184 protein-coding genes and 1 other RNA gene are annotated in these 196,952 nt (G+C 48.8%); 94 read left to right on the top strand and 91 right to left on the bottom strand.

The window, feature by feature from the left end:
- The 14 genes from OEY64_01860 to OEY64_01795 all read right to left on the bottom strand — a co-directional run.
- Positions 1-327: hypothetical protein (locus OEY64_01860; GenBank protein MDH5541689.1), on the bottom strand; the 327-nt coding region annotated here is incomplete at its 3' end.
- A gap of 60 nt (positions 328-387) precedes the next feature.
- A complete protein-coding gene (locus OEY64_01855) occupies positions 388-3,324 on the bottom strand; it encodes a fused MFS/spermidine synthase (GenBank protein ID MDH5541688.1) in 2,937 nt (978 codons plus the stop codon).
- Complete coding sequence (locus OEY64_01850) at positions 3,321-4,334, bottom strand: hypothetical protein (protein ID MDH5541687.1); 1,014 nt, start codon at positions 4,332-4,334, stop codon at positions 3,321-3,323. Before OEY64_01850 ends, OEY64_01855 begins: the two co-directional genes overlap by 4 nt.
- A gap of 21 nt (positions 4,335-4,355) precedes the next feature.
- The gene (locus OEY64_01845; protein ID MDH5541686.1) at positions 4,356-5,696 is read right to left on the bottom strand and encodes a hypothetical protein; all 1,341 of its coding nucleotides are present in this window, start codon (positions 5,694-5,696) and stop codon (positions 4,356-4,358) included.
- Positions 5,674-6,396, bottom strand: coding sequence for a hypothetical protein (locus OEY64_01840; protein MDH5541685.1), 723 nt, complete (start codon positions 6,394-6,396; stop codon positions 5,674-5,676). Before OEY64_01840 ends, OEY64_01845 begins: the two co-directional genes overlap by 23 nt.
- Before the next feature lie 40 nt (positions 6,397-6,436).
- Positions 6,437-7,072, bottom strand: a complete 636-nt coding sequence (locus OEY64_01835; protein ID MDH5541684.1) for a cytochrome b N-terminal domain-containing protein — start codon at positions 7,070-7,072, stop codon at positions 6,437-6,439.
- Between the two features lies 1 nt (position 7,073).
- Positions 7,074-7,577, bottom strand: a complete 504-nt coding sequence (locus tag OEY64_01830) for a hypothetical protein (GenBank protein ID MDH5541683.1) — start codon at positions 7,575-7,577, stop codon at positions 7,074-7,076.
- Between the two features lie 86 nt (positions 7,578-7,663).
- Positions 7,664-9,463 (bottom strand): beta-propeller fold lactonase family protein, encoded by a 1,800-nt coding sequence (locus tag OEY64_01825; protein MDH5541682.1) that lies wholly within the window; start codon positions 9,461-9,463, stop codon positions 7,664-7,666.
- Between the two features lie 22 nt (positions 9,464-9,485).
- A complete protein-coding gene (locus tag OEY64_01820; protein MDH5541681.1) occupies positions 9,486-9,917 on the bottom strand; it encodes a hypothetical protein in 432 nt (143 codons plus the stop codon).
- A gap of 356 nt (positions 9,918-10,273) precedes the next feature.
- Positions 10,274-13,078 (bottom strand): fused MFS/spermidine synthase, encoded by a 2,805-nt coding sequence (locus OEY64_01815; GenBank protein MDH5541680.1) that lies wholly within the window; start codon positions 13,076-13,078, stop codon positions 10,274-10,276.
- Positions 13,079-13,084: 6 nt separating this feature from the next.
- The gene (locus tag OEY64_01810) at positions 13,085-14,506 is read right to left on the bottom strand and encodes a sigma-54 dependent transcriptional regulator (protein MDH5541679.1); all 1,422 of its coding nucleotides are present in this window, start codon (positions 14,504-14,506) and stop codon (positions 13,085-13,087) included.
- A gap of 6 nt (positions 14,507-14,512) precedes the next feature.
- Positions 14,513-16,468, bottom strand: coding sequence for an ATP-binding protein (locus OEY64_01805; protein ID MDH5541678.1), 1,956 nt, complete (start codon positions 16,466-16,468; stop codon positions 14,513-14,515).
- Positions 16,469-16,507: 39 nt separating this feature from the next.
- Complete coding sequence (locus tag OEY64_01800; protein ID MDH5541677.1) at positions 16,508-17,275, bottom strand: formylglycine-generating enzyme family protein; 768 nt, start codon at positions 17,273-17,275, stop codon at positions 16,508-16,510.
- 46 nt (positions 17,276-17,321) lie between these two features.
- Positions 17,322-18,641 carry an ABC transporter substrate-binding protein gene (locus OEY64_01795; protein ID MDH5541676.1) on the bottom strand — a complete coding sequence of 440 codons (1,320 nt, stop codon included), beginning with the start codon at positions 18,639-18,641 and terminating at the stop codon, positions 17,322-17,324.
- Between the two features lie 217 nt (positions 18,642-18,858).
- Between OEY64_01795 and OEY64_01790 the strand changes: the two genes are divergently transcribed.
- Both OEY64_01790 and OEY64_01785 read left to right on the top strand, forming a co-directional pair.
- Positions 18,859-19,416, top strand: coding sequence for a formylglycine-generating enzyme family protein (locus OEY64_01790; GenBank protein MDH5541675.1), 558 nt, complete (start codon positions 18,859-18,861; stop codon positions 19,414-19,416).
- A gap of 190 nt (positions 19,417-19,606) precedes the next feature.
- Positions 19,607-19,885, top strand: a complete 279-nt coding sequence (locus OEY64_01785; protein MDH5541674.1) for a hypothetical protein — start codon at positions 19,607-19,609, stop codon at positions 19,883-19,885.
- On the opposite strand, the gene OEY64_01780 is transcribed toward OEY64_01785, so the two are convergent.
- The 19 genes from OEY64_01780 to OEY64_01690 form a co-directional block, all read right to left on the bottom strand.
- Positions 19,878-20,210, bottom strand: coding sequence for a hypothetical protein (locus OEY64_01780; protein ID MDH5541673.1), 333 nt, complete (start codon positions 20,208-20,210; stop codon positions 19,878-19,880). The two genes, OEY64_01785 and OEY64_01780, sit on opposite strands and share 8 nt — an antisense overlap.
- A gap of 40 nt (positions 20,211-20,250) precedes the next feature.
- Entirely contained in the window at positions 20,251-20,589 is a 339-nt protein-coding gene (locus OEY64_01775; protein MDH5541672.1) for a cytochrome c, read from the bottom strand.
- Positions 20,590-20,619: 30 nt separating this feature from the next.
- Positions 20,620-21,267 carry a hypothetical protein gene (locus tag OEY64_01770; protein ID MDH5541671.1) on the bottom strand — a complete coding sequence of 216 codons (648 nt, stop codon included), beginning with the start codon at positions 21,265-21,267 and terminating at the stop codon, positions 20,620-20,622.
- 11 nt (positions 21,268-21,278) lie between these two features.
- Positions 21,279-22,640, bottom strand: a complete 1,362-nt coding sequence (locus tag OEY64_01765) for a DUF4340 domain-containing protein (GenBank protein ID MDH5541670.1) — start codon at positions 22,638-22,640, stop codon at positions 21,279-21,281.
- Positions 22,641-22,669: 29 nt separating this feature from the next.
- Positions 22,670-24,241, bottom strand: a complete 1,572-nt coding sequence (locus OEY64_01760; protein MDH5541669.1) for a GldG family protein — start codon at positions 24,239-24,241, stop codon at positions 22,670-22,672.
- Positions 24,242-24,243: 2 nt separating this feature from the next.
- A complete protein-coding gene (locus OEY64_01755; GenBank protein MDH5541668.1) occupies positions 24,244-25,023 on the bottom strand; it encodes an ABC transporter permease in 780 nt (259 codons plus the stop codon).
- On the bottom strand, positions 25,020-25,967 hold the full coding sequence (locus OEY64_01750) for an ABC transporter ATP-binding protein (GenBank protein MDH5541667.1): 948 nt from the start codon (positions 25,965-25,967) through the stop codon (positions 25,020-25,022). Before OEY64_01750 ends, OEY64_01755 begins: the two co-directional genes overlap by 4 nt.
- A 215-nt stretch (positions 25,968-26,182) precedes the next feature.
- Positions 26,183-27,298 carry a c-type cytochrome gene (locus tag OEY64_01745; GenBank protein MDH5541666.1) on the bottom strand — a complete coding sequence of 372 codons (1,116 nt, stop codon included), beginning with the start codon at positions 27,296-27,298 and terminating at the stop codon, positions 26,183-26,185.
- A 399-nt stretch (positions 27,299-27,697) separates the two neighbouring features.
- The gene (locus tag OEY64_01740; protein MDH5541665.1) at positions 27,698-28,291 is read right to left on the bottom strand and encodes a hypothetical protein; all 594 of its coding nucleotides are present in this window, start codon (positions 28,289-28,291) and stop codon (positions 27,698-27,700) included.
- A 7-nt stretch (positions 28,292-28,298) separates the two neighbouring features.
- Positions 28,299-29,447 (bottom strand): cytochrome b N-terminal domain-containing protein, encoded by a 1,149-nt coding sequence (locus OEY64_01735; protein MDH5541664.1) that lies wholly within the window; start codon positions 29,445-29,447, stop codon positions 28,299-28,301.
- Positions 29,448-29,596: 149 nt separating this feature from the next.
- Positions 29,597-30,175, bottom strand: a complete 579-nt coding sequence (locus OEY64_01730) for a hypothetical protein (GenBank protein MDH5541663.1) — start codon at positions 30,173-30,175, stop codon at positions 29,597-29,599.
- 160 nt (positions 30,176-30,335) lie between these two features.
- Positions 30,336-30,719, bottom strand: a complete 384-nt coding sequence (locus OEY64_01725) for a cytochrome c (GenBank protein ID MDH5541662.1) — start codon at positions 30,717-30,719, stop codon at positions 30,336-30,338.
- Positions 30,720-30,737: 18 nt separating this feature from the next.
- Positions 30,738-31,403 carry a cytochrome c gene (locus tag OEY64_01720; protein MDH5541661.1) on the bottom strand — a complete coding sequence of 222 codons (666 nt, stop codon included), beginning with the start codon at positions 31,401-31,403 and terminating at the stop codon, positions 30,738-30,740.
- A gap of 45 nt (positions 31,404-31,448) precedes the next feature.
- Entirely contained in the window at positions 31,449-32,972 is a 1,524-nt protein-coding gene (locus tag OEY64_01715; GenBank protein ID MDH5541660.1) for a c-type cytochrome, read from the bottom strand.
- Between the two features lie 37 nt (positions 32,973-33,009).
- Positions 33,010-33,789, bottom strand: coding sequence for a c-type cytochrome (locus tag OEY64_01710; protein MDH5541659.1), 780 nt, complete (start codon positions 33,787-33,789; stop codon positions 33,010-33,012).
- Between the two features lie 17 nt (positions 33,790-33,806).
- Positions 33,807-34,652: a cytochrome C gene (locus tag OEY64_01705; GenBank protein MDH5541658.1), complete on the bottom strand. Its 846-nt coding sequence runs from the start codon at positions 34,650-34,652 to the stop codon at positions 33,807-33,809.
- Positions 34,645-36,531: a cytochrome ubiquinol oxidase subunit I gene (locus OEY64_01700; GenBank protein MDH5541657.1), complete on the bottom strand. Its 1,887-nt coding sequence runs from the start codon at positions 36,529-36,531 to the stop codon at positions 34,645-34,647. Before OEY64_01700 ends, OEY64_01705 begins: the two co-directional genes overlap by 8 nt.
- A gap of 39 nt (positions 36,532-36,570) precedes the next feature.
- The gene (locus OEY64_01695; GenBank protein ID MDH5541656.1) at positions 36,571-36,693 is read right to left on the bottom strand and encodes a hypothetical protein; all 123 of its coding nucleotides are present in this window, start codon (positions 36,691-36,693) and stop codon (positions 36,571-36,573) included.
- 528 nt (positions 36,694-37,221) lie between these two features.
- Positions 37,222-40,500, bottom strand: coding sequence for a PAS domain S-box protein (locus tag OEY64_01690; GenBank protein MDH5541655.1), 3,279 nt, complete (start codon positions 40,498-40,500; stop codon positions 37,222-37,224).
- Between the two features lie 178 nt (positions 40,501-40,678).
- Here OEY64_01690 and OEY64_01685 point away from each other — a divergent pair, with 178 nt between their 5' ends.
- The 4 genes from OEY64_01685 to OEY64_01670 all read left to right on the top strand — a co-directional run bounded on the left by OEY64_01685 (position 40,679) and on the right by OEY64_01670 (position 44,474).
- Complete coding sequence (locus tag OEY64_01685) at positions 40,679-41,182, top strand: hypothetical protein (GenBank protein MDH5541654.1); 504 nt, start codon at positions 40,679-40,681, stop codon at positions 41,180-41,182.
- Positions 41,183-41,361: 179 nt separating this feature from the next.
- Positions 41,362-42,402: a transglutaminase domain-containing protein gene (locus OEY64_01680; GenBank protein MDH5541653.1), complete on the top strand. Its 1,041-nt coding sequence runs from the start codon at positions 41,362-41,364 to the stop codon at positions 42,400-42,402.
- 86 nt (positions 42,403-42,488) lie between these two features.
- Entirely contained in the window at positions 42,489-43,640 is a 1,152-nt protein-coding gene (locus OEY64_01675; protein ID MDH5541652.1) for a putative porin, read from the top strand.
- A 24-nt stretch (positions 43,641-43,664) separates the two neighbouring features.
- Positions 43,665-44,474 (top strand): substrate-binding domain-containing protein, encoded by an 810-nt coding sequence (locus OEY64_01670; GenBank protein MDH5541651.1) that lies wholly within the window; start codon positions 43,665-43,667, stop codon positions 44,472-44,474.
- Positions 44,475-44,722: 248 nt separating this feature from the next.
- Here OEY64_01670 and OEY64_01665 read toward each other — a convergent pair whose 3' ends face one another.
- The 4 genes from OEY64_01665 to OEY64_01650 all read right to left on the bottom strand — a co-directional run bounded on the left by OEY64_01665 (position 44,723) and on the right by OEY64_01650 (position 49,316).
- The gene (locus OEY64_01665; GenBank protein MDH5541650.1) at positions 44,723-45,427 is read right to left on the bottom strand and encodes an HmuY family protein; all 705 of its coding nucleotides are present in this window, start codon (positions 45,425-45,427) and stop codon (positions 44,723-44,725) included.
- A 144-nt stretch (positions 45,428-45,571) separates the two neighbouring features.
- Positions 45,572-47,407: a radical SAM protein gene (locus OEY64_01660; protein ID MDH5541649.1), complete on the bottom strand. Its 1,836-nt coding sequence runs from the start codon at positions 47,405-47,407 to the stop codon at positions 45,572-45,574.
- 1 nt (position 47,408) lies between these two features.
- Entirely contained in the window at positions 47,409-48,584 is a 1,176-nt protein-coding gene (locus OEY64_01655) for a universal stress protein (protein MDH5541648.1), read from the bottom strand.
- Between the two features lie 36 nt (positions 48,585-48,620).
- Complete coding sequence (locus tag OEY64_01650) at positions 48,621-49,316, bottom strand: hypothetical protein (GenBank protein MDH5541647.1); 696 nt, start codon at positions 49,314-49,316, stop codon at positions 48,621-48,623.
- Between the two features lie 181 nt (positions 49,317-49,497).
- On the opposite strand from OEY64_01650, the gene OEY64_01645 reads away from it, so the two are divergent.
- From OEY64_01645 to OEY64_01635, 3 genes are all read left to right on the top strand, one after another.
- A complete protein-coding gene (locus OEY64_01645) occupies positions 49,498-49,980 on the top strand; it encodes a cytochrome c-type biogenesis protein CcmH (protein MDH5541646.1) in 483 nt (160 codons plus the stop codon).
- Positions 49,980-50,387 (top strand): zinc ribbon domain-containing protein, encoded by a 408-nt coding sequence (locus OEY64_01640; GenBank protein MDH5541645.1) that lies wholly within the window; start codon positions 49,980-49,982, stop codon positions 50,385-50,387. The genes OEY64_01645 and OEY64_01640 overlap by 1 nt, the downstream gene beginning before the upstream one ends.
- 146 nt (positions 50,388-50,533) lie before the next feature.
- A complete protein-coding gene (locus tag OEY64_01635; protein MDH5541644.1) occupies positions 50,534-52,441 on the top strand; it encodes a polysaccharide biosynthesis protein in 1,908 nt (635 codons plus the stop codon).
- Between the two features lie 27 nt (positions 52,442-52,468).
- Here OEY64_01635 and OEY64_01630 read toward each other — a convergent pair whose 3' ends face one another.
- The 11 genes from OEY64_01630 to OEY64_01580 form a co-directional block, all read right to left on the bottom strand.
- Positions 52,469-53,581, bottom strand: a complete 1,113-nt coding sequence (locus tag OEY64_01630) for a BamA/TamA family outer membrane protein (GenBank protein MDH5541643.1) — start codon at positions 53,579-53,581, stop codon at positions 52,469-52,471.
- A gap of 472 nt (positions 53,582-54,053) precedes the next feature.
- A complete protein-coding gene (locus OEY64_01625; GenBank protein ID MDH5541642.1) occupies positions 54,054-54,473 on the bottom strand; it encodes a F0F1 ATP synthase subunit epsilon in 420 nt (139 codons plus the stop codon).
- Positions 54,474-54,484: 11 nt separating this feature from the next.
- Positions 54,485-55,885: a F0F1 ATP synthase subunit beta gene (atpD, locus tag OEY64_01620; protein ID MDH5541641.1), complete on the bottom strand. Its 1,401-nt coding sequence runs from the start codon at positions 55,883-55,885 to the stop codon at positions 54,485-54,487.
- A gap of 12 nt (positions 55,886-55,897) precedes the next feature.
- Positions 55,898-56,788: an ATP synthase F1 subunit gamma gene (atpG, locus tag OEY64_01615; protein ID MDH5541640.1), complete on the bottom strand. Its 891-nt coding sequence runs from the start codon at positions 56,786-56,788 to the stop codon at positions 55,898-55,900.
- Positions 56,789-56,791: 3 nt separating this feature from the next.
- Positions 56,792-58,294: a F0F1 ATP synthase subunit alpha gene (atpA, locus tag OEY64_01610; protein MDH5541639.1), complete on the bottom strand. Its 1,503-nt coding sequence runs from the start codon at positions 58,292-58,294 to the stop codon at positions 56,792-56,794.
- A gap of 4 nt (positions 58,295-58,298) precedes the next feature.
- On the bottom strand, positions 58,299-58,844 hold the full coding sequence (atpH, locus tag OEY64_01605; protein MDH5541638.1) for an ATP synthase F1 subunit delta: 546 nt from the start codon (positions 58,842-58,844) through the stop codon (positions 58,299-58,301).
- On the bottom strand, positions 58,841-59,401 hold the full coding sequence (gene atpF, locus OEY64_01600) for a F0F1 ATP synthase subunit B (protein ID MDH5541637.1): 561 nt from the start codon (positions 59,399-59,401) through the stop codon (positions 58,841-58,843). Before atpF ends, atpH begins: the two co-directional genes overlap by 4 nt.
- A 1-nt stretch (position 59,402) precedes the next feature.
- On the bottom strand, positions 59,403-59,825 hold the full coding sequence (locus OEY64_01595; protein MDH5541636.1) for an ATP synthase F0 subunit B: 423 nt from the start codon (positions 59,823-59,825) through the stop codon (positions 59,403-59,405).
- Positions 59,826-60,049: 224 nt separating this feature from the next.
- The gene (locus OEY64_01590) at positions 60,050-60,487 is read right to left on the bottom strand and encodes a universal stress protein (GenBank protein ID MDH5541635.1); all 438 of its coding nucleotides are present in this window, start codon (positions 60,485-60,487) and stop codon (positions 60,050-60,052) included.
- A 10-nt stretch (positions 60,488-60,497) separates the two neighbouring features.
- The gene (locus OEY64_01585; protein MDH5541634.1) at positions 60,498-62,273 is read right to left on the bottom strand and encodes an ArsB/NhaD family transporter; all 1,776 of its coding nucleotides are present in this window, start codon (positions 62,271-62,273) and stop codon (positions 60,498-60,500) included.
- A gap of 127 nt (positions 62,274-62,400) precedes the next feature.
- Positions 62,401-62,652 carry a YHS domain-containing protein gene (locus OEY64_01580; GenBank protein MDH5541633.1) on the bottom strand — a complete coding sequence of 84 codons (252 nt, stop codon included), beginning with the start codon at positions 62,650-62,652 and terminating at the stop codon, positions 62,401-62,403.
- A gap of 117 nt (positions 62,653-62,769) precedes the next feature.
- Between OEY64_01580 and OEY64_01575 the strand changes: the two genes are divergently transcribed.
- The 8 genes from OEY64_01575 to OEY64_01540 all read left to right on the top strand — a co-directional run bounded on the left by OEY64_01575 (position 62,770) and on the right by OEY64_01540 (position 73,110).
- Complete coding sequence (locus OEY64_01575; protein MDH5541632.1) at positions 62,770-63,486, top strand: MotA/TolQ/ExbB proton channel family protein; 717 nt, start codon at positions 62,770-62,772, stop codon at positions 63,484-63,486.
- Positions 63,483-63,902 carry a biopolymer transporter ExbD gene (locus OEY64_01570; protein ID MDH5541631.1) on the top strand — a complete coding sequence of 140 codons (420 nt, stop codon included), beginning with the start codon at positions 63,483-63,485 and terminating at the stop codon, positions 63,900-63,902. The genes OEY64_01575 and OEY64_01570 overlap by 4 nt, the downstream gene beginning before the upstream one ends.
- A 3-nt stretch (positions 63,903-63,905) precedes the next feature.
- Positions 63,906-64,643, top strand: a complete 738-nt coding sequence (locus tag OEY64_01565) for a TonB family protein (protein MDH5541630.1) — start codon at positions 63,906-63,908, stop codon at positions 64,641-64,643.
- Positions 64,615-65,970: a Tol-Pal system beta propeller repeat protein TolB gene (gene tolB / locus OEY64_01560; GenBank protein ID MDH5541629.1), complete on the top strand. Its 1,356-nt coding sequence runs from the start codon at positions 64,615-64,617 to the stop codon at positions 65,968-65,970. The genes OEY64_01565 and tolB overlap by 29 nt, the downstream gene beginning before the upstream one ends.
- 177 nt (positions 65,971-66,147) lie before the next feature.
- A complete protein-coding gene (locus OEY64_01555) occupies positions 66,148-68,421 on the top strand; it encodes a tetratricopeptide repeat protein (GenBank protein ID MDH5541628.1) in 2,274 nt (757 codons plus the stop codon).
- The gene (locus OEY64_01550) at positions 68,408-70,051 is read left to right on the top strand and encodes a hypothetical protein (GenBank protein MDH5541627.1); all 1,644 of its coding nucleotides are present in this window, start codon (positions 68,408-68,410) and stop codon (positions 70,049-70,051) included. The genes OEY64_01555 and OEY64_01550 overlap by 14 nt, the downstream gene beginning before the upstream one ends.
- A 1-nt stretch (position 70,052) precedes the next feature.
- The gene (locus tag OEY64_01545; GenBank protein MDH5541626.1) at positions 70,053-71,876 is read left to right on the top strand and encodes a B12-binding domain-containing radical SAM protein; all 1,824 of its coding nucleotides are present in this window, start codon (positions 70,053-70,055) and stop codon (positions 71,874-71,876) included.
- Complete coding sequence (locus tag OEY64_01540; protein MDH5541625.1) at positions 71,869-73,110, top strand: methyltransferase domain-containing protein; 1,242 nt, start codon at positions 71,869-71,871, stop codon at positions 73,108-73,110. Before OEY64_01545 ends, OEY64_01540 begins: the two co-directional genes overlap by 8 nt.
- A gap of 206 nt (positions 73,111-73,316) precedes the next feature.
- Here the strand turns inward: OEY64_01540 and OEY64_01535 are convergent, their stop codons facing one another.
- Positions 73,317-74,567, bottom strand: coding sequence for an SGNH/GDSL hydrolase family protein (locus OEY64_01535; GenBank protein MDH5541624.1), 1,251 nt, complete (start codon positions 74,565-74,567; stop codon positions 73,317-73,319).
- A 597-nt stretch (positions 74,568-75,164) separates the two neighbouring features.
- On the bottom strand, positions 75,165-75,533 hold the full coding sequence (locus OEY64_01530; GenBank protein ID MDH5541623.1) for a hypothetical protein: 369 nt from the start codon (positions 75,531-75,533) through the stop codon (positions 75,165-75,167).
- A 97-nt stretch (positions 75,534-75,630) separates the two neighbouring features.
- On the opposite strand from OEY64_01530, the gene OEY64_01525 reads away from it, so the two are divergent.
- From OEY64_01525 to OEY64_01495, 7 genes are all read left to right on the top strand, one after another.
- Positions 75,631-77,058 carry a glycosyltransferase gene (locus OEY64_01525; protein MDH5541622.1) on the top strand — a complete coding sequence of 476 codons (1,428 nt, stop codon included), beginning with the start codon at positions 75,631-75,633 and terminating at the stop codon, positions 77,056-77,058.
- Positions 77,055-78,596, top strand: coding sequence for a radical SAM protein (locus tag OEY64_01520; GenBank protein MDH5541621.1), 1,542 nt, complete (start codon positions 77,055-77,057; stop codon positions 78,594-78,596). The genes OEY64_01525 and OEY64_01520 overlap by 4 nt, the downstream gene beginning before the upstream one ends.
- A gap of 11 nt (positions 78,597-78,607) precedes the next feature.
- Positions 78,608-80,128, top strand: coding sequence for an SPASM domain-containing protein (locus tag OEY64_01515; protein ID MDH5541620.1), 1,521 nt, complete (start codon positions 78,608-78,610; stop codon positions 80,126-80,128).
- A gap of 263 nt (positions 80,129-80,391) precedes the next feature.
- Complete coding sequence (locus OEY64_01510; GenBank protein MDH5541619.1) at positions 80,392-81,252, top strand: hypothetical protein; 861 nt, start codon at positions 80,392-80,394, stop codon at positions 81,250-81,252.
- Between the two features lie 328 nt (positions 81,253-81,580).
- The gene (locus OEY64_01505; GenBank protein MDH5541618.1) at positions 81,581-82,645 is read left to right on the top strand and encodes a hypothetical protein; all 1,065 of its coding nucleotides are present in this window, start codon (positions 81,581-81,583) and stop codon (positions 82,643-82,645) included.
- Positions 82,646-82,745: 100 nt separating this feature from the next.
- Positions 82,746-83,330 (top strand): hypothetical protein, encoded by a 585-nt coding sequence (locus tag OEY64_01500; protein ID MDH5541617.1) that lies wholly within the window; start codon positions 82,746-82,748, stop codon positions 83,328-83,330.
- A 242-nt stretch (positions 83,331-83,572) separates the two neighbouring features.
- Entirely contained in the window at positions 83,573-84,649 is a 1,077-nt protein-coding gene (locus OEY64_01495) for a hypothetical protein (GenBank protein MDH5541616.1), read from the top strand.
- Between the two features lie 47 nt (positions 84,650-84,696).
- Here OEY64_01495 and OEY64_01490 read toward each other — a convergent pair whose 3' ends face one another.
- Positions 84,697-85,965, bottom strand: coding sequence for a metallophosphoesterase (locus tag OEY64_01490; GenBank protein MDH5541615.1), 1,269 nt, complete (start codon positions 85,963-85,965; stop codon positions 84,697-84,699).
- Positions 85,966-86,229: 264 nt separating this feature from the next.
- On the opposite strand from OEY64_01490, the gene OEY64_01485 reads away from it, so the two are divergent.
- Positions 86,230-87,252 carry a glycosyltransferase family 9 protein gene (locus OEY64_01485; GenBank protein ID MDH5541614.1) on the top strand — a complete coding sequence of 341 codons (1,023 nt, stop codon included), beginning with the start codon at positions 86,230-86,232 and terminating at the stop codon, positions 87,250-87,252.
- 5 nt (positions 87,253-87,257) lie between these two features.
- The gene (gene msbA, locus OEY64_01480) at positions 87,258-89,006 is read left to right on the top strand and encodes a lipid A export permease/ATP-binding protein MsbA (protein MDH5541613.1); all 1,749 of its coding nucleotides are present in this window, start codon (positions 87,258-87,260) and stop codon (positions 89,004-89,006) included.
- An 81-nt stretch (positions 89,007-89,087) separates the two neighbouring features.
- Here the strand turns inward: msbA and OEY64_01475 are convergent, their stop codons facing one another.
- Positions 89,088-90,755 carry a hypothetical protein gene (locus OEY64_01475; protein MDH5541612.1) on the bottom strand — a complete coding sequence of 556 codons (1,668 nt, stop codon included), beginning with the start codon at positions 90,753-90,755 and terminating at the stop codon, positions 89,088-89,090.
- Positions 90,756-90,806: 51 nt separating this feature from the next.
- On the opposite strand from OEY64_01475, the gene OEY64_01470 reads away from it, so the two are divergent.
- Complete coding sequence (locus tag OEY64_01470; protein ID MDH5541611.1) at positions 90,807-91,013, top strand: (2Fe-2S)-binding protein; 207 nt, start codon at positions 90,807-90,809, stop codon at positions 91,011-91,013.
- Between the two features lie 5 nt (positions 91,014-91,018).
- Here OEY64_01470 and OEY64_01465 read toward each other — a convergent pair whose 3' ends face one another.
- Positions 91,019-92,746, bottom strand: a complete 1,728-nt coding sequence (locus tag OEY64_01465; GenBank protein MDH5541610.1) for a M3 family oligoendopeptidase — start codon at positions 92,744-92,746, stop codon at positions 91,019-91,021.
- A 325-nt stretch (positions 92,747-93,071) separates the two neighbouring features.
- Between OEY64_01465 and OEY64_01460 the strand changes: the two genes are divergently transcribed.
- From OEY64_01460 to OEY64_01425, 8 genes are all read left to right on the top strand, one after another.
- On the top strand, positions 93,072-93,743 hold the full coding sequence (locus OEY64_01460) for a PilZ domain-containing protein (GenBank protein ID MDH5541609.1): 672 nt from the start codon (positions 93,072-93,074) through the stop codon (positions 93,741-93,743).
- 222 nt (positions 93,744-93,965) lie between these two features.
- On the top strand, positions 93,966-94,625 hold the full coding sequence (locus tag OEY64_01455; protein ID MDH5541608.1) for a PilZ domain-containing protein: 660 nt from the start codon (positions 93,966-93,968) through the stop codon (positions 94,623-94,625).
- Complete coding sequence (locus OEY64_01450) at positions 94,622-95,383, top strand: ComF family protein (GenBank protein ID MDH5541607.1); 762 nt, start codon at positions 94,622-94,624, stop codon at positions 95,381-95,383. Before OEY64_01455 ends, OEY64_01450 begins: the two co-directional genes overlap by 4 nt.
- Positions 95,384-95,391: 8 nt before the next feature.
- Positions 95,392-96,429, top strand: a complete 1,038-nt coding sequence (clpX, locus tag OEY64_01445) for an ATP-dependent Clp protease ATP-binding subunit ClpX (protein ID MDH5541606.1) — start codon at positions 95,392-95,394, stop codon at positions 96,427-96,429.
- A gap of 97 nt (positions 96,430-96,526) precedes the next feature.
- Positions 96,527-96,952 (top strand): GNAT family N-acetyltransferase, encoded by a 426-nt coding sequence (locus tag OEY64_01440; GenBank protein ID MDH5541605.1) that lies wholly within the window; start codon positions 96,527-96,529, stop codon positions 96,950-96,952.
- Between the two features lie 194 nt (positions 96,953-97,146).
- Entirely contained in the window at positions 97,147-99,057 is a 1,911-nt protein-coding gene (locus OEY64_01435; protein MDH5541604.1) for an aconitate hydratase, read from the top strand.
- 124 nt (positions 99,058-99,181) lie between these two features.
- Positions 99,182-100,117, top strand: a complete 936-nt coding sequence (gene mdh / locus OEY64_01430; protein ID MDH5541603.1) for a malate dehydrogenase — start codon at positions 99,182-99,184, stop codon at positions 100,115-100,117.
- 2 nt (positions 100,118-100,119) lie between these two features.
- Positions 100,120-100,437, top strand: a complete 318-nt coding sequence (locus tag OEY64_01425; GenBank protein ID MDH5541602.1) for a hypothetical protein — start codon at positions 100,120-100,122, stop codon at positions 100,435-100,437.
- A 76-nt stretch (positions 100,438-100,513) separates the two neighbouring features.
- On the opposite strand, the gene dnaN is transcribed toward OEY64_01425, so the two are convergent.
- From dnaN to OEY64_01385, 8 genes are all read right to left on the bottom strand, one after another.
- Positions 100,514-101,623 carry a DNA polymerase III subunit beta gene (gene dnaN, locus OEY64_01420; protein ID MDH5541601.1) on the bottom strand — a complete coding sequence of 370 codons (1,110 nt, stop codon included), beginning with the start codon at positions 101,621-101,623 and terminating at the stop codon, positions 100,514-100,516.
- A gap of 142 nt (positions 101,624-101,765) precedes the next feature.
- On the bottom strand, positions 101,766-102,989 hold the full coding sequence (locus OEY64_01415) for a hybrid sensor histidine kinase/response regulator (GenBank protein MDH5541600.1): 1,224 nt from the start codon (positions 102,987-102,989) through the stop codon (positions 101,766-101,768).
- 15 nt (positions 102,990-103,004) lie between these two features.
- Positions 103,005-103,736, bottom strand: coding sequence for an FprA family A-type flavoprotein (locus tag OEY64_01410; GenBank protein ID MDH5541599.1), 732 nt, complete (start codon positions 103,734-103,736; stop codon positions 103,005-103,007).
- 163 nt (positions 103,737-103,899) lie between these two features.
- Positions 103,900-104,673, bottom strand: a complete 774-nt coding sequence (gene mazG, locus OEY64_01405; GenBank protein ID MDH5541598.1) for a nucleoside triphosphate pyrophosphohydrolase — start codon at positions 104,671-104,673, stop codon at positions 103,900-103,902.
- Positions 104,674-104,773: 100 nt separating this feature from the next.
- The gene (locus OEY64_01400; protein ID MDH5541597.1) at positions 104,774-105,829 is read right to left on the bottom strand and encodes a response regulator; all 1,056 of its coding nucleotides are present in this window, start codon (positions 105,827-105,829) and stop codon (positions 104,774-104,776) included.
- 61 nt (positions 105,830-105,890) lie between these two features.
- Entirely contained in the window at positions 105,891-107,057 is a 1,167-nt protein-coding gene (locus OEY64_01395) for a protein nirF (protein ID MDH5541596.1), read from the bottom strand.
- The gene (locus tag OEY64_01390) at positions 107,045-108,226 is read right to left on the bottom strand and encodes a radical SAM protein (GenBank protein ID MDH5541595.1); all 1,182 of its coding nucleotides are present in this window, start codon (positions 108,224-108,226) and stop codon (positions 107,045-107,047) included. The genes OEY64_01395 and OEY64_01390 overlap by 13 nt, the downstream gene beginning before the upstream one ends.
- An 8-nt stretch (positions 108,227-108,234) precedes the next feature.
- A complete protein-coding gene (locus OEY64_01385; protein ID MDH5541594.1) occupies positions 108,235-109,959 on the bottom strand; it encodes a c-type cytochrome in 1,725 nt (574 codons plus the stop codon).
- A gap of 545 nt (positions 109,960-110,504) precedes the next feature.
- Between OEY64_01385 and OEY64_01380 the strand changes: the two genes are divergently transcribed.
- The 11 genes from OEY64_01380 to OEY64_01330 all read left to right on the top strand — a co-directional run bounded on the left by OEY64_01380 (position 110,505) and on the right by OEY64_01330 (position 123,000).
- Positions 110,505-111,062, top strand: a complete 558-nt coding sequence (locus OEY64_01380) for a hypothetical protein (protein ID MDH5541593.1) — start codon at positions 110,505-110,507, stop codon at positions 111,060-111,062.
- A gap of 174 nt (positions 111,063-111,236) precedes the next feature.
- Positions 111,237-113,306, top strand: coding sequence for a glycine--tRNA ligase subunit beta (glyS, locus tag OEY64_01375; protein MDH5541592.1), 2,070 nt, complete (start codon positions 111,237-111,239; stop codon positions 113,304-113,306).
- 17 nt (positions 113,307-113,323) lie between these two features.
- Entirely contained in the window at positions 113,324-115,987 is a 2,664-nt protein-coding gene (gene ppdK / locus OEY64_01370; protein ID MDH5541591.1) for a pyruvate, phosphate dikinase, read from the top strand.
- The gene (gene ribD, locus OEY64_01365; GenBank protein MDH5541590.1) at positions 115,984-117,075 is read left to right on the top strand and encodes a bifunctional diaminohydroxyphosphoribosylaminopyrimidine deaminase/5-amino-6-(5-phosphoribosylamino)uracil reductase RibD; all 1,092 of its coding nucleotides are present in this window, start codon (positions 115,984-115,986) and stop codon (positions 117,073-117,075) included. The genes ppdK and ribD overlap by 4 nt, the downstream gene beginning before the upstream one ends.
- Complete coding sequence (locus OEY64_01360) at positions 117,075-117,734, top strand: riboflavin synthase (protein ID MDH5541589.1); 660 nt, start codon at positions 117,075-117,077, stop codon at positions 117,732-117,734. Before ribD ends, OEY64_01360 begins: the two co-directional genes overlap by 1 nt.
- 13 nt (positions 117,735-117,747) lie before the next feature.
- Entirely contained in the window at positions 117,748-118,956 is a 1,209-nt protein-coding gene (locus tag OEY64_01355; protein ID MDH5541588.1) for a bifunctional 3,4-dihydroxy-2-butanone-4-phosphate synthase/GTP cyclohydrolase II, read from the top strand.
- 50 nt (positions 118,957-119,006) lie between these two features.
- The gene (ribE, locus tag OEY64_01350; protein ID MDH5541587.1) at positions 119,007-119,471 is read left to right on the top strand and encodes a 6,7-dimethyl-8-ribityllumazine synthase; all 465 of its coding nucleotides are present in this window, start codon (positions 119,007-119,009) and stop codon (positions 119,469-119,471) included.
- Positions 119,472-119,597: 126 nt separating this feature from the next.
- Complete coding sequence (gene nusB / locus OEY64_01345) at positions 119,598-120,026, top strand: transcription antitermination factor NusB (GenBank protein ID MDH5541586.1); 429 nt, start codon at positions 119,598-119,600, stop codon at positions 120,024-120,026.
- Between the two features lie 17 nt (positions 120,027-120,043).
- On the top strand, positions 120,044-120,772 hold the full coding sequence (locus OEY64_01340) for a metallophosphatase family protein (GenBank protein ID MDH5541585.1): 729 nt from the start codon (positions 120,044-120,046) through the stop codon (positions 120,770-120,772).
- Complete coding sequence (gene holA, locus OEY64_01335) at positions 120,762-121,847, top strand: DNA polymerase III subunit delta (GenBank protein MDH5541584.1); 1,086 nt, start codon at positions 120,762-120,764, stop codon at positions 121,845-121,847. The genes OEY64_01340 and holA overlap by 11 nt, the downstream gene beginning before the upstream one ends.
- 658 nt (positions 121,848-122,505) lie before the next feature.
- Complete coding sequence (locus OEY64_01330) at positions 122,506-123,000, top strand: M23 family metallopeptidase (GenBank protein ID MDH5541583.1); 495 nt, start codon at positions 122,506-122,508, stop codon at positions 122,998-123,000.
- 92 nt (positions 123,001-123,092) lie between these two features.
- Here the strand turns inward: OEY64_01330 and OEY64_01325 are convergent, their stop codons facing one another.
- The 9 genes from OEY64_01325 to OEY64_01285 form a co-directional block, all read right to left on the bottom strand.
- On the bottom strand, positions 123,093-123,710 hold the full coding sequence (locus OEY64_01325) for a TetR/AcrR family transcriptional regulator (protein MDH5541582.1): 618 nt from the start codon (positions 123,708-123,710) through the stop codon (positions 123,093-123,095).
- A 29-nt stretch (positions 123,711-123,739) separates the two neighbouring features.
- Positions 123,740-124,096, bottom strand: coding sequence for a hypothetical protein (locus OEY64_01320; protein MDH5541581.1), 357 nt, complete (start codon positions 124,094-124,096; stop codon positions 123,740-123,742).
- Between the two features lie 16 nt (positions 124,097-124,112).
- Positions 124,113-125,240, bottom strand: a complete 1,128-nt coding sequence (locus OEY64_01315) for a DUF362 domain-containing protein (protein MDH5541580.1) — start codon at positions 125,238-125,240, stop codon at positions 124,113-124,115.
- 95 nt (positions 125,241-125,335) lie between these two features.
- Entirely contained in the window at positions 125,336-125,920 is a 585-nt protein-coding gene (locus OEY64_01310) for an ATP-binding protein (protein ID MDH5541579.1), read from the bottom strand.
- Positions 125,921-126,221: 301 nt separating this feature from the next.
- On the bottom strand, positions 126,222-127,133 hold the full coding sequence (locus OEY64_01305) for an exopolyphosphatase (protein ID MDH5541578.1): 912 nt from the start codon (positions 127,131-127,133) through the stop codon (positions 126,222-126,224).
- Positions 127,134-127,280: 147 nt separating this feature from the next.
- Positions 127,281-127,553, bottom strand: coding sequence for an EscU/YscU/HrcU family type III secretion system export apparatus switch protein (locus OEY64_01300; GenBank protein ID MDH5541577.1), 273 nt, complete (start codon positions 127,551-127,553; stop codon positions 127,281-127,283).
- Between the two features lie 2 nt (positions 127,554-127,555).
- Positions 127,556-128,719: a hypothetical protein gene (locus OEY64_01295; protein MDH5541576.1), complete on the bottom strand. Its 1,164-nt coding sequence runs from the start codon at positions 128,717-128,719 to the stop codon at positions 127,556-127,558.
- A gap of 2 nt (positions 128,720-128,721) precedes the next feature.
- Positions 128,722-129,183: a hypothetical protein gene (locus tag OEY64_01290; protein MDH5541575.1), complete on the bottom strand. Its 462-nt coding sequence runs from the start codon at positions 129,181-129,183 to the stop codon at positions 128,722-128,724.
- A gap of 265 nt (positions 129,184-129,448) precedes the next feature.
- Positions 129,449-129,781 carry a hypothetical protein gene (locus OEY64_01285; protein MDH5541574.1) on the bottom strand — a complete coding sequence of 111 codons (333 nt, stop codon included), beginning with the start codon at positions 129,779-129,781 and terminating at the stop codon, positions 129,449-129,451.
- 184 nt (positions 129,782-129,965) lie between these two features.
- Between OEY64_01285 and lysS the strand changes: the two genes are divergently transcribed.
- Both lysS and topA read left to right on the top strand, forming a co-directional pair.
- Positions 129,966-131,441: a lysine--tRNA ligase gene (gene lysS / locus OEY64_01280; GenBank protein ID MDH5541573.1), complete on the top strand. Its 1,476-nt coding sequence runs from the start codon at positions 129,966-129,968 to the stop codon at positions 131,439-131,441.
- A 49-nt stretch (positions 131,442-131,490) separates the two neighbouring features.
- Positions 131,491-133,869 carry a type I DNA topoisomerase gene (gene topA / locus OEY64_01275; GenBank protein MDH5541572.1) on the top strand — a complete coding sequence of 793 codons (2,379 nt, stop codon included), beginning with the start codon at positions 131,491-131,493 and terminating at the stop codon, positions 133,867-133,869.
- A gap of 25 nt (positions 133,870-133,894) precedes the next feature.
- Here topA and OEY64_01270 read toward each other — a convergent pair whose 3' ends face one another.
- From OEY64_01270 to OEY64_01260, 3 genes are all read right to left on the bottom strand, one after another.
- Positions 133,895-134,350, bottom strand: a complete 456-nt coding sequence (locus tag OEY64_01270) for a GNAT family N-acetyltransferase (GenBank protein ID MDH5541571.1) — start codon at positions 134,348-134,350, stop codon at positions 133,895-133,897.
- Positions 134,347-134,961: a dTMP kinase gene (tmk, locus tag OEY64_01265; GenBank protein MDH5541570.1), complete on the bottom strand. Its 615-nt coding sequence runs from the start codon at positions 134,959-134,961 to the stop codon at positions 134,347-134,349. The genes OEY64_01270 and tmk overlap by 4 nt, the downstream gene beginning before the upstream one ends.
- Positions 134,962-135,071: 110 nt before the next feature.
- Positions 135,072-135,299, bottom strand: coding sequence for a hypothetical protein (locus OEY64_01260; GenBank protein ID MDH5541569.1), 228 nt, complete (start codon positions 135,297-135,299; stop codon positions 135,072-135,074).
- A 337-nt stretch (positions 135,300-135,636) separates the two neighbouring features.
- Between OEY64_01260 and OEY64_01255 the strand changes: the two genes are divergently transcribed.
- Genes OEY64_01255 through fliN form a run of 4 tightly spaced genes read left to right on the top strand, consistent with a single transcriptional unit; the run spans position 135,637 to position 137,094 of the window.
- Positions 135,637-136,035, top strand: coding sequence for a TraR/DksA C4-type zinc finger protein (locus OEY64_01255; GenBank protein ID MDH5541568.1), 399 nt, complete (start codon positions 135,637-135,639; stop codon positions 136,033-136,035).
- Between the two features lie 27 nt (positions 136,036-136,062).
- Positions 136,063-136,302, top strand: coding sequence for a DNA-directed RNA polymerase subunit omega (locus OEY64_01250; GenBank protein MDH5541567.1), 240 nt, complete (start codon positions 136,063-136,065; stop codon positions 136,300-136,302).
- A 5-nt stretch (positions 136,303-136,307) separates the two neighbouring features.
- The gene (locus tag OEY64_01245) at positions 136,308-136,724 is read left to right on the top strand and encodes a DUF1844 domain-containing protein (protein ID MDH5541566.1); all 417 of its coding nucleotides are present in this window, start codon (positions 136,308-136,310) and stop codon (positions 136,722-136,724) included.
- Position 136,725: 1 nt separating this feature from the next.
- Entirely contained in the window at positions 136,726-137,094 is a 369-nt protein-coding gene (fliN, locus tag OEY64_01240) for a flagellar motor switch protein FliN (GenBank protein MDH5541565.1), read from the top strand.
- Positions 137,095-137,204: 110 nt separating this feature from the next.
- Here the strand turns inward: fliN and OEY64_01235 are convergent, their stop codons facing one another.
- Complete coding sequence (locus tag OEY64_01235) at positions 137,205-138,656, bottom strand: sugar transferase (protein ID MDH5541564.1); 1,452 nt, start codon at positions 138,654-138,656, stop codon at positions 137,205-137,207.
- A 335-nt stretch (positions 138,657-138,991) separates the two neighbouring features.
- Between OEY64_01235 and groES the strand changes: the two genes are divergently transcribed.
- The 7 genes from groES (at position 138,992) to OEY64_01200 (ending at position 147,226) form a co-directional block, all read left to right on the top strand.
- Entirely contained in the window at positions 138,992-139,285 is a 294-nt protein-coding gene (groES, locus tag OEY64_01230; protein MDH5541563.1) for a co-chaperone GroES, read from the top strand.
- A gap of 52 nt (positions 139,286-139,337) precedes the next feature.
- Positions 139,338-140,996, top strand: coding sequence for a chaperonin GroEL (gene groL, locus OEY64_01225; GenBank protein ID MDH5541562.1), 1,659 nt, complete (start codon positions 139,338-139,340; stop codon positions 140,994-140,996).
- Positions 140,997-141,221: 225 nt separating this feature from the next.
- A complete protein-coding gene (gene coaBC, locus OEY64_01220) occupies positions 141,222-142,445 on the top strand; it encodes a bifunctional phosphopantothenoylcysteine decarboxylase/phosphopantothenate--cysteine ligase CoaBC (GenBank protein MDH5541561.1) in 1,224 nt (407 codons plus the stop codon).
- Between the two features lie 25 nt (positions 142,446-142,470).
- On the top strand, positions 142,471-143,208 hold the full coding sequence (locus tag OEY64_01215; GenBank protein MDH5541560.1) for a uracil-DNA glycosylase: 738 nt from the start codon (positions 142,471-142,473) through the stop codon (positions 143,206-143,208).
- Positions 143,205-145,679 (top strand): PBP1A family penicillin-binding protein, encoded by a 2,475-nt coding sequence (locus OEY64_01210; protein ID MDH5541559.1) that lies wholly within the window; start codon positions 143,205-143,207, stop codon positions 145,677-145,679. The genes OEY64_01215 and OEY64_01210 overlap by 4 nt, the downstream gene beginning before the upstream one ends.
- A gap of 43 nt (positions 145,680-145,722) precedes the next feature.
- Complete coding sequence (locus OEY64_01205) at positions 145,723-146,493, top strand: Nif3-like dinuclear metal center hexameric protein (GenBank protein MDH5541558.1); 771 nt, start codon at positions 145,723-145,725, stop codon at positions 146,491-146,493.
- A gap of 10 nt (positions 146,494-146,503) precedes the next feature.
- Positions 146,504-147,226, top strand: a complete 723-nt coding sequence (locus OEY64_01200) for a hypothetical protein (protein MDH5541557.1) — start codon at positions 146,504-146,506, stop codon at positions 147,224-147,226.
- Between the two features lie 87 nt (positions 147,227-147,313).
- On the opposite strand, the gene rnpB is transcribed toward OEY64_01200, so the two are convergent.
- Positions 147,314-147,687, bottom strand: an RNA gene (gene rnpB, locus OEY64_01195) — RNase P RNA component class A.
- 98 nt (positions 147,688-147,785) lie between these two features.
- Between rnpB and OEY64_01190 the strand changes: the two genes are divergently transcribed.
- On the top strand, positions 147,786-148,184 hold the full coding sequence (locus tag OEY64_01190) for a hypothetical protein (protein MDH5541556.1): 399 nt from the start codon (positions 147,786-147,788) through the stop codon (positions 148,182-148,184).
- Entirely contained in the window at positions 148,171-148,782 is a 612-nt protein-coding gene (locus OEY64_01185) for a class I SAM-dependent methyltransferase (protein MDH5541555.1), read from the top strand. The genes OEY64_01190 and OEY64_01185 overlap by 14 nt, the downstream gene beginning before the upstream one ends.
- A 76-nt stretch (positions 148,783-148,858) precedes the next feature.
- Here OEY64_01185 and OEY64_01180 read toward each other — a convergent pair whose 3' ends face one another.
- The 4 genes from OEY64_01180 to OEY64_01165 all read right to left on the bottom strand — a co-directional run bounded on the left by OEY64_01180 (position 148,859) and on the right by OEY64_01165 (position 153,430).
- Positions 148,859-149,764, bottom strand: coding sequence for a hypothetical protein (locus OEY64_01180; GenBank protein ID MDH5541554.1), 906 nt, complete (start codon positions 149,762-149,764; stop codon positions 148,859-148,861).
- Between the two features lie 196 nt (positions 149,765-149,960).
- Entirely contained in the window at positions 149,961-150,284 is a 324-nt protein-coding gene (locus tag OEY64_01175; GenBank protein ID MDH5541553.1) for a hypothetical protein, read from the bottom strand.
- Between the two features lie 15 nt (positions 150,285-150,299).
- The gene (locus OEY64_01170; GenBank protein ID MDH5541552.1) at positions 150,300-151,661 is read right to left on the bottom strand and encodes a DASS family sodium-coupled anion symporter; all 1,362 of its coding nucleotides are present in this window, start codon (positions 151,659-151,661) and stop codon (positions 150,300-150,302) included.
- A gap of 128 nt (positions 151,662-151,789) precedes the next feature.
- Complete coding sequence (locus OEY64_01165; protein ID MDH5541551.1) at positions 151,790-153,430, bottom strand: ATP-binding protein; 1,641 nt, start codon at positions 153,428-153,430, stop codon at positions 151,790-151,792.
- Between the two features lie 314 nt (positions 153,431-153,744).
- On the opposite strand from OEY64_01165, the gene OEY64_01160 reads away from it, so the two are divergent.
- The 8 genes from OEY64_01160 (at position 153,745) to recN (ending at position 161,861) form a co-directional block, all read left to right on the top strand.
- Positions 153,745-154,404 (top strand): class I SAM-dependent methyltransferase, encoded by a 660-nt coding sequence (locus tag OEY64_01160; GenBank protein ID MDH5541550.1) that lies wholly within the window; start codon positions 153,745-153,747, stop codon positions 154,402-154,404.
- Positions 154,405-154,498: 94 nt separating this feature from the next.
- Entirely contained in the window at positions 154,499-155,257 is a 759-nt protein-coding gene (locus tag OEY64_01155) for a slipin family protein (protein ID MDH5541549.1), read from the top strand.
- Between the two features lie 19 nt (positions 155,258-155,276).
- A complete protein-coding gene (locus OEY64_01150; GenBank protein ID MDH5541548.1) occupies positions 155,277-155,948 on the top strand; it encodes a lysophospholipid acyltransferase family protein in 672 nt (223 codons plus the stop codon).
- Complete coding sequence (locus OEY64_01145; GenBank protein ID MDH5541547.1) at positions 155,945-157,246, top strand: 3-deoxy-D-manno-octulosonic acid transferase; 1,302 nt, start codon at positions 155,945-155,947, stop codon at positions 157,244-157,246. The genes OEY64_01150 and OEY64_01145 overlap by 4 nt, the downstream gene beginning before the upstream one ends.
- A gap of 3 nt (positions 157,247-157,249) precedes the next feature.
- Positions 157,250-158,224, top strand: a complete 975-nt coding sequence (locus OEY64_01140; protein MDH5541546.1) for a phosphotransferase — start codon at positions 157,250-157,252, stop codon at positions 158,222-158,224.
- A 20-nt stretch (positions 158,225-158,244) separates the two neighbouring features.
- Positions 158,245-159,123: an NAD(+)/NADH kinase gene (locus OEY64_01135; GenBank protein MDH5541545.1), complete on the top strand. Its 879-nt coding sequence runs from the start codon at positions 158,245-158,247 to the stop codon at positions 159,121-159,123.
- Entirely contained in the window at positions 159,116-160,168 is a 1,053-nt protein-coding gene (locus OEY64_01130; protein MDH5541544.1) for a GGDEF domain-containing protein, read from the top strand. Before OEY64_01135 ends, OEY64_01130 begins: the two co-directional genes overlap by 8 nt.
- Positions 160,161-161,861: a DNA repair protein RecN gene (gene recN, locus OEY64_01125; GenBank protein ID MDH5541543.1), complete on the top strand. Its 1,701-nt coding sequence runs from the start codon at positions 160,161-160,163 to the stop codon at positions 161,859-161,861. Before OEY64_01130 ends, recN begins: the two co-directional genes overlap by 8 nt.
- 209 nt (positions 161,862-162,070) lie before the next feature.
- Here recN and OEY64_01120 read toward each other — a convergent pair whose 3' ends face one another.
- The gene (locus OEY64_01120; GenBank protein ID MDH5541542.1) at positions 162,071-162,547 is read right to left on the bottom strand and encodes a GreA/GreB family elongation factor; all 477 of its coding nucleotides are present in this window, start codon (positions 162,545-162,547) and stop codon (positions 162,071-162,073) included.
- Positions 162,548-162,753: 206 nt separating this feature from the next.
- On the opposite strand from OEY64_01120, the gene OEY64_01115 reads away from it, so the two are divergent.
- The 4 genes from OEY64_01115 to OEY64_01100 all read left to right on the top strand — a co-directional run bounded on the left by OEY64_01115 (position 162,754) and on the right by OEY64_01100 (position 166,067).
- The gene (locus OEY64_01115; GenBank protein ID MDH5541541.1) at positions 162,754-163,587 is read left to right on the top strand and encodes a protein-glutamate O-methyltransferase CheR; all 834 of its coding nucleotides are present in this window, start codon (positions 162,754-162,756) and stop codon (positions 163,585-163,587) included.
- Between the two features lie 76 nt (positions 163,588-163,663).
- Complete coding sequence (gatC, locus tag OEY64_01110; GenBank protein ID MDH5541540.1) at positions 163,664-163,960, top strand: Asp-tRNA(Asn)/Glu-tRNA(Gln) amidotransferase subunit GatC; 297 nt, start codon at positions 163,664-163,666, stop codon at positions 163,958-163,960.
- Between the two features lie 12 nt (positions 163,961-163,972).
- Entirely contained in the window at positions 163,973-165,442 is a 1,470-nt protein-coding gene (gene gatA, locus OEY64_01105; protein MDH5541539.1) for an Asp-tRNA(Asn)/Glu-tRNA(Gln) amidotransferase subunit GatA, read from the top strand.
- 79 nt (positions 165,443-165,521) lie between these two features.
- Complete coding sequence (locus OEY64_01100) at positions 165,522-166,067, top strand: hypothetical protein (GenBank protein ID MDH5541538.1); 546 nt, start codon at positions 165,522-165,524, stop codon at positions 166,065-166,067.
- A gap of 39 nt (positions 166,068-166,106) precedes the next feature.
- Here the strand turns inward: OEY64_01100 and OEY64_01095 are convergent, their stop codons facing one another.
- On the bottom strand, positions 166,107-166,769 hold the full coding sequence (locus OEY64_01095; GenBank protein ID MDH5541537.1) for a response regulator: 663 nt from the start codon (positions 166,767-166,769) through the stop codon (positions 166,107-166,109).
- A 102-nt stretch (positions 166,770-166,871) separates the two neighbouring features.
- A complete protein-coding gene (locus OEY64_01090; GenBank protein MDH5541536.1) occupies positions 166,872-171,641 on the bottom strand; it encodes a zinc-ribbon domain-containing protein in 4,770 nt (1,589 codons plus the stop codon).
- Positions 171,642-172,025: 384 nt separating this feature from the next.
- On the opposite strand from OEY64_01090, the gene OEY64_01085 reads away from it, so the two are divergent.
- Entirely contained in the window at positions 172,026-172,682 is a 657-nt protein-coding gene (locus OEY64_01085) for a lytic transglycosylase domain-containing protein (GenBank protein ID MDH5541535.1), read from the top strand.
- Between the two features lie 225 nt (positions 172,683-172,907).
- Entirely contained in the window at positions 172,908-175,466 is a 2,559-nt protein-coding gene (glgP, locus tag OEY64_01080; protein MDH5541534.1) for an alpha-glucan family phosphorylase, read from the top strand.
- Between the two features lie 449 nt (positions 175,467-175,915).
- Here glgP and OEY64_01075 read toward each other — a convergent pair whose 3' ends face one another.
- Positions 175,916-178,396, bottom strand: a complete 2,481-nt coding sequence (locus tag OEY64_01075; GenBank protein ID MDH5541533.1) for a proprotein convertase P-domain-containing protein — start codon at positions 178,394-178,396, stop codon at positions 175,916-175,918.
- 294 nt (positions 178,397-178,690) lie between these two features.
- Between OEY64_01075 and OEY64_01070 the strand changes: the two genes are divergently transcribed.
- Positions 178,691-178,882, top strand: coding sequence for a hypothetical protein (locus OEY64_01070; GenBank protein ID MDH5541532.1), 192 nt, complete (start codon positions 178,691-178,693; stop codon positions 178,880-178,882).
- Between the two features lie 119 nt (positions 178,883-179,001).
- Here the strand turns inward: OEY64_01070 and OEY64_01065 are convergent, their stop codons facing one another.
- Positions 179,002-179,226, bottom strand: coding sequence for a hypothetical protein (locus OEY64_01065; protein MDH5541531.1), 225 nt, complete (start codon positions 179,224-179,226; stop codon positions 179,002-179,004).
- 134 nt (positions 179,227-179,360) lie between these two features.
- Between OEY64_01065 and OEY64_01060 the strand changes: the two genes are divergently transcribed.
- A complete protein-coding gene (locus tag OEY64_01060) occupies positions 179,361-179,597 on the top strand; it encodes a zinc ribbon domain-containing protein (GenBank protein MDH5541530.1) in 237 nt (78 codons plus the stop codon).
- Between the two features lie 347 nt (positions 179,598-179,944).
- A complete protein-coding gene (locus tag OEY64_01055; GenBank protein MDH5541529.1) occupies positions 179,945-180,550 on the top strand; it encodes an NYN domain-containing protein in 606 nt (201 codons plus the stop codon).
- Between the two features lie 45 nt (positions 180,551-180,595).
- Here the strand turns inward: OEY64_01055 and OEY64_01050 are convergent, their stop codons facing one another.
- Entirely contained in the window at positions 180,596-180,979 is a 384-nt protein-coding gene (locus OEY64_01050) for a RidA family protein (protein MDH5541528.1), read from the bottom strand.
- Between the two features lie 93 nt (positions 180,980-181,072).
- Here OEY64_01050 and OEY64_01045 point away from each other — a divergent pair, with 93 nt between their 5' ends.
- Together OEY64_01045 and OEY64_01040 are read left to right on the top strand one after the other, a co-directional pair.
- On the top strand, positions 181,073-182,245 hold the full coding sequence (locus tag OEY64_01045; protein MDH5541527.1) for a D-alanine--D-alanine ligase: 1,173 nt from the start codon (positions 181,073-181,075) through the stop codon (positions 182,243-182,245).
- Positions 182,246-182,259: 14 nt separating this feature from the next.
- Entirely contained in the window at positions 182,260-182,559 is a 300-nt protein-coding gene (locus tag OEY64_01040; GenBank protein ID MDH5541526.1) for a hypothetical protein, read from the top strand.
- A gap of 83 nt (positions 182,560-182,642) precedes the next feature.
- On the opposite strand, the gene OEY64_01035 is transcribed toward OEY64_01040, so the two are convergent.
- Positions 182,643-183,380, bottom strand: a complete 738-nt coding sequence (locus OEY64_01035; protein ID MDH5541525.1) for a response regulator — start codon at positions 183,378-183,380, stop codon at positions 182,643-182,645.
- A 420-nt stretch (positions 183,381-183,800) separates the two neighbouring features.
- Here OEY64_01035 and OEY64_01030 point away from each other — a divergent pair, with 420 nt between their 5' ends.
- From OEY64_01030 to OEY64_00990, 9 genes are all read left to right on the top strand, one after another.
- Positions 183,801-184,442, top strand: a complete 642-nt coding sequence (locus OEY64_01030) for an MBL fold metallo-hydrolase (GenBank protein ID MDH5541524.1) — start codon at positions 183,801-183,803, stop codon at positions 184,440-184,442.
- Positions 184,442-185,332: a site-specific tyrosine recombinase XerD gene (xerD, locus tag OEY64_01025; protein MDH5541523.1), complete on the top strand. Its 891-nt coding sequence runs from the start codon at positions 184,442-184,444 to the stop codon at positions 185,330-185,332. Before OEY64_01030 ends, xerD begins: the two co-directional genes overlap by 1 nt.
- Before the next feature lie 20 nt (positions 185,333-185,352).
- Positions 185,353-185,712: a hypothetical protein gene (locus OEY64_01020; protein MDH5541522.1), complete on the top strand. Its 360-nt coding sequence runs from the start codon at positions 185,353-185,355 to the stop codon at positions 185,710-185,712.
- Positions 185,713-185,759: 47 nt separating this feature from the next.
- Positions 185,760-188,162 (top strand): HEAT repeat domain-containing protein, encoded by a 2,403-nt coding sequence (locus OEY64_01015; protein MDH5541521.1) that lies wholly within the window; start codon positions 185,760-185,762, stop codon positions 188,160-188,162.
- 21 nt (positions 188,163-188,183) lie between these two features.
- The gene (locus OEY64_01010) at positions 188,184-188,522 is read left to right on the top strand and encodes an STAS domain-containing protein (GenBank protein ID MDH5541520.1); all 339 of its coding nucleotides are present in this window, start codon (positions 188,184-188,186) and stop codon (positions 188,520-188,522) included.
- A gap of 48 nt (positions 188,523-188,570) precedes the next feature.
- On the top strand, positions 188,571-189,449 hold the full coding sequence (locus OEY64_01005) for a protein-glutamate O-methyltransferase CheR (GenBank protein MDH5541519.1): 879 nt from the start codon (positions 188,571-188,573) through the stop codon (positions 189,447-189,449).
- Positions 189,450-189,474: 25 nt separating this feature from the next.
- Positions 189,475-189,861: a response regulator gene (locus tag OEY64_01000; protein ID MDH5541518.1), complete on the top strand. Its 387-nt coding sequence runs from the start codon at positions 189,475-189,477 to the stop codon at positions 189,859-189,861.
- A gap of 92 nt (positions 189,862-189,953) precedes the next feature.
- Positions 189,954-190,742 carry an FprA family A-type flavoprotein gene (locus OEY64_00995; GenBank protein ID MDH5541517.1) on the top strand — a complete coding sequence of 263 codons (789 nt, stop codon included), beginning with the start codon at positions 189,954-189,956 and terminating at the stop codon, positions 190,740-190,742.
- A 13-nt stretch (positions 190,743-190,755) separates the two neighbouring features.
- Positions 190,756-191,007, top strand: coding sequence for a hypothetical protein (locus OEY64_00990; GenBank protein ID MDH5541516.1), 252 nt, complete (start codon positions 190,756-190,758; stop codon positions 191,005-191,007).
- Between the two features lie 70 nt (positions 191,008-191,077).
- Here the strand turns inward: OEY64_00990 and OEY64_00985 are convergent, their stop codons facing one another.
- Entirely contained in the window at positions 191,078-191,746 is a 669-nt protein-coding gene (locus OEY64_00985) for a TrkA family potassium uptake protein (protein MDH5541515.1), read from the bottom strand.
- Between the two features lie 4 nt (positions 191,747-191,750).
- Entirely contained in the window at positions 191,751-193,124 is a 1,374-nt protein-coding gene (locus OEY64_00980; protein ID MDH5541514.1) for a hypothetical protein, read from the bottom strand.
- 88 nt (positions 193,125-193,212) lie between these two features.
- Between OEY64_00980 and bamD the strand changes: the two genes are divergently transcribed.
- Positions 193,213-193,968 (top strand): outer membrane protein assembly factor BamD, encoded by a 756-nt coding sequence (gene bamD, locus OEY64_00975; protein MDH5541513.1) that lies wholly within the window; start codon positions 193,213-193,215, stop codon positions 193,966-193,968.
- A 54-nt stretch (positions 193,969-194,022) separates the two neighbouring features.
- Positions 194,023-194,208, top strand: a complete 186-nt coding sequence (locus OEY64_00970; GenBank protein ID MDH5541512.1) for a hypothetical protein — start codon at positions 194,023-194,025, stop codon at positions 194,206-194,208.
- 147 nt (positions 194,209-194,355) lie between these two features.
- On the opposite strand, the gene OEY64_00965 is transcribed toward OEY64_00970, so the two are convergent.
- On the bottom strand, positions 194,356-195,321 hold the full coding sequence (locus OEY64_00965; protein MDH5541511.1) for a calcium/sodium antiporter: 966 nt from the start codon (positions 195,319-195,321) through the stop codon (positions 194,356-194,358).
- Positions 195,322-195,514: 193 nt separating this feature from the next.
- On the opposite strand from OEY64_00965, the gene OEY64_00960 reads away from it, so the two are divergent.
- From OEY64_00960 to OEY64_00950, 3 genes are all read left to right on the top strand, one after another.
- Positions 195,515-195,646: a hypothetical protein gene (locus OEY64_00960; protein MDH5541510.1), complete on the top strand. Its 132-nt coding sequence runs from the start codon at positions 195,515-195,517 to the stop codon at positions 195,644-195,646.
- A 118-nt stretch (positions 195,647-195,764) separates the two neighbouring features.
- Positions 195,765-196,004, top strand: a complete 240-nt coding sequence (locus tag OEY64_00955; GenBank protein ID MDH5541509.1) for a type II toxin-antitoxin system HicB family antitoxin — start codon at positions 195,765-195,767, stop codon at positions 196,002-196,004.
- Positions 195,982-196,203: a type II toxin-antitoxin system HicA family toxin gene (locus OEY64_00950; GenBank protein MDH5541508.1), complete on the top strand. Its 222-nt coding sequence runs from the start codon at positions 195,982-195,984 to the stop codon at positions 196,201-196,203. Before OEY64_00955 ends, OEY64_00950 begins: the two co-directional genes overlap by 23 nt.
- Before the next feature lie 57 nt (positions 196,204-196,260).
- On the opposite strand, the gene OEY64_00945 is transcribed toward OEY64_00950, so the two are convergent.
- Complete coding sequence (locus tag OEY64_00945) at positions 196,261-196,500, bottom strand: hypothetical protein (protein MDH5541507.1); 240 nt, start codon at positions 196,498-196,500, stop codon at positions 196,261-196,263.
- A gap of 168 nt (positions 196,501-196,668) precedes the next feature.
- A partial coding sequence (locus OEY64_00940) for a hypothetical protein (protein MDH5541506.1) occupies positions 196,669-196,952 on the bottom strand: 284 nt, incomplete at its 5' end.

The raw sequence follows: 196,952 nt of genomic DNA, 5'->3' as shown, positions 1-196,952 counted from the left end.
GATCTCACTCATCTGCGCCCTCAGGAAATATGCCTCGCCTATTGTTGAATCGAGTTTTATAGCCATATCCAGATCCTTCGTGCCACTTTCCATGTCTCCAAGGCCCATTGTCGCCTTTCCCCTAAGAGTATAAGCTTTCGCATGTTTTGGGTCGGCTTTTATCGCTTCGGTAGTCAATTCAACAGCCTTCTGATATCCGGCGCTTCCATAGGCGTTCATTGCCTGTCGATAAAGCTGTTCAGCCTTTTGAGAGCCCCCCCCTTTTGAGGGTTGAAAAGCTTCAGAAGTAGTATATCCAAAGGTAACGATACAAATTACCAAAAACAATTTTCGCATATTCCCTCCCCTTTTTCGCTACATTATACAGTAAGATTTCCCGCCGTCCATCTAAACGGGGGGTACCGATTCCTTCATTATTTTAGTAAGTTCCGATATAGCCTTTAAAATGGCTTCCTGCTCGTTTGTTGTGGCCGCAAGCTGTAACGCTTTTAAATACAGATCTTTTGCCTCAGCATGTCGCTCCATTCTGAAGCCGTAGAGCCCCGCCAAATTTACTATTGCGAGGAAGTATTCGCTGTCGAGACTTATCGCCTTTTTAAACTCGGCCTCCGCTTCCGCGGTCCTGTTTCCACCTGCCAGGAGCATGCCGTTTAGAAAATGGAGCTGAGGTTTGAACCAGCCGTAGATATCAAGGTGGCGCGTGTCATCGAGCATTTTTAATCCAGGCTCGATTTTCCCTTTTGCCACAGCGAAATTCAAAGCTTCGAGATTTAAATTAATAAGTGCAAACCTGGAATCAGAATTCTCTTTTTCAATTTCCAGCGATTTTTCGAAAAAGGATGCGGCTTCCCCCCTTCGGTTGTCATTCAAGGCTACTCTCCCCCGGTAAAACACCTCCTGCGATTTCATATATCTAACGGCAATCTTTTCATCCTCGGGATCGGAATATCTCACGTTCGGAATGCTTTTCGTTTTCAGAAGGTTCTCAAGGTTCCTCCCCATTATCTCCAGCCCCAGCAGATGCGCACGGGGGGCGGAGAATTCGGTGATCGGATGGTCATCTACCAGCGATTTCGCGCCAGCTGTGAAAGCCCTGATACCTTCGCTATCCGTCATGTATGTGGCCAAAAGCTGGTATGGATTGATAATCCCTATCTCCCCCAAACTTGCCGCGACGAAAGGATTTTTCATTTCAGCGGCGATTTGATCAAAATCGAGATTAATTTTCTCTACGGAACCAACCATGATGGCGTCCCATTTCGTGTACCACATGTTGGTATTCGGAAAGACCTCGTGAAACGTCGCGACCAGCGACCTGAAATCGGACTCGGATAAATGGTGAAGAGGTATCCACTGGGAGACTATCCCCCCCTTCTTCAGTCTCAATTTGCAGAGCTCGTAAAATTCCTTCGTATAGAGGCTTATGATACCTGCATTCGAAGGTGGAGGCGGCTCCGCAGTTATAAAATCGAACTTCCTACGCGTGGTCAGGAGAAAATTCCTCCCATCTTCCTCTACCAGGCGAAGTTTCTCATTCTTCATGATGTTCAGGTTGCCCTCGGCAAAACTTTCGCCCGCGTTAAAAACCTCGCGGGATATATCAACTGCCGTAATTTTTTCTACCCTGTGGGCCGATACCGCGCCGGCTGTCGAACCTGTGCCAAAGCATATTACAAGCACCTCTTTGGGGTCGTTATGTAAAAGCAGCGGAATATGGGCCTGAAGCCTCTCCAGCTGCAGCGCATCCCGAAACGATCCCGCAATCGGATCGCCGTTTATCCACAGCCTTTTGACAGGTTTGCTGGCGATAGTCATCCCCGACTGCCTGTTGGATACTAGAACGGATGCCGAGGCCCCCTCCTCATAGTATTCCACTACGCTCCCCCCTTCCAGCTTCTGTATGCTGAGGAAATAGCTGATGTCGCCAGCATAAAGTAGCAACGCGGTGAATGGTGCCAGGATGAGAAGTATTAATCCGCCTGCAGGAACCCTCAGTTTCGGTGACCTGGAAAAGATCAGGTATCCGCCACCTGCTATCACAAGCCATGAGATAAATATGAAAGCCTTATGTATCCCCATGACCGGGATGAAGAGATAGCCCGCTGCCAGCGCCCCCAGCACGCATCCAATCGTATTGACGGCGTATACCCTCCCCACATCTCCGCCAAGGCTCTCCTTGCTGGAGGCATAGGCCTTTACTACCAGTGGAAATCCGGCTCCCATAAGGAAGGTGCATGGAAAAACAATAATGAGCGCGAAGAGGATTGCAGATGCCATGACTTTCCCGCCTGGGATAAGAGATGCAAGCAGGCCGTTATCGCTGACAAAGAGCGAAAGTATCTCTATCAGGTCGGCGTTCTTCGCCAAGAGAGCCATGGAGAGGAGCGCGAACAGCCCTATCCCTATCTGAAAAAAGGCGAAGTTCGATACATTCCTTGAATCTTCCTTCCCGATAAACCTTGAGCCGAGAGCGCTCCCAAGACCGATCCCGAGCAGAAATATCGCAAGGATCAGCGCGAATGCGTAGGTAGTATTGTTGAGCAGGAGTACCAGCATCCGGGTCCAGAGTACCTGAAGCCCCATTGCGGTAAAACCCGATATTCCGAACACAGCGAGGAGAGCGACGTCGATCTTTGGTTCCTCTGATCCGGTTCTCTTTTTAGTCTTCAGCACTTTGACGTCGGAGAGGAACCAGCTCTTTTCCCCAGCCAGTCCCCATATGGTTGCACCCAGAATGATGTTTATCACCGCGCCTGTCCGAAGCGTGGCGGTCAAGCCAAATGTCTCTATCATCCAGAATCCTGCGAGAATACAACCTGCCATTGCCCCCAGCGTGTTTACCGCGTAGAGCCTTCCGGTATTACCGCTAGTCACCTCCTCGTGTTCGGCGAAATATCTCGAGAGCGCCGGGAGGGTCCCCCCCATCAGCGTAGCCGGAACAATGAGAACCCCAACAGCAAGAATGAATCTTATCAGTATAACAAGTGGGGAAGCTCCATCTGCGCCTGGATGTACCGCAATGTAAACCTTTTCAAGTATAAGGAGCCAGAGCGGAAACAGAAGAAGATAGGCGCCAAGCGCAACTTCGAGTGCGGCGTAAAGTCTGGCAGGGGCCATCCCCTCGTTCAGCTTCCTTCCAAAAAATTCCGCACCGGCACCCAATCCCCCCATGAAGGCTACGAGAACGGCGCTCACGGCATAGATGCTTACGCCAAACAGCAACGACAATTGTCTGGCCCATACAACCTCGTATGCAAGGCCAACCGCGCCTGAGAAGAAAAATGCCAGGTATATGGCGGTGGTTACTCCCCCCTTACTGTTCATTTGAATAGATTGTCAGGCACATTGACCTTGACCTTAAGTTTCTTTGAAAGCTCACCGGCCATCTTTACGTCAAGATGCCCTATCTTGGATGTTGCGACTTCAGAAAACCAGACGCTTCCGTCCGGCGCGATCCCCAGAGATACAGGCTGGGATTTCATTGTAGGTAGATCAAAAGTCTGCGTCAGACCCCCTGAGGCCGAACTGAACTTCACAAGCCTGTTATCGGTGTGCTGTGAAAGCCAAATATTGTTATTCTTATCAATTGCCAGTTCCTTTGTCCCTTTATTCTTCGGGATCGGAAAATCCACCGATTTCCCGGTAAGGGTGTCAAACTTGACCATCCGGTTATCTATCATTCGCAGATACCATATGAATCCATCTGAATCTACAACGGTGCCAAGGGCGGACTGCATATATTCACCGACTGGATACTCCTTGAATCTTTCGGTTTTCGGATCGAATTTTGTCAGATTGTTCCCTGCCCTCTCAACAAACCATATGTTCCCTACTTTATCTTCTGCAAGGTCATAGGAATTGCTGTTCTTTGTAGGGATCTTGAATTCCGTAAATTTTTCAACTGTTGGATTGAACCTTATGAGAAGATCGTTATTCCATCCCAAAACCCAGACTATCCCGTTTCTGGCAATGCGTATTGATGCTGGTTTCGTATTCCTTGTCGGGATAAGGTACTCTTTGAATTTTTTTGTCTTGACGTCGAATTTCGCCAGGACGGATGAATCTTCCTGAGTAAACCAGATATCCCCATTCTGATCTATGTCAGTGTCGATTGCGCCGCTTTTTGACGTCGGGATGGCAAATTCTTCCAGTTCCTTCGTCTTCGGATTGAATTTCGAAAGGCGATTCGCTTTGTATTGGAGGAACCAGACGCTACCATCATCTGCAACGCTAATGCCAGTTGGATAGGCATGTTCGGTAGGCAGGCTGTACTCTGATATCAGCTCTCCTGAATGGGAAACGGCTGGTGCGAGGAGGAAAATCAATCCCGCCAAAATTCTACGCGGCAACATGGGTCAATTCTTTTTTGCTTTTCTGGAAAACGCAAATCCCGCAATAAGAACCACTGCAAAAAGCCCTATTGCCAAAAATACCGGCAATCTCCTCTTGCCTGATTTTTTCCCGGCTTTGGCATTTTCTTCCTTTTCCATATCGGAGATTGCGGAACTCCCTCCGTTTTCCGGGACAGTGGATCTTACTACCCTGGCTATCTTGTTGGCGTCCCTGCCGCTTTCCGTAAACCAGATATCCCCGGCGGAATCCAAATCCATGCTCATCGGCTGTGAGTTTGCCGTCGGTATTGCGAAGATCGACCAGGTAAGCTTTACAGTATCAAAATAGCCGAACCTGTTCATCATGCTGTCTACCACCCAAACCTTGTCGTCATCAGCCGGCGCGATTGCCTGTGGAACCGTGTTTTTTCCAGGCATGGTAACCACGCTGAAAATACCTGGATCCGGCATAAGCACACCAAGCTGTTGCGCGCGGAGCTGGCAGAACCATATGTATCCCTTTTTATCCAACCTCATATTTCCGGGCTGTGCCTGAGGAATGCCGATCGGGAATCTCCTCAGCTTTTTTTCTGTTGGATTATATCGCGCCAGATAGTTCCCGGAAACGTCGCCAATCCATACGTTGTCGTCCTTGTCTATTACCATCCCCATGAGATTGACCCCTTGCTCAAGCCTAATCTCGACGATCTTTTTCTTTTCAAAATCAAGGCGGGCGAGTTTTCCCCCATTCTTCTCAACGAACCAGATATTCCCCTTTGAATCTTCGGCAAGGTCATACGGTCTAGCGTCTTCAGTAGGGAGAATAAACTCGGTAAACTCCTCCTTGTCCGGCTCGAAACGAACAATGCTGTTGCCGAGATGAGTAACAAACCAGATTATATCGTTCTTGCCGACAATCAGATTGCCGGGGCTTCCGACACTGTATACATTAAGAGATTCAATTGGAGAATCTTTCACCTCCTGATTGTATTCCCACTCCGAAGAAGGGAGATCCTTCGTGGAAGGTATCCTGTACTCCTTGATCTCATTTGTTCCGGGAGTTAGCACCCCTACGGAATTTCCTGCCATTTCGGTAAACCATACCCTGTCTTTGGAATCAACGGCAAGACCTGTCGGCATGCTGTATTTTGTGGGAATACGGTACTCGAAAACATCAGGCGCCGTAGACGATTTTGACGGTTCAACAATAGTGATTTTGGGCGCAACAACTCCGCTCAACCTCTCATTGTCATTATTCGCGCTGTGTGCCGTTGGCACGGAGACCAATAACAAAACCAGAAGAGCCTGAGCAATAACAGTTTTTGCGATTCGTCCCACCCTGCTACCAGGTGAAGGTTGGTTCATACATATGCCTCATTTGCCAGTTTGCGTCCTTGTACCCACCCTCGGTGTCTCCAGTATCCTGAAAAAATCTTCCTGAATTCCCTTCGAGACTTTCCTTGCCGGCCCTGTATTTGCCGACGCCGATCTGCCTCGCTCTATCGACCATATAGTAGTTGAAAACATCAATTGGCGGTATCGCCATTCTGTGTCCCATGGCGGGATTGTGGCACGAATCACAACCAAGTATCTTCGCCTGATGTCCCGTAGCAACAAAACTGAATCCAAGGACGAGGGCAAACGCCAACGCCGGGATCCCGTAAATAAAGCTTCTCTTTATCCCTTTTGGAAGCTGTTTGGCACTTTCCATAAAACTGTTCAACTTCGGAATTTTCCCTAAATATTTCGCAAGCGGAAGCTTGTCCAGATATGGAAGTAGAATAAAGAAAATAAGAGCTAGAATCGGTATTACTGTCATGAACACGAGGTACTTTTTCATCCTCCCCTTGAAATACCAGAACGGCATCCAGAAAAGGAGGAAAACCCATTCAGGCCCTGGAACATTTTCCCCGTCATCCGGCATAGGTATGACCATAGGAGCATCATCCGGCACCGGATATAAAGTCGCAAGCAAGCTGACTATGATGAGCACCACAACCATCACTCCTGACAGCGTCAGCAGATAGTGCGGCCACCATTTTGCATCTTTTCTTCCCCAAAACATTATCTTACAATCTCCATTTTTTTCAGATTAACAAGCGCGTTTACGCGCGATCTGACAACCCCAGTTTGCGGACAAGCACTATGTGGATCAGCAGAAAGAAAAACAGCACCACCGGCAATAAAATGATATGGACGGCGTAGTTTCTGCCAAGTGTAAAGCTTGAGAGGACCAATCCCTTAAGGCTGTCGCCAATAAGCGGAATGCTGTCGATCCAGTCTGCCCAGATGATAAGTTCCCAGTAGCTTCTCCAATCCCAGGGAACGATGATCCCGGAAATAAGGAGAAGAATAAAGAGGCCGGCAAGAATGATCCCAACCCACCATGTAAGCTCGCGTGGAGCGCGGTAAGCGCGACGTGACATAACGTGTATCGCATGGATAAACAGAAAGAATATCCCCGCAGTAGAACTGTATCGATGCACGTTACGAAACAGCGCGCCAAATGTTGTGGTATTGCACATGGTTTTTATGCTCTCATGAGCCAGTTCTGGAACCGGAACGTAGTACATTGTCATGTAAAAACCGGTAATAACCTGAATTATAATACAGCCGATCGTTAGTCCGCCGAACAGGTGCCAAAAGCTGGCGCTCTCAGGCAAAGAGTATTCGATATGTTCTTTATAGAATCCCTTTACTCCAAGTCTTACATCCAGCCAATCAATAACTTTATTCATCATTTTATTGTTCCTGGTTCTCCCCATCCGGGGAATTCGCCTCTGCGGGCGCATTCAGATATTCGGATTCATCGATGGTATCCGCCATGAAGTCTATCTTCCATTCGTTTGAATCCTTGTCAAGTATGAGATTGACATTACTCGTAGTGGAAAAGTAATCGCCAAAAGTTGATGGCGTCTGTACTTCCATAATAACCTTTGCGACCATATCCCCTTTTGAATCCGGAGCAACCGGGACAACGGTCTCCATAATAGAGATTTTTGAATCCCTGTTGTAGGTATCGGTCCACTTCCTGAAATCATTCGGATCAAGCCCTCGGTACTTGGTGCTGACCATATTGAAGGCCTCCCTGTTCGCGATCTTGCCACCATCCTTTAACAGGTCATAAAAATGCAGTACAACCTGATCTGGCGGAGTTGCAGGCATGGAACTGGCTTTTTTGCCGGAGCATCCTATATACACCGCGACCATCAGGATCGCGCAAATTATCCGTACCGAAGATTTCATTATTCCTCAATAAAAAAAAGAGACCGGGCTGTTACACCCGGTCTCGTTATAAGTCCAATACATCTCAATAATATTGAGACATCAGCCTATATGGTGGGTTCGTTACCCTCTTTGAGCTTGTTAAGGAGCCTGTTTGTACCAACAAGCCACTCGCGCTCTCCCTCGTCTACCAGCTGTTCCTGCTGTGCTACGCGGTCGTAGTCACCAACTGCAAGAGAAGCCTGTTTTCCTTTCGGATCAACGAAGAAGGTACCGCGCATCTCAAGGTGCAACGGACCACAGAAGTGCTGGCAGTAGAACTCGTACTCGCCCGCTCTATCTGCTTCAAACTCGGCAACAGCCGACATACCGCGAGGACCAATGATCATGGTCCTGAAGCCGTAGTGACCGTATATTGCCATACCCATCGTAACGTCCGGGTTCTTTGTAAGACCGGCCGCTTTGTCGATGTTTGTGAAGATTATGCGGACTTTCGCGCCCTGAGGAACGTGGATAAACCTTGGAACATAACCGTATGAGAAGGCTTTTATGCGAATAACATGAACATCGCCTTCTTTTGTTATACCAGGTTTACCGTTATCCCTTGCGATCCAGTATTTCTTGGTGTTTTTCCAGTGAGCAGGCTCAAGCTGAGGCCTTGTTTTGCTGTTGACACCAGGTCCAACATCAAAGCTTACATGGTAGTCACCAAGGTTATAACCTTTCGAGAAGAGCTCTTCGCCCTTACCGGTGTTCCACCTCTGAATGTAGGATGCGAAAATCATCCTTCCTTCATGCGGCTCGCCGTCAACAGGGATGATCTTAACGGACTTACCGTATGTGTCGGAAGACTCGTCGATATCCTGAAGCTCGAAGTTAACTGCGAAAACGATACCGGTCGGAGTAAAGAGACCGGTGGAGAACTTGTTCTGCGAAACATAGTACCCGTTGTCAGGAGCTATTGAGTTGTGACCAACGCGGTAGTGAATCGGGAACTCGTCAACCAACTGCATTCTCTGCATATCGAGTTTCGAAGTAGAGTCAGACACGAAGCAGGAAATGTAGTCGTACTTTCCAAGCGTGTCGAACTGGTTGTGAAGCGGACCCGCACCAACAGGAATAACTTTTGCGACCCTGAGCTGTTCCACGTCGATAACCGAAATGGTAGCTGAGAGTTTATCGCAGACTGCTACGATCCTGTTTGTCGGGCTTACGTTCGTACCGTGTGGGTTCTTACCAACTGGAATCTCTTTAATAAGCTTAAAGGGATCCTGGCTGAACACCATAATAGCCGAGTGATAATAGTTTCCGGAGAAAACGTATTTACCATCTTTGCTGGTGTCAGGATAGTCCGGTGCGCTAGGTGCAGGCGGAATATCAAGAACTGTGGTAGCGCCATCTTCAAGGCGAAGCTTGAGCATTTTACCGGTAAGCTCTCCAGTTGCGAAGAGGTATTTACCGTTCGGTGCAAGAGCCGCACTGTGATGGATACCAAAAGGTTTCGGCAGAGCGAAAATTCTCTCAACCCAACCTGTCTGCAGGTTTACCTCGGCAATTGTGTCGGAACCCTTATCGGAAACATAGAGATATTTACCGTCCGGAGTACCGTTGTTGTTACCTGCGTTTGATCCCGAAAATGGGAAGTTGTGCAAGTCAACACCACACCTGATGTGCCTGTAGGTCCTCATTGAAGGTATACCGATAACGCCCAGAGCACCGTCAACACCACCCGCATCATAAAGAATTGCGTAGTCGCGTAACGGGGAGTCGTTATCCTGGCCTTCTGTTACGTGCCAATCGCGTTTATCAAACTCGGTCAGCACTACTTTTTTAGCTTCTGCCGTTGTGCTCCATGAAAACACGGACGCAACAGCTATCGCCATAAAATAGGCAACATATTTTTTCAAAGTCACTCACCCCCTCAAATTTTTATTTTACGTTCTCATGTTTGTAATACACTTTTGCTTTCGCATCAGCAGCCAATCTCTTTACGAGGTAGTCATTCTTATCAAGAATGTCTATCCTTACAGCGTTCCACTTGCCACCTTTGTACCATCCGTACGCAGCAACAAGGTCACCCTTTTTGAGCTCAGAGAATTTCTTGAACTCGCCTCGTGAAGCGGTCATAACATAACAATTCGGTAACAGGTCCAAAGTATAGGTTTTTGATTTCTCTTCGAACTGGGTAGCTATCGTCAACTGCTTGTTTCCGATGCTTGTAATCTCACCTATCTGCAGAGTATCTGTTATGGCTGAACCACCACCAAGAACCCTAGCTATAGCTGGTTTTGCGGCAAAAGCTGTTACAGCTAAAGTAACTGCAAAAACCATTGCACCAAGAATACTTAATTTTTTCACCATCTCACCCCCTTTTTAAGTTAACTTTTTTCACTACTAGTACTGTGTTCCCTTAAAGACACTTCCTACCTCAAGAAGATGAGGTGAAGTGGGAATAATATACCAAACGTAAACCCTATAACTCCATCTTTTTTTTTATTATTTTTGTCTGCAATTTCAAACGTTTGCCACCTATTTCTCCAAACTGGATTCAGCCTAATGTAACGTTAAACACCATTTTTTTTCAACTACGCAGCTGGAAAAGCATGCTTGTTTTTTCAATACCTTATATTGTGTCGCCCTGGCTTCCCCATATAACGATTTATCGTATCGTTATCTTTTCATCATTCAACGTTACGTTAAACTAGCAAGTCTGATTTTTATTTGACCACCAGTTTTTCGGCCAATTGAGGACGCAATCGCGCCAGTTCCTTGAATGAATTCTCCGATTTTTCCGGCATCCCCAATTTCTGGTATGTTTTCGCCAAATAGAAATGAACTTCTGGTAAATCCGAATTTATCACCTTTGTCCATTCAAAAAGTTTAATTGCGGTTTTGAGATCTCCCCTGTTGTAGTAGAGATATCCGAGATCAAACACCGAAAGCGCAAGATAGGGATCAATTGGAGCGAGCGCTGCCGCCTCTTTATACTTCTCGACTTCCAGATTGTAGTTTCTTTTTGCATGTTCCACCTTCCCTTCCAGAAGTTTTGTGCGGGCATCAAAATATTTCTTTATCGCTGTGTACAATTCGGCGTCTTCATCCGCGCCAGGGAGAAGTTTAGTGGAGAGTTGTCGCGCCGAAACAAGCGAAGCGAAGTTGAACACCGCGTTTTCCTTCCGGTTCCATATTTTGCGCGGTTCCGTGTACTCTATTACCGGCCTGTTATCGCTGTTTATCGGCGATCCTTCCGTGAACTTCATCACACCATCACGATCCATGACATAAAAGCTGAGAAAAGAGAGCGGATCAGCGTACTCGATCATGTCCATCGTTACGGACTCTGTATCCATCCGCTCATGAAGCATTGCCGGATTTATCAAGATCGGTTCGGAAGAGCCAAGAAGCATCAGCGTCGGAAACTCGCTGTTTACATCGCCCGACCATACGACGACATGCTCGAAAACGGAGGCGAAGGTGCGCATAACCACTTTCAGGCTTTCGGGCGAGATCTGATAGAGTGGGAGCCACTGGGCCATTGCTCCACCGCTCTTCAGCTTTTTCTTCACATTCCGGAAATGCTCCAGACTGTACAGGTTCCCAACACCGGCGCTGTCAGGCTGGAACAGGTCCGAGATGACGAGGTCGTAACTCTTCCTGGTAACCTTTATATAATGCCTTCCATCCCAGAAAGTAAGGTGAAAACGCTTGTCTGCGATTATATTATGGTTGTACTCCTTGAACAGAGGCTGGATATCAAGTAGCGCCGGCACTATTTCTACCGACTCAATGCTTTCGACCGGATGATCACCGACCGAACCTGACGTTATTCCGGAGCCAAGTGATATCACAAGGACATCTTTTGAATCCGGTTTTAGCAGGAGCGGGATATGCCCGAAACGAACGGCGATATCGCCGCTTGTCGCCAGCTGGTAGTTGTTTACCATAAGGGTCAAAGGCCCATTTTCCCACTTCTCCTCGACCTTGACCGTCCCCATAACGTCTTCCTTGCTGAAAATCAGCCTGCCATCCGACCTCGTCCCGATGCCGATATCGGTACCTGATATTTTGAAGCCTATTACGGTCATAATAGCCAGTACCGCCGTTATTGGAAGAACCGGCCCAAGAGTTTTTCGCGAATTGGAGTTAAAAAGGCCGGCATAGCCGTTTATGAGAGAGATCGCAGAGACAATAAAGATTCCATACTGCAAACCGAAGGAGGGTATCAGAAGGAAACCTGCGAAAAGCGAGCCGGCAATTCCGCCTGCGGTACCAACCGCATAAACGAGGCCGACGTCTTTTCCTATTGAACTGAGCGAATCCGTGGCAACACGACAGATGACCGGGTAGGAGATTCCCATCAGGGTTGCGGGGAGGAAGAATGTAAAGAGCATCAGAATAAACATCACTATTATATCTTTCACCCAGGTTATCTGCCCAAGCATCATCCCCAGACTGGACGCAAGGCTTTCCGAATAGGAGAAGAATACAACGCTAAGTATCCCGAAGAGTCCTATGCCCACCTGAACAAGTCCGAAAATCTTTAATGGGTCTTCCAGCCTGTCGATCCATCTGCTTGAAAGATGGCTCCCGAACGCCATGCCGAGAAGGAATACTGTAAGGAGATTGCTGAAGAGATAGACAGTTGATTTGAAGGAGACAATAAAACCGCGGGTCCACAATACCTCAAATGCCAACATGCTGAAACCTGAGATGAGGATGAGCGCAAGCGCGGTATTTACGGATCCCCGGTATCTTTCGACAGATACGCCGGCAGACTCCTGAACCGCTTTCTTCTCCTTTTTCCTGCTCTTCTTTTCAGCGCTGTTTATCGCGAGGCTCTTTTCGCCGCTGTCCATCGCAAAATTTTTGCCGAGAAGAGTAAGTATCCATGCCACGAGCATGTTAAGGAACGCCGCAAACGCGATCGTTGCATTTACTCCTATGAACGGGACAAGCAGAAACCCTGTGAAGAAACAGCCAAACATTGCGCCGTATGTATTCGCCGCGTAAATGGATCCTATCCCCTCCCCTACCTTTTCAAAATCATTCACATAAAACTTGCTCATCACCGGTGTGGTACCGCCCATCAGGAAAGTAGGAGCAAGAAGAAGGATGAAAACGAGGATATATCTTACTATCAGCCATCCGCCTGACGAAATGGAGTCAACCGACATAAGGCTCACGATGACATCGTCAAGCAGAAATATAAGGAGTGTAATTGCCAAAGATGCTAGCGCAATCCCGATCTCCAGTTTAATGTATGTATTCAGAGGAACCTTGATCTTGTCGATCCACTTCCCCCAGACATGGCTTCCAAGAGCAAGCCCGGTCATGAATCCCGCAACTACGATGGATACCGCGTATATGGTATTGCCAAAGACGAGTGAAAGTATGCGAACCCACGCAACCTGATATACAAGCCCCGCCGCACCCGACATGAAAAAGCATGCGAGCAGTATGTTTCCAGTCCTTGAATTTATATTTCCGGGCAAGGATATCTCATCATCTTTTGCACGACCCATTTTGTCCTACTCCTCCGATCTGTTTTTTTCTTCGTTTGTGTTCTGTTTTTCTGCCGATCGCTCATGCATAACAAGCTCATGCAAACCGGTTCTTTTAACCATCCTGTAAAGGGACATCCTTGCTATACCCGCTTTCTCCGAAGCCTTGGACATGTTCCCCCTTGTCGCAAGGAGGAGGTTCTCAAGGTAATACCTCTCAAACTGCTCCAGCCATTTTGTCCTCGCTTCCTTAAGAGGGAGATCGTTATGGCTTACGGAGGACCTTATCTCCTTCGGGAGACTTTTCACCAAAATTACCCTCCCCTCCGCCAATGAGACAGCCCCTTCCAGAACGTTCCTCAACTGCCGTACGTTGCCCGGCCAGCGGTACTCCATCATCTTCACCAGTGCATCCGGATGCAGGGAAGGAACTTCCATGCCGTTCCCGTCGGCCAGATCCTTGAAGAAATGGTCGCACAGAATCCCGATATCCTCCAGGCGCTCCCTGAGCGGCGGGATATCTATCTTAACTACATTTAGGAAATAGTAAAGATTTTCGCGGAACATATTGTTTGTAACAGCTGTGTAAAGATCCGTAGTCGTGGAAGCGATGAGCCGGACATTCATTTTGATAGCTTTCCAGCCCATATCGTATGGCACCTTCCTGTCCTGCAATACCCGGACAAGTTTTGCCTGTTTTGTCGGGTCTAGCTCGTCCACATGCTCCAGGTAGAGCGTCCCCCCTTCGGATGCGTCGAAAATATTTTCTACGGCGTTGTCGCTATTGCCGGCGCTTGTTGAAGTAGGGGGTTCGATCATTTCTTTTGTCACGGTAGTGCAATCGACAACATGAAACGGACCGTTCGCCCTGTCACTAAGCATATGGATCGCCCGTGCGGCAAGCTCTTTGCCGGTCCCCGTCTCCCCGTAAATGAGCGCGTTTGATTTCGACTGGGCTACTTTTCTTATCATCTCAACGGTTTTCAGGAATCTGGGATGTTTTCCCACAAAGAAATGATTAAAAAAATCAGCCTGAAGTTTTTCCTTGAGGTTCTTATTCTCTTCCTTCAGCCGATATTGCGCAAAAGCCCTCTCGACCGTGATTATCAGCTGATCTGATGTAAACGGTTTCGTTAGATAGTCGAATGCTCCTGACTTCACAGCCTCCACGACGCCGTCTATCGTGGCAAAGGCGGAGAACATTATTATCGGTATTTGCGGGAACACCGCATGAATATCCCTTAATACCTCCATCCCGTTTTTTTCGGGCATGAGGAAATCGGTAATAACAACCTGCGGATTATGAAGCCTCGCAAGCTCAAGAGCCTTTGTGCTGTCCGTTGTCGTGATGCATGAATAATTCTCCTCATCCAGGATTCTTGCGCAGTTTTCCAGCAGATCGGCCTCATCGTCGATCAGCAGCACCAGTTTTTTTATGTTGTTTTCCATTGGCCCCTACCCGGTTATCATCTCTTTCCTGGTTTTTCCACTTTTTGAAGAAGCCGCCGCAAGAATAATCGTAAAAAGAGTACCAACACCAATTTCACTCTCAACGCTGATCGAACCGCCAAAATCCTGGATCAGTCCGTAACTGATGGATAGGCCCAGACCGGTGCCCTGCCCTACCTCCTTTGTCGTGTAAAACGGCTCGAAAACCCGCTCGATGGAATCCTTTGATATCCCCTTCCCGTTGTCCCTTATTTTTATTTCTATGTTGTCATCGTCGTGCCGTGCGGTAGATATCCAGATGTTCCCGCCTACATCCGTTGCCTGGAACGCGTTATAAACAATGTTGTATACGACCTGGTCTATACCCTGGGTGTTCGCCCATACTTCAGGAAGTTTTTCTTCGAGCTCCAGCTTCAGGGAAATTTTCTTTTTATTTAGCGGCATCTCCACAAGATTTACCACGCGCGTTATTACGGCATTCAGGTCAACCGATTCGCAGACGTTTGACTTCATTCTTGAGAATGTCAGGAGGTCGCTCGTAATACGCCCGATCCTTATAGCGTGATTATGCAGGACATTGAGATCATCCCGTATACCGTCCAATTTCCCCTTATCGAAGGCTTTCATCATCAATTCTAGCCTTGTGATGATTATTGATATCGGATTGTTTATCTCGTGGGCCACGCCGGCGGCAAGGAACCCGACAGCCGCCAGCTTCTCCGCCTGCATAAGCCTGCTTTCCACTTTCTGTATGTGGCGGGAGCGCTCTTCCACCTTGCTTTCCAGCGACTCACTGTAATCCTGCAGAGCGTCAGCCATCAGATTATAGGCTTTTGCCAGAGCCTCGATCTCATCGCCAGATCTTATATCGAGTCTGAAGTTGAACCGGTTATCTTTGAGGTTTTTCGTCCCTTCCTGCAATTTTTCGATGTTTCGCGTAAGCGCCTGCGCGACTAAGAGAGCGGCTCCTATGCAGAAAATCATGACCAATATGGAAGCGAGAATATATTTCCTTTTTATCGTATCGAGCATAGGATTGAACCGGTCATGCGCATACCGGTCGAAGATGACGTAAAAATATTTGTGGTCATTGGCCTTTGGAAAGACCGGGCTGAAAGCGAAGAGATAATCGGGATTATCCGCAATGATTCCCGGCCTTCCTGAGAGTATCTGGGCAACAACGTCGCTTGGAAACTTTGTGTTTATGTTGTAGTCGTACTGTACGCGGGATATATTTTCCTCTTCTTCGGCAAAAGGGTTATATATGAAATTTCCGGCGCTCGTTATCATAGCCGCCGGCCGCCTTTTCTTGAATGTCGTGTTGCTGAGGGAATTTGATATTTCGCTACCGTCGAGATCGAGGAAAATGACCCCCTGTGGCCTTCCCTCCCTGTCGAACACCTTGGTTGCGTAACGTATGAGTGTAATGGATTTCAGGTCAAGACCGGGATCCACCGAACTTCTCATCGGTATAGCCGCGATTCCGAACTTATCCTGTATTGCGGCCTGTTCATAGTAAGCCGAGGTGAGCCTGTTCCTCTTTTTGTCTTCGCTTAAAGCAATCATGTTTTTCCCGCTTCTAAAAACGACAACAACCTCCATCCCGTATTCATCGAGAAAACCGATGCGGGAATAACCAGGTTTTAATGAAAGGAATATCATGAATTCCTGCTCCAGGAAGACTTTCCAGTAATCCTTTACCCCCTCCCCTTTTTTTTCGTTGTCGGTATAGAACTGCATGACCAGATTGGATCGCAGGTAGTTGATATCCGAATATGCGTTTAAGAACGACCTTTCAATATCCTTTCCCCTGGTAACGCAGTTGAGGAAAATGGTCTTAAGGGTATCCTCGATTACGGACGAGCGGGCATCCTTGAGATTCTGGTAGCCGAAATACCCGATTGGAAGTATCGAAACCACCAGAAGCACGAAAGCGAATTTCTTCCAAATGCGATTAAACATCCGCTCCTGCTAGCCTTTCTTCATTAATGAACAAGACAACTATTCAACATCCTTCGCGCACCTGAACCCTATAATATGACTGACCGAGTCGCCGGGAATTATTTCCCTGTGAGCGGCTCTCGCGTTAACCGACAAATCCAGCCAGGAACCCCCTTTTACAACGGCCTTTTCGGAATCAGCCATCTCCAATGTGGCGGTCCATTCCCTCACGTTTCCGGCCATATCATGAACTCCGAACGGACTGACATCCCCAGGCGCAAGTTCGATCTTGTTTGCGGTCCCAAATTCACAAAGCGCTCCAAGGAGAAATTTCAAATCTGATTCGGCAGTCACGGATTTGTACGGATCAAAAGTATTGCCCCATGGGTAGACGCGTCCATCGGTGCCCCGCGATGCTTTTTCCCATTCATCTTCAGTAGGGAGTCTCTTCCCTGCCCATTTTGCATATTTCATGGCGTCTGTCCGCGAAACGTATAGAACGGGAAAATCCCCTTTACCGGATGCAAATGTTCCCTCTTCCCAGTTCAAGGGTGGGGGATAGTTCGTTTCCTTTACGAACTTTTCATATTCCCTGTTTGTAACTTCATGCCTGTCAATATAGAACGATTTCAGGTATACCTTTTTTGCCGGCACCTCTTTGTCGAAGGGGTATAGTTTGTAAATTTCCCTTTCGCCATACATTTTTTTCAGTTTACTGACCTCATCATCGGTGCTCCCCTTTACAAACTCACCCTCCGGCACAAGTACCATATCCTTGGGATTACTCCCTGCCGACGCATGGTCGATCTTCCCTAAAAGACAGGACAACAAAAATAAATTGAATACAACAATCCTAAAGAGTGTTCTGGACATTTCAACTCGGCTCCCTTACTCCAACAAATTCAAAACCTTTATTTTTCTTTTGCACTTCAAAAATAAACGGCTCCTTTATGGCTTCTCCGGTTTCATCGAAAGTGATCCTTCCCGTGACGCCGTTATAATTTTTAATGGCAACGAGAGCATTGCGAACATGGCTTGGACGCAGTGAGGGGGATTTCTTGATAGCCTCATATAGAAGGTTATAGGCGTCAAAGCTCAATGCCGCCATCCTGGTCGGTTCATGACCAAACCTGTCGGTGTATTCCTTTACAAATTTCTTAACATTGTACTTTTCCGAGTGCGGATTGAACCCGCCATAGGTCACTGTTCCGTTTATCTCCTCGCCAAGGGCAAGATACTCGGGAACCATAAGGTCTTCCGAACCAATTAGCGGGATCTTTACCCCCTGTTTTCTCATCTCTTTTACTATCTCATTTGCCTCAGCGCCTTCCCCCGAAAAGAACAGGGCGTCCGGCATATTCGATTTCAGTTTTGCTATCTGGTCGGGAATGGAGCTGTCACCTTCCGCGAGATGCGTCATTGTTGTGGGCCAGAGATGTATTTCGTGGGTTATATCCATCTCCTGTTCCAAGGCTTCAATTTTGAATGCCGCGGAAAGCTGAATGGAGTAATCGTTTGCGACAGTGCTGAAAATCGCGACCTTCTTCCATTTCTTGCTGGTCTTGATGTAATCGATCAGCGATCTTACGGCCGACTTTTCATTCAAGGTGATCCTGAAGTTATATGGTCCGCTGTCGCCTAATCGTCGGCGGGAGCCTGCTGAAACCATTATTACCTGGTTATCATTTATCAGTTTTGTGGAAGAAAAACTCACTTCCGAGGTCGCCGCCCCTACAATGGCGAGAACTTCCCGTGATACGGCGGCTTCAAACGCCATTCTGGCCTGGATTATCTCCCCTTTGGTGTCTATCACCAATAGTTCAAATTCCTGTCCGTTAATGCCCCCCATGGCATCAACGGCATCCGAAGCCATTTCAGCTCCGTTTGAGGTCTCAATTCCGTAAATATCAAGTTCACCGTTCAGCGGTCCTATTACAGCGATTGACGGTTTTCTCGGTTTTTCCTGCATTATCTCCTGTTCGGATTTTTGTCCAAATCCGGCAACAGGAGCCGCCATATCCCCATCATTGGACATTTTTGCCAACTTAAAGTTTTTGTCAATAACAGGAGCAGTCATCGGCCCCTTTGTGATGTCCTCCATATTATCGGTTTGAGCTGTTTGAGCGGCTTCAGTCTGGCTCTCGCCGTCTTTCGCTTTCTGCTCCACCCCGCTTTTAGAGCACCCTGTTATCAAAGAGGCCGCTACGAGCACTGAAACAAAATAATATTGTGCTTTTATGGCAATAGACCTATTATTCTGATATATTCCACGGGGAAAAGTTGATTGCACTTTCATTTTATTAAGGAGTTTCAAATTGTTAAGTGAGAAGAAATCCAAATTATTCATATACATATCCTTTCTAATGGTTTTCATGTTTGGGATTGGTTCTGCTATCGCAGCCGGCGGAGAGATGATAAAAGTTCCTGGTGGAAAATTTAAATCCGGACAGGATAAAAAGAGTGAAAATGTAAAAGAGTTCCAAATAGACAAATATGAAGTCTCTTATTCTGAATATCGCAAGGTTGATAAGACCATGGAAATCCCTGCCGGGATGGAAAACCATCCAGTTGCCGATGTTTCTTATGAAGATGCTGAAAAATACTGCAAGGCTGTCGGAAAAAGACTCCCTACCGCTCTTGAATGGGAAAAGGCCGCCAGAGGGGAAGATGGAAGAACCTATCCATGGGGCGACACATTTGAAGCTGAAAACGTCAACTCCCAGGAAGCCGGTATTGGCGGTTCCGCGCCTATCAACAGCAATCCAAAAGGCAAAAGCCCTTACGGTGTTTTTAATATGAGCGGCAATATTTCCGAATGGGTTGACAGCTGGGATAGCGCTCAGAAAAAATATCGCATTCTTCTGGGTGGATCGTATTTTGATGACGCCTCCGGCGTTACTACTACTTCCACTCTCAAAAGCATACCTGACGATATCCATCCCTACAGCGGATTTCGTTGCGCCAAGTAGACAACAGGAATATATATAGGACATGCCGTTAATGAGAGCGTATTTGAATAAGCTGAATACCCCATTAACGGCTTTTCCATATATGGCGGCCGCGCTTTTCATATCTATTTTTTTGTCAGCCTCAGGCTGTTCCAACAACACTGAAAACTCAGGAGTCAAGTTCTTTACACCTGCGGAAGATGGTCTCGTAATGGATGAATTCACAGGCCTTATGACAATGAAAGATGTCATCAGTATCACGTTCAGCTCAAAAACGGATGATGAAACCATGAAAAACATCCTATCCTCAATAAACGGCGAAGTTGTCGGCTATGACAAATCCGTAAAGTATTACCAAATACGTTTTCCAGGCTCCGATTTACAAACAATTGAAAACCTCCGCCTTGAGATTCTTGGCAAATACAAGGAGGTAGAGTTGGCCTCCACTATCCCCGTATCCGCTCACAAGAACCCCTATTACGCTAAATAGATCCCGGGAAAATATCTACTCTTCTGATTGTCATTCCAACTTCGCTGTTGTAAAACTCCAGCATCCCCTTGAACTCTGGATTCAGTTTTGTAACTTCCGCTTTCGCTTCTTCGCCCTGTTTAAATGTGACGTTGTCGTTCACTTCAATCATCACGACAGGGCCATTTTGAGTTTCCCTGATCTCATAGAGTTCCCACGATTCATCCATTTTCTTCAACGCATCAGCTAGATCACCTTCAAAACCGCCTCCGCCGGATGTGCATGCCGCCAAAGACATTACACCTAAAACAAGTATAAATATCGACAGCTTTTGTATTTTTCGCATAACATTACCTCCTCCATTAATAATATCGACAAATCATCTGCTATTTTTTGTCGTTCTCCTTTAAAAACAGGATTACGTCTTCCCTGTTTTCCTTTTTTGACATTGCAGATTTCTTCGGCATCATTTTCTTAAATTTTTCTAAGATCTCAACCGCATAAGGATCGCCGCTATCGAACACCCCTTTTGGATCTTTAATCCATTTATCAAGCCATTCGTCTGAGAGCCTCATGGTCACCCCTTTAAGACTGGGACCCATCAGAACTCCTTCCGTAAGTCTGTGACAGCTTTTGCAATGCTTTTTAAACAGATTTTCACCGTTTTTCAAATTCCCGGCGATTGCAGGCAAGGCAATACCAACCAACAAAACAACCGAACACATAATCCTTGCCATTTTCACCTTTGCTTTTGCCTATTCCAAAAATACCATTTTCAAACCGACACCAATACTGCTCCATCCGATCTTCCCCTTTTTCACGTTCGGGAGATGCTTTTTAACTATATCTCTAGCCAAGTTGCTGGTTTTGATATCAATCTTTGGAGAGAATCCTTCTTTGTCATTTTTATCCATCACATCGATATCAATTACCAAGCCGCTCTCCTGATCCATGGAGAAGTTGACTATTTTCCAAGACCCCTTGCCCAGATCGGTAAGTTCCTTCTTTATCTTTGCAACAGTTTCCGCAGGGATAGAGTTCTCTTCCCTGCTTGCCTTCAAGGTTTTAAAGTTCCCTTTTACAGCCTCAAGGAGCCTGTTATCTCCGGTTACCTGCCCATAAAGCATCGCCATTGTGCCCGCTATATTGAATAGAAAATCCTGTTCCTGTGGCGAGGCATCAGGAGACATCGCGTACTCAACCATCTCCTTCACTTCCTGCGGCACTTCATCTGCGCGATCCTGTATGATTTTATTCATTTCCGCCTTGTTGCCCCTGTCGTAGGCTTCGATGAACAGGTTCCCTACCGACTGCTCTTCCCCAAAAGCTGGAACTTGACCCAAAGCGAAGGCGAGCATCAGGAACCCGCTCAGTAAAATTTTGGCCTTATATATTTTGACCATTACAACCCCCGTTAAAAAAAGTAAGTTTTAAGAACTTGTTGAATGTAATCATTTAATACCAATACCTCGCTGCTCAAGCCGGATGAAGCATAAACCTGGTTTCCTGTCGGCGTCTTTTTCCCAACGCTGAGGCTGAAAGGAACCGTGCGACCCTCTTCCCAGAGAAATAACTGAATGCTGGGAGAGTTCAATCCGTATTCAGCCAGACCTTTAGAATCTACCTGCAGAAAATCCTCTATCTTTACTTCAGCAAGGTCATCCAGGAATTCCTTAACCATTTTAAAATCTACTATCTCGCCACCCTGCTTATCTCTCTTCCACTCTTTATCCACATCCTTCAAGAGGACGATAGTCTTCTTTGCGTTTTTGATCTCAATGCGTTTTATGTTTTCCTGTTCGATGAAAAACAGCTCTTTGCTTCTCAATTCATTTGGATTCCTGGGAATCGCGTTAATGACTTCTTCTTCAAGAAGGAAAATGTTTTCCCTGTCGGACATGGAAACAAAATATCCGCGTTTCTCCGGACTTCTTTTGCCTACCTGTATCCTGACAGTCGGATTGGAATCACCGCTTATCCAGAACATCAATTCTGTCGAAGGATTATCCAGACCGTATTTCCCCTTGTTTTCCTTTGTTTCCTCGATAAATTCCTTCACATCGGTATTGGCAAATGCCGACATGATCTCAAAAATGCTGTTTTGGTCGGCGCGAGCCTTTAAAGGTTTCTCAAGTACCCATTTCCCTTCGTCTGGAAGTTTCACTCTTAAATTCATTTTCGGCGTATTGATTGCCAACTGGTCAACCATTATCGGATTTATGCGCAACACCGACTTGTCCCGGAAGTAGTGCTCGTCCTTGTCGGCTTCGGCCCTGGTGTTTGCAAGCACCCTGTAAACAGGTTTTTCCCCTTCCAGCTGGGCAAAAGCGACACCCATCGATGGAGCCCTGTCGCCAAAAACCACAGTATGAGGAGTTAATTCCTTGCCAACCTTGAGTGTGAGAAAAAGTTTCGGATTTGACAAGCCGAATTCCGCCAGCCTTTCAGGAGAAGGATCCGTGTCCATCACATAATCAGCGTCGTTCCTCGATTCGAGCACGTTGTCGAGGAACTTTTCTACAGCTTCGTTATCAGCCTTGGCTTCTATAGGCTTTACTATCTTCCAGCCGTCTTCCCATCTCTCCAATTCTAACGAAACTTCTCCCTCCTTACGAATTTCAGCGGCCAAAACCTCAATCGGTTCGAATGGCAAGAGCCTGGTAGCCTCGTCTTTTGCCACTTCCTCCATCCTTAACCGCTCCTTATCGATGAAGCTATAACCCGCAATACCGACAAGGATAATTATCCAGATAAACGTATTCTTGAAATATCTCATTTAGCCGCACCGCCCATCTTTATCGACGCTCATTGCCTGAACCATCGTCTGCGGCTATATATACCCAATCCGGCCATCAATACGATCGAAGGGACCATAATCGTCGGTATCCAGAAAATCGCCCTCCCCTGCGCGGCCGTCAGCACAACCGGCGTCATGGTGGATTTCTTTGCGCGGACTGCTATCAGGTCGGCTTCTTCCGCCAGCCAGCTAATGGTATTCAAAAAGAGGTCGCCATTTCCGGCAAGATTGATGTTCGTGTTATTCGCGAAATCGGAATCGCCGATCGCTATAATTTTGCCGTACTTGTCCCTAGTGTTGCCTTCCTCATCCACTTCCCCCTTTGCGGCAAATGTGGCTACGGACATCACCGGTATAGGACCGCGCTTCTCCCTGTCCTCGTCATATTCCGCCTGTCCCGATTCAAGCTGGTTCTTGTCCGTCTCTGTCCATGAGTTCGGGCCTGTAAGAGCCAATTGATACCTTCCGAGCTTCGGGTCTTCCTCTATATATACCGAATTCGCTATCGGGAAATACGAAGCGAGCTTGAAGTCCTTGGTGAGTGGATGTTTGATGTGATAGGCATAAACAACAGGTGTAAGGTGGTTCGCGCCATACAGCTGGCTCTGCTGGTCGATAATTACATCGGTCTGGAGCTTGAAACCAAAGCTCTCTAGCCATGTCCTGTATCCTGGCGGATGCCCGGGATCAACCTCGGCGAGAATCGCGCCACCTCTTTGGTAATATCTCGTCAGCTTTTCAAGTTCAGGCTCCGCCATATCCCTGTCAGGACTTGCGATAACGACCACAGAGGCGTCATCCGGAACCTCATCCTGCCTGAGAAGCATGATATCCTTCACTTCATAATTGTCATTGATAATCGCTTCCGCGGCGGCACGGTACCCCTCCTTACCGGGAGAGCTTATATCCTTTTCGCCGTGGCCCTTTACAAAATAGACTACCTTCCGCTTTTCTCTCAAAAGCTTGATGAGTCCGTTTGTCAGCTTCTCCTCCTGCTCATTTCCTATCTTTATCTGTTTATCGCCTGACATAAGGAGCGTTATCCGGTATTCGGACACCCCGTATTTTGATGCAAGCCCCGGGTTTCTGTCCGGGTCGATAAAGGTGAATGTGAAATTGTCTGAAATGCTTGCGTACTCCTCAAGTATGTCGCGCATCTTCAACCTCTGTTGCGCATGCTGAGAACCCGATTCATTTCGGTAAAACGCAACCGCCTTCACAGGGGTGCTCAGCGATTGAAGTATCTTTTTGGTTTGTGTGGAAAGAGTGAACCTTCCGGTTTTTGTAAGATCAACCCTCTTCTTGTGCGTCTCGCCCAGCACCGCGGCAAAAACCGTCACCGCCGCGAAAACCGCAACCATCACAACCATGTTCGCGCCGTATTTAGTGCTCTTGCTGCCAAGGATGTTCTTTACTTCATTGAAACGGACATAGAGGATAAAGAGCGTAAGCATCAGTCCGACCCAGATAAGGCCGGCTGCTGTAATGCTCATGGCTCCGCCTATCGCGTAAATTCCAAACCCGGTGGCTATAAATACGATTCCAAGTAAACCAAGTATCAGTACTGCCGGTATTTTCATGATTATGCCCTCCACCTTTTCGATTCAAGCGAACGCATGCTGAGGAAAAGGAAGAAAAAGGTGAACAGGATATAGTAGACGACGTCTGAAGTATCGATTACCCCTTTTGCGAAATTCGCAATGTGGTAATTGAACGACAGGTACTCAAGTATTCTGCTCAAGCTCTCGCCAACCAGGCTGGTCGAATAACTGACCACGTAGAAGATCATCAGCGCCGAGAATGTAAGCACAGCGGCGATTATCTGGTTTTCCGTGAGAGTAGACATGAAAACGCCAAGGGAAATGAAAGCCGAACCCATCAGTATAAGACCGATATACCCGGTGATTATCACACCCCATTCCGGATCACCAAAGAACTCGACCAGCAAAATGCTTGGGAATGAAAGAACCAGCATTATCATGAAGATCCCCATGCAACCCATGAATTTCCCCATTATCGCCTCAATATCCTTCACCGGGAATGTGAGGAGTAGCTCAATCGTTCCCGCCTTTTTCTCCTCCGAGAAAACACGCATGGTAAGCATCGGCAACATGATCAGCATGACCCCGCTCAATGTGCCGATGAACGGCCGGATAACAAATTCCGTTACGTTCAGCGCCCCATACTGATTTGCCACCATCGGATCTGTCTGCGCCTGAAAACTCAATGTGCTGAATGACGCGAAAATGTTGTAGAAGTAGTACCCTGTGAGTATCGAAAAAATGGTGATCACCACAAAGGCTATCGGAGAATTGAAATACGATCTGATCTCCTTCATGAGTATGAAAAAGAAGTTTCTCACTGCTTCCCCCCTTCTTCAGTGACTATATGGATGAATATATCCTCAAGGCTCATTTTCATTGGTGAAAGCTCGTAGAGATCCCACTTCTGCTCGGCTGTCAGCTTTGCAATCAGATGGGCCCCCTCGAAGCCGTTATTGAATTCGACAACATAGTTGTTGGTTATTCCCGGTCCTCCGCTTAACATTTGGGCAACCTTTACGCCTCCCAGCTTCCTGAGGGCGTCCAATACTTTCTCTTGCGGACCGGCAATCCTCGTCTGCACCCTTGTTGCCGCGTGCATCTGTGATGTCAGGTTGTCCGGCGTATCCATCGCCTTGATGCGACCTTCATCTATGATAATAACCCTCTGGCAAAGCATGCTAACCTCGGGGAGAATATGACTGCTTAATATGATCGTCCTCTGTTTACCCAGTTCACCTATCAGTGAACGGATTTCAATGATCTGCCTTGGATCAAGGCCAATGGTCGGCTCATCGAGTATCAGCACTTCCGGGTCGTTCAGAAGCGCCTGTGCCAGGCCTACCCTCTGCCGATACCCCTTGGAAAGCTCACCGATGAATTTGTGAGCCATATGGGTTAATCCTACCTGCTCCATTACCTCAGCAACGCGCATACTTATGCTTTTCCAGGGAATCCCCTTCAAACCGGCGACAAACCGGAGGTAGTCGGGCACCTGCATGTCCGTGTAGAGAGGAACCGTTTCCGGCAGATACCCTATCTTCCGCCTTACGCTCAGGGAGTCCTCGAAAACATCGTAACCCGCAATGCGGGCCGTACCGCTTGTGGCAGGCATAAAACATGTAAGGATTCGCATTGTCGTTGTCTTCCCGGCTCCGTTTGGTCCAAGAAAGCCGACAATCTCACCCTTTTCGACATTAAAGGAGACATCGTTTATCCCCCGCGCCTCGCCGTAGGTTTTTGTTAGCTTTTCTACTTCAATCATTACTCAACATCCTACCCTTTTTAAAATCTACCAAGTATTTGAACCCCTACCCTAATTGAGAGTGCACCATTGTCTAACAGTTGATACACAATTGCAAGATAGGTGTTAAAAATAAGCAAAAATCTGACCAAACAGGGGAAAACCGTGATTTGAGCAAAAAAAAGGCCCCCCCTCTTAAGAGGGGGAGCCATATCTGAAGCTTAGATTGGGCTAAATTACTTGTCGAGAGCCCAGTCACCAGTGTTTGCAGTACCGCCGCCGTGACCGGAGGTTTTAACACCGCCGATACCGACTTTCTTTGAAGAGAAGCGTCCGCCACCGATTGAGTCGTATCCACCTTTCATTGCGCCACCGCGTCCAGCCATTGCGCCGGCAAGTTCGAGCATTTCGTTCATTTCCTTGAACTCATCGCTGTCCTTTGCGTTAGCGGCTGTTACGTCGCTTGGATCCGGAGCAAATGCAGGTTTATCAGCAAGGGACCTGATAAATGCAACTGTGTTCCAAATATCCTGATCCTGCATGATGTTACCCCAAGGAGGCATAGCTTCCGAAAGGTTCCTTGCAGCGCCGCCGCCTTTGATTACCTGGAACATATCTACGTTAGAAATGAAGTTTGAGTATTTACCGTTTGTCAGGTTCCTTGGGCGGGGATCAAGAGGAGCAGCCGTTGGGCCGTCACCTTTACCGGTCCAGCCATGGCAATGGACGCAGTATACCGAGAACCAGTGAGCGCCCTGATCCGGGTCTGCACCCGCAACAAGTGTTACACCGTTGGTATTAGGCCTTGTGATGTCGTTCCACTGGTTAACCCAGTCGTTGTAACCTGCACCAAGCTCGGAAGAGCTGTCAGATCGGAACCAAACCTCGGTAACACCTGATTTCTCTGTAAGACCAGATTCAGTGTCGCCAAGCTGGCCAGTCCATTTGTTCTTAAAGCGCTTTGACATCATTTTTTTCAAAGGTGTGTCTAGCTTTGCTTTGAGCTTTCCGCCGCCGAGAGCAGCTGGAAGATCTGCGCCGATTTTGTCAGGGTCAGATGCAACTTTACCTACACCTGTAAGATAGTCGAACCCGGCAACGCCGTATGTTGACGCACTGGAACCCTTCTTGTCGGTCTTGGTCTCGAAAGACTCAATATTGTACTCGTCTGCTTCGCGACCGAATGATTCGCGGGCTTTGTCGGCTTCAGCCTGAGAGGCATCACCCTCTTTTTTGGCCTTTTCCAAATCAGCCGCTGATTTCTTCTCCCTGGCATCCGCATCGGTTGCGACAAGCGCACCTACGGAAAGAGCCAGAAACATCAAGAAAACAAGTTTCGTGACTTTCCTCATTAACTATCCTCCCAATAAATAAAAAAAATTTAATAAAAACTATCTGGAAAAAACTCCCCATTGAGGCTTATACAAAGCAACCTACATGCCTAATCTGGAGAAAAAGAGGGGTAATCCTTAGATACCTGCTACCGTATCACATATGTTACATCCACTCTCCAGATATTGTAACTATTCGCCAATGAATATCGTTTTTAACATCAGGATATCTGCGTAGTGACATTTTTTGTCATTTTTTGCATGAACTGGATATTTAGTTGTAAAACAAGAGATAACCGTTGTATTTAGATATTCTTCCTGCCATATCGTACATTTCGTTTAATCGTTTTGTAATATTTGCACGGAATGAGGCTGGGATTTTATGCGATGTATCACATCTGTTACATCGCTTCTGGAAATCTATTCGAAATATATTGCTGTTGAAACATCAGGGACAATGTCGGCAACGAACCACTGCTCGTCATGGGAATATATGCGAACGTTCCCTTCTTTCCGCACTTTTTTCAGGAAACAGTCGAAAGAAACTTCTTTTATCTTTTTATCATCATAAACTGGAGCTTCTTCAGGGGAACTGTATACACTCTTTATTTTCACATAAACGTTCTGAGCCTTTTCGTATTCGGCATTTACCGGGTCATCCGCGGCCGCTTTTGGATAACTTGCCTTTCCGAAAGTGACCTTGGCTGACTTGGGGAAGTATGATTTCTCATGCCAGATACCTCTATCGGTCAATTTCACATCGACCGATTCATAATCCCCTTTATGTTTTTTGAAGTTCTCTTCCAGGAGCTTCTGACCGGCGTCACTCTCTTCCCTAAGCAACAGTCTTTTCTGCCGCACCGTAAGGAAGTTTAATTCGTAAATCTGCGCGAAATCATCTGCCCGGATGGCTTCCACATAGTTTTCCGCCACCTTCTCAGGATTCCCGGGAATTGATTCGGAGCAGGAATTCAAAGTCAGCAGGGCAATAACAAGTAGCGCTTTCTTTATCATATGAGTATTACCAAACAACTTGCGGTTCATACCAGTGCCTCATCATCCAGCGGTTATCAAGAAGAAGCGGGTTTCGCTCCACATCCTTATAGGTTACAGGGGGTATTCCCATCCTGTCCCCCATGGAAACATTGTGGCAGCTGTTACACCCCATCCAGGGGGAATCGACGCTCCCCCAAAGCAACGTAAATACAAATAGCGCTCCCCCAATAATGCCGGCCCAAGTGTAGGCTTTCCCCATCCATATCCTTCTCTTTTCGGGAATTTTCTCCAGCTCATCCTTTTTCTTCCTTTTATTCAGATACGGCAGAAGGAAGAATACTACAAGGATGATAAATGGGACCCAAAACAGATAGAGCGACCATTCGCGCGGAGGGAAATACCAGTACGGCAAAAGGAAAGTGACGAAAAACCATTCAGGAGCAGGTATGTACTGTCCATCCATCGGAAAAGGGATCATTTCCGGATCCTCTGTTGGAACCGGAAACGCAACGCTGTACGCGATTATCGCTATAATCAGCGGGATCGTCGCAACCGTTTGTCGTAAAAAGAAATCTCCGTATCCTCTCTTTCGTAGTCTGGAAAGGCAGTGGATCTGCAGGAGGATATAGGTCAGTAACGGGAGAACGATATCGTGAATTACAAAGTTACGCGTCGGGGTATAGCTCTGCATGAAAAAATCGTAGAAAGTCGTGCCGAAGATAGGGATAGTCTTGAGCCAGTTATTGAACATCTCCATCATCCAGTAGCCCTTCCATTCCCAGGGCAATATCGTTCCGCTAATGAGAAACGCCACTATTATAAGACTCAGCAAAACGCCTGTTATCCAGTTCCATTTCCTCCCCCCCTGATAGTCGCGCCTCATGTACCCGCGCCAAAGGTGTATAGCTACCGCCAATGTCAGGAAAAAGGCTCCATAACGATGAATGTTCCTCGTAAGGGCTCCGAGGAAGGCGACATTGTCGAAATACTGTACCGTTTTATAGGTCTCACGAAGCGATGGCTCGTAATAGAAGATCATATAAAGCCCTGTAACCAGCTGTGATATGAGGAGGAGAAGTGCGAATCCGCCAAAGTAGTGGCGGAAGGTCATTTTTTTTGGTTTAACGCTTTCCCATAGTTCCTTTTTGTTCAAGTCAAATATTTGTTTCGTCAAGTTGCTTTCTCCATTTGCAATAATTCTTTTTGACCATGATTCTTATGAGGAAGTCCATTCGGTCTTCTAATTAGAGCAGATTGAAACAATACCGTGCAAATAAATTATATTTTTAGTTCCATAAACTGTATTGGGGTACCTGTTTCGGGCTAAAAGAGCGGGTGCATCGGCTTGTCAAACCATAGTCTTTCATTGCTTTTGCCGGCTGTACCGATAAGTTTCCATTTCCCTTTTTCCATCACGAGTATATGGTCGGCGTCAGTCCAGTTGTCTATCGTCATTCTGTTTTTTTCACCTTCCGGAACGCCAACGAGAAGCCCGCTACACCTGATAATCATGGTTTCACTTTCTGGAGAGGTCGTGATAAAGCGCATATTGTGAAGAGTCGCCATGCTGTTGAACCTACCGAAAATCCTTTGCCAGATTTTTTTAACGGAGGCCTTGTCGTGCTCGCCGTTCTTGTAGTTGTCTGAATACAACCCCATCAAGGATTCGATATCCTCCGATTCGATAGCCTTTTCTGCGGCGTGAAAGAACTCCGTCACGCTCTTTGTCACATCCTTGCCTACCATCTTTTCCGAATAGGGATCAATATTCATCGCAAAGTGATCCGATAATTTCGCGGCATTTGCGTTTGAAAGACTGAAAACAAGGGGAACTAATATTGCCAGAATGTAGGAGAGTGTTGAAACTTTGATTTTAACGGTTTTTGTTATCTCGTTTGTCATATGCGTTCCTCCTGGAAAATGCATCAATAGGAGCAGGCAATGCCGATATTTTGCACTGGTTGATTATAAAAAGAGGCTCCGCCTTCCGGCGGAGCCACAAACCAAACACTAGCTCGAATTTTACCAGATTAATCCGGCAAATAAAAACCGTTCAGTTAAATTAAGCTGGTCCTTTGCATTTGCACATGGCGCGCAGATGCTTTACAAGATCATTGATCTCAGCATCGGTCAAAACGCCTCCGAACGGTGGCATCTGGGTCGATTTACCGACTGCGATTCCGCCTTCCTTGATAGCCTTGAATACGTTGCTGTCAGTCAAGGAACTCATATCCTTATCACTTGTGTGGTTTCTCGGCTGAACTGCGAGAAACGGAGCGTTGATCCCCTTCCCCGTTCCGGCAGAACCGTGGCACTGCACGCAATGGAGGTTGTAGTTGTCAACCGCTTTTTCCGCCGCCTCTGCCTTCATAGCCGACATGGCGAAAAGGGAAGCAGCAAAAAGAAATCCAATAACCAATTTCCTTGAAATATCCATTCTATTCATCTCTTCTATTTCCCCTTTCTATTTAAGCGAGGAGAGGTAATTGACCATCAACTGCAACTGGGCATCGTCAAATGTCCCTTTTGCCATCCATACCCTCGGATCCCAGTGTGTGGGGTCCTGAATGAAGCTGTACATCCAGTCGGGATTCAGCCTTGCGCCGATTCCGTCGAATGTCGGACAGGAAAGACCGCCCCCCTTTTTCGGAAGTTCGTGGCACGCGTTGCAGGCGTTATCCTTTGTCATAAGGAGTTTCGCCCTTGCCGATGAAAAATCACCGATCTTCGCAACACCGGTCTTCATCGACTTGTCCTTGAGGGTCATGAGGTAGTCGGCAGCTGCTGCTGCGTCGCCTGCGCTCAGTTTGGAAGCGCATTTGTCAGGCGCCCCTTTCACCTTGTCGGTATCCCCTTCGGTTGTGATGTTGTTGAGGTAAACCGTTCCAGCCGGCCTTAAAGTGGTCGGGTTCTGGAGGTATCCTACCAGCCAATCCTTGTTGAACTTGCTACCTGCATAAAAGAGATCCGGCGCTTTCCTTTTCATTACTTCAGCGATGGTCTTTACAGCCGGGCCGGACATTTTATGGCAGCTTCCACACTTGTTCTTGTCCACGATGCCTTTTCCATCCGCCGCCATTGCTGACGTACCGAACATTACTGCCAGCATGAGACAGCACAAAACAATCATTCTGTTCACTCGAGTAACCTCCTCTTTCACGTTTTTAAAATTAATTTACGCCTTATTCTTCATACGCCCGGAAATCCAGACCTGTCCGCCAACCAGCACCAAGAGTACTGCAAGTGGAAGAAGGACTACCGAGCTTCCGGTCTGGGGCTTGAGCAACAGCCAGTACCATGTGGTCATGGTGTGCTTCGAGCCTGCTTCGCCGTTCGAGCCGTCCCAGTTCGCAAACGCTATCGGGATGTACTTGCCGGCGACGAACTGAGTATCCTTTTCAGGATTATTCGTAGCGAGGCTCCTCTTCATCATGACCTTCCAGGTTCCAGCATTATATGTGGAGGTGGCGGTGAATCCTGCGGCGGCTACATCGCTCGCTTCCATTTTGCCAAGGCCTGTAGTGGTCATCATCTTTGCTATCTGTCCGCTTTCAGTGGAACCGCTGTTCCAGTAGAGCATCGAAACCGGGTGCGAAGCATCGCCATGTCCGAAATACGGTTTTTCAGCCGAATCCGGAATTACGACCGGAGTCTGTATCGCAAGCGCGTCCGGCGTCAGGTTGCCCCAAGCTATCGCAGCGGCGTCCGAATTGCCGGGAACGCTCTTTGTCCTGTCGTCGATCTCAAGAAGGAAAGCTATCTCGTTTTCGGTAAACGCGGCTTTTACGATCACGAGGTCGTTCGAAGGAATGAAGAACCTCTCTGCAGCGATTATCTGCGGAACGAGGAAATAAGCGGTCCCTTCAAAGCCTTCCCATGCCGGATCATTCTCATCCGCAGGGAGAGCTTCTGTCTGGATAGCCTTTACAACTATCTGCCCCTGCTTTGTAGCCCTGTTCGGGTCCGCAAGCGAAGCGACGTAGTTGGAGACGTGCCACCTGTCCTCTTCCGAGAGCTTTCCGTTTCCGGTTGTCTCTGCGGCAAAGGATGTCATCGGCGTACCCGGAATACCGTTCGTCACTCTGGCGTATATATCCTCGGGATTGTTGCTAACGCGGAATGTCCAAGGTTTTGCTAAGTTCCTAGGCCATACGCGCGAACCGGAATCCTCTTTCAGCTTTTTCATGAGGTCGCCTTTTCCCTCTTTACCGTGACACTCCCAGCATTTCGCATCATCGTAGGCCTTCTTCCCTTTTTCGATGCTGTCTGCCGAGCTTGATACTTTCTTGCTCAGGTCGAGTGCTGGGGGATTATCCGCGCCTTCGAACATGTCGGTAAGCGACTTGACGAACGCAACGAGGTCCCACCTCTCCTGATCGTTCAGAACTTCTTTCCATGACGGCATCGATGTGCCAGGCATACCGTATGTGATCATATCGAAGATATCTTCGTCCCTGACCACTACCCTGTCTACGGTGCTTGTCTTGTACTTGTACATTCCAAGGCTGAAATCACGCGGTGGCGGAATCATGAATTCCGCGCCTGGACCGTCGGCCTCGCCCTCTTTTCCATGGCACCACCAGCATTTCTTCATGTATATCGTCTTGCCGTTTTCTGCGTTACCCGGAGCGGCAGAGGCGGAAGACGCGGCAAAATACATGAATGCCGCAAGAAATAAAACGACTTCCTTTAATCTCATCTTTTTAATCCTATTCAACATCATCTTCCCTCACCCATCATTTATGTTCCGCAACTGCTGTGGTAACGCGCGGATTGTGACCAGTATAATCGTAAATGAACATAATAACCTGCCAAACTTCCTCTTCGCTCAGGAGATCATGCCATATCGGCATAGCCGATATCCAAGGCGCACCCTCGGAAGGGAGGCCAGGTCCACCCGTGGCAATTCGCCAGAACACGAAAGATTCCGTGAGCTGAGCGATCGTACCAATGTCGACAAAATTTGCCGGCAGTGGATTGAACCCTGAGAAAAAGGGCCCTTTCCCAAGCATCCTGTCACCGTGGCAATAGTAGCAGTTCTGGTAGTAAACTACTCCGCCAGCTTCAATATTCTTGGCAAAATTCTCCTTATCCCCTCTTAACGGATTTTTGAGAGTCTGGAGAGCATAGCTCTTGCCCCAGGCCTTAGCGTTAGCTGGAGGCGCGGGGTGAACGGAGCGAAGCTCAACTGGAGCATCGAACGTCGGCTTTACATACTGGTAAGTGATGTATGCGCCGAATATGCCGATTATTGCTATAACGGCATACTTTGCGTTCGTTTTTTCAGGATTCGAGTAGAGATCCTGGATCGGATCTGCAAAGGCCGCGTAACCCTCCTCATCAAAACTGTACATCAGGAGGGTACCGGTAACCACGAAGAACATGAACATCTTCATGACACTGGTCGGCACCACAGGCCATGTTCCCGGATGAAGGATTGAACCTATAAACGGGATTCCTATTTTCAGTAACAAGTAACAGACAACAATTACAATCAAAGGCTTAACAAATTTCATTTTCGTCTACTCCCCCGCTATTTCTTGCCCAGTATGGCATTGACCATCATGTTAAGCTCCGTGACCGTCATCTGGTCCCCGAAATCGTCGGGCATCATTTCTCCATCAAACCCGTCGGCAATAACCGCATTGGGATCGATGATCGATTCGATGATGAACTGCTCGGCTGACATCCCCTTCTTCCTTGTGCCTGCCGACTTACCCATCGTTGAGAGGTCAGGACCCATGTCGCCACCTTCTGCTATTCCAGGCCCCATGTGGCAGGCATCACAACCGAACTTGGAGAATGCCTCCTTGGCATTGGCCGCGAGTTTGATCTCACCGCCACCTTCATCCTCGCCACCGGCTGCAGCTGTGTCTTCTCCTGTCGGGAGCTTGACGGTTACTTCAACCCCGGCAATAGACTGCAGGTATCCGATGACAGCGTCCATTTCAACATTGGAAAGACTGATAGCGCCCTTGCTTACGTCCGGCATCGGGCTTACCGTATCGTTCGTCCCTTTTTTACCAAATCCCGGTACGACATACGCGGAAGGATCAACAAACGACTCACGCAGATATTCCTCAACGGTCTTCGACTTACCCTTGTAATTGGGATCCGCCATTCTCTCAGTAGCAACGCTTCCTACCGGCTCGAGCAACGGCGCCCTGCCGAGCGAGTTGTGGCAGAGTGTGCATGTGCCTTTTCCGTTATAGATCTTTTCGCCAAGAGCTATGAACTGATCCATCGTCATATCGCCGCTTATCTTCTCCTCTACTGGAGGTGGAGCGGGAATGATCAATGGTATTCCATAGGTTGTGTACCCGGAGAAAGCGACCATTACCGCTACCATGAACGCTACGATCTTAAGTATATTAACCATGTTTTGCCCCTCCTTTCTTCGAAGCAAGGATAGGCATCCAGAACATAAAGAGTACCAATGCTATAAATATGCAGCATATTACGGTAACCATACCTGCCGCGTAAGGCAGAGTAGGGGTAAACGCATCCGGGGAGTTATCCCTGAATATCGTGTACACGTGCCAGTGTTGGCGAATAGCCGACCGGCAATATCCCATCAGGCCCATCAGCCATGTGAAGGATGCCGCCAGCATGAAGAGCGCATATTGGGAGCGGATTGGCATTGTGCCCCATCTAACCTCTCCTACATCTTCAGTCTTTTTGAACATCTTGCCGTCAATTATCATCGCCACAATGACGACTATAAGAGTTGTAACTACCTGCGGTATCGAAAGACCGATACGGGTAGCGGCTGGAATAAAGTAGCTGTAAACACTCAGTATGAGAACATTTCCGGCGCCGGCGATGTAAAGCCCTATCTGAATCGCGGTTCCGTTCTTCGCCCAGTAGTCGTCCCCGACTACCTTGATGTTACTCCTTCTGAATATCTGGAAACTTACGAAAGTCGCCAGAATAAGGAGGTTAACCGCTCCGTTCTTCGCGGCCATAACTCCAAGAGGTCCAAGTACCGGGTGATGCGCACCGCCTATCTGGCTCAGTTCTGTAGAGGTCATAACCAGTGTATGCGGCGTAAACCAGATCAGGAATGAGAATACGATTATTAAACCAAGCGGCTGTATAAGCTTTGTATACCTGTGTGAGCCGCTTGATCTGCAAAGGCTACACCAGAGGTAGTAGTTTGCCGACAGGAATATGGCGCCGATAAGAACCGCCTGGATAATGAAGAGCCATGCGAACACGCCCCCCATCAGGGTGATACCCATCTGCTGAGAGTAATCGTAAACCTCTTTCGTAAGCCAGTAGCCTGCGAAAGGGAGCGGAAGCAGCCCGATGATGGCGATAATGAAGGAGGTGTAGCCCATCCAGTCATAATGCGCCCGCTCTTCCTGGTTGTTGGTAGCAATATACTTGTATGCCGCGTACGCCGCCGTAAGCGAACCGCCGTAAGCGATATTCGCGATGAAGCGGTGAAGGTTGAGCGGATTCCAGAGATGTCCTGTTATTACTGCCCACACATCCCCCTGGAAGGTGCCGTCGGCTTCAATTCCGGACGGAGCCATCATGAAGGAAGCCCATGAATTGGACATAACCATAAGGGTCATACCTGAGAGATTAAGGAAAAGGCCAAGCACGAGGTGGATCTTTTTCCCCTTCTCGTCCTGCATCGAATCCCAGCCGTAATAGTAGGTATAAACGAAGAAGCTCTCGGCAAAGAACATAAGGCCGTACCAGATCATTACCTTGCCGAATATGCTTGTCATGTATTCCATGAAATCAGGGTAGAAGCTGAAAAGCATCAGCGCGAGAACACCGCCGAAGCTCGCCGTCAGGGAGAACCCCGTCATTGCGACCTTCATGAACTCGTGAGCCATGTTGTCGTACCGCTTATCCTTGGTGGTAACTCCGATAAATTCGATAACCCACACGAAAATCGGAACGCCAAGAACAAAGGCGGCAAAAAAGAGATGAAGTTGCGCGACTATCCAGACGCTAATGCGGTTGTTCCATCCCTTGACTACCGGATAATCCTTCGCTTCAAGTATTGGAGCAGCCATCGGCTTCCAGACTGTGTCATCCTCTGCTTCGGCCTCGCCCTCAGCTGTTGCGGCATCCGCTCCGGCTCCCGCGTCAGCCTCTTCGCTGGCGTAAACCGGTGTTGCCAAGTTATCGCTAAATGGACCCGATACGGCCAATCCGGCTATGGACAGCACGAAAAGGACGGCAAGGGTTTCCAGACGAACCCGATAAAAAAACTTGTGAAATATTTTGCTCTTCCCCACTATGAATTCCCCTTATATACAATAGAAGCTGATTTCATCCTAGTGCCCTTCCTGCGAAGGAAAAAGTTCCAATCCCTGATAAGCCTGTAAGGCGTAATCCAGGATGAAAAATATCACGGCAAATGCCACGACTGAAATGACTATTGTCTTGATTTTATCCAATTGCTACCCCCATATGCTAAGCTACCCCCTTAAAAGGTTAATGTTAAATAAAGTCCTTTTCAAATTCTTGCGGAAGAGAAAAAACTGTACTCCCCACTATCCGCACGTTTGAAGGAGTATACCACTACACATTCCATACCGTAAATCATTTTGAACAATTTTTTTTGCATCCGATAACGAAAACTTTGCCTGATTTAACGGTAAAACAAGGCAAATTCGAGAAATATTTTAAAATTTGCCTAATGACGAAAGTAAACACCCTGTACCGGGCAATTACAAAAAACAAACGAAATATTTAAACATGTCGTTCAATAAATTCTTATTCGTTTTAACCAGAACACCCTGATATATTTTCAAATGTTCATACCGTAAGCGGGGAATAATTGTAACCTGTTCATAAACATTTGGTTACAGCAGAAGAGCTGTTTTATTTATGGACTAATAACATCTTATTCCTCATGATTTGTGCGCCTAGCACCTTCAGCCTCTCTTCCGGGTTTATAAAGACTCTCAACAGGCCAGCATCAGCTAAAAAATAACATTCCCCTGGATCTCTGCGCCCAAAGATTTCCCCTCTTTTCTGAAAATCGCCCAGCACTTATTGCCGGACTGGCTGAAATACATCTCTTCCGCGAAAAGCTCCACCATGTGAAGTCCTCTGCCATGCGGTTGTAAAACGTCTTCCTCTCTTATGCTTTGCGCTACCTTGTTCCCATCAAATCCCAGCCCCTCATCGGATACGCATATTTCAAGCAATTCCCCGTTAAGTATGTATGAAATGTCTATCTCATAATTTTCCTGGCACAGATTGCCATGCAGGATGGCGTTCATTACCATTTCGCTTACCGCCATCGAAATATGATTTATTTTCTGCTTTGGCCATTCCTCGGCAAAAAGTTCTTCAATAATATGCTTGTACGATTCTGAAATATCGTTAATAACTTTTGCTTTTCCATGCGGCAATTTCTTTTTCGTTAAATGAAGTTTATCCGCATCATCCAGTACAAGTATTTTTTGGGATAAAACGCTTTTCCTGATGATCTCCAGCAAGACCTTTCCCGGCATAAAGCTGCTCTTGCGGTAACTCTCTTCCGGTCTCGCACCTATTACTATAAAGGAAACATCATCCTCAACAGACACTCCGCCAGCATGACTTTGAAATTCATCCTTGATGTATCTCCATGCCTCGGTGGGAGATTTCCCGGACAGGTTTTTGAGTATTGAAGAGACAAATATTTCGGAGAACATGATCCCTTCATCGTTTTTCTGCTCCATCAAACCGTCACTGCACAGCAGAATCGTCTGCCCCGGTTTCAAGTTCACGGTAACATCCTTGAATCTGCCGTCAGCGTTCTGACTGACCTTGAGCTGTCCAAGAAAGTAGGCGTTTTCCCCGATTTGCCGGGAAGAACCGTCTGCATCTATCAGCCACGGCTTCGGATGACCAGCCAGGGAAAATTTCACCTGGCGGTTTTCGTAATCCATCAACAGATATACCGCTGTTACAAAATGGCTGGTCCCTTCGCAGTAGCGAAGAAGGTGTTCATTCATACTGTTTAAAAGCATGGATGGTTCGCTCACGGCATTCCTCTTCCTGTTCACCTTGTGGTCGTCTACTATCGCCGTAGTAAGTATATTGAGAAGGGTCTCTTCTATGTCATGGCCGGAAACATCGTGCAGGAAGAGACCTGCATACCTGGAAGGGAACATCACCCACCTCAGGTTGTCTCCTCCGCCGATAGTGCGCCTGTAGAGGTACATCGGCGAGACTTCGAAATACGGCATCAGGCTTGGCCTTTTGGCAAGGGAGTTCAGCACATCTTCAGCCCGGTAAAGCGCCTTTTCCAGCTTATTTGTATAATTCCCCAGCTCTTCCTCAATCCGTTTCCTCTCCGTAACCCTGCCAAGCTGATAGGCAAGGTTGGCAATCACCTCAAGGAGAAGGGGATCCGGTTTTTTTGTCTCCCTTGAGAAGAATTCGAGAACGGCAACTACCCTGTCCCCTTCAATAACCGGAAACGCAAACGCCCCTTTGACGCCAAGTTTGATGTTTTCAATATTCGCCTGATGTCCCCTGGGATATTTTTCATCTGCTACCGACAAATCCTCAACCCATTCAAGCTCACGTGTTTCCAATACCCTCCCCGGTATCCCAAATCCCGGCTCGAAAACCAATGCTTCCGATATCTTTCTCAGGTAATCGAACTCTGCCGGATTATTCATATGCCACACTCCGGAGGAAACAAGTTTCCCTTCGGCATTCGGGAAAAACACATGCCCCACCGGCCAGCCGGTATATTCGCATATCTTGTCTAGAAACACCTTCATCGCTTCGTTCACGGTGAAATATTCATTGCATGTAATTGTGATATCGTGCATCAGCTTTACATACTCTGCCGTCTGCTTCAGCGCATTCTCCGCCTTTTTGCGATTGGTTATATCCCTTTTGTTGGCGACAAAATTCATCACCCTGTTCCTATTGTCCATAATAGGAGATATCGTCATCTCCTCATGGTAAAGTTCCCCGGATTTCCGCTTGTTGACGAGCTCGTTTTTCCAGATTTTCCCCGATTTAACGGTAGCCCATAGATCCTTATAGAATGTTGCCGGATGTGTGCCTGATTTCAAGATTCGCGGATTCTTTCCCAGCACTTCGTCGCGCGAATACCCGGTGATCCTTTCGAATGCCGGATTTACATACTCGATAATCCCTTCCGAGTCGGTTATCAAAACCATTTCACCCATCTTTTCGATGGCGTTCTTCAGCTTGCGCTGGGTGCTTTCGGATTTAACCCTCTCGGTAATGTCCCTTATCGCCGCTGTAAAGTAGGTACTCCCCCCCATACGCATTTTCGTTTCCTCAATACGGATTTCTATATCGAAGCAGGTCCCATTCTTTCTTCTCCCGGTCAAAGCTACCCACTTGTGCATATTCTCCCTGGAAATGTTCAATACCGACTTTATCAGCTCCTCATCGTCATTATTCAGCTTGGGATCCTGGCAAAATAGAATTTCCATATCTTCTCCCAGAAGCTCATGTTCTTCGTACCCGAAATTCCTGCAAAGCTCTTCGTTCACAAAAAGGATCGTCCTGTTTGAATCTATGGTAACTATCCCTTCGCCGATGGATTTCACTATTAACCTTGTTCTCTCCTCAGCCAGCATCAGCTTTTCGGTCTCTTCTTCGACGCTCTTTACCATCGGGCGAAACATGAATCGCCCTATTAGGACCAGAGCAAAAATGATAATTCCGACTATCGAGTCAACCGCGGTATGCAACTTCTCTATCTCGGATTCGCTCTCTTCCTGGTAAGCCTTTACAGCTTCATCAAGCGATTTCAAAAGTCTTGTTGGAGCCTCTTTGTTGACGTGGTAGAAGTGAAAATTTTCGGGCGCCATCTCTCCGTCAGGTGATTCCGCGAGGTCCATGGCATGTGTGGTAAATTCCATCACCTGCCTGTCAAGCATTAAAGGGGGAGCAAAATATATATCCCTTACCCGTTGCGAAGGATTTCCCGGCAGACCGAGTTCTTTGTCTCCATTCAGCAGGCCATAGTGGGCGGCCTTCATCTTGTTTATCATTCTCTTTAGCTCAACGCGGTACTCTTCCCTCTCGGCTCCCGCCTTGGAATTGACCAGCATCACGGAGTAGTAGATTATCCTTTGGGAAAGCATCCTCTGCCCGCCGCTGATATTTATTACGGCGGCGGTTGTTTGTTGGGATGTTATTACCCGGTTAAGGAAGAAACTCATCAAAACGGCAAGGAGCGCAATTATCCCCAGGGCGAGGATATAGCGTCGTGTCATGAATTTCAAATCTGCGCTCCCCTATATTGAAAATTGAATTTTACACCGGTAGCTCCGAAAATTCACCGACTATTTATCAAAAAGCAAGTAACCCCGGAGTGAATTAGTCCATTACATTCAGATGGTTATAATATTCCCCCTTGATATTCCCGGCAAATATGCTCATACTTTTTAGGGTATGAATAAACCTTTCAGATTTGGAATGCTCCTTGTTGCCCTGGCGGGATTTCTATTTCCTGCTACGGCCAATGCCGACCATACGGGAGATATTATCCATTTCGAGCTTGTCCTCGCTGGAGCCGATAAGGACGCCACAGGCCGTTCCGGCAACAACTACTGGATTACGCTTGAAGATGTTACCGAACAGCAGGGTGTTGTTTTTGAAACTTTTCTCCAGCCTACGCTGCATTTGGCAACTCTCGAAGTCAAACCGAACATACATTCGGCTACCCCGTTCCTTTTCCCTTTAAAAAGTGGCGAGAAAAACTTCCTTTCACAAGACCAGAATAGCCCGGTCATTGAGCTTGGGCTTCTTAAGAGGGTCGACTATCTTTTTGAAGCCGAGCTTGAAGTTACAGCGGTTATCAATCATGAAATTGTAATTACATATCAGACCATAGCCGGAAAATCCGGTGAATCTCGATCCTTCAGGATCCGCCCCCCTCCATCCTTCACCTCCTAAGAAGGGGAAGGAACCCTCTTTTTCATTCGAGGCCTCACGGCCCCGCTTTTGAGAAGGTTGTGCGCGTGAAATTCTGATATTTTCAGATGCTCACATTCAGCCATCACGACTCCTTCCCTCTTCTCAATGTTTTGCGCGACAGATGTTTAATTTACTTGAAAGATTGAGGTGTTTGGAAAATGAAGATTATAAAAGGTTTGGCGATTATACTTGCAATAGTGATTCTGGTGTCGATACCGGCTGTCACCATTGCCAAAACGAACAGCCACACAGTTGAAAACGGAAACAGCAGATCCTTCACGCTGGAATACGTCGTAAACGTGCCTGAAGTCGCCAAGGGAACCAAAGAGATCAATATGTGGATCCCCTATCCGCCTACAAACGAGGATCAGGAGATATCAGGGGTCACAATCGACGCCCCTTCACAGGTAAAAGTCAGCTACGAAACGAAGTACGGCAACGGCATGCTTTACATGGCGATAAAGGACCCCGACCCTAAAGGTTTCAGCTTCAAGGCTTCATACATGGTAAAAAGGCTGGAAAGAACCGCAAAGAAGATAGATCTTTCATATACGAGCGGCATACCGACCGATCCCGAAGCAATGTCTCCGTATATGGAATCCTCACGGATGGAGATAATCAACGACTCTATAAGAAAAATGGCAAAAGAGGCGACGGCCGGTAAAAATACCGAGATTGAAAAGGCCAACGCCATTTACCAGTACATTCTGGCGAAGATGAACTACAACAAAGAGATCCCGGGCTGGGGACAAGGTGACGTAAACCGCGTCTGCCTGTCGATTGAAGGAAAAGGGGAAGGCTACGGCAACTGCACCGATTTCCACTCACTATTTGCCTCGATGATGCGCTCTGAAGGAATACCGGTAAAATTCGAAATGGGCTACCCGCTCACCCCCGGAAAATCCCAGGCCGACTTGAAAAAAGGGGGTTACCACTGCTGGGCGAAATTCTTCATCGCCGGTTACGGCTGGATTCCCGTTGACATCTCCGAAGCGCGAAAGGATCTATCAAAGAAGGATTACTTCTGGGGATCAATATGCGAAAATCGGATCACCTTCAGCGTAGGGCGGGATATCATCCTCTCCCCGGCGCAGGCTGGGGTGCCTCTAAACTACTTCGGACCCGATCCGTATATTGAGGCCGACGGCAAGCCTTTCAATAATTTTGAACGGCTGGTAGCATATAAGGACACAAAATAGATGCAAAAGGTTTGCAGATATATGCAACAGGGGGGACACGGTTCGGCCGTAAAGGTTATCAATTATTTCATAGGGGAAATTACTGCGTGCTAAATTTACATTTCAGAATTCATGTTTTTGCTTTCGTAATGATGTTTGCTCTCCTTGCGGGGGCGGGGAACTCTTTCGCGGAGAAAACCGTCTGGAAGGATGGCGATAAAAAGCTGGATCTCCTCGGCGATCTCCGTTTCCGCTATGAAGTGGACAACAACGAATCAAAAACAGGGGACAACTCAATGCAGAGAACCCGCGAAAGAGTCAGGCTCCGCATCGGGGGGGTATACAGCGGTGGCCCCAATGTGGAAGCAGGATTCAGGCTGGCAACAGGTTCAAACGACCTCCACTCCCCCCACCAGACACTTAGCGACGGACCGGGAGAGGCAAAAGCGCTAGGCAATGCCAACTTCGGCACGGACAAGGCATACGTTAAATTCAAAAGTGGCGGATTCTGGACCTGGGCGGGAAAGAATTCATTACCAACCAAGCAAATATTGGAAACATGGATAGACGGCGATTTCAATCCAGGTGGAATAGCGCTCGGCTACAACGCAGTATACAACGAGGCCAGATCGGGGTTTTCGGTTGGAAGGTTTACCGTAGCTAACAACGACCATAAGGCGTCAAATGATATCGCTTCGCTAATAACCATGGACCACGGCAGAAAGATCGGAAATGCGGGAATTAAACTTACTGTTGCCTCGCTGATAGCGGACGAAACGGACAGGGATCCGGCTGAAACACTGACCGACATTCCTGGTGGAGACGCCACCTACAACTATCTCGGTACAGAGGTAAAGATCGGTCTGGCAAAAGTCGGGATTGAGTACATGCTTTCGGATGTAAAGGTGGAAGAGAGAGGGGGGGATAACGCGAAGAGCCCCGACACCTCCGGCCTTGTCGCCTTCATCAACCTGAGGCTGATGGAATCTTTCGGGATCAGGTACTGCTACTACGATATCGGCTACGCCTCCGTTCCACTCATGGGGACATGGGCGCAGGACGATTTTCCGAATTCGTCGAACTTCACCGGCTCGAAGATACAGTTCGACATTTACACCCAGCAAGGGGCGACTATCGATATCCGGCTGTATGAGCACAAAACAAAGAACGAGTTGATCACCACGGATGAAAACACCAACGCCCTAAGCGGGAAAACCAAGATCTCAAGGACACAGGTAAACGTCAATGTTGCTTTTTAACAATATTTCAAATGGAGTGACAGCATGAGCAAGAAAACTGTAGGAAAACTGATTCTCGCGGTTTCTATTTTTTCAATATCGGTCCCGGCATACGGAAAAGCCGCCGGGAAGCTTACGATCCACGGCGATCCATGTTCGGCGCCGCTTGCCACAAAACTTGGCGAGGCTTTCAAGGCGGAGACAGGCACAGAGGTCATTGTCTCCACCGGATCGTGCAGGAGCGGAGTGGTAAAAGCGAGCGACGGAGAAGTGAACATCGGGGTAAGCACATTCAACTTCTCCAGCCATACCCTCCCGAAGGGGGTAGAAAGCAGCGTAATTGCCAAGGCCCCTATAGTCATGGTGGTGAACAAAGCCAATCCTGTAAACGGCCTCTCAAAGGAACAGCTTGAAGGGATACTAAGCGGCCAGATAACAAATTGGAAAGAGGTGGGGGGAACCGATAGCGCCATCCGCAATGTAATGCTCCCCCCCTGCGTGACAGAAACGATGTCTTATCAGGCTGCCTCGCCCGGCCCGAAAGTAAACAGGATAATTCCGCAGACCAAGGGGAATCCTGTTACCGGCACAAACGTCCTGGTAAGCGAGAACGTCGACGCCATCGGAATGCAGTTATACGGATACGATACTCCCGATGTGAAGGTTCTCACTATTGACGGTGTTCTCCCTACGGAGGAGACGCTCCCCGGAAAATACGGATACTACGAAGATTACAACATCATAACCAAAGGGGAACCGACCGGCTCCGTGAAGGAGTTCATCGATTTCGCCAATTCGCCGAAAGGGAGACAAATCGTCGTTTCGATGAAACATGTTCCTGCAAAAAGTAACTAAAGGATAGTAACAGGCAAAAGCTCACCCCTTATTGCACTGGATACTTGACGGGACCCGGCCATTCACCATTACCCCAACCTCAGGCCGGGTCCCAACCTTTTCCACGGATATTTACAGTATCTTTTAATTTGCATCCGATGAGTAGGTAAATATCATCGAAATAGACACAGCATGACGATTGCACGACTGTTATTTCGGCTATGCCGGATAATCGAATGATCGCTTACAGCAAATTACTGGTCAACAAATCACTCTTTGAAGGAGGCTTTGCCTCTTCCGTCGTACTGGTACTTTATCGTGTAGCAGGCTGGAATTTTTTCGCAGTAGTAATCAAGAATCTGGAATTTCGCGTATCCGCCGTTTGCCGTCCTCATTATGTACACGGTCCCTAGCGGAGAAAGGCGGTGCTTCCAGAAGTTGTAGTCATACCATTTTTCTATTATCGGATTTCTCGCCCTTGTGACGTTCTCCGCCGGCTGGTCGGGGAGATATCCATCTTTGGGGGCTTCAACAACCGACGCGAAGTCAAAACTCTTTGCCAGCGCCAACCCGGCCTTCCCCTTCGGATTCGTGATGCCGCCGTTTGTGACTATCTTTGCCCTGCTGAAGGCGATATCCCAGTCCAGGGTATCCCGCTTTATTTTCTCGTCTGAGGAGAATTCACCTGTCTCAAAACTGAAGTGCGCCCACTTCCCCTCTTCCGTCGCGTTGAGAGTGTATACGATCACCGGGCCGAGCTTGCCGTCCATCTTCTGCGGGGAGGGATTTTTATCGGTTGCCTCCTTAATGGTGGCGTGATCCTTATCCTTGGCGCGCTGAATATCCGCTTCCGTCACGTTATGCGGAGTGGAATAGGCGATGAGCATCACCCCGACAAGCATGAAAAAGAAAAGCCCCCCTATTATCTTCAGCGACTTTCCGAAAAATGGCTGTTGCGTTTCGTTGTTGTCCATAGTTTTAATAACCTTCCTGAAAATCCTGCCAAATGCAGATGGTGTTTGCGCCTGCTTTCGAACAGGAGGCAACAGATGGGCACCTGGATTCCCGCATTCGCGGGGATGACAGTGAAGTTGCCGACCCCTGTTTCAGATATTCCTTCATGACCGTTTCATCATTTTGGCAAAGGGGAGCTTTTCCATCGCTTCATTTACCGCTGTATCGGTGATGTACTTGTAGCCATGCTCCTTCGCGTAATTTTCGATAAAATCTTTCGCCTTTTTCCTTACGAAGAAAGGGGTCTTATCGAGCCTCTCTCGCGCCTCTTTCGTCCAGCCGATCTTCTCGGAATCATCCTCGAAATATGTTCCGAATTTTTCCAGTATCATCTCATTCGGCTTCTCCCGGCTTTTCAAGGCGCCCGTTATCCTGTCTATCACGCTCAGTTTGTGGGGAACCTTGCTGAACTTCTCCTTTGCCGCGTCCCACGATTTCATGTCCAGCTCGCTGAATCCGAGCTTCTTCATCCTACGGGTGACAAGCATCATCGACTCGTTTCGTATCTCAGTGAGGAATTCGGATGTGATTCTCTTCTGCCCCCGCTCTTTCCCCCGCTTCTGCATCAGCTTCAGTATGCCGGGCCTCACGAAATCGGGGGAGTTCTTTACCCTCTCCCGTGCGTCGTCGTCCCACTCCAGTTCGCCAGTGACCGGCTCACTCTTCTTCGCCTCCTCGATGCTTTTTGCGAAAGGACCCGGCGCCGGGGCGGCTGTTCTCATCACCTCGACCGTAATTTCATTTATCCCTTTCTCATCTGCATATTTCTCGACCGTTTTCTGTACTATGGCCCGGGCGAATACCGGCATTTTCCCCATTTTCTCTTTCGCCTCATCGCTCCATTTATCGCTTAAAGGCGTCGGGGTTGCGCTTGAATCGAACTTCGATTCCGTATCTACGTTCCTTATCGCCTCTTCCTCGGAGAGCGGCTCATACACGCACCACTGATCCTCTGCCATGATATCGCCAAGCGTTGCGTGCGCCCTCGCCCTGCATCCGCCGCACATAAGACGGTACTGACAGATTCCGCATTTACCGCCGTACTCAGGGGTTCTGAGCCGGACAAACTCCTCCGATGAGCCCCATATTTTGCCGAAATCGTCGCTTTTAAGGTCCCCCGCCACATCCGGCATGTACGGACAGGGGGAAACCTTCCCCTCCGGCGTAATCCGGCAGTAATGCGTTCCGGCCCTGCATGCGGCGATATATGTATTCAGCAGGGGGTTCTCCTTGTCGGCCTGGTAGAGTATTCGCTTGAAGTGCGGGGCGCATTTCGGCCTTATCATCATCCCTTCAAAGGAACCCTGGTTGTCGGCTGACCATTTCAGTATCTTTTCATAACCCTCCGGCGAGATATCGGTGACGGTCTCCCCTCTTCCTGTGCATACGAGAAAGAAGAGATTGAACACCCTCGCCCCGAGTCTGTGCGCCCATTCGGCGATGAGCGGTATCTCTTCGGCATTTTCATGTGAGACCGAAGTCTGCACCTGTATCTCCAGCCCGCCATCGCGCGCCAGTTTTAGCCCCTCCATCCCCTTTGCCAGGGAGCCGGGGCTTCCTCGGAACGCATCGTGCACTTCGGCCTTTAGGGAGTCTATGCTTATCCCGATGCCGGAAACGCCTGACGCCTTCAGCTTCGCGACAGCTTCTTTTGTGATCATCGTCCCGTTCGTTCCGAGAACAACCATCATTCCGAGGGAGGAGGCCTTTTTACATATGTCGTAAATGTCCCTTCTCATGAGGGGTTCGCCGCCGGTGAGTATCAGCACCACGCCGGGATTCACACCGGCTATCTGTTCGAGTATCTTGTATGTCTCTTCCGTCGAAAGCTCATCGTCCCCACCTGTCCCGCGGACGGTTGCGTCTATATAGCAGTGTTTGCAGGCGAGGTTACAGCTTTTTGTAAGGTTCCAGGATACCGCGTAAGGTATGAACGACACTTTACCGCCCCATCATTTTCTTGCGCTGTTCTACAACGTACTCTTCGGTTATTTTATCCATCCCCTTTTTCCGCGCATTGGCCTCTATATGCCCTTTCACCATGTTCCTTACGAAAGATGGGACCCGCTCCAGCATCTTCAGGGCGCCCGCTTCCCATTCAATGCGTTCCCCCTTTTCATAGTCCTTTGATTCCGGCTTCACCTTGCTGCTGAAAAGCATGATGTTGCAATCCGCGTTCCTAAGAAGGTTCTCGGCGTTTGAACCTATATCGAGGCCGTTATCGCAATGTACGCCGACCCTTCCAAGAAGAAGGAGGGCGATCTCCTTCCCCTCTATCCAGTCAAGCAGAGCATCGAACGCCTTTCCTGAAAGGACTTCGGCTTCGACCTCAACCCCTTCGGCTTTGGCCATCGCCACTGCCTGGTCAAGGTGGTCCTTATATATTTTTTCCAGACCGGAATCGATTATCTCCTCATGGAGCTTCTCCTGCTCCTTGAATTTGAAAACCTTGCCTGCCTCTTCCGACAGCACCTTGGCAATGCTGTTGAATACCGTGTAATGGAAATCGGGATCGAAGACCGCCAGCGCCGATATCCGGCACCCCATAATCTTGTTCAATTGGATAGCTGTCCGCATGGCCGAGAACGACTCCTCGCTTCCATCGATGCCGACCACAATATGCCCCCCCCGGACCTTAATGCTGTTTTTCATTATCAGGGTATCTACCTTTATCCTTCTCGTTACCCTCTCGCAGACGGAGCCGAGCTGTGTGGTTTTCACCGAGCCGAGGCCTCGCGCCCCCATCGCAACCAGGTCGTAATTTGACCCCTGGATATCTTTCACAAGCTCCGAGTAATTCTTTCCTTCAGACATCTTTCTTTGACAGGTTACGCCATTCTCATCGCATCTCTTCTGGAACACATCGAGATAGGAATCGGAAATAAGCTCAAGCCCCTTCTCTATCAGCGAACCGTGAATATCCCTCTGTTTCTGAAGCTCTGTCGGTTCCTGGTACTTTTCGGGGAGGCCGGGCTCCATCTGAATGAACCTGTCCTCGTGAAGTTTCGCGGCGTAGGCATGATTACCTATAAGAGTTCCCCCCGATTCCTTCGCTAGTTCTATCGCAAAATCGAGGCTCCAAAGCGAATATTTTGAATTGTCCAGAAGGACATATATGTTCTTTACAATTTAAAACCCTCTCAAAAAAACATGTCAAAATACATAAAGGAGCGAATAGGTCGCAATACTGGTGAAGAGCAGCGTGATGAAAAGTCCCACGGTTAGCCTCCCCATGAACCTGTGTCTCTCCTCGGCAAATGGAAATACTTTATGAATCGTCAAGGCTATTGCGGCAGGGATGGCATATCCAAGCATTACGAACATCAACTTGTAGGTGAGGCCGAGGTCGCCGCGGTGAACCCCTCCCCACCAGTAAAAGACCCACCACAACAACAAGCCGAGCCAAACGAGCCCCGCTATCCAGAGCGGTCTCGACAGCGGTAACCTTGTTTTTTCCAGTATGAGTTTGCCACCTCTTGACACAGCGCCTCTGATGCCGGAAATTACCGTGTAAAAAGAGGCAAAGGTGGAAAGGGAGACAATCGTAAAGTGGAGCAATAAGACCGGTTTGAATAATGCCGACCTTAGCGAATTTTCACCGCTCATCCCAAGCTGATCCGAAAAGCTGACATACCCGAGCCGCCTGATTTTATAGTAATAAATAAAATAGCCGAACATCGCGGTCATCGAGCCGAATATCACCCTTCTATGCACCATGCCGTCCCCCTGCCTCGCCAGGTAGCCCGCATAAATGAACATGGATGTAAAAACAACCGCCAAAACAAGGCTGATATCAGATCCCATTGTAGAGCGGGATGATATAAACCCTAGTCGGTCAAAATAATTCACAATGTCTCTCCCAAAAATCCCGTTATACGGGTAAAAGTCAGGGGGATATATTAAGCCCTGCCGTCGCCGGGGTCAATAAATAGTCCCCCAGGGTTTTAGTAAAATGTAATAAACCGTTCAATATTGCTGAAAAAAGAGTTTTACCGGCGGTTACGTATGCTAAACTACCCCGATGAATAAATTGGCATTATTACTTGTGGCACTGCTATCAACCTCCGCCTGGGGCGTAACTGAAATACCAAGAACTGCTGCTGAGAACGAAGCTCTCTTTCAGGATCTATGCTCAAATATGTCGTGTCTCTGCGGGTGCGGAACCACCATAAAGACCTGCCCCCACGAAAACTGCGGTTTCGCCATTCCGGTACGGCAGGAGGTTCGTGAATCAGTCGTTTCCGGCCTAAGCCGCGAGGAGGTTATTGCCAAACTCGTTTCTCTGAAGGGTGAGGCGATAATGGCCAGCCCCTCTTTCAAGGGTTTCAATATCTTTGCGTGGATTACCCCGTTTCTCGCCATTCTCGTGGTAGGCCTCCTGATAGTTTTAGTTTTGAAAACATGGACAAAGAGGATAACATCCAAGAGTTCTATCGCTATTGCGGGGGGAAAAGATGTGAACGACCCCTATGCAGATAAACTGAAAGAAGAATTAAGGAATTTGGACACATAATGCTAGCTATTGAATTATTGATACTTGTCGCGCTTATCGCTTACCTTGGATATCCTATTTACAGGCCGGAATCTGCACTCTATACAGGGATACTTGAGGGGGATGAATACCATAAGCTCCTTTATCGCAAAGATACATCTCTTCTGACCATAAAGGACCTTGAATTTGAATTCGAGACCGGAAAAATAGATGAAGAGGATTATTTACAGCTGAAAAACAGATACGAAGCCGACGCGATAAAACTGATGAAGGAGATAGATTCATACAAAAAGGCTTCCGAATCAGAAGGGGCAAAGGTCACCGCTATGAAATCTGAATCAGCCGTGAAAAAATTCTGCTCCGCCTGCGGGAATAAACTTGAGACATCGGCGAAATTCTGCAGCAGTTGCGGCACCAAGGTTTCTTGAGCATCAAAACCTTTTAGCATCCAAGTTCACTAAATAATGGTCGTCCATCCTTGCCCGGATATTTGTCGGCCATCGATTTTCCAGCCTCATGCCCGTCATTTTTGCCCGATGCATAGAAAGATATACTGCTATATAATATCGGACATATGAAATTCGCAAACATCTTTACTCTAAACAGGGTCATTATTCTCCTTGGCGATCTTATACTCCTTTTCTCTTCATACACCTGCGCATATCTACTCCGTTTCGAAGGGATGAACCCGTTTGCGATTTCAATCTATCGATCGACCATAATTCCGATAATCCTGATAAAGATACTCGTTTTCGCATCGGTCGGTTTGCATACCGGCCCATGGAGATATACAGGCATCATCGACATGGCGAAGATCATAAGGGCATCGTTACTCTCGCTCCTGCTCATCGTAGGCGGATTTGCTTTCCTCTACCCTGGCCAATCGATTTCGCGCGCGGTGCTCCTGATTGATACTTTCCTTGCCATCTCCTTTGTAGGCGCATTCAGGATCCTGATAAGGATCTTTTATTCCAAACAGCTGCTTCACAGCGTATTCGCCGGAATGTTCGGAAATCGCCTCTGGAAAACGAAATACTCAAAGAATTCAAAACGGGTATTGATCTACGGCGCTGACGTGAGGGGTGAGATGCTGGTACGTTCCATACTCTCTTCCCAGTCCGGAAACCCATTCCATATAGTCGGCCTCATTGATAACGACCCCAACTACAATGGCATCATAATTCACGATGTACACCACCTTGGAAACCTTGACGACCTTGAGGCGCTAATTAGCCGGTTCCATATAGACGAACTGATGATAGCCTCCAATCCCGACAAGGACTCTCTAACGAAAGCATACATGACCTGCCAGAGACTCGGCGTACAGTGCAGGACTATCCCGAACTATCTTGATGTGCTTCATCAAAATGTCGGCGTTTCACAGCTAAAGGATATTTCAATCGATGATCTCCTTGGAAGAGAGCCTGTAAAGATAGACTATACGATGATCGAGGGGATGTTTATCGGCAAGAGGGTGCTCGTTACCGGCGCGGCAGGGTCCATAGGAAGCCAGCTTTGCAAACAGGTAATCGAGTTCAAACCATCCGAACTCATCTGCGTGGACATCGGGGAAACACCGCTCTTCTACCTGCAACAGGAACTGAAGGAGCTAGCACCGAACATTCCAGCCACCTTTTACTGCTCGGATGTTACCGACAGGACAAAGGTTGAAAAAATATTCGCAAAGCACAAACCTCACATGGTTTACCACGCGGCGGCGCTGAAACATGTACCGCTTATGGAAATGAACGTGGACGAAGTTATTCATAACAATGTCGCCGGCATCAAGAACGTAGGGGATATGGCCCACGATAACTCGGCGGAAGCTTTTGTATTCATCTCTACCGACAAGGCCGTGAATCCTGCCAATGTGATGGGATGGACAAAAAGACTCGGAGAGATATATACGACATACCTCTCTGAAAAAAGCGATACGAAGTTTCTCTCGGTCAGATTCGGCAACGTGCTTGGGAGTAATGGGAGCGTAATTCCGATCTTTAAAAATCAGATAAAGAACGGTGGGCCTGTGAAAGTTACGCACCGGGATATCACCCGCTACTTCATGACAATACCGGAGGCTGTGCTCCTAATCCTACAATCCACGCTCATAGGCGAGGATGGCGATACAATGATCCTCGATATGGGCAAACCGGTAAGGATAGCGGACCTCGCGGAAGATGTGATAAAACTCGCCGGCTTCACCCCAGGAAAGGAAATAAGCATTACATATACGGGACTTCGGCCTGGTGAAAAACTTCACGAGGAGCTTATGACATCTTCGGAAAAACTTGAGAACACCACGCATCCCAAAATTTCCGTGCTTAAAAGCAGACATAAAAGGAGGTTTGAAATTTCAAGGCTGGCCGATCAAATACTTGCCATATGCATGGAAAAACCTGATCAGGCATACAATCTCATGAGGGATTCCCTCTCTGAGTCACCGTCAACTTCGACTGGCGACTCCTCCACTCTTCACCATTAATAGCGCGTACACTGCGCTTTTCCCGTATCAGAAAAAGCCGTCCACGCCGACTGTTATTATCGGCGAATTATCGGAACCAAGCGGTATGCCAAAATCGACCCGTATCAAGCTGATACCGGGCGCTTTCAAAAGTGCTAGCCTGAAACCGGCTCCAACCGAGCGGTAGAGGTAATCGAACTTGTCCCCTTTCCCCTTATCCCAGGTATTCCCCAAGTCCATGAACAGAACAAATCCAGGTTCGAATATCCCGTAATAAAATGATTTGTATGTAAATATCCGGTCTTCAATGTTTATGATCAGTTTTTCCTTGCCTTCAAACTGATCCTTTTTGAATCCCCGAAGCCCCGTGGTTCCCCCTATCTGAAAACTGTTGGTATCACTCTCCAGTCTTGCGGTGGACAAATGAAAAACTATCGACTGGTATTTAAAGTCACGCCAATAATATTTCAGGTCGAGCTCATAATATTCCTGGTTGAATTCCCTGTCGAACCACCTTGAAATAAATGTTGAGGTGAAAAAATCGCGCCTGTTCAGCTTGAAATTTTTCTCGATCGATATCTCTCCTGCGGCCTCCGGGGATGTGGAGCCTAGCGTTTCAAATCTTTTGCCAAGTTTTAGCTCTATCAAAGGACCAATTCGTACATCCTCTACCTCCCTGTATTTTTCAAGGTAGGTGGTTTTTTCATAATTGAAAGGATCCAGGTGAAAATCTATGGCGGCGACAGCCTTGTTGTCGCGGTTGGTAACGATCCTCCTGTCATCCCTTTTCACCACCTGTTCACCGAGAGAGAGTATCAGTTGCGCCCTCAAAATATCATCTCCTCGAAGTTCCACGCTCTGCCCGTAAAATGCTTCCAGGCGGTAATTCCTGAAATCGAATCTCGGCTCGCTGTGATCCTTGAAGAAATATTTTATTCCGTGGGCTTTTTTGGTAGAGATGGAGTAAAAAGGTTTTTCAAATTTCGCCTCATACTGTAGTTCATCCTGAAAAATATTATGCGCCAACCCGAAGTTATACCTGGTATTCATCACGGTAGAATCCGTGAAGCCTATGGTATGGCTATAACCTTCATTTGAGCGACGTATCGAGTAATTCAGTGTCTGGCCTCGGCCGAACAGATTCTTTTCGCCGATATCCAATCCAAACTCCTGGTTTTCGGAAGTTCCGCCATATGTCCCTCCAGCAATAAAGGACCACTGATCCCGCGTATGGATATATATATCGACCGTCTTTTTTGCGTGATCGGGAATGGTGATTATCCTTACATCCGTAAGGAAATCATGTTTCCTCAGAATACGGGCAGATTCTTCCTTTAGAAGCCTGTTATAGGTGTCCCCTTCTTTGAAAAGTATCTCGCTACGAAGAACATTTTCCCTGGTAACTATGTGAAATGCGTTACCGCCTCGACCGAGCCAACCGCTCTCATTCGGATCATTGAGATCGAATACGTTATCTCTTTTGAAAATAATCTCGCGAATAATGTAATCGGGGAAATCCTCCGGCGGCGCAGGGTTTTCCTGCGAGTGGGCCGATCCGGAACAGAGGATTAGAGCGACTGTAGTAAGCCAAACCAGTACCCTTTTAACGGTGATACCTCCCCCGGTAAATGCTTTACTTGCTCTGTAGCTGGTTTACTGTATCCAATCTTGCCTGAGCGCGCTCCAATTTCAACTGGTATTTCTGGTAATTCTCATCATCGGGAGAAAGCGCGGAAAGCTCCTTCTGCCAATGTTCCAAATCCTTTTTAGCGCGGTCCATATCTATGTCTTCCGCACGCTCAGAGGTTTCTGCAAGTATCGTGACTGACTCGCCCTTTACCTCGGCGTAACCCCAGCTCACCGAAAGGAAAAATTCACCATCCTCGGTTTCATACCTGATCACGCCGGGTTTCAAGGTCGTAAGGAACTCCGTATGCCCTTTTAACACCCCAAACTCCCCCTCGCTTCCGGGGGCGGACACGAAAGTAACCTCGACATCCGCAGGTTTGCTCGCCGGTGTGACTACAACGAGCTGGAACTTTTCCGCTTCCATAATTTCTCCGTCTATCCTTTTTTAAGCGTCTCGGCTTTTTTCATAACGTCTTCCATGCTCCCTACCATGTAGAAAGCCTGTTCTGGAACGTCGTCTTTTTCACCATCAACTATCGCCTTGAATCCTTCAAGCGTATCCTTGAGAGACACATAGCACCCCTTAACGCCGGTGAATGTCTCGGCAACGTGGAACGGCTGGCTGAGGAACCTCTGAATTTTTCTGGCGCGCGAGACCACTAGCTTGTCATCTTCCGAAAGTTCGTCCATGCCGAGGATGGCTATAACGTCCTGAAGCTCCTTGTTTCGCTGAAGAACAGCCTGTACGCGTCTGGCAATGGAGTAGTGCTCTTCGCCAACAACAAGCGGATCAAGAATTCTTGAGGTCGAATCAAGCGGGTCAACCGCAGGATAAATGCCCATCTCGGAGATGGAGCGGCTAAGAACCGTCGTCGCGTCAAGGTGCGAGAATGTTGTCGCAGGCGCCGGGTCGGTAAGATCGTCCGCAGGAACGTAAATCGCCTGAACGGAAGTAATCGAGCCTTTCTTTGTCGATGTGATCCTCTCCTGAAGAACCCCCATCTCGGTAGCCAGTGTCGGCTGATAACCAACGGCGGACGGCATACGTCCAAGAAGAGCCGAAACTTCGGAGCCGGCCTGAGAGAAACGGAATATATTATCCACGAAGAAGAGCACGTCCTGCCCTTCCACGTCGCGGAAGTATTCGGCAACGGTAAGACCTGTCAGGCCGACGCGGGAACGCGCTCCTGGCGGCTCGGTCATCTGTCCGTAAATAAGCGCCGTCTTGTCGATAACGCCCGATTCGCTCATTTCCGTAAAGAGGTCGTTTCCTTCACGCGTCCTTTCGCCTACACCCGCGAAAACGGAGTATCCGCCGTGGCCGGTGGCGATATTGTGGATCAACTCCTGGATAAGAACCGTCTTGCCTACGCCCGCGCCGCCGAAAAGACCAGTCTTCCCACCTTTCAGATACGGTTCGAGAAGGTCAATAACCTTTATCCCTGTCTCAAGCATCTCGCTAGATGTATCCTGATCCTCAAAGCTCGGAGCTTCGCGGTGGATAGGGTCATATCTTTCCGCCTTGATAGGACCGGCATTGTCGATTGGCTCACCAACAACATTCATGATCCTGCCAAGCGCGCCGTTGCCAACAGGTATCGATATCGGCTTACCGGTATCTTTTACCGTCATTCCCCTAATCATACCGTCCGTCGGCTGCATTGATACAGCGCGTACCATGTCCTCGCCGAGGTGTTGGGCGACTTCCGCAGTGATCTTTCTTTTTCCGCCGTCCATCTCGACAATAAGAGCGTTGTAGATTGCCGGCATTGCTCCCTGTGAGAACCTCACGTCGAGAACAGGACCAATTATCTGAATTATCTTCCCTTCGTTCATTTACTCCTCCATCTACCCTTCCAGGGCATCAGCTCCTGATACAATTTCTATTATTTCCGTGGTAATCGCCGCCTGCCTTGCGCGGTTGTACTTCAGTGTAAGTTTGGAGATCATCTCTCCTGCGTTGCGAGTAGCGTTATCCATCGCCGCCATCCTGGCGCCGTTCTCGCTCGCCCATGATTCCAGCAACGCCTGGTAGACCTCTACTTCGACATATTTCTTGATTATGTCGGTAAGTATCTCCCCGACGGACGGCTCGTAAACGTAATCTACCAGCTTGTACTCTTCATCCTCTATTTTCAGGTCCGGGCGCTTTCGTCTTCGCCTGTCTGCTGAAAGGGGAAGTATCGGGGATATGATCACCTTCTGGGTTGCCACCGATACGAACTTGTTGTAGACAAGGTAAACCCTGTCCACCTTTCCGCTAAGAAATATCTCAATAGCGTCGGCTGCTATCTCCGCCGCAAATTCATAGCCTATATGCCTGAAATAATCGGGATAGTCCTTATTCTTGATAATGTTCCTGGTAGCGAAGTAGTCCCGCCCCTTCTTGCCGGCGACATTCAGGTAAATACCCTTCCCTTCGTTGTCATGCACCAGCTGTTCCGTCCTTTTGATGAGATTGGTATTGAAACCTCCGCACAGCCCTTTATCCGACGATATAAGGAGAACAAGAATGTTCTTCTCCTCCCTCTCCTCCATCAGAGGATGTGATGATTCCTGCGAACGGTCGGCCAGGGAGTGCAGAACCTGGAACATCTTGTCATGATACGGGCGCGAGGCGATAACGTTCTCCTGTGCCTTCCGCATCTTCGCGGCGGCAACAAGCTTCATCGCCTTTGTTATCTGCCGGGTATTCTTGACAGATTTGATTCTTCGTTTAAGGTCTTTTAAATTTGGCATAGTTTAAAACCTGGATTTAAACTCCTCGACGGCCTTTTTGAGACTCGCTTCGGAATCAGGAGAAATTTCCTTCTTCTCGCGAATATCGTCGAGCACTGTTTTGAACCTGTTCACGAGGAAATCAAGAAACCCTGCTGAAAACTCCTGAATCTTATCCGTTGCCACATCGTCGAGGAACCCCTTGCTTGCCACGTAAATGACAGCAACCTGCCGTTCAACAGGATACGGGGAATACTGCTTCTGTTTCAGTATCTCCACCAGACGTTCACCCCTGTTCAACTGAGACTGTGTCGCCGCATCGAGGTCGGAGCCGAACTGCGCAAATGCCGCAAGCTCACGGTACTGCGCGAGGCTCATCCTGAGTGTACCCGCGACCTTTTTCATCGCTTTTATCTGAGCCGCACCACCTACGCGCGAAACAGAAAGGCCCACGTTAACCGCAGGTCTTACGCCCGAGAAGAAGAGGTCGGTTTCAAGGTATATCTGCCCGTCGGTGATCGATATTACGTTTGTCGGGATGTAGGCTGAAACGTCGCCTGCCTGCGTTTCGATGATCGGCAACGCGGTAAGCGAACCTGCCCCTTTCGCATCGTTCAGTTTCGCCGCCCTTTCGAGGAGCCTCGAATGGAGATAGAAAACGTCTCCAGGGTACGCTTCGCGTCCGGGCGGTCTCCTCAGGAGGAGTGAAAGCTGGCGATAAGCGGCAGCCTGCTTTGAAAGATCATCGTAAATGATTAGCGCATGCTGGCCGTTTTCCATGAACCATTCGCCTATCGCGCAACCCGCGAAAGGGGCTATGTAAAGGAGCGGCGCCGGCTCGGAGGCTGTAGCGGAAACGATGGTCGTGTACTCCATCGCGCCCGACTCCTCAAGCTTCTTATGCACCTGGGCTATCGTCGATCTTTTCTGACCAATACCGACATAAATACATTTAACATCCAGACCCTTCTGGTTGATTATCGTGTCAATGGCAATAGCTGTCTTTCCTGTCTGACGGTCGCCGATTATCAGCTCCCTTTGTCCTCTTCCGACTGGGATCATGGAGTCTATCGCCATAATTCCTGTCTGAAGCGGCTCATGCACCGATTTCCTCTCGATAACGCCAGGGGCTATCTTTTCAACCGCCCCGAATTTGTCAGTCTTTATCGGCCCTTTGCCGTCAATCGGTCGGCCAAGTGCATCCACAACGCGGCCCAAAAGCTCGGGGCCAACCGGCACTTCCGCAACCCTGCCCGTTCTTTTTACCTCGTCCCCTTCTTTAACGCCGGTGTCATTGCCGAAAAGAACAACGCCTACCGAATCTTCCTCAAGGTTCATCACCATTCCGGTAACGCCGCCCGAGAATTCGACCAGCTCGCCGGCCATGGCGGTTTCCATGCCGTAGATCCTCGCAACACCGTCACCGACGGATATGACCGTACCTACCTCTTTTAGCTCTACTTCCTTTTCGAAGCCTTCGATCTGCTTCTTGATTATTCCACTTATTTCCTGCGCACTTATAGCCACGTTTCTAAGCCTCCTGTCTTAGTTTAATTCCCATCAACTTCAGCTGGTTGCTGACGCTGCCGTCGTACACCTTGCTACCTACACGGGCGACGATACCCCCAATAAGCAATTCGTCGACCTTTACTTCTACCTTCGCCTTTTTGCCGGTGATGGAAGAAAACAGTTTTTCCACTTCGGCATTTTCCGCGCTTGAAAGGGGATGCGCCGATGACACATGCACCGCCACTTCGCCAAGTTTTTCAGCGGACATCTCAGTGTATATTTCGGATATCTGAACTATCAGGTTCATCCGCCCGTTCTCAAGTATTACAATAAGAGCTTGACCAACTGTTTTTGAGAATTTGAGCTTCTTGCAGATGTCAGCCAATACGTTTTTCTTTGAATCTATCTGTATGCCTGGGTGCAACAGGATCTTCTTCAGGTCGGAATTTTCTCTGTAAGCGTCCGAGAACTGGGCCAACTCGCTTCCAAAACCCCTTATCTCCTTGTCGTTGTCGGCGCAGGAAAGAATTGCCGACGCGTACCTTCGGGCTGTTCCTTTATCTTTCATCTCCCCCCCTCGATCTCGGCGAGATACTCTTTTACTATTTTCTTATGGTCTTTCTCCTTGACGCTCTTTGAAAGCGCGTCCCTGGCGACACTGACCGCCAATTCGACCGTTTCGTGTTTCAGGCGAAGCTTCACACGGGCGATCTCGGAATTTATCTCTTCCTTCGCCTTTTTCAGAATTCTCTCGCTTTGGGCCTTGGCTTCGTCGATAGTATCCCTTTTAATCCGCTCCCCCTGATGGGCCGCGTCGCTTTTCATCCTTGTCTTTTCCATCTCGAAATCGCTTGCCTTCTTTTCGAACTCCTTAAGCCTTGCTTCCGCCTTGCTCTTGGCGTTCTCCAGATCGGTAATGGAATCGGCAATATCATCGGCCCTCTGCTTGAGCGCAGGGACTATGAATTTGATCATGATCCAGTAAATTCCGGCGAACAGGATAAGAAAGTTGAATATCCAGGCTCCATCCCTTTTCAGTATCCACTCTTCTGCATGATGCAGGCCACCCGAAGCCGAGGCGATGGAGGGCATCATGACCCAAAGAAAAACAGCGGCTCGCTTCACCCTAATTTTCCCCTACAATTTTTGAGATCATTACTTTTGAAATGGCCGATGCTTCCTTTTTCAGTTCCTCGCTGGCGGTTTGGGCGTACTTCTTAATATCCTCGTTGGCCTTCCCCACCTGGACCGAAAACTCCGCTCTTGCCTTGCCTATGATCTTTTCCTGCTCGGCATTTGCATCCTGCCTTGCCTTGTGGAGCATCTCATGTGTCGATTTCTTGGTCTCTTCTAGGCTTTTCTCATACTCCTCAAGAAGCTTGTCGGCTTTATCATTCAGGATGGCCGTTTCCTCACTCAACGCCTTGAGCTTTTCATCCCTCTTTTCCACATTCTCCATGATCGGCTTGAAAAGGAAGCGGTTCAGCAGATAAACAAGGACGAGAAAATTCGCCAGTTGCAGGAAAAAGGTCCAGTTGACTTCTATCATTCCAATATATGCCTTTTAATAAAATCAATAATCCCGGCAAATTAACCTGGCGGCTTCCCCTATTTGTCTGCCTTCAGATTCCGTCATTATATCCGGTAATTGCCACCCTCAAGATTTAAAGGAGAGATACTATCAAGAAATGAGATAACTTCAAGTAAAAATCTGCCCCGAGCAAAAAAAAACCGGATACGGGGTAAATGAGCTGTTTATAACATGCCGTAAAATCAGAACAGGAGGGTATCCACACCAGTCTTTTCCCGTATTTCCTCAATTTTCGTATCCAGATCGTTCCTGTCGATATCAAAAAGGAGACCGGCGTGCGCAATACTCGCGACAAGGAGGTCGGCTTTCATCTCCGGCAGTTTTTCTATCAGCATTTTGGTTTCATTCCCCTTCAATATCTCTTCACGGCATGGAATTCCGACCTTCCTGGCTCTCTCCCCGGCCTTGCCAAGGAGCAGTCTCCCGATATTATCCATCCCCCTTTCAAGGGAACCACCCCCCTTTGTGAGAGGAGCCCTCCTTGAGAGAAAGCCTGTATCCTCAAGAAAAAGGTAGGTGAGTTCGGCTCCGTTATCCCGGGCGATCTCAGCCGCTCTTGTTTCCGCCTTTTCGCTCTCTTTCGAGCCGTCCACTATGCAGACAACATGCTTATAAACCACATCTATCTCCCTACATCTCGACGAAAACAAGCCATAAGGTTGCCACTATCATCGACATTACCATTACTGGAAATCCGATCTTCGCAAAACCGAGAAAACTTATCGGGTATCCCGCCTTTTCGGAGAGTCCGGCGGTTACCACGTTCGCAGAGGCACCTATCAAGGAGCCGTTACCGCCAAAACAGGCTCCGAATGCCAATGCCCACCAGAGGATGGTGGAGTCCGCACCCGGCAATGTCTGCGTCAGGTGAGCCACGACAGGCAACATTGTCGCGGTAAACGGAATGTTATCGATAAGCGCGCTTGTTATCGCCGAAACCCAGAGAACTAGAATTATTGCTATTACCAGACTACCCTGCGACATCACTATTACCTGGTCGGCAATTGCCTGGATAAGTCCGGTCTCCTCGCACGCGCCTACTATTATGAAGAGCATTATAAAGAATATCAGGGTGGACCATTCAACGTCCTTTTCAAGCGGATGCACAATGTTCACTCCGCTGAAGAGCAGAAGGAAGGCCGCGCCGGTTATGGCGGCAATCCCCGGCTCCATATGAAGCGCACCATGTGCGATGAAAAGGGCGATGACTCCGGCCAGTATGACCCCGGAAATCGAAAGGAGCCTTTTATCCCTTATCCGGTACTCTTTCGAAAGCCTTTCCGTGAGCTGTTCCAGATCGACAATCCTCGCCTTCTCATACTCCCTGCCGTAAATGATCTTCATCATGACTACCTGAATCACAAAAACAATAACTACAACAGGTGTGAGGTTTATCAGGAAATCATTGAAGGTAAGGTGAGCATAGGAACCGATCATTATGTTCGGTGGATCGCCTATCAATGTTGCTGTGCCGCCGATGTTGCTGGCAAGGACAAGAGGGATAAGGAGCGAGACCGGGCTAACATTGATAACGAGGGCTATCTCAATTGTCACCGGGGTCAGCAGGAGCATGGTCGTGACATTGTCGAGAAATGCCGATGTAACTGCCGTTACTGCCATCAGGATCACTGTAAGGCCGAATACCGAGCCTTTAGAATATTGAAAAGATTTGTAGGCTAGCCACTGGAAAATCCCGGTCTCTTTCATGATCCCTACAATTATCATCATCCCCATCAGGAGGAATATCACGTTGAAATCTACAAAACCTATCGCATTCTCGAATGACAGGACAAAATATTCCGGGAAGAAGGTTCCAAGCGTATAGGAGATGAAAAGGAGGAGCGTAGCACCAAGCATCGCGGCCAGGGTTCTGTGGATTATGTCGAAGGCTATGAAAATATATACAAGCACCAGGATTATTGCCGCAATAAAGTACGCGGGGCCGGCGTCATGAGTCATTTGGAATGTTTTCTCAAACAGATAGCGGGGTTTCTCGTCATCGCTCTTCCCAGCCATCTGTACATCTTTTACATGGAATTTCTCGATTTTCCTGAAGCTGTTTTTCGATATTTCGAGTTCAATTTGTGAATCGTAAACCTCCCCCTTGTATAGTGGAAGGTCTATATGGAAAGTACCCTGGTTGGATGTATGTATCACTCCCCCTTCGCTCTCACCGGCGCCATACTCGTTTCCATTTATAAATATCCTGACTACCGCTTCCGGCACCGGCTTGCCGTGGGGATCCTCGACCATCCCGGATATTATCAGGTGTTCGTCCGGCTTCATGTTTTTCGATACGGTTTGTTCCTTGGCGAAAGAGGAATTCGGTACTGCTAATATAGAAATGAACAAGATGAGAAGAGGAAAAACAGAAAAGGAGAGCCTCGGTTCCACTTGAATTTTCATTGCAAAAACTTTCCAGCTTTATCCTGCCGGCAATAAAAAAACAGACCTACATAACAAGGTGACCTCCCGGCAAATACCGGACCTCCCAATGTTGACTCTATTTTACACTCAAAAATGTTCTGCTAAATCACAAATATTTTTCACTGCATTCCTTTGAACAAAAATAGTATTCGACCCCGTCTTTTGTGACCCTGACTGCATGCTCAACCGCCACATAGGAACCGCAGACCGGATCCTTCACCATGTCGGCGATCTGCCCCCCTTTTCCATACGCCCTTTTCTTTAGAATCTCGCGTAGTTTAACCGCCATATTTTTGAGGAATCCGAGCGCAAGCCAGAGGATTATCAGGACAATTATAAGCCGCAGGATAACTATCATGATTCCATGATACTAAAGAGAGGGCCCCTTATCTCTTTAAAAGGGAATAGACTAATATCCTTTGAAACATTAGAATATCTATTTTTATAATGAATTTCGCATTAACTGGAGGCTGAAGTGAACCCTGCACCAATAACCACCACACACACCGGAAGCGTAGCGGATATGGTCGTAAATTCCGGCCCTGTTGGAATGCTGGTACTTACTCTTTTGCTGCTATTCTCCGTTTTTTCCTGGGCAATAATAATCTACAAGATTTTTTCATTCAAAGGGATAAGGGAAGAAACCAACGAATTTGTAAACGTATTCTCGAAAAAGAAGAGCCTGGAATCGATATATAACACATCACGCGGAATGAAGAGCTGCCCCATGGCAAGAGTATTTTTTGCGGGGTATGCCGAATTCGCCAGCCAGTTCAAGGCATCCGGAATTGAATCCGCCGAAGGGGACAAACGTTTTTTCCTGAACAAGCTCGACAGTATCGGACGCTCGCTGGAGCGTGCTGTGGCCGAGGAGATAACCCGTATGGAGCGCTTCCTGTTTTTTCTGGCAACTACCGGCTCCACTGCCCCATTTGTCGGCCTTTTCGGGACCGTGTGGGGGATCATGAAAGCGTTCCAGTCCGTCGGACTTACCGGCTCATCCAACATCGCTGTTGTCGCCCCTGGTATCGCGGAGGCCTTGATAGCCACCGCCGCTGGGCTTCTCGCCGCAGTCCCTGCCGTCATCGGCTACAATTACATCTCGCACAGGATAAAGGTTTTCGCCTCGGAGATGGACAACTTCAGCCTCGACTTCCTTTCACTCATCGACAAAAATTTCGTTAAAAGATGAGTTTTCACAGGAGATTCAAGCGCTCGCACCCGGTGATGTCCGATATCAACGTGACCCCGTTCGTAGACGTAATGCTTGTGCTTCTTATAATCTTCATGGTCACGGCGCCGCTTGCCATGCACGGAATGGAGATCAAACTTCCCAAGGTAGATTCGAATTCAATCATAAAGGAAGAGAAATATTCCATCGCCGTCTACAGGAACAGGCAGATTTATTTCAACGACAAACTTATCAGCCTTGTAGACCTAGGCAAGGAACTGAAGGACATCGTCGGACTAAATCCGTCAGTGGATGTTTTCCTGAAGGCCGATGAGGCTCTTCCTTACGGCTATGTTGTAAAAGTAATGGCAACTGTAAGGAGAGCCGGAGTGGTAAACCTCGGCATGATAACAGAGCCCCTTACAGTCACGAGGTAGGTTATGAACCTGCAGACCGAACCTGTTTTACGCAGAAAAAGCCCGGCAGACAGCATTGATACCTTCATCAAGGCCTGCATATATTCCCTCTCGTTGCATGTTGTAATCATCATTGCAGTAATTATCGCATCCCTTTTCAAGCCGGCATTCATAAAGAAACCCACCCAGGAATCATACGCGGTACACTTAATAGATCCTGGCCCGCTTTCAACGGCAACTACAACTCTGGTAAAGGAGAAAACAAACAGGAAAACAGATAAATTTGAAGCTCCCTCCAAGTCAAAAATACCTTCCAAGCAGATAGCGCCTGTTGAATCTAAAGTATCCACCAAGACCGCTGATGCCGTAGAGAAGAAGAGCGTTGAAAAGGAGATAAAAAAGGAAGATGAAGCGGCCGCCGCGCAGTTAAATAAACAAAAGACTGGCGGAACCATAGATATTAAAAAGTTTCCATACGAGTGGTACCTTATCGCGATGGAAACTAAAATATACGGGAACTGGGACACGTTGATGGTAACTACGCTTTCCAGCTCCACCATCAGGGTTTTAATATATTTTCAAATAGACAAGAATGGAAAGTTGAAAGCCGTCAAGGTTGAAGAATCGTCAAACGACGAATTTATCGACAAATCCGCCCTTGAAGCGGTAAAGATGTCGGAACCTTTCCCCCCGCTGCCGCCCGGTTACAAGGAAGATATTCTGGAGGTTCATTTTGGTTTTAAGATCACTTCAAGACATTAAGATACCGGCATTAACGATACTCCTTTTTGTTGTGGCGTTCATTCCGTTCGGTGGATTCGCCCACAGCGCCGAAGTATTCATAAACGTGGAGAGGCAGAGAGGTTCCGCGGTGAGGATCGCCATTCTTAATTTCACTCTCAGAAACACCGAAAACGCTATCCCTGACATTGAAAAAATGGGGGTCATTGCCGAGAGGATCGTCACGTTTGACCTCAATTTCAGCGGACATTTCGAGATAATTGACAACAAGCAGATGATCAAGGACATCATTGACAAGGAGATAAAATCGGGGAAAACCGATTGGCAGGCATGGAAAGATCTGGGCGCGGACGCAATAATTTACGGAGAGTATTATGCGAACCAGAACAAGGAAATAGTTGTCGAGGGGCGCGTATACGATGTCGAGCGAAAGGAACAGATCGCTGGCACGAAATATACGGGAACTCCAAATGTTTTTCGGAAAATGGTTCACAGATTTTCGGACCAGATCGTATACCTCTTCTCCGGGGAACGAGGCATCGCGGAAACAAATCTTGCGTTCACAACAAGGATAAAAGGGTTCAAAGAGCTTGCCGTTTCGGATTATGACGGGCACAATGTCGCCCAGCTCACGAACGACAAGAGCATAGTGCTATTCCCTTCATGGTCGCCGTCGGCCAACTGGATACTGTATACGACATACCGCAAGAACAATCCGGATCTCTACATGCTGGATATTGAAAAAGGGGAACATGTCGTTATTTCAAAGAAAATAGGGATTAACACCTCAGCCACTTGGTCGCCGGACGGTAAAAAAATAGTATTCACCATGTCTACCAGGGGAAACTCCGATCTCTTTTCAGTCGATTTCAAGGGGAAAAACCTTTCCCGGCTAACATCCACAAGGTCCATTGAAACCTCCCCTACCTTTTCACCGGACGGCAAACAGATCGCGTACGTTTCCGATATTTCCGGTTCGCCGCAAATATATATAATGGACGCGGACGGCAACAAAAAAGAGAGATTCACTTATATAGGCAACTATAACGCTGATCCTTCGTGGTCTCCGAGGGGGGATATGATCGCTTTTTCAGGAATACTCGATAACAATTTCAACCTGCATGTCAGAAGGGTTGACGGTAGATTTGAAAAACAGCTGACAATTTACCAGGGGAGCAACGAATCCCCCACATGGTCGCCCGATGGAAGGCACATCGCTTTCACAAGCACAAGAAACGGCACTCAGCAGATATTTATCTGCAACTCTACCGGAACAAACCAGACACAAATCACTTTTTTGAATGGAGAAGCTTTTGGGCCGGCATGGGCTCCAAAGACCAGGGATTAAATAATTGCCAAACTACTCACCTTGGCATTTATAATTTTACAATTGGAAATTACTGCAATAGCCGGAATATACTGTCTTCCAAGCCAGAATTCATATCGACGTATAGTGAACAAACTAGTTTGGTTATAGGGATTTATTTATGAATTTCAGTATTTTGAAATCGGAATTTAATTTGTAATGTACTTGCATCTTTTGCCTTTCTTGATAATCGTCGGCGTGTTTGCCGCCATATTCAGGATTCCCTTCCTTGGGTTTCCGATGGATGAAGATTTCGCCTTCCATACTTACAGAGCGGCGTTTGCTTCCAGGGGAATAAAATGGCAACGCGATGTTTTTGCATTTTTCCCGCAGTGGAAAATGCTGATCCAGGACGCCATATACGGCACTGACCCGAGGTTCGGAATCGTTCGCATAAGGCTTTTGCTCATGGCGGCGCATTCGGCAACATCCATGGCGGTTGCAATGCTTGTTTTCGAGCTGACAAGCAATCCTGACTCTTCTCTTGTAGCCGGTCTTCTATATGCCTATTTTGCCACCTCGCCTTCTCTTTATACGAACTCCTTCAATAACGAACAGCTTTATCTACCTCTACTGCTCATTGCGGTTTTATTGCTTCTGGACAGCCCGGAGAATATACCGTATGCAGGAATGTTTCTTGCCGCAATGTGCATAATGAAACTTACGGCAGGTATATTTGTACTACCTCTTCTATTATCTACTCTTTACTACTACGGCGATATCTATGCGTACTCGCTCGCCTTATGGACAGGTATTCCGATTATTATATCCTTCTATCTCGACTACCAACTTGGATACCTCGGCAAGGAAGGGAAAACAGGCGTAGCCGTGCGTATCGCTGTCGCGGCCCCCATGGCAAATTTGAAGAAAAAGTACGGCAGTATCCGCGCCGACTTTTTTGATGTTTTTACGTCCACTCTCCCCCTGTGGCTCGCGGGGATCCCTTCACTTGCGCTTTCATATCAAAACGATAACTGGTTATGGTATATATCCCTGACAGTAACCGCCATCGTTGCTCAAGTGTTGCAGAAATTCTTTTCGAGGTATCATTACCTCCCCTTGATCGCAATACTGGCGGTTGCGTCCGGCATGTCGCTCGATTTCCTTCGCACGCATGATTCTCTCTTTTCCGATGCGGCGTTTGCGGTTATATTCGGTACCGCCCTGATAATATTCCTGATAAAGTTCCCTTACTACCGTCACCCCAGGGCAATGAAAACCCTTTCCAAATACAGGAAGTTCGACCAGTTTATATACCTTCCAAAGCTCGGCAAGGCGATCAAAAGGCTGGTCCGCATGCGAAATGAACGTGGACGCATTTTCGTTTGGGGAAACTTTACACAGCTATACTATTACACCGGCCTTCCGGCAACCGACGCGCTTATTCATTACGCCACAGGTCCATGGGATCTAGGCATAAAGGCAACCTATTTCGACTCCGTCATCGGCGGCATAAGCAAATACAGGCCCCTTTACATTATAAAGACTTTCCCAAACCTCGACATGGAACTCCTTCAGGAACTTACAGGTCTTAGATATGAACTTATAAAAACCGCATATTGCAGGTTTCCAATCTACCGGTTTCACTCGGTCATTCATGAAAGGAGTCCGCTGGCCTTTTACTGGAAAACGAAACTTGAGCTGATGGAAAAACTTACAAAAGGGGAGATGGTTCCCGGCATCGATAAAACCGACCTCCATTTGGGCGAGATACGCAGGGCGATCAAGGAAGGCAAAAAACTCTGCCGCATCAATAAATATGATGTCGACGGCCTTTTTTACCTCTCCACACTGCTTGATCTTGCCGGACGGCACAGCGAAGCGGTACATTACCTGGACGATTTGCTGAAAGTTAAAAGTTCTTTCCGTGGAGCAAGGCTCCTTCTGGCAAAACAGAAGATTCTTTCAAAAGAGACCGATACTGCCGGAAAACTGATCGATGAAGAGGAGCAATTATTTGGGAATAGCATGGAATTGGCCTATTACAGGGGAACGCTCGCGAGGGCAATGGGCGCCCTTAACGAAGCAGAAAATTTCTTCAACAATGCACTAACAATGCAGGACGGAGACGACGCGCTTAAGACCCGTCTCGTTCTCGATCTTTTGCAACTGAAGAATCGGAAAGAGAATGAAATCCTTAAACGCCTCCTTGCGTTCCTTAACGAAAATCCCGGCAATGAAAACCTGAAATATGCCGTCGCCTCGAAACAGGAGACATTCGGAAAAAAAGATGAAGCGTATCAGTTTTTCGACGAATTGGCCAGGCATGGAAAACAGAACGAGATTGTCGGAGCCGCGTGGTTCCGCCTTGCCCGCCTTTCCCCCGCCAATAAACGGGAACCGATGCTCCGGCTATGCCTGAAAATTCTTCCAGGACATGCCGCCGCCGCTCAAATGCTGAAAGAGATATCCTTAAACAATGACCATGACTAAGAAAATAGCGGTTTTCGGGACCGAACCTGTAACCGGAAAGATAGGCGGCCTCGGCATAAGGCAACTTGAGGTCGCAAGAGTGCTTTCAAAAACCTTCAACGTCCGGCTTATCACTCCGTACATTGTGGAAACGCACAGGGAGAAGTTCCCCATTGACCGCGTGAACTACCACAGCCCGGAAGAGATAGATGAGGTAGTAAACTGGGCGGATGCCGTCTATACGAACCAGCCAGCCCCTCTCGTGATGAAGATGGCCGAAAAAAGGAACAAACCGGTTGCCGTCGACCTTCTGGCGCTCCTCTACTTCGAGGAGATGGAACACCTCCCGCACGACGAGATGGGGCTCGCCGAAAAGTCCACCTATTTCTCAAACCGCATTGAAGTAATGCAGAGGCAGATCTCCTCCGGGGATTTTTTCATCTGCTCCAATGAGCGCGAAAGGGACTACTACCTCGGCATACTTACCATGACCGGGAAACTCCGCCCGGAGGAGTACGGCAAGGGGGAAAATTTCAACAGCGTGATAGACATCGCCCCTTTTGGCATCCCGCGAAAAAAACCGCCGAAAGGGAAAAACATCCTGCGCGGAAAGATCGAAGGTGTCGGCAAAAACGATTTTCTCATCATTTGGGGTGGCTCGCTATGGAACTGGTACGACTCCCTTACACCTGTCCGCGCGATGGCGCGCCTTGTAAAAACCTCTCCGCGCGCGAAACTCGTATTCATCCCTTCCCATCACCCCGCGCTTAAAAAGCCGTCCGAGATGTACACAAAAACCCTCAATTTCGCCAAGAGGAAAGGGTTGCTCAACAAAAACGTATTCTTCCACTCGGAGTGGGTGCCGTACGAAGAGCATGGCTACTACCTCACTGAGGCCGATGCCGGTATCGCAACCTTCCCTAATCACATAGAGAACCGCTTCTCTTTCCGCATACGGCTGATGGACTACATCTGGGGTTCGCTGCCAATACTCACAAACCCCGGCAACACTCTTAGCGACCTCGTAGAAAAGCGTTCGCTCGGCTATGTCGTACCGTGCGGTGACGACAAGGCGCTTGCAGAGAAGATAAGGCTCCTCGCCGCAAGGCCGTCGCTCTCCAAAGCGATAAGAAAGAATATCGAAGCGGTTAAAAACGATTTTTACTGGGAGAAGGTGCTCAAACCGCTCGCAGGATTCTTCAAGGAACCGCGAAAGCTGAAACCGCTCTTCCACGACCGGCTGAAAACACTCTCCATAAGCGATATCCTCGGCGGGAACCTGAAAAGCGTCCTCTACCTGAGGTCATCCCCCATGGAGCATTCCGTGAGCGGAATTAAGGCGATCCGCGCCGTCGCCCCGGAGTGCGAGATAGACGTCGTCATCCAGCCGGGCGTTGTAATGGAAGGACTGGGAGAAAATGTAAACTTCCTCCCTCTTCCGGCGAACATCTTCAATCCCGCTACCGCCGCGATGGCGATAAACGGAAAAAAGAGCTACGACGCGGTTATCCTCTCCATGAACCAGAAGGATTTCAGGTACTATACAAACGTTATCAACTTTGCCGCCAAAATGCCGACAAGGATGTATTGGGCCTTTAACGATGAATTCCATTTCATCGACATAAAGCTGTTATGCAAAGGAGCGATTTGATTTGAAAGTTGTAGTAGCCACCTCCCCCGGCAGGTTTTCGGGAAACCGCTACCCATGCCCCTTCCCAAGCAGGTGGACCTCCCTCTTTCAGGATTACCCCGTCTTCATCTTCTTCCCGTATGAGCTTGCCTACCTCTCTTCCTTGCTAAAGAGGGACCTGCCGAACGCAAACGTGAAGATGGTGGACGGCACATGGCTCCGCTTTACAACGGAAGACTACCTCCGCTACCTTGAATACGAAAAGCCCGATTACGTCGTCTTCGAGGCGGACACGGTTACCTACGGTGAAACCCTCAAGGTCGCAAAAGCGATAAAGGCAAAGCTCGGCACGAAGATAATAATGACCGGCCAGTACCCGACCGTCTATCCGCAGAAGGTGCTGGAGGACGGGAACGATTACGCATGTATCGGCGAGTACGAGGAGACGGTAAAGGATATCCTTCTCGGCCTGGAGCCATCGTCTATTCAGGGTCTATACCCAAATCCACACCGTCATATACTCAATATCGATTCACTCCCCGATCCGGAGGACGATGACATCCGAAGAATAGATTATAGCTACTCCGGCGGATGCCGATGGACCCGCTACCGCTCCATAGAGGTGCACGCCACGCGCGGTTGTCCATACACATGTGATTTCTGCGTAGCCGGAAACGTCTACTACGAAAAGCCTAACTGGCGCGCCCGAAGCCCGGAGCGCATCATCGGCGAGATTGAGACATTGCGCTCGAAATATCCAGGCATCGAAGGTGTCTTCTTCAATGAAGAGACACACATCGTAAAGAAAGATTGGATATTGAAGCTGTGCGACGCAATAGTCGCATCCGGCAACAACGATCTCCACTACGAAGCGATGGCGAACCACCTCCTCCTTAACGAGGAGATACTCGTAGCGCTCAAGAAGGCCGGTTACTACCGCCTGCGGATAGGAATAGAAACGATAGACGATACCACCAGCAGAAGCATCGGGAGAAAAACAAAACCTGAAAGGCTCGAAAACCTTCTCCGCTTGGCAAAAAAGATAGGGATTGAGATGTACGGCACATTCATCATCGGCGCGTCCGGCTCTTCAAAGGAAGGCGACCTGGCAACCATCGATTACGGCGCTAATCTCCTTTCCGAAGGGCTTATATCAAGCCATCAGGAATCTATAGCGGTCCCCCACCCCGGCACGCCGTTCTATACAAAGGCCGTCAAAGAGGGTTGGCTTAAATCTGACGATCATGAGAACTTCAACGGCGTACTGGGGAGCGTGATAAGTTATCCCCACTACTCCGGCGACGAGATAAAAGAGAGCCTCCAGACTCTCGCGAAAAGGTTTGAAATAGCCAAGGGGCAGGAAACCGTCAGGGAAGTAAAATCTATCCAGATGCAGAAAACCGCCCTCCTCACGAAAGACAGACAGGCTGTCAAGGAGGAGCTGAAAAAACTTGAGGATATCTTCAACTGCGGAGAGCATGAAAGAACGATAGAGGAAGCGGAAAAGATCCTTGAACGCTTCCCCCAGCTTCTAAAACCGCTATACCTTGCCGCCTCCGCACGCAAGAGGCTCGGCATGGGCGACGAATCGCTTGAGATATTCGAGAGGATAATCGCGACGTCGCTCGATTACGATGACGCCCTTTCGTTCGCCGGAGGCGCGCATTACCATATCGCCGATATTTATTTATCGAAAGGGATGAAGGAGGAAGCTATGGAGCATGTCAAAAAGTGCATGCACCTTGTCCCCCTGCATGAAAAAGCGAGAGAAGTTTTCTGGAAACTTTCCCAAGATGGCATAGGTCCGCGTAAAATGAATCTTCAAGCGGCGGTGCAGTTTGAATGAAGAATTCAAAAGAATCGCAGGATATGTCCAAACCTCCGTATTCGATGAAAGATCGCTTGAGACGGCTCTCTTCCTAAGGAATATACTCCCTGTAGTCTGGATCGCGTGCGGCAATCAGGCCGGAATACCCGATAAAGCTTTGCCCGAAGGGATACGCCTCTATGTCGGCGAGGATTCCCCTTTCGACAGGATCATCTCTTTCAACGAAAAGGTTAAGCCTCATTCTATATTGAGAGTTCCAGCGGGATGCCCAACAATTCTTATCACACATGATTCGGTCAAGGAGATGATAGACATTTTCGACAAAGAAGATGCCGATATGTGTTACAAAGACGGTCGACCGGACAGGATATTCCTCGAGATCACACATGGCCGCGCTCTTTCGCTTTTGCAGGAGAAACGGAAAGAACTTACGCGTTGTGCAAGGTATTACACAAGCTTCTTCCACAACCCCGGCCTGTTCAAGGTTGTATCTGCCGCGCCTCCATCAATTCGCGAAATGCAAAAGGAAGTGGACTCTTCAAGGTGGTTCCATTCTATCGATTTTGGAAACGGCGTTAAAAGCTATGGATATTCCCCCAACGAAATCCTTTCTCCCCAATTTGAACTGCTCGACTGTTTTAAGGGGAAGCGGGTGCTGGATGTTGGAATGGCAGACGGTTATTACAGTTTCATTGTGGAGAAAAAAGGGGCACGCGAGGTCGTTGGCGTGGATATCGACAGTTCCGAGGATATGGACATCGGGCTAGGCGAAAGCCGTAAAATATATGAAAGCCAAATACGCAAAATTTCCCCCGGCGGGGAAAGCGTGCCCAATGAACTGGCAAAAAATTTCGAAATTGCCAAACGGCTCTTCAACTCCAGCGTGAAGCGGGTCGGGATGACCGCTTATGAAATCTCGCCGGAAAAACTCGGCATGTTCGACACCGTGCTTTATTTAGGCGTACTTTATCACCTCCTGAATCCGATGCTTGGCCTCGCCAGGGCAAGGAGCGTGTGCAAAGGTGAAATGTTTCTCCAAACTACCATGGATATCGATACATCGGAAAAACCTATAATGTCATTTACCGAAGGGGGCATCGACGTATCTGGGCCGAACTCCCTCGATTTTTCCCATTGGTGGACGCCGAACCTCGCATGTTTGAAGGCGATGCTCCGAACCGCCGGTTTTAGCAAAATAGAAGAACTGAGCGTTGACCAGCGCCGAGGATACGCCTTTCTTCGATGCGAATGATCCAATAGGCTGTCTGGAATAAAACCCATCCCGGACGTTCCACTTTTCACAAACATAACTTCACATATCAATATTTTTAACGGCACCGGCTGAAGCCGTTCCGCTGAAAATAAACTTTCAGGGCAAACTAAACGATGCCAACGGCGCGCCGAAAAACGCGACGACAAACATCAAATTTGCTATATTCTGAAACCAACTAGCTTCTTTTACCTGGCCTGGCTCTGGAAAATGTCGTTTCTCCGTCTGATGAATATTTCACCGATCGCTTCCGCGACCGGTTTTGATTTTGCCATCTGACCCGCGATGTTCATATGAACAAGATCAACAAAATATTCCAACTTCCCGTTAAATTTCTTTGCAAGGTCCACAACAGGCAGGGAGTATTCCGACGCAACCCTGAGCGCTTCTTCGTTATTTTCCGTGATCGCCTGTATTCTATATTTATGCCACCATTTCCATACGCATGCCGGATGATTATTGATCGGTGCCGTGCATAAAACAAGATCAAACCCGAACATCCGGCTGAGTCCTATCATTGAAATCAGGTTTCTCCTGTATGAATAGGTACTCCCTTTTTCCAGGTTTTCCTTTGCCCATTCACTTTCAATACCTGTGATAAGAGAATAATATTCAGGATTAAATACCAGTTGCTCCAGATCTTCGGGTCCGTTCCTGAACCAGCGATTGTGAAGAGTGTTAAACTCCGCAAGGAGCATGGAAAACAGAAGCGAATCCTCCCATGGCTTTTTTTCAGGCACAATATACGGACCGTATGGAGCGGAATAGTCAGTCTGCTCAATATTCAGAAGTCTCATGCTTGCATCATTGATACTGTGCATGAAAACTATTACATCCGGCGCATAGTCCACAAGTTTGGATGCAGTAAGGATCAGGCTTTGCATGCTGGTGTATCCCGGCAAAGCGCAGTTCACAAGCTCGAACCTTTTATTGCTGAATTTTTCGTTCAGTTCGTCACTTATGAAGTCTCCATAGTTTCTTCCATCCCCGTGAGCGCCGTCGTAGGTAGTTGATCCACCGACAAGGAATATCCTGAATACATCTTTGGGTTTAGCCCTTTCAATATCCGGCCCGCGAAATCCGGCTCGGTTCGATTTTTCTCCGGTCCGCCTTGTTGCCTCTGGGACCGCTTCATATGCTTTGAAAGGATGGAACCGGTAAAATACCGGCGGCGGTCCCGGCCTTTTGAAAAAATAGAGCAAGACCGCTTCAGTCGCCAGAAAGAGAAGAATAAAACAAGTTATTGCGTACAATGACGATCCGAAATATAACCATGCACTAATAGAAATAGCCGCAAACAATATGAAAAATGATGTTCCATACCTTGTAGCTCCGCCGGGAGTGGTTCTCCCCTTCCCTGTCTCGGCAAAAAGCCATACAGCCCTGATAACAACAGCTACATGCAGAAGAACAAACGATATGAGTATATTAACGGCCAAGTCTTCCCCCCGAAAGATTTTGTGCTACGGACAGCGTCGAAAAACAGTCACTCGACTAAATATAATTTATGCTTAAGCAGTTACCACAGCGGGTAGATGTTATCTTGCGTCTTGCTTTCTCTCTTCTCGACTTTTCCAAATAGCGCTAAAATAAAACGACGAACAATATTAAAGAGCTTCATAGTGCATAATATTAGCACACTTTCGTAATGCAGTAAAGCTTTTATGATTTATTTCCATCTAATAATATTGCAACTGCCAAAAATCGTTGCATGCGCATACATGTAATATAAATATACGCAACAAAGCCGGTAATCAAACCGGTTTCATAGTCACCCTCCCGCCATAAATGCGCAAACAATTACAGCTTCTCCTCAATATTGGAAATCGTATCTTTCTTTACCACTCTCCATATCACGCTTTTTCCAGTATGATTCGGCTTCCGGATTTATTTTCACTTCCAGAGCATCGGAATTATAAATTCGGAAAACGATTCCGGCCGGAATCAGAATAAGAAAATAAAACAATATCAGAAACAGCCTGACAAACAGCCTCTTTAACATCTTCATATCCTCAAGACCATCCTTTCACCCATATTTAATCAAGCACAAACTCGTCTTTCCATTTTCCATCTTCTTCATATTCGGATTGCTCTGTTTTGTCGATCAAACAGTTCCCCATAACAAGATAATCCATTCCCGTTCGCATAAAACAACGGTAGGAATCTTCAGGGGTATTGACTATCGGCTCTCCTCTCACATTGAATGATGTATTTATCAGGACAGGACAACCGGTTTTTCTGTAGAAAGCATTTAACAAACGGTAATAGCCTGGATTTGCCCGCCCATCAACAGTATGCAGTCTCGCAGAGTAACTGAAAAGCAATCCGGTGTGGAACACCGCCACCCCGGATTGCTCACTTTCAATACCCAAATTATTATTCTCAAAGAAAACATAAAAAACCATAAAAAAATCGGTACAATTCTTTCAGATACTTGCTTCATGAAAAGCCTAGCGGCATACATATTTTTATTGGACAACTAAATAACGGAAAAACGAATAATTGGAAAAAACAACAGCTCTTCTGCTATGCACCGCGCCGCCAGATGCGGTTGAAAAGGCCTCCGATTTAGCCAAGACCAAATTCGGTTGCGACAATATCTTTTTTGCTGGCTCTTCCACCTCCCCTTTCAGCAAACAGAACAGCGACAAATTCCTCTCATGGGGGGACGGCCCCTTCTCCTTTGCCAAGGCGATCACACTCTACCCAGCCGCAAGGAAAATAAAACCTGATATAGTTTTGATACCTCTTAACAACCCCGGCGGGCATGGATACCGTCTTCTAAAACTTTTCGCCAAACTCGTTTCAAAATCCGCAGTCACAATAACCCCGGACGGTGATACCGCCGAAGTAGACGAAGGTCTCTTCACCCTTCTCTTCTCCCCAGAGGAAAAATTCCACGCCATTGCAATCTCCATCCTTGAGATTTTTGCCAGACCATTAGTTTGCCGTTTCAATAAAAAAACAAAAATACCCAAACCTGCAAAGATAGTTTCGCCAACCCCCTATAAGACTATCGTTGAAAGAGAGAGAGGCGCACCGCAGGTCTCTATCGTCATCCGCACTTACAACGAGGAAAAATTTCTCGGCAAAACGCTTGAGGCGGTATTTCTCCAAAAGGGCGTTGACGCCGAGGTAATCGTAATCGACTCTTCTTCCACCGACTCTACGCTGGAAATCGCAAAATCGTTCCCGGCAAGGATATTCACCATTAGGAAAGAGGATTTCACCTACGGCGGAACACTCAACCTCGGCGCAAAACTCGCCCGCGGTGAGATAATCGTAAACCTGAGCGCCCACGCCGTCCCGGCCGGAAACAGGTGGCTCTCAAGCCTCATCGAACCGCTGAACGACGGAACCGTCGCCGGGGTACATGGACGGGAGCTACCGATGGAGGGTCACGCGGGCCTCTTTGAGGAGAAGATACTTCTCGACGCGTTCGGCGAGAGGCCCCTGACTCGGAGCTCCGACCCCTTCTTCTCCAATGCGAACTCCGCCATACCGAAAAAGTTTATTCAAGAGTTCCCCTTCGACGAATCACTCGGATGGGCCGAGGATCAGCTCTGGGCCTCAGCCGTACAGAAGGGGGGGTACAAGACAGCCTATGCCCCAGCCGCCGCGGTTTACCACTCCCATAACCTCAATATGGCGGGGAATTTCGACAGATCCCTGGCCTATTACAGGATGCTCTTTTATACTATCCACAAAGAGAACGCCGCCGAAGTGGCCTCATCGTTCAGGAAAAAGCTCCCGACCAGGGCTTTAAGTTTCCGCAAATTTTTGACGATAAGGAAGGATATGAACCCGATTTACGCACTCCTTTACGCGCCATGGTGCGAATTCGTCAACTACCTCGGCTGCCGGGAGGCGCTTTCGGAGTTCCGGCGCGGCGGCCTCGCCCAAACAGCGTCTGGCGGAGGCGCCGTATGATACAACACCCTTCCATCGACGAATGGCGCAAGGGGGAGATCGTATCAACCGCCGGTCCGTACATGGTGAACATCTCCTCCTCCAGCAGATGCAATCTCTCATGTTTCATGTGCACGCAGAGCTTCCTGGACGAGATACCTGTGCAAATCGGAATGGAAAACCTTAAACCGTATTTTGAAAAATCGGCGGAACTCTATCTCGGGGGGATTGGCGAGCCTCTATACCTCTCCAAAAGTCAGAACCCGATGGCTTACGAGGCATATCATCACGCGATAAACAATCTTAACAGCCTCAAGCTCTCCGTCTATACCAACGGCGTACTGGTGGACGAGGAGATGGCCCGGACGATGATGAAGCGGTTCCACCATGTCCATTTCTCCATAGATACCACCGACCCGGCCGTATATGAAAAGGTGCGCGGAAAACCTCTCGCCGGAAAAGTGCTTGAAAACATCAGGCGGCTTGGCAAAATGAAAAAGGATGCGGGGCTTTCCCGAGAAGACGACCCGATAATCAACATCAACACCATACTGATGGAATCTACGCTTGATACCCTGCCGGATGTCGCGAGGCTCGCCGTCGAAGTCGGGGCGCATACGCATACATATATAAAGCTCCATGTTAAGAATCCGCCGGAATTCATCCAGGCGCTCAAGGAACAACTGGCGAAGAATGGCGACGACCCGGCAAAGAACCAGGAGATATTGAAGGCGCACGCGGATGAAGTGGTAAAGGAGTTCATCTCTGCCGAGACGGTCGCCCCCGAGAGGCTTTCAAGGATAAGAAAAGAGCTTTTGGAGATTTACGAGGGGAGCGGCATCGTGATAGAGGACCAGATCCCGCTGTTCATCGAGCACAATAACGCAATCGCCAAACCACCCGCGCCTGAGCAGTATAAGATCTGCCCGCATCCATGGACCAGCTTCCACATCAGGGAAAACGGCGACGTCTACTGCTGTTGCACCAACGAGCTGATACTCGGCAACATCACCTGCATGAACTTCGACGAATTGATTAACGGCCCTATTGTGCAGGGAATAAGGAAAGCGTTTCTTAAAGGGGAGATGCGCGGGTGCCACAAGGAGAGCTGTAGCGCCACTATCGATTTCTTCTCGCGCGACGACGCGTACATCCAGGACCTGATGGAGAATCTCGACACCTCTTTCGCCGGGAAGGAAATCGATACTATCCTCTTTCTCCGAACGGCTAGCTTTCACCTGACGCGTCTCGCTGTCGCAACGCTCAGGGAAAAATTCCGTTCCGCAAAGATCACGTTAATAACCAACGCGCAGGGGGTGGAGGAGTGCCGCTCATGGGGTACCGCCGACGAAGTGCTCCCCTATCCGCACAAACGATTCGAGCCTGAAGATTTTGATATATGGTGGAGATCAATGAACAGGGAGAGGCCCGCCCTCTTCACGACTATCCTCCCGTACAAACTCCGTATGGACTACACGAACATCGACGCCATCTTCGCCCTTCTCGACGCCGGAATAAAGAAGAAAATAACCGGATTCGGCGAAATCGTCGACCCTTGAACGGGGCGAAAATGACAAAGCACCCCTCGGTATCCGCCTGGGAGAACGGCGAGGCCGCCCCCGCGTCCGGACCGGAAAATCTAACCGTCTCAATAGCAGGGAGATGCAATCTCTCATGCTTCATGTGCGGTCACAGCATAGTGAAGGAGCTTCCGGTAAAGATCGACGTCCAAAAACTGGAACCTTTCCTCAAGGACGCATCAAACCTCGTTATCACCGGTGGCGAACCGCTATGGATAAAGGGGGATGTCAACCGCCAGACTGGGGAGATACTTGAAACTGTCGAAGATAAATTCCCCGCTCTCCGTCTATCTGCATTTACCAACGGCGTCTACCTCCCCGATTCCCTCGCGGAAAGGGTAATAAAACAGTTCCACCTCCTCTCATTCTCAATAGACTCGCTGGATCCGGCGGTGTATGAAAAGATCCGGGGGAAAGACCTCCTCCCGCAGGTATTAATGAACCTCGAAAACCTTCTTGATCTGAAAAGAAAAAACAACCTCGGCATAAACGACGAACCGCTTCTTCATGTGAACGCGATACTTGCGAAGTCGACCGCCGACGGCCTCCCGGCTCTCGCCGAGTATCTCTCGAAACGTGATGTGCAATGCCTCAATCTCGTGGAACTCCGAAATGTTCTGAGCGACGATTACAGGGAACTGCTTGAAGGGGGCACCCATGCGAGCGTCACCAACAGACGAAAGAAAGCCGCCGATATGGAATCCGCTATAGCTTATGAGATCGTCACCCCCGATGAATTGGGGGAAGAGAGGATAAACCGCATCACCGGCGATCTGCTGAAGATATATCAAAACACCGATCTTGTAATTTTCGACCGCACCGGTGTTTTCGGCAAGAAGGATAACCCTGTTAAAACGGCGAACAACGGGAACCGTACCTGTCCCCTTCCATGGATAAACGCCGAGATACATTCAAACGGCAACGTCTACGTCTGTTGCGCCAACGGCATAATCCTCGGCAACGTGAATGAGAACGGTTTTGACGAGATATGGAACGGGGAGAAAGCTGTATCCCTCAGGGAAGCATTCCTTGCAGGCGAGATGGCGGGATGCGTGGAGCGTGGGTGCAGCGCGACAATAGATTATTTTTCAAATCCCGAGGCGCACTCCCGAAAACTTCTGGATAACCTGAAGAAGCTGTTCAAAGGGGGAAACCCCGCTTCGATCCTCTTCCTCAGGACGGCGCCACCATACCAATCTCGCCTCACGCTCAAATCACTGACAATAGCTTTCCCCGAATCCAAAATAAAGTTGGTAACCAATCGGGACGGCGAAACGGTTTGCCGGTCGTGGGGCATAGGGGAGGTTCTTGTATATCCCGAAAAAAGGTTTGAACCCTCCGCTTTCGCCGAATGGCAAAAGGGGAATCTTACGGAAAAAATCGGTCTCGTCGCCGCTCCATGTGCGAACAATTCGCCTGGCGCGTACGAAAACATTGAGCAGATATTGAAGAATATCGAAGCCGATATGAAATTAATGATAATGCCGGGTGGAGAATTTTCACTCATTTGATCTGAACTGTTTCCATCTATCTCCAACCGCCCCCCCTAACAGGTCAACGGCATGACAGATATAAAATCGATTCAGATGTATGAAAAATCAGAAATATGGGACGACCCCCCTATATTACTCAGACCGTGAAGGTTGATATTACCCTTTGTTTCAGGCGATATACGCCTCTTCAGAAATAACTCGGCAAAGGCATGGTTCTTGCCCTTTGGTAGAGAGATGATTTTTACCTGAACGTTGACTTAATTTGAAAAGGAGAGCTACAGATGACAGGATCACACTCAACAATGAAATTCGCGGCTATGCTAAGCATAGCCGTTATTTTTTCAGCTTGCGGTTCATCCGGGAGCGGAACGTCAACCCCTTCCTCAGTAAGTGGTCGCGTGATAATGGGGCCGGTTGAAGGGGCAGAAGTCGAAGTTTACGAGTTGAACGATGACGGGACCGAAGGGAACCTAATCGGAAGCGATACGACCGACGCGGATGGCAACTACTCCGTAGATGACGACGGCGAAGGCGCCAGAAAAGTCGTCTCAAAAGGGGGCACATACACGGATGAAGCAACGGGCGAAACCGTCACGATCCCCTCTGGCAATGAGCTTGTAACCTTGATCGCCGCGGGAACCGGTAAAACAAACATCGGCGTTACCGCTCTCACCACAATAGCCGCCGCCAGGGCGAACAGCAATGCTGCCGCGGGACTCGCGAATGCGATTGCAAACGCGAATAAGGATGTGGCAGCCGAATTTGGGATTGACGGCGTGGATATAAGCGATTCCGATCCTGATGACTTCACGGACGACATCGACGATGAGGATCCGGACAGTGACAAGACAAAACATGGTCTCGCGCTTGCCGCAGTTACGCAGATGGCTAAAGACGCCGGCCTTTCCGCCGATGATGTTCCGGCTCTCGTCCAGGCAATGGCTGATGACTATTCAGACGGAGCCTTTGACGGCAAGAAAGGAGCGTCACCGCTTACAACTGCTCTGGCAGTTACTCCCGAAATGGCATTAAACGGACTTGAAACAGCTTCAAATAACTTCCTCGACAACAGCTCAAGGAATCGCTCTTCCATAAAGAGAGGCGATATTGCCGTCACTCGTGGCGGTTCGCCTGCTCGCTAGTTATTGTTCTTTTACCCCTGGCGTTAGGCGGCACCCACCGCCTAACGCCCTCCCCCTCATAAGACCCGCCAGGAACTTGTATTCATCCACAGTGGAGCTATGATAGGAAAACTAAATTCAGATATCTATATACTCTTTATTTTCAGCATGTTTCCCTGAATTTGAAGCCATAATCTCCATTTTTCTTAAATAGTAACATTTATTTCCCTTTGTTATTTTTGAAATATTATGTATCATATAGTCAGAAACATGGTGATGCGCATGGCATTAATTTAGGACTCTCTATAGTGTACACACATTAATTTATTAAAGAGGCAGGGCATACAAAATGAAGTTTTCAGCTGGGTCATTTATTCACCGTTCTTTCAGCTTGATTGCCGTTTTGGCCATACCTTTTCTGGTGATTACTCTCTCTTCCTGCGGATCGGCTGTCGAAAAACCTGCTTCGGACACGATCCCCGCAACCGAGGAAACATCCGGGAATACAAATCCTGATACAAACTCTTCAACAGATACAGCAACTACCGAGGAAAAGACTGTCAGCGGGTATGCCATCCTCGGCCCTGTTTTCAGCGCTACGGTCGATATCTACGGGTTGAATGATGACGGTACGCGTGGCGACCTTATTGCCACAACTACCACCGGATCGGATGGTGAATTCTCCTATACAGGAAAAATCAAAGGCGCGATCGCCATCGTTGTTACCGGCGGTTCCTATACCGATGAAGCAACTGGTGAAACGGTTACTCTGAGAGATGGGGACGAACTTGTGACCCTTCTGGCGGAAGGCTCAGATGTTCAAAATGTAGGTGTTACCGCCCTCACTACCATAGCCTCCGCGAGAGCCAGCAAGAACGCATCACATGGCCTTTCCACCGCGATAGACGCGGCAAACAAGGAAGTGGCGGTTTTCTTCGGACTGGACGGCGTCGATATAGTGAAAGTGCGACCGGACGACCTGACGGATGACACCGAGGATGATAAAGATACTCACAATGCCACTTACGGGCTTGTAAATGCGGCGTTCACCCAGCTTGCCAAGGATAAAGGGCTTACACCGCAGGAAGTTCTTGATCTCCTTAAAATGGTATCGGCCGACTACTCCGACGGCGGCTTTGACGGCAAGGATCACGGCAAGGATCTCAAAGATATGTTCGTGAACCTGAACATTACGCCTGACCAGGCCCTTGCCGATATCGGTACGGCTGCCGACAATTTCCTGGCCAACGATAATGGTGACACAAAGAGAAACCACTCCGGCATCAAGAAGGATGAAAAGAAGATCGTCCCTGGGAAACGGCCCAAAGAGCCTGAGACAGACGACAATTCAACCTCAACCGATACCGCCTCAGGAACAGATACAACTACCAGTACGGATACGGCGACAAATTGATCCGCTCCCGACATTGGCGCGATTTTATCTGATACCCTCCCGTTCGTGCGCTTCCAGCTCTATTGAGTAGCAACCCCAATGGTGTTAAAATCGCTTACAGATGAAACACATAGGGTTAAAGGCAAGCGACAGGGAGCTTTTAAAAAAAGTTGAGCAGGTCACTGAAGAAACTGTAGTGCACCGCAGACCATTCCTCGTGAAACATGGGGTATGGCCTTTCGTAGTTTTCGGTCCTGATACGGCCGGACTTTCGGTAATAAGGGTCGGCGCCGCAGAACAGGCGAAGATCAAGACCGCCTCCGTTTATATAGCCACCGTTGGGGGGGATCATATCCCGGACTCCGAAAGCGTCCCGATAGAAGAACTTGCCGGGAGCGATATCCCGGAAGAGCTGGCAGGATTGAAGGTTTTCAGCATCAGTCCGTTAAGGCCCCTCTCTATCACGACAAAAAAAGGGGGACCTCCCATACGAGATGCGGCAAGCGAGATACTCGATTTCTACACCGACAAATCGACCGCCATCATAGAAACGCCCGACGAATCGTACTGGGCGCTCTCCGTTCTCAAGTATCTCGATGATGCCGACAGGTTTTTCCCCGATCCTATGCTTGAGGATTTCTATTCACGCATCGGCCAATCCGCTCTCAGGACGCGTAATGCCGAAGGGAACAATTACAGGCATTAGGCCAAAATGATTCAGCTGAAAAGCTGGTCATTTTCCCCTGTAGTTCTTTGGTCAAGTTTTCCGCAGAAACTCGATTGCATTCAATATTTTCATCTTGCAATCCTGTTCAATAAACGGTAGGTTATTTCAGACCAGCAGGAATTCGTTTCACGGCAAAATACAGTTCAGGGGAGATCGGCGGGTACCGATGCCTTGAAATATATAAAACCAGGCTCCAAGAGAGCGCGAATAGGGGGAAAACGATGCAGATAGATTTTCACCACGGTGTTACTTATGTATTGGCAAGACTTTCAGGATTTCAACACAAGGAAGCGGAAATCGTCGCCTACTGCGCCCAATATGTGGATGACGCCACGAACAGCGGAACCATCATGTTCGATAACGGAGCTCTCTACTCCCGCATCTCCTCGGCGCACAAAATGATCGACTATCGAAACACCGTTCAGCTGGAAAACCATCATGTCTGGCTCCCTTTCCATTTCCTCCCCGGGAACGGCGGAAAACCTGCCGGAGAGAATCCAACCGGCACATTTATCGAGAAAATAAGATGCAATCCAAACAGCCATATCGCGAGAGATATGGTCAAGGCATGTATCGACGATAAAAACACTCTTTACGGACTCCACAGGCTCGGCATTACGATGCATGTCTTCGCCGATACATGGGCCCATCAGGGTTTCGCCGGGGTGGTACACCCTACCAACAAGGTTGAAATAGTCACTGACGGTCCGCAGGATGAATCATTCTGGGGGAAAGTAAAACAGTTCATCATGAAAATAGTGGTCTTCTTTACCGGGGATGTTCTCCCGCTGGGGCACGGTTCAGCCCTGACAAATCCGGACCAGCCTTACCCCCCGTGGAAATACAGGCGAAACGGCGCGATAGTGGAAAGGGACAACACCTCCGATTTCATCGAGGCTTCCGACGAGATGTGCAAGGCGATGAGAAGGTTCCAGGCCGGGAACGCCAATGCCGATGTTGCCGGTCTGACTAAAGACCAGAAATCGCTTTTGAGAAACAAATTCGAAAGCATCAGGGATGAATCCGGTGAAGATCGGCATAAAAAATGGCTCGATGCCATAGCAAAAGGGGAATTGGGCTTCCCCCCGATTCAACTGGAATACAAGGATAAGGGGATTGGCTCATGGAAACACCAGGCTATCGGCACCGAGAAGCTGTTCGACACTCCGACGGATCGATACTCATACAACCACTCGTTCCTGTCTAGCAATTGGAAACTTTTCCACGACGCTCTGATAGCGCACAGGTTTACGGTGATCCATGACATCCTGCCGAAATACGGCATCTGCGCCGCGTAAATACGCGCCTGCTGAAAAGCCGTTCTGCCGTCGGACAAGCGCGCTGCTTATCCCAGCACGCCGCTCCATACTTCATATCTGTAGTCACCCCGCTCTTCGGGGAGGTAGAACGTCAGGAAGGTCATCACCTTCCACCCTATGAACTCAAAGTTGTTCTTGTCATAGGAGGTTCTCCTTAATACCTTTCTCCATGTACCGGTATTGAAATAAATCTGGTTGATCGATCTTCCGTTCTCCATCTGCACCTGGTCAAGCGGCTGTACTGAGTGGTTGTGCGTATGACCATAGACAATGTAATCAACCGAGCGGTTTTTCAGATACCTCTCCTCATACGCCTTCTCTCCGTACCCGGATTCCCCTATATTCAGATATTTAAGAGGCAATTTTGTCAGGTCGCGCATGGAGATGTTTTGGGAAACCTTCAACGCTATCCCAAGGAAGTCCACCGTATCAAACCTCCACTTTTTATCGTGCTCCTTTACAAATCCATTATCGAGAAAATCATCAACCATCCTGTTCCAGACGGACTTTACCTTGCTTGCCGTAGCCGAATCCTTTGCCCTGTTGCAGGCTCCGTATAGCCACATAGGCGCGTCAAGAAGCGGCCTTACGTTATCTATCTCCTTCAGGCTCTCGATCAGCTCCTTGTCGCTGTTGTTGCCTATCACCTTCTGAACTTCGAACGGGAACTTGTTTAAAAGTTCGATTACGATAGCGTCGCCGAGAGAGGAAGCATCCCTTTCGGCATCATAGTTGAAATTATCGTAGAGATCGCCGTGCCGCCCAAAAACCTTATACTCCGGTGCGTACTTTTCCTCTGGATAGAGATTCTTTTTGAAATGATCAGGATCGGCGCCAAGGAACTTGGCGATCTTTACCCTTGCTCCTTCGAAGCGGTTGATGAGCCAGTCATGGTTCCCTATTACATATGTAAACTTGACTTCCTTTTGTCCTGATCCGGTCTGTTTGTCCGTTTGCCTCATCTGATCCGCGAACGATTTCAAATAATTCATCGAATCAATGTTTGTCTGGTTTGCCATTATCTGGTCGACTATTTCATTAGTTATATCCTCAAGCGTTCGCCCCGATCCGTCTTTCCCCTTTGGGCCCGACCAGGGGCGTATGGTTGTAGTGCTCCATACACTTGATCGAATAACGTCAAAGATATCCCCCAAAAACACGATCTCCAAACTGTCCGCTTTTGCCTTCTCCACCATCTCGCCTACCACAGTTGTAAATTTCCGAAACGCACCGGCGTTAATGGTTTCCCCCGAAGAGCCGTCCGTTAAATGCAGATCACTAATGAATACCAGCATCCGTGTTCCCTCCCCCAAATATAAATATTTTTTCTGAACCGCAGCGTAACGCCTAGACTCAGATACCCTCTGTCATGCGTAAACTTCACCCCTGAAAATGCGGACATAGCAATTTGATGCGTAAAAGAACTGTGACTAAATATTATTACTATTCAACCCATCCGTCAACCATACATGCCGATGTAATAATAATCTGCGAAACGATTTTCAAAGAATAGATACTCATTATCCTTATTTTCCAAATCGTTATAGAATAGACGGTCAATGAAGATTGAAGAACTGGCAAAAAAGGAAAAACTGAAGGTTCTTATTATAAGGACCGACAGGATAGGCGACGTGGTGCTCTCCACCCCTGTACTATCATCAATACGGAAGGCGAAGCCGGGATGGGATATCTCGATACTCGTCAGGCCGCTCCTTGGCGAACTCCTTCTTGGCCATCCCGATATTGACCGCCTCATCACGCTTGACACGAACGACAAGCCGAATTTTTCAAATACCGCGAACCTTCACGAAACACTGCGGGTCGAAAAATTCGATATTGCGATCCATCTCTTTTCCGACTTCTGGATTTCACTTGCCGTATATAGAGCTGGAATCCCCTTATCTATCGGCCCCGCTTCCAAGCTGGGACAGATCTTTTACAATTTCAAAATTAAACAGCGGCGGTCGAAAGGCGAAAGGCACGAAACCGACTACAACCTCGATCTCCTCGCACCTCTCGACATTGAGCCTGTGAGGAAGTCTTCCCTCCCCTTGCCTGAAAAGATATCCCCCTCTGCATTGGCACTTCTCGACGGCTCGCGAAAAAATATAGGAATATTCCCCGGCATGGGTGGTTCTGCCAGGAACTGGAAACCGGAAAAGTACGCCGAGCTTGCCGACAGGCTCTCCGCTGAGGGATTCCGAATAATCCTCGTGGCAGGGCCCGGCGAGGAACAGCTACTGGATGAGCTCCTGCGCCACTCTTCTGGCAAATACCCCAAGGTTGCAAACCTCGGCCTCAAGGAATTCGCAGGGTTCATCGGCAAACTTGATCTCTTTGTCGCCCCAAGCACAGGCCCGCTCCATATATCAACAGCCGTCGGAACTCCCGCTGTCGGTATATACTGTCCCATCAGGGTATGCCTTCCGCAGAGGTGGGGTCCCATTGGCGAGAAGGACATCGGCCTGGTGCCGGATGTTCAGGTTTGCGAAAAATGCACAAGCGATAAATGCAGGGAGTTTGACTGCATGGACAAGCTGGATATGGATACCGTGTTTAAAGCGGTAATGGAGAGGATTTGAGCAATATGCAAAGCACATGGACGGAATATAAAAGGCTCCTGCGATATCTAAAGCCGTACATGGGAAGCTTTCTCTTCGCCGCTTTCTGCATGCTCGTTGTATCTTCGACATCAGGCGGAGCGGCGTTCATCATTCAGCCTCTCCTCGATGACATCTTTATAAAGAAGGACAGGGAAATGCTCGCCCTTATGCCGGCGGCAATAATCGCCATTTATATTGCGCGTGGCGTCGGAAGGTACATAGCCTCATCACTCATGCAGAAGATCGGGCAGATGACAGTAAGGGACATACGGAACAACCTGTATGAACATATCCAGACACTCTCCCTCTCATTTTATAAAAGGCACACAACGGGGAGACTGGTATCGAGAATAGTCAACGATATTCAGCTGATCCAGGATTCAATTTCGATAGTCGTTTACGATCTCTTCCGGGAATCATTCACCGTGATCGTTTTGATAGGGGTTCTCCTTTACAGGGACGCTGAGCTGACCTTGTTTGCAGTGATAACCCTCCCCTTCGCCGGCTCGCTGATAGCGAGGCTCGGCAAGAGGCTCCGCACCATCAGCAAAAGCTCCCAGGAACAGATGGCGAACCTTACCTCGCTTATGCAGGAATCTTTCTCGGGATACCGCGTCGTGCAGGCATTCGGGATGCAGAAATACGAGATAGCACGCTTTAAAAAGGAGAACGAGGGGTACTTCGCCCTGATGCTGAAAACCATCAGGATAAACGAGCTTGCTTCGCCCCTTCTTGAATGTATCGGGGCATTCGGTATCGCGGCGATCATCTGGTACGGCGGAATGCAGGTCATTGAAGGAAAATCGACCGTTGGGAGCTTCTTCTCTTTTCTCACCGCGCTCTTTATGATCTTCGCCCCGGTTTCGAAACTCAGCAGGGTCTATAACAAGATACAACAGGCTATGGCGGCGGCGGCCCGAGTATTCGAGATGCTTGATACCGTCCCTGAAATAGCTGACGCACCTGGCGCAAAACCGGTAGGGAGGATCCGCGAAGGGGTCGAGCTTAGAGGGGTATATTTCAAATACTCCGAGGAACCTGTATTGAAGAACATCAATCTCAATGTCAAAGCCGGGACGATCCTCGCCATGGTCGGGATGAGCGGAGCCGGGAAATCAACGCTTGTTGATCTTGTGTCGCGCTTCTACGATCCTACGGAAGGTGCCGTCCTCTTAGACGGCCATGACCTCAGGGATGTTACCCTTGAATCGGTCAGAAGCCAGCTTGGCATTGTTACCCAGGAGATATTCCTGTTTAACGATACCATAAGGAACAACATCGCCTATGGAAGGGACGAAACATTAATGGAAAAGGTTATTGAGGCGGCAAAGGCGGCCTACGCGCACGACTTCATAATGGAATTTCCCGACGGATACGACACGGTCATAGGGGAAAGAGGCTCACGGCTCAGCGGCGGTCAAAGGCAGAGGATATCTATTGCGAGAGCGCTCATGAAAGATCCAGCAATCCTTATCCTCGACGAGGCGACATCCGCGCTTGATACCGAATCCGAGATAGAAGTGCAAAAGGCGCTAAACAACCTGATAAAGAACAGAACTACTTTTGTGATAGCTCACCGGCTTTCAACAATTCTTCACGCCGACAGAATAATCGTTCTCGACAAGGGAGAGATCGTCCAGGAGGGCACACATGAATCGTTGATCAATGTAGACGGCCCGTACAAGAAAGTCTTTGAACTGCAGATATCTTCCCACACACCGGGAGATTCATAGGATAGTATCAACTCCCGGAATACATCCCTGCCCCGGTACGTTTTCCATACATGACAATAAAGACGGGCGAATTTGGCGTTCCTATTTCCCTTTCGCCATCTCCTGCTCCAGGATAGAGAGCTTTGTATTTACGCTCTTCTTGTTCGGGTCGAGCTTCCTTGCGTACTGCAGCACGTTATACGATTTTTCAAACTCCCCTTTGAGAAAGTAGCAGTCCCCCATTGTCTCGAACGGAAATTCATTTCCGAGCCTTTTCAAAACAATTTCCCCATCCTTTTCCCAACCCTTTTTATCCTCGAAACACTTGGCTACTATGTATTTCTTATTTACTTCTTTTTCGAAAGGGGCGATCCGCAAAAGGCCCGAGAGTCTTGTAACCGCCCCGCCAATATCGCCTTCCTCGAGCATGAATCCTGCCAGATGAGCCTGAGCCATGTAAAATCCCATTTCTGGGCTGGAGATCATCCTGAAATATTTCTTGGCATTTTCCTTGTCCCCCTGCTCGTAATAATGCGTCGCGACATTATAAAGAGCGAAATTCTCCTTTGGATTCACTTCCAGGGCGTTGCTCCACAAGACAAAGTTGTTCTTCCAGTTTGGCGTTTGTAGCAGTGAAAGCACAGCAAGAAATACGATAAAACCGGCGGCGACCATCTCCCTACCCCTTTTACCATCCTGGAGCAGTGCCGCGATCATTATGCAAAAACCCACTGATGGATTGTATAGATACCGCTCCGCTATCAGGGTCTGCGTAGGAATGATGTTCATATTCGGAAGAAGTACCACGAACGACCATAAAATGCCGAGAGAGATAAAAGGTTTTTCCTTCCTTACAAGCCACGCGAGAATTACCAGTGTTGCGATTATTAGCATGGAGATCAACGTCAGGCTGTTTACCGGATGTTCAAACTGCTCGATTGGCGGCCTGGCGGTAAGCTGATACGGAAAGAAAAGAAGGCCTATGTAATGCACCAGCACAACGAACATCGTCATGTAGAGCCTTGCGTAGTCCGGCGTCCAGTGAAGCCTCTGCACCTTGCCTACTACACCTGTTCTCACAGCCATGTATACCACTACTATCGACAGGAGAAGCACGGCGAAGGTTTTTATCTCTCTCCTCTCCTTCCATGGCGGGAGAGGGAGTACCAGTTCGATCAATACAACCAGAAACGGAAAGGTCATCGCCGTTTCGGAAAATAAAAGCCCCAGCGCAAACATGCCGAGGGATGCGTACATGCTCCTGCCGTTGATTCCATTTCTGTATTCAAGATAGAGAACCAGCGCGATCGTCAGGCATATGTCACCGGGGATATCAAAACCTGATGTTATAAAAATGAATTTTTCTATATGTACCGCGTGAAGCGCAAAAACGAGAGCGCCAAAGAACGCCCCCCTGCTCCCCAGGCCAAGGGTCTCCAGCAGACGAAGAACCGCGATTGACATGGCAATATGAAGGAGTATCGCAAATGCGTGGTACAGCATCGGGTTTAGTCCGAAGAGAGAATACGTCACCGCGTAAAGCGTTGTTCTCAGCGGACGATAGAGATCCACCATCGAACTTCCAAAAAACGACGGGATGTTCGAGAGGGACTTTATCTCTTTGTTATCGATGATGAAAAGTCTGTCGTCCCAGGCGAAATCAAACCAGAGCGCCTGCCCGTAAACCGCGAGGATCAGCGCCGCGATCGCGCCCCATTTCGCGAATCGGTTTTCGAAAAACCCCTCCCTTTCCACTTTCGAATTCAGCATTGCAACATTCTAACTCAACAATTTCCAGGTTGCCTGATATACTTTTACTGCATGGAAAGCAACGAAGATATTCTAGACGGACTAAAACCGATCTGCCTCTGCAAGGGGATAAGAAAAAAGGTCTTCAAGAAACATTTCACCGACGGCATCACAACGCTCGAAGGGCTTCGCAAGGCGACCGGCGCCGGGACAGGCTCCTGCGGAGGGAAGAGATGCACTCCGCGCATCCTGGCGTTCATTGAAGAACAGCGTAAATAGATCACCTATTTGGAAAGCTCGTCTATCTCGTCGGATACCATCTTCATCAGTGAGGAGAGATTCCCCGCGGAAAAATCGAACTTGATCCCTGCCGCATCAAAAAGTGCGCTCGGCCCGCTCTTTCCTCCAAGCGCGAGGGCGCCGAGATAACTGTCTACCGCCTTTGACGGCTCTTCCTTATACAGCCTGTAAAGCTGAAGCGCCCCCAGCTGGGCTATGGCGTACTCTATGTAATAAAAAGGAACCTCGAATATATGAAGCTGCCTGTGCCATGAGTACCGCTTGACGTCATGATTGAGTCCGTTCCAGTCAAGCTTTACTTCAAACCTTGCTGTTATCTCCAGCCATTTTTCCCCACGCTCCCTGGCGGAATGGCCAGGATTGGTATATATCCAGTGCTGGAACGCGTCTACCGTGGCAACCCACGGAAAGATATCCGCTACCCGTTCCAGCTGTTCCAGTCTTGCGCGATTGGCCTCCTCCGGATTTTTATAAAATATATCGAGGTAGCGGTTCCCGAAAAGTTCCTGCGTCATGCTGGCGACTTCTGAAAACTCCATCGAGGCATGACGATACCAGACAAGTGGATTGTTCCTGCATTGAAGGGTATGAAAGGCGTGCCCCCCTTCGTGCAGAAGCGTTGTAATATCCGCGTGAACCCCCGCAGCGTTGGTGAAGATAAACGGGGCCCTCTGCTCCTCATAAGTCGTTTGATACCCCCCCGGCGCTTTCCCTTCACGGCTATCAAGGTCCATGTATTTTCTGATCGAATTAAACCTCTCCCCAAGCCTTGGGTCTATCTCTTGGAAGATCGACTCAACTCCGTCCTGAAGCTCTTCCACCTTTTCAAAGGGGGAAAGGGGTGAACGGCCCAAAGGATCGACCGCCATATCCCATGGCCTTAGGTTCTCAAGTTTCATCTTCTCTTTTCTTCTTTCGGCAAGTTTCCTTACCAGCGGAACAGCCGTTTTTTCTATTGAGTCGTGAAATTTCAAGCAATCTTCTGGAGAGTAGTCTCGCAGTTTGCTCCTGAAGCTGTACTCCCTGAAATCCGCAAGACCGAGATTGGTGGCGTACTCCTGCCTCGCCTTCAGCATTTCATCGAAAAGCGTATCAAGCTTTTCCTTGTCTTCCAGTCTCTTCTCCGAAGTAGCCCTCCACGCCTTTTCCCTAATACTCCTGTCTGTTTTCAGCATATGCCGCGACATCTGAGGCATAGTCTGCTTTTTACCATCAAATTCGACCATCCACCCGCCGGTTATCGACTGGTACTGCTGGGACATTTCCGAAAGCTTTACTTCAATAGGGATATTCTTTTCGCTGAAAAGTTCTATATGCGTGGAAAAGATCATATCCAGCCGCTTGAATTCCTCTTTTGGAAGTTCGCTTCTGTGTGGACAATCATAATATTTTTTATCAAGCTGATATCCCCACTCGGTGAGTTTTGGCTGTATTTCACGAACAAAGAATAGATACGCCTCCTTTTTGCTTTCATCTTTTGTATCGCATGTCATCTCAACATACCGGCGGTTGGAATCTTCGCTTATTACGGCAAGGAGTTCGGAATAATCCTCCAGCCACCGTACAAGTTCGTCCGCCGAGTTCAGATCTCGCCCTGTCAACCTCTCTACCCAGGGTTTTATTGATCCTGCATCGCTTACCTTGAATCCGTTTTGAACAAATTTTCTGGGGAAAGGCTTAAGCCATTCTGCTGATTCAATTTTTTTATTCATATCCGGTCACACTCCACTTTCATATACTGGCATTTTGCAAAAATCAACATTCAAGACGCCGGATCTTTTCAAAACCTTCCCGCGCACCACCTAATCTTACAATTTTGCGGCGTAATTTAACAGCCTCCTTATCTAAGTTATCGCTAAATATTAGTAATGAAACATTCCATGCTTCTCAAGACTATACATACTATTTGTAAAGTGGCCTATAAAAAGGTAGTATTTAAATATTGGGATGATGTATACTTTTTCGGCTTTTTAACAAAGGCATAGCGCCACCGAAATTCTTTGGTGATGCATGGCTGCATTTTTATATTGGGGCAATATGACGGAATCAATTTCAGGCTTTACAAAAGTAGCTCAGTATTTCCAAAACGCCAGCTCTGTTGACATACAGGTGCTTGGAAAGTTCTACCAGGGGAGCGTCGAGAAACTTGTAGAAAGAAAAGCCATCCTCTACAAGGTGAAGAATGTGGATCAGTCCCTGATCCAGTTCCCTGAAGCGCTGGCGTCAGTCATATTAAAAGTGAAGGGGAAGGATGATTCCGTAAGGAGCTTTGAAACAAAAGTAGTAAAAAAGAAGCTCCCCCATCTAGTGCTTCTTCTCCCCGAAGCGGAGGTCGCCCGCATCGAGCGCGAACATGAGCGCGTTATGGTGGAAATCCCGACTACCATTACACTCCTAAAGAGAGTTGGCGATTATCTCCCGAAAATGAACTCTGCAGAGGGCAAAATCGTAAACCTCAGTGAAGGGGGTTGCGCCATTGTATCCCCGCTCGACCTCGCCATTGGCGACAAGATCAACTACACACTTGAAGTGATAATACACTCCGGCGATAAAAAATTGCTGGAGCCGACAGGGATGGTTAAAAGCATGTTCAAAGTCGGCGAAATAAACAAAAAGGCGTGTATACAGCATATCAAGCTGGGTGCGATACTCGAGAGGGAGCTTAAGGGACACCTGGCAATTAGAAGACAGGTCATGTCGGATTTCTAGCCACCAGCATCGCCTCCGCCCCTTTAAGCCTGTTTAATTCTTCTGGATTCAGTTCCGCAAGGGGATACTGCTCCGTAAAAATTCGCCAACCGGTCGGCTTTTATATTATATAATTCCACACAGGGGTTTCAGGCTGGAATTCTGATGCTTGCCAACTGGCGCAGGAGGCCGTACCCCTCAAAGCCTCTTTGCCTGAAACAATATTTGCAGGATTGGATATCAATGATTTTACAGGGATACGACAAGGTTGCCGAATGCCTGAATCTAGCAACACGCGTTGACCTCCTTATCTGGGAAAACACCTATATCGGTGAAATTGAAAACCTGAGGCAGGGCGAAGGGATAGTTTTCAAGATAAAGAATGTAGATCAGCATCTCCTTGAAATCCCCGAGGGATCAAAGGGCCCTAAAATAAGGGCTACCCTTAGAAACGGCGATATAAGGAACTTTGAAACAAGGATACTGGTGAAAAAGTTTCCTCTCGTGATCCTCGCCTTTCCGAAGGAGGAGATCGCGAAGGTAGAACGGAAATACACCCGGGTTCATACAAACCTCAGCACCCCGATCATCCTGGTAAAAAGGGAGTTCGACCTCCTGCCGGACGAGACCACAGGGATGGGGACCATCAGCAACGTAAGCCAAGGGGGCTGTTCCATCGTTACATACATGAAACTTCAACAGGGCGACATAATTAACTTCTTCATGGAAGTGAATCCCAAAGGGGATAAAAAGACGCTCGATCTTCACGGCGCCGTAAAGAGCGTGACAAAACTCGATACGGGAAACAATCTTCTCGGCGTGCAGTACCAGAGAATGCCGAAGGATCTGCAAAAGGAGATCACTGAATACATGATCCGCAGAGGCGCCACGCCGGTTGATTGAAAGATAAGGTGAAAAATATCGCCATAGACAGAACCGTCTCTTTTTCCCATACACTCCTTTCACTTGTTTTTCCTCTGCGGTGCGTCATCTGCATGGATACCGTCCCTTCGCTCGCCACGGATCCCGTCTGTGGCGAATGCAAAAAAGGGCTCCCCCTCAATTTCGGGGAGAACTGCCGTTCATGCGGCAGACCGATTGCGGGGGATACATCCGACGGCATTGAGATGCTTTGCGGCGATTGCAGGGCAGATCCGCCACCTTTTGAAAGGACGGTTTATCCGCTCCATTACGAGGAGAAAACGAAAGACCTTGTCTACCATTTCAAATTTCTGGGCAAACAGGGGCTAGCCTCTACACTCGCGAACATCATGTCGGCAAAGCTCCACAGGGAGTTGGAGATGAACCGGTTCGACATGATCGTTCCGGTGCCTCTGCACCCTGCCCGGCTTTATACCCGTGGCTACAACCAGTCATACCTTCTGGCTCGCGACATAGGAAACACGTTCAGCATTCCGGTGGAGCACGATATCGTTATCAGGATCAAAGATACGCCGCCACAGTCTAGTCTCACGAGAAAGGAGAGGATCAAGAACCTGAAGAAAGCCTTTATCGTAGAAGACGTCGCGCGCATCCAGGGCAAAGAGGCGCTCCTTGTAGACGACGTAATGACCACCGGTTCCACCTTGCGCGAAGTTTCTAAAACATTGAAGAATGCCGGAGCAAAATCGGTTGCGTGCGCCGTGGCCGCCCGTGCATAATGGCAAAGATGAAGCGTGAACTGCCGTCACCTCTCGATTACACACCGGAAGATATCTATAACAGGCTCAACCGGTATGTCATCGGACAGGAGAGGGCCAAGCGAACCCTCTCCATCGCCGCGTACAGCCATATAAAGAGGATATTGAGTCCCCAACTGCGTGAGAGCGGAATAGTAAAAAAATCGAACGTCCTCCTTATCGGCCCTACCGGATGCGGAAAGACACATCTCGCCAGGAACCTGGCCGATATCCTCGAACTCCCTTTCACCATCGTCGACGCTACCGAATACACCGAAGCCGGCTACTACGGGAAAGACGTCGAAGTCATGGTAGGTCAGCTCCTCCACAAGGTCGGAGGGAACGTAAAGCTTGCGGAGATGGGGATAATCTTCATCGATGAGGTAGATAAGGTCGCCCGGAAAAACGACCCTGCCCGAACAGGAGCCAACGGGCGCGATATAGGAGGGGAAGGCGTACAGCAGGGGCTACTGAAAATGCTTGAAGGGCAGAAGATGTTCGTTCCGCTGAACATCACGCAACACTGGAACAAGCATGATTTCGAGGAGGTCGATACCACAAACATCCTCTTCATCTGCGCCGGAACGTTCAGCGATCTTAGAAGCGAAAAGATCCCCCGGAAATCCGGTTTTAATCAAAAAATCGCGCCGGGAAAGAGCAAAAAGATCACCAATGAAGACCTGAAAAGGCACGGCATGATACCGGAACTCCTGGGAAGGATACCTGTGCTGGTACAGATGGACGAGCTTACCGAGGAGGAGCTTTTGCAGATAATCAAGGGGCCACCCGACTCCATAGTAAATCAATACACCGAACTCCTCTCAGCGGACAATATCAAGCTGAAGTTCGAGGATGACGCGTTGCGTGAAATAATAAAACTCGCAATGGAACGGAAGGTCGGCGCGCGCGGTCTGCGGGGGATAATGGAGGATGTGATGCACGACTACCTTTTCCATTCGCCCATGCACCGCGGCAAAACCTTGCTCATCACAGCCACGGACGTGAAGAAGAGCATCGCGGAAGAGTAGGTACTTTGGATACCGTCATTGGCGATCCCTGCTAGCAAGGAGAGAGCCTATCCCCCCGATTGAATTCCGAAAAGCCGAGGCCGACGACATCGAAACGTTGTGGCGCATCGACCAGGTCTGTTTCGATGAAGGGATCGCCTTCTCACCCGATATCTTTTTCTACCACCTCCTAATCAAAACGGATCCCGCTTTCGTCGCCGTTGAAGGGAGGAAGATAGTAGCCTTCATCCTGACTGCCAGGGAGAGAAACAACAGCGGACAGATAGTTACGATAGACGTTCTTCCCGCTCACCGGAAAAGAGGAATAGGCAGAAAACTGATGGAACTGGCTGAAAACTCCCTCTCGGAGGCCGGAGTGAAAACCATAAAACTCCAATCTGCTGTAGACAACTCCGTGGCGATATCCTTCTATAAAAAGCTCGACTACACGCAAAAAGGCCTTCTTAAAAATTACTACGGCAACAGCGGCGACGCCTTCCTTTTCACAAAGGAATTGTCCGGTGGTCTTTATGATGAAGGATAATCAAAAAGCGGCAAAAAAGGCAAATGTAACCCTGTAATTTCCCAACGACTTTTATCATTACTTATTCATCCAGTTAAATTTCCCTTTTTTGGCGAAATTGTCACAATTTTATGGTAGCTTAATACCTGCTTAAGGACGGGATTAGGTTTTCTCAAAACACGTTAAATTTAGAAAATTTTGGAGGAGTTTTTCATATGGGGATGAATGTAACCCAAAAAATCATTAAGAATCATCTTGTTGAAGGCGAGATGGTCGCGGGCAAGGAAATTGCCATAAAGATCGACCAGACATTGACACAGGACGCAACCGGCACCATGGCATACCTTCAATTTGAAGCTATGAACGTGCCTAAGGTAAAGACTAAACTTTCAGTAAGTTACGTAGATCACAACACGCTTCAGACCGATTTCAGGAACGCGGACGACCATGTCTACCTTCAGACAGTTGCCGCGAAACATGGCATCTACTTTTCACGCCCTGGAAACGGGATATGCCACCAGGTACATCTTGAGCGCTTCGGCGTTCCCGGCGATACGCTTCTCGGCTCGGACAGCCACACCCCTACTCAAGGTGGGCTTGGAATGATCTCAATAGGCGCTGGCGGACTCGATGTCGCCCTTGCTATGGCAGGAAAACCTTTTTACCTCAACATGCCGTATACGGTCGGGGTTAACCTCACCGGGAAATTGAAGCCTTGGGTCTCTGCCAAGGATATTATTCTTGAGGTTCTCCGCATCCTTACCGTAAAGGGTGGCGTAGGGAAAGTTATCGAATACACCGGCCCCGGCGTGAAATCGCTCTCCGTTCCGGAAAGGGCGACAATTACAAACATGGGGGCCGAGCTCGGCGCTACGACATCGGTTTTCCCTTCGGACGACGAGACAAAGAAATTCCTCACCGCCCAGAAGAGGGGTAAGGATTTCAAAAAGCTGGTGGCTGATGCCGACGCAAAATATGATGAAGTCATAAACATCGACCTTAACAAACTGGAGCCGCTCATCGCGCAGCCTTCAATGCCGGACAAGGTCGTGAAGGTAAAGGACCTTAAAGGAATAAAGGTAAATCAGGTAGCTGTCGGCTCCTGTACCAACTCTTCGTTCCGCGACCTGATGACCGTTTCAAAGGCGCTGAAGAACAAAACAATTCATCCGGGCCTCTCAATGGGGGTATCTCCCGGTTCGAAGCAGGTTTTCGACATGATCTCGAAGAATGGCGGACTTGCCGACATCGTCGCGTCTGGCGCCAGGATACTTGAATCAGCTTGCGGTCCATGTATCGGAATGGGATTTGCTCCCAGCTCCGGAGGTGTTTCCGTAAGAACGTTCAACAGGAACTTTGCCGGTCGCTCCGGCACCAAGGATGCGGAGGTCTACCTGGCCTCACCTGAGACTGCGGCCGCATGCGCCATCAAGGGTGAGATTACCGACCCCAGAAAACTTGGCAAAACCGCTCCGAAGATCTCGTGGCCCAAAGCGTTCAGCATCAACGACAACATGGTTATCAAACCATCGTCCAAGGCTGTTGAGGTAATCCGTGGCCCGAATATCAAGCCAATTCCATCTGCACAGCCGCTCCCAGAGAGCATCACCGCCTCGGTACTGCTCAAAACGGAAGATAACATCACTACCGACCACATCATGCCGGCAGGCGCTAAGATACTTCCGCTTCGCTCAAACATCCCCGCGATCTCGGAGTATGTATTCGAGCAGGTTGATCCGACCTTCCCCGCACGGGCAAAGCAGGCCGGAAAAGGTTTCGTTGTTGGCGGCCAAAACTACGGGCAGGGTTCGTCCCGCGAGCACGCGGCGCTTGCTCCCATGTACCTTGGCGTCAAGGCCGTTATCGTAAAATCGTTCGCGAGGATCCACAGGGCAAACCTTGTTAACTTCGGCATACTCCCGCTGACATTCAAGAACGAAGCGGATTACGACAAGATATCCCAGGGTGACTCCCTGACCCTCAAGATCGAAGGGCTTACGAACGATAGTCTCGTTTTGCGCAACGACACCAAAGGGGTGGAGATGCAGGTAATCCATGGGCTTTCCGGCAGGGATAAGGAGATCGTAAAAGCTGGCGGCGCACTCGGCTACGCGAGCAGGGGATAATTTAGAACTATTTTTCGGAAATTAAGATTTTGCGGCAAACCGATGACAGGAGATATTCTCCGGGGCGAAAGCTCCCGGTTTGCCGGCAATTAGCTAAAAACATGTTATTAGCGGGGTAGTAAAAATGGAAGTCACTAGAAAAAAAATAACGATAGTTGGCGCCGGTCATGTTGGGGCTACGACCGCCCAGCTCTGCGCCTATAAGAAGCTGGGCAACGTTGTAATGTACGATATCGTTGAGGGCATCCCGCAGGGCAAGGCTCTTGATCTTATGGAATCGGCTCCGCTTGAACATTTCGACATGAAGGTTACCGGCACGAACGATTACAAGGATACCGCTAATTCCGATGTCGTGGTCATAACTGCCGGGATACCGAGAAAACCCGGCATGACCCGCGAAGACCTGAGGGATACAAACGCGAATATCGTAAAGGACGTCGCCGAAAACATCATTAAACACTCTCCGAACTGCATCATGATAGTGGTTTCAAACCCTGTCGATACGATGACATATGTCGCTAAAAAATATTCCGGTCTTCCAAAGAACAGGATCCTCGGCATGGCCGGCGTTCTGGATGCTGCCCGTTTTCGCCATTTCATTTCGCTTGAGCTCGGCGTAAGCAACGAGGACATACACGCGATGGTGCTTGGCCTTCACGGTACAGACATGGTACCGCTACCAAGCCACACGTCCGTAGCAGGCATCCCCATAACCGAGCTTATCCCGAAAGATCGGATTGAAGACTTGGTACAGCGAACGCGCGACGGCGGAGCCGAGATTGTTAAATACCTCAAAACCGGAAGCGCGTACTATGCTCCCGGCGCTTCAATCGCCCAGGGCATCGAATCGATAATAAGGGATAAAAAGAGGGTTCACCCATGCCCTGTTTTCCTCGAGGGGGAATACGGCATCAACGGCATTTTCATGGGCGTTCCGTGCATCATCGGCGCCAATGGAGTCGAGAAGATAATAGAAATGCATCTTAATGAGGAAGAGATGGCTCTCCTTCATAAATCCGCAGACGGCGTTAAAAAATCCATTTCCCAGTTGAAGGTCTGAAAGTGAAGAAAAAACAAGATTTCAGACCGCTTCGGATGTTGGAAGTGGTCATATACGAACTAAAAGACGAAAACATGACTACCGAAGAATTCGAGGATGCGCTTGACCACAAGATGGCAGAAGATACTTTCACTCATGTCGTGTTCCGTGAAAACAAATTCTTCCTGGACGACAATACTTTGATTGCGATAGTGACGCCGAACCAGGGGGAGATAGCAATCCCCACTTCGCTGTTCAGGGATGAAGAGAATGAAGCTATCATCAACACGATCAAAACATTCGCAGATCCAACAGAAAGGGTATTGAAAATCCCCTTTTAACTGTAAATCCGTTTGGGGGGCTTCCCCCCATCAGGGCTATCTTTTCCGCTCTATTCCAGGCGAATTGAAACGGAGATCAGATACGCATAGGCATGATTATGGAAACATAATCATCGTCGTCTGTCGGCTTTATTAGGGCGGCATCCTCGGAGCCTTCAAGCTTCAACTCCGCGCTTTCGCTTGTAATATGGCTCAAAGTTTCGAGAATATACTGTGAGTTCAGCCCAAGCTTTAATGGTTCGGCGGAAAACTCGACATCGACTTCCTCGTGCGCCTCGCCGACTTCCGATACTTCGGATGATATCTCCAGCTTCCCTTTTTTGAAGTGGAAATGTATGAGGTATGACTTGTCAGCCGAAACGGTTGATACGCGCTTTATCGACTTTTTTACATTCTCCACATTGATAGTGGCCTTCTTCGTGTTCTTTTGCGGAATGACCTGCTCGTAGTTTGGATATGTCCCTTCCACCTCTCTGGTAAAGAACTCCAGCTTGTCGATCTTGAAGAATATCCTGTTATCGACCCGCGCGATGGTGAGCGAAGCTTCATCTTCCATTTCATCAAAAAGCTTTTTCAGCTCAACCACCCCTTTTCTGGGGAGTATCATGGATATCTTTTCCTTGATGCCCAGGCTTACCGCCCGGGTGACGAACGAAAGGCGATGCCCGTCGGTCGCTACCACCTTGATGGAACTAGGGAAGAGCTGGCAATAGATGCCGTTCAATGCCATTCTGGATTCGTTCTGACTGGCGGCATACAGTGTCTTGTCCATCATATCCTTCAGCATCTGAAGGTCGACCTTGACTGTCTGTTCTTTCGGGAAGGTCGGTTCCTCGGGAAATTCGGAGACATCGGTAGTTACCAGCTTGAAGTTGGACTTGCCGCACTCCACTTCACAGCGTCCGGTGCCGGAAAAACGGAATATGACCTCTTCATTCGGCAGTTGGCGGACAATTTCAAATAGGCGCTTGGCGTGAAGGGTAACCTCCCCTTCCTTAACCACTGTTGCCTCGTAGGTCCCGCTGAGGCCAATGTCGTAATCAGTCGCGAACGCCTTGATACCGCTCTTTCCCTTAGTGGATATCTTTACGTTACTTAATACAGGATTTGCCCCTTTTAGATTTACGAATCCCTGAACCCTCTGTAGACAACGCTCTATCTCACTCTGGTTTATCTTGAATTCCATTTTCCCCTGTCCGTCGTTATTTTTATCCCTTTAATTACAGACACTTAACTTTTCCAAAAAGACTGATATATTTAAGTTGGCATAGATTAATGGAAATAACTTTTATAGTCAATATCAAAGATAATTCTGCAAGGAGGCCATATTACGGGATTGTGCCCTGTATTCTTTTCAATAGTTCTTCTACGCTTACCGGCTTTTCCAAAAATGTCCTCACTCCGCAATCTCTTGCCTTCTCCTTCGCTTCGCCATTTTTTTCGGTTGCAACTACAATAATCGGATTATTGCCGAACTTTTGGGCTGTTTTCAGCTTTCTTATGAAATCAAAACCATTTTCGGTATCTGCATCGACTACAGCGATGTGATAATTCTCCTCGATACTGTACTTTTCTGCATCCACGACGGTCATTCCGTGAGCGGTCATCGCATCTTTATACGCTTCATATGTATCACCTCTTACTGCCAGGAGAACGGCCTGCGGCAATACATCGGGAAGCTCAATGTGGAAAATTGAGCCGGCCCCTTCCACCGATTCCACCTTGATGTTTCCGTCATGCGCCTTGATGATATCGAGGCAGAAAGATAAGCCAAGACCAGTTCCGCTTTCACCTGCGGTGCCTTTTGAAGACATCCTGATTTCCGGATTGAAAATTTTGCTAATCTGGTCCGGGGGTATTCCTATTCCCGTATCTGAAACGATAATCTCCGTTTTTTCTTCATTGCCGGAAAATATCCGGATAACACACCCTTCGTTCGAAAATTTTATCGCGTTGTTTACCAGGTTTGAGAGCACCTCTTCAAAGAGGACAGGATCCACGTAAATCCTTTTATTTTGTGGCAAATCGTTGAAAAGAGTGATCCCTTTCCGTTCCGCCGTTTCGAGATGTTTCCTGATGACACTCTCGGCAAGATGGCGGACTATTGAAAAAACTCTCTGAGGTTCGATCTCTCCTGTTTTCAGTTTTGATACGTCCAGTATATTTTCGATTATTTTTATGAGATTCTCTCCGTTCTCCAGGACTCTCATAATCTTTTCCCTCTGTTTTTCAGTAACCGGATCATCGGCATCCTTTAGAACCATTTTTAAAATTCCAAGTATGCTTGTAAAAGGGGAGCGAAGATCGTGAGCAACGAGGGAAACGAATTTGTCTTTCAGCAGAGTTGCCGCTTCCGCCCTGTTTTTTTCGATGATCAGCTCTTCCCTGGCAACTTTATGCGCCTCAACCTCTCTCTTTATTTCTGCCTGCACCTTGTTTATGCTCTGTATCGTTTCGCGAAGAAGCGAGGCTTTTACTTCAGAGAAGTAATTCGAGGCGACCAGGCGGAATTCTGTTTCTGCCGTTATCCTGTCGTTTTTATCTAGTGGCATGCAGATCTTCCTTCCCTAGTCCAGGTCAATACCGCACTTCAGCTCCATCAGGAGGTCGAAAGCCTTTGCTATATTTTCCCCCTCAAGAATGCATCCGTGCTGAGGGAGTATCCTGTTTATGTCAAGCTTGCGCAGGTTTTCAAGGCACGATTTCAATATACTGTTGCTCGGCATGTATGTCCGGTGCCACACGGCCATGCCGTCCCACAACCCTTCCGACGGAAATATCGACCAGTTCTCAAAAACTGCTCCAAACAGATCCGACGTAAAGAGGGTACCGGTCTTCGGATCATAAGTAGCGATGGCTCCCGGCGAATGCAGAAATCTCGTAAAGATGAATTCCAGCTTTCTTCCGCTCTTCATGACATAGCTGTATCCGTTCTTTTCAACTGGGTAGTAGCTCGACTTGAACCCGTAATGTTCCAACAGCCTTATCGTATTGGTGTGTGCGATTATCTTCAGGTCGTCCCTGTTTATTACCTCCTCGACTACCGCCAGACTTCCGCATACATCGGGATCCTGATGGTGCACTACCAGAGCCGATATTATGCCGGGGTCTATTATCTCCATGACCTTGCGCATTACAACCGGAAAGTGGCGAATTGATCCGGGATCAAATAATATCGCCTCATCTTCGGAGACAAGAAGATAGGGGTTGCAGTGAAGTACCGATCTATTTTCCGAAACGCCAACCCAGTATATGTTTTTTACGACTTCTATCGGATTCGTTAAATCTTTTGTATCCATCTCTCTTCCTGTTTTTTAAATTCCTAGTGAATTGTACATTTACGTTTGGTGCATTTTTTTTAGAATCGCCAGGCTACCACTTTAAAGAGCGAATGGTACCATACAGACAACAATACCTGCATGTAAAACCTCCACTTCAGATAAAGAGATGCAGAATATTTTGCTAACTCTTCTCTTTCTCCCGTTCGCGAACCCATATCTCTTCCATTTCATCGAGTGATGCCTTATGGATGTCTATTTTTTTCTCCTTGAATTCGCGCTCAATTGCCGTGAAGCGGCGGATGAATTTCTCATTCGCCTTTCCCAGCGCTGTATCGCCATCAATATCCAGAAACCGGCCGAGGTTGACCAATGCGATCATCAAATCGCCCATCTCCTCTTCAATGTTCTCCTTGTCGTTGGACGCCCTTGCTTCCTGCAGTTCTCTCCACTCCTCCTCGACCTTTTCCCATACCTTTTCAGCATTTGGCCAATCGAATCCCACCCTGGCGGCGCGCTCTTGAAGTCTTTTTGCCCTTATCAGGGATGGCAGGGACCTTGGAATGCCTTCAAGCATCGACTCCCTGTTCTTTTCCTTCCCCTTGATGTCCTCCCACCTGTTGAGCACTTCGCCGGAGTTGTCCGCTTTCTCATCGCCGAAAACATGCGGGTGCCTTCGGATCATCTTTTCACTTACATTCTCAATAACGTCTTCCAGCGAAAACCGACCACCCTCGTTTGCTATTTGCGAATGGAAAACAACCTGAAACAGGAGGTCGCCCAGCTCTTCCTTCAGCGCGTGATCCTCTCCCGACTCGATGGCCTCCAGGACTTCATACGCCTCCTCGATAAGATATGACTTCAAGGAGTCGTGGGTCTGCTCCCTGTCCCATGGACAGCCGTTCTCCTCCCGCAGGCGTCGCATTATTCCCGATAGTTCGCTCAACTTCTTGTTCATACGCTACATGTTATCAGGGTTGAAACCAAAAACCGCCGAAATTTGAAACAGCAAACCGCTATGCCTGCCGGTGCGATTGTGATAGCGAAAGTGGTCGGCCTTACTTGTGCTTTTCCTTTATCTCGGCAAACTCGGGAATTATTTTGTTGAAAACTTCTATAAGCGCGGGGTCGAAGTGCTTTCCGCTTTTGCTGTTGATCTCCTTAACGGCGTCCTCAATACTCCAGGGTTCCTTGTAAGGACGCTGGGATGTAAGGGCGTCGAAAACATCAGCTATCGCCGCTATCCTCCCTTCGATAGGTATCGCGTCCCCCTTTAATCCCTTGGGATAGCCTGTCCCGTCCCACTTCTCATGATGCGAAATGGCGATGATTCTTGCAGTTGTGAGAAGCGATGATGTATCTCCGCTTAGTATCTGCTCCCCAATTTCGGTATGTTTTTTCATCACAACCCACTCTTCATCGTTGAGCGCACCCGGCTTCAACAGTATGGAATCGGGTATCCCTATCTTCCCGATATCGTGCATGGGGCTTCCGTTCAACATCAGGTCTGCCCTCTCTTTCCCTAAACCAATCCCAAGCGCCAGCTTCTCGCACATTTTGCTCATCCGAAGAATGTGATCACCGGTTTCGTTATCCCTGAATTCAGCCGCGATACCGAGGCGATAAATGACTTCCCGACGTGTATGCGCAAGCTCCCTGGTGCGCTCCTTTACCTTATCTTCCAGAATTACATTCTGGTTTTTTATCTGATTGTGCAGAAGCCGCACTTCAAGCTGATTCCTGATCCTTGTCTCGACCTCAACTTCGTCAAACGGCTTTACTACGAAATCCCTCGCGCCAGCTTCCAGCGCCTTTATTCTCGTCTCCCGCTCCGACCTGGCCGTGAGAACGATGACTGGTATGTAAGAGTCGTGTTCGACCTCCTTTAGCATTCTCATAACTTCAAATCCGGTAAAGTACGGCATTTCCAGATCGAGCAAAACAAGATCCGGCTGGTATTCAGCATATATCGAAATAACTTTGCGCGAATCTGTCGTGCTTTTAAAGGATCTATATCCCGCTTCCTGGAGGATACCTTCGAGGATATAGATGTTATCCTCCATGTCATCCACTATCAGAATTTTTGAATCTTCCTTGATATTGTTCAGCAACATGTTCCCACTTAATCCTTACTCTTCATTTACAGACACGAACGGCTTGCAGGTAAACCGTATATTACAATCCAAACTGGGAAAGTCTGGAACTGCAAAATACCCCTGATGGGTTTTTTACAGGTATCTCCTTTATCTTCTTGAAGTTCTTGGTATCGTAGACGAGTACCTTGTTGTCGCCGTTGGAAGAGATATATATCTCCCTCCCTTTCGGCGTAAAGTGCATATGAAATATCTTGTTCCCGGGGGTCAGGGTTTTAATAACTTTCTCAGTCTTGACGTCGATTACCTCAACCTTGTCGTGAAAATCACCCATGACGTAGTTTGTCCATATCTGCTGCATATCTGGACGTGCCATGGCGAAAATGGGATGGGCCAGGGTCTCGATGAACCGCTTGGACGTCCATGTTTCCCGGTCGATTACCGCCAGACCTGATCCCCCCACCACGGGAGCGAAGAGCTTGTCTTCCGCCATTATCCACCCCTCAAGATGGGGTATCTTCAGAACCGGAGGCTTGTCCTCCATCCCTTTCGGTACAGGCAACGGGATCTTTGTTATTTTTTCCGGGTTCCACAGATCGATCATTGTCACCCACGGCGAATGAAACAGCCCTGCCATGTAATACCTTCCGTCAGGGGTAAGGAGAGCATCGTACGGTTTCTCTCCAATATCGGTAAACTTCTTCACGACCGGAAAATCCTTCTTGCCGGCATCTATTATCCAAATGGCATTCGCGTCCATGAGCGAGACGATAAACATGTCGTCCGGTGCGTCTACCATCCCTACCGTTTTCGATTTATCAGCATTGATCGTCTTTGCTATCTTGAATGTCTCGTCCGAAACGATAACAATGTTCCCCGGCTTGTAGTTGCTTATGGCGATAAATTTGCCGTCCTGCGAAAGCGCGAGACCAACGGCGCTTTCACCCGTCTTGACCTGCGCGGCGACCTTCAAATTTATAAGGTCGATCTTGCTCAGAATGGAATCGCGGCTCACGACATAGGCATACCTGCCGTCGCGGGAAAAGACTATGGACGCGTGGTGAAGCACGCCAAGGCCCTCAACTCTTCCCAGGAATTTATGGTCGTTAGCGGAATCTATTACAGCTACCGACCCGGTCTCTCTCTCTATCACCACCATAAGGGCGCCGGTGCCCCACTCACCCGCGGAGGCGGTGAAAGGCTGAGTGGCGAGCAGGATTAATGCCGCCAGGACCCTTAACAGTTGCATGAAGTGCTGATTCCTGTAGCCTGCTGAAATATCTCTTCGTCCGTCAGGTAGCATGCAGGATCACTTGCCATCAGATCCCCGGCCGCACGCTCGGACCTTGTGCGGGAATTACCGCCGCATATCTTTATCCATTCGCATTTTCCGCACCTGCCAAGAAGCGGGCGGGGTCTCTCTCTAAGACGGTTTAAAACGGGATTCTCGCTTTGATACCATATTTTGCCAAACCGCTCATTCTTTATGTTTCCAAGCTTCACTCCGCTCATAAGCGGGTCAGGATGAACTTCTCCCAGAGGGTCAATATTCGCCACGCCAAGCCCGGCGTTGTTCCCCCCCCAATTTTCCAGCATCGTTAAAAGCTTCTCGCCGTTCGCCGGATTTTTTGCGGTGTACTCCATGAAGAAGAAAACCGCGTCAGCATCGTTGTTCCCTGTTACCACCTCAATAGGAATGTTGTTTTCCACATAATAGAGCGCCTTTTCAATCACCATGGCAACAGCTTCCCTTGTCCGCTCCGGCTCAAGCGCTTCACAGCTGTTCTCAATGCCCCTGCCCGAGAAAACAAGATGGGATATGTAAATCTTGTCTATCCTGTTTTTTTCTACAAGTTCAAACATCCTCGGAAGATCGGCCTGGTTCATTTTAGTAAGGGTGAATCTCACTCCTGTCCTCAGCCCCTTGTCCCTGCAGAGTTTCAGCCCTCGCAAAGCAAGGTCAAATGCGCCGTCCATCCTTCTGAACTTGTCGTGAAGAGCCCCTATTCCGTCAAGGCTCACCCCGATATAGTCGAATCCGGATGTTTTGAGCAATTCAGCCTCTTTCTCCTCTATCATCGTTCCGTTGCTGGAAAGCGCGAGGTAGAAGCCAAGCTCCTTGGCACGCTGTGCAATTTTGAAAAGATCCTCCCTGTAGAGAGGCTCGCCGCCGGAAAGCACCAGCGTGTTGCACCGTGCTTCCTTTAATTGCTCAAGGACGTCAAAGGCCTGTTCGGTAGTGACTTCCCCCGTGTAGTCCCTCTGTTTTGAAGAGGCATAGCAATGCACACATTCGAGGTTGCAGGTGCGCGTCAGATTCCAGATAACCATTGGGGCCACGTCTGTTCTCGGCCCGGTCCTTTTAGCTACCGGCTGTCCATTCTTCAACCTTTTAAGATTTGTCGTAAGCCTGAACATCGCTCCCCCTATCCGCCAATGCCCTTGAAACTCAATACATAATCAACTATGTCATTAAGTTCATTGGACGATAGTTTTATCTTGCTCATTGAGCTTTTATTATAACCCAATCTGGTGGCGCTTATTTTCGGGGAGGCGATATGGGTCTTGATCTCGCCCGCCGTTCTTTTGGAAGCTATTTCCGAAAAAGATGGAGCAAAGGCCTCAAGTGTCTGATGGTGGCAACCCATGCAGTATTTGTCATAAACATCCTTCCCTTTCACGTCAGCGCCCCTGTCGCTCATCGAATAGAGCGGATACGTCTTGTTGGTCGCGTTATATTTCCCCATCGCATCATTAAAGGGGAGTCTTTTCGTTATCTCCAGCGTTTTCGTGTTGTATGCCACAACTTCGCCATCTTCGCCCAAAACCGTTATCAGGGCATACTCCCCCTCCCGGGTAAATTCGATGTGCAAAACATTCTTGCCAGGATGCGGTTTTAATATTTTCGTTTTTTTCAGATCATCCTTGGCGACCAATACTATCTCTTCTCCATAGGTATCCACCCAGAGCCATTCGGTTGCGAAATGCGTGCGCACGAAAAATCCCGGCGACGAAAGAGGCACCTCAGCCACCACCTTTAGGTTCGTGAGGGACAATACAGTCAGCTTGGGCTTCAATATATGGTTCACACCGGCAAACAGCTCTCCCCCTTTTTGCCAGAAGGTTGCCGAAGCGAGGTGCGGCAATCCGTCCGTTGGAATAGTGGCAAGGAGTTTGAATGAATTGTAATCATATATATATAGTTCATCGCCGCCTCTCTTAGTCCCGAGTATCAGATTCCCCATGGGGCTTATCGAAAAATCCTCAAACGGTTGCGGCAGTTTGTATTTGCTTACCTTGAAATCACCTTTGCTCTCTATCATCCAGAGTTCGGGTATGTCGCGGAAAGAACAGATGAACTTGTCGAGGCCTGCAATGGAATAGAATCCGCCGATACTGCCGGGGGTCTCCAGCGTGTGAACAGGTTTCATATCCTTCGCGCTGAAAAAGACAATATTGCGCGGGAGGTTGTTGGCAACGGCAATTATCCTGTCGTCGAATGAAACCGCCAGCGACCTGAGGTATATCCCCGCGCGAACGGTCAATTCTGTCGTAAGCGTAGGGATATCGTATTTTGTTATCAGCCCATTGCGGGCGGCGGCGTATATCTTGTCAAGCTTATATGAGAATTTCGGACCGCCATGCACATCGCCAACATAGAATCTTGATATCTCCGAAAGATCGTTTCCATCCAGAAGCGCCAGGCTGTTCTTCCCTTTCTCCATAACAAGCGTAATATTCTCTTTTTGCGCCGTGACCTTTCCCCCCTTGCCAGGTTTCAATTTCTTCAGGCTTTTCGTAATATCCTTGGCGCTCCAATGCACCTCGCCTGCGGGGAGGAGAATATGCTCCGCGACCATTTTTATTTCATCATTGGACAGCTTTTTTCCAAATCCGGGCATCTGCGTCGCCGGCAATCCGTCCCTTATGACCTCTTCCAGCCTCAGCGGATTGCTCTTGGACGGTTTGTTGTTTTTTGAAATGTAGTCCGGGAAGAGCGGAGGAGCAGTATGCCCTATCCTGTCGATGTGATGACACATGGCGCAGTTTTTCTTGTAGAGGGCCTTTCCGTCCGTTGTCGCCAATGCTGTATGCGGAGAGAATATCAACATGGAGAAAACGCCCAATATCGGCGCAATATACTTTTTCAAAATATCATCATGCTCCCGGTGTATCATTGCCCACTCCTTTTTATACCATCAGCAGAAATGGACGCCGATGTTGTTCATGCAACGCGTCAATTCTCAAATTTCAGAATTTGAATGAAATCCAAGAGGCTCCCGCCTCTGTACACTCCCGCCGGATTTTCCAGCAATTCCTCAATCTCCAGTGCCGTTCTCAGCTTTTATTCGCCTGTATGTATATGTTTTTCAATCATAAAGGACTGAATAAAAAACAATTTTCCGGCGCTTTCAAAAATCATTCTAACTGAATTTCTCCAGATATTGCAATCGCAAATACAAACGTTTTGTTAATAAAATATCGAAATGTTATTGACAAATGGTTACGAAATTTTGTAGATTCATCTCTAAACGTGAGGGTCTATAGCTATTCCCTCTTTTTTGCATTGGGGATAGACAGAGCCCAAAAGAGTGACTAAAATGTTTCTTGTTTAGGGGAGGATATACAACTTATTGCAGACCGTTTAACAACGTTACGTATTTTTCCATTTTTTTTTAACTAAGGGGGTTTTTTAATGAAAAGGTTTCTAACATTAAGTATTGCCGTTGTGGCGTTACTAACTCTCAGCGTTGCCTGCACAAAGGGCGGCGGTGATAAAGGTGGTAGCGCAGAAGCTCCAAAGGCAAAGCCAATCGGTCCGGTTGAATACTGGAAAGACTGGGAGAAAGGTGTTGTCGGACAGTTCCCTAACTGCGGAACAAACGTTCTTCAGCTCGGCCTTGACCAGATACTCCAGGATACCGTTGACACATACTGCGCGCTTGATCCAGGCCACTACAAGAGCCTTATCAATCCTGCTGTAAAGGATATCTATGACAACAAAGGCACCGACTATCCGGACGGAAGAACAGCTATTCTTCTTCTTCCTAAGCTCGGTGTTGCTTTCACAACCGACCACAAGGACGGAAAGCCGATTTTCAACGCCATTCTGATGGCTGACAGCACCCCGATCAACTCTGCTGAAGAGGGGCACCCGCTGAATCCGAAAACCTGTGCTAACTGTCACTACGGCTACGATGGTCTCTGTGAAAACAGGGGCTTCACCTGCGGAAACAGGAGCCTGATAGAATAACTGGTCAGTACAGTTGATCTTCAAGGGGGGATGATCTTCATCCCCCCTTTTTTTTTGCTTACGCTCTCTTCAAATACCCCCAAAGTCAAACTTCGCCCCCTATAAGAAAAAAAAGCGCATAATTACTCCAAAACAAGGTGCCTGACGGACAGTGTTGATGTATTATCATGGACTATGAAAAAGCTGCTTCTCGAGATTGGAACTGAAGAAATTCCCGCCTCATTCATCCAGCCTGCGGTTGAAAAATTAAAGGAGATCGCTTCTGAAAAATTAAAGACGGCGCATCTCCCTTTCACCGCGATAGAAACCGTCGGCACTCCGAGGCGCCTCGCGCTCTTCGTATCGGGCCTCCCGGAAATGCAAGAGAGAGTTACAAGGAAGGTAATGGGTCCGCCAGCAAAGGCAGGATTCGATAAGGACGGGAAACCGGCAGGAGCCGCGCTTGGATTTGCGAAAAAATTCGGCAAAGATCCTAAAGATATTAAAACAGAGCCTACTCCGAAAGGGGACTATCTCTATTTAGACATAGAGGAAGGGGGCGGTTCATCTTCGGATATCCTTAAAAGCCTCCTTCCTGAGATCATCACATCTCTTGGCTTTCCGAAGACAATGCGCTGGGGGGATTACAATACCCGTTTCGCACGCCCCATACGCTCCATCATTTCGATCCTTGGAGACAATCTCATAGAGTTCAACCTGGACTCCCTCTCATCAGGGAGATCGACTTTCGGTCACAGATTTCTTCACGATGGCAGGATTGAAATAAAGAATCCCGATTCATATCTCAATGAGCTTGAAAAAGCCTCCGTAATCGTTTCACCTGAAAGAAGAAAGGAAAAGATACTTCAGGGACTTGCAAAAGTTGAAAAAGACACTGGCAACAGGGTCATAAAGGACGACGAACTCGCAAACACCATCGGGTACATCACAGAGTTTCCTGTGGCGGTCGCCGGAACATTCGACAAAAGCTACCTCGACCTTCCGCGTGAGCTCCTCATAACAGTGATGAAATACCATCAGAAATATTTCAGCATGGAAGATCCCTCCGGAAAGATAACAAACCATTTCGTCGCTTTCAGCAATATCGACTGCGAGGATATCTCGGTAATAAGAAGGGGTTTCGAAAGGGTGCTCTCCGCAAGGTTAAGCGACGCGAGATTCTTCTTCGATGAAGACAGGAAGAAGACGCTTTCCGATTTTTCCAGGGATCTCGCCGGCGTCACGTTCCAGAAAGGCCTTGGAACAATCGCCGACAAGGTTTCAAGAATAGCCTCGGTCGCGCAAGAAATATCGGAAATAATCTCTCCCGCAAAGAAAGCAGAAGTAGAAACAGCTTCCAGGCTCTGCAAATCCGATCTTATGACCTCCATGGTTTTCGAATTCACGGAGCTACAGGGGATCATGGGACGGGAATACGCCCTGGCCGAAGGTATTGACAGGGAGATCGCCATCGCTATCGACGAACATTATAAACCACGCTTTTCAGGTGACACCCTGCCGTCGAATGATATCGCCGTATGCGTGGCCCTCGCAGACAAGATAGACACGATTTGCGGCTTCTTCGCGCTCGGCAAGATACCGTCTGGCTCGGAGGACCCCTTCTCTCTCCGCCGGCACGCGCTCGGCATCATCAGGATCCTGCTCGACGGTGACGACACTCTTTCTATACAACGCATTACCGAGATCGCCCTGAATACGCTCCCCCCAGGAACCGTCAAGGATCCCGGCCAGTTGGGAGCCGACATCCTCTCCTTTTTCAAAGGAAGGCTCAAATCGGAGTTTTCAGGGATGGCTATCCCCTACGACGTAGTCGATGCCGTGGTGGAGGCGGACTTCACCAACCTCCCCGACACCCTGAAACGCGCGACCGCTCTTGCCGAAATGAAAAAGGAAGAGTACAGCGAATCGCTCTCAATAACTTTCAAGCGCGCCGCGAACATCGTTGAGAAGCACAAGGCGCACAAGATAGATGAATCCCTTCTCGAGGAAGAGACCGAAAAGAGACTCTATGAAGCCTTGATAGGGTGTGAAAAGAAGCTGAAGCCGCTTATCGACGCAAAGAACTTCAGCGCGGTATTGCAGGAGATCGCGTCGATAAGACCGTCTCTTGACGCGTTTTTTGATTCCGTAATGGTGATGGTTGAAAATGATATAATTAGGCAAAACAGGCTATCCCTTCTCAGGCGAGTTGTAATTCTATTTGAGAGGATAGCTGACTTTTCGAGGTTGGTTTTTTCAGCTTAAGGAGCAGGAGTTTAAAGATGGCATCCAGGAAATTCGTCTATTTCTTCGGTCCCGGCAAGGCTCAAGGCAATGCCGGAATGAAAAATCTTCTTGGCGGGAAAGGGGCAAATCTTGCGGAGATGTGCAATCTCGGCCTCCCTGTTCCCCCGGGTTTTACCATTTCCACCGAAGCATGTGTCTTCTATTTCAAGAACAAACGCAAATGGGCTCCCGGCCTCAAGGGAGAAATTTCCAAAAATCTCGCGCTCCTCGAAAAGAGCATGGCTTCGAAATTCGGCTCGGGCGAAAAACCGCTCCTCCTTTCCGTAAGGTCCGGCGCGAGGGCATCCATGCCCGGGATGATGGATACGGTACTCAATCTCGGTATGAACGACGCAACTATCAGGTCGATGATAAAACTTACCGGTAACGAAAGATTTGTATACGATTCATATCGGCGCTTTATCCAGATGTTCTCCAATGTCGTGCTGGGAGTCGGCTCCTCGAACTTCGAAAAGGAGCTAACCGCGCTGAAAAAGCATAAAAAAGCAAAGCTCGATACCGACCTCACCGATTCGGACCTACGCGGTCTTTGCGAAAGCTATAAAAAGATAGTCAAAGCCAAAACAGGGAAAGAGTTTCCGCAAAATCCCGCTTCCCAGTTGGAGATGGCGATAAACGCGGTATTTAATTCCTGGAACACACAGCGCGCGAGCGACTACCGCAAGCTTTACGGGATCCCCGAAACATGGGGAACAGCCGTGAACGTTCAGTCGATGGTGTTTGGAAACATCGGAAATGATTCAGGCACGGGCGTGGCATTTACGCGCGATCCGTCCACCGGCGAGAACCGCTTCTTCGGCGAGTTCCTCGTAAACGCGCAGGGAGAGGATGTTGTCGCCGGAATTAGAACCCCCCTTTCGATTGACGGCATGAAAAAAGTTTTTCCCGAGGCGGCAAAAGAGCTTATCACCCTTGCGAAAAAACTGGAAAACCACTACAGGGATATGCTCGACCTGGAATTTACCGTTCAGAACAAAAAGCTGTACATGTTGCAGGCGCGAATCGGGAAACGTACTGCCGCCTCGGCGGTAAGGATCGCCGTTGACCTCGTAAAGGAAAAGAAGATAAGTAAAAAAGAGGCTGTCATGCGCTTGGAGCCTGTTCAGATAGAACAGCTCCTTCATAAAACCCTCGATCCGAAAACGAAACTTCCAGTGATAGCGAAAGGCCTTCCGGCATCGCCCGGAGCGGCTGTTGGGAAAGTGGTCTTTTCCTCCGCCGCCGCAAGAAGGCTGGCCGACCAGGGGGAACCGCCGATACTTGTCAGGTACGAAACTTCACCGGAAGACCTCTCCGGCATGGCGGTTTCAAAAGGTATACTCACGGTTCATGGCGGTATGACCTCCCACGCCGCCGTCGTGGCGCGAGGGATGGGCAAATGCTGCATATCCGGCGTTGGAGAGATAAAGATAGCCGAGGATAAAGACACCTTCACTGTCGGAACCACCGCTGTCCACAGAGGGGATTGGCTCACGCTTGATGGTTCATCCGGGCGCGTTATTCTCGGTAAAGCGGAAGTAATATCACCCTCCCTTTCAGGCGATTTCAAAACCCTGATGACGTGGGCCGACACCTTTAGAACCCTTGAGGTAAGGGCAAACGCCGACACCCCTGATGACGCAAAACTTGCGCGCGGTTTCGGCGCGAAAGGGATCGGGCTTTGCCGGACGGAACATATGTTTTTTGCAAAGGACAGGATACTAGCGGTCCGGGAAATGATCATCGCCGATTCCGTGACTGAGAGAGCTAAAGCGCTGAAAAAACTTTTGCCGATGCAGAAAAAGGATTTCATCGGAATACTGCAGGCTATGGAAGGGTTGCCTGTTACCATCAGGCTTCTCGACCCGCCACTGCATGAGTTCCTGCCCAAGACCAGACATGCCATCGAAGGGGTTGCCCACGATATGAAGATACATGTCGCCGACGTAGAGAAACGTATTACAAGACTCTCAGAGGCAAATCCCATGCTTGGGCACCGAGGGTGCCGGCTGGGAATCACCTATATGGACATCTACCATATGCAGGTGCAGGCGATATACGAAGCGACAGCGGAACTTTTAAAGCGTGGAGTTAAGGCCAAGCCGGAGGTCATGATTCCGCTTGTTGGAACTGAGAAGGAGATCGAACTTTGCAGACAGATGGTCATCGATACCGCTGCCGAAGTTCAAAAGGCCAAGAAGATAAAGATCCCTGTTGTCGTGGGGACCATGATAGAGCTTCCGCGCGCGGCGATCGTTGCCGATAAAATTGCCAAACACGCGGAATTCTTCTCGTTCGGTACAAACGATCTGACCCAGACAACGCTTGGCCTGAGCCGTGACGACGCGGGAAGCTTCCTGCCGGAATATGTGGACAAGAAAATCCTCCCTCACGATCCTTTTGTAAGTATCGATGAGGAAGGTGTGGGAAGCCTGATGGAAATGGGCCTTACGAAAGGGAGAAAGGCCAGACCCGGCCTGAAAATCGGTATCTGCGGCGAGCACGGCGGAGACCCACAGTCGGTTACCTTCTGCAACAATCTCGGCATCAATTACGTCAGCTGTTCGCCATACCGCATTCCGATAGCCAGGCTTGCGGCGGCGCAGGCGGCGATAGTTGGGAAAGGAAATTCCGGCAAGAGACTTTCCGGCTCAACATGAAGTCTCAGTTTATGGAGAGGGCGTTGACCCTGGCTGAAATGGCCAGGGGGAAGACCAGCCCTAATCCCCTGGTCGGAGCGGTGATAGTGAAGGCGGGGAAGATAATCGCCGAAGGTTTCCATGAAAAGGCCGGAACCGACCACGCCGAGATAGTCGCACTGAAGAAGGCAAAGGGAAACGCCAAAGGCTCGGCGCTGTATGTAAACCTTGAGCCTTGCTGTCACACCGGAAAAACCGGACCTTGCACAGAAGCGATAATTGAAGCCGGCATAAAAAAGGTTGTCCTTTCCATGCGGGATCCGAATCCGCTGGTTTCAGGAAAAGGGATCGCCGCTCTTAAAAAGGCGGGGATAACTGTCCTTGAAGGACTTTTGCAAAAGGAGGCAAAACTGCTCAATGCCCCTTTTGAAAAGTTCATCTCGCAAAAACTGCCGTATGTAATCATGAAGGCCGCATGCTCCCTCGATGGAAGGATCGCTTCCTCCAGCGGAGAATCAAAATGGATATCAAACGAACAGAGCAGGGAGTATGTCCACCTTTTGCGTGAACAGTCCGATGCGATAATGGTCGGCTTGAACACCATCATCAGGGACGATCCACAGCTGAACGTGAGGCCAAGAAAGAAAAATGGAAAACAGCCGATAAGGATCGTCGTCGACACCAATCTGAAAACACCTGTCGACGCGCGGATATTCCACTCCTTGGGCGGAAAAATCATCGTTGCCACTTCATCGGACGCCCCAGAATCGAGGGCGAAACAGCTTGAAGGGAGCGGCGCCGACATCCTCCGCCTCCCGCAAAAGGAGAACAGGGTAAGCCTTAAATCGCTGATGAAGGAACTTGCCAAAAGAGAGATAGTCACGATCCTCCTCGAAGGGGGGAGCGAACTCTATACCGACGCCCTCACACAGGAACTTGTCGACAGGGTAGCGATATTCTACGCGCCGATCATTCTTGGCGGATCCGACAAGTACACGCTTCTTCAATCCAAAAGGAAAAGCGACATGACAGGCGCCTTGAAAATACTCAACGTGAAAAAGACCGATTTCGGTGATAACCTCCTTATTGAAGGAGATGTAGGGAAATAATGTTTACAGGTATTATTGAAGTTAAAGGAACCGTTAAATCCGTGGCACACTCCGGTGGTGCCGCCACCCTTGTCATAGAAGCGGAGAGCTCTTTCTGGAAAGACGTCAAGCTGGGAGAATCAATTGCCGTGGACGGAGTTTGCCTTACCGTCACCAGGAAAGGTGAAAACAGCGGCAACTTCGACGTAAGCAGGGAGACGCTCGACCGCGCGATCACCGGAAAATACAGAGCCGGCTCGGTGGTGAACCTCGAAAAGGCGCTCCGCCCAACAGACAGGCTGGGGGGACACTTCGTACAGGGGCATGTCGACGGCGTTGGACGATTTATTGATAAAAAAACCATCGGCGAAAACATAGAGATGGATTTCGAGGTCCCAAGCGGGCTTGAAAGATACATTGTCGATAAAGGCTCCATTTCCATCAACGGCATTTCCCTCACCGCGGCCCGTGTTCTGGGCCGGAAAATTACTATTGCCGTGATACCGCATACCCTTCATATCACCTCGCTTGAACAGCTCCACCCGGGCGACCCGGTAAACATTGAATGTGATGTGATTGCCAAATATACGGAAAAGCTGTTAATATCAAAAGGAGAAAGTAACCCTGACGCTAATAAAGGGTTGAATCTAAAAACTTTATCTGAAAAAGGTTTCCTGTAAGGCATAATGAATCATGGCATTTTGTAAAGTAACGGAAGCGGCTGAGGAACTGGCCAAGGGGAATATGATAATCCTCCTTGACGATGAGGACAGGGAAAATGAAGGTGACATCGTATGCGCCGCCGAAAAAGTCACCCCCGAGATAGTTAATTTCATGGCAACCCACGCAAGGGGCCTTATCTGTCTTGCCCTCACCCAGGAGAAAGCCGATTCACTGCGCCTTGAACCTATGGTTACTAAAAACAAATCCCCCTTCTCTACCGCCTTCACTGTTTCCATTGAAGCGCGCGTTGGAGTAACAACAGGTATCTCCGCCGCCGACAGGGCAAGAACTATACTCGCGGCAGTAAACCCGGATGCAAAACCTGAAGATCTGGTAAGCCCGGGGCATGTATTTCCGCTCCGCGCCAGAAAGGGGGGTGTCCTTGTAAGGACAGGACAGACCGAAGGTTCGATCGACCTGGCAAAGATAGCCGGCCTCGCCCCGGCGGCCGTGATCTGCGAAGTGATGAAAGATGACGGCACTATGGCTCGCTTGCCGGATCTTGAAAAATTCGGCGAAAAACACAATCTGAAACTCGTAACTGTGAAGGACATAATCAATTACAGGATGAAAAAGGAGTCGCTCATCGAGAAAGTGAGCGAGGCCGAACTCCCAACCAAATTCGGAACCTTCAAAATATTCGGCTTTGAAAACAAAATAGACAACTCTGTCCATGTCGCTCTTGTGATGGGGGATATAAAACCTGGCGCCGACACGCTGGTAAGGGTTCATTCCCAATGCCTCACGGGGGATGTATTCCACTCTCAGCGGTGCGACTGCGGAGAACAGCTCGATGCGGCGATGAAGCAGATAGCTTCGGCAGGGACCGGCGCGATAATCTACCTCTTCCAGGAGGGGCGGGGAATAGGATTGATAAACAAATTGAGGGCGTATGCGCTCCAGGACGAAGGGGACGACACGGTTGAAGCCAATACAAAACTCGGCTTCAAGGCTGACTTGAGGGATTACGGAATTGGCGCACAGATAATCGCCTCTCTCGGAATTACCAGCATGAAACTCCTTACGAACAATCCGAAGAAGATCATCGGCCTCGAAGGGTACGGATTGAAAATCGTTGAACGGGTTCCGCTCGAAATCGAACCGAGGGAACATAACCTGAAATACATGACAACGAAACAGCAGAAGATGGGACATCTTTTTAACGTCAAAAAAGGCTGAAACGAATTTCAGGCTTTCAGCATTATCTATAAATCGGAGAGGAAAGAGAAATGAACCTTATTGAAGGGAATCTTGAAGGCAAAGGGAGCAAGATAGCGATCGTTGCCAGCCGTTTTAACGACTTTATAAACGAAAAACTTATCGGAGGGGCGCGCGACTGCCTTCTCCGCCACGGGGTCTCGGACGACGATATCACCCTTGTCCGGGTTCCGGGTGCGTTCGAGATCCCGTTTGCCGCGAAAAAAATGGCCGATTCCAAAAAATTCGACGCGGTGATCTGCATTGGGGCCATCATCCGCGGAGCGACCAAACATTACGAATTCATCTCTGCCGAGGTTACCAAGGGGGTCTCTTCCGTGGCGCTCTCTTCCGGGGTGCCTGTACTGTATGGCGTTGTCACCGCTGAAACGCTTGAGCAGGCTATCGAACGTGCCGGAAGCAAGGCAGGGAACAGGGGCTGGGATGCCGCCCTTTCCGCCCTTGAGATGATCGGCCTGAACAGGCATAAGCTTTGATTTGCCTAAATATCGTCTCTTGACCGGATGCCTCTCCAGAAAGAATATCCCGCTTTGCCAATCAGAAGAGCAATGACACCATCCTCCCGCCGGCACAAACTCTTTACTCCCGACGGAGAGTTCTGAATGGGACTTCGCAGATCGGGCAGAGAAGCCGCTTTAAAAATACTCTACGCACTGGAATTCAGGGAAAATCCCGATGACTCCGATACTGCGTTCAACGAGTTCTGGAGCAGTCACAAAGGCTCAAAAAAACTGAAGGAGTACACCCTTGGCCTCGTTTCAGGGGTAAAGATGCACAGCGAGAGGATAGACAACCTCATAAACGAGGCGAGCCGGAACTGGAAGATCGAAAGGCTTTCCTATATGGAAAAAAACATACTTCGCATCGCGATATTTGAGCTTTTAGAGTGCAAAGATGTCCCTACTGCGGTAATAATAAACGAGGCTATCGAGGTCTCCAGGGAGTACGCGGGGGACGAGGCGGCCTCATTTATCAATGGAATTTTAGGGAAAATTCAGGTAGAAGTACGTATTGAAAAAGAACTCAACTGAGGCAGGAAAAACTGAGTATGAGATATGCGGTTTATTCGGACATCCATTCAAACCTTGAAGCGTTTGAAGCGGTCCTGGCAGATATCAAAAGGCAGAAAGTCGACTCCCGGATATTTCTTGGGGACATTGTAGGATACGGACCGAATCCAAACGAATGCATCGACCTTTTGAAAACCAATGCGGACGTTATCCTGGGGGGGAACCACGACGCCGCTGCCGCTGGCAAAATGAGTCCGGCATACTTCAACGTATACGCCAAAGCCTCAATGGAATGGACCATCAAGGAGCTTACGAAAGATAATATCGAGTTTCTTAAGGAGCTTGAATCGTCGAAGGTACTAGATGACTTCCAGATCGCCCACTCCACCCCTTTTGAGCCGGACAACTGGAATTACCTGACAAGCCTTCAGGACGCGCACGAGAACTACCATACCCTTGAAAAGGAAGTATGCTTCATAGGCCATTCCCATCAGCCCTTGATAGTCGAATTTATAGATGAAATCAACATCCTGCCGATAAAGGACATGTACAAGACGGTAGAGAAAAACAGGAAATACATAGTGAACGCAGGTAGCGTCGGCCAGCCGCGGGATTCCAATCCTGAACCGTGCTACATCATATACGACACAAAAACCGAATCAATCGAGTACCGACGGGTGGAATACAACATCGAGAAGGTGCAGAAAAAAATGAAAAAGTTCGAACTCCCGAAGTACCTTATAGACAGACTTGCCCTTGGCCAGTAAGTTCGCGGCGTCACCGGAAAAACTTCTTGAACAATCCCTGAAAGAGGGTAAACCGTCAAACGTCTACCTTTTCCACGGTTCCGAAAACAACAGGCTTAAGGCGGCGATAGATATCGTAAGACGATATGTGGAAAAAGTTTCGGGAAGCGAGGAGGTCGCCTGGACCGCATACGATCTTGCTGAAACAGGATTCCACTCTTTTTTATCTGATATAAAAACAGTCTCCTTCTTCGGCGGCACAAGGGGGGTTTATGCCTTTAACTTCGCTCTCTCCGGGCCGGGAGGTGGTAGCGGTGAATACAAGCTTCCAGAAGATGAACAGAACGCGATCCTCGCGTATCTGGAAAAGCCGTCGCCTGACGTCATCCTGGTGCTTCGCCCTGTCAAGGTCGACCTAAGGCTGAAATTCTGGAAGAGCCTGAAGGAAAAATCCTTTGAGATCTGTTTTGAAACGGCAGAGAAGGACCGAACGTCGATAATAGAGGAAAAGCTGAAGGAGACAGGGCTGGCATTCTCTCCCCAGGCAAGGGGATATGTGATTGAGCGCTTCTCTTCCAACTTCACGAACCTTCTCCCGGAACTTGAAAAACTGGTCACCTACATGGGGGATAAACGGGAGGTCTCCCTCGCCGATCTGGAAGATTGCATGAGCTTTCCCAAGAAGGAAAACATATGGCAACTTACCGATTCTGTTATAGGAGGCAACGCGCAAAAAGCGCTCGAATCGCTAAAGTCCCTGAAGCTCCAGGGGGAAAGCAACCTTATGGTGCTCCCGATGGTTGCGCGTGAATTCCGCCTCATCCTTTTCTGCAAAGACGGCTCAAGGGAAGGCCTGTCGATCGACGAAACCGCAAAAAAGTATGGCTTGAAAAATTCCTGGCCCTTGAAAAAGTATTGGGGAACCCATAAATCGTACCCCTACCCTCTTTTGGTCAGGTTCCTCCACCAGCTGTATGTAACTGATTTAAGCATGAAGCGTTCGAGAGCGGACGATTGGGTAATCCTCGAAAAGGAAATCCTCTCTTTTATAACGTCAAATGCCGGCGCAAAAGGGAACCACCCCTCCCGTTTTTGACTCTATAAGGGGAGGTAGTTAGGCAAAATTGCGATTTGCCCTCCGACCTCGAGAATTAGCGCAATTTTTTTATTTTTGCTATAATTGTATTGATTAGTAAGGTACAATGCTCGCTGAAGTTCGCGAAACATGGAATTTTGGTATACTTGTACAGTAGTGATACAGAAGATGCAATATATTGATTTAGAATCTCTTAGGGGTTTTGAAAGGTAATATGAGGAAGACTTATTTTAAGCGTTTCTTGGCGGAAAAATACACGGTAATTCTTATGGCCGACCTTGCCGGCCAGATGTTCAGGTTTACAATTCCCAGAAATGTTATCAAGGGGGTATTTGCGCTGGCTCTTATAGGCGCTTCCATTTTCGGTTACTTCTCCTACACCATGTTGGCGATCAACCTTGAAATGGGGGAGCTGGAAGAGTTAAGGCAGGTTGCTCTCCGTCAAAAGAGGGAGATACAGAAATTTTCACTGAAGATCGACGAATTCGAAAAGCAGGTCGCCCGCCTGGAGAAGTTCGATAAAAAACTGAGGATAATTACCGCTCTGGAATCGGGAACCGAAACCCATGATACGTTCGGAATCGGCGGACCAAACGACCAGAACGCAACCAGCTTCAGTGAAGAGAGCGGAAAGTACAGCGCATCAGTTCTAAACAAGATGAACGAGGATCTTGACCACCTCGGCCAGGTGGCAACAAAACAGGAGATCAGTCTTCACGAGCTTGACGCCTTCTTCAAGGACCAATCTTCGCTTCTAACCTCAACGCCATCCATTTGGCCTTCGAAAGGCTGGGTAACCAGCGGTTTTGGATACAGAGTCTCACCATTCACAGGTTTACGCGAGCTTCATGAAGGTCTTGATATAGCCACCCAGCTGAACGCAGATATCATAGCAACAGCCAACGGAGTAGTCATTGAGTCGAAGCGCGACAGCGGCTATGGAAATACCATTGAGATCGATCACGGGTACGGAATCATATCCCGCTACAGCCACAACGCAGTAAACCTCGCGAAACGAGGGGACAGGGTAAAGCGCGGACAACTGATCGCAAGGGTAGGGAGCACCGGGCGTTCAACAGGACCACATGTTCATTACGAGGTACTGCTAAACGGCGTTCCGGTAAATCCGTTCAGGTACATCCTTACCGACTGATAGATATCGCCAGACAGCCTGCCATAGCAGTAGCTACCGGATAGGTTCTAAGCGAGCCGTAAACAGGCTGGAATAATTATCCCGACTTGATTCTATACATCCTTTCGCCCCGTCATGTGGGAGATCATATCGAGCGCCATGTACTGATAGAGGTCGTAATTGAACGCGTTTGGATCCGAGATTAGCTGAAGCGACGCCCCTTCCAGAAAGCTCAGAAGCACGGGTGGAAGCGTGTACGCCTTGTCCGAAGTAAATTCGCCGCGCCCCATCCCTTCGCTCACGAGCTGACCCACATACCCCCTGAAAGCGTCGAAACGCTGGATAATGATCTTTCTTATTTCCGGATACTTAACCCCCTGCACCCAGAAATCGTAAAAAACAACCAGCAGGTCCGGGTCCCCGGTTATTGCCTGCTTGTGTCTTTTGAATATCCCCTCAATCTCCCCCCACGCGGAGAGATTTTTATTGGCATTCTCAAGCGGGATTTCGAGAAGCTTTTCGAGAACTTCGTGCTGGAGCACGTTCTCAAGTATCTTCTCTTTCGTATTGAAGTGGTAATGAAGGAGCGGTTTCGATACCCCTGCTTCGGCCGCAATCTTGGAGGTGCTCGTGCCGGATATCGATTCCCTTGCTATCACTCTGAAGGCGGCCTTTAGAATGGAATCCATGCTCTTCTCGGATCTTTCCTTTCTAAGAGCCGCCTCCTGCATTACCACTGTCCGGATACCTCGCTGAAAGGCTACTTGCCCTTCATCATTTTATGATCCATGTGCATTGATTCCATCGAATCGATATGCGCCTGTATCCGTTTTTCAAGCGCCTCGGCTCTCTTCTTCTGATCGCCTGTCTGCGCCATATCCTTGATGAGCGAAATCGTATCCTGCATGATTGCGTGCATCTCTTTTCGCCCTTCCGCCATTTTCTTTCGCATCTCCTCCATTGCCGCGGGATCCATAGGCTTATGCATATCGCCGTGCATCCCTTCATGCATCCCCTTGTGCATGCCGTCGCCCGGCGGCGGCTGTTGCGCGGATGCCGATAGCGCAAACGCAGAAATAATTACCGCTGAAACGAACAGTATCAATCGCGCTTTCATAATAATCCTCCTTTTGTTACCCAAGCAACCTGGACAAAACCGGCTCGAAGGGTTTCATGGACCCTTCAGGGCAGACCTCGACACAACAGTAACACCTTATGCATTTATCATAATCGAAACTGAGCCTTTCGCCAGAATTCGATATGGTACCCGTGGGACATATCTCGATACACTCCTCGCAAAGAGTGCAAGTTTTCGCATCTTCCACCGGACGCGATACGAAATGCCTTGACGCGAGCCTCATCACAAAAGTGGGCACCGCCGGAGTGTCTATCCCTTTTGGCATTTTGAATTTCCGGGTTTTAAACGAAAATAGAGGATCCCCTTCCAGTTTTATCCTGGCAAGGTCGGTCTCCCCTATCCCCATCTCCCTGGCAATTACATTTGTGTATAGCCTGTCTGGATCGACCCCTGCTACTTCAAGCATTACTCTGTCAAGAGCTATGCCGTCCGTGGAGGCCGCCAGAAGGTTCGTCTTTATAGGGGTTCCGGAACTCCCCGGACCGTCACCCTCCATCCCTACGATTCCGTCCATTATGTTGAGCGCTGGGGATATCGCCCTGTATATCTCGAGGAGGAGCCTGGCAAAGTAAAGCTTGTTCTCCCCTGCCTTCAGGTGCCACTGCGCCTTGCGCGTCCCTACAACGCACCCAAAGAGATTTTTAACAGCCATTGTCATAAGCATCATCGAGTGTGTCTTCAGTTTCGGAAGGTTGATAACCACATCCGCCTCAAGCGCGTCGCGGGATAGCTCCAGCATCCTGAAGATATTATCTTTCGCCAGCGTGCGCGACACGGAATCGTCAAGCGGCTTTATAGGTATATTCAACTCATCAGCGACATCTTTCAGGCCGGAACTTTTGGCCACCTTGTCGAAACCTTTTATTGCCGGACTGTCGGCTATGAAAGGTTTGCCTCCAAAATCGATCACCTCCATCGCTACGGCTCTGACGACTTCAGGGTGGGTGGTTACGGCGGAATCGGGATGAGCGGAGGTGAGGAGGTTCGGCTTCAGAAGCACCCTGTCTCCGGCATTCACGAATTTCCCCATCCCCCCAAGCGGATCAAGTATTTTCCGCAGGGAACTCCTCACGCTGTCGGTTTTGTAGTTTTCCGATCTTGCCAAAGAAACAACTGAACGCATCAGCTGATTATAACCCAGATATTCACTAAAGGGGCTGAGGAAACAATGTGATGGGGAAAGACCGTCTCCTCAGGCCGGGTATGCAGGAAATGGTGTTACGCTTTTGCCGCTAATTTATTCTCGGGGTGTTTCAAGGTGCAGAATAATGAATTCCCCTTCCTGTTCCAGGATAAAGAGACTCCAGACCCTTTCAGCATCTTCAATCCCCGACCGGAAGGTTTCAACGCGTCCTCGGCAAAATCGTTCTCTATCTCTTTCAGTATCTTTTTCGTGTCGTACCCTTTCCCTTTGTCGTGAAACCCGAAAAGAAGCCTGTCGTCATTAAAACAGAGGGAGATCATCACTCCATCCTGCATGCATAATTTATTTTTCAAATTCTCCTGGTAGGCAACGAAGTCTTCAGTGAGCATTTTCACCTTTTCGTCTTTCGTAATCCCCAGAATTCCGTGTTCGAAGGCGTTCATTGCCCCTTCATGCACAATATGAAATATCTTGTCCGAAATTTTATCGGCATACTTCTTCCATTTTTTGCTAAACGAAACGATCGATTTTATATAGGCAAGAACATTGTCTATCTCTTCGACCTTGTATACATTCACCACATACGGGATGGAGCATTCGGCACACTTTAAATGCTTGCCGTCCCTGTGTTTTTTAATGCAGTCGTTAGATCTGGGCATATGCTACCCTATCGGAGTAATTCTGATTTTCATTAAAAGCCAAGTCACCCGCAACTACTGGCAGAGTCATCTTGATTCCCCAACAAACTTTACAAGATCAAAAAAATGGATAAACCTTTTTCACCCCTATTAATTAATTATATACCTCTAATAAGGAAAATCCCACGCCTTTCTGGCATCTTTTGGAATGGCTAAAAAAAATAATCAGTTAATGAACAAAATGTGGCTTTGTATCGGAATGTAATATGAATGTTTACTGTTTTGAAAGATAAATATTGGATGGAAATATATTTCACACCTGCTATGAAGATTTAATGATTTCTACAATCTCGCCAAGGACCTTCTCCACTTCATCATGCTGGATCTGGCAAGTGCCTGCCTTATCATGTCCCCCTCCGCCATATTTCAGCATGAGTGACCCGACATTTACTTTGGAAGTCCTGTTTGTAATGGAGTGCCCCATTGAGAATACGACATTCTGATTTGCCTTTCCGTCCATGAGCCTTAGGGAAATGTTTGTATCGGGAAAGAGTGAATAGACCAGGAACCTGTTCCCTACCGGCGGTTCCGGGCGGTTGCGGGTGTCTGTGATCACAACCGGGCCGTCGGACCTGGAATTTTCAAGCAGGAATTTCTTGAAAACCTTCTCCTGCTCAAAGTAGTACTCCGTCCTCTCTTTCACATCCGGCATCTCAAGAATTTCATCAATTGATTTTGTTCTTAGTATATCCACCATCTCCATCATGAAGTCGTGATGATTTATGCGGAATCCCTTGTAAAAAGAGAGCCCTGTTCTGGGATCGCAAAGAAAGGAAAGGAGCACCCACCCTTTCGGTTCACGGATATCTTCCGCCGTGAATTGCGCGGAATCCGCGATGTCGACGTACTTCATCATCTCGTCGAATCTCGAAAGCCTGTTCGCCCCGTCATAATAATTGTAGATAACGCGTGCCGCGCTTGGGGCGGATTCACTCGCGCCGGTAAACTTCCCGTAAAGGTCGAGGCGCTCATGTTCGCTGGAATGATGGTCGAACCACAAACCTATCCCTTTTACAAACGGCATGTTCGCTATTACGTCGTTTTCAGTTACGGCGATAATGCCGTCCTGCAGATCTTTCGGATGAGTAAACTTGACTAAGTCTACGACGCCAACTTCCTTCAAAAGCGCCGCACAACATATTCCGTCAAAATCGAATCTTGTTAAAAGTCTCAAAACAACCTCGCAAACAGACAACCTAATTCTTTTATACTACCATCCAACATCGCCAAACCGGAAACTCCAAAAATTTCCCTTTTAGCATCCTTGTTTTGCTTCTGCTTTGTATTATAGTTTGTTATGCCGGTATTGTGTAATTAAATTTTACGTTTTTACGGCTCCGTTCGCGCGATAAATATATGCGAGAATTTCCGCAATCGCCTTGTACAGCTCCACCGGTATCTCCCGGTTTATGTCGAGTTTTGATAATACCTCCACCATGTCGGCATCTTCCTGGACCGGAATGCCATGCTCCTTTGCCACCGCCACTATTCTTGATGCAACATCCCCTTTGCCGGTAGCGACCACATGGGGCGCTGCTCGCTTTTCTGCCTCAAATCCAAGTGCGACCGCTTTTTTGATCTTCCCTTTTTCCATACCTATGCCTTTACGTTTAACAGCCTGTCCACAGGGAGCCCGATATCCCTCTCGAGGTCCTCTCTTAGAAAAGAGACTTTTGCCACCTTTACCGAAAGATCCGGTTCATACCCAAGAGCGGAGAGCGCATCTTTCAATGTAGGCAGCTCATCCTCCATCACCCTGGCGCTCCCGGCATCCTGAACGTAGATGGCCGCGGAAAGCGGGGCTTTCTCCCCGGCAGTTCCCGGACGCACCTTCACCTCTCCCCTTACTACCCCCAGTCGGCTCATTTCCACTATCACCGACACGGTAATTTCACTTTTGCCCCCCTGCTTTTTCCCCTCTTTTTCGCCGCCATCCCTCTTCACATATATCTTTGCCGTAGACATCTCCTGACCGTTCCAGAGAGGGAGATCGACGCTCTTCTCCGGTTTTGCCTCGTCGAGGTTCATCAGCTGTCTTAATTCAATGTTTCTTATCGTCTGTTGCACCTTTGCAAGCGGTTCTTTATATGATTCCGGATCTTTTACCGAAAGCGTTTCGAGGTTTTTCTGGAGGATAAGCAGGGATCGCTTCAAATTCCTTGTCGGTTTCCCTTCAGCCATCTCGGCTTCGTGCGAAAGACCCAGCAGTTTCAGGATATTTTTTTCATCCCCCCCCTTCTCCTTCCCTTGCGTACCTTTTTCACGCAGAGGGGCGAGGAGTTCGCTTAACAAGCCCGAGCTCTTCTCGGGGACATTCGCGGCGCTGAAGATTTTCTGCAGAACCTCCTCAAGCCCCGTCCCCTTCAGCGCTTCCCTCGGAAGCCTGGCAACCGCTCTTACGAGGTCGGCAAGGAGAGTCCCTGCCGGCTTGGCCTGGGGGAGGTAAAGCCTCAGGAGCGAGGCGGCCTTCTCCTGCATCGGGGTGCTGTTAGGGAGGAGCGACACGTTCAAATATGGTTTCACCTTGTCGACGCGAACCAGGATCGATTCCCCGGCGACAAGCGGCTTCTCGGTCTTGGCTACAAGCTCCATGTTCTTCAGCTTTACTAGAGCGCCGTCCTTGCCGAGCACCCTCACAACTTTCCCCTGCACAAGCTCCCCCTTGGTGAAGCTCTTTTCAATTGACTGCTCTATCTCCGGCAGGCTAGCCTTTAGGACCGCCTTGAGAAGCGAGGGTGTGAGGTCGCCAAGGTTTATCAAATTCACTCTCCGCTATCGAGCATGGCTACTATCAGATCAACCTCCGAGACGGAAATCGAAAGCCTTTTTGAAATTTCGTTTTTCGGAACACCCTTGTTATGCAGAGCTTTCACATATTTCTTCTTCTCGGCTATTGATTTCGGGATCTTCGGCTTTTCAATGAGTGATTCTTCCAGCTCTTCAAGCGCCCTTACGGACCTTTCATCATTGTTCTTCGCGGCTGTCGCTTTCTGCCGCCGGACAAGATCCTGAACAGCGATCGCGTTGCTGGCGTCTTTCAGTTCGTCCTCGATCTTCTTTGCCAGCGCCTCACTCTTCTCATAGGAGTTTTTCAGCTCGTTTATCAGCTCCCGCAACTCTTCTGCGTTCGGCGCCCTGGACTTGCTGTCTTTGAATATCAGAACTACAAGAAGGAAAAAAAGGAGAAGGTCTATGCCCAGTTGAAGGATCAGCCAGTTATCCAACAAAACACCTTTTTCCAATAGATCGAGAATCACCTGCCGGAAACATCAAATCCCCCTTGCCCCAAAATCATTCCCCCACTGCCCGGATGACCGGACCCAATAAAACAACATTGCACCTATGCTCGCTTTGCATTCCCTTGCTTTGCCGGGAGAGCGGAAAAAAAATGGCATCCTTTATCTGTTTCTCCCCTTTAATAACAGGGACCGCGCAAGGAAAATGGTCTGTCGGTTATTATAGTCTGAACTGGAGTTGATTGGGAGTTGTTCAGACCTTGATATTCAGGAGACTGCCGTGGGTTGGGTCGGAAGATACCGGCGGACTCATCCGCCTCTCCTCTTCCTCTCTTTTTTGGGCTGCTCTTCTCTTTTGGTCAGGGGTCTGTCTTTGATGGCTCTGTTTGTACTGATCCTCATCGCGTACCTTCCCCCCTTCGGCTTCGCTTGTTTCATGGACGGTATTCCTTCGCATTTCGTCCTGCTTTTCCATCGCCTCCTTGGCATGAGCGGCGGCAAGAGGAGCGTGAGACTGTTCAACGGCCTGGACCCGTTCAACCGCGTGGCTCATCTGCAAAACAGTCTGGATACCGTGGTTTTGCATAAATTTTCTCCTTTTTCTCCACTTTTATATTACTAAATCCATGCCCTTTCAACAAGCCTGAACTGTCGCGGCATTCTCACCAACCGAATTCTTCTATTAATAGGCAATTACCGCCTGTTTTTACCTTTCAATTAGGTTATACTTCTACACCTCACGTATCGGTTTGAAAAGGAGAAGACTTTAATTGAGTGAAGAGAATGAACAGATAAAGGTCAGGCGCGAACGGCTCGCGTTTTTACGCGAACATGGTCCGGCTCCATACGGGACCCGTTTCAAACCGTCGAATACCGTCTCCCGCATTCTTGAAAAATACAGCGAAACGGACGCCGAGACTCTGGAAAATGAAAAACCGGAAGCCTCCATTGCCGGACGCCTGAGAACGGTCCGCGGACACGGCAAAACGATGTTCGCCCACCTGCAGGATGTCTCCGGAAAGATACAGATTTACCTTCGAAGCGATGTCATCGGCGACGACTTTGAAAATGTGAAGAAGCTCGATATCGGGGATATCATCGGCGTGGAAGGAACCGTAATGAGAACGAAGACCGGGGAGCTTACGGTACGCGCGGTAAAAGTCACCCTTCTATGCAAATCGCTCCGCCCTCTACCTGAAAAGTGGCACGGCCTGAAGGATGTTGAAACGCGCTACCGCCAGCGATACGTCGATCTTATGGTCAATGACGAGGTGCGCGAGACCTTCGTAAAGCGGGCGAAAATAATAAACTCCATCCGGCGGTTCCTTGAGAAAATGGATTTTCTGGAGGTGGAAACTCCTATGATGCAGCCTATCCCAGGAGGTGCCGCCGCCAAGCCGTTCACGACCCATCACAACGCGCTCGACATGGAGCTTTTCCTCCGCGTCGCGCCGGAGCTTTACCTCAAGCGCCTGGTCGTCGGGGGTTTTGACAGGGTATTCGAGATAAACCGCAACTTCAGGAATGAAGGTATCTCTACTACGCACAACCCTGAGTTCACAATGCTTGAGTTTTACATGGCATACGCCGACTACAACGACCTCATGGACCTGACCGAAAAGATGCTAAGCGAGATAACAGCCGAGGTTTGCGGCGCGACAAAGGTAAGCTGGGGCGGAAACGAGATCGAAATGGGCGGGAAGTATAAACGCTACACCTTCTTTCAATCCCTTGTCGAGGTAGGCGGAGTGCCGGAAGATATCGTAAAGGACATAGAGAAGGCAAAAAAGTGGCTCCATGAGCATGGCGTTAAGACGGAAAAGACGGAACGTGGCGCGAAAGTCCTCGAAAAACTTTTTGATTTCTGCGTTGAGCCGAAATTGATACAGCCGACATTCATATACGACTACCCTCTTTCACTCTCTCCGCTCAGCCAGAAAAGAGCTGATAATCCCGAGATAGTGGAGAGGTTCGAGCTGTTCATCGGCGCGAAAGAGATAGCGAATGCCTATACTGAGCTTAACGACCCCGACGACCAGTTCGCGCGGTTCGAAGAGCAGGTGAAGATGAAAGATTCCGGCGACGACGAAGCGCATGGAATGGACGAAGATTTCGTCACCGCGCTGGAGTATGGAATGCCCCCTACGGCAGGCGAAGGGATAGGGATTGACCGCCTCGCGATGCTCCTGACGGGTCACGATACCATCCGCGAAGTAATACTCTTCCCGCAATTAAAAAACAGATAATTTTTATCAAGACTTGACTAACCCGAAACATTTTGTCTAGAGTTCCCTGATGGCAGAAGCGAAGAAGAAAGCAAAAAAGACAACCTCAGCGAAAAAAAGCGCAAAGAGCGCCTCAAGGAAACAGGTTAAGAACCTCGTTATCGTAGAGTCTCCAGCCAAGGCGAATACAATACGCAAATACCTTGGGCGAGGTTTCGACGTAAAGGCAAGCATCGGTCACATACGCGATCTGCCGAAAAGCAAGCTGGGGATCGACGTTGAGAACGGATTCGCCCTTCAGCTTGTAACCATTAAAGGGAAGGCTTCTGTAATAAAGGAGCTGAAAGCGGCGGCAAAAGGTGCGGACAACATCTACCTTGCCCCTGACCCTGATCGCGAAGGGGAGGCGATCGCCCAGCACATCAACGACGTAATAGACACAAAGGGACAGATCTACAGGATACAGTTCAACGAGATAACAAAGAAGGCTATCACCGAAGCGATAGAGCACCCGCTCACGATCGACGTAAACCGCGTACAGGCCCAGCAGGCAAGGCGCGCCCTTGACAGAATAGTGGGATACAAACTCAGCCCCCTTCTCTGGGAAAAGGTGCGGAGAGGTCTATCCGCGGGGCGCGTGCAGTCGGTGGCCCTCCGGGTGCTTGTAGACAGGGAGAACGAAATTACGGCTTTCGTACCGAGAGAGTACTGGACCGTCACATGCAAACTGAAACCGAACGGAAAGGATGAGTTCGATGCAAAGCTCTTCCACACCGACGGTAAAAAATTCGAACTCGATAACGGCGCGGACGCGCAGAAGACAGTCGACGAAATAAAAAAAGAAGCTCTTGCCGTTACGACGCTGACCGTCAAGGATAAAAAGCGAAACGCTCCTGCTCCGTTTATCACCAGCACACTCCAGCAGGCGGCATCCCAAAGATTCAGATACTCCGCCTCAAGGACCATGAGGCTTGCTCAAAGGCTATATGAAGGCGAAGACATCGGGCACGACGAAAGGGTCGGTCTTATCACCTATATGAGAACGGACTCAACCAGGACGGCAACGGAAGCGCTTGAAGAGGTTCGAGGATACATCACTGAAACAATGGGGAAGGATTTTCTTCCTGAAGCGCCAAACACCTTCAAGGTAAAGAAATCTGCGCAAGAGGGGCACGAAGCCATAAGGCCGACATCGGTACTCAGGACGCCGGCGTCGCTGAAAGATATGCTCCAGCCGGAAGAGTACAAGGTCTACGATCTTATCTGGAAAAGGTTTGTCGCCAGCCAGATGAGCCCGGCGATCATCAACACCCTCTCGGTGGATATCAACGCGGGACGTCATCTGTTGCGCGCCTCCGGTTCGAACGTGAAGTTTGAGGGTTACCTGAAAGTCTACAAGGATGACGACAAGACGGACAAGGATGATGAGAGCGTTATCCCGAACCTTGAGGAGGGGGAGAGGCTCGCGCTAAACGAGATAACACCTAACCAGCACTTCACACAGCCTCCGCCGAGGTACAGCGAGGCAACTCTTATCAAGGAGCTTGAGGATAAGGGTATCGGGCGTCCGAGCACATATGCCTCAATCATGTCGACGATAATCGACCGCGACTACGCGGAGCTTGAGGAGAGGAGGCTTTGGCCTACGGAACTCGGAAAGCTGATCACGGAGGCGCTTGTGCTCCACTTCCCTGCCATCATGGACATAGGTTTCACGGCGCAGATGGAGGAGAACCTCGACGAGGTTGAAGGCGGAAGGAAAGACTGGGTATCCCTGATGAACGAATACTACACGCCTTTTGTTTCCGCGCTCGAAAAGGCGGGCAAGGAGATGAAGAACTACAAGATAGGGACCGAGTACGAAGAGAAGTGCGATAAGTGCGGCAAGGAGATGGAGATTAAATACGGTCGCTTCGGCCAGTTCCTCGCCTGTACCGGATACCCGGAGTGCAAGAGCACCAGGCAGATAGGGAAAGGGGCCGCGGAACCTGTCAAGACAGGCGAAAAATGCCATGTCTGCGGAGACGGCGAGTTTCTCATCAAGTCTGGAAAATTCGGAAAATTCATCGCATGCTCGAACTATCCCGAATGCAAAACCACAAAACCGTTCACTCTCGGCATCAAATGCCCCAAGGACGGATGTATCGGCGAGATCGCGGAGAGAAAATCCAAGAAAGGGAGAAGCTTCTACGGATGCACCAAATATCCCGATTGCGATTTCACAAGCTGGGAAAAACCTTTCGATCTCCCATGCGAAGTCTGCGGCAGCAAGTATCTCGTATTCGCGAGGAAGATAGACAACAACACGATCAAGCTGAAGTGCCCCAACAAGGAGTGCGATTTCACCCGGCAGAAGCACATCGATGAATCGAAGGTGAATGCCGGCGATGACGGAGAGAAGGAAGAATCCCTCGCCTCAGCCGGTTCGGACAGCGACCAGCAAGAGTAGTAAAAAAAAAATCCGTTCCATCGCGCTATGCGAGTTCGTCTATTTTTTCCCCCGGCTTAACCGATTCCCTGACCATGAATAAAACCTTTTTCGTCTCCACGAAACCCCACTTCTCATAGAACGGAGCCATCTCCGGGAGGCAGTAGAGTTCGAAACGGTGTACCGCTTTCAGCTTAGGATGATTCAGGATCGTATCCATCAGCCTCCGTCCCAGCTTTTTTTGCCGGTAATCGTGCGCCACGATCACATCCAGTATCAGCCCCTTGTATACGAAATCGGAGAGAACGCGGGTAAATGCTACCAACTTCCCGGTTGCGGATTCCAATATCCCGATCACCAGATCGCTGTTCTCAAGCATGGTTTTTATATCCTTGAACTCCCTCGTACTGGCCCACCACTCTTTCCTGTATAACAGCTCCAGATCCCGTATCTGGCTCGGATTCAGCTCGTAGATAGTCCTGAATTCGTCATCGTCCTTCACTGAAAATCCTCCAGATACGGCGCAACAACTCCCCATATCCTCTCGCCGACCTCTTCGACGCTCCCCTTCGCACTGATCCTCGACATAATTTCAAACTGCGGAAGCTGATATGTTTCGTAGACCTTTTCCAGAAACTCCCTCTTTTCAAAGCCCGCGTTCGCGGCTCCCCTCATCTCTACCCTGCCAAGCCCTTCTCCAGGCTTGAAATCAAGAAAGATCACCAGGTCCGGCCTCGGAAATTCTCTGTTAATCTCTGCTATATGGTCTACGTCTATCCCGAGCGCCCCCTGGTACGCCATGTTTGAATAGATATACCTGTCCATCACCACCACCATGCCATCGTTTAACGCCGGGATGATGTTCTTCTCCACATCCTCGCGCCGGTCGTTCACAAAGTAGCTCAGTTCCTCTTCAGGGGTGATACCTTCGCGCCCTTTTGCGGCTATCTCCCTTATCTTCCTCCCCCATTGTCCATCCGTTGGCTCCCTGAGCGAGACCGCTTTTATCCCGGAGAGATTGAGCCTCTCGACAAGCCTTTTCGCCTGTGTGCTTTTACCGGAGCCGTCCAGCCCTTCAAGCACGATAAATTTGCCCTTAATGTCCCCCTCCATTCTTGATCATCGATTAACGAAATCCGGACTATTTTAAACAATACGCGGTGATTACGGGAAATAATCGTGAATGGAGGAGTGGCAAAAAAAGATAGAGCGGTAGGCGGCGGTTACTCCTTGAAAAACTCCTCGTATGCCTTTATCGCCATAAGAAAATAGGGGGAGAGATGAAAAAAGACGTCAAAGATATCGATCGGCTTTTTCAATGTCCCTTCCTTGAACATCTGCCACTTTTCAACCAGGTGAGGCGTATACCCAAGCGGTGCGAATGTCATTACAACGGCAAACAGCGCCAGAATACCCCAAGAAACGTTTACAAGCATCTTCTTCCTCTTCAAAAATATGTTATCCCTTGCAAAAACAAACGAATTTTACCATGCTTCACCCTTTTCCACACCCCCTTTAGAGGCACAAAATACAAATAAGTTTCAATTTCTCTTTAGATACCGCGCTATTCATCAAATAGGTCAAATGACCGATAAATAAATGATATCTATTCGGCCCTTTTCGGCAAAAGGACCGGCCTTGAGCGCAACTTATTGTTTTTAATGGCGCTTAGGCAGAAGATGGTTATTTGTTTATTGTTATTGCTAAACGCTGTTTTGTATGGTATCTAATGACGTTCAGTTTATGCGAAATAAAATACCAATAAATTTAATATAGGGAATTCGTTGGATGTTAAGTAAAGAATACAAAGAGCTTCTTGGGCAGTTGCAAGACAGGAAAAAAGAGCTGATAGCCCTTGAATCCAACCATGCGGACGACAGAATTACGCAGATAGAAGCTCCACACGGAGACGAGCTTGACGTAGCCGAACATGCAACGGAGCTCGAAATGTCAATGACGCTTAGGCACCGGATCAACCAGGAACTCCAGCTTATCAACGAAGCCCTTGAAAAACTGCATGGCGGCATCTATGGCGTCTGCGAGAACTGCGAGGAGCAGATAGAGATTAAACGATTGGCGGCAAGACCCTTCGTGAAATTCTGCATCGATTGCCAGGAAGAATTTGAAAAGAAGGAAGAAGACGACACAGGCGCAAACGAAACCTACAAGTTCGGCGCAAACGAGTAACCGGAAAAGAGAAGGAACCAAAATCAAATGTTTGATCTGAAATTATATGGAAAAGCGCTAGAAGTCATCCCGGAGCATTACCTCCTTGTAAACGCAATGTCTATGAGGATCCGACAGCTTCAGGGGGGTGTTGAGCCGATGGTAGATCCCGATGGCCTCTCGCTGTTCGACATAGCTCTCAAGGAAATCGTCGAGCAGAAAATCCAGGTTAAGAAACTGGAAGAGATCAAGACAATTACCCTCTCCAAAGGACATCTGGACGGATAAAGATCATGGTCAGCGAAGAAGAGAAAAAGTCTTTTGTTATCAAGGACAAGAGAGGCTCTTCGGAACCTGACTCAGATGCTTCCCGTGAAACCGCCGGTTCTTCGGAAGTAAAGAAGGAGGGAGCGGCGAAAAACGCCGATAAGGGGGAGAAGGAACGCTCAAAGAGGAGTTTCCCTCCGATAGATTTTTCCACTTTCATCATATCACTCAGCTCTTCCGCGGCCATGAACCTCGGAGGGTATCAGGACCCGGTTTCAGGCCATATCCCAAAAAACCTCGACCATGCAAAACAATCGATCGATATTTTGGCTATAATACAGGAGAAAACAAAGGGCAACCTTACCGATGAAGAAAAACAGCTCCTTGATACGTCCCTTTATGAACTTCGAATGAGATATGTTGAAGAAGTAAAGAAAGGATAAGATGGGCAAAGAAAAAGACATAATGGACGATGATGCCGACGCGGAAACGTTGCAAATTGTCGAAAAAACCGATGAAGAAAAAATAGCCCTTACCAAGATCAAGGACGACCTTGCCCAATACCTTGATATACCGCTGGTAGTCAATGCCGAGCTCGGCAGGGCGAGCATCACCATCCGCGAAGTCCTGAAACTGAACGACGGCGCCGTGCTGGAGCTGGACAAGCTCGTAGGCGAACCTATGGAAATATTCATTAACGGGCTCCTGATAGCCCGAGGCGAGGTTGTCGTGGTCAATGAACGGTTCGGCATTCGCGTTACCGACGTTATCGATCCTATGGAAATTACCCGCCAGAACGCGGGCACGCTCTAACAGCTCCCCCGCTAAAAGGGGGAGTCTCACACCGTTTTTTCACTAAATTCCTGACGAGGGATACCCTCGGAAAGAAAGAACATGTGACGGATTCAGCAGGAGAGAGTCTCCTACATCGCTCCCTTGACTATGATGAACGGAGTCTTCAGCATTATCTTTATATCGAGCCAGAGCGACCAGTTGTCTATATACTCCAGGTCGAGTTTCAACCTGTCCTCAAAACGGACTATCTTGTCCCTACCGTTTACCTGCCAAAGACCGGTCATCCCCTGGTGCATGCTGAGCTTGCGGAGTTGCGGAACGGAGTAATGAGCTACCTCTTCTGCGGTAGGAGGACGAGGCCCGACGAGGCTCATATCACCCATTAAAACATTGAGTATCTGCGGCAACTCGTCGATGGAATACTTTCGTAAAAACCTGCCGACTTTGGTTACGCGCGGGTCATCCTTGATCTTCGATATTGGCCCTTCCATCTGATTTTCACGCGAAACAAGATGGAACTTCTCCTCCGCGCCGGCATCCATCGTGCGGAACTTGTAAAAAGTGAATAGCCGCCTGCTTTTGGTCACCCTTTGTGATTTATAGAGAACAGGCCCTTTGGAATCGAGCTTTATGATAATACCGACAACAACGTAGGCGACAGCAAAAAGAGGCATCAGCATCATGGAAAGAATGAGATCTATGACTCTCTTCGCCCCTTTCTGGGCAATATTGGTTTGAATGGTCGAGAAGGAGATATAGTCAAGATCACCGAAATTCCCCACTGTTGAGTGTGCTATTTCCATATCGTATTTATCCGGGATGAGATATACGTTTACGCCGATGTTTTCGCAGATTCTTAAAAGCCCCTTCAATTCGAGGAATTTCCCCTCTTCGGTGGCCAGGAATACGTCGTCGATAGGCATCTTGCGTAAAATCATCTCGAGATCATCCATGGAGCCCAATACCTTCTGCCCCAGCATAGTCTGTTCGCTTATCCTTTTTTCCGTTACGAGACCTTCAAGCCTGAATCCCCAGTAGCTGTGGTTCTTCAGCTCGGAAAGTATCTGGAACGCCTTCTGCCCGCTCCCTATAATGATTGCCCGATTTGTATTCCTTCCATGCGCCCTGAACACCCTCATCCCCATTAAAATGACGAAACGGATAGAAGCTGACAATCCAAAGATGAACAGAACGAAAAGAACATAAAAGGAACGTCTGTATTCCCAGGCATTCGTTGAAAATATGAACGTCGCGACAACAAGAGCGCCAACTATATGAACCTTGGAAAGGTTCCTGAAAATCTTGAAGAACGTATCTGTCCTCTCAAACGAGTATGTCTGGAAAAAGGAGTACAGGAAAAGCCAGAGAGGAACAATAAGCCAAAGTATCTTTTCTACTTCGTTTTCTCCAAAGTTTAATGAAATCGGATTTGATAAATATGCGCCTAAATACTTTGTAACAAGCGGAGCAAATTTTTCGGATGCCCGGATGGAATATGCGATATAAAAAGAGAGGAATATCGTCGCTATGTCTGATAGCCGGACAAATTCACGTATCGCAAAATCGTAGTTTTTCTTCATCTTTTCAAATAGTTCTCTTTCTCTGGTATTTTACATTAAAATCCTGCATTAAAAAATATTTCCCTCTTTTCACTTATCGGAAAACCGGATGAATCGCTTGATAATTTACTTTTCCCCGCCCCCCGCCTTCGCAAAATTTCGGAAAAAAATAGCGACTTTTTTCTGCCCTGGAGCTTGCTTTTTCCCAACGGGGTATTATTATCTTATTAGCACTTTGGCATATTGAGTGCTAAAGCAGTATATCTCATTGATATACTTGTTTTTAAAGTGTGAAGAGGGGGGCGCAAGCCTTTTCCATAACAAGAAATATCTTATTTTATTTAGGAGGACAGTTAATGGCAGTCAAAATAAAACCTCTCGGAGACAGGGTTCTTATACAGCCCTCGAAAGAGGAAGAAGTACGAAAAAGCGGGATCATCATCCCCGACACAGCCAAGGAAAAACCGGTTGAAGGCTCGGTTGTGGCGGTCGGACCTGGCAGAACCAAGGATGATGGCAATATTCAGCCTATGTCGGTCAAGGTTGGCGACAAGGTGATATACGGCAAGTATGCAGGTACCGAGATCAAATATGACGACGTGGAATACCTCCTTCTCAGGGAAGACGACATCCTTGGAGTTATCGCATAAACCGGTTTTCAGCTATTAACAAACAACAATCTTTTAAATAACGGAGACACAAATGGCAGCGAAAAAACTACTTTTTGGCGAACAGGCCAGAGCCAAAATATTAAGCGGCGTGAACCAGATGGCAAATGCCGTCAAGGCTACCCTCGGGCCGAAGGGGAGAAACGTGATCATTGATAAAAAATTCGGCGCCCCGCTGGTAACAAAAGACGGCGTTACGGTCGCAAAGGAGATAGAACTCAAAGATCCGTATGAAAACATGGGCGCGCAGATGATAAACGAAGTCGCAAGCAAGACCTCGGATGTCGCTGGTGACGGCACAACTACCGGCACTGTTCTTGCCCAGGCGATCTATCGCGAGGGTGTAAAGAACATCACCGCCGGCGCGAACCCTATGGATGTAAAAAGGGGTATCGACAAAGCGGTTGAGGTTGTTGTCGCTAATCTCAGGAAAATGGCAAAACCGACCAAAGAGAAGAAAGAGATCGCGCAGGTTGGCGCTATCTCGGCAAACAACGACGCAACGATCGGTGACCTTATCTCCGAAGCGATGGAAAAAGTAGGCAAAGACGGCGTAATCACCGTTGAAGAAGCGAAAGGGATGGAAACATCGCTTGAGGTTGTAGAAGGTATGCAGTTCGACAGAGGCTACCTCTCCCCCTACTTCGTAACCGACTCCGACAGGATGGAAGCCGTTCTGGAAAATCCTGCCATACTTATCTATGAAAAGAAGATCTCGAACATGAAGGACCTCCTCCCACTCCTTGAGAAAATAGCCAAGCAGGCAAAACCTCTCATCATGATTTCCGAGGATGTCGATGGTGAAGCCCTTGCCACCCTGGTGGTCAACAAGCTTCGCGGCACACTGAATGTCTGCGCTGTCAAGGCGCCCGGATTCGGCGACCGCAGGAAAGAGATGCTCAAGGATATCGCCATCCTTACCGGCGGCAACGTCATATCCGAGGATATCGGCGTGAAGCTTGAGAATGTGGAACTTAAAGATCTCGGCTCCGCAAAACGTGTGGTAGTCGACAAGGAAAACACCACTATCGTAGAAGGGAAGGGAGCTTCCAAGGACATCCAGGCCCGCGTGAAACAGATAAGGACCCAGGTCGAGGAGACCACTTCCGATTACGACCGCGAGAAACTCCAGGAGAGGCTCGCAAAGCTCGTTGGCGGCGTTGCTGTCATTAATGTCGGCGCGGCAACCGAAACGGAGATGAAAGAGAAAAAGGCCCGCGTAGAAGACGCTCTGCACGCGACAAGAGCCGCCGTAGAGGAAGGTGTCGTGCCGGGGGGCGGTGTGGCCCTTGTACGCTGTATCGACTCCCTCAAGAAGGTTGAAGTGGAGAACAGCGACCAGCAGGTTGGCGTTGATATTATTCGTCGCGCGCTTGAAGAGCCTCTTCGCCAGATAGCGGAAAATGCCGGTCTTGAAGGCTCCGTCGTCATTCAAAAAGTGAAGACCGACAAGGGTGATAACGGATTCGATGCCCAGACCGAGCAGTATGTCGACATGATCAAAGCCGGAATACTTGATCCTGCGAAGGTCACTCGCTCGGCAATTCAGAATGCGGCCAGCATAGCTGGACTGATGCTGACAACTGAAGTTCTCATAACTGAAATAGAAGAACCGAAATCCAGCGGTGGCGCTCCAGATATGGGCGGCATGGGCGGTATGGGTGGAATGGGGGGCATGGGCGGCATGATGTAAGCCCCCTCCCAGATTAGGCACAAAGGAAAACATTCCTCGCCCCGGCAATCAGATTGCCGGGGCTTTTTTTCTAAACTATATTTTCTTAAACTCTCCCCTCCCCCTCCACATTTCCCACATGTAGGTTCTGTGAATCTTCATGCAAACTCTCTTTGTCATAAAAGAAAACAGAGTAGGAACACGATGTTATTTTGAAACGACATTTCCCTCGGTTACAATGTAGTAATGGGAAGAAGGAAGAAGGTGCTTCTTGGCATCAGTGGGGGGATAGCCGCATATAAAATGCCCGATTTCGTCAGAATGCTGAAAAAAAAGGGTATTGACGTAAGGGTTGTCATGACCAGAAGTGCGGAAAAATTCGTGACCCCTCTCACCATGGAGGCCGTTTCCGGTAACAAGGTCTGGGTTCATGATTGGAGCAATCAGGATGATCCACTTTTGCACCTTTCCGAGAGCCTACACTACGACATGGCTCTTATTGCCCCCGCGACCGCAAACATCATCGGAAAACTTGCCGGAGGGATTGCCGACGACCCGCTGACCACAATATCACTCGCGCTGGTCACCCCTCCCTATATCGCCCCTTCGATGAACCCACGGATGTACAACAACAGCGCGGTAAAGGAAAACCTCCTCACACTGAAGCGAAGAGGATGCCAGATCATCCAGCCCGATGAGGGGGATATGGCATGCGGTGAAGCCGGTGAAGGGAGGCTTCCCGGCCTGGAAAGACTACTTGCCATCGTTGAACACGGCCTTGGGCTGGAAAACGATCTCGAAGGGAAAAAAATCGTCGTTACCGCCGGGAGAACGGAGGAGCCGATAGATTCCGTCCGCTATATATCCAACCGGTCATCGGGGAAAATGGGTATAGCCATCGCCATTGCCGCCGCGGAACGTGGCGCCGACGTGACCCTTATCCACGGCTCCATTTCGGAACCGCTCCCCGAAACCACAAAAAATATCGGCATAAGGCAGGCTGAGGAGATGTTCAGCGAGGTTTCAAATCTCTTCCCCTCATGCGACATTCTAATTATGGCCGCCGCTGTTGCCGACTTCCGCCCGGCCAAGATATACGACTCGAAGATCAAGAAAGAAACGGCCGAGATGACAATCCCGCTTTCGCCAAATCCCGACATCCTCAAGGAGATCGGGATCAGGAAGAAGGGTCAATTCATAGTAGGGTTTGCCGCGGAGACCGATAACTGGATACAAAACGCCAGGGAAAAAATGCTGAAGAAAAATATCGACCTTATATGCCTCAACGACGTGAGCAGGAACGATATCGGATTTGACAGCGAATTCAACGAGCTGACATTCATATCGCGCACACAGGAGCTTGAAAAGACCGGGAGACTCCCGAAAAGAGTCCTTGCCCAGAAGGTTCTTGATAAGGTTACCCAGCTGAGCGGTTCAAAGGATTCCTATGTTCTCGGCAAAGGCGGATGAAAAAAGTGTACAATCTTATCCCTAGATGGAAAAAGAAGAAGCGCTGAAAAAGGGAATTGCATATTTTTCCTTTCTGAAATCGATTGGCATAGAGTATGTCGAGCCGGCCCAAGGGGATACCGCAGTTCTCTCACCGGTTGCCAAGCAGGTCGAAAGGCAAAGTGAGAATCCCGTAGCTGTGGTGGATTCCGCAGAAACTCCGCGAACATTTAACCTCTCGTCATTGCAAACGGAAGTTGAAGCGTGCGTAGCATGCGGTCTACACAAAACCAGGAACATGGTTGTTTTCGGAACCGGAAACCCGCAGGCAAGGATAATGTTCGTAGGCGAGGCGCCAGGGGAGGAAGAGGACAAACAGGGGAAACCGTTCGTGGGGCGCGCGGGGAACCTACTTACGAAAATGATCGCGGCAATCGGATTTAAAAGGGAAGAGGTATTCATAGCAAACGTCCTTAAATGCCGTCCCCCTGGAAACCGCGACCCAAAGCCTGATGAAGTGGCGGCATGCGAACATTTTCTCATCGAACAGATAAAAGCGGTGAAACCTGTGATAATATGCGCCCTCGGCACACATGCGGCCCAGACGCTGCTTAAAACGGATGAATCTATCGGAAATATGCGGGGTAGACTGCACGATTACCACGGCGTCCCGCTTATTCCGACCTATCACCCTTCGTTTCTGCTCCGCTCGCCGAATATGAAGAAACTTGCATGGGTAGACCTGCAAATGTTAAGAGATGAACAGATAAAGAGAATGAAATGACAAAAAAGAAAAGCGGAAAAAGAAATAAATTCCTGGACGTTATCGCGTATCTGAGCTTTTTTTTCGCTGGCGCGGCCGTGCTGATGATTACTTTGGCCTATTTCAGGCTGAGCGCGGCAATACCCGACGTAAAGGAGATGAAGAACTATTCCCCTTCCCTGATAACCACCATATACGACGTTACCGAGGAAAAGATCGCGGAATATTACATAGAAAAGCGTATCCTCCGCTCGCTCGATGAAATACCGGAACTCATGAAGCTGGCGAGCCTCGCGATAGAGGATGACAACTTTTACAATCACCATGGCATAGACCTGTGGGGTATCGCCAGAGCGGCGATCGTCAATTTCAAGGCAGGCACCATCGTGCAGGGAGGAAGCACCATCACACAACAGGTCGCCAAGCTCCTATACCTCACGCGCGAGCGCACTTTCAAAAGAAAGATAAAGGAAGTTCTCCTCTCCCTCCAGATTGAAAAGAATCTAACTAAAAACGAGATACTGGAGATATACCTAAATCAGATTTATTACGGTCACGGCTGTTATGGAGTTGAGGCGGCATCGCAACTCTACTTCGACAAATCGGTGGAAGAGCTTTCTCTTGCGGAAATGGCCATCCTCGCCGGGCTTCCAAAATCACCAAACGCCTTCTCCCCTTTTAACGATATGGAAGCTGCCGAAAACAGGAAAAACCTGGTTATCGTGCGGATGGCCGAGCTTGGATACATATCGGCAGGCGAAGCAATGAGCGCAAAATACGACTTTATTGAATTGGCCGAGAAAAAACCGCAACTGAACAAGGCCCCCTTCTTCGCCGAGCATGTGCGCAGATATATTGAAAACGAGTATGGGACAAAAAACCTCTACCATAACGGCCTGAAAATAGTAACCACGCTGAATCTCTCATGGCAGAAAAAGGCTCAGGAAGCGCTGGAAAGAGGAATAGAGATCACCGACAGACGGCTCGGATACCGGGGGCCTGTCGGCCGCTGGAACATGGATACTGGCGAAATAGACCCGATAAAGACCGGGGAATCCACCGACTCCGATACGGATACCGATTCCGAGGAAGGGACTGAAACTGAAACCGTATGGCAGGGATATACAGGGTGGGACTCTGAAAAGGAGTTCAGGGACAATCCGCAACTAAATTGGGAGAAACTCAATCCTCAGCTTGTAAACATGGATGAAAACGACTGGTTCAAACCGGGAAAAAGGTTGCGAGCAATAGTAAAAGGGGTTGAGAAGGAGTATATCCTCATCGAGATAAACGGCTATATACGTCTGATCGAACAACCTGGATTCAAATGGGCGCATCCACCAAATCCGGAGGAAGACGGCTATTTCGCCAAGAGGGTTACCGATGCCACCGAATTGAATCTCAATGAGGGGGACGTCATTGAAGTGCGAACCATCGAAAATGAAGAGGATGGCACCATTGCCTTTTTCCTCGACCAGGAGCCGACCGTTCAAGGGGCGATATTAAGCATCGACTACAAGACCGGCTCGATCCTTTCAATGGTAGGCGGATATGATTACGAGAAAAGCTCCTTCAACAGGACCGTGCAGGCAAAACGGCAGGTTGGCTCCTCGTTCAAGCCGATCATCTACTCCGCCGCCCTGAACAAGGGATATACGCCGGCAACTATAGTTATCGACGCTCCGATCATCTTCGAAAAGGATATAAGCGATTTCAAGAACTGGAAGCCGGTCAACTTCAATCAGAAATTTTTCGGCCCTACTACAATCCGCAAGGCGGTTACGCATTCACGAAACATCGTTACGATAAAGGTACTCGACAGGATAGGCATCCCGTATGTCATCGACTGGGCGCGCAAGCTCGGAATTGAATCCCACCTGGACGACAATCTCTCCCTCGCGCTCGGCGCTTCCAGCGTAACCCTCCAGGAGATGGTGTCCGTCTTCGGCGTTTTTGCCAACGGCGGGGTAAGGAACGAGCCGTATTTCATAAACAGGATAGAAGCTCCCGACGGAACCGTTATCGAAGAACATGCCCCAAATCCAAAACAGGTTATCCCGGAAGATGTAGCCTATCTTATGAACAGCATCATGAGGTCGGTGGTCACCGAAGGAACGGCCACTTCGGTCCGCTCCATCGGAGTTCCAGCCGGGGGAAAAACCGGCACTACGAACGATTTTCTCGACGCATGGTTCATTGGATACACTCCTGGGATGGTTTGCGGCGTCTGGATAGGAAAAGACAGGGAAGAGACCCTCGGCATGAACGAAACAGGCGCCCGTGCCGCCGCGCCTATCTGGCTAAATTACATGAAATACATGGTAAACGAAGCGCCAAAGACACCGTTCATCCCTCCGCAAAATATCGTTTTCGTAAGGATCGATTCTGAAACGGGCGCGCTCGCCACGCCGGATAATCCAAACGCAATGTTTGAATCATTCAAGGAAGGGCAGGTTCCTCTGGAATATATCCCGCCCGCGCCGCGGTCATGAAAATGCCGGGGTCTGCTTTCCTGCATTACCCCGGAGACTACAGGTGAGAACACTCATCCCCCTTCTGGAAAAACTTGCGCCTCCTGCTTCAGCGTCACCATTTGATAACATCGGCCTTCTGGCAGGAAGCGGCAACATCTCCGTAAAGGGTATCGTCGTCGCGCTGGACGCCACAAGCGATGTCGTCGATACCGCTATAAATACCGGTGCAAACCTGATAATCGTTCATCACCCTCTCATATTTACTCCGCTGAAAGCCGTCAATATCGAAAGCGCAACCGGAAACATCCTTGCCCGCCTACTGAAAAACAACATCTCGCTATACGCTATGCACACAAACCTCGACTCGGCGCCGAACGGCCTAAACCAGTATGTGGCAGAACTCCTCGGCCTTAAAAAGATCCGCGCGGTAGCCGGAGACGGCATCATTTTCAGAATAGGAGAGGTATCGAAAACGGTCGATTCGCACCAATTTGCGGAAACTGTCAAAAAAAATCTCTCACTTGCCGGAGTAAGGCATTACGGACCGGCGAAAAAAGTGAAAAATGTCGCCGTCTGCACCGGAAGCGGAGGAGATCTTGTCACCGGCTCGCTTGAAGCAGGAGCAGATATTCTTGTAACGGGCGATGTAAAACATCACAACGGAGTAGAGTGTAACGAACTCGGCTTTCCGGTCATTGATGCCGGGCATCTCGGCACCGAAAAGCATATGGTTCCGCTTGTCGGGAACTATCTGAAAAAGAATCTGACAAAATTGAAAAAAAATATTAGAATTACTCTCTTCAACGAAAAAGAACTGTACGATTACTTATAGGACACAAGGCGTGGTAAACATACTTGAACAGCTGGTAGAACTTCAGAAAATAGACGACAAGATAAAAACTATCGACAACCTTCTCGTATCGCTCCCGGAGGAGATCAAGGCACATTCCATGGATATGGATAAAGCCAAAGAGGAATTTGCGACTTTCCAGAAGGAGATCGAAGCGAAAAAGAAATCACGGCTCCAAAAGGAGAAGGAAGTCGAAGACAAAAATGCCGCCGTAGCCAAGGCAAAGACCAAACTTCACGAGATAAAAACCAATCAGGAATATACCGCCGCCCTGAAAGAGATAGAAAACCTTACCGCCGCCGTAGGCCTGTTGGAGGACGAACAACTGGAACTGATGGAAGAGGTAGACTCCAGCGCCTCAAAGCAGGAAGAACTAAAGAAAAAAGTCACCGAAGAAGAAAAAGCGTTTTCGAAGATAAAATCGGAGAACGACGCCCGCATCGCCGAAGTGAAATCCGAAAAGGATGCGCTCATAGCAAGCAGGAATGACATCTACGCGCGCGTCGACAACTCATACGCAAAGAAATATGACAGCCTTCTCAAAAGCAGGGCTGGTATCGCGGTTTCGGAACTGAAAGAGGATATCTGCACCGTCTGCAACACCACGGTCAGACCGCAGATGATCGTTGAAATAAACACCGGCTCCGCCATACATACCTGCCCAAGCTGTAGCAGGTTCCTCTACTCCCCCAGGCTTTTCCAGACCGCCAGCTGATCCTCTGCCGAACCGCCCCCTGCCCCGGCGCGGGAAATATCATTTCACTGTATCTGTCTCTGAATGCAACCTCATCCGTTTAGCAATAAATGGAGGCGGACTGTAAGCCGGATTCTGTACCCCTTTCGGGGCGACGGTCATTCCTCTAGCATTGCCGTTGCCGGCAACGTCGTGCGGCCTACCCGGGAGCCGAAGGCGAGCCGCCTCCTGCCCCTTGCGGGGCGCGCTCCCCTATTTGGCCTTGCACCGGGCAGGGTTTGCCATGCGGCCTGCGTCGCCGCAGACCCGGTGAGCTCTTACCTCGCCATTTCACCCTTACCCGCCATAGGCGGGCGGTATATTTTCTGTGGTACTTTCCCTGGGATCGCTCCCGCTTCCTGTTAGGAAGTGCCCTGCTCTGCGGTGTCCGGACTTTCCTCCCCACCGCGGTAAAGCGGCAAGGCGACCATCCGTCCGCCTCCACCCATATAGTAGTCCCTGCAGGCCGGCTTTTCCATGACGCACTTTCGCAATTCCGAAATCCCTTTCATATGATCAAAACAGTGGCTATATTAATCTGATGCAACCTGACGAACTGAGACTTTTCAGACTATACGATTACACCGCCTCCATATCCATCGGCATCCTCGCCGCCATTACCCCAGCGCTTATACTCCCAGCCACTCTCCATCACGCCATCGCGATGTTTCTCGGCATGTTTATAGGGATGCTTGTGCAGATACCTGTCCTTGTCGCGTTCATCCGCGTTTCTACCAGTTTCGACATCCTCATGCCGGGGATGATAATCGGAATGGTCGCCGGGATGATATCCGCGATGAAGGGAGACGGCGAGATACCCTTTGCCTCGCTGACAATAACAGGTGTAATTATCGCCGTTGTCGTTCAATTCGTGTTCCATATTTACGACGCGAAGCTTCACGGCGAAACGGCGAGACCGGAAAGCGATGACCAGCGTTAAAAAGGCTTCGGCGAAGTGGGACAAGTCTGCCCCCGGCTTTGACAAATTCAGCGTCGGCGTTGAGAAGAGATACGGACGCTTCAAGAAGGAGTGGTTCTCCAGGTGCAGAGGGAGGGTGATGCTTGTAGCCGTCGGCACAGGCCTCGACCTTCCGTACATACCGGACAACGTGGAGCTTACCGCAGTCGACTTCTCCGAAAAAATGCTTGAAGAGGCCGGAAAAAAGATCCGGAGGACAGGAAGGGGCGTAAAACTACTTCACGCCGACGTGCAGGAACTAGGCGTCAAGGACAGATCATTCGATACGATTGTCACCTCATGCACCTTCTGCTCCGTTCCCGATCCTGTGAAAGGCCTTCGCGAACTGCACAGGGTAATGAAGGACGACGGCACGCTCCTGATGTTCGAGCATGTGCGGCCGTCGAACCTGCTCCTTGGAACAATGATGGATATAATGGCTCCGCTAATTTCGCTTATGGGGCCCGACATCAATCGCCGCACCGGCGAGAATGTAGAGAAGGCGGGATTCAGGATTACGAGGGAATACAACATCTACCTGGACATGGTTAAACTCTTCGAAGCGAGGAAACGCGTTTAAACGGATCCGCTTCATCATGAAACCGGTCGCCGATGCCTGAACGGCTTCCGCCGTTCAGGCGTTTTATACTATCCGGCTAAAACCCGAATCCCACGAATACCGATGCCGAGTTGTAATTGATGTCATTTTCAATCAATTCGACCGTAACCTTTTCGCCTCGCACTGCCTTGGCGTCTATCCCGGCCTCAAAATATTTTCCCATTTTCTTCATTATTCCGAGATTGACGTATCCACCTTTCGAAGAAGTAACATCGTCGATCATATTTGCGTTATTTGTATTGTTGTTCTGGCTGTTCATGTAATAGTCCGCGCTTACAGTCACCAGAGTTCCGCCAGCGCCAAGGTACGGCGAGATCCCCATTAAGGAGAAATATCTCCTGAAACCGAATGAACTTTCGTGAACGCGGTATCGGTCGCCGCTTCCGCCGGTCAGTGCAAACCTTGCGGCTGTTCCGGTGGAGCTGAAGTGGAGAAGAGCGGGCCAGCTTTTCTTCCCTATATCAAAACTTGACGCCCACACCTCCTTGGTCGAGCCGCCATCCCAGGACGTGTCACCAGCCCATGAAAGCTCTCCTCCGCCCATATGTATGTGGGCTGTCCATTCAGTGAAATAGCGTCGCTTATAGTAATATATGGCGTCTTCGCTACCCCCATCTCCCTTCACGAACCATGTTACGTCCCTTACCTCGGGATTTTTAAGCGCGAGAGCCTCAGCCTTCTCCATCAAATCCTTCCATTTTTTCCCGTAGGATGATTCCATATCGTCCATTGTTTTGCCTGGGTGCCTCGGTATATAGAGAGACAGGAAACCCTGCTTGAAATCCTTGATCTCCACGCTGAAGTTTTCGGCGGCCAGCACGGGATGATTCATGAAGTCGGCTTTAATTTTTCCAACCGTCTCCTCCGCGCGAACATTCGAAAACGACATCATGACAGTTGATAACAAAATAAACGCTATGAGAGAAATATTACGATGTGCCATTCTGCATAACCTCCTATGCGGTCAAATTGAAATTGGAAATGCCGTATCTTAGATTTTCGTAGGTGCCTGTTTTAATTCAAGATGCTTCACCTCACCTCTGATATACAAACGGTTCGAATTGGTCTGTTTAATTGCAATTGCAACTATCCCTGCACTATATCACTTCCCAATAGTCCCGCAAAATGTCGAGCCTGATTCAGCCACCTTTCCGTTCCTTTTCCTCAAGATGTTTCAGTATTTCAGCAAACTCCTTTTCACAGCTCTCTACGATCGTATTGAACGCGTTATTCATATCGCGCGTGCTTTCGTAATCTCCGCCGCGGTTCAGGCTCCGCAGATAGCTCTCATAGCCCTTGCCGTGATGGTAATACCCACCCTGCCCTATCGTGTACCGCGCCACAAGCTCTCCGCACTTGACGCACTGCACGAAAACCTTGTCGCTCTCCCCCACGGCGCGCGCAAGCAGGTTGCGCATCTCCCGGCTTCCGCATTTCTGGCATGTTTGACGGTGAATTTCCAATTTCCTTCTCCCTGTTTATTTGATGCCGAGCATCTCCCAATAGAATACGCCCGCCAGCAAGAGGACAGCAAGCGTTAACAGGCTTATCAGCCCTCCGGCTAGAAACATCTGGCGTGAGGTGATAGTTCCCGAACCGAAGGCAATGGCATTCGGCGGCGAACTTACCGGGAGCGCCATTGCTCCACTGCACGCCATCGCAACTACCAGCGCGTGGAGAGCCGAACCGGAAGAAATGGATACAGCCACTGGGATAAGCAGATTGGCAGTCGCCGTATTGCTGATGAAGGTGGACATAAGTAGCGCGATAAAGGCAATAACCGCGAGCAAGCCCCACAGAGGCATGCTGTCCGGCACTACCTTGATGATCTCCCCCACAAGACCGCTCTGCTCCAATCCGACCCCCAGCGAAAGACCGCCGCCGAGCATTATCAGCACATCCCATGAAAGGGTTCTGAAATCGCGCGTGTTCAAAAGCCGGAAGCCGAAGGTCGCGATGACCGGAAAAATGCCGACCATCCCTGTGGAAAGGCCATGCAGGTCGGTGGTAAGCCACCCGAGGCAGGTAATGGAAAATATCGCAATAACCGAATAATGTTTCGGCGACAGCCTTTCCACGTCGATGGCGCTAAGAGAGAGCTTTTCGCCCTCCGGAGGAAAGAGCCACATCAGCGCGCGCCAAAGGAGAAACATTAAAAGGAGTACAAGCGGTATGGCAAGTACCATCCAAAATGCAAAGGATATCTCTACACCCTGTTTCGCAAGATAGCTTAAAGCGATGGCGTTCGGCGGAGTGCCTATCGGCGTTGCCAGTCCGCCAAGATTGCAAGCGAAGGGAATTGAGAGGGAAAGCGCGACAGGAAAAACGGAACCCTTTGGCAGATCATTCAGGATCGGCAGGATAATGGCGAACATCATGGCGGCGGTCGCGGTGTTGCTCATCCAGGCCGAGAAAAAGGAGGAGATAACGATAACTGACAGAAGGAGTATGGACGGCTCCCCCCCTGAACGCGCCAGTATCCATTTGGCTATGCGCTGGTCCAGATTGAATTTGTGCAGCATTGCGGAGAGGACGAATCCCCCCAGGAACAGCAGGATAATATCCGAAAAGAACGGCGTGAGGAACATCTGGCCGGATATATCCTTTCCCCCTTCATTGATGGCGGGGAGGAGCCAAACTGTCTGCAACGCAATTATCAGAAAGCTCGTGACAAACAGCGGTACGGTTTCACTTATCCAGAAGATGGCGGTTATCGCAAGGATGGTAAATGATATCGATTCGGCTTTTGTGATCCCCCACCAGCCCGAATAAATGCCGAGCGCGTGGCAAATCACTGCTACCGCTATCAATGATAACGAAATCAAAACCGATCTGCTCATGGAGGGAAACCCCTTAAACAGAAAAGGGGATTGTTAATCACTTTACTAATCGAAACGCCAATCCTTTTCTGCTGATACAATCTTATCAGATATCGGGATTCGAAGAATAGAGAGGATAGCCGGCAAGGCTATTCGGCAGTTGCCGTAACAAACGGAATGGCAAAATGGAAGGTGCTCCCCTCCCCTTTAATGCTGTCGACCCAAATCCTCCCACCCATCGCCAGTACCGCCGTCTTGGCAAGCGGAAGGCCGAGGCCCATCCCTTCAAACTCCCGTGATAATCCGCTGTCTTCCTGCACGAAATGTTCGAAAACGCGTTCCAGGTTTTTCTCTTCTATCCCTACGCCGTCATCCTTTACTGAAAAGACAATGTCGCCTTCCGATTTCCTGGCGGTTAGCGATACCTTCTTCCCCATCGAGAATTTGAAAGCATTATCCACAAGCTGATCCAGCACGATCATTAGTTTTTTCTCGTCAGCAATGATCGTTTCAGGCAGATCATTATCAATGGAAATTTCAAGCACTCCACGTTTGCCGCCGTTGGCAATGAATTTAAGGAATTTTCCCAGCTGTATCCTTGTGTGTTTTAATTCTCCCCACTCCTTTTCAGCGCTTGCCACATCCAGCAGACTGTTAATGATGGTCAGGAGATCCTTCCCCTCCTTCTCGACTATCGCGGCCTGCTCTCTCACCTTCGTATCGATCTTTTCATTGCATGAAATCAGCTTGCCAAAACCGATGATTGAAGTCAGAGGGGTTTTCAATTCGTGCGAGACGTTATTCAGCAGAGAGAGTTTTGAGAAGTTGGCCGCCTCCGCCTTTTCTTTCAGCCTGAGGAGATCCATCTCCTTTTTTTTCCTCTCGGTCAGATCACGTGCCGCTATCCAGTTTCCGATCATTTTCCCCTCGCTGTTGAATCTTGGCCACGAAGAGAGGAGATAAAATTTCTGTTCTCTGTTGCCGTTCAACACGCATTCAAGGCCGGAAAAGCGGTCCATATTTTTCCTGAATATCTCATACCCGGCGTTTTCAACGCCGGTGAAAAGTGACGATATCGGTTTTCCTATCCAGTCCCCGGCGTCCAGACCAGTCTCCGCGGTAAACTGCGAGTTTATATCCTCGATCTCCCCTTGAGCGTTAATCTTGATGACAACGTCAGCCGAATTTTCAAAAAGCTCACGGTATTCCATTTCATAGTTTTGGAAAAGCTCGTCCGAATACTGTATCGCCTGGATATCAGAGATCTGGTGTGCCAGATGAACAAGGAAATCCATCTCGCTTTCTTCAGGTTTTGATCTTTTTTCGGAATATCCGAAAGTAAGAGACAGGAACGTATCAGAATTGGATGTGACCGGTATGCTAAAGAGGGAGTTGTAACCTTCCGGCACGATCATGTTGATCCTGGCTTCCCGCTCAATATCACCGATCGAATCGATAAACACCGGGACCCCATCCTCCATCATTTTCAGCAGGAAAGGGGAATCTTCAACCGAGATGCGGTCTGTGAAAATTTCCGTGGTAACCCCGCCGTTGCGATCCCTCACGGCAAATACGCGGTTGAAACAGGATACAGGGGAGGGACAGAAAAGAATGGAGCAAAATTCAGCTATGCCATTTTCTACAAATAGCCTGGCGGCTTCCTGCATGACATGACGCAGATCCCTGTTTCTGACATGATTCAGCGCGCCAATATCTTTAACAAGGCCGAACATTTTTTCGAAACGCTTCTCTGCATTGTCTGTCCCAATGCCAAACAAAGGATTCACCATGCAACATCCACTTCATTCATTTGAAAACCATTAGTGGATACATTGCATTGAACGCTACTGTTCCTTAAAACCGTTCGCTCACCAAGAACTGTCAGTCCGAATGGAGTTGTGATCATTCCCAAGTTTATTCCATTACGGAATTTCAAATGCCGCAACTTGCCCCCCCGGTTTTCATTGTCAGTTAAATTTTTATTCGTATGGCGCATTTTACATTAAAAAAGACCCGTTTGGGTTGACTTGGTTGCTCTCTTTGAAACAAAATTGCAAAATGAAAAGTGTAACTAAGCACAACATATTTTCAGGTTAGGATATTGATGTTAAAAGCAGGGCTGACAAAACTTTCGGAAGAAAAGCTTTACCGCAGTCAGAACAATTTTTACGAAAATGCCTATAAAACCGGGCATACCCCCTGGTCCGTTGACGGAAAACCGTCAGGGAACCTGCAAAAATCGCTGAAGGAGATCGCACAAAAACTCCCTAATAGAATTGCGCTAGACCTCGGATGCGGCGAAGGGAGACACTCTTCGTACCTTTCGGAGAACGGTTTTAAGGTTATCGGGATTGACATGCAGGAGACCGCCTTGAAAAACGCCGGCAGAAGAAAGGGGAAGGGTGTTTTATATATTCTTGGAGATATCTTTCGCATCCCCGTCAAGGAGAATAGTTTCGGCCTGGTGATAGACTACGGCGTTTTTCACCATATTCGCAGAAAAGATACAAAGGTATTCCTGAATTTCCTTTTTTCTCTCCTCGTGCCGGGGGGGTATATTATCCTCACATGTTTCAGCCGAAAATTCCGGCACGCAAACGGAAAAACCTACAAGAATGGGTACGCCTGCCACCACGGCCATTACGACAGATTTTCGTCGAGAAAGGAGCTAATTGCCATCTTCAGCCGATATTTTTCCATTACTGGCATTTCCGAAAACAGCGACGGTTTTTACAATATGGTATTGCAGAAAAAGATAGAATAGTCCCGATTTCGGCAATTGGAAAAGGCTCCTTTTTAACGCCAGCCAATTGAAGTATGATACATAAAAGAAGAGAAACCCTGGAGGAGAAGTATAAATGATTTCCCTATACGCCCTGGCACTGATAGTTCTGATGCTCCTTGCGAGCTCCATCAAGATAATCATGGAGTACGAAAGGGGGGTGGTTTTCATGCTCGGAAGGTATTTTGCCACCTATACAAAGGGTATCAAGATACTGATCCCTGTACTCCAGACCATGCAAAGGGTCGATATGAGAATTGTCGCGCTCGACGTGCCGCCGCAGGACATCATCACGAAGGACAACGTCTCAATAAAGGTTAACGCGGTTGTCATGTACCGCGTAATGGAAGCGGAAAAGGCCATCATCAAGGTGGAAGACTACCATTACAACACCTCCCAGCTGGCGCAAACCACCCTTCGCGCGATAATGGGACAGTCCGAACTAGATGAAGTTCTCTCCGAAATGGAGAAGATAAATTCGCGCATACAGGAAGTGCTCGACATGCAGACAGACCCTTGGGGTATCAAGGTATCCTCTGTTTCCATAAAACATGTCGACCTCCCGCAGGAGATGAAAAGGGCGATGGCCAAGCAGGCGGAAGCCGAAAGGGAGAGGCGCGCGAAGGTCATAAACGCGGAAGGTGAACTGCAGGCATCCCACAAACTTCGGGAGGCGGCAGATATCATGGGAGGCCACCCGGTTTCCATACAGCTGAGATACCTTCAGACTCTCAGGGAAATAGCCTCGGAGAACAACTCCGTCACGCTGTTCCCCATCCCGATGGACATGATAACCGCCGTCAAAACCATTGCTGATAAAATTTCGGATAAATAGCCCGGAATAACATCGACAAGTGAAACGACTGCTTAAAAGAGCCCTTCAGGGGTATATCGCACCGTTCATCATTTTTCTCATGATGCTCTTTTGCGGATATACGCAAAGGATAAGGATAATCGGGAAAGAGAACAACGATTTCATGCTCAAGAACGGCTGCATCGTTGCCTTGTGGCATTGCCACCTCTTTTACGTCCCTTTTCACCTCAGATGGCGAAAGAGGTTTTACGTCCTCGTCTCCCCAAGTTCCGACGGAGATATCATGGACGGCATGTTGCGCCTCCTTGGATTTTTCACCGTGAGAGGGTCGACACACGAGAATCCTCGAAGCTCCCTCCTTGGCATGGCGCGAAGGCTCAAAAAGGAACGCGAGCAGGGAGCCGCCGCTTCAATGGTGGCGGACGGTTCGCGCGGCCCCGCGAGAAAATCACAGCCCGGCTCGGTCTTCCTGGCCAAACTCACCGGATTGCCTATCGTACCTATCGCGTATGAAGCGGAGAAAGGAAAGAGGCTGAGAACCTGGGACAAGACCCTTTTCCCCTACCCTTTCACAAGGATAACCGTCGCCGTTGGAAGCCCGATATACATCGACAACAAGGCCGACTCGGAGGAGCTCATGAGAAATAATCTTGAGCTGGAAAACGAACTGAACCGGCTGACGGAAACCGCGGCCTCGTCCTTCCCGTCATGATTCACTTTTTCTACAACCTCCTTCTTCTCATACTCCTCCCCTTTATCCTTCCATATTTCATATATCGCGTTGCGATAGGGAAAGAGAGTGCCGACAGTCTTCGCGAGAAGATGGGATTTATCAAAAGCCCCCCTCCGCCCGGCGGCGGGATTTGGGTACATGCCGTCTCCGTGGGTGAAACGAACGTATCGATACCGCTGATAGATACGCTCCTCAGGGAGTATAAGGACAAGACGATAACCTTCTCGGCAAGCACATCCACAGGGATGGGATTGGCCCGCTCAAAACTCAAAAGACAGATGGATGAAAATCCTGGCAGGCTTAACATAATTCACTTCCCATACGATTTCCCCTTCGCCGTGAAAGCCTCGCTTCGGCACATCGACCCGGCAACTTTCATATTCTTCGAAACGGAAATATGGCCGAACTTCCTCCATCAATGCCGCAATAGAGGTGTTGCGACCGTGCTGGTGAACGGCAGGATCTCCGATAGGTCGATGACGCGCTATATGAAAGCAAGGATATTTATCGCGCCATATATCTCTTCAATTACTCTCCTCCTGATGCAGTCGCAAAAAGATCTTGAAAAGATAGTCATACTTGGGGCAAGACCCGAAACTGTAAAAGTTTGCGGAAACATGAAATTCGACCAGTCACTCCAGAAGGTGCACAGCAGGGAAGAGATTCGCCGGGAGTTCCAGATACCGCTGGATGTCCCGGTAATTATTTATTCAAGCACTCATTCAGGCGAGGATCGCCCTCTACTTGAGGCCTTCCTGAGGCTTCGTGAAAAGATAAACGCTCTTTTCGCAATCATCGCGCCCCGCCACCCGAACAGAGCGGATGAAATATCGGATATATGCAAAACGGTCGGCATCTATCCGGCGAGACGATCGAACAGGGAAAAGCCGGATACACTTCTCCTCCTCGACACGATAGGGGAACTGGGAAACCTCTACGGCGCAACCGATATTGCGGTGATAGGAGGGAGTTTCATCCCTCACGGCGGACAGAATCCGCTTGAGGCCTCTTCATGGAAGATCCCTGTTCTGTTCGGCCCGCATATGGAAAACTTCAGAACCATTACCCCTCAGCTGATAGATGCTGGAGCCGCTTTCGAAACGGCAGACATAAAAGAGCTGGAAACCGAAATTGAAAGGCTTCTAAAGGACGAACCTGAAAGGAAAAGAGCTGGACTTGCCGGTTATGAGACCATACTGAACAACCGGGGAGCCTTGAAAAACAGTTTTATAGAGATATCAAAACTCATAAGAAATAAAGAGAGCGTGAAAAGCTAAAATATGGAAATTCCTACAAACCGCTCCATTATAAAACTTCAGGGCGACGCCTCCACGAGGGAATATTTCCGGTTGAACTTCGACGATCCGGCCCACTTGCCGAAAACCATGATACTTATGAAACTCCCGGCCCCTTTCATCGAAGCTGAAAACGACTTTCTGATACTTCGGGAGTACCTGCACGATTGCGGCGTTCCGGTCCCGGAAATTTTCGGGAAACGCCCCGCCGAAGGGGAGATCTACCTCGACGACTGCGGTGACCTCCTCCTTGAAGGGGCCTTGACATCCGCCAGCGCCGATGAAATTACGCGACACTATATGAACGTAATAGATATCCTCGTGAAAATGCAGGTGCACTGCACATCCTCACTGGCAATCGGGAATCCGGCTACAACCAGGAAATTCGATACTGCAAAGTACATGTATGAGCTTGAACATGCGAAAAAGTGGTTCATCATCGGCCATTTGAAAAAGAACCTCTCGCCGGAGGAAGACAGAAAGCTGACCGACTGGTTCCTGAAACTTGTAACCCCGCTTGAGGAAGAGCCGCTTGTTTTCTCCCACAGGGATTATCATTCACGCAATATCATGATCAAGGATGGTAATTATTTCATCCTCGATTTTCAGGATGCCATGATGGGCCCGGCACAGTACGACCTCGTCTCCCTTCTGTTCGACAGCTACGTCAGGCTTGATGACGGTATACGAAACAGGCTCGCCGCATATTACATTGAAAAGCTGAACAGTGAGGAGGGAAATCCCGTAAAGGGTGTCAACATAGCAAAAAACCTCATCAGGATCTCGCTTCAGCGCAATATCAAGGCGCTCGGCACATTCGGCTTCCAGGCTGAATCGAGGAAAAATCCCTTTTTCCTGAAATATGTACCGAATACCTTCGATTATGTAAAATCAAACATAGTGAAAATAGACGAGTTTGCTGAAAGCGCGGAATGGATTCTTTCGCTTCTAGCCCCCTAAAAATGAGATAATTGAAAAACATGAAAAATAAACCTGTCAAATCCATCGGTATCATCGTGAAACCGAAAAGTCCGCTCGCTCCTCAGGCCATTGCCCGCGTCATGGAATGGGGGGCTAAAAACGGGGTGGAGATCCTGACCGACAGAACAACCGGAAAGATCGTAAAGGAAAAAGGGGTGGAACACTCCACACTTCTCGATTCGGTAGACGTACTCCTTATCCTTGGAGGGGATGGTACGCTCCTTGCCTCCGCAAGGATGGCGACCAACCATTCAGTGCCTCTACTCGGCGTAAACCTTGGAAGTCTTGGATTCATCACCGAGGTCGCCTATGAAGAAATGGAGCGTGCCCTGGAAAAGCTGAAACATGGCGATTTCGACATCGAGAACCGGCTAATGGTGAACGTGACCGTCGAGAGCGACAAGGATTCCATCAACCTGGTCGCTTTGAACGACGTGGTGCTCTCAAGGAAAAATATCGCCAAGATGATTGAACTCTCCATCACCGTAAACAAGGAATACGTTACCGATTACAAGGCGGATGGACTGATTATATCAAGCCCCACCGGCTCCACCGCGTACGCCCTTAGCGCCGGAGGTCCGATCCTCTACCCCACCCTCGACGCGCTTGTCATATGCCCCATCTGCCCTCACACGCTTTCGAACCGCCCTCTCGTTGTACCCGGCAATTTCGTCATAGAGGTTGACCTGCATGAAGGGCAGGAAACGATCATCGCCACCCTGGACGGTCAGGAGAGCATCGATATACAGGAACATGACCATCTGACTATCTCATGCTCGGAAAAGATCACCCGGCTTGTCAAGGTTCCAGGAAGGACGCATTTTGATACCTTGCGTAGCAAACTCGGATGGGGAGGCTCGTCAAAACCAAATGGCTAGGAAATATCCAAGTACCAGCGATACCGTAAAGAAACTCCTTCCTTTCCTAACTGAGAAGAAGATCAAGATGACCCCCGACAACTACCGCCTGTTCTTTGATTACTTCCAGGGGGCAAAGGACGAGATAGTGAAGGAAGTCGACACTCTTATCAAGGCCGGAACGCATTTCACGCCAGACCTCCTGGAAAGGGTATACAAAAAATTCTACGTTCGGGATCTCAACGAAGAACTTACCAAAAAAGTGCAGGGTGAAATTTCCACAGCGGAGGCGGTGAGCAGCAAGGCCGGCGAGATCCTTTTGAAAGCCATCAAGGAAGTAATAGCGGGGATCGAATCCACCTCCGATTACGGCGAGAATCTGAGCCACTTCAGCAAGAAGGCGGAAAAGACAAAATCGCTCAACGATCTTAAGGAACTCCTCCAGCAACTCCTGAAAGACACTGCCGAAACACACAAACAGAACCAGAACATTCTCAACAAACTTGAAGATTCGAACAAACTTCTGCACAATCTCAACCAGCAACTTGAGGAATCTCAATCCGAAGCCAGGATCGACACCCTCACCAAACTTCTTAACCGGAGGTCGTTCAACGAGTCGATGGAAAAAGCGCTTAAATACGTCTCCAACGACAATAAATGCTCGCTTGTTCTTATAGATATCGACCACTTTAAAAAATTCAACGACTCCTTCGGACATATCATCGGGGATAAGCTTCTAGTCGCCGTCTCGGACAAGATGAAAAAATCGGTCACGGAGCGATGCACAGTATGCAGGTACGGCGGGGAGGAATTCGCCGTAATCTGCCACGGCATGCCGCTTGATGAGGCGGCACAAATAGCGGATAAAATAAGGGGAGTGGTATACGATTGGGAATTCACCGTCAGAGGTGAGAGGGTGCCGGTAACCGTCAGCGTCGGCGTAAGCGAACTCTCCAAGTCCGACGACATAAATTCAACGGTAAAGAGGGCGGACAAGGCGCTATATCTGGCCAAAACCGGGGGGAGGAACCGTGTCGCTACCGAAACAGAAATAACCAATGCTTAAAAAGCTGAAGATAAAGAACATAGGGCTCATATCCGGCCTCGAAATGGAGTTCGGCGAAGGGCTCAACATCCTGACTGGCGAAACAGGCGCCGGAAAATCGATGATCCTCTCCGCGCTCAACCTTCTCCTTGGGGAGCGAGCGGACTACTCCAACCTGAAGGATAAAAACCTGGACGGATTTGCCGAAGCCTTGATATCCGCTGAAACGATACTCTCCCCTATCCCCGATTTTGTGGAACAGGGAATAGAGCCCGAAGAGGGGGAATACATAATCAGACGTTTGCTTCAAAAAGAGGGCAAAAGCCGCATCGTGGTAAACGGGAATGCCATCACCCTCGCATCGCTCAAGAACGGCGCGGAAAAAATGGTCGATATCCACGGACAGCATGAGCACCAAGCCCTGCTGAAAAAGGACAGCCACCTCCCCTGGCTCGATCTCTACCTGAAATTGATAAAGGAATCGGGCGAAGTTTCGAAACTCCTCACGCAGATAAGAGAGTTGGAAGAGAAACTCGCTGAGCACAACGAGCGACAGAAGAATGCCGTCGAAAGACGAGAACTCCTCGAATTCAAACTGAATGAGATCGAAAAGGCGGGCCTCAATATCGACGAGGAGGGGGAGCTGGAAAAGGAACAAAAGGTGCTCGCGAACGCCGAAGAGCTTCGACAGGCGGGGCAGAGACTGTTCGACCGCCTCTACGATTCCGAAACGTCAATCCTCTCCGGCCTGGAGGAATCTGCAAAGGATATTGAAAAACTCGGCAGGATAGACCCCTTCTTCAGCCAATACTCCGCTCTCTTCTCCGATATGTCCGCGCAGATCTCCGACAGCGCAAGGGAGATACTCTCGCGCACGACCGACGTGGAGGACGACCCGGCGCGCCTGGAAACGGTCGAAGAGAGGATAGCTCTCATTGAGAGGCTGAAAAAAAAGTACAAGTCGGATCTCCCCGGACTCCTGAAGATGCTGGACGAAACGAGGGAAGAACTTGATTCGATCGTCACGGCAAGCGACGTTACCGAAAAGCTCGAAAAGGAGATAGCCTCCCAAAAACTTGCCCTCGGTCGGAAAGCCGAGGGATTGCATAAAAAACGTATCGAAGGGATCGCCGGTTTCAAGAAAACTGTCGAAGAAGAGCTGGCGGGTCTCAACATGGGCTCCGCCCGCTTTGCCGTGGAAGTATTGCTTCCGGAATCGGATGGAGGCGAAGGTTATACTCTCGATGGAAAACCGGCCAGGATGTTCCACCACGGTTTCGGTAGTTTCCAGTTCCTTATATCCACCAATGAAGGGCAGGAGCCAAGGCCGCTAGTGAAGATCGCTTCCGGGGGAGAAGTATCCCGCATCATGCTCGCTCTCAAAACCGCCATCGGGAAGATACAGCCGGTCCCGGTACTGGTGTTCGATGAGATAGACAGCGGCATCGGAGGGAAGACGGCTGACCTTGTCGGGGAGAAGTTGAAAAAGCTCTCCAAGAGTTGCCAGATATTCTGCATCACGCACCTCTCCCAGATAGCGCGCCAGGCGGACCATCACTTCGTCGTAAAGAAAACGGTGAAGAACAACGATACGGACGTCTCCATCGTGAAATTGAGCGACGAGGAGCGTGTCGAAGAGCTTGCGCGTATGCAGGCAGGAAAAGAGGTCACCGAAACCGCCCGCCAACACGCCAGGGAAATGATCGGTAATTGACGGAACCGGTATAGAGCTTCTTTATAAAAAACTGGCACGCCCCAGCCGGATGTAAGTTTCGCAGAATCTTTTTCGGGGCTTTTTCAGCGGTTATTTCACCTATTCTGACGGCATTTCGCCAGGAGAGGAGCGGGATCCTCATTTTTAACTAAACAGCAAAGCGTGTATGGATTTACCGGGGTGGTGATTCCGAAACTGCCCAGGGGATACTACAGATCCGAACGGTCGTGAATGGTGACTAGCTTTGTGACCACATACTCCTTTTTGCCGGCTGGGATGTTTATTACCACCTCGTCGTCAACCTGTTTCCCAAGGAGAGCCTTCCCTACCGGTGCCATGATGGAAATCTTGCCGTTCTCCGCGTCCACGTCGTCCGCCACGGCCAGTTCGTAGATCTTCTCCTCGCCGGAATCGAGGTCCTCGAGGGTTACTATGCTTCCGAGCCCTACCCCGCTTTTTGAAATTTTGGAGATGTCGAGCTTTTTAAGATCCCGGATGCGCCCCTTTATCATCGACAGTCTTCTCTCGCAGTTCCGTTTTTTTTCCTTTGCCGCGTGATACTCGGCGTTTTCGCTCAGGTCCCCAAGCGCAACCGCGGTATTGAGCTCTTTCGGTATTTCGACCGTAAACTGGTAGTTCAGCTTCATCAGCTCTTCTTCCAGCCTTTCAATGGTTTTTTCAAACATTCCTTCATTTTACCTGTCATTTGTTTTCAGTCAATGTTTCAATTGATTTATTTTTCCCCATACATCCCTGAATAATGCGTGGAGACTGAAGGAGGATGCTGAAAATATTTTATTTTACCGATGGTTTTCCAGATTTGCCGGGAGGATAATGGAGGGATATATTTAAAATAAGTCTGGGAATACCCAGGAGTGATAATCGGGGAGAAATGATCAAACTCACGGACGAAGAGCTTGCGGTGATGTCAAAAGTCATCAACCGGGAATGCGGCATCCTTTATGATTCCGCTAAAAAATACCTGTTTGAAGCCCGGCTTCAGGAGAGGCTTTACGACCTGAGACTTTCGAGTTTCACAGAATACCTTCCCCTTATTGACGGCCCAAAGAGTAGTAAAACCGAGATCGAACACTTCATAAACGCCGTAACCACGAATGAAACGTCGTTCTTCAGAAACGTCGCGCAGATAGACGCCCTTGTAAACATACTTTTGCCAGAAATATTGCGTGTAAAAAAAACATCCGGCAATAACAAGGTAAAGATATGGAGCGCCGCAAGCTCCTCCGGTGAAGAGATATATACCATCGCGATGATACTTGCGCGTAAAAACGCAATCCCAAAAGGGATATCCCTTGAACTGTACGCAAGCGATATAAATACGGAAGTTCTGGCAATGGCCGAAGCCGGAAACTACTCAAAACACTCCCTTCGAAACATGCCGCCGGAATACAGGGAGAATTTCTTCGAAAATCACACCGATTGGTACAAGCTGAAAAAGGAGAAACTCCCCAAAGTTCGGTTCGACAGGATCAACCTGCTCAATCCCAAATACCCTCAGGGATATGATAACTTCGACGTCGTATTCTGCGCCAACATCCTTATCTACTTCGGCATTGAAACCAAAAGAAAGGTCGTTGATGGAATATCGAAAATAATGGGGGATAACAGCTATTTTTTTACGGGACACTCGGAAACGTTGCACAATGTTTCGAAAAACTTTAAACTTGTCAACGCTAACGGGATACCCGTTTACCAAAAACTGTAACAGGAGGACAAATGGCAAGCTCGACCAAGAAGAAAAAAAGAAAGAAACGATGGCGGTCCAAGAGAGCGTCCCACAGATGACAATGGCCAAATTGACAGGCGATGAGGTGAGGAAAGTAGCGACCCTTGCAAACCTGAGGTTCGATGACGCCGAGCTGGAAAAAATGACAGGGACGCTCGCCCAGATACTTGGGCATATCGACATGCTGAAAAAGCTCGATACCGGCAACGTCCCCCCCACAAGCCACGCGCTTCAGTCGGAAAACGTGTTCAGGGCGGACGAACATACAAATAATTTCAAAACCGAACTGACCCTGGACAACGCCCCCGCAAAGGACAGGAATTATTTTTCCGTCCCCCGCATAATTGAATAGTGGGATTGCTTGATGGCTGACATTTTCTACCAGACAATCCGGTCGCTTTCGGAGAAACTCGGAAAGCGCGAAATCACCTCCCGGGAAATAACCGAGGCATACCTTGGCAGGATCGAAAAACATGACAGGGATATCAACTCGTTTATTACCGTTGGAAGGGAAATAGCCCTTAAAAACGCGGAGGAGGCTGATAAAAGGATTGCCGCCGGCGAGAAAGGCCCTTTACTCGGTGTTCCGCTTGCCATAAAAGACCTCATAAACATCGAAGGGGTCGTAACTACCTGCGCTTCGAAGATCCTCGAAAACTTCCGCTCCCCATACTCGGCTTTCGTCATAAAACAGCTCGAGCAGGCGGGAGCCGTATTTCTTGGGAAGACCAATATGGACGAATTCGCCATGGGTTCATCAAACGAAACATCGCATTTCGGAGTGTGTAAAAATCCGTGGGATTTGAAGGCGGTGCCGGGCGGTTCCAGCGGCGGTTCAGCCGCGGCTGTTGCCGCCGGATTCTGCCCCGGCTCTCTCGGTTCCGACACCGGAGGTTCCATACGCCAGCCCGCCGCCCTTTGCGGAATTGTCGGATTAAAGCCTACATATGGAAGGGTCTCCAGGTTCGGCCTTGTCGCTTTCGCTTCATCTCTGGACCAGATCGGCCCTATGTCTCACACCGTTGAAGATTCGGCCACTATCCTGCAGGCCATCGCCGGATTCGACCCGATGGACTCCACCTCGGTCAACCTCCCGGTCCCGGACTATTCGGAAAGCCTGAACAAGGGTGTTAAAGGGATGGTGATAGGGATTCCAAAGGAGTACCTGATTGAAGGAACCGATGCGGAAGCGCTCGCCGCCGTGAAGGGGGCCGCCTCCAGGCTTGAGAGCGAAGGGGCGCGGATTGAGGAGATATCGCTCCCTCATACTGAATACGCCATACCTGTCTATTATGTTATCGCCCCTGCGGAAGCAAGCTCCAACCTCTCGCGATACGACGGCGTGAAATACGGGTACAGAAGCAAAAACGGCGAGAACCTTGCCGAAATGTATATCAATTCCCGCACTGAAGGCTTCGGCACCGAAGTGAAGCGAAGGATAATGGTAGGAACATATGCGCTCTCCAGCGGATATTACGACGCCTATTACATCAAGGCGCAAAAGGTAAGGACGCTCATTACGGAGGATTTCACAAAGGCATTCGGCAAATGCGACATCATCCTAACCCCCACGACCCCTTCCCCTGCTTTCAATATCGGTGAAAAAACAAGCGACCCGCTTGAGATGTACCTCAGCGACATCTTCACTGTAAGCGCAAACCTCGCCGGCATACCGGGAATTACTATACCGGCCGGATTCTCATCCAAAAACGGCAGACCTTTGGGAGTTCAGATGTTGGCAAACCATTGGGGCGAACCTGCCCTCTTTACAGCCGCATCGGCCTATGAGAAACTTCGCGACCCTTCCATTTCCGCCAAGACGCCGACACTCTGATGCCTCCCGGCGGATGGGGCAATAGGATTTTTGCTCACCGCATAGAATTGCGAAACGCCGCGCATTTTACCGGATAGAAATGGAACCCGCACTTAAGAACATACAAAGGACAAGCCGCAATATCTTCATCGGATCTTTTCTGCTCGTTGGGTTTTTCATAATCGCGGTCAAGTTCAACGTTTTCCAGTCCCGGCTTATGGAAGGAGAGCCTTTGCCGGAGATCATATCCAACCAATGGCTTACCGCTCCCCTCTCAATGGACGACACGGAGGGGAAGGTCATTCTCCTGTTTTTCGCAAAAGGTGACGTCGAAATAAGCAGAGAGATGCTTTCGTGGTCCTACAAGCTTCAGAAGAAGTACCATCTATCGGGGCTTGTAACTCTCGCCATAGAGGTTCCAGCGTCGGACGAACAGAGAAAGAAATATGGCTCCATAAATTTCAGCGATACGCCTGACGGATTTTACGCCTTCGCGGATATTGATAATACTGAACGAAAAAAATTCCGTCACGCTTCATACGCGACATTCTATGTTGCCGACAGGCTCGGGACGATCCGTGCAGTAAGGGACGCTGCTAAAGGATTTGACGCGATGGAGCATGTCGTTGCGGAACTGCTGAAGTAGCAATCCCCACTCCCTGATTAAATTGAAAAGGCTCTAATACTACGGATTAAGCCTTGTAATATCTATCATCTTGGTATCGCCGAGATAGGTGGATTCAACCACCTTTGTCGCCGTGGACATCTTATGTACGATGTCCCTTATTCTTGCAGACTGTTTCACGATCGCCTGGATCGATTCGTCCACCTCTTCGTCGCTGAGATTCTTCCACTCCTTTAAAAGATCAGCGTTCCCCAGTATCCCTGCCAGGGGATTGTTGATCTCATGCTGAAGGGTAACGGACATCGCAAGGACCGTTTCAAGCTGCTTTTTATCCACTATTTCCGATTCCAGCTTTCGAATCCGCAACTGCACCTGAACCCGTGTAAGAAGCTCGTCGGGATTGAAAGGCTTGACAATATAGTCGTCCGCCCCGATATCCATACCCTTGATCTTGTCCTGGATATCCCTCTTCGCCGAAAGGATAATGACCGAGATATACTTGGTATCGTTTGACATCTTCAGCCTTCGGCATACTTCATACCCGTCAATTCCCGGCATCATGATGTCAAGAAGGATAAGATCCGGCTTCGTTTCATTTATACGCTCAAGCGCCTTCTGCCCGTCTGTCACCTTTTCGATGGAATACTCGGCTTTTTTCTGAAGCGTCATCTCAAGGAGAAGGGCTATATTCGGGTCGTCATCAACGATCAATATTTTTGCCATGTATAGATATTCTCATCTCGGAAAGGATAAAACAAGGAGACAAAAAAAAGAAAATGAAAACTTTGCAAAAGAGAAATATTCAGGTTTGGGCGCGCCGATACGTCATTTCAGCTTGAAGTTTTCGATATCTATTTCGGCAATTTTCCCCATCTCGGGCCGTTTTTTAAATTTAGTATTAAGCTGGGCAATGATTTTGTCCTGAACATACAGAGTATCTTCATAAAACTTATCAAGGAAAAATTTCTCGATCTCTTCTTCTACCGCCATCTCGTACAGATATCTTTTCGTGTCGGCCATATCGTATTCAGACGTGTTCTGGAACGTGATCAGAACATCAGCAGTCATAACCTTCACGGCTTCGGCGTTGAAGTCTACCGGAACGATTACCCCTATCTTCAGCTCCGTGTTTCTCTCATAGACTTCCGACTGAAATTCCTCTCCGCGCTCGCCCGGGGGTGGTATCGCTTTTGTTACGGCCGCTTTTACCGGAGCGGGCTCCAATGCGGCTGTCTCTATCGCGTCCTCTTCCAAAGGCGGCAGAGACGATTCCGGCGACGGAGTCTTGTCGGCTACCACCGTTCCACCTCTTTCAGGTACAGGTACCACGCCGGTCAACTCTTTCTGTTCCACAACACTTGTGCCATCCCCACTTGTGTCGCCGCCTCCATCACCTGCAGCTTCTCCGGTACCTTCAGCGACCTGATCGTCTGATTTCGATTCATCCACTTTTGAAGAAGCGCTTTCCTTCCCCTCTTCTCTCTTTTTCTCCATCTCTTCGACATCGGCGGAACCTTTGAACGAAAGGATCTCAGACATACCTATCCCCAGGCCTCCGAAGCCTTTTGATTTTACCTGCTCAATTACCGCCAGCGGATTCTGGTTTTTTGTGTAGGTTACTGTTCCAAGCCCGACTGCTACAAGGAGCATGGCAGCCATGGCAACTTTTGCCAATTTCCCTATGAGGCCAAATTTTTTCTTTTCTGCCGGCTCGTCAAAATCCAACTCGTCCTCCTCCCCCAGCACTGCTTTGGCGAGTTTTCCTACTTTCTGCTCACCATCCACGCTCTGGGTTTCGACTACGCTTGTCTCCTCAAGTTCATGATCAGGCTCATTCGATTCCGAAACGCTCTCAAGCATTGAAGTGTCAATCCCCCCTTCGCTGCTTCCGCCCGCGCTTTCAGCAGGGGTGGCGTCAAAGGAAGGCTCGTCTCCTATTATTGCCGTCTCGGCTTCAGCATCGAACAGCGAATCAAGATCCTTATCGCCGGATATCCCGAAATCTACTTCGGAGCTGTCAGTTTCCCCTCCATCAGCGGCACTATCTGCAGTTGCCATGGAACCAGGGTCCCCTCCACCCTCTTCTGAAAACAAGGCGTCCAGATCATCCTGACTTATTACAGCCCCATCCTCTTCCTGCTTTGATGTCCCCTCTGCGGAACTCGGCTCTGCAGGAGTGGAAATATCTGTAGGTTCCGAGGCATCTCCATCGAAAAGAGCGTCCAAATCATCGTCAGATGAAACATCAATACCTTCATTCATAGAGTCACCTCCAGAGGCCAATTCCCCCTTCTCCGTGTTATCGGCTGATTCGCCAAATAATGAATCTAAATTGTTATCTCCGCCGAGGTCGTCGCTTGATGGGGTCTCGGATACCGTAGCGGTCTCCCCCCCTGCCGCCTCGGCAAACATAGCGTCTATATCGTTATCTCCACCAAGGTCGTCGCTTGATGTGGTCTCGGATACCGCGGGGGGTTCCCCGTCTGTCATCTCGGCAAACATCGAATCAATATCATCCTGACCGCCGAGGTCGTCGCCGGAAGGGGCCTCAGATACCGCGGGGGTTTCCCCGTCTGTCATCTCGGCAAACATCGAATCAATATCATCCTGACCGCCGAGGTCGTCGCCGGAAGGGGCCTCAGATACCGCGGGGGGTTCCCCGTCTGTCATCTCGGCAAACATCGAATCAATATCATCCTGACCGCCGAGGTCGTCGCCGGAAGGGGCCTCAGATACCGTAGCAGTTTCCCCGCCTGCCGCTTCGGCAAACATCGAATCAATATCATCCTGACCGCCGAGGTCGTCGCCGGAAGGGGCCTCAGATACCGTAGCGGTCTCCCCCCCTGCCGCCTCGGCAAACATAGCGTCTATATCGTTCTGTCCCCCCAGGTTAACGTCAATTTCCTTATCCGCAACAACAGGAATTACATTCTTTTCACCGGTTGTCTCGGCAAAGAAGGCATCAATATCAGCCTGTCCCCCTTGATCTACGCTGGAGGAAGTATCTGAATCTGTCAGCTCTGCGTCTATACCTTCTGTCGCCTCGGCAAATATCGCGTCTATGTCTATCTCTTCGTCTGACGAAACATCTTTTGAAGCCTCCGGCTCTGCCGAGCCTGTCGACCCGCCGCCTTGAGCCTCGGCAAATATCGCGTCTATGTCTATCTCTTCGTCTGACGAAACATCTTTTGAAGCCTCCGGCTCTGCCGAGACTGTAGACCCGCCGCCTTGAGCCTCGGCAAATATCGCGTCTATGTCTATCTCTTCATCTGACGAAACGTCTTTTGATGCCTCAGGCTCTGCCGAGCCTGTCGACCCGCCACCTTTAACCTCGGCAAATATTGCGTCTATATCTATCTCTTCATCTGATGAAACATCTTTTGATGCCTCAGGCTCTGCCGAGACTGTAGACCCGCCACCTTTAACCTCGGCAAATATTGCGTCTATGTCTATCTCTTCGTCTGACGAAACGTCTTTTGATGCCTCAGGCTCTGCCGAGACTGTAGACCCGCCACCTTTAACCTCGGCAAATATTGCGTCTATGTCTATCTCTTCGCCTGATGAAACACCTTTTGAAGCCTCCGGCTCTGCCGAGCCTGTAGACCCGCCACCTTTAACCTCGGCAAATATCGCGTCTATGTCTATCTCTTCGCCTGATGAAACACCTTTTGAAGCCTCCGGCTCTGCCGAGCCTGTAGACCCGCCGCCGGCCGCCTCGGCAAATATGGCGTCTATGTTGAATTGAGCGCCGGAACCGGAAGATGTGGGTAACTCTGCTGGCGCTGGCTCGGGCTTGTCATTCTCTTTTGACACATCGAAAAGTGAATCAACATCAGACTGCCCTTTTGCAGAATCACCTCTCTTTGTACTTTCAAATATTATCGTATCCAGTTCGCTAAGCGCCTCGGGCGATTCAAGCGGCGAATCCGAATCCGAAGATGAATCTGACAAGATAGAGTTTATTTCATCCTGCAGGGAGAGCTCCACGCCACCTCCGCCATATTCCGTTTTTTCTGAATCAACTTCCGCCAATGAGTCTTTTTTGCCTGGAACTTCGCTTTCTTCCGAAAAGAGGGATTCAATATCCTCGCCAGCAAATTCATCCATTGGGGAGGACTCTCCAGGCAAGGGCGTATATTCCAGATTTACTATCTCCGTATCAGTCGGCTCTGTGCCATGTGAAAACTCCTGCTGGCTCGATTCGGCAAATATAGCGTCGATGTCGACATCGTCAAAGCCGGATTTGGAACTTTGATCCGCCTGTGCAAGCACATCCTCAACCGCGCTTTCAGGCATGATGTAGGTCTGTCCCTTTTCCTGGTTACGTTCAAAAAGCTCATCTATCTCATCCTGCACGGACATTGGTACTGACGCTGTCCCCTCCTTGAGCCCCCGCTCCTTTGCATTCGCTCCTGTAGATTCATCATCGAACAATCCCCCGCTTGAAAAGATATCATCAACCTCGTCATGCACCGGATCGGAATCTGTTCCAAGGAGCGACTCTTCAAACGGATTGTTGTACCCGCCATTGCCGTTGATTGCGTCCCCTTCATGCTCCTCTGTATCAAAACTGGAATCATCCAGTATTGAATCGATCACCCCTCTTCCGACTGCCTGCGTTGACGCGTCTCCCTCCCCATCCGCCATCGCAAACAGCTTGTCTATTTCGTCCTGGAATTCGGTTTCGCTTGAAGGAGATCCGCTGTCGTCTGAAACGGCTCCGCTCTTTATGTCATCAAATATCCTCCCTACCTCGCTCTCTTCCGCCAGGTCGGCAGTCATTGTCTCGGGGGGCGCGGTTTTTTCGATTTCAGATTTCACCTCTTCAAACATATCCATCTCGGATTTAACTTCATCAAAGATATCCGCTTCGGATTCGCTCCCGCCCGCCTCTTCCATGCTGGAAAACCCTCTCTCCGCCTTGATAGGCTCGGCCTCACCATTGCCGAACAGACCTGCCGACTGAAGAATGTCGCTGATCTCATTTTCTACCGTCTGGGGCTCATCGCTTTCCTCATCTTCGAAATTAAGAATATGGTCCTCAGAATCCCTCTCGAAATCGGCCTCTTCAATCTCTGCTAGAGATTCATCCATCAGGAGATTTGGCGCTTCAAGCTCCAACACCTCGGATGTGCCGTCAGAAAACTCGTCAATATCCTCTTCTACCGCGTCGGCGATGCTCTCTTCAACACCTCCGTTCTCATCCTCGATTGAAAATGTCTGAACACCGTTCTGTTGACTTGCGAATGTCTCCTCCATAGGTTCGCCCGGAGGCTGGCCTTCGTCGAAACCTTCATTCAACATCTCATCAAAGAGCGATTCCGGCTCCTGCGCCGTCTCCTCTTCTCCGGTCGGGAATGAGTCGGTATCTGGATTAAATCCGTTATCTTCAGCAATCCTCATCTCGCCGGTATCCCTTTCCGACAATGCGGAGCCGGCTCCGACGGCGGCGGCGCGAGGTTTTTCACCCTTTTTACGTTTTTTCAGGAAGAAAATGTTTTCGCAATTGGTGCAATGCGCGTATGTCCCCCCTTGCGGAATTCCGCCAGGCTCGATATCGTACCTGCTTTCGCAGTTTGGGCAGGAAACTATCATCTTTTTTTACCTTGGAAACCTACATATCCAGATTTCACTCCAAATATGGTTATGCAAATACACATAATTGGCAATAGAAAGACATACATATTTGGTCTTTCTCCTCCTACTGGTACATTATAACACATATTTCACAACCCAGCCCAAGTCTATCACGCTGTATTTATTGGTGTTATCTGAATTTATTTTTTTAATAAAATACTTCTCTTTTAAATACATTATATATATAATTACTAACAAAATACGGCTTAACAAACTTTTAAATTGAGCACGGTATCGTAAGTGGAGACTATGCAGAACTAAAATTTTGGCTCTCTCCACTCTGCCAGCCATAAATGGCAAGCGCAAACTATACTGTACTCTACGGAAAAACAGGAGAAAAGGATGAGGATAAAAGGCTTTTTTTACATAATTATTTCGATACCATTTCTTCTCGGGTTTGGATATTTGCGCACAGTGGAGGATTTTAAACAGCAGGAGAGTGCAGATGCCAAGCCTGGCCTTATTGCAGAATTGAAAAGTCTCAAGGTGGAATACAACGACTGGATGCTAAGGGCGGAATTTTGCGCCAAGGTTGAGGCGCTCCTAAAGGAATCCGACGGCAATCTCTACCATAATCCTGAAAAACTGGCCAGGCTCATTCTCGCCAAGAGCGAGGAGCACAATATTGATCCTGTTTTGATACTTGCAGTAATCAGGACCGAGAGCAATTTTCAGCGATTTGCTGTTTCGCACAAGGGGGCCGTAGGTCTGATGCAGCTTCTCCCCCCTACCGCCAGCTATGTGGCCGACAAAGCCAATGTCGCCTATTATCACGAAGGCAACCTGTACGACAGCAGGAAAAATATCGCGCTTGGGACATATTATCTTTCAAAACTTCTTCAGCAGTTCGGGAACGTCCGATTGGCCCTTGAGGCATACAACCGTGGGCCCGCTTCCATAAGCAAAGACCTGAAGAGGAGAAAAAGGATAAAGTATTACTATGCGGACAAAGTGCTGCATCATTACAGGGAATATTCAAACGCGATTATCTCGCTTTGAACCCCGGAAGCTCGCTCTACATCTCCGTTCCGATTCCGATTTAGCGAGTCCCCCCTTTTTTGAAGGGGGGGAGAATTCCCTTTATATCCAAGGTTTACTTTTCAAATCCGGCATAATAATGATTTAGAAAATCCTCACAACACGTTAAAATGAACGTGATGAGGGTTAACTTTTTGCGGATTGATCATATACGCGGTTACGAACAGGTAAAAACAGGGGGCAATTATGCCTGAGTACAGAAAATTTATAGTTGAACCTTCACTGCCGGAAAAGCTAAAACCGCTTGAAGATATCGCATATAACCTCTGGTGGACCTGGAACCATGACGCGGTAAACCTTCTTCGCAGGATTGATTCCGACCTTTGGGATTCCTGCAACCACAATCCGGTCAAGGTACTCGGCACCGCAACCCAGGAGAGATTGCGCGAACTTGCCGAGGACGACGGATTCCTTACCCATCTTGAGACGGTTTTGATAAGCCTGGAGGAATATCTCAAAGCGGATACATGGTTCAAGGAGAAGCACTTGCAGAAATGGAGCAAGGATACAAAGATCGCCTATTTCTCGCTTGAATTCGGAATAGATGAATGCCTGCCGATATACTCCGGCGGCCTTGGAGTGCTGGCCGGGGACCATCTGAAATCGGCAAGCGATCTCGGCCTTCCGCTTGTCGGGATCGGTTTGGCATACTCGCACGGCTACTTTACGCAGTACCTCAATCCCGACGGGTGGCAGCAGGAAAAATATCCCGAAAACAGCCTCTACCTTCTTCCGCTTAAAAGGGAGGAGAAGGATAGAATACCAGTAAAGGTCGAAATACCGTTCCCTGGAAGAAACGTATATGCGCATATCTGGAAGGCGGAAGTCGGCAGAATTCCCCTTTATCTCCTCGATACGAACATTCAGGAGAACTCCCCAGAGGACAGGCAGATAACATCCCAGCTCTACGGCGGAGACAGGGAGATGCGGATACAGCAGGAGATACTCCTCGGCATTGGCGGGATAAAGATATTCGAGGCTCTGGGGCTGAATCCGACGGTATTCCACATGAACGAGGGGCATTCCGCCTTTTTGGGGGTCGAGCGTATCGCTCACCTGATGAAAAAGCACGGATTCGACTTCTTTGAAGCAAAGGAGGCGTGCAGGGTTTCAACCGTTTTCACAACCCATACGCCGGTTCCCGCAGGCAACGAGCTGTTTGAAAAGAGCATGCTCAAAAGATACATGGAGCCGCTTTTAAGGGAGACCCGGCTTGATGTCGACAGGCTCCTCACCCTGGGGAGGATCAATCCCGAAGACCATAACGAACCGTTCGGCATGACGGTGCTTGCCCTCAGGCTCTCTGCCGGCAATAACGGAGTTTCGAAACTCCATGGCAAGATATCCAGGCAGATGTGGCACAACATTTGGCCCGGCCTTCCGGTGAGCCATGTTCCTATCCGCTCGATCACCAACGGAATACATATACGCACATGGGTATCCGAGGAGCTGAAAAACCTCTACGAACGCTATCTCGGCACCAAATGGATAACCAAACCGGGAGACGACACCATATGGAAAAAAATCGCCGCCATTCCGGACGCGGAACTCTGGCGCATGCACGAAAGGCGCAGGGAGCGTCTCGTGGCCTTTTCGCGCAAAAGGCTCCTCGAACAGCTGAAGAAGCGGGGGGCGTCCGATTCCGAAATGCAACAGGCGGAGGAATCGCTTAATCCCGAGGCGCTTACCATCGGATTTGGCCGGAGATTTGCCACATACAAGAGGGGAACGCTGATCCTAAGCGATCTCAAAAGGCTCGAGAAGATCCTTGAGAACAAGGAGAGGCCCGTACAGATAATATTCGCCGGAAAGGCCCACCCCGCCGATACCGAGGGAAAGAACTTCATCAAGAAGATAGTCCATACAGCCAGGGAGATGGGGTTCCTTCGAAAGATCATCTTTCTTGAAAATTACGATATCGACATCGCCCGCTATATGGTTCAGGGGTGCGACATCTGGCTGAACAACCCGCGGCGCCCCCTTGAGGCGAGCGGTACCAGCGGAATGAAAGCCGCCGCAAACGGCGTCCTCAATCTCTCCGTTCTCGACGGATGGTGGGACGAAATCTACTCCCATGAAAACGGATGGGCAATAGGCGCCGGCGAGGAGTACAAGGATGAAGCGATCCAGGATTCTATCGAGGGGAGAAACCTCTATGAAATTCTTGAGAAGGACATCATCCCCCTCTTCTACACAAGGGGCACGGACGGGCTCCCGAGAGGGTGGATAGGGAAGATGAAGAGCGCCATGATGAACCTCATCCCGATCTTCAATACCAACAGGATGGTAAGGGAGTACACCGAGAAGTTCTACCTCGATCTCGGCAGACGCTGGCATGAACAGGTCGAACAGCAGCCCGAAATAATAAAATCGCTCGCGGCCTGGAAGCACAAGCTGAAAAACGGCTGGCCTCACATAAAGATATTGGAGATAAAGGAGGACAGTTTCCTCCACCCAGCTGTCGGCAACCTGAAGCCGGTCGAGGTAAAGGTAAGGCTGGGGGACCTGACCCCGGACGATATCGTCGTAGAGTGCTATTACGGCAATCTGGACAGCAACGGCGAGATAAACGAAGGTAAATCGATCGCGATGACGTGTGAAGGGGAAATCGAGAAAGGGAGCTACCATTTCAAAGGGTCGATACCTTGCGACAGCGCGGGGCTTCACGGTTTCGCCATAAGAATACTCCCCTATCACAAGAATATGGTCACACCTTACATACCGGGCCTTATTTTCTGGGGTTAGATCCCTCCCATATTTGGGGGGGGGCGAGCCTCTATTCTCATCCCCGTCATTGTACCTCCGGGGGTGGTTTCCAGCACCGCTATAATCAAAAAAACCGGACTGCACCGTCAGATATCTCTCCCATTCTCTTGTATCCCTCCCGGAAAAACCGCTCGACGCTCCAAACATGGGGCGAAATTTACCCAGGGGGGATGTAACCGCAAGGAAACCGGTTTAGAAGCGGAAAAGCACAAAGGTCTGTATAATCCCGGCTCCTCTACGCTCACTTCCTTCGCAAAAGCCTTAAAAGGGGGTTGCTTTTGGTTGTGGCTACCCCAAACTGCTGTGCAAACCAAAGGAACTCCCCCAAACAGAATTAGGGGGAGTTTTGCAAAATCAAAAATCTGGCGGATTAAACGTCACCATCGGCCCAGAATCGGGCCGATGGCGACTGACATTTGAATTACTCGTCAAGGAGCAGGAACAATCTCGACATACCAGCTGTTTATTGTACCTACATCACCGTTCACGCTATCTGTCACTTCAAGAGTCCATGTTCCATTTATGGTTTCTCCGTTTAAGTTTGAAAGCATTGAAGCCGCTCTATGCGAGCCTGTATACGGATCACCTGCGGTATTGATGTCCAAGGTTGCGGAATCATCAAAGATCGTATCGACAAAAGAATCAATCGACCCCAGCCCATCAGCCAGTATTAGACTGGTTCCACTAGGACTTATAAGAACAATTGTCATATCAGATGACCATGTATGAGTTATATTCACATATACCTTGACACTGGCAACTGTCCCGGTATCCGCAACAGTTATTGTGGAAGTCACAGTTGAATTATCTGAAATTGCCACTGCCCCAGTTGAGTTATAGACGCCAGAAGGAGGAACGTCTATGATCGCGATATCGTCCAGATACCAGCCATCAAAGGTGTTTGCAACGCCGTTATCCATAATAAACAACCTGAATCGTACCCTGAGTGAAGGGGCACCTGCATAAGATGCCAACGAAAGCGCTTCTGGCGTCCATGCTGTCACCGATCCGTCATAGGAGTTATAGGCTGCCAACTGGTTCCACGTTACGCCGGCATCAGTAGAAATTTCTACAAATCCAGTGTCGTTTGTCCAAATACCAAAATCATATTTGTGGGCAAAGGAGAGTACCGGATTTGTATAACCTGAAATATCAACGCCTGTTGTGGATGTCAGGAAGTAATTAGTATTAGGCGCGTAGTTCCCTGCCGGGCTATCGGTAAACGATGTCGAACCTGCGTTTACCGTCGAGCTGGTAGTACCCCAGGTTCCTGTACCGAGCCAGCCGGTGATCGCGCCGGTACCCGCGTAATCGCTTGTCAACAGTGTTTGCGTTCCTAACCCTGAATCCGGTGTTGTAATTTGGAACTCTTCGGACGGGAGGCTCTCACCAGCGGCAGTTTCAAAAGTCAGCACATAGTAATATGTCGTAGCGCTGGCGGCGAAGGTATGACTGAACCAATTGGCCCCGCTATAATCAGGCGCCATTTTTAAAATATCGGGCGTACTTGTCGGAACCGGAGTAACGCCAGGAGCAGTGCCGATATATATATTTGTCGTTACGGTTTCCAGGCTGTTATTTAGCTGATGCCAGTACATGGAAGGCGTACCTTGACTTTCTAAAAACCTCCAAGAAATAAATGGAGCAGGAGGAACCGGAACAGTCGCGGTGGCGGCGGTTTCAAACTCCAGGCTCCAGCCGTTTATGGTTCCGATGTTATCTACTCCCCAATCATTTACCTCCAGCTGCCAGTTCCCATTAATGCTTTCACCAACTAATGACGCGAGGTAGCCGACGGGTCGATACGATCCGCTGAAAGGCCCCGTTGACTTTAAGATTTCCTGGCTCGCAAAGTCATCGAAAACAGCCGAGGTCAAATTATTGCCAGGGTTTGTGGCCTGGTTTTCCCATGGGCTGTAATTGAAAAGAGTTACCCTACGACCCGAAGGGCTTATCAAATTTATTTCCAAGTCCTGATCATCGACATGGGAGATATCGACGCCTACCCTTACATTGGTAACAAACGTTGCTCCAGATATATTGATCGTCGATGTCGCAACACCGGGATTCCAGTTGACGTTGTCATAATCAGGGATGGAAATAGATGTATCTGAATAGAATTTATTAAGGCCTATGGAATCGGAAGCAGAAGCTGAAATATTCCCCGCCGCATCTCTTACCCATACATAAATCGTCTTTGTGCCAAATGTCGCGCTAAGCGTAAATGTTGTCGAGACGTTAAAAGTTGCCGCGGATGTAGCGTCTATGAAATCGGCAAGCGCCGGTGTTGTGGCTGATTCAGAGAGGAAGTAGCCTGTAACACCAACGTCATCCGTAGCATCTATAGACACATTAACGGTAGCCGAAATTGTCGAAGCGACCCCATCGTTTATTGTAACCGATGTCACAGAAGGAATGGCGGTGCCAGTACCTGTGTCAGTGGTCGTGTCAGTGGTCGTGTCAGTGGTCGTGTCAGTGGTCGTGTCAGTCGTGGTGTCAGTCGTGGTGTCAGTCGTGGTGTCAGTGGTGGTGTCAGTCGTATTTAATACATCCTTAATGGTAATCGCCTTGGTAGCGGTCTTTGTATCAAATTCGGCCCTCAAGGTGAAAAGTGTGTCAGCCGACACCTCTGTTGTTGTTACCTTTCCGCTGGTATCCACGGAAGCGTCTGAGCTGTCCTCCGACCAGTACGCGTTGACAACCTTGGAACTGCCGTCATCATACTCCGCCATGGCCGTATATGTGGCACTGCTGTTTTCATTTATCGCTGAATCACCCGATATGACCAATGATGTCAGTACAGGTTCTCCCGTAGGGGCTGGACAAGCCGTTAATAACGGGATAAGAGAAAAAAAGAGCAGTAATGTCCTGAGTGAAGAGAAGAGAACGGAAACCTTTCTTTGCGCCATAAAATACCCCCAAATTAAAATGAACTGATTAGCTCAAATGTCACACATAAATTAACTACGCATTACATCTGTATTAATATAGGCACGATATTATATTAATATACCTATTTCTGGTAGCAAACAAAATAAATAAAACGGCATATTTTTATTACGATGGAGAGCTTTGTATTTATTTAATTACCTGTAAATATGAGTTTATTTTCATAAAATTGTAATTAAAATATGCAATTGGATTTTTTCGGAATACAGCCTAAAAACATGTCGTGAGCGCGCACTTCAAGCGCCAGAGGGATCATGGAGCCGATACGTCCCCCATGCCTGTTGGCGCTTTACAAGAGCTTCCTGGAAATCGAGAAAGGGAGCTACCATTTCAAAGGGCCGATACCTTGCGACAGCGCGGGGCTTCACGGTTTCGCCATAAGGATACTCCCCTATCACAAGAATATGGTCACACCTTACATACCGGGCCTTATTTTCTGGGGTTAGATCCCTCCCATATTTTTTTGGGGGGGGCGTAGGGAGCAAGCCTCTCTTCCTGTCTTGGGGATGCGCGCACGGCATCCGCGATTCGTAGCGTGCAAAAATCCTGAAACGGGCGGAAAGGACTAAGCCTTTAGATCAATACCGCCTTTTATAGTTTTCGGATTTTTGCCGGCCTGAACATTCTTCTGCGTCTCCTGCGCAACGTGCGATTCGACCTGCTTCGAGCTCCTGAGCACATTGGAAGCCATCGATTTCAATCGCCCCGCCGCCTTTCCAGGATTTATACCGCTGCTCTGTGATGGAGGTTTAATACTTCCTGTTCCCGGCCTCTTAATATCTACTTGCATAACACCTGTCCTCTTTAAAAAAAACTATCCTAATAGTCCTTTCGGCACAAATTTGTAAAAGTTTAGCTAAAAAATGATCTTTTTTAATTTTTTCCAAATTAATACATATAGAATACAGCCTGAAAGGTAAAAAGATGCCGATATTTGAATATAAACATGTCGATAAAACTACAAAATGCAGGGATCCATTTGAATTCATTACTCTAGCTGAAAAACCTCTTGATTTCTGCCCCGTATGCCAAGATCGGGTAATTCGAATCCTCTCCCCCTTCTCACATGGGAAAAATCACCTTTCCAACTCCAATCTCAAGGATAAAGGGTTTTCAAAGTTTGTGCGCGACGGCGAAGGCGGATACCGCAAGACAACATAGATACCGGGAATCTGGAAGTGAAAACAAAGTTCGGGGCGGGGGGCGTTTATTGGGGATAAACTTTTTCGGAAATTCCGTACCCGTTCTAAACGTTGGAGGCGTTCAGGGCTTTTTAACGGACGGAACCCCGCCATCCGAACTTTAGCGGCATTACCCGCTTGACTACTTATAGAGCAATCATTGTGCCGTTTATTTATTTCCGCTTATCTCCTTATATATCATGCAGTTAGTCATGAAGAAGATCAATAGTCGCCTGACTAGCTACAAATTTTGTTGGTAGAAAATAAATGACACAAATTTTGAGTGATTTTTTGTTTTATTTTCGTAGGCCGTGATAATATTCACGGATGGTAACGTATCAAAAAGAGCAGTCGACAGTAGGGAAATTCCTTATCAACCAGAAAATCGGCATTTTCATAGACGCTGAGAATGTTGAAATGTCCGGTTACACTATCCACAACGGACGTACCGACTATAAAAAGCTTATCGAAGCGATAGGCGGAATACGGCAGATAACCAGGATCATCTATTACAAGCCTCAGCACAAGGATATAACCGATGATTTCAAGAAGTTCTGGCATGAACAGGGAGGCGAGATAAAGCAGCCGGTAAAGAACGTCGACGCATGGCTGATAATCGATGCCGTAACAATGGCGGAAAAACTCGACGTAGTTGTCATCGTCGGTGGGGACAAGGATTATCTTCCCCTTATCTGGTACATCAAATCGAGGGGGTGCAAGGCCGAGGTCTGGAGCTATCCTGAGACCTGCTCACAGATAATGATAGATTCCGCCGATTACTTCTACGGGATCGACCAGAAATTCATCATCCGGGACAGCAAGGCAAAAACAAACAGGCCCGATGCCGGAAAACAGGTAAAAACTGCGCATCAGAAATCCACGCACCAGAAAAGCAGACAGGACAAGGAGACACTCAGAAAACCGGACAAGTAATCTCCCCTCCGCCCAACCTTTCCTGCAAGAAGGGATTTATTCGAATCAGCCGATTACCGCCACGGCCTCTATCTCGACAAGCGCCTCTTTCGGCAATCCCGCCACCTGGATGGTAACTCTTGCAGGCTTGTGGTCCTTGAACATTGATTCATAAACCATGTTCATATCGGCAAACATCGAAAGGTCCTTCATATATACGGTAGACCTGACGACGTTCCCGAAACCGGCTCCAGCCTCCTTTAGCACAGCTTCAAGGTTGTCCAGAACCCTCTTTGTCTGCTCTTTTATCCCCCCCGGTACGAGTTCCATCGTGGCGGGGTCCAGAGGGATCTGGCCTGCCAGATAAATGGTATTTCCGGCCTTGACCGCCTGTGAATAAGGTCCAATAGCCTTGGGGGCATCCTTTGCGCTGATAAACTTGAGTTCCATCGGCACATTCTATACCTCTTATTGGACGCCGACAATAAAATCATTTGAACCACCCGTTTGATTAATACGTAAAAGAATGTATATTTAACCACTATGTCAAAAAAACGCGTTGGACTGATATTCGGAGGATCTTCTACCGAACACGAAATATCCATAATCACATTCCATCAGGTATTTAAAAATTTCGATACTTCCAAGTTCGATCCTATACCGATCTACATTACACAGGACGGCGATTGGGTATGCGACGACAGGCTGAAGGACGTAACAAGATATGGAGAAATATTCACCGGCAAAAAGAGCGATATCGCAAAATTCAACAGGATGTATATCCCCCCCTACCCTGCAAGGCATGGTGACGCGGGATTTCTTCAAAAGTTCCAGGACAAAAAACTGAATATCGATGTTGCCTTTCCTCTCATCCACGGAGTTGGAGGGGAAGACGGCTCCCTGCAAGGGTTGCTGGAGCTTGCCGACCTCCCATACGTAGGCGCTGGAATAGCGGGCAGTGCCGTGGGAATGGACAAGGTGCTTCAAAAGCGTATCCTTCAATCCGCGGGCGTCCCGATAGTGAAATACCGCTATTACCTAAAGGCCGATATCGAGAAGAGCCATGACAGGATAAAGCAGGAGATCATCGGGAATTTCAAATTCCCCGTGTTCGTAAAGCCTGCGTCATCCGGCTCGTCCGTTGGAATATCACGCGTGAACTCCGAGGAGTTTCTCTCCGTTGCGCTGGATGAAGCGTGCCGATACGACCGCAAGATAATAGTTGAGGAAGGTGTCGAGGAGCCGAGAGAGATAAATTGCGCCGTTATTGGAGACGATACCGAGATAATCACCTCTGTTTGCGAGGAGGTTTACAGCAAGGGATTCCTCGATTACGAACAGAAGTACCTCAAAGGGGGGAAAAAGGGACAGGGAGGGATGTCGAACGTAGCCAGAACGATACCGGCAGATATCCCTGCGGAGACTGAGAAAAAGATAAAAGATATCGCGAAAAACACTTTCAGGGAGCTTGACTGCAGCGGCTGTTGCCGTGTTGATTTCCTCCTTGGGCGTAATGGAGAGCTTACGGTGACCGAGCTGAATTCCATCCCTGGCTCGCTCTCGTTCTATCTTTGGGAAGCCAGCGGTATCCCTTTCCCGAAACTTACTGAAAAACTTGTCGGCTATGCCGAAGCGACTTTCAGAAGAAAAAAAATGCTCCGCCGTACTTCGGGCTTTTCAGCGGTGACGGAGTACCTGAAAAAATCGGCTCACTGATTTCGCCTGACGCCTTGAAAAAACATACATATCGGGTAAACAAGGTAAAGACCAGGCACCATATCCTCAAGGAAGCTTTGCCATACGTTGAACAGCTTCAAAAACTCCCTTTCATCTCGCTGATAGTCCCGGATGTAATAAACAACAACTCCCATGGCCGGAACAGGATGAAGATCTCCACCACTACCAGAAGCGGATTTGACCTGACCTTTGGGGGAGCCGGAGCACAGAAGTTCCATATCGTCTGCCCTGTTACCGAAGAGAACAGGCTTGAAATCGAAAGGACCATAATTAAAGTCGCCGAAGGGGGTTAAAAAGGCTTTTTAAAACTGGCTCAGCGAATAAAAAGGGGGATTCTTTTTGGTTTAGCGGAAACGGGGAGACTCTTCAGTATCTGTTATTTTTGATTTGCCGCAGAAAAGCTGTTTATCAGCCTGTCGATCTTTCCGTCTATTTTCAGGTCGTGTTCGCCAAATTTGAATGTGACCATTATAAAATGCCTTGTTGATGAATCCACCCTGTCCGCCTCCAGCGCTACCAGCTCAGAAGGGACCTTAAAAGGGATCCCATCCATGAATATTGCCAGATGTACCTGGCTGTAAATCCCCACTTCTCCCCCTTTTATCAACGGCGCTCTAACGACACACCCTGATTTTGTCACGCTGTGCAGTGAGGCCGGATGGGAAAAATCATCGCCAAGAATAATATCAACCGGATTCTTCCGTTTTGTTTTAAAGGAATCGAGCTCCTTCTTCTCCATGTCGCTTATTGTTTTTTTCACCTTTTGCATGAAAATGCCGGCAGAGAGAGGTTTTACAAGGTAGTTATTGACTCCCGCCTGAATAGCTTTCACAAGGGAATCCTTGTCCTTTTTATAGCTCATCATGATGAACGGCGTATTCTGGGATTCAGGAATTTTCCTCAGTTCGCCAAGGAGCTCATCCCCTTTCATCCTGGGCATCTCCCACGAACTGAAGATCAGGTCAAAGTTTTCGCCAGATTTTATAAGGTCTACCGCGGCTTCGCCGCTTGGAGCGTCCATGGTTTTTGCAAAGCCAAGTTGTGTGGTCAGCAGGTTGGAGACCCAACGCCTCACTTCCATCTCATCATCAACTATTAAGGCAGTTTTTCCCATTAATCTCACCTATTAAAATTTCAAGATAATGTTCTTTTTTCTAACTTACATATAATAACCTAAAGCAACCAGTGGAAAAAGCAGATTTTTTACGCCCGGATTTTACTTATCTTTCCAGCTCTTTTCCATCTGTTCCAACCGTGAGCCTACAAGCGATGCAAATGACTCGGCATAATGCCCATTTTGCACCATCTGCACGCGATATATCGGGGTTACAAACCCGAAGATCGCGATCCGCCATACATATCCTGCTCCTCCATCTCCCCGGCAGGTCTAAATACTTTCCCTCTCACCAAATTTTATCACCCTGTCCGCTTGTCCGCTTGTACTGAATTCAGGTAAAAGTATTTAATAAATGGAACTGCTCAATCTATTCAAGTGATGTACAATATCGGAAATTATTCAGAGAAAAGGCTGGTTATGAAAATTGAAGTTATTACCGTCGGTCCGATAGACGTGAACTGCGTCATTCTCTATTGCGATGAACATCTGTCGGCAATTGTTATTGATCCTGGGGATAGTGCGGCAAGGATCATCAAATTCATGGAAGAGAGGAAACTGATCCCAAAGCTCGTCCTCAATACCCACTGCCATTCCGACCACACCGGCGGGGTTGAAGCTGTGGCTCGGCACTTCAGCATACCCTTCCTCTGCCACGAGGACGATGCCTGGATGCTGACCAGCAAGGAACAACAGGATATCGCGGACTACCTGGGGGTGAAGAAGGCCCCAAAAAACGACGCCACCGTTTCCGACGGCGAAATAATCGACCTGTGCGAAGATTTCAGCATCAGAATAATACATACCCCCGGTCATACACCTGGAGGGATTTGCATATATGGTGATGGGTTCCTGATTTCAGGAGATACCCTGTTTCTTAACTCCATCGGACGCTCGGACCTTACCGGGGGGAACCACATGCAGCTTCTTGCTTCCATCAAGGAAAAACTTTTCATTTTGCCGGATGACACGATCGTGTTCCCAGGACATGGTGAAACCACCACCATTGGGGAAGAAAAGGAGCATAATCCGTTTCTCCGGCAGCTGGAAGGATACGCTTGATGCTCCCCATTCTGGATGAATGGATCACACACCTTACAGTTGAAAGAAATCTTTCCGAAAATACCGTCGATGCGTACAGGCGGGATATGGAATCTTTTATCGAGTCGCTGAAAACCTCCGGAAAGGATGTTTCCGGCAATATCGATCAGCACGATGTGACAGCGTGGATGACCCTCCTGCGAAAACAGAACATCACATCCCGCTCCATTTCAAGAAAACTCTCCTCTCTCAGGATGTTTTTCAGGTATGGCGTTGCCCGGAACCGGTTTGAGAACGACCCGACCCGGAACATGAAACACCCGGTAAACACGAAAAGACTCCCAAAATTTCTGAACTTGTCTGAGATCGACAGGTTGCTTGAGCAGCCCGACGAAACAACAGCCGAAGGAATAAGGGATTCCGCCATGCTCGAGCTGATCTACTCCACAGGCATCCGGGTTTCGGAACTGGTCGGGATAAATACTTCCGACCTGAACCTGTCGGCAGGCTATATAATGGTTTCCGGCAAAGGTTCTAAAGAGAGGCTTATCCCTATTGGCGAGAGAAGCATTGAAAAACTGGAAAAGTATCTGCTTGAAAGCAGGCCCCTATACGAAAAGGGGAAACGCCCCGTTAAAGCCCTCTTCCTTTCGAGGCTTGGGAAACCGATGACGCGCCAGACGTTCTGGCTTATGTTAAAAAAATATGCGCTTACCGCAGAGATCAGGAGAGGCGTATCGCCTCACATACTGCGCCATTCCTTTGCAACTCATCTGCTGGAAAGAGGCGCCGACCTTAGGTCGGTGCAGTCCATGCTGGGACATTCAACGCTTACGACCACGGAGATCTATACACATATCAACCGGGAAAGGCTTTCAAAAATACATTCGAAAGCCCATCCAAGGGGGTAGTTATCAACATCGCAATCGGTTTGGTCTTCGTCCTTGTGGCCTCGCTCGTCATTGCCCTTATCGCCTATATATCCTCTCCCGCGCAAAAACCGCCCGTCAAGACCGTCGAATCCCTCCCGCCTGTTCCGAAGCTGAAAAAAGAGTTAAAAAGGAGATCGGACATACCAAAGCTCACTATACTGCCGGATGGAAAGGTCATAATTCCCCAGGGAATTCCGAGAAACATGTTCACGATAAAAATCATGGCGGATGAAACGCCCGACCTTGTCATCGGTGTTGTTAAAAACTGGCTCAAACAGGGTAAAAAGAGCAGCGTATTGCCGGGGGCTCCAATGGATCCGAAGGTGCTTGCGGAATACCTGAAAAAAATGAAACATTAGGAATGAACTGCATCATTAGATGATGTTAGCATTAAATGATTAATACCATGAATGAAGTTGAATTCTTTATCAGCCAGTTGGAATCGGAGGAATTCTCCGTTCGCAGACAGGCCGCGGAGATGCTCGGTGAATTCGGCGAGAGTACAGCCGTAAAACCCCTTCTTGCACTTCTGGGGGACGATCATTGGCAGGTGCGAAATACAGCCGCCACTTCATTGGTGAAAATAAAGGAAAAAGAGAGTATCGCCCCTCTTATTGACTGTTTGAGGGATCCGGGAGCAGCCGTAAGAAATACAGCCATGACGGTGCTTCAGGAGATGGGGGAAGATGTTGCCCAGCCGCTTGGAGAAATACTAAATAGCGATCCGACTGTCGATGTCCGCATCTACTGCGCTAATACTCTCGGCAACCTCGGGAAGAAGGAAGCTCTGAATTATCTTCTTAATTCGATTTACGATCCGGATGAAAACGTCCGATACGCCATCGTCGAGGCGCTCGGAAGAATAGGGTCCCCGGAGGCTGTCGACACACTACTTGAAGCGGTTGTAAAGGAAGAAACTTGGTCCAAATTCCCCTATATAACCGCGCTTGGATTGATCGGGGATGAGCGCGCGCTCCCTTCGCTGATTGAAATGCTTGATGATCCAATCCTCGGCTACCCGGCAATTTCCGCCATCGGGATGATAGGAGAGCTTGGCGGTCTCCTCCCGATAATAAACGTCATCTCAGGCACCGATGACAAAAACCTTATAAAGGCTGGAATAACCTCCCTGGCGATGATAAGGGACAGGGAAAGGGAATTCGCGAAGATAACCCGGCATGGATTTTATTATTACAAAGCCAACCTTGAACTGAAAAAACTCGATTCATCGCATATTATAGACGCGATAATCGAGATGCTCTCTGGAGGAAAAACGGAAGAAGTCAAATCCGCCCTGAACATACTTTGGGATTTCAGAGGCAAATTCTCCGTTGAGCATCTTCTCCCGCTACTTGAGGACCCCGCTTTTGAAAATGAAGTTCGCGAACTGATAACAGTGCAGGGCCCGGGCATATTGGCAAATATCTTTGCCGGATTGAAATCCGATAAAAAGCAGGTATTGAGCAATCTTATAAGGATTATCGGCCTCCTCGGAAAGGAAGACGACTCTGAAAGACTCCTTCCTTTCCTTGACTCTCCCGACAGCGATATCGTTGCAGATACGATCAAATCACTCGGGATGATGCAGGCATCTCTGCAGTTTGACAAAATCGTACCGATGCTTTCATCCCCCGAAGAGTCCATAAGGAAAGCGGCCGTAGGCGGGATGTCTCTCCTGCAAAAATTCAACAGGGAAAAAATCAAGGCTCTCACCAGATCCGGCAATGAAAATATCCGATGGGGCGCGTACCGGGCTCTCGGCTTTTCATCAATGGGCGACGTGGCGCCTATTCTCCTCAATGGATTTTCTGATCCCTCCCCAAAGGCCCGCGCCGCGGCCGTACACTCCTTTGGATACCAGGGAAACAAGAACAGAGACAACATTTCCGAAAAGGATCTTTTCACATCCATTTCAAAGCTGTTCAACGATGATGATTTCTCGGTTAGAGTACAGTCGATATGGACCTTAAGCAGTATCGTCCATCCGACAGCAAATGAACTCCTGGTAAATCTGCTTGGCGAGGTAAAACCAGATACCCTTAATTATGTGGTAAGGGCTATAGGGAAGCGCCGCCTGACGGAAGCTTCCGAGCCTCTTTTGAAACTGCTTACCTCAGATACGAATTCCGAAACTAAAATAGTTGCCATCACAGCTCTTGGTAAATGCGGCGACGAAAAGGCAATACCGGCGCTAAGGAACATCCTTGACGATGAAATACCGGAATTAGTTGCAGAAACTGTCTCAACTCTTGCTCTGCTAGGCGGTGAAAAGGAATCGGAATCCATCCTCCCCTGCCTCGAAAGGGAGAGCTGGATAATACAATCTGCCGTTCTCGGATATATAACGGACTACACAATCGACAGCGCCCTACCCCGGGTGGAAACCTTTTTAAAGCTCCTGCCAAGGGACGATTCGAACATTCTTCTTTTGCACAAAGCCATGAAGGCGCTCTCTGTTATCGGAGGGGCCGAACATGCGGAAATGCTCCTTGAGTATCTCGGTGTTGAAAAACACAGGTTTGAGGCGTACTCCGCGTTAAATACTATAACGGACAAACATGGGATCGTATTCGACCCGTCTGCGATTACAAATCACACTATACGGAAATTCGTCTATTCACTCCCAGCTTTTATAGAAAAGAGTGAATCCGTAGAATTCCTTTTCAAGGGACTCCAAGCCGCGTCTCCTTCGATCAGAAGAATATCCGCGCTTGCCCTGTCGTCGTCTGCCGACAGCAAGATAATTGACCTGTTACAAAAAGGGGTTGAAGGTGAAAATGACCCCTGGATCAAGAAACTTACAAGCTAATATTTTGCCATTGGAGGTAATGTGATCATTGAATCTGAAAATATCGGGGATATAACAGTAGTTCAAATCGACGGGAAATTGGATGTGCACTCGACGCCAGTATTCATGGAGTTTGCGGAAAAACTCATGAAAGACGGAAGATACAAATTAGTTATAGACATGAAACTGACTGAATTCATCTCGAGCTACGGACTCGGTGCGTTTGCAAGCATTCTCAGGAATTCTCAGGCCAATGGCGGCAATGTCGCCCTTGCTTCCCTGAATCCCGATATTAAAACCCCTTTCGAGGTTACCGGACTTTTATCGAAGTTTGGTGTTTTTACAGGCAGGGACGACGCCGTAAAAAGTTTTAGCAAATAGAAGCCGAAAGAAAACGCCTTTCGCGAAAAACAAGGATAACAGTCTAATATGGCGCTAACAATCTCCGCGGAGGAGCTGAAACTGTTTGAGGATTACCTGCGGGAATACTCAGGGCTTGTCTTCAAAGGCGCCCAGGAAGATCTTTTCAAAAAAAGAATCCTCATGAGGGTGGAAGCCAACAGCCTCGGCAGCGTCAAGGACTACTACCATTTCCTCCGGTTTGATTCCAAAAAGGAAGAGGAGATCATACTTCTTTTGAATCTTGTCACCGTAAACGAGACATACTTTTTCAGGGAACCTCCGCAGATGGAAATGCTGAAAAATTCTTTCCTCCCGATGCTGAAGGAAAGCAAACAAAAAAGCGGAATTAAAAAGATCCGCATATGGTCCGCCGCCTGTTCAACCGGAGCCGAACCGTATACGATGGCTATTCTCATCGTGGAAAGTGGACTTTTTAGTCCCAAAGAATGGACAATAGAAATATTGGGATCCGACATAAATACCGAAGCCCTCAACGTAGCAAAACAGGGCATCTACAACGAATTTGATTTCAGGGCCACTGATGCAAACATAAGAACAAAATATTTCTCCCATGACAGCGGCAGGTATTTCAAACTGGATAAAAAAATTATCGACATGGTGAAATTCTCAAGAATCAATTTCTTCAACAGTAGCCAGATGGCGTTCGTGAAGGACATTGATCTTATACTTTGCAGAAATGCCCTTATCTACTTCGATTCTGACGGGAAGAGCAAGATCGTAAAGAACTTCTATGATTCGCTGGCTCCTGGGGGATTCCTGTTAATAGGACAAACTGAGTCCTTGTTCAAAATAACAACACTTTTCGACATGAAACCGATGTCCAAGGTCATAATGTACCAAAAACCTCTTATTTCCGCTGGAGGCAAGAATGCTTTGCCTAAATAGCCAAACAATAATAGAATAAAAAACCATGTCGAATAATTCTAAAACTGTATTGGTAGTGGATGATTCCTCGACATTCAGAACGATGGTAACATTCGCCTTGAAAAAGATGGCCTCCCTCGATAACCATATTCAGGCCGCCGACGGATTGGAAGCGCTCGACGCGCTCGCTAAAAACGAGATAGATCTTATAATCTGCGACATTAATATGCCGAACATGGATGGACTGGAATTCCTGAAAACCATAAAAGGCGACGAGAAATTCAGGAACATACCGGTGATCATGATCACCACCGATGCCATGGAGGAGGACAGGAATTTGGCAAAATCCCTGGGCGCGAACGCCTATCTCCAAAAACCGTTCAAACCGTCAGAGCTCTTTGCTGAATTGAAAAACATCCCGAATTTTTTGTAGATTTCACGATTTAGTTTTATTATCCTGCATGAGTAGGTTAAAATGACACAGATTGTTGAATAATTGAGCTAATAATCCGGAGCAATGCAAAATTGAAAGATACTTACAACGACAGTGATGCTATTGAGATCGCGCCAGGTGTCTACCACCTGGGAGTTCAAGACATTCCAAACAGCTTCAACAATATCCCTTATCTCATCGTAGACGGCGGTGAAGCGGTCGTAATCGACCCCGGCTCGGCCAAACCTGAATTCTTTAATGTCGTGATGAAAAAGATCAGAGGGGTTATCGACATGAAGAAGATAAAGCATATCATCGTCCAGCATCAGGACCCAGACCTCTGCGCCGCCATTCCGCTTATTGAAAAGGAGGTTCATCCGGACGTCAAGGTCTATGCTCCACTGGAGGCGAAAGTCCTTGTGCAACATTACGGCTTCACCTCCCCTATGGTACCTCTTGACGACGACGACGAACTGACATTCGGCAACGACCGCACCCTTCAATTCATAATGACGCCGTATTGCCACTTCGTAGGTTCAATGGTCACCTACGATTTCAAAACAAAAAGCCTCTTCTCATCTGACGCGTTTGGAGGATTCACCGGGAAGTCGAGCCTTTATGTCGAGGTAGAGTACCCGGCACAGCTTTCGGCGTTCCTCGGGCAGTACCTCGGATCGAAAAAGGCTCTTGAGTACGCGCTGAAGAGGATCGAAAAACTGGACGATCATTACGGGATCGAGCTGATTTGCCCGCAACACGGCTGCCTCATCCCTAAGGGTATAATCGCCGCCTATATCAAAGCCGCCCATGAACTGCATGTCGGAGGAGAAGTCGACGCGCTGGCGGCAAAACACGGCATAAAACTGAAGCATTCTCAGTAGGGATGTATTGCATATGATGGATAATCCCGCAGGAATATTTAATGATATCCTCATAACTGCCATGAGGGTCAGCACGGAAAATGAAAGGATCAGATCCATTTTTGAGAGATCAGGCGTCATCCTCAACGACGACATGACCGTAAAGGAGATTGAAGGCGATCCGATGAATACCCTTTCGGTGCTTATGTCAAACCTCTCCGAGATGGCAGTCGTGAAAATAAGCGCCAAACAGGTTATTCGTCAGGCCGGTATAACCCTCAAATAGCGCCCCTTCCTTTTCAGGTTTGCGTTTCCGTCTATTTGAGTCCGCATCCGGCTCAGAAAAAGAGAATGACTTACTCGCTTTGATCTTCCAGTTTCGCCAGGTCTTCATCACGTCCCATCAACACGAGGACGTCCGACTCTTTCACTATCGTATCCGGGGCCGGTATGAGATTCATTCTCTCAGGGACTATCTCCTTTACGGCTATTACCTGAACTCCGAATTTATTGCGCAACTGAATATCCTTTATGCTCTTCCCGACAAACGACTTCAAAGGTACCACCTCCATTATGGAGACCCCTTCCGTAAGCGGGAGGAAATCCATTATGTTCGGAGATGAAAGGGAGTGAGCGAGCTTTTCGGCCATGTCCCTCTCTGGAAAGATCACTTCAGTCGCGCCTATCATGCTGAGTATCTTCCTGTGATCCTCTGTGATAGCCTTTACGACTATCTCATTCAACCCTATCTCCTTCAGGTGGAGGGTGACGAGGATGGAGTGATCCATTCTTGTTCCCAGGCTGACGATCGCGATATCGACATCCTTTATCCCCAGCGAGAGAAGCGTATCCTTGTTGGTGGCATCAGCGATTATCGCCTGCGTTGAATAGTCTTTTATTTCCTGTACGACATCCTTGTCGATGTCGATGGAGATCACATCGTGCCCGCGCTCGAACAGACTGCGCGCAAGATAAAACCCGAACTTCCCAAGACCTATTACCGCAAACCTCTTTGTCTTTTTCATAGCGCTATCCTACCATAACCGATTCTTCTGACAACTTGAACGACGCTTTCCCCTTCTCCCTGGTACCGACCAGCACCGCAATGGCAAGCGGTCCCAGCCTCCCGGTAAACATCATCAGCACAACAAGGAATTTCCCGATACCGGAAAGTTTCGGCGTTATCCCCATGCTCAGCCCCACGGTGCCATGCGCCGACACCGCTTCGAAAAGAATTTCCATGAATGTCGCCCTCCCCCCCGTATGCGGATCCACAAGATGCGCTTCCGAAACGAGAAGAAAAAAGAGGAATATCGTCATTACAATAACGGATAAAAAGACTATCGATATCGACCTGGAAACTATCTCCTCCGGTATGGCCCGGTTGAATATATGCGCAGATTCGTGCCCCCTGTATCTCGACATCGCAAGACCTATCAGTATGGCAAAGGTCGTAACCTTGATACCCCCCGCCGCCGAGCCAGGCCCCCCCCCTATGAACATGAGCAACATGAAAAGGTAGAGGGTGGAATTGTTCAAATAGAAAAAATCGACGTTTGAAAAACCGGCGGTTCGCGCGGAGACGGAATGGAAGATCGAATTCGTTACCTGCTCATAAAACGGCAATCCGGCAAGGACGCCGTTGCGCTCAAACAGATATATCCCAAGCGCCCCGACAACGGTCAAACCCGCTGTATAAACCATAACTATCCTCGTCTGAAGCGACCAGTTCCTCTTCGCGACGCTGGGATATTTGATCCTCTCGTAAAACTCACGGTATGTCATGAAGCCGAGAGCGCCCCCCCATATCAGCACGGTGAATATAATATCCTGTATCGGATTCTTTGGCAGGGAGTCGAGCCCTTCCGGCAATATCGATATCCCGGCGTTGAAAAATCCCGAAACGGAATGAAAAAGCCCTACCCAGATTGCCGTCGCCGGCGGGAACATGTCCCACAAGTACCAGGTGAGGCTCACGGTTCCCAGCGCCTCAAAAGCGAGCACCAGGACAAGTATGGAAAGTATAAGTTTGTGGAGATCTATCCTGTATGAAGAGGAAAAACTTTCATGAACCATCGAGGAGCCCCGTATCGACATCGACCTCCCGAGCATGATCATGAAGAACGAAGATACGAACGTAATCCCCATCCCCCCTATCTGGATAAGAAAGAGGAGCACCACCTGCCCGAAAAAGGTAAAGGTCTCAGCCGCGTTTACGGTCATCAGTCCCGTTACGCATGTGGCGGATGTCGACGTGAAGAGCGCGTCAATGAACGATATCGGCACTTTGTGCGAAACAGGGAGCATGAGCAGAACGACGCCAATGAGAATAACCACGAGGAACATAAGGGCCATAACATGCGGCGGCGACAGCCGGGACCATACGCGCTTTCCTGAAACCATATCCGGGTAATTTTACCCGTTTTGGGGGATGAAAACAGAAAAAGAATAGCAGTATTGCCATCCCCCCTTTACAGGGTAGAATGTCCCGATGAAAATGAATGCCAAACTGATACGGAACATCGGCTCCCTCCTGATCTGCGGAGCCATCCTCTCCGGTTGCGCCACGACCGATAAGCAGATACTTGCAAACGAGAGCTTCGACGAAGCAAACTACTATTTCGCCAAGGGGAAATACGAGTTTGCGCAAAAAAAGTACCAGGAGATCCTCGATGAGTTCCCGGACAGCCCGCTGAGGCTACACGCGCTGCTCGGCTCAGCCGACTCATACTATATGCAGGGTGATTTCTACCTCGCCGCTCCGGTGTACAAGCGTTTCCAGGAGCTATATCCGCTCGATGAGAGGACACCTCACGCCCTCTTTTACGAAGGGATGAGCTATTACCGGGATATCAAGGATATCCCGCGCGACCAGTCGGCTACCGAGGAGACTATTGAGGCCTTCACGAATTTTGTCATGAAATACCCGGGCCACCCGGCACACGGTTTCGCGAAGGAAAAACTTGGCTCACTGGAAGAACTCCTCGCGCAAAAGCAGATGTACATAATCGAATTCTATTTCAGGATAGACGCCTTCGGCTCCTGCATCAGGCGCGTTGACGAATTCGTTGCCATTTTCCCCTCTTCCAAACTAGTCCCGCGCGCCCTCCTCCTCAAGGGGAAGTCGTATCAGAACGAAGAGGCGTTCGCAAAAGCTAAAAAGGTTTTCGAAGATCTGGTCGCAAGCTATGGCGACACGGACTCCGCCTTGGAAGCAAAAACCGAGCTGAAGAAGATGAACGGCTGACCTCCCAAAATCCGAAAAACCCTCATCTCTGGTAAAATGGGGATCGGAGGAGCTATGGCAGTATCACCAACCGACAGACTACCGCCTCTAGAGGCGGTCACCAGGCCGAACAGGGAGCTTTCCGACCACGGGCGCGAAGTCCTGCAAAGCGAATCACAACAGAGAAAAGATTCCACATGGCAACGCATCTCCGCCGCTGAACGCTCAAAGATAGGGACACGCGTCGATATCGTCGCTTAAAGAACCGCTCTCCCGCCATATTTCGCTATCGTCCGATTTCCGATGCGGTTTATCTGCTCAATCGGCAATTTCTGGTTTCTGTGACGACAACTTTTACGGCGTTACGCGGTGCGGAGTGCGGCGCCGCAAGGGGAACAGGAAAATGTTCTAAAAGACGCTATGTATCAGATAGGCCGTATAGCCGATGTAGGAGAACAGCAGTATCCCCCCCTCCAGACGGTTTACACGCCCCTCCCCGCGGAATCCGTAGCCGAGTAAAAATAGGAATAGGGTCAACAGGCTCATTACGAGGACATCGCGCGAAAGCACCTCCGGCTCTATCATCATAGGGTTTATCACCCCGGCTATGCCAACAACCGTAAGGGTGTTGAAAAGGTTGGAACCTATCACGTTGCCGATGGCGAGGTCATGCTCACCCTTTCGCGCCGCTATCAGCGATGAAGCGAGTTCCGGAAGGGATGTCCCGACCGCAACTATCGTAAGGCCGATTATAAGGTCGCTCACACCCAGCGCGCGGGCTATCTCCACGGACCCCCAAACGAGCATCCTCGAACTGGCAATAAGGATCACAAGCCCGACCACGAGCCAGAAGGCCGCCCTCCCCACCGACATAGCGATGGAGGAAAGCTCCGCCTCTATCTCCCCTTTCAGCGTGTCGGCTCGCTCCCGCAAGCCTAGCCGGATGCTCCAGACTGTAAGTATGCAGAACACCGATAGAAGGATAATCGCGTCTATACGGGAGAGATCGCCGTCCCAGAGAAGCGCTATCGTCAGCCCGGTAACGGCTATAAGGGCGGGGAGCTCCCTTCTGATTATCTGCGAATGGATCGCTATGGGACCTATTAGCGCGGTCAGGCCGAGTATCAGGGCGATGTTTGTGATGTTGGAACCGTACGCGTTGCCGAGAGCGAGGCCGGGATTCCCCTGTAATGATGCGATGGCGGAGACCACCATCTCGGGAGCGGAGGTGCCGAATCCGATTATCAGCATCCCCACAAGGAGCGGAGGGACGCCGAAATGGCGCGCCACCACGGCGGAACCTTCCACAAAACGGTCCGCGCTCCATACAAGGAGAACCAAACCGATGATGATACTGATTAATGCCAAAGTCATAATGCGCCTCTCAACGCATTCTATCAGTTATAAGTTTTAGATTGGCAAGATAATGTAAGAAGCATTCCCTTTTTGTCATTCCCGTGAAAACGGGCTCCAGCCCTACAGTTTCGTTAATGAGAAAAACAACTGGCTCCCCGCCCGCGCGGGGATGACAATTCTATCAAAACTTAGCGAAGTGCATCTTTAGGAAATGTTGTCGGAAAAAGGGAACCCGGAATACAAAAGCCTAAACGCTGTACTGAAAGCGATGAGGCTAAGCCTTGCCGTCACCGCCACACCAAAGAGACCCAAGAGAAAAGTAAAAACGGCATCCTCCGCCTGACGCCCAGCCGAAATAAAGAGAAAATAAGGAGAACGTCCACTTTTCTAATAGGGAACAGGGTTTTTAAAGCTTTTGACTTTTTAATATTATGGATGCAAAATATGAGCATGGTAAAATTATGAAAACATATTATAAGGTTATATTTGAGCCGCAGGTTGAAGGCGGATACACAGTAACAGTACCATCGCTTCCCGGGTGTATATCGGAAGGGGATACCTTCGATGAAGCTCTTTTGAATATAAAGGACGCGATTACCCTATACATTGAAAGTCTAAAGGCGGACGGAATCCCAGTGCCGGAAGAGAACCGTCTCTTCCTTGAAGTGGAAACAATAGTTGAAGAAACTGCCGACGCTTAATGGCAAGAATACTGTTAAAGCGTTAGTCAGGGCCGGTTTCAAAGAACTTCGACAAAGCGGAAGCCACAAAATACTTAAAAAGGATAATTTTCGGGTCACAGTCCCGATGCACTCAAGGGATCTCAAAAAGGGGACATTGAATAACATAATCGAACAGGCAGGCCTGACAGTTGAGGAATTTATAAGTTTCCTAAAATAATCGCTGTGCCGAATTCTTGAGAATGTATCATAAAAAAGGGAAGCGTCACCTTTTGCACTACTTCATTTTCGTTATTCCTATGCTAATCCCTACAATTATCACACCTAATTCGGCTATGATTATACTTGGTAACTGCTCGTCTCCACGACCCATTATGAGCCCTAAAAGCCCTAAACATGTAAACAAACCGCCCAACACAGCAAAAACTAGTCCCGAGGTTGTTACTATCGAATGACTAACTATCTTCATTCCTTTTTGAAAGCCTGAAATACCCTTCAAATCTGAACTTTTTTTCATCTATTTATCCCCCGTATTTTAATTCTATAAAATAAATTTACTTATAGCTTTGGAACAGAACAATCTCTCTTCATAATCCCCCGTTCCGTTGACAAATGACTGGTACAAGGTTCGTACTATAGCATAAATGAATTTAATAAAAGGAGCGATCCCTTTTAATGATGGTAACTACGAGAGGCGGGAGACGGAGTCTTTGAGGCTGGCGAGTTTATTTTTCAGCTCTTCGTTCTTCGCCATGTCCTTTTCGAGGACATCCTTCGGCGCGTTCTTCACAAAATTTTCGTTTGAGAATTTCTTTTCGAAATGCCCGATATCGGTCTCGACCTTTGCTACCTCTTTCTTAAGGCGTTCCAGCTCCGCCCTTTGTTCACGCCGCTTTCGCCGGAACAACACGGTGAATCCGGCAATAATGCAAATGCTTCCCGATTGATTATTTTGGATATTCCGGGTGG

Source organism: Nitrospinota bacterium (assembly GCA_029881495.1).
GTDB lineage: Bacteria > Nitrospinota_A > UBA7883 > JACRGQ01 > JACRGQ01 > JAOUMJ01.
Note: the sequence above shows the minus strand (reverse complement) of the source record. Positions and strands in the feature narration are given on the sequence as shown.

What these genes read in the sequence shown, in the direction of transcription:
- OEY64_01855 (MDH5541688.1), bottom strand. Translation starts at nt 3,324, where the DNA reads ATGAACAGTAAGGGGGGAGTAACCACCGCCATATACCTGGCATTTTTC.
- OEY64_01845 (MDH5541686.1), bottom strand. Translation starts at nt 5,696, where the DNA reads ATGAACCAACCTTCACCTGGTAGCAGGGTGGGACGAATCGCAAAAACT.
- OEY64_01840 (MDH5541685.1), bottom strand. Translation starts at nt 6,396, where the DNA reads ATGTTTTGGGGAAGAAAAGATGCAAAATGGTGGCCGCACTATCTGCTG.
- OEY64_01835 (MDH5541684.1), bottom strand. Translation starts at nt 7,072, where the DNA reads ATGATGAATAAAGTTATTGATTGGCTGGATGTAAGACTTGGAGTAAAG.
- OEY64_01830 (MDH5541683.1), bottom strand. Translation starts at nt 7,577, where the DNA reads ATGAAATCTTCGGTACGGATAATTTGCGCGATCCTGATGGTCGCGGTG.
- OEY64_01820 (MDH5541681.1), bottom strand. Translation starts at nt 9,917, where the DNA reads ATGGTGAAAAAATTAAGTATTCTTGGTGCAATGGTTTTTGCAGTTACT.
- OEY64_01815 (MDH5541680.1), bottom strand. Translation starts at nt 13,078, where the DNA reads ATGGGTCGTGCAAAAGATGATGAGATATCCTTGCCCGGAAATATAAAT.
- OEY64_01810 (MDH5541679.1), bottom strand. Translation starts at nt 14,506, where the DNA reads ATGGAAAACAACATAAAAAAACTGGTGCTGCTGATCGACGATGAGGCC.
- OEY64_01805 (MDH5541678.1), bottom strand. Translation starts at nt 16,468, where the DNA reads ATGTTTAATCGCATTTGGAAGAAATTCGCTTTCGTGCTTCTGGTGGTT.
- OEY64_01790 (MDH5541675.1), top strand. Translation starts at nt 18,859, where the DNA reads ATGATAAAAGTTCCTGGTGGAAAATTTAAATCCGGACAGGATAAAAAG.
- OEY64_01785 (MDH5541674.1), top strand. Translation starts at nt 19,607, where the DNA reads ATGGATGAATTCACAGGCCTTATGACAATGAAAGATGTCATCAGTATC.
- OEY64_01780 (MDH5541673.1), bottom strand. Translation starts at nt 20,210, where the DNA reads ATGCGAAAAATACAAAAGCTGTCGATATTTATACTTGTTTTAGGTGTA.
- OEY64_01775 (MDH5541672.1), bottom strand. Translation starts at nt 20,589, where the DNA reads ATGTGTTCGGTTGTTTTGTTGGTTGGTATTGCCTTGCCTGCAATCGCC.
- OEY64_01770 (MDH5541671.1), bottom strand. Translation starts at nt 21,267, where the DNA reads ATGGTCAAAATATATAAGGCCAAAATTTTACTGAGCGGGTTCCTGATG.
- OEY64_01765 (MDH5541670.1), bottom strand. Translation starts at nt 22,640, where the DNA reads ATGAGATATTTCAAGAATACGTTTATCTGGATAATTATCCTTGTCGGT.
- OEY64_01760 (MDH5541669.1), bottom strand. Translation starts at nt 24,241, where the DNA reads ATGAAAATACCGGCAGTACTGATACTTGGTTTACTTGGAATCGTATTT.
- OEY64_01750 (MDH5541667.1), bottom strand. Translation starts at nt 25,967, where the DNA reads ATGATTGAAGTAGAAAAGCTAACAAAAACCTACGGCGAGGCGCGGGGG.
- OEY64_01745 (MDH5541666.1), bottom strand. Translation starts at nt 27,298, where the DNA reads ATGAGGAAAGTCACGAAACTTGTTTTCTTGATGTTTCTGGCTCTTTCC.
- OEY64_01740 (MDH5541665.1), bottom strand. Translation starts at nt 28,291, where the DNA reads ATGATAAAGAAAGCGCTACTTGTTATTGCCCTGCTGACTTTGAATTCC.
- OEY64_01730 (MDH5541663.1), bottom strand. Translation starts at nt 30,175, where the DNA reads ATGACAAACGAGATAACAAAAACCGTTAAAATCAAAGTTTCAACACTC.
- OEY64_01725 (MDH5541662.1), bottom strand. Translation starts at nt 30,719, where the DNA reads ATGAATAGAATGGATATTTCAAGGAAATTGGTTATTGGATTTCTTTTT.
- OEY64_01720 (MDH5541661.1), bottom strand. Translation starts at nt 31,403, where the DNA reads ATGATTGTTTTGTGCTGTCTCATGCTGGCAGTAATGTTCGGTACGTCA.
- OEY64_01715 (MDH5541660.1), bottom strand. Translation starts at nt 32,972, where the DNA reads ATGAGATTAAAGGAAGTCGTTTTATTTCTTGCGGCATTCATGTATTTT.
- OEY64_01710 (MDH5541659.1), bottom strand. Translation starts at nt 33,789, where the DNA reads ATGAAATTTGTTAAGCCTTTGATTGTAATTGTTGTCTGTTACTTGTTA.
- OEY64_01705 (MDH5541658.1), bottom strand. Translation starts at nt 34,652, where the DNA reads ATGGTTAATATACTTAAGATCGTAGCGTTCATGGTAGCGGTAATGGTC.
- OEY64_01690 (MDH5541655.1), bottom strand. Translation starts at nt 40,500, where the DNA reads ATGACACGACGCTATATCCTCGCCCTGGGGATAATTGCGCTCCTTGCC.
- OEY64_01685 (MDH5541654.1), top strand. Translation starts at nt 40,679, where the DNA reads ATGAATAAACCTTTCAGATTTGGAATGCTCCTTGTTGCCCTGGCGGGA.
- OEY64_01680 (MDH5541653.1), top strand. Translation starts at nt 41,362, where the DNA reads ATGAAGATTATAAAAGGTTTGGCGATTATACTTGCAATAGTGATTCTG.
- OEY64_01670 (MDH5541651.1), top strand. Translation starts at nt 43,665, where the DNA reads ATGAGCAAGAAAACTGTAGGAAAACTGATTCTCGCGGTTTCTATTTTT.
- OEY64_01665 (MDH5541650.1), bottom strand. Translation starts at nt 45,427, where the DNA reads ATGGACAACAACGAAACGCAACAGCCATTTTTCGGAAAGTCGCTGAAG.
- OEY64_01640 (MDH5541645.1), top strand. Translation starts at nt 49,980, where the DNA reads ATGCTAGCTATTGAATTATTGATACTTGTCGCGCTTATCGCTTACCTT.
- OEY64_01635 (MDH5541644.1), top strand. Translation starts at nt 50,534, where the DNA reads ATGAAATTCGCAAACATCTTTACTCTAAACAGGGTCATTATTCTCCTT.
- OEY64_01625 (MDH5541642.1), bottom strand. Translation starts at nt 54,473, where the DNA reads ATGGAAGCGGAAAAGTTCCAGCTCGTTGTAGTCACACCGGCGAGCAAA.
- atpD (MDH5541641.1), bottom strand. Translation starts at nt 55,885, where the DNA reads ATGAACGAAGGGAAGATAATTCAGATAATTGGTCCTGTTCTCGACGTG.
- atpG (MDH5541640.1), bottom strand. Translation starts at nt 56,788, where the DNA reads ATGCCAAATTTAAAAGACCTTAAACGAAGAATCAAATCTGTCAAGAAT.
- atpH (MDH5541638.1), bottom strand. Translation starts at nt 58,844, where the DNA reads ATGAAAGATAAAGGAACAGCCCGAAGGTACGCGTCGGCAATTCTTTCC.
- OEY64_01595 (MDH5541636.1), bottom strand. Translation starts at nt 59,825, where the DNA reads ATGATAGAAGTCAACTGGACCTTTTTCCTGCAACTGGCGAATTTTCTC.
- OEY64_01585 (MDH5541634.1), bottom strand. Translation starts at nt 62,273, where the DNA reads ATGAAAATTCAAGTGGAACCGAGGCTCTCCTTTTCTGTTTTTCCTCTT.
- OEY64_01580 (MDH5541633.1), bottom strand. Translation starts at nt 62,652, where the DNA reads ATGATAGTTATCCTGCGGCTTATAATTGTCCTGATAATCCTCTGGCTT.
- OEY64_01570 (MDH5541631.1), top strand. Translation starts at nt 63,483, where the DNA reads ATGAGTTTTCACAGGAGATTCAAGCGCTCGCACCCGGTGATGTCCGAT.
- OEY64_01565 (MDH5541630.1), top strand. Translation starts at nt 63,906, where the DNA reads ATGAACCTGCAGACCGAACCTGTTTTACGCAGAAAAAGCCCGGCAGAC.
- OEY64_01555 (MDH5541628.1), top strand. Translation starts at nt 66,148, where the DNA reads ATGTACTTGCATCTTTTGCCTTTCTTGATAATCGTCGGCGTGTTTGCC.
- OEY64_01550 (MDH5541627.1), top strand. Translation starts at nt 68,408, where the DNA reads ATGACCATGACTAAGAAAATAGCGGTTTTCGGGACCGAACCTGTAACC.
- OEY64_01530 (MDH5541623.1), bottom strand. Translation starts at nt 75,533, where the DNA reads ATGGTTTTTTATGTTTTCTTTGAGAATAATAATTTGGGTATTGAAAGT.
- OEY64_01520 (MDH5541621.1), top strand. Translation starts at nt 77,055, where the DNA reads ATGATACAACACCCTTCCATCGACGAATGGCGCAAGGGGGAGATCGTA.
- OEY64_01515 (MDH5541620.1), top strand. Translation starts at nt 78,608, where the DNA reads ATGACAAAGCACCCCTCGGTATCCGCCTGGGAGAACGGCGAGGCCGCC.
- OEY64_01510 (MDH5541619.1), top strand. Translation starts at nt 80,392, where the DNA reads ATGACAGGATCACACTCAACAATGAAATTCGCGGCTATGCTAAGCATA.
- OEY64_01505 (MDH5541618.1), top strand. Translation starts at nt 81,581, where the DNA reads ATGAAGTTTTCAGCTGGGTCATTTATTCACCGTTCTTTCAGCTTGATT.
- OEY64_01500 (MDH5541617.1), top strand. Translation starts at nt 82,746, where the DNA reads ATGAAACACATAGGGTTAAAGGCAAGCGACAGGGAGCTTTTAAAAAAA.
- OEY64_01495 (MDH5541616.1), top strand. Translation starts at nt 83,573, where the DNA reads ATGCAGATAGATTTTCACCACGGTGTTACTTATGTATTGGCAAGACTT.
- OEY64_01490 (MDH5541615.1), bottom strand. Translation starts at nt 85,965, where the DNA reads ATGCTGGTATTCATTAGTGATCTGCATTTAACGGACGGCTCTTCGGGG.
- OEY64_01485 (MDH5541614.1), top strand. Translation starts at nt 86,230, where the DNA reads ATGAAGATTGAAGAACTGGCAAAAAAGGAAAAACTGAAGGTTCTTATT.
- msbA (MDH5541613.1), top strand. Translation starts at nt 87,258, where the DNA reads ATGCAAAGCACATGGACGGAATATAAAAGGCTCCTGCGATATCTAAAG.
- OEY64_01475 (MDH5541612.1), bottom strand. Translation starts at nt 90,755, where the DNA reads ATGCTGAATTCGAAAGTGGAAAGGGAGGGGTTTTTCGAAAACCGATTC.
- OEY64_01470 (MDH5541611.1), top strand. Translation starts at nt 90,807, where the DNA reads ATGGAAAGCAACGAAGATATTCTAGACGGACTAAAACCGATCTGCCTC.
- OEY64_01465 (MDH5541610.1), bottom strand. Translation starts at nt 92,746, where the DNA reads ATGAATAAAAAAATTGAATCAGCAGAATGGCTTAAGCCTTTCCCCAGA.
- OEY64_01460 (MDH5541609.1), top strand. Translation starts at nt 93,072, where the DNA reads ATGACGGAATCAATTTCAGGCTTTACAAAAGTAGCTCAGTATTTCCAA.
- OEY64_01455 (MDH5541608.1), top strand. Translation starts at nt 93,966, where the DNA reads ATGATTTTACAGGGATACGACAAGGTTGCCGAATGCCTGAATCTAGCA.
- clpX (MDH5541606.1), top strand. Translation starts at nt 95,392, where the DNA reads ATGAAGCGTGAACTGCCGTCACCTCTCGATTACACACCGGAAGATATC.
- OEY64_01435 (MDH5541604.1), top strand. Translation starts at nt 97,147, where the DNA reads ATGGGGATGAATGTAACCCAAAAAATCATTAAGAATCATCTTGTTGAA.
- mdh (MDH5541603.1), top strand. Translation starts at nt 99,182, where the DNA reads ATGGAAGTCACTAGAAAAAAAATAACGATAGTTGGCGCCGGTCATGTT.
- dnaN (MDH5541601.1), bottom strand. Translation starts at nt 101,623, where the DNA reads ATGGAATTCAAGATAAACCAGAGTGAGATAGAGCGTTGTCTACAGAGG.
- OEY64_01415 (MDH5541600.1), bottom strand. Translation starts at nt 102,989, where the DNA reads ATGCCACTAGATAAAAACGACAGGATAACGGCAGAAACAGAATTCCGC.
- OEY64_01410 (MDH5541599.1), bottom strand. Translation starts at nt 103,736, where the DNA reads ATGGATACAAAAGATTTAACGAATCCGATAGAAGTCGTAAAAAACATA.
- mazG (MDH5541598.1), bottom strand. Translation starts at nt 104,673, where the DNA reads ATGAACAAGAAGTTGAGCGAACTATCGGGAATAATGCGACGCCTGCGG.
- OEY64_01400 (MDH5541597.1), bottom strand. Translation starts at nt 105,829, where the DNA reads ATGTTGCTGAACAATATCAAGGAAGATTCAAAAATTCTGATAGTGGAT.
- OEY64_01395 (MDH5541596.1), bottom strand. Translation starts at nt 107,057, where the DNA reads ATGCAACTGTTAAGGGTCCTGGCGGCATTAATCCTGCTCGCCACTCAG.
- OEY64_01390 (MDH5541595.1), bottom strand. Translation starts at nt 108,226, where the DNA reads ATGTTCAGGCTTACGACAAATCTTAAAAGGTTGAAGAATGGACAGCCG.
- OEY64_01380 (MDH5541593.1), top strand. Translation starts at nt 110,505, where the DNA reads ATGAAAAGGTTTCTAACATTAAGTATTGCCGTTGTGGCGTTACTAACT.
- glyS (MDH5541592.1), top strand. Translation starts at nt 111,237, where the DNA reads ATGAAAAAGCTGCTTCTCGAGATTGGAACTGAAGAAATTCCCGCCTCA.
- ppdK (MDH5541591.1), top strand. Translation starts at nt 113,324, where the DNA reads ATGGCATCCAGGAAATTCGTCTATTTCTTCGGTCCCGGCAAGGCTCAA.
- ribD (MDH5541590.1), top strand. Translation starts at nt 115,984, where the DNA reads ATGAAGTCTCAGTTTATGGAGAGGGCGTTGACCCTGGCTGAAATGGCC.
- OEY64_01360 (MDH5541589.1), top strand. Translation starts at nt 117,075, where the DNA reads ATGTTTACAGGTATTATTGAAGTTAAAGGAACCGTTAAATCCGTGGCA.
- OEY64_01355 (MDH5541588.1), top strand. Translation starts at nt 117,748, where the DNA reads ATGGCATTTTGTAAAGTAACGGAAGCGGCTGAGGAACTGGCCAAGGGG.
- ribE (MDH5541587.1), top strand. Translation starts at nt 119,007, where the DNA reads ATGAACCTTATTGAAGGGAATCTTGAAGGCAAAGGGAGCAAGATAGCG.
- nusB (MDH5541586.1), top strand. Translation starts at nt 119,598, where the DNA reads ATGGGACTTCGCAGATCGGGCAGAGAAGCCGCTTTAAAAATACTCTAC.
- OEY64_01340 (MDH5541585.1), top strand. Translation starts at nt 120,044, where the DNA reads ATGAGATATGCGGTTTATTCGGACATCCATTCAAACCTTGAAGCGTTT.
- OEY64_01330 (MDH5541583.1), top strand. Translation starts at nt 122,506, where the DNA reads ATGAACGAGGATCTTGACCACCTCGGCCAGGTGGCAACAAAACAGGAG.
- OEY64_01325 (MDH5541582.1), bottom strand. Translation starts at nt 123,710, where the DNA reads ATGCAGGAGGCGGCTCTTAGAAAGGAAAGATCCGAGAAGAGCATGGAT.
- OEY64_01320 (MDH5541581.1), bottom strand. Translation starts at nt 124,096, where the DNA reads ATGAAAGCGCGATTGATACTGTTCGTTTCAGCGGTAATTATTTCTGCG.
- OEY64_01315 (MDH5541580.1), bottom strand. Translation starts at nt 125,240, where the DNA reads ATGCGTTCAGTTGTTTCTTTGGCAAGATCGGAAAACTACAAAACCGAC.
- OEY64_01310 (MDH5541579.1), bottom strand. Translation starts at nt 125,920, where the DNA reads ATGCCCAGATCTAACGACTGCATTAAAAAACACAGGGACGGCAAGCAT.
- OEY64_01300 (MDH5541577.1), bottom strand. Translation starts at nt 127,553, where the DNA reads ATGGAAAAAGGGAAGATCAAAAAAGCGGTCGCACTTGGATTTGAGGCA.
- OEY64_01285 (MDH5541574.1), bottom strand. Translation starts at nt 129,781, where the DNA reads ATGCAAAACCACGGTATCCAGACTGTTTTGCAGATGAGCCACGCGGTT.
- topA (MDH5541572.1), top strand. Translation starts at nt 131,491, where the DNA reads ATGGCAGAAGCGAAGAAGAAAGCAAAAAAGACAACCTCAGCGAAAAAA.
- tmk (MDH5541570.1), bottom strand. Translation starts at nt 134,961, where the DNA reads ATGGAGGGGGACATTAAGGGCAAATTTATCGTGCTTGAAGGGCTGGAC.
- OEY64_01255 (MDH5541568.1), top strand. Translation starts at nt 135,637, where the DNA reads ATGTTAAGTAAAGAATACAAAGAGCTTCTTGGGCAGTTGCAAGACAGG.
- OEY64_01250 (MDH5541567.1), top strand. Translation starts at nt 136,063, where the DNA reads ATGTTTGATCTGAAATTATATGGAAAAGCGCTAGAAGTCATCCCGGAG.
- OEY64_01245 (MDH5541566.1), top strand. Translation starts at nt 136,308, where the DNA reads ATGGTCAGCGAAGAAGAGAAAAAGTCTTTTGTTATCAAGGACAAGAGA.
- fliN (MDH5541565.1), top strand. Translation starts at nt 136,726, where the DNA reads ATGGGCAAAGAAAAAGACATAATGGACGATGATGCCGACGCGGAAACG.
- OEY64_01235 (MDH5541564.1), bottom strand. Translation starts at nt 138,656, where the DNA reads ATGAAGAAAAACTACGATTTTGCGATACGTGAATTTGTCCGGCTATCA.
- groES (MDH5541563.1), top strand. Translation starts at nt 138,992, where the DNA reads ATGGCAGTCAAAATAAAACCTCTCGGAGACAGGGTTCTTATACAGCCC.
- groL (MDH5541562.1), top strand. Translation starts at nt 139,338, where the DNA reads ATGGCAGCGAAAAAACTACTTTTTGGCGAACAGGCCAGAGCCAAAATA.
- coaBC (MDH5541561.1), top strand. Translation starts at nt 141,222, where the DNA reads ATGGGAAGAAGGAAGAAGGTGCTTCTTGGCATCAGTGGGGGGATAGCC.
- OEY64_01215 (MDH5541560.1), top strand. Translation starts at nt 142,471, where the DNA reads ATGGAAAAAGAAGAAGCGCTGAAAAAGGGAATTGCATATTTTTCCTTT.
- OEY64_01210 (MDH5541559.1), top strand. Translation starts at nt 143,205, where the DNA reads ATGACAAAAAAGAAAAGCGGAAAAAGAAATAAATTCCTGGACGTTATC.
- OEY64_01190 (MDH5541556.1), top strand. Translation starts at nt 147,786, where the DNA reads ATGCAACCTGACGAACTGAGACTTTTCAGACTATACGATTACACCGCC.
- OEY64_01185 (MDH5541555.1), top strand. Translation starts at nt 148,171, where the DNA reads ATGACCAGCGTTAAAAAGGCTTCGGCGAAGTGGGACAAGTCTGCCCCC.
- OEY64_01180 (MDH5541554.1), bottom strand. Translation starts at nt 149,764, where the DNA reads ATGGCACATCGTAATATTTCTCTCATAGCGTTTATTTTGTTATCAACT.
- OEY64_01170 (MDH5541552.1), bottom strand. Translation starts at nt 151,661, where the DNA reads ATGAGCAGATCGGTTTTGATTTCGTTATCATTGATAGCGGTAGCAGTG.
- OEY64_01165 (MDH5541551.1), bottom strand. Translation starts at nt 153,430, where the DNA reads ATGGTGAATCCTTTGTTTGGCATTGGGACAGACAATGCAGAGAAGCGT.
- OEY64_01160 (MDH5541550.1), top strand. Translation starts at nt 153,745, where the DNA reads ATGTTAAAAGCAGGGCTGACAAAACTTTCGGAAGAAAAGCTTTACCGC.
- OEY64_01155 (MDH5541549.1), top strand. Translation starts at nt 154,499, where the DNA reads ATGATTTCCCTATACGCCCTGGCACTGATAGTTCTGATGCTCCTTGCG.
- OEY64_01145 (MDH5541547.1), top strand. Translation starts at nt 155,945, where the DNA reads ATGATTCACTTTTTCTACAACCTCCTTCTTCTCATACTCCTCCCCTTT.
- OEY64_01140 (MDH5541546.1), top strand. Translation starts at nt 157,250, where the DNA reads ATGGAAATTCCTACAAACCGCTCCATTATAAAACTTCAGGGCGACGCC.
- OEY64_01135 (MDH5541545.1), top strand. Translation starts at nt 158,245, where the DNA reads ATGAAAAATAAACCTGTCAAATCCATCGGTATCATCGTGAAACCGAAA.
- OEY64_01130 (MDH5541544.1), top strand. Translation starts at nt 159,116, where the DNA reads ATGGCTAGGAAATATCCAAGTACCAGCGATACCGTAAAGAAACTCCTT.
- recN (MDH5541543.1), top strand. Translation starts at nt 160,161, where the DNA reads ATGCTTAAAAAGCTGAAGATAAAGAACATAGGGCTCATATCCGGCCTC.
- OEY64_01120 (MDH5541542.1), bottom strand. Translation starts at nt 162,547, where the DNA reads ATGTTTGAAAAAACCATTGAAAGGCTGGAAGAAGAGCTGATGAAGCTG.
- OEY64_01115 (MDH5541541.1), top strand. Translation starts at nt 162,754, where the DNA reads ATGATCAAACTCACGGACGAAGAGCTTGCGGTGATGTCAAAAGTCATC.
- gatC (MDH5541540.1), top strand. Translation starts at nt 163,664, where the DNA reads ATGACAATGGCCAAATTGACAGGCGATGAGGTGAGGAAAGTAGCGACC.
- gatA (MDH5541539.1), top strand. Translation starts at nt 163,973, where the DNA reads ATGGCTGACATTTTCTACCAGACAATCCGGTCGCTTTCGGAGAAACTC.
- OEY64_01100 (MDH5541538.1), top strand. Translation starts at nt 165,522, where the DNA reads ATGGAACCCGCACTTAAGAACATACAAAGGACAAGCCGCAATATCTTC.
- OEY64_01095 (MDH5541537.1), bottom strand. Translation starts at nt 166,769, where the DNA reads ATGGCAAAAATATTGATCGTTGATGACGACCCGAATATAGCCCTTCTC.
- OEY64_01090 (MDH5541536.1), bottom strand. Translation starts at nt 171,641, where the DNA reads ATGATAGTTTCCTGCCCAAACTGCGAAAGCAGGTACGATATCGAGCCT.
- OEY64_01085 (MDH5541535.1), top strand. Translation starts at nt 172,026, where the DNA reads ATGAGGATAAAAGGCTTTTTTTACATAATTATTTCGATACCATTTCTT.
- glgP (MDH5541534.1), top strand. Translation starts at nt 172,908, where the DNA reads ATGCCTGAGTACAGAAAATTTATAGTTGAACCTTCACTGCCGGAAAAG.
- OEY64_01075 (MDH5541533.1), bottom strand. Translation starts at nt 178,396, where the DNA reads ATGGCGCAAAGAAAGGTTTCCGTTCTCTTCTCTTCACTCAGGACATTA.
- OEY64_01070 (MDH5541532.1), top strand. Translation starts at nt 178,691, where the DNA reads ATGGAGCCGATACGTCCCCCATGCCTGTTGGCGCTTTACAAGAGCTTC.
- OEY64_01065 (MDH5541531.1), bottom strand. Translation starts at nt 179,226, where the DNA reads ATGCAAGTAGATATTAAGAGGCCGGGAACAGGAAGTATTAAACCTCCA.
- OEY64_01060 (MDH5541530.1), top strand. Translation starts at nt 179,361, where the DNA reads ATGCCGATATTTGAATATAAACATGTCGATAAAACTACAAAATGCAGG.
- OEY64_01055 (MDH5541529.1), top strand. Translation starts at nt 179,945, where the DNA reads ATGGTAACGTATCAAAAAGAGCAGTCGACAGTAGGGAAATTCCTTATC.
- OEY64_01050 (MDH5541528.1), bottom strand. Translation starts at nt 180,979, where the DNA reads ATGGAACTCAAGTTTATCAGCGCAAAGGATGCCCCCAAGGCTATTGGA.
- OEY64_01045 (MDH5541527.1), top strand. Translation starts at nt 181,073, where the DNA reads ATGTCAAAAAAACGCGTTGGACTGATATTCGGAGGATCTTCTACCGAA.
- OEY64_01035 (MDH5541525.1), bottom strand. Translation starts at nt 183,380, where the DNA reads ATGGGAAAAACTGCCTTAATAGTTGATGATGAGATGGAAGTGAGGCGT.
- OEY64_01030 (MDH5541524.1), top strand. Translation starts at nt 183,801, where the DNA reads ATGAAAATTGAAGTTATTACCGTCGGTCCGATAGACGTGAACTGCGTC.
- xerD (MDH5541523.1), top strand. Translation starts at nt 184,442, where the DNA reads ATGCTCCCCATTCTGGATGAATGGATCACACACCTTACAGTTGAAAGA.
- OEY64_01015 (MDH5541521.1), top strand. Translation starts at nt 185,760, where the DNA reads ATGAATGAAGTTGAATTCTTTATCAGCCAGTTGGAATCGGAGGAATTC.
- OEY64_01005 (MDH5541519.1), top strand. Translation starts at nt 188,571, where the DNA reads ATGGCGCTAACAATCTCCGCGGAGGAGCTGAAACTGTTTGAGGATTAC.
- OEY64_01000 (MDH5541518.1), top strand. Translation starts at nt 189,475, where the DNA reads ATGTCGAATAATTCTAAAACTGTATTGGTAGTGGATGATTCCTCGACA.
- OEY64_00990 (MDH5541516.1), top strand. Translation starts at nt 190,756, where the DNA reads ATGATGGATAATCCCGCAGGAATATTTAATGATATCCTCATAACTGCC.
- OEY64_00985 (MDH5541515.1), bottom strand. Translation starts at nt 191,746, where the DNA reads ATGAAAAAGACAAAGAGGTTTGCGGTAATAGGTCTTGGGAAGTTCGGG.
- OEY64_00980 (MDH5541514.1), bottom strand. Translation starts at nt 193,124, where the DNA reads ATGGTTTCAGGAAAGCGCGTATGGTCCCGGCTGTCGCCGCCGCATGTT.
- bamD (MDH5541513.1), top strand. Translation starts at nt 193,213, where the DNA reads ATGAAAATGAATGCCAAACTGATACGGAACATCGGCTCCCTCCTGATC.
- OEY64_00970 (MDH5541512.1), top strand. Translation starts at nt 194,023, where the DNA reads ATGGCAGTATCACCAACCGACAGACTACCGCCTCTAGAGGCGGTCACC.
- OEY64_00965 (MDH5541511.1), bottom strand. Translation starts at nt 195,321, where the DNA reads ATGACTTTGGCATTAATCAGTATCATCATCGGTTTGGTTCTCCTTGTA.
- OEY64_00960 (MDH5541510.1), top strand. Translation starts at nt 195,515, where the DNA reads ATGTTGTCGGAAAAAGGGAACCCGGAATACAAAAGCCTAAACGCTGTA.
- OEY64_00955 (MDH5541509.1), top strand. Translation starts at nt 195,765, where the DNA reads ATGAAAACATATTATAAGGTTATATTTGAGCCGCAGGTTGAAGGCGGA.
- OEY64_00945 (MDH5541507.1), bottom strand. Translation starts at nt 196,500, where the DNA reads ATGAAAAAAAGTTCAGATTTGAAGGGTATTTCAGGCTTTCAAAAAGGA.